This window comes from Roseobacter sp. HKCCA0882 (assembly GCF_037805225.1).
GTDB lineage: Bacteria > Pseudomonadota > Alphaproteobacteria > Rhodobacterales > Rhodobacteraceae > M30B80.
The window spans coordinates 1,355,603-1,584,274 of sequence record NZ_JBBLYI010000001.1; the positions used below are offsets into that span (position 1 = coordinate 1,355,603).

The 228,672-nt window shown below is 55.1% G+C and carries 224 protein-coding genes, 2 tRNA genes, 1 pseudogene and 1 riboswitch (1 of these 228 running past the window's edge); of the genes and pseudogenes, 91 read left to right on the plus strand and 136 right to left on the minus strand.

Annotation, left to right across the window (positions count from 1 at the left end):
- Window positions 1-534: 534 nt before the first annotated feature.
- From AAC622_RS06905 to AAC622_RS06925, 5 genes are all read left to right on the plus strand, one after another.
- A complete protein-coding gene (locus tag AAC622_RS06905) occupies window positions 535-1,032 on the plus strand; it encodes a DinB family protein (RefSeq protein WP_340261061.1) in 498 nt (165 codons plus the stop codon).
- A 111-nt stretch (window positions 1,033-1,143) separates the two neighbouring features.
- The gene (locus AAC622_RS06910) at window positions 1,144-1,545 is read left to right on the plus strand and encodes a thiol-disulfide oxidoreductase DCC family protein (RefSeq protein WP_340261062.1); all 402 of its coding nucleotides are present in this window, start codon (window positions 1,144-1,146) and stop codon (window positions 1,543-1,545) included.
- Window positions 1,542-1,922: a hypothetical protein gene (locus tag AAC622_RS06915; protein WP_340261063.1), complete on the plus strand. Its 381-nt coding sequence runs from the start codon at window positions 1,542-1,544 to the stop codon at window positions 1,920-1,922. The genes AAC622_RS06910 and AAC622_RS06915 overlap by 4 nt, the downstream gene beginning before the upstream one ends.
- 93 nt (window positions 1,923-2,015) lie before the next feature.
- Complete coding sequence (locus AAC622_RS06920; protein ID WP_340261064.1) at window positions 2,016-2,696, plus strand: phosphatidylserine decarboxylase; 681 nt, start codon at window positions 2,016-2,018, stop codon at window positions 2,694-2,696.
- An 11-nt stretch (window positions 2,697-2,707) separates the two neighbouring features.
- The gene (locus AAC622_RS06925; RefSeq protein WP_340261066.1) at window positions 2,708-3,505 is read left to right on the plus strand and encodes a CDP-alcohol phosphatidyltransferase family protein; all 798 of its coding nucleotides are present in this window, start codon (window positions 2,708-2,710) and stop codon (window positions 3,503-3,505) included.
- Here AAC622_RS06925 and AAC622_RS06930 read toward each other — a convergent pair whose 3' ends face one another.
- The 16 genes from AAC622_RS06930 to AAC622_RS07005 all read right to left on the minus strand — a co-directional run bounded on the left by AAC622_RS06930 (window position 3,506) and on the right by AAC622_RS07005 (window position 22,202).
- Window positions 3,506-3,889 carry a Na+/H+ antiporter subunit G gene (locus AAC622_RS06930; protein ID WP_445322604.1) on the minus strand — a complete coding sequence of 128 codons (384 nt, stop codon included), beginning with the start codon at window positions 3,887-3,889 and terminating at the stop codon, window positions 3,506-3,508.
- A gap of 3 nt (window positions 3,890-3,892) precedes the next feature.
- The gene (locus AAC622_RS06935) at window positions 3,893-4,162 is read right to left on the minus strand and encodes a K+/H+ antiporter subunit F (protein WP_317655903.1); all 270 of its coding nucleotides are present in this window, start codon (window positions 4,160-4,162) and stop codon (window positions 3,893-3,895) included.
- The gene (locus AAC622_RS06940; RefSeq protein WP_340261070.1) at window positions 4,159-4,650 is read right to left on the minus strand and encodes a Na+/H+ antiporter subunit E; all 492 of its coding nucleotides are present in this window, start codon (window positions 4,648-4,650) and stop codon (window positions 4,159-4,161) included. Before AAC622_RS06940 ends, AAC622_RS06935 begins: the two co-directional genes overlap by 4 nt.
- A 5-nt stretch (window positions 4,651-4,655) precedes the next feature.
- A complete protein-coding gene (locus AAC622_RS06945; RefSeq protein ID WP_340261072.1) occupies window positions 4,656-6,179 on the minus strand; it encodes a monovalent cation/H+ antiporter subunit D in 1,524 nt (507 codons plus the stop codon).
- On the minus strand, window positions 6,176-6,529 hold the full coding sequence (locus AAC622_RS06950) for a Na+/H+ antiporter subunit C (protein WP_317655906.1): 354 nt from the start codon (window positions 6,527-6,529) through the stop codon (window positions 6,176-6,178). The genes AAC622_RS06945 and AAC622_RS06950 overlap by 4 nt, the downstream gene beginning before the upstream one ends.
- Window position 6,530: 1 nt before the next feature.
- A complete protein-coding gene (locus AAC622_RS06955) occupies window positions 6,531-9,416 on the minus strand; it encodes a monovalent cation/H+ antiporter subunit A (RefSeq protein WP_340261073.1) in 2,886 nt (961 codons plus the stop codon).
- A 350-nt stretch (window positions 9,417-9,766) separates the two neighbouring features.
- Entirely contained in the window at window positions 9,767-9,994 is a 228-nt protein-coding gene (locus AAC622_RS06960; RefSeq protein ID WP_340261075.1) for a formate dehydrogenase subunit delta, read from the minus strand.
- 6 nt (window positions 9,995-10,000) lie between these two features.
- On the minus strand, window positions 10,001-10,810 hold the full coding sequence (gene fdhD, locus AAC622_RS06965; RefSeq protein ID WP_340261077.1) for a formate dehydrogenase accessory sulfurtransferase FdhD: 810 nt from the start codon (window positions 10,808-10,810) through the stop codon (window positions 10,001-10,003).
- Window positions 10,811-10,812: 2 nt separating this feature from the next.
- Window positions 10,813-13,710, minus strand: a complete 2,898-nt coding sequence (gene fdhF / locus AAC622_RS06970) for a formate dehydrogenase subunit alpha (protein WP_340261079.1) — start codon at window positions 13,708-13,710, stop codon at window positions 10,813-10,815.
- A gap of 14 nt (window positions 13,711-13,724) precedes the next feature.
- On the minus strand, window positions 13,725-15,251 hold the full coding sequence (locus AAC622_RS06975; protein WP_340261080.1) for a formate dehydrogenase beta subunit: 1,527 nt from the start codon (window positions 15,249-15,251) through the stop codon (window positions 13,725-13,727).
- Window positions 15,248-15,724, minus strand: coding sequence for a formate dehydrogenase subunit gamma (locus AAC622_RS06980; RefSeq protein ID WP_340261082.1), 477 nt, complete (start codon window positions 15,722-15,724; stop codon window positions 15,248-15,250). Before AAC622_RS06980 ends, AAC622_RS06975 begins: the two co-directional genes overlap by 4 nt.
- A 127-nt stretch (window positions 15,725-15,851) precedes the next feature.
- Window positions 15,852-16,742 (minus strand): LysR family transcriptional regulator, encoded by an 891-nt coding sequence (locus AAC622_RS06985; RefSeq protein ID WP_340261083.1) that lies wholly within the window; start codon window positions 16,740-16,742, stop codon window positions 15,852-15,854.
- A 103-nt stretch (window positions 16,743-16,845) separates the two neighbouring features.
- Window positions 16,846-18,066, minus strand: a complete 1,221-nt coding sequence (locus tag AAC622_RS06990; protein ID WP_340261084.1) for an ABC transporter permease — start codon at window positions 18,064-18,066, stop codon at window positions 16,846-16,848.
- Between the two features lie 4 nt (window positions 18,067-18,070).
- Window positions 18,071-19,738 carry an ABC transporter permease gene (locus tag AAC622_RS06995; RefSeq protein WP_340261086.1) on the minus strand — a complete coding sequence of 556 codons (1,668 nt, stop codon included), beginning with the start codon at window positions 19,736-19,738 and terminating at the stop codon, window positions 18,071-18,073.
- A 164-nt stretch (window positions 19,739-19,902) separates the two neighbouring features.
- The gene (locus AAC622_RS07000) at window positions 19,903-21,024 is read right to left on the minus strand and encodes an extracellular solute-binding protein (RefSeq protein ID WP_340261087.1); all 1,122 of its coding nucleotides are present in this window, start codon (window positions 21,022-21,024) and stop codon (window positions 19,903-19,905) included.
- A gap of 80 nt (window positions 21,025-21,104) precedes the next feature.
- Window positions 21,105-22,202: an ABC transporter ATP-binding protein gene (locus AAC622_RS07005; protein ID WP_340261088.1), complete on the minus strand. Its 1,098-nt coding sequence runs from the start codon at window positions 22,200-22,202 to the stop codon at window positions 21,105-21,107.
- 294 nt (window positions 22,203-22,496) lie between these two features.
- Here AAC622_RS07005 and AAC622_RS07010 point away from each other — a divergent pair, with 294 nt between their 5' ends.
- Entirely contained in the window at window positions 22,497-24,293 is a 1,797-nt protein-coding gene (locus AAC622_RS07010; protein ID WP_340261089.1) for an ABC transporter ATP-binding protein, read from the plus strand.
- Here AAC622_RS07010 and AAC622_RS07015 read toward each other — a convergent pair.
- Together AAC622_RS07015 and AAC622_RS07020 are read right to left on the minus strand one after the other, a co-directional pair.
- The gene (locus AAC622_RS07015) at window positions 24,290-24,604 is read right to left on the minus strand and encodes a periplasmic heavy metal sensor (protein ID WP_340261091.1); all 315 of its coding nucleotides are present in this window, start codon (window positions 24,602-24,604) and stop codon (window positions 24,290-24,292) included. The genes AAC622_RS07010 and AAC622_RS07015 overlap by 4 nt on opposite strands.
- 37 nt (window positions 24,605-24,641) lie before the next feature.
- Window positions 24,642-24,869 (minus strand): EF-hand domain-containing protein, encoded by a 228-nt coding sequence (locus AAC622_RS07020; RefSeq protein ID WP_340261092.1) that lies wholly within the window; start codon window positions 24,867-24,869, stop codon window positions 24,642-24,644.
- Window positions 24,870-25,059: 190 nt separating this feature from the next.
- Here AAC622_RS07020 and AAC622_RS07025 point away from each other — a divergent pair, with 190 nt between their 5' ends.
- The 3 genes from AAC622_RS07025 (at window position 25,060) to pepN (ending at window position 28,802) form a co-directional block, all read left to right on the plus strand.
- Window positions 25,060-25,491 carry a DUF983 domain-containing protein gene (locus tag AAC622_RS07025; protein WP_340261093.1) on the plus strand — a complete coding sequence of 144 codons (432 nt, stop codon included), beginning with the start codon at window positions 25,060-25,062 and terminating at the stop codon, window positions 25,489-25,491.
- Window positions 25,481-26,095, plus strand: a complete 615-nt coding sequence (locus tag AAC622_RS07030; protein WP_340261095.1) for an NUDIX hydrolase — start codon at window positions 25,481-25,483, stop codon at window positions 26,093-26,095. The genes AAC622_RS07025 and AAC622_RS07030 overlap by 11 nt, the downstream gene beginning before the upstream one ends.
- 79 nt (window positions 26,096-26,174) lie before the next feature.
- Window positions 26,175-28,802 (plus strand): aminopeptidase N, encoded by a 2,628-nt coding sequence (gene pepN, locus AAC622_RS07035; RefSeq protein ID WP_340261096.1) that lies wholly within the window; start codon window positions 26,175-26,177, stop codon window positions 28,800-28,802.
- Here pepN and AAC622_RS07040 read toward each other — a convergent pair.
- Window positions 28,790-29,521, minus strand: coding sequence for a heparan-alpha-glucosaminide N-acetyltransferase (locus AAC622_RS07040; RefSeq protein ID WP_340261098.1), 732 nt, complete (start codon window positions 29,519-29,521; stop codon window positions 28,790-28,792). The genes pepN and AAC622_RS07040 overlap by 13 nt on opposite strands.
- Window positions 29,518-30,135 (minus strand): transglycosylase SLT domain-containing protein, encoded by a 618-nt coding sequence (locus AAC622_RS07045; RefSeq protein ID WP_340261100.1) that lies wholly within the window; start codon window positions 30,133-30,135, stop codon window positions 29,518-29,520. The genes AAC622_RS07040 and AAC622_RS07045 overlap by 4 nt, the downstream gene beginning before the upstream one ends.
- 133 nt (window positions 30,136-30,268) lie before the next feature.
- Between AAC622_RS07045 and gatB the strand changes: the two genes are divergently transcribed.
- Complete coding sequence (gene gatB, locus AAC622_RS07050) at window positions 30,269-31,783, plus strand: Asp-tRNA(Asn)/Glu-tRNA(Gln) amidotransferase subunit GatB (protein ID WP_340261102.1); 1,515 nt, start codon at window positions 30,269-30,271, stop codon at window positions 31,781-31,783.
- A 6-nt stretch (window positions 31,784-31,789) separates the two neighbouring features.
- Here the strand turns inward: gatB and AAC622_RS07055 are convergent, their stop codons facing one another.
- Window positions 31,790-32,062 carry a BolA family protein gene (locus tag AAC622_RS07055; protein WP_340261104.1) on the minus strand — a complete coding sequence of 91 codons (273 nt, stop codon included), beginning with the start codon at window positions 32,060-32,062 and terminating at the stop codon, window positions 31,790-31,792.
- A gap of 77 nt (window positions 32,063-32,139) precedes the next feature.
- On the opposite strand from AAC622_RS07055, the gene AAC622_RS07060 reads away from it, so the two are divergent.
- Window positions 32,140-32,775 carry a DnaJ domain-containing protein gene (locus tag AAC622_RS07060; protein ID WP_340261108.1) on the plus strand — a complete coding sequence of 212 codons (636 nt, stop codon included), beginning with the start codon at window positions 32,140-32,142 and terminating at the stop codon, window positions 32,773-32,775.
- Window positions 32,776-33,990 (plus strand): BaiN/RdsA family NAD(P)/FAD-dependent oxidoreductase, encoded by a 1,215-nt coding sequence (locus AAC622_RS07065; protein ID WP_340261110.1) that lies wholly within the window; start codon window positions 32,776-32,778, stop codon window positions 33,988-33,990.
- Here the strand turns inward: AAC622_RS07065 and AAC622_RS07070 are convergent.
- The 3 genes from AAC622_RS07070 to metZ form a co-directional block, all read right to left on the minus strand.
- Window positions 33,965-35,413, minus strand: a complete 1,449-nt coding sequence (locus tag AAC622_RS07070) for a TrkH family potassium uptake protein (protein WP_340261111.1) — start codon at window positions 35,411-35,413, stop codon at window positions 33,965-33,967. The genes AAC622_RS07065 and AAC622_RS07070 overlap by 26 nt on opposite strands.
- Window positions 35,414-35,640: 227 nt before the next feature.
- Window positions 35,641-36,738 carry a GTP cyclohydrolase FolE2 gene (gene folE2 / locus AAC622_RS07075; RefSeq protein WP_340261112.1) on the minus strand — a complete coding sequence of 366 codons (1,098 nt, stop codon included), beginning with the start codon at window positions 36,736-36,738 and terminating at the stop codon, window positions 35,641-35,643.
- A gap of 168 nt (window positions 36,739-36,906) precedes the next feature.
- A complete protein-coding gene (gene metZ, locus AAC622_RS07080; protein ID WP_340261484.1) occupies window positions 36,907-38,103 on the minus strand; it encodes an O-succinylhomoserine sulfhydrylase in 1,197 nt (398 codons plus the stop codon).
- A 79-nt stretch (window positions 38,104-38,182) separates the two neighbouring features.
- A riboswitch (SAM riboswitch) is annotated at window positions 38,183-38,261 on the minus strand.
- Between the two features lie 240 nt (window positions 38,262-38,501).
- On the opposite strand from metZ, the gene AAC622_RS07085 reads away from it, so the two are divergent.
- Genes AAC622_RS07085 through AAC622_RS07095 form a run of 3 tightly spaced genes read left to right on the plus strand, consistent with a single transcriptional unit; the run spans window position 38,502 to window position 40,230 of the window.
- Window positions 38,502-38,792 (plus strand): hypothetical protein, encoded by a 291-nt coding sequence (locus AAC622_RS07085; RefSeq protein ID WP_340261113.1) that lies wholly within the window; start codon window positions 38,502-38,504, stop codon window positions 38,790-38,792.
- A 9-nt stretch (window positions 38,793-38,801) separates the two neighbouring features.
- Window positions 38,802-39,767, plus strand: a complete 966-nt coding sequence (locus tag AAC622_RS07090) for a DUF2927 domain-containing protein (protein WP_340261114.1) — start codon at window positions 38,802-38,804, stop codon at window positions 39,765-39,767.
- A gap of 52 nt (window positions 39,768-39,819) precedes the next feature.
- Window positions 39,820-40,230 (plus strand): hypothetical protein, encoded by a 411-nt coding sequence (locus tag AAC622_RS07095; RefSeq protein WP_340261115.1) that lies wholly within the window; start codon window positions 39,820-39,822, stop codon window positions 40,228-40,230.
- A 2-nt stretch (window positions 40,231-40,232) separates the two neighbouring features.
- Here AAC622_RS07095 and AAC622_RS07100 read toward each other — a convergent pair whose 3' ends face one another.
- A complete protein-coding gene (locus AAC622_RS07100; RefSeq protein WP_340261116.1) occupies window positions 40,233-41,390 on the minus strand; it encodes an FAD-dependent monooxygenase in 1,158 nt (385 codons plus the stop codon).
- Window positions 41,391-41,468: 78 nt separating this feature from the next.
- Window positions 41,469-41,891, minus strand: coding sequence for an RNA polymerase-binding protein DksA (dksA, locus tag AAC622_RS07105; RefSeq protein WP_340261486.1), 423 nt, complete (start codon window positions 41,889-41,891; stop codon window positions 41,469-41,471).
- A gap of 357 nt (window positions 41,892-42,248) precedes the next feature.
- Here dksA and AAC622_RS07110 point away from each other — a divergent pair, with 357 nt between their 5' ends.
- From AAC622_RS07110 to AAC622_RS07130, 5 genes are read left to right on the plus strand one after another with little or no spacing between them, the layout of a single operon-like run.
- Window positions 42,249-42,650, plus strand: coding sequence for a GNAT family N-acetyltransferase (locus tag AAC622_RS07110; protein WP_340261117.1), 402 nt, complete (start codon window positions 42,249-42,251; stop codon window positions 42,648-42,650).
- Window positions 42,651-42,684: 34 nt separating this feature from the next.
- On the plus strand, window positions 42,685-43,680 hold the full coding sequence (locus AAC622_RS07115; protein WP_340261489.1) for a DUF2927 domain-containing protein: 996 nt from the start codon (window positions 42,685-42,687) through the stop codon (window positions 43,678-43,680).
- Entirely contained in the window at window positions 43,662-44,105 is a 444-nt protein-coding gene (locus AAC622_RS07120) for a hypothetical protein (protein WP_340261118.1), read from the plus strand. Before AAC622_RS07115 ends, AAC622_RS07120 begins: the two co-directional genes overlap by 19 nt.
- Window positions 44,106-44,127: 22 nt before the next feature.
- Window positions 44,128-44,301, plus strand: coding sequence for a hypothetical protein (locus AAC622_RS07125; RefSeq protein WP_340261119.1), 174 nt, complete (start codon window positions 44,128-44,130; stop codon window positions 44,299-44,301).
- 57 nt (window positions 44,302-44,358) lie between these two features.
- Window positions 44,359-45,057, plus strand: coding sequence for a M48 family metallopeptidase (locus AAC622_RS07130; protein ID WP_340261491.1), 699 nt, complete (start codon window positions 44,359-44,361; stop codon window positions 45,055-45,057).
- On the opposite strand, the gene AAC622_RS07135 is transcribed toward AAC622_RS07130, so the two are convergent.
- The 12 genes from AAC622_RS07135 to AAC622_RS07190 form a co-directional block, all read right to left on the minus strand.
- Complete coding sequence (locus AAC622_RS07135) at window positions 45,054-45,599, minus strand: RSP_2648 family PIN domain-containing protein (RefSeq protein WP_340261120.1); 546 nt, start codon at window positions 45,597-45,599, stop codon at window positions 45,054-45,056. The two genes, AAC622_RS07130 and AAC622_RS07135, sit on opposite strands and share 4 nt — an antisense overlap.
- Window positions 45,596-46,804 (minus strand): RSP_2647 family RNA methyltransferase, encoded by a 1,209-nt coding sequence (locus tag AAC622_RS07140; RefSeq protein ID WP_340261122.1) that lies wholly within the window; start codon window positions 46,802-46,804, stop codon window positions 45,596-45,598. Before AAC622_RS07140 ends, AAC622_RS07135 begins: the two co-directional genes overlap by 4 nt.
- A gap of 47 nt (window positions 46,805-46,851) precedes the next feature.
- The gene (locus AAC622_RS07145) at window positions 46,852-47,346 is read right to left on the minus strand and encodes a DUF6778 family protein (protein ID WP_340261123.1); all 495 of its coding nucleotides are present in this window, start codon (window positions 47,344-47,346) and stop codon (window positions 46,852-46,854) included.
- Window positions 47,347-47,370: 24 nt separating this feature from the next.
- Window positions 47,371-47,526 carry a hypothetical protein gene (locus AAC622_RS07150; RefSeq protein ID WP_340261124.1) on the minus strand — a complete coding sequence of 52 codons (156 nt, stop codon included), beginning with the start codon at window positions 47,524-47,526 and terminating at the stop codon, window positions 47,371-47,373.
- 196 nt (window positions 47,527-47,722) lie between these two features.
- On the minus strand, window positions 47,723-47,896 hold the full coding sequence (locus AAC622_RS07155; RefSeq protein WP_317655971.1) for an RSP_7527 family protein: 174 nt from the start codon (window positions 47,894-47,896) through the stop codon (window positions 47,723-47,725).
- Window positions 47,897-48,022: 126 nt separating this feature from the next.
- Window positions 48,023-49,108 carry a FliM/FliN family flagellar motor switch protein gene (locus tag AAC622_RS07160; protein ID WP_340261125.1) on the minus strand — a complete coding sequence of 362 codons (1,086 nt, stop codon included), beginning with the start codon at window positions 49,106-49,108 and terminating at the stop codon, window positions 48,023-48,025.
- A 70-nt stretch (window positions 49,109-49,178) separates the two neighbouring features.
- Window positions 49,179-51,863, minus strand: a complete 2,685-nt coding sequence (locus tag AAC622_RS07165) for an ATP-binding protein (protein WP_340261127.1) — start codon at window positions 51,861-51,863, stop codon at window positions 49,179-49,181.
- On the minus strand, window positions 51,863-52,198 hold the full coding sequence (locus AAC622_RS07170) for a hypothetical protein (RefSeq protein WP_317655976.1): 336 nt from the start codon (window positions 52,196-52,198) through the stop codon (window positions 51,863-51,865). Before AAC622_RS07170 ends, AAC622_RS07165 begins: the two co-directional genes overlap by 1 nt.
- Window positions 52,199-52,603, minus strand: a complete 405-nt coding sequence (locus tag AAC622_RS07175) for a response regulator transcription factor (RefSeq protein WP_340261128.1) — start codon at window positions 52,601-52,603, stop codon at window positions 52,199-52,201.
- 113 nt (window positions 52,604-52,716) lie between these two features.
- Complete coding sequence (locus tag AAC622_RS07180) at window positions 52,717-54,072, minus strand: short-chain fatty acyl-CoA regulator family protein (RefSeq protein ID WP_340261129.1); 1,356 nt, start codon at window positions 54,070-54,072, stop codon at window positions 52,717-52,719.
- Between the two features lie 64 nt (window positions 54,073-54,136).
- On the minus strand, window positions 54,137-54,418 hold the full coding sequence (locus AAC622_RS07185) for a hypothetical protein (RefSeq protein WP_340261130.1): 282 nt from the start codon (window positions 54,416-54,418) through the stop codon (window positions 54,137-54,139).
- Window positions 54,419-54,495: 77 nt separating this feature from the next.
- Entirely contained in the window at window positions 54,496-55,821 is a 1,326-nt protein-coding gene (locus tag AAC622_RS07190) for an aspartate aminotransferase family protein (protein WP_340261131.1), read from the minus strand.
- A 330-nt stretch (window positions 55,822-56,151) separates the two neighbouring features.
- Here AAC622_RS07190 and accB point away from each other — a divergent pair, with 330 nt between their 5' ends.
- From accB to aat, 3 genes are all read left to right on the plus strand, one after another.
- The gene (gene accB / locus AAC622_RS07195) at window positions 56,152-56,649 is read left to right on the plus strand and encodes an acetyl-CoA carboxylase biotin carboxyl carrier protein (protein ID WP_340261132.1); all 498 of its coding nucleotides are present in this window, start codon (window positions 56,152-56,154) and stop codon (window positions 56,647-56,649) included.
- Window positions 56,650-56,662: 13 nt separating this feature from the next.
- Window positions 56,663-58,015 (plus strand): acetyl-CoA carboxylase biotin carboxylase subunit, encoded by a 1,353-nt coding sequence (gene accC, locus AAC622_RS07200; protein ID WP_340261133.1) that lies wholly within the window; start codon window positions 56,663-56,665, stop codon window positions 58,013-58,015.
- 74 nt (window positions 58,016-58,089) lie between these two features.
- The gene (aat, locus tag AAC622_RS07205) at window positions 58,090-58,746 is read left to right on the plus strand and encodes a leucyl/phenylalanyl-tRNA--protein transferase (RefSeq protein ID WP_340261134.1); all 657 of its coding nucleotides are present in this window, start codon (window positions 58,090-58,092) and stop codon (window positions 58,744-58,746) included.
- Here the strand turns inward: aat and AAC622_RS07210 are convergent.
- From AAC622_RS07210 to AAC622_RS07220, 3 genes are read right to left on the minus strand one after another with little or no spacing between them, the layout of a single operon-like run.
- Window positions 58,710-59,387 (minus strand): DUF2155 domain-containing protein, encoded by a 678-nt coding sequence (locus AAC622_RS07210; RefSeq protein WP_340261135.1) that lies wholly within the window; start codon window positions 59,385-59,387, stop codon window positions 58,710-58,712. The genes aat and AAC622_RS07210 overlap by 37 nt on opposite strands.
- A 1-nt stretch (window position 59,388) precedes the next feature.
- Window positions 59,389-59,841: an outer membrane lipid asymmetry maintenance protein MlaD gene (gene mlaD, locus AAC622_RS07215; protein WP_340261136.1), complete on the minus strand. Its 453-nt coding sequence runs from the start codon at window positions 59,839-59,841 to the stop codon at window positions 59,389-59,391.
- 39 nt (window positions 59,842-59,880) lie between these two features.
- Window positions 59,881-60,258, minus strand: coding sequence for an NADH:ubiquinone oxidoreductase subunit NDUFA12 (locus AAC622_RS07220; protein WP_445322605.1), 378 nt, complete (start codon window positions 60,256-60,258; stop codon window positions 59,881-59,883).
- A gap of 161 nt (window positions 60,259-60,419) precedes the next feature.
- Between AAC622_RS07220 and AAC622_RS07225 the strand changes: the two genes are divergently transcribed.
- From AAC622_RS07225 to AAC622_RS07240, 4 genes are all read left to right on the plus strand, one after another.
- Window positions 60,420-61,712: an O-acetylhomoserine aminocarboxypropyltransferase/cysteine synthase family protein gene (locus AAC622_RS07225; protein WP_340261137.1), complete on the plus strand. Its 1,293-nt coding sequence runs from the start codon at window positions 60,420-60,422 to the stop codon at window positions 61,710-61,712.
- Window positions 61,713-62,163: 451 nt separating this feature from the next.
- Window positions 62,164-62,487: a hypothetical protein gene (locus tag AAC622_RS07230; protein ID WP_340261138.1), complete on the plus strand. Its 324-nt coding sequence runs from the start codon at window positions 62,164-62,166 to the stop codon at window positions 62,485-62,487.
- 123 nt (window positions 62,488-62,610) lie between these two features.
- Window positions 62,611-63,204, plus strand: coding sequence for a hypothetical protein (locus tag AAC622_RS07235; RefSeq protein ID WP_340261139.1), 594 nt, complete (start codon window positions 62,611-62,613; stop codon window positions 63,202-63,204).
- Between the two features lie 132 nt (window positions 63,205-63,336).
- Window positions 63,337-65,079 carry a hypothetical protein gene (locus tag AAC622_RS07240; RefSeq protein ID WP_340261140.1) on the plus strand — a complete coding sequence of 581 codons (1,743 nt, stop codon included), beginning with the start codon at window positions 63,337-63,339 and terminating at the stop codon, window positions 65,077-65,079.
- Here the strand turns inward: AAC622_RS07240 and mgtE are convergent.
- The 10 genes from mgtE to AAC622_RS07290 all read right to left on the minus strand — a co-directional run bounded on the left by mgtE (window position 65,076) and on the right by AAC622_RS07290 (window position 77,798).
- Complete coding sequence (gene mgtE / locus AAC622_RS07245) at window positions 65,076-66,467, minus strand: magnesium transporter (protein WP_340261497.1); 1,392 nt, start codon at window positions 66,465-66,467, stop codon at window positions 65,076-65,078. The two genes, AAC622_RS07240 and mgtE, sit on opposite strands and share 4 nt — an antisense overlap.
- A 105-nt stretch (window positions 66,468-66,572) precedes the next feature.
- Window positions 66,573-67,916, minus strand: a complete 1,344-nt coding sequence (glmM, locus tag AAC622_RS07250) for a phosphoglucosamine mutase (protein ID WP_340261141.1) — start codon at window positions 67,914-67,916, stop codon at window positions 66,573-66,575.
- Window positions 67,917-67,920: 4 nt separating this feature from the next.
- The gene (folP, locus tag AAC622_RS07255) at window positions 67,921-68,940 is read right to left on the minus strand and encodes a dihydropteroate synthase (RefSeq protein ID WP_340261142.1); all 1,020 of its coding nucleotides are present in this window, start codon (window positions 68,938-68,940) and stop codon (window positions 67,921-67,923) included.
- A gap of 50 nt (window positions 68,941-68,990) precedes the next feature.
- Window positions 68,991-69,917, minus strand: a complete 927-nt coding sequence (locus AAC622_RS07260) for a dihydroneopterin aldolase (RefSeq protein ID WP_340261143.1) — start codon at window positions 69,915-69,917, stop codon at window positions 68,991-68,993.
- A gap of 115 nt (window positions 69,918-70,032) precedes the next feature.
- Window positions 70,033-70,737, minus strand: a complete 705-nt coding sequence (locus tag AAC622_RS07265) for a cell wall hydrolase (protein WP_340261144.1) — start codon at window positions 70,735-70,737, stop codon at window positions 70,033-70,035.
- A gap of 179 nt (window positions 70,738-70,916) precedes the next feature.
- Window positions 70,917-73,448 (minus strand): putative PEP-binding protein, encoded by a 2,532-nt coding sequence (locus AAC622_RS07270; RefSeq protein ID WP_340261145.1) that lies wholly within the window; start codon window positions 73,446-73,448, stop codon window positions 70,917-70,919.
- Window positions 73,449-73,531: 83 nt separating this feature from the next.
- Complete coding sequence (glyS, locus tag AAC622_RS07275; protein WP_340261146.1) at window positions 73,532-75,610, minus strand: glycine--tRNA ligase subunit beta; 2,079 nt, start codon at window positions 75,608-75,610, stop codon at window positions 73,532-73,534.
- A gap of 24 nt (window positions 75,611-75,634) precedes the next feature.
- Window positions 75,635-76,327, minus strand: a complete 693-nt coding sequence (locus tag AAC622_RS07280) for an FkbM family methyltransferase (RefSeq protein ID WP_340261147.1) — start codon at window positions 76,325-76,327, stop codon at window positions 75,635-75,637.
- Entirely contained in the window at window positions 76,324-76,863 is a 540-nt protein-coding gene (locus tag AAC622_RS07285) for a DUF6446 family protein (RefSeq protein ID WP_340261148.1), read from the minus strand. The genes AAC622_RS07280 and AAC622_RS07285 overlap by 4 nt, the downstream gene beginning before the upstream one ends.
- Window positions 76,860-77,798, minus strand: a complete 939-nt coding sequence (locus AAC622_RS07290) for a glycine--tRNA ligase subunit alpha (RefSeq protein ID WP_340261149.1) — start codon at window positions 77,796-77,798, stop codon at window positions 76,860-76,862. Before AAC622_RS07290 ends, AAC622_RS07285 begins: the two co-directional genes overlap by 4 nt.
- A 184-nt stretch (window positions 77,799-77,982) precedes the next feature.
- On the opposite strand from AAC622_RS07290, the gene AAC622_RS07295 reads away from it, so the two are divergent.
- From AAC622_RS07295 to AAC622_RS07315, 5 genes are all read left to right on the plus strand, one after another.
- Window positions 77,983-79,761 carry a peptidoglycan-binding protein gene (locus tag AAC622_RS07295; RefSeq protein ID WP_340261150.1) on the plus strand — a complete coding sequence of 593 codons (1,779 nt, stop codon included), beginning with the start codon at window positions 77,983-77,985 and terminating at the stop codon, window positions 79,759-79,761.
- A 127-nt stretch (window positions 79,762-79,888) separates the two neighbouring features.
- Window positions 79,889-80,875, plus strand: coding sequence for a cobaltochelatase subunit CobS (gene cobS, locus AAC622_RS07300; protein ID WP_340243110.1), 987 nt, complete (start codon window positions 79,889-79,891; stop codon window positions 80,873-80,875).
- Between the two features lie 17 nt (window positions 80,876-80,892).
- Window positions 80,893-82,803: a cobaltochelatase subunit CobT gene (cobT, locus tag AAC622_RS07305; RefSeq protein WP_340261151.1), complete on the plus strand. Its 1,911-nt coding sequence runs from the start codon at window positions 80,893-80,895 to the stop codon at window positions 82,801-82,803.
- On the plus strand, window positions 82,796-84,619 hold the full coding sequence (locus AAC622_RS07310; protein WP_340261152.1) for an aminopeptidase P family protein: 1,824 nt from the start codon (window positions 82,796-82,798) through the stop codon (window positions 84,617-84,619). The genes cobT and AAC622_RS07310 overlap by 8 nt, the downstream gene beginning before the upstream one ends.
- A gap of 70 nt (window positions 84,620-84,689) precedes the next feature.
- Window positions 84,690-85,034, plus strand: coding sequence for a DUF427 domain-containing protein (locus AAC622_RS07315; RefSeq protein WP_340261153.1), 345 nt, complete (start codon window positions 84,690-84,692; stop codon window positions 85,032-85,034).
- 11 nt (window positions 85,035-85,045) lie between these two features.
- Here the strand turns inward: AAC622_RS07315 and AAC622_RS07320 are convergent, their stop codons facing one another.
- The 3 genes from AAC622_RS07320 to AAC622_RS07330 form a co-directional block, all read right to left on the minus strand.
- Window positions 85,046-86,713 (minus strand): chloride channel protein, encoded by a 1,668-nt coding sequence (locus AAC622_RS07320; protein WP_340261500.1) that lies wholly within the window; start codon window positions 86,711-86,713, stop codon window positions 85,046-85,048.
- Between the two features lie 113 nt (window positions 86,714-86,826).
- The gene (gene metG, locus AAC622_RS07325) at window positions 86,827-88,539 is read right to left on the minus strand and encodes a methionine--tRNA ligase (protein ID WP_340261154.1); all 1,713 of its coding nucleotides are present in this window, start codon (window positions 88,537-88,539) and stop codon (window positions 86,827-86,829) included.
- Window positions 88,540-88,621: 82 nt separating this feature from the next.
- A complete protein-coding gene (locus AAC622_RS07330) occupies window positions 88,622-89,281 on the minus strand; it encodes an ImuA family protein (protein WP_340261155.1) in 660 nt (219 codons plus the stop codon).
- Between the two features lie 115 nt (window positions 89,282-89,396).
- Between AAC622_RS07330 and AAC622_RS07335 the strand changes: the two genes are divergently transcribed.
- Genes AAC622_RS07335 through AAC622_RS07350 form a run of 4 tightly spaced genes read left to right on the plus strand, consistent with a single transcriptional unit; the run spans window position 89,397 to window position 92,845 of the window.
- On the plus strand, window positions 89,397-90,443 hold the full coding sequence (locus AAC622_RS07335) for an aldo/keto reductase (protein WP_340261156.1): 1,047 nt from the start codon (window positions 89,397-89,399) through the stop codon (window positions 90,441-90,443).
- Complete coding sequence (locus AAC622_RS07340) at window positions 90,443-90,934, plus strand: lipocalin family protein (RefSeq protein WP_340252058.1); 492 nt, start codon at window positions 90,443-90,445, stop codon at window positions 90,932-90,934. The genes AAC622_RS07335 and AAC622_RS07340 overlap by 1 nt, the downstream gene beginning before the upstream one ends.
- 42 nt (window positions 90,935-90,976) lie before the next feature.
- Window positions 90,977-91,888: a DMT family transporter gene (locus AAC622_RS07345; RefSeq protein WP_340261157.1), complete on the plus strand. Its 912-nt coding sequence runs from the start codon at window positions 90,977-90,979 to the stop codon at window positions 91,886-91,888.
- 9 nt (window positions 91,889-91,897) lie between these two features.
- Window positions 91,898-92,845: an AEC family transporter gene (locus tag AAC622_RS07350; RefSeq protein WP_340261158.1), complete on the plus strand. Its 948-nt coding sequence runs from the start codon at window positions 91,898-91,900 to the stop codon at window positions 92,843-92,845.
- Here the strand turns inward: AAC622_RS07350 and AAC622_RS07355 are convergent, their stop codons facing one another.
- The 6 genes from AAC622_RS07355 to AAC622_RS07380 form a co-directional block, all read right to left on the minus strand.
- Entirely contained in the window at window positions 92,846-93,688 is an 843-nt protein-coding gene (locus tag AAC622_RS07355; protein WP_340261503.1) for an ATP-binding protein, read from the minus strand.
- Window positions 93,689-93,703: 15 nt separating this feature from the next.
- Window positions 93,704-94,597, minus strand: coding sequence for a twin-arginine translocase subunit TatC (tatC, locus tag AAC622_RS07360; RefSeq protein WP_340261159.1), 894 nt, complete (start codon window positions 94,595-94,597; stop codon window positions 93,704-93,706).
- The gene (tatB, locus tag AAC622_RS07365; protein WP_340261160.1) at window positions 94,594-95,199 is read right to left on the minus strand and encodes a Sec-independent protein translocase protein TatB; all 606 of its coding nucleotides are present in this window, start codon (window positions 95,197-95,199) and stop codon (window positions 94,594-94,596) included. Before tatB ends, tatC begins: the two co-directional genes overlap by 4 nt.
- Before the next feature lie 83 nt (window positions 95,200-95,282).
- Window positions 95,283-95,504 (minus strand): twin-arginine translocase TatA/TatE family subunit, encoded by a 222-nt coding sequence (locus AAC622_RS07370; RefSeq protein ID WP_317656028.1) that lies wholly within the window; start codon window positions 95,502-95,504, stop codon window positions 95,283-95,285.
- Between the two features lie 204 nt (window positions 95,505-95,708).
- Window positions 95,709-96,812, minus strand: a complete 1,104-nt coding sequence (locus AAC622_RS07375; RefSeq protein WP_340261161.1) for an ABC transporter ATP-binding protein — start codon at window positions 96,810-96,812, stop codon at window positions 95,709-95,711.
- A gap of 87 nt (window positions 96,813-96,899) precedes the next feature.
- Window positions 96,900-97,679 (minus strand): SDR family oxidoreductase, encoded by a 780-nt coding sequence (locus tag AAC622_RS07380; protein ID WP_340261162.1) that lies wholly within the window; start codon window positions 97,677-97,679, stop codon window positions 96,900-96,902.
- A 171-nt stretch (window positions 97,680-97,850) separates the two neighbouring features.
- Between AAC622_RS07380 and AAC622_RS07385 the strand changes: the two genes are divergently transcribed.
- The 4 genes from AAC622_RS07385 to AAC622_RS07400 all read left to right on the plus strand — a co-directional run bounded on the left by AAC622_RS07385 (window position 97,851) and on the right by AAC622_RS07400 (window position 102,293).
- On the plus strand, window positions 97,851-98,258 hold the full coding sequence (locus AAC622_RS07385) for a hypothetical protein (RefSeq protein WP_340261163.1): 408 nt from the start codon (window positions 97,851-97,853) through the stop codon (window positions 98,256-98,258).
- Window positions 98,259-98,270: 12 nt separating this feature from the next.
- Window positions 98,271-98,780 (plus strand): Hint domain-containing protein, encoded by a 510-nt coding sequence (locus tag AAC622_RS07390; RefSeq protein WP_340261505.1) that lies wholly within the window; start codon window positions 98,271-98,273, stop codon window positions 98,778-98,780.
- A gap of 68 nt (window positions 98,781-98,848) precedes the next feature.
- Window positions 98,849-100,468, plus strand: coding sequence for a peptide chain release factor 3 (locus AAC622_RS07395; RefSeq protein WP_340261164.1), 1,620 nt, complete (start codon window positions 98,849-98,851; stop codon window positions 100,466-100,468).
- Between the two features lie 139 nt (window positions 100,469-100,607).
- A complete protein-coding gene (locus tag AAC622_RS07400; protein ID WP_340261165.1) occupies window positions 100,608-102,293 on the plus strand; it encodes a DEAD/DEAH box helicase in 1,686 nt (561 codons plus the stop codon).
- Between the two features lie 28 nt (window positions 102,294-102,321).
- On the opposite strand, the gene AAC622_RS07405 is transcribed toward AAC622_RS07400, so the two are convergent.
- The 22 genes and pseudogenes from AAC622_RS07405 to AAC622_RS07510 form a co-directional block, all read right to left on the minus strand.
- Complete coding sequence (locus tag AAC622_RS07405) at window positions 102,322-104,001, minus strand: ribonuclease J (protein WP_340261167.1); 1,680 nt, start codon at window positions 103,999-104,001, stop codon at window positions 102,322-102,324.
- The gene (locus tag AAC622_RS07410) at window positions 104,001-104,777 is read right to left on the minus strand and encodes a type III pantothenate kinase (protein ID WP_317656040.1); all 777 of its coding nucleotides are present in this window, start codon (window positions 104,775-104,777) and stop codon (window positions 104,001-104,003) included. The genes AAC622_RS07405 and AAC622_RS07410 overlap by 1 nt, the downstream gene beginning before the upstream one ends.
- Window positions 104,778-104,789: 12 nt before the next feature.
- Complete coding sequence (locus AAC622_RS07415) at window positions 104,790-105,545, minus strand: biotin--[acetyl-CoA-carboxylase] ligase (protein WP_340261168.1); 756 nt, start codon at window positions 105,543-105,545, stop codon at window positions 104,790-104,792.
- Window positions 105,535-106,971 (minus strand): NADH-quinone oxidoreductase subunit NuoN, encoded by a 1,437-nt coding sequence (gene nuoN, locus AAC622_RS07420; protein WP_340261170.1) that lies wholly within the window; start codon window positions 106,969-106,971, stop codon window positions 105,535-105,537. Before nuoN ends, AAC622_RS07415 begins: the two co-directional genes overlap by 11 nt.
- A 10-nt stretch (window positions 106,972-106,981) precedes the next feature.
- A complete protein-coding gene (locus AAC622_RS07425) occupies window positions 106,982-108,526 on the minus strand; it encodes an NADH-quinone oxidoreductase subunit M (protein ID WP_340261172.1) in 1,545 nt (514 codons plus the stop codon).
- Between the two features lie 9 nt (window positions 108,527-108,535).
- Window positions 108,536-110,677, minus strand: a complete 2,142-nt coding sequence (gene nuoL / locus AAC622_RS07430) for an NADH-quinone oxidoreductase subunit L (RefSeq protein WP_340261173.1) — start codon at window positions 110,675-110,677, stop codon at window positions 108,536-108,538.
- A 4-nt stretch (window positions 110,678-110,681) separates the two neighbouring features.
- Window positions 110,682-110,990, minus strand: a complete 309-nt coding sequence (nuoK, locus tag AAC622_RS07435) for an NADH-quinone oxidoreductase subunit NuoK (RefSeq protein WP_317656049.1) — start codon at window positions 110,988-110,990, stop codon at window positions 110,682-110,684.
- A 68-nt stretch (window positions 110,991-111,058) separates the two neighbouring features.
- Window positions 111,059-111,673 (minus strand): NADH-quinone oxidoreductase subunit J, encoded by a 615-nt coding sequence (locus AAC622_RS07440; RefSeq protein ID WP_317656051.1) that lies wholly within the window; start codon window positions 111,671-111,673, stop codon window positions 111,059-111,061.
- A gap of 3 nt (window positions 111,674-111,676) precedes the next feature.
- Entirely contained in the window at window positions 111,677-112,093 is a 417-nt protein-coding gene (locus AAC622_RS07445; protein WP_317656053.1) for a carboxymuconolactone decarboxylase family protein, read from the minus strand.
- Window positions 112,094-112,116: 23 nt separating this feature from the next.
- The gene (nuoI, locus tag AAC622_RS07450) at window positions 112,117-112,611 is read right to left on the minus strand and encodes an NADH-quinone oxidoreductase subunit NuoI (RefSeq protein ID WP_317656054.1); all 495 of its coding nucleotides are present in this window, start codon (window positions 112,609-112,611) and stop codon (window positions 112,117-112,119) included.
- A 3-nt stretch (window positions 112,612-112,614) separates the two neighbouring features.
- The gene (gene nuoH / locus AAC622_RS07455) at window positions 112,615-113,652 is read right to left on the minus strand and encodes an NADH-quinone oxidoreductase subunit NuoH (RefSeq protein WP_317656056.1); all 1,038 of its coding nucleotides are present in this window, start codon (window positions 113,650-113,652) and stop codon (window positions 112,615-112,617) included.
- A 7-nt stretch (window positions 113,653-113,659) separates the two neighbouring features.
- Entirely contained in the window at window positions 113,660-114,046 is a 387-nt protein-coding gene (locus AAC622_RS07460) for a hypothetical protein (protein ID WP_340261507.1), read from the minus strand.
- A 49-nt stretch (window positions 114,047-114,095) separates the two neighbouring features.
- Entirely contained in the window at window positions 114,096-116,117 is a 2,022-nt protein-coding gene (gene nuoG, locus AAC622_RS07465; protein ID WP_340261174.1) for an NADH-quinone oxidoreductase subunit NuoG, read from the minus strand.
- A 70-nt stretch (window positions 116,118-116,187) separates the two neighbouring features.
- A complete protein-coding gene (locus tag AAC622_RS07470; RefSeq protein WP_340261175.1) occupies window positions 116,188-116,631 on the minus strand; it encodes a DUF5333 domain-containing protein in 444 nt (147 codons plus the stop codon).
- A gap of 117 nt (window positions 116,632-116,748) precedes the next feature.
- Window positions 116,749-118,035: an NADH-quinone oxidoreductase subunit NuoF gene (nuoF, locus tag AAC622_RS07475; RefSeq protein WP_340261176.1), complete on the minus strand. Its 1,287-nt coding sequence runs from the start codon at window positions 118,033-118,035 to the stop codon at window positions 116,749-116,751.
- Between the two features lie 3 nt (window positions 118,036-118,038).
- Window positions 118,039-118,311, minus strand: coding sequence for a DUF5337 domain-containing protein (locus AAC622_RS07480; protein WP_317656064.1), 273 nt, complete (start codon window positions 118,309-118,311; stop codon window positions 118,039-118,041).
- A 126-nt stretch (window positions 118,312-118,437) separates the two neighbouring features.
- Window positions 118,438-119,127 carry a hypothetical protein gene (locus AAC622_RS07485; protein ID WP_340261177.1) on the minus strand — a complete coding sequence of 230 codons (690 nt, stop codon included), beginning with the start codon at window positions 119,125-119,127 and terminating at the stop codon, window positions 118,438-118,440.
- A 215-nt stretch (window positions 119,128-119,342) separates the two neighbouring features.
- Window positions 119,343-120,176 (minus strand): annotated as a pseudogene (gene nuoE / locus AAC622_RS07490) (NADH-quinone oxidoreductase subunit NuoE); the annotation flags it as partial.
- A 66-nt stretch (window positions 120,177-120,242) separates the two neighbouring features.
- Window positions 120,243-121,466: an NADH-quinone oxidoreductase subunit D gene (locus tag AAC622_RS07495; protein WP_340243165.1), complete on the minus strand. Its 1,224-nt coding sequence runs from the start codon at window positions 121,464-121,466 to the stop codon at window positions 120,243-120,245.
- A complete protein-coding gene (locus AAC622_RS07500) occupies window positions 121,463-122,086 on the minus strand; it encodes an NADH-quinone oxidoreductase subunit C (RefSeq protein ID WP_340261178.1) in 624 nt (207 codons plus the stop codon). Before AAC622_RS07500 ends, AAC622_RS07495 begins: the two co-directional genes overlap by 4 nt.
- Before the next feature lie 48 nt (window positions 122,087-122,134).
- Window positions 122,135-122,668, minus strand: a complete 534-nt coding sequence (locus AAC622_RS07505; protein ID WP_317656068.1) for a NuoB/complex I 20 kDa subunit family protein — start codon at window positions 122,666-122,668, stop codon at window positions 122,135-122,137.
- Window positions 122,659-123,024, minus strand: a complete 366-nt coding sequence (locus AAC622_RS07510) for an NADH-quinone oxidoreductase subunit A (protein WP_317656069.1) — start codon at window positions 123,022-123,024, stop codon at window positions 122,659-122,661. Before AAC622_RS07510 ends, AAC622_RS07505 begins: the two co-directional genes overlap by 10 nt.
- A gap of 258 nt (window positions 123,025-123,282) precedes the next feature.
- Here AAC622_RS07510 and ptsP point away from each other — a divergent pair, with 258 nt between their 5' ends.
- The gene (ptsP, locus tag AAC622_RS07515; RefSeq protein ID WP_317656071.1) at window positions 123,283-125,532 is read left to right on the plus strand and encodes a phosphoenolpyruvate--protein phosphotransferase; all 2,250 of its coding nucleotides are present in this window, start codon (window positions 123,283-123,285) and stop codon (window positions 125,530-125,532) included.
- A 3-nt stretch (window positions 125,533-125,535) separates the two neighbouring features.
- Here the strand turns inward: ptsP and AAC622_RS07520 are convergent, their stop codons facing one another.
- Window positions 125,536-126,285 carry an SDR family NAD(P)-dependent oxidoreductase gene (locus AAC622_RS07520; protein WP_340261179.1) on the minus strand — a complete coding sequence of 250 codons (750 nt, stop codon included), beginning with the start codon at window positions 126,283-126,285 and terminating at the stop codon, window positions 125,536-125,538.
- Window positions 126,286-126,417: 132 nt separating this feature from the next.
- Here AAC622_RS07520 and acuR point away from each other — a divergent pair, with 132 nt between their 5' ends.
- The 4 genes from acuR to AAC622_RS07540 are packed head-to-tail and all read left to right on the plus strand — an operon-like array spanning window position 126,418 to window position 130,423.
- Window positions 126,418-127,095, plus strand: coding sequence for an acrylate utilization transcriptional regulator AcuR (gene acuR / locus AAC622_RS07525; protein WP_340261180.1), 678 nt, complete (start codon window positions 126,418-126,420; stop codon window positions 127,093-127,095).
- A complete protein-coding gene (acuI, locus tag AAC622_RS07530; protein ID WP_340261181.1) occupies window positions 127,077-128,069 on the plus strand; it encodes an acrylyl-CoA reductase (NADPH) in 993 nt (330 codons plus the stop codon). The genes acuR and acuI overlap by 19 nt, the downstream gene beginning before the upstream one ends.
- Before the next feature lie 24 nt (window positions 128,070-128,093).
- Window positions 128,094-128,807 (plus strand): dimethylsulfonioproprionate lyase family protein, encoded by a 714-nt coding sequence (locus AAC622_RS07535; RefSeq protein WP_445322606.1) that lies wholly within the window; start codon window positions 128,094-128,096, stop codon window positions 128,805-128,807.
- Window positions 128,808-128,827: 20 nt separating this feature from the next.
- Complete coding sequence (locus AAC622_RS07540) at window positions 128,828-130,423, plus strand: GMC family oxidoreductase (RefSeq protein ID WP_340261183.1); 1,596 nt, start codon at window positions 128,828-128,830, stop codon at window positions 130,421-130,423.
- On the opposite strand, the gene AAC622_RS07545 is transcribed toward AAC622_RS07540, so the two are convergent.
- Window positions 130,420-130,896: a GNAT family N-acetyltransferase gene (locus AAC622_RS07545; RefSeq protein WP_340261184.1), complete on the minus strand. Its 477-nt coding sequence runs from the start codon at window positions 130,894-130,896 to the stop codon at window positions 130,420-130,422. The two genes, AAC622_RS07540 and AAC622_RS07545, sit on opposite strands and share 4 nt — an antisense overlap.
- Before the next feature lie 82 nt (window positions 130,897-130,978).
- On the opposite strand from AAC622_RS07545, the gene AAC622_RS07550 reads away from it, so the two are divergent.
- The 5 genes from AAC622_RS07550 to AAC622_RS07570 all read left to right on the plus strand — a co-directional run bounded on the left by AAC622_RS07550 (window position 130,979) and on the right by AAC622_RS07570 (window position 134,561).
- Window positions 130,979-131,581, plus strand: coding sequence for a flavin reductase family protein (locus tag AAC622_RS07550; RefSeq protein WP_340261186.1), 603 nt, complete (start codon window positions 130,979-130,981; stop codon window positions 131,579-131,581).
- An 87-nt stretch (window positions 131,582-131,668) separates the two neighbouring features.
- Window positions 131,669-132,541 (plus strand): S-methyl-5'-thioadenosine phosphorylase, encoded by an 873-nt coding sequence (locus AAC622_RS07555; RefSeq protein ID WP_340261188.1) that lies wholly within the window; start codon window positions 131,669-131,671, stop codon window positions 132,539-132,541.
- Window positions 132,542-132,564: 23 nt separating this feature from the next.
- The gene (locus tag AAC622_RS07560; protein WP_340261190.1) at window positions 132,565-133,104 is read left to right on the plus strand and encodes an adenine phosphoribosyltransferase; all 540 of its coding nucleotides are present in this window, start codon (window positions 132,565-132,567) and stop codon (window positions 133,102-133,104) included.
- A 197-nt stretch (window positions 133,105-133,301) separates the two neighbouring features.
- Window positions 133,302-133,386, plus strand: a tRNA-Leu gene (locus AAC622_RS07565).
- 59 nt (window positions 133,387-133,445) lie between these two features.
- On the plus strand, window positions 133,446-134,561 hold the full coding sequence (locus tag AAC622_RS07570) for a tyrosine-type recombinase/integrase (protein ID WP_340261192.1): 1,116 nt from the start codon (window positions 133,446-133,448) through the stop codon (window positions 134,559-134,561).
- Here AAC622_RS07570 and AAC622_RS07575 read toward each other — a convergent pair.
- Both AAC622_RS07575 and AAC622_RS07580 read right to left on the minus strand, forming a co-directional pair.
- The gene (locus AAC622_RS07575) at window positions 134,535-135,665 is read right to left on the minus strand and encodes a hypothetical protein (protein ID WP_340261193.1); all 1,131 of its coding nucleotides are present in this window, start codon (window positions 135,663-135,665) and stop codon (window positions 134,535-134,537) included. The two genes, AAC622_RS07570 and AAC622_RS07575, sit on opposite strands and share 27 nt — an antisense overlap.
- Before the next feature lie 387 nt (window positions 135,666-136,052).
- Complete coding sequence (locus AAC622_RS07580) at window positions 136,053-137,579, minus strand: hypothetical protein (RefSeq protein ID WP_340261194.1); 1,527 nt, start codon at window positions 137,577-137,579, stop codon at window positions 136,053-136,055.
- A gap of 73 nt (window positions 137,580-137,652) precedes the next feature.
- Here AAC622_RS07580 and AAC622_RS07585 point away from each other — a divergent pair, with 73 nt between their 5' ends.
- Window positions 137,653-138,120 (plus strand): YccF family protein, encoded by a 468-nt coding sequence (locus AAC622_RS07585; RefSeq protein ID WP_340261195.1) that lies wholly within the window; start codon window positions 137,653-137,655, stop codon window positions 138,118-138,120.
- Between the two features lie 17 nt (window positions 138,121-138,137).
- Here the strand turns inward: AAC622_RS07585 and AAC622_RS07590 are convergent, their stop codons facing one another.
- From AAC622_RS07590 to AAC622_RS07605, 4 genes are all read right to left on the minus strand, one after another.
- Window positions 138,138-138,620 (minus strand): thermonuclease family protein, encoded by a 483-nt coding sequence (locus AAC622_RS07590; RefSeq protein WP_340261196.1) that lies wholly within the window; start codon window positions 138,618-138,620, stop codon window positions 138,138-138,140.
- Between the two features lie 322 nt (window positions 138,621-138,942).
- Window positions 138,943-139,308: a hypothetical protein gene (locus tag AAC622_RS07595; protein ID WP_340261197.1), complete on the minus strand. Its 366-nt coding sequence runs from the start codon at window positions 139,306-139,308 to the stop codon at window positions 138,943-138,945.
- A gap of 19 nt (window positions 139,309-139,327) precedes the next feature.
- Window positions 139,328-139,936 carry a hypothetical protein gene (locus AAC622_RS07600; RefSeq protein WP_340261198.1) on the minus strand — a complete coding sequence of 203 codons (609 nt, stop codon included), beginning with the start codon at window positions 139,934-139,936 and terminating at the stop codon, window positions 139,328-139,330.
- A 763-nt stretch (window positions 139,937-140,699) separates the two neighbouring features.
- Complete coding sequence (locus AAC622_RS07605) at window positions 140,700-141,011, minus strand: DUF6280 family protein (protein WP_317656084.1); 312 nt, start codon at window positions 141,009-141,011, stop codon at window positions 140,700-140,702.
- Window positions 141,012-141,229: 218 nt separating this feature from the next.
- Between AAC622_RS07605 and efp the strand changes: the two genes are divergently transcribed.
- A complete protein-coding gene (gene efp / locus AAC622_RS07610) occupies window positions 141,230-141,793 on the plus strand; it encodes an elongation factor P (protein ID WP_317656085.1) in 564 nt (187 codons plus the stop codon).
- Between the two features lie 65 nt (window positions 141,794-141,858).
- Here efp and AAC622_RS07615 read toward each other — a convergent pair whose 3' ends face one another.
- From AAC622_RS07615 to AAC622_RS07630, 4 genes are all read right to left on the minus strand, one after another.
- A complete protein-coding gene (locus AAC622_RS07615; RefSeq protein WP_340261199.1) occupies window positions 141,859-142,680 on the minus strand; it encodes a rhomboid family intramembrane serine protease in 822 nt (273 codons plus the stop codon).
- A gap of 69 nt (window positions 142,681-142,749) precedes the next feature.
- Complete coding sequence (locus AAC622_RS07620; protein WP_340261200.1) at window positions 142,750-143,628, minus strand: hypothetical protein; 879 nt, start codon at window positions 143,626-143,628, stop codon at window positions 142,750-142,752.
- Window positions 143,629-143,908: 280 nt separating this feature from the next.
- Window positions 143,909-145,297, minus strand: coding sequence for a TolC family outer membrane protein (locus tag AAC622_RS07625; protein ID WP_340261201.1), 1,389 nt, complete (start codon window positions 145,295-145,297; stop codon window positions 143,909-143,911).
- A gap of 68 nt (window positions 145,298-145,365) precedes the next feature.
- Complete coding sequence (locus tag AAC622_RS07630) at window positions 145,366-146,019, minus strand: protein-L-isoaspartate O-methyltransferase family protein (RefSeq protein ID WP_340261203.1); 654 nt, start codon at window positions 146,017-146,019, stop codon at window positions 145,366-145,368.
- Window positions 146,020-146,251: 232 nt separating this feature from the next.
- Here AAC622_RS07630 and AAC622_RS07635 point away from each other — a divergent pair, with 232 nt between their 5' ends.
- From AAC622_RS07635 to AAC622_RS07650, 4 genes are all read left to right on the plus strand, one after another.
- Window positions 146,252-147,268 (plus strand): rod shape-determining protein, encoded by a 1,017-nt coding sequence (locus AAC622_RS07635; RefSeq protein WP_340261205.1) that lies wholly within the window; start codon window positions 146,252-146,254, stop codon window positions 147,266-147,268.
- 71 nt (window positions 147,269-147,339) lie between these two features.
- Entirely contained in the window at window positions 147,340-147,732 is a 393-nt protein-coding gene (locus AAC622_RS07640) for a bactofilin family protein (protein WP_317656093.1), read from the plus strand.
- A gap of 29 nt (window positions 147,733-147,761) precedes the next feature.
- On the plus strand, window positions 147,762-148,475 hold the full coding sequence (locus AAC622_RS07645) for a leucine-rich repeat domain-containing protein (RefSeq protein WP_340261206.1): 714 nt from the start codon (window positions 147,762-147,764) through the stop codon (window positions 148,473-148,475).
- A 95-nt stretch (window positions 148,476-148,570) separates the two neighbouring features.
- Window positions 148,571-148,644 (plus strand) — tRNA-Cys (locus AAC622_RS07650).
- 166 nt (window positions 148,645-148,810) lie between these two features.
- On the opposite strand, the gene AAC622_RS07655 is transcribed toward AAC622_RS07650, so the two are convergent.
- Window positions 148,811-149,218 carry a hypothetical protein gene (locus AAC622_RS07655; protein WP_340261207.1) on the minus strand — a complete coding sequence of 136 codons (408 nt, stop codon included), beginning with the start codon at window positions 149,216-149,218 and terminating at the stop codon, window positions 148,811-148,813.
- A gap of 17 nt (window positions 149,219-149,235) precedes the next feature.
- Complete coding sequence (locus AAC622_RS07660; protein ID WP_340261208.1) at window positions 149,236-150,405, minus strand: pyridoxal phosphate-dependent aminotransferase; 1,170 nt, start codon at window positions 150,403-150,405, stop codon at window positions 149,236-149,238.
- 156 nt (window positions 150,406-150,561) lie between these two features.
- Between AAC622_RS07660 and ltnD the strand changes: the two genes are divergently transcribed.
- From ltnD to AAC622_RS07710, 10 genes are all read left to right on the plus strand, one after another.
- Window positions 150,562-151,455 carry an L-threonate dehydrogenase gene (gene ltnD / locus AAC622_RS07665; RefSeq protein WP_340261209.1) on the plus strand — a complete coding sequence of 298 codons (894 nt, stop codon included), beginning with the start codon at window positions 150,562-150,564 and terminating at the stop codon, window positions 151,453-151,455.
- 4 nt (window positions 151,456-151,459) lie between these two features.
- The gene (gene otnK, locus AAC622_RS07670) at window positions 151,460-152,731 is read left to right on the plus strand and encodes a 3-oxo-tetronate kinase (protein WP_340261210.1); all 1,272 of its coding nucleotides are present in this window, start codon (window positions 151,460-151,462) and stop codon (window positions 152,729-152,731) included.
- Window positions 152,728-153,375, plus strand: a complete 648-nt coding sequence (gene otnC / locus AAC622_RS07675) for a 3-oxo-tetronate 4-phosphate decarboxylase (protein WP_340261211.1) — start codon at window positions 152,728-152,730, stop codon at window positions 153,373-153,375. The genes otnK and otnC overlap by 4 nt, the downstream gene beginning before the upstream one ends.
- The gene (locus AAC622_RS07680; RefSeq protein ID WP_340261212.1) at window positions 153,375-154,136 is read left to right on the plus strand and encodes a hydroxypyruvate isomerase family protein; all 762 of its coding nucleotides are present in this window, start codon (window positions 153,375-153,377) and stop codon (window positions 154,134-154,136) included. The genes otnC and AAC622_RS07680 overlap by 1 nt, the downstream gene beginning before the upstream one ends.
- A gap of 51 nt (window positions 154,137-154,187) precedes the next feature.
- Complete coding sequence (gene nanR / locus AAC622_RS07685) at window positions 154,188-154,934, plus strand: transcriptional regulator NanR (RefSeq protein WP_340261213.1); 747 nt, start codon at window positions 154,188-154,190, stop codon at window positions 154,932-154,934.
- The gene (locus AAC622_RS07690; RefSeq protein WP_340261214.1) at window positions 154,931-156,178 is read left to right on the plus strand and encodes a ribulose-bisphosphate carboxylase large subunit family protein; all 1,248 of its coding nucleotides are present in this window, start codon (window positions 154,931-154,933) and stop codon (window positions 156,176-156,178) included. The genes nanR and AAC622_RS07690 overlap by 4 nt, the downstream gene beginning before the upstream one ends.
- Window positions 156,175-157,545, plus strand: a complete 1,371-nt coding sequence (locus tag AAC622_RS07695; RefSeq protein WP_340261215.1) for a four-carbon acid sugar kinase family protein — start codon at window positions 156,175-156,177, stop codon at window positions 157,543-157,545. Before AAC622_RS07690 ends, AAC622_RS07695 begins: the two co-directional genes overlap by 4 nt.
- Before the next feature lie 3 nt (window positions 157,546-157,548).
- Complete coding sequence (locus tag AAC622_RS07700) at window positions 157,549-158,388, plus strand: phosphogluconate dehydrogenase C-terminal domain-containing protein (RefSeq protein ID WP_340261216.1); 840 nt, start codon at window positions 157,549-157,551, stop codon at window positions 158,386-158,388.
- 170 nt (window positions 158,389-158,558) lie between these two features.
- On the plus strand, window positions 158,559-159,731 hold the full coding sequence (gene rhmD / locus AAC622_RS07705; protein ID WP_340261217.1) for an L-rhamnonate dehydratase: 1,173 nt from the start codon (window positions 158,559-158,561) through the stop codon (window positions 159,729-159,731).
- 29 nt (window positions 159,732-159,760) lie between these two features.
- Window positions 159,761-160,699, plus strand: coding sequence for a 2-hydroxyacid dehydrogenase (locus AAC622_RS07710; protein WP_340261218.1), 939 nt, complete (start codon window positions 159,761-159,763; stop codon window positions 160,697-160,699).
- 55 nt (window positions 160,700-160,754) lie between these two features.
- Here the strand turns inward: AAC622_RS07710 and denD are convergent, their stop codons facing one another.
- The 7 genes from denD to AAC622_RS07745 are packed head-to-tail and all read right to left on the minus strand — an operon-like array spanning window position 160,755 to window position 168,040.
- Window positions 160,755-161,720 carry a D-erythronate dehydrogenase gene (gene denD / locus AAC622_RS07715; protein WP_340252212.1) on the minus strand — a complete coding sequence of 322 codons (966 nt, stop codon included), beginning with the start codon at window positions 161,718-161,720 and terminating at the stop codon, window positions 160,755-160,757.
- Window positions 161,720-162,604, minus strand: coding sequence for a sugar kinase (locus tag AAC622_RS07720; RefSeq protein ID WP_340261220.1), 885 nt, complete (start codon window positions 162,602-162,604; stop codon window positions 161,720-161,722). The genes denD and AAC622_RS07720 overlap by 1 nt, the downstream gene beginning before the upstream one ends.
- Before the next feature lie 32 nt (window positions 162,605-162,636).
- Window positions 162,637-163,797 carry a fumarylacetoacetate hydrolase family protein gene (locus AAC622_RS07725; RefSeq protein WP_340261221.1) on the minus strand — a complete coding sequence of 387 codons (1,161 nt, stop codon included), beginning with the start codon at window positions 163,795-163,797 and terminating at the stop codon, window positions 162,637-162,639.
- A 13-nt stretch (window positions 163,798-163,810) separates the two neighbouring features.
- On the minus strand, window positions 163,811-165,187 hold the full coding sequence (locus tag AAC622_RS07730) for an FAD-binding oxidoreductase (protein WP_340261222.1): 1,377 nt from the start codon (window positions 165,185-165,187) through the stop codon (window positions 163,811-163,813).
- A gap of 8 nt (window positions 165,188-165,195) precedes the next feature.
- Entirely contained in the window at window positions 165,196-166,386 is a 1,191-nt protein-coding gene (locus tag AAC622_RS07735; RefSeq protein WP_340261224.1) for a mandelate racemase/muconate lactonizing enzyme family protein, read from the minus strand.
- Complete coding sequence (locus tag AAC622_RS07740; RefSeq protein WP_340252224.1) at window positions 166,383-166,985, minus strand: LysE family translocator; 603 nt, start codon at window positions 166,983-166,985, stop codon at window positions 166,383-166,385. Before AAC622_RS07740 ends, AAC622_RS07735 begins: the two co-directional genes overlap by 4 nt.
- Window positions 166,979-168,040 (minus strand): L-idonate 5-dehydrogenase, encoded by a 1,062-nt coding sequence (locus AAC622_RS07745; RefSeq protein ID WP_340261225.1) that lies wholly within the window; start codon window positions 168,038-168,040, stop codon window positions 166,979-166,981. The genes AAC622_RS07740 and AAC622_RS07745 overlap by 7 nt, the downstream gene beginning before the upstream one ends.
- 149 nt (window positions 168,041-168,189) lie before the next feature.
- On the opposite strand from AAC622_RS07745, the gene AAC622_RS07750 reads away from it, so the two are divergent.
- Genes AAC622_RS07750 through AAC622_RS07760 form a run of 3 tightly spaced genes read left to right on the plus strand, consistent with a single transcriptional unit; the run spans window position 168,190 to window position 170,810 of the window.
- Complete coding sequence (locus tag AAC622_RS07750; protein ID WP_340252227.1) at window positions 168,190-168,951, plus strand: SDR family oxidoreductase; 762 nt, start codon at window positions 168,190-168,192, stop codon at window positions 168,949-168,951.
- A gap of 18 nt (window positions 168,952-168,969) precedes the next feature.
- Window positions 168,970-169,893 carry an NAD(P)-dependent oxidoreductase gene (locus AAC622_RS07755; protein WP_340261227.1) on the plus strand — a complete coding sequence of 308 codons (924 nt, stop codon included), beginning with the start codon at window positions 168,970-168,972 and terminating at the stop codon, window positions 169,891-169,893.
- Window positions 169,894-169,919: 26 nt separating this feature from the next.
- Window positions 169,920-170,810 (plus strand): phytanoyl-CoA dioxygenase family protein, encoded by an 891-nt coding sequence (locus AAC622_RS07760; RefSeq protein WP_340252230.1) that lies wholly within the window; start codon window positions 169,920-169,922, stop codon window positions 170,808-170,810.
- Window positions 170,811-170,826: 16 nt separating this feature from the next.
- Here AAC622_RS07760 and AAC622_RS07765 read toward each other — a convergent pair whose 3' ends face one another.
- The 3 genes from AAC622_RS07765 to AAC622_RS07775 form a co-directional block, all read right to left on the minus strand.
- The gene (locus AAC622_RS07765) at window positions 170,827-171,591 is read right to left on the minus strand and encodes an SDR family NAD(P)-dependent oxidoreductase (protein ID WP_340261228.1); all 765 of its coding nucleotides are present in this window, start codon (window positions 171,589-171,591) and stop codon (window positions 170,827-170,829) included.
- A 14-nt stretch (window positions 171,592-171,605) separates the two neighbouring features.
- Entirely contained in the window at window positions 171,606-172,310 is a 705-nt protein-coding gene (locus AAC622_RS07770) for an RraA family protein (RefSeq protein WP_340261229.1), read from the minus strand.
- 92 nt (window positions 172,311-172,402) lie between these two features.
- Entirely contained in the window at window positions 172,403-172,885 is a 483-nt protein-coding gene (locus AAC622_RS07775) for a hypothetical protein (RefSeq protein WP_340261230.1), read from the minus strand.
- Between the two features lie 132 nt (window positions 172,886-173,017).
- Here AAC622_RS07775 and AAC622_RS07780 point away from each other — a divergent pair, with 132 nt between their 5' ends.
- Together AAC622_RS07780 and AAC622_RS07785 are read left to right on the plus strand one after the other, a co-directional pair.
- Entirely contained in the window at window positions 173,018-174,799 is a 1,782-nt protein-coding gene (locus tag AAC622_RS07780) for an IlvD/Edd family dehydratase (protein ID WP_340261231.1), read from the plus strand.
- A gap of 38 nt (window positions 174,800-174,837) precedes the next feature.
- The gene (locus AAC622_RS07785; protein ID WP_340252240.1) at window positions 174,838-175,575 is read left to right on the plus strand and encodes an SDR family oxidoreductase; all 738 of its coding nucleotides are present in this window, start codon (window positions 174,838-174,840) and stop codon (window positions 175,573-175,575) included.
- A 73-nt stretch (window positions 175,576-175,648) separates the two neighbouring features.
- On the opposite strand, the gene AAC622_RS07790 is transcribed toward AAC622_RS07785, so the two are convergent.
- The 9 genes from AAC622_RS07790 to AAC622_RS07830 all read right to left on the minus strand — a co-directional run bounded on the left by AAC622_RS07790 (window position 175,649) and on the right by AAC622_RS07830 (window position 186,132).
- The gene (locus AAC622_RS07790; protein ID WP_340261232.1) at window positions 175,649-177,361 is read right to left on the minus strand and encodes a dihydroxy-acid dehydratase; all 1,713 of its coding nucleotides are present in this window, start codon (window positions 177,359-177,361) and stop codon (window positions 175,649-175,651) included.
- Window positions 177,362-177,380: 19 nt separating this feature from the next.
- Window positions 177,381-178,283, minus strand: coding sequence for a DMT family transporter (locus tag AAC622_RS07795; RefSeq protein ID WP_340261234.1), 903 nt, complete (start codon window positions 178,281-178,283; stop codon window positions 177,381-177,383).
- Window positions 178,284-178,292: 9 nt separating this feature from the next.
- Entirely contained in the window at window positions 178,293-179,015 is a 723-nt protein-coding gene (locus tag AAC622_RS07800; protein WP_340261236.1) for an SDR family oxidoreductase, read from the minus strand.
- On the minus strand, window positions 179,012-179,902 hold the full coding sequence (locus AAC622_RS07805) for an NAD(P)-dependent oxidoreductase (RefSeq protein WP_340261237.1): 891 nt from the start codon (window positions 179,900-179,902) through the stop codon (window positions 179,012-179,014). The genes AAC622_RS07800 and AAC622_RS07805 overlap by 4 nt, the downstream gene beginning before the upstream one ends.
- Window positions 179,903-179,922: 20 nt before the next feature.
- Window positions 179,923-180,987: a Gfo/Idh/MocA family protein gene (locus tag AAC622_RS07810; protein WP_340261238.1), complete on the minus strand. Its 1,065-nt coding sequence runs from the start codon at window positions 180,985-180,987 to the stop codon at window positions 179,923-179,925.
- A 9-nt stretch (window positions 180,988-180,996) separates the two neighbouring features.
- Window positions 180,997-182,487 carry a UxaA family hydrolase gene (locus tag AAC622_RS07815; RefSeq protein ID WP_340261240.1) on the minus strand — a complete coding sequence of 497 codons (1,491 nt, stop codon included), beginning with the start codon at window positions 182,485-182,487 and terminating at the stop codon, window positions 180,997-180,999.
- 95 nt (window positions 182,488-182,582) lie between these two features.
- Window positions 182,583-184,211 (minus strand): TRAP transporter large permease, encoded by a 1,629-nt coding sequence (locus AAC622_RS07820; protein ID WP_340261242.1) that lies wholly within the window; start codon window positions 184,209-184,211, stop codon window positions 182,583-182,585.
- 2 nt (window positions 184,212-184,213) lie between these two features.
- On the minus strand, window positions 184,214-185,017 hold the full coding sequence (locus AAC622_RS07825; protein ID WP_340252258.1) for a TRAP transporter small permease subunit: 804 nt from the start codon (window positions 185,015-185,017) through the stop codon (window positions 184,214-184,216).
- A gap of 101 nt (window positions 185,018-185,118) precedes the next feature.
- Complete coding sequence (locus tag AAC622_RS07830) at window positions 185,119-186,132, minus strand: TRAP transporter substrate-binding protein (RefSeq protein ID WP_340252260.1); 1,014 nt, start codon at window positions 186,130-186,132, stop codon at window positions 185,119-185,121.
- Window positions 186,133-186,327: 195 nt separating this feature from the next.
- On the opposite strand from AAC622_RS07830, the gene AAC622_RS07835 reads away from it, so the two are divergent.
- The 3 genes from AAC622_RS07835 to AAC622_RS07845 all read left to right on the plus strand — a co-directional run bounded on the left by AAC622_RS07835 (window position 186,328) and on the right by AAC622_RS07845 (window position 188,926).
- A complete protein-coding gene (locus AAC622_RS07835) occupies window positions 186,328-186,999 on the plus strand; it encodes a GntR family transcriptional regulator (protein ID WP_340261243.1) in 672 nt (223 codons plus the stop codon).
- Between the two features lie 31 nt (window positions 187,000-187,030).
- Window positions 187,031-187,876, plus strand: a complete 846-nt coding sequence (locus AAC622_RS07840; protein WP_340261244.1) for a fumarylacetoacetate hydrolase family protein — start codon at window positions 187,031-187,033, stop codon at window positions 187,874-187,876.
- A 69-nt stretch (window positions 187,877-187,945) separates the two neighbouring features.
- A complete protein-coding gene (locus AAC622_RS07845; RefSeq protein ID WP_317656144.1) occupies window positions 187,946-188,926 on the plus strand; it encodes a LysR substrate-binding domain-containing protein in 981 nt (326 codons plus the stop codon).
- Between the two features lie 2 nt (window positions 188,927-188,928).
- On the opposite strand, the gene AAC622_RS07850 is transcribed toward AAC622_RS07845, so the two are convergent.
- Genes AAC622_RS07850 through AAC622_RS07860 form a run of 3 tightly spaced genes read right to left on the minus strand, consistent with a single transcriptional unit; the run spans window position 188,929 to window position 191,580 of the window.
- On the minus strand, window positions 188,929-189,681 hold the full coding sequence (locus AAC622_RS07850; RefSeq protein ID WP_317656145.1) for an SDR family NAD(P)-dependent oxidoreductase: 753 nt from the start codon (window positions 189,679-189,681) through the stop codon (window positions 188,929-188,931).
- 37 nt (window positions 189,682-189,718) lie between these two features.
- Window positions 189,719-190,765: a transketolase family protein gene (locus AAC622_RS07855; protein WP_340261245.1), complete on the minus strand. Its 1,047-nt coding sequence runs from the start codon at window positions 190,763-190,765 to the stop codon at window positions 189,719-189,721.
- Window positions 190,762-191,580, minus strand: coding sequence for a transketolase (locus tag AAC622_RS07860; protein WP_317656691.1), 819 nt, complete (start codon window positions 191,578-191,580; stop codon window positions 190,762-190,764). Before AAC622_RS07860 ends, AAC622_RS07855 begins: the two co-directional genes overlap by 4 nt.
- Window positions 191,581-191,806: 226 nt before the next feature.
- Here AAC622_RS07860 and AAC622_RS07865 point away from each other — a divergent pair, with 226 nt between their 5' ends.
- Both AAC622_RS07865 and AAC622_RS07870 read left to right on the plus strand, forming a co-directional pair.
- Entirely contained in the window at window positions 191,807-193,147 is a 1,341-nt protein-coding gene (locus AAC622_RS07865) for an NAD(P)H-dependent oxidoreductase (RefSeq protein ID WP_340261246.1), read from the plus strand.
- 10 nt (window positions 193,148-193,157) lie between these two features.
- Complete coding sequence (locus tag AAC622_RS07870; RefSeq protein WP_340261248.1) at window positions 193,158-195,107, plus strand: transketolase family protein; 1,950 nt, start codon at window positions 193,158-193,160, stop codon at window positions 195,105-195,107.
- Here the strand turns inward: AAC622_RS07870 and AAC622_RS07875 are convergent.
- The 4 genes from AAC622_RS07875 to uxaC are packed head-to-tail and all read right to left on the minus strand — an operon-like array spanning window position 195,104 to window position 199,505.
- The gene (locus AAC622_RS07875) at window positions 195,104-196,531 is read right to left on the minus strand and encodes a mannitol dehydrogenase family protein (protein WP_445322607.1); all 1,428 of its coding nucleotides are present in this window, start codon (window positions 196,529-196,531) and stop codon (window positions 195,104-195,106) included. The two genes, AAC622_RS07870 and AAC622_RS07875, sit on opposite strands and share 4 nt — an antisense overlap.
- Entirely contained in the window at window positions 196,521-197,267 is a 747-nt protein-coding gene (gene kduD / locus AAC622_RS07880) for a 2-dehydro-3-deoxy-D-gluconate 5-dehydrogenase KduD (protein ID WP_340261251.1), read from the minus strand. The genes AAC622_RS07875 and kduD overlap by 11 nt, the downstream gene beginning before the upstream one ends.
- Window positions 197,264-198,088 carry a 5-dehydro-4-deoxy-D-glucuronate isomerase gene (kduI, locus tag AAC622_RS07885; RefSeq protein WP_340261252.1) on the minus strand — a complete coding sequence of 275 codons (825 nt, stop codon included), beginning with the start codon at window positions 198,086-198,088 and terminating at the stop codon, window positions 197,264-197,266. Before kduI ends, kduD begins: the two co-directional genes overlap by 4 nt.
- Before the next feature lie 13 nt (window positions 198,089-198,101).
- The gene (gene uxaC / locus AAC622_RS07890; protein ID WP_340261254.1) at window positions 198,102-199,505 is read right to left on the minus strand and encodes a glucuronate isomerase; all 1,404 of its coding nucleotides are present in this window, start codon (window positions 199,503-199,505) and stop codon (window positions 198,102-198,104) included.
- A gap of 83 nt (window positions 199,506-199,588) precedes the next feature.
- Here uxaC and AAC622_RS07895 point away from each other — a divergent pair, with 83 nt between their 5' ends.
- The 3 genes from AAC622_RS07895 to AAC622_RS07905 are packed head-to-tail and all read left to right on the plus strand — an operon-like array spanning window position 199,589 to window position 202,151.
- Window positions 199,589-200,335 carry a GntR family transcriptional regulator gene (locus AAC622_RS07895; protein WP_340261256.1) on the plus strand — a complete coding sequence of 249 codons (747 nt, stop codon included), beginning with the start codon at window positions 199,589-199,591 and terminating at the stop codon, window positions 200,333-200,335.
- Window positions 200,335-201,213, plus strand: coding sequence for a phytanoyl-CoA dioxygenase family protein (locus AAC622_RS07900; RefSeq protein WP_340261257.1), 879 nt, complete (start codon window positions 200,335-200,337; stop codon window positions 201,211-201,213). The genes AAC622_RS07895 and AAC622_RS07900 overlap by 1 nt, the downstream gene beginning before the upstream one ends.
- A gap of 29 nt (window positions 201,214-201,242) precedes the next feature.
- Window positions 201,243-202,151, plus strand: coding sequence for an AEC family transporter (locus AAC622_RS07905; RefSeq protein ID WP_340261258.1), 909 nt, complete (start codon window positions 201,243-201,245; stop codon window positions 202,149-202,151).
- Here AAC622_RS07905 and AAC622_RS07910 read toward each other — a convergent pair.
- On the minus strand, window positions 202,148-203,131 hold the full coding sequence (locus AAC622_RS07910; protein WP_340261259.1) for an aldo/keto reductase: 984 nt from the start codon (window positions 203,129-203,131) through the stop codon (window positions 202,148-202,150). The two genes, AAC622_RS07905 and AAC622_RS07910, sit on opposite strands and share 4 nt — an antisense overlap.
- 148 nt (window positions 203,132-203,279) lie before the next feature.
- Here AAC622_RS07910 and AAC622_RS07915 point away from each other — a divergent pair, with 148 nt between their 5' ends.
- From AAC622_RS07915 to AAC622_RS07925, 3 genes are all read left to right on the plus strand, one after another.
- Window positions 203,280-204,059, plus strand: coding sequence for an SDR family oxidoreductase (locus AAC622_RS07915; RefSeq protein WP_340261260.1), 780 nt, complete (start codon window positions 203,280-203,282; stop codon window positions 204,057-204,059).
- Between the two features lie 78 nt (window positions 204,060-204,137).
- Window positions 204,138-205,073, plus strand: a complete 936-nt coding sequence (locus AAC622_RS07920; RefSeq protein WP_340261261.1) for a BKACE family enzyme — start codon at window positions 204,138-204,140, stop codon at window positions 205,071-205,073.
- The gene (locus AAC622_RS07925; RefSeq protein ID WP_340252297.1) at window positions 205,060-205,806 is read left to right on the plus strand and encodes an SDR family oxidoreductase; all 747 of its coding nucleotides are present in this window, start codon (window positions 205,060-205,062) and stop codon (window positions 205,804-205,806) included. Before AAC622_RS07920 ends, AAC622_RS07925 begins: the two co-directional genes overlap by 14 nt.
- Window positions 205,807-205,899: 93 nt before the next feature.
- Here the strand turns inward: AAC622_RS07925 and AAC622_RS07930 are convergent, their stop codons facing one another.
- A complete protein-coding gene (locus AAC622_RS07930; protein WP_340261262.1) occupies window positions 205,900-206,370 on the minus strand; it encodes a DUF1178 family protein in 471 nt (156 codons plus the stop codon).
- An 85-nt stretch (window positions 206,371-206,455) separates the two neighbouring features.
- Window positions 206,456-206,932, minus strand: a complete 477-nt coding sequence (locus tag AAC622_RS07935; RefSeq protein WP_340252301.1) for an NUDIX hydrolase — start codon at window positions 206,930-206,932, stop codon at window positions 206,456-206,458.
- 181 nt (window positions 206,933-207,113) lie between these two features.
- On the opposite strand from AAC622_RS07935, the gene AAC622_RS07940 reads away from it, so the two are divergent.
- Both AAC622_RS07940 and AAC622_RS07945 read left to right on the plus strand, forming a co-directional pair.
- Window positions 207,114-207,647, plus strand: a complete 534-nt coding sequence (locus tag AAC622_RS07940; protein WP_340261263.1) for a glutathione peroxidase — start codon at window positions 207,114-207,116, stop codon at window positions 207,645-207,647.
- 5 nt (window positions 207,648-207,652) lie between these two features.
- Window positions 207,653-208,786, plus strand: a complete 1,134-nt coding sequence (locus AAC622_RS07945; protein ID WP_340261264.1) for an acetoin utilization protein AcuC — start codon at window positions 207,653-207,655, stop codon at window positions 208,784-208,786.
- Between the two features lie 54 nt (window positions 208,787-208,840).
- Here AAC622_RS07945 and AAC622_RS07950 read toward each other — a convergent pair whose 3' ends face one another.
- Both AAC622_RS07950 and AAC622_RS07955 read right to left on the minus strand, forming a co-directional pair.
- Window positions 208,841-210,328 carry an NAD(P)(+) transhydrogenase (Re/Si-specific) subunit beta gene (locus AAC622_RS07950; protein ID WP_340261265.1) on the minus strand — a complete coding sequence of 496 codons (1,488 nt, stop codon included), beginning with the start codon at window positions 210,326-210,328 and terminating at the stop codon, window positions 208,841-208,843.
- 18 nt (window positions 210,329-210,346) lie between these two features.
- Entirely contained in the window at window positions 210,347-211,921 is a 1,575-nt protein-coding gene (locus AAC622_RS07955) for a Re/Si-specific NAD(P)(+) transhydrogenase subunit alpha (RefSeq protein WP_340261266.1), read from the minus strand.
- Between the two features lie 235 nt (window positions 211,922-212,156).
- On the opposite strand from AAC622_RS07955, the gene kynU reads away from it, so the two are divergent.
- From kynU to moaA, 3 genes are all read left to right on the plus strand, one after another.
- Window positions 212,157-213,347, plus strand: coding sequence for a kynureninase (kynU, locus tag AAC622_RS07960; RefSeq protein ID WP_340261267.1), 1,191 nt, complete (start codon window positions 212,157-212,159; stop codon window positions 213,345-213,347).
- 126 nt (window positions 213,348-213,473) lie between these two features.
- Entirely contained in the window at window positions 213,474-214,748 is a 1,275-nt protein-coding gene (locus AAC622_RS07965) for a DUF3422 family protein (protein ID WP_340261268.1), read from the plus strand.
- 41 nt (window positions 214,749-214,789) lie between these two features.
- Entirely contained in the window at window positions 214,790-215,800 is a 1,011-nt protein-coding gene (gene moaA / locus AAC622_RS07970; RefSeq protein ID WP_340261269.1) for a GTP 3',8-cyclase MoaA, read from the plus strand.
- Window positions 215,801-215,810: 10 nt separating this feature from the next.
- Here moaA and AAC622_RS07975 read toward each other — a convergent pair whose 3' ends face one another.
- Entirely contained in the window at window positions 215,811-216,974 is a 1,164-nt protein-coding gene (locus tag AAC622_RS07975; protein ID WP_340261270.1) for a M20 aminoacylase family protein, read from the minus strand.
- Between the two features lie 85 nt (window positions 216,975-217,059).
- The gene (xseA, locus tag AAC622_RS07980) at window positions 217,060-218,418 is read right to left on the minus strand and encodes an exodeoxyribonuclease VII large subunit (protein WP_340261272.1); all 1,359 of its coding nucleotides are present in this window, start codon (window positions 218,416-218,418) and stop codon (window positions 217,060-217,062) included.
- Window positions 218,419-218,504: 86 nt separating this feature from the next.
- Here xseA and purD point away from each other — a divergent pair, with 86 nt between their 5' ends.
- The gene (gene purD, locus AAC622_RS07985) at window positions 218,505-219,767 is read left to right on the plus strand and encodes a phosphoribosylamine--glycine ligase (RefSeq protein WP_340261273.1); all 1,263 of its coding nucleotides are present in this window, start codon (window positions 218,505-218,507) and stop codon (window positions 219,765-219,767) included.
- Between the two features lie 21 nt (window positions 219,768-219,788).
- Here purD and phaR read toward each other — a convergent pair whose 3' ends face one another.
- From phaR to phaC, 3 genes are all read right to left on the minus strand, one after another.
- Window positions 219,789-220,349, minus strand: coding sequence for a polyhydroxyalkanoate synthesis repressor PhaR (gene phaR, locus AAC622_RS07990; RefSeq protein ID WP_340261274.1), 561 nt, complete (start codon window positions 220,347-220,349; stop codon window positions 219,789-219,791).
- A 170-nt stretch (window positions 220,350-220,519) separates the two neighbouring features.
- Window positions 220,520-220,975 (minus strand): Phasin, encoded by a 456-nt coding sequence (locus AAC622_RS07995; RefSeq protein WP_340261276.1) that lies wholly within the window; start codon window positions 220,973-220,975, stop codon window positions 220,520-220,522.
- A gap of 131 nt (window positions 220,976-221,106) precedes the next feature.
- Window positions 221,107-222,879, minus strand: coding sequence for a class I poly(R)-hydroxyalkanoic acid synthase (phaC, locus tag AAC622_RS08000; RefSeq protein ID WP_340261277.1), 1,773 nt, complete (start codon window positions 222,877-222,879; stop codon window positions 221,107-221,109).
- 158 nt (window positions 222,880-223,037) lie between these two features.
- On the opposite strand from phaC, the gene phaZ reads away from it, so the two are divergent.
- Entirely contained in the window at window positions 223,038-224,294 is a 1,257-nt protein-coding gene (gene phaZ / locus AAC622_RS08005; RefSeq protein WP_340261278.1) for a polyhydroxyalkanoate depolymerase, read from the plus strand.
- On the opposite strand, the gene AAC622_RS08010 is transcribed toward phaZ, so the two are convergent.
- On the minus strand, window positions 224,291-225,061 hold the full coding sequence (locus AAC622_RS08010) for an alpha/beta hydrolase (protein WP_340261280.1): 771 nt from the start codon (window positions 225,059-225,061) through the stop codon (window positions 224,291-224,293). The two genes, phaZ and AAC622_RS08010, sit on opposite strands and share 4 nt — an antisense overlap.
- A 135-nt stretch (window positions 225,062-225,196) precedes the next feature.
- Here AAC622_RS08010 and thrS point away from each other — a divergent pair, with 135 nt between their 5' ends.
- Window positions 225,197-227,149 (plus strand): threonine--tRNA ligase, encoded by a 1,953-nt coding sequence (gene thrS, locus AAC622_RS08015; protein ID WP_340261281.1) that lies wholly within the window; start codon window positions 225,197-225,199, stop codon window positions 227,147-227,149.
- Between the two features lies 1 nt (window position 227,150).
- On the opposite strand, the gene AAC622_RS08020 is transcribed toward thrS, so the two are convergent.
- Window positions 227,151-227,480: an arsenate reductase family protein gene (locus AAC622_RS08020; RefSeq protein WP_340261283.1), complete on the minus strand. Its 330-nt coding sequence runs from the start codon at window positions 227,478-227,480 to the stop codon at window positions 227,151-227,153.
- Between the two features lie 227 nt (window positions 227,481-227,707).
- Between AAC622_RS08020 and AAC622_RS08025 the strand changes: the two genes are divergently transcribed.
- A complete protein-coding gene (locus AAC622_RS08025) occupies window positions 227,708-227,914 on the plus strand; it encodes a cold-shock protein (RefSeq protein WP_317656193.1) in 207 nt (68 codons plus the stop codon).
- A 51-nt stretch (window positions 227,915-227,965) separates the two neighbouring features.
- Here the strand turns inward: AAC622_RS08025 and AAC622_RS08030 are convergent, their stop codons facing one another.
- Complete coding sequence (locus AAC622_RS08030) at window positions 227,966-228,370, minus strand: DUF2177 family protein (protein WP_340261286.1); 405 nt, start codon at window positions 228,368-228,370, stop codon at window positions 227,966-227,968.
- A gap of 69 nt (window positions 228,371-228,439) precedes the next feature.
- A protein-coding gene (locus tag AAC622_RS08035) for a dihydrofolate reductase (protein ID WP_340261288.1) crosses the window boundary here: on the minus strand, window positions 228,440-228,672 show its final stretch. It continues 244 nt past the right edge of the window; the window shows 233 of its 477 coding nt (coding positions 245-477); its start codon lies beyond the right edge, outside the window; its stop codon occupies window positions 228,440-228,442.

The window sequence follows — 228,672 nt, forward strand, 5'->3', positions numbered from 1 at the left end:
TATAAAGTCCTCTGCAGCTCAAAAAGTGGCCCCTCACTAAAGCAGCAGCGTCAGCCCTTGAGCGGTAAAATTTTTTTTAATTTGAGGATTGATAGATGGCACAGCAAACCTGATGGGTCTTGCTTGATGAGCTCATAGGGATGGCTTGGGTTACTTCGGACTTCGTCCAAGTTCTCACTAACATATCTCATAACGCCGATTAGCCAATCATCAAAACATATGGTGGGTGATGATGCAAATAACTTGCAAGGGAACCCTCAGAAATCTGACCCAAGAAACAGCCCTTCCTCGGTTTCCACCTTAACCAAATGCGCACTTCGCTTTGAGTAGAATTGTTGGGAATATCCAAGGTCTTCTGGCAGTTCATATTGTAGAACATGGCTTTTTATTTTGGTTATTTTCATAATTGCCTTAGTCTGAAAAATAGGCCCACACTCACAACAGTAATCCAAAGCTTGGTCAAGCGAGGTCGCGGGTGCGATTAACCGATAATTGCGACTATAAAGTCAAATATAAACAAAAAGGAATTATTTGATGATTACGCCCCAATTCTGTGAACAAATGGCCCGTTACAACAGTTGGCAAAATACCAACATCCACTCAAGCCTAAGTGCCTGTTCTCATGAGGTTTTAACTGTTGATCGTGGCGCCTTCTTCGGGTCAATACTTGGCACTCTTAATCACCTTCTTTGGGGTGATCAAATTTGGATGTCGCGCTTTGACGATGGCGAAGGTTCAAAAGCGTCCGTTGATCAAAGCGCGGAACTTACAAAAACGTTTGGAGATTGGAATGAAGAGCGTAAAAAATTAGATCAGCGCATCATGAAATGGGTTTGTGATTTAACTCAGATTACCCTTGAGGAAGAACTCATCTGGTTCTCACGAGTTTATCAAAAAGAGATAAGGATAAATAAGTCTCTTGCGATTGTTCACATGTTCAATCATCAGACCCATCACAGAGGCCAAATCCACTCGATGATGACTGCCATAGGAATTGAAACGCTGCCGACAGATATAATTGCCATGCCATAATAATTCAGATTTTTTATGGTCGTTTTCGTTCTATCGATTGAGGGTGATCCTTTAGCGGCAGAATTCGTTCATAGAAGGTGACAGTGTTCAAACCTGTACTATCTATGCCCCATGACCAAGCATAGAGCCCATCTGCCCCCCGAAATCGAACTGCTTTACAATGCCAATTGTCCCATCTGCAGTTGGGAAATCAATCAGTATAAAAAACGCGCGCCTGAGCATTTCCGCTTTGTTCCCATAACGGATGACGCTGCCGCAGACTGGGGTGTCAGCACAGATGCTGCTCTGCGAGCGCTGCATTTACGCGAGACGGACAGCCCAGATGTGCATAAAACGGGGGTTGCGGCCTTTTTGGCGCTTTGGCAGGCTATGCCTCGCACAAGATGGATTGCGCGCCTGGTTGGACTATGGCCACTGCGCTTGGTTGTGGATTGGGCCTATCGCGAAGTGGCGGCACCCGCCCTTTACCATTTGCACCAACGGCGCGAGGCAAAACGGGAGGACAGATCGTGAAGCCTATCCTTACCGCATGGGCCGTCTTGGGTTTCACAGTCGCGGGGCTTGCTTTTGCGACCGCCACCCCACCCTATCAGCTTGAGCTGACCTGCCGCGCGGGGGATGTCACGGCCACAGTGCGGGTCGATCAACCTCGGCGCTATTTCGCGTCTCTGCGCGCCACGGCACTGCCACAGGCCAAGATTGCTGACGGACGCGCGCGCTTTACGGCGCAATTTGCACATCAACACTCTGATCGGGGCGAGGAAGTTACTTTTTATCTCGAGAGCGGGGCATATTTGGGCGCTTGGACGGATGCAATCAACGAATTATGGCTCTATCGCGATGCCACGGGCGCGGTTTATGACAACGCCCTTGTCCTGCCCTGCACATAGGGCCAGAATGACGGGCATCTGTTATTGCCCCTTTACGCATGGGCCTTCGCAGATTAGGCAAGCGCTAACGTAATCCTTTCAGGAATGGCCAAAATGTCGGTTTCGATGCTCTCCACCTTTGTCAAACCCATGCATCCCGAAGGGCGCAAATTCGTGGCCATTGCGGCGGCGATCACGCTTGTCCTCTTCGCGCTATGGGAACCTTTGGGGTGGATTGGCACGGGTCTGACAGTGTGGGTCTATTACTTTTTTCGCGACCCCGAGCGCGTCACCCCAGATCGCGCTGGCGTGATGGTCTCGCCCGCCGATGGTGTGGTGTCCCTGCTTGAACCTGCGACCCCACCCGCCGAACTTGGCTTGGGCGAGGCGCCGATGACGCGCATCTCGGTTTTCATGTCCGTCTTTAATTGCCATGTGAACCGTATCCCTGCGGCGGGGCGGATCACGGCCGTGGCCTATCATGAGGGCAAATTCCTCAACGCCTCGCTCGACAAAGCCTCGACCGATAATGAGCGCAACGGCATCGCCGTTGAACTGCCCGATGGCCGCAAATATGGTGTGGTGCAGATTGCAGGATTGGTTGCACGCCGCATCCTGTGTTGGAGCGTTGTGGATGAAGCGATGGAGCGCGGGCAACGCTTTGGCCTGATCCGCTTTGGCTCGCGGCTTGATATCTACCTGCCAGAGGGCGCAGAGCCTTTGGTCGAGATCGGACAAACCATGATCGCAGGCGAGACTGTGATCGCCACGCTTGACCCTGACACGCAACACTAAGGCCCGCGGCAATGAAACGTCTGTTTTCGCGCAATTCTGGAAATGAGGGGGTGCCTTTTGCCCTTCTACTGCCCAATCTTGTCACTTTGACAGGCATGTGTTTGGGCCTTACCTCGATCCGTTTTGCGATGGATGGGCGGTTCAAAACGGCGGTGGTGTTAATCCTGCTTGCGGCTGTGATGGACGGGCTAGACGGGCTAATTGCCCGCCGCCTCAACGCCACCTCTCGCCTTGGCGCAGAATTGGACAGCCTGTCAGATTTCCTTTGCTTTGGGGTCGCGCCCGCGCTGCTTGTCTATCATATGATCTTGGATGGCACTGGATCTTTAGGATGGATCGCCGTTTTGACCTTTGCAGGGGCAAGTTGCCTGCGCCTTGCGCGCTTTAACGTCATGCGGGCCGAACCTGGCAAAATCGAGGACAGCACACCTGATCTCGATGATGTCATCGAAGAGGTTGAAAACAGCAAACCCCATTTCGTAGGCGTCCCTGCCCCAGGTGGCGCAATGTTGGGGCTATTGCCGCTTTATCTCATTTTTGCAGGTTGGGATTTCCCAATCATGCACCCGTTCGCTGCCGCGCTTTGGTTGGGGATTGTGGCGATTTTGATGATCTCCACGCTAAAAACCTTTTCGCCAAAGGCGCTGAAAATCCCGCGCTGGTCAATCGCACCTTTGATGATTGTCACAGTGGTCTTTATCGGCTTGATCTTTTCGATGCCTTGGACGCTCTTCGCTGTAATCTGCGGAGGCTATGGCGCGCTGATCACGGGCAATATCATCACCGCCCGCGGCAGGCTGTTTGGCTGATTAAGCGGTCTTATCGTCCTCAGGTTGTGCGGGTGGATCGTTATAGGCGGCCCAGCCGTAATCCCCACCTGATGGCGGCAACTCCGTTTCGCGCACCCGCCGCGCCATATAGGCCTTTGCGATAAAATGACCCGAAATCGGTGCGGTGAGGAACAAGAACAAGGTGATCAGCAGCTCGTGAAAGCTCAGATGCCCTTTTATCAATAGGAAATAGAGCATCGAGGCCAGAAGCACCCCACCCACGCCCAAAGTTGCGGCCTTGGTCGGCGCGTGCAGCCTTTGCAACGTGTCTTGCAACTTGATCATCCCGAATGAACCCACGAGGCCAAAAATCCCGCCGATGACCAAGAGCGCGCTGATGATAATTTCTGCCAACATCACCATCCCCTATTCGATAATGTCGCCGCGCAACAAAAAGCGGCAATAAGCAACGGTTGACACAAACCCGACCATTGCGATCAGCATGGAGGCTTCGAAATAAACGCCCGTTCCCTGCCAAATGCCGTAAAGCACGACCAAGGCAATGACATTCAGCACCATTGTATCCAAGGCAAGGATGCGATCCGCAAGATCAGCGCCCGTGGCCAGAATATAGAGATTGGCCAAGAGGCCGATGCCAAAACAGGCCATCGCGAAAATCAACGCATAGGTGATCATTGGAAAATCTCCTTCAAACGGCGCTCATAGCGGGTTTTGATCTCATCGCGCACGGCATCGGGATCATCCGTGTCCAAAGTGTGAACCAAGATCGCCTTCCCGTCCGAGGACAGCATGGTCGACACCGTGCCGGGGGTCATCGTGATGGTTCCCGCCAAAATCGTGATCGCCTCAGCCGAGGTCAGATCATGCGGCACTACCACCCATTGCGAATGGATATTGGCATTGCGCTTGAACAAGATCACCTTCGCGACTTGAATATTCGCGACAACAATATCCCACAGCACGATCAGCATAAATTCGATCGCCTTGAACGGGTGACGTAGAATAGGCCGATGCGGCCAGTAGATCGATGTCATCAAAGGCAGAACAAGCCCAAGGAACCCGCCAAGCAAAATATTGCCAAGCGTCACCTTGTTGACGAGGCCCAACCAGACCAATGTCAGCAAAAGCGAAAGATAGGGATGTGGAAAGATGCGTCTGAGCATGGGGGTCATCCTTCGCCATGGGGTGCAAGCACCGCCTCAATATAGCCCTGCGGGAAGAACAATTGATCCGCCGCAGCCGCGCCCGCATCATAAATTGGGCCTGCGAAGAGGGTCAGCCACACTAAGAGCGCGACAAGCGCACCCATTCCCGCCCCTTGCGATAGGGTGACAGGCGGGGCGGCCTCTGCATCGGGGTCTGGTGCGACCGTAACCGATTTCCAGAACAGGATTGATCCCGCGCGCACAAAGCCCAAGATCATCACCAAAGAGCCTATCAAGATGGCCGAAAAGGCTAAAGTGATATGCGGGCCATCGGCCAAGGCCTCGAGGATCAACAACTTGCCCAAGAAGCCGCTCAATGGGGGCATACCCACCATCGCAATCCCTGCGGCAAAAAAGGCAGCCGCAAAAAGCCCGTTTTGCGCCAAAGGTGCTGCAAGGATTACCCTGCCACCTTCGCCGCGCCGCGACAGATAGAGATCTGCAAATAAGAACAGCGCCGCTGCCGCAAGAGTCGAGTTCAGCATGTAATATATCGCCGCGGAGGCCGCCGCAGGGGTCATGGCGGCAACCGCCAACATCATCGTGCCCATTGACCCGATCACAGCATAGGCGATGAGGTGCTCCAAACGTTTGGCGCCAAAGACACCAATCGCCCCAACCGCCAAAGTCAAAGCCGCCATTGGGATCAACCACGCGGTCACCATATCCCCAATCGCGCCCGCCTCAGGGCCAAAGGCGATGGTGTGAATGCGCAAGATTGCATAAGCACCAACCTTGGTCATGATGGCGAAAAGCGCAGCAACGGGGGCTGGTGCGTTGGAATAGGTTGCAGGCAACCAAAATTGCACAGGGAACAACGCGGCTTTGACCGCAAAGACAAACAGCAACAAAATCCCCGCAACCCGCACTAGGGCTGCATCCTCTACGGGCACCTGCGCAATTTTCACGGCCATATCCGCGATATTCAGCGTGCCAGTCGAGGCGTAAAGCGTGCCAAGCGCGAACAAAAAGAGGGTTGAGCCTGCAAGGTTCATCACCACATATTGCAAGCCTGCCTTCAGACGGATCTTGCCCCCTGCATGGATCATCAACCCATAAGACGCGATCAAGAGAACCTCAAAGAACACAAAGAGGTTGAACGCGTCCCCCGTCAGAAATGCCCCCACAATCCCCATAAGTTGGAATTGATAGAGCGCGTGGAAATGGCGGCCTCGCTTATCCCAATCGGTTACGACAACATGATAAAGCACTACCAAGGCCAAAATCGCCGTCAGCAAGACCATCAGCGCCGAAAGGCGATCAAGCACCAAAACAATGCCAAAAGGTGCGGGCCAATCGCCGAGGCGATAGACAAATGTCTCGCCGCCCGAAGCCATCACAAAGAGGCCAATCGCAAGACTCAATAGGCCAAGAACGCCTGCAAATGATCCAACCCGCGCAAGGGTTATGTCGTGCCGCATCACATAAGCGATGATCGGTGCAAGCATCGCAGGCAGAATAACGGGGGCAATGATCCAATGCATCATTTCGTCCCCTCTTCTGCTGCGTCTTCGGCGTCAAGATTGATCTCATCACTTTCGTTTTCGAAAAATGAGCCCAAGGAAATCATCACCAAAACCGCCGTCATCCCGAAGGAAATCACAATCGCCGTCAGAACCAAGGCCTGTGGCAACGGATCCGTGTAGGGCTGATCACCATAGGGGTTGAGGATGGGCGCTGCATTTACCACAAGGCGGCCTGTTGAGAACAAAAATAGGTTCACCGCATAGGATAAAAGGGCAAGACCAAGGATCACGGGAAAGGCCCGCAACCGCAAGATCAGGTAAACGCCCCCAGCGGTCAGAATGCCGACCGCGCTGGCTACAAGAAACTCCATCTCAAACCCCCTTCGCAGTCTGCTCTTGCGCCGTGTCATCGGCGCGCGCGGGATCAAAATCCATTGGTTCGGGATTGGCACGCTCACCGCTGGTAAAGGCAATACGAGCCAAGGAATAGAGCATCAGCATCACCGCCCCCAGCACCGTCAAGAAGACACCCAGATCAAAAAGGGCTGCTGTTGCCAATTCGAATTCCTCAATGGGCGGGAAATGGAAATACCCAAAGGCAGAGGTCAGGAACGGCGTGCCCGAAAGCCACGCGCCCATCCCCGTCATGCCTGCAATCACCACGCCCCAACCAATCAAGCTGTGATATTCGAATTTTTGCCGCTCCTGCGCCCAAGCAAAGCCTGACGCCATATATTGCGTCAAAAGCGCAATCGACACGATCAGCCCCGCAACGAATCCACCACCCGGTTGGTTATGGCCGCGCAGGAACATGTAGACCCCGACCATCAACACAATAGGCAGCATCACGCGGGTTGCGACAACCATCATCAACGGGTGACGATCACGCGACAAATCCCCACGATCAGGGTTCGCGCTGCGCCGCAACCGCCGCCCCACAGGGCCAGAGAGCAGCGCCTCCATCAGGGCATAGATCACCAGACCCGCAATACCCAGAACGATGATCTCGCCATAGGTGTCGTAGCCACGGAAATCGACCAAGATCACGTTCACAACATTGGTGCCGCCGCCGCCTGTTTTGGAATTGGCGAGGTGGTAATGCGAGATTGACGAAAAATCCCGCAAGAGGAACGCCATGGACAAGGCCGCAACCCCAACACCCGCCGCAATCGCAATCGCACCATCGCGCATGCGCAAAGCGGGGCTGCTTTCGGTAGGGGTGTATTTCGGCAAGAAATGCAGCGCAATCAACAACAGCAAGATCGTCACCGTCTCAACCGAGATTTGCGTCAGCGCCAGATCAGGCGCCGAGAGGTAGACAAAGGCACCAGAGACACCCAGGCCAATAATACTGATCAAAATCAGCGACAAGAACCGCTTGCGGTGGTTCAAGACAACAAGCGCCGTTGCGATCACCATGGCCACCCACCCCGCTGTGGCTATCGGGGTGATTGGCAAAGCCTCGCGCGTGACAGGGCCGATACCCGCGCCGCTATATGCGATGTAGCCTGCCGCCAAAATGGCAACCACGAAGATTGCCAAATAGCGACTGATCGCGCCATTGTGCAACGCCCCGTTAAGGGCCGACATGGCCCGCTGAAGCACGCCATAAAGAGCATCAAAAATCACTTTCGCCTCAGGGCGCGGCACCGCGTTCCAAAGACGCTCAAGCTTGTCATGCAGGGCGAGCAGGATCAAACCACCGACCACCGCGCCGATGGACATAAACAAGGCAGGCGTGAAGCCATGCCAAATCTTGAGGGCGTAATAAGGCAACTCCCCGCCGATGACCGCCTGCCCTGCCGTGGCCACCAAAGGCCCCGCAATCAGGGCGGGGAAGAGGCCGATCAAAACAACGAAAACGACCAAGAAGGCGGGCGCGGCCCACATCCCAAACCCCGGATCATGCGGCATATGCGGATAGTCATCCCGCTTTGGCCCAAAAAAGACATGAACGATCAAACGGAACGAATAGGCGACCGAGAATAATGCCCCCAGGGTTGCAAATACTGGCATCACCCAATGCGCCCCCACCCAAGGGGTATGCACCGCCGCCTCAAGCATCATTTCCTTGGACAAGAACCCGTTGAAAAGCGGGATACCCGCCATAGACAACGACCCAATCACCGCAATTACCGCGGTGATGGGCATCAGGTGACGCAAACCGCCAAGCCGCTTGATATCGCGGGTATGGGTTTCATGGTCAACAATTCCCACGCTCATGAACAAAGCGGCCTTAAAGGTCAGGTGGTTGAGGATATGAAACACCGCCGCGACAGCGGCAAATTTCGTGCCCATCCCCAAGAGCAAGGTCAAAAGGCCCAAATGGCTGACAGTCGAGAAGGCCAATAATGCCTTTAGGTCGTCTTTGAACAGTGCGATCTTCGCGGCCATCACCATCGTGATCAAACCTGTCGTGGCCACGATGTAGAACCACTCAGGCGTGCCTGCCAAAACGGGCCACATCCGCGCCATCAAGAAAATGCCCGCCTTCACCATGGTCGCCGAATGCAGATAGGCTGACACAGGTGTGGGCGCAGCCATCGCGTGGGGCAGCCAGAAATGGAAGGGGAACTGCGCGGATTTTGTAAAGGCGCCAAGCAGGATCAAAATCAGCGCGGGCAAATACCAGTCGGAGGCGCGGATCGCATCGCCTGCCTGCAAAATATCCGTCAGGTTATAGCTGCCTGCAAGCTGGCCCAAAATGACCAATCCCCCGATCATGGCCAAACCACCCGCACCCGTGACAGCCAAAGCCATCCGCGCGCCTTGGCGACCTTCGGGCAGGTGTTTCCAGTAGCCAATCAGCAAGAAGGAGGAGAGCGAGGTCAACTCCCAGAAAATCAGCAAAAGCAGGATATTGTCAGACAAAACGATGCCGAGCATCGCGCCTTGGAACAGCAGAAGATAGGTGTAAAATTGCCCCATCGGGTCTTTGTCCGACAGGTAGAACCGCGCATAAAGCGTGATCAACAGGCCCACGCCCAAGATCATGCCCGCAAACATTAGGCCCAAACCATCAAGGAAGAATGCCATCTCCAAACCCATGGCAGGCAGCCAAGGGACGGAATAGGTCAAAACCTCGCCACGAAATACCGCAGGGGCAAGCGTGCCCAACATAATAAGCGCCAAAGCCGTGGGGATCGCGGTAAATGTGGCGCAAGCATTGCGCCCCGCGCGGATCATCAACCCCGGCACCAAGGCGCCCAAAAACGGTAAAATGGCAATGATAGGCAATATCTGGCCTGCGCTGCTCATGTTACTTCCCTGTTCTAGGCGCATCTTGGGTGATGCGCGATTATGCTGTATCAATCTGCAAAGGCTTTGCGGGAAAGGTCAATATCTGACACCCAATTAACGGCGCATTTTCTGCGTCCGATAGAGAATGCGCGTGAAAAACGCCAAGATATCGCCCCAACCTGCGCCAACCCGCCATGAGCGCATAATGGGAAGGTCACACTGACCGCTGCCCGTTCTTTTTGCCTTCTTCGGTGGTCTCAACTTTCTGTGAGGTGATCTAAAGCCCGAGATATGGTTCTGCAAGAGGTGGGCGGCTTTTCACCCGCATCAAAACTTGATCTTACCTCTGACCTCGCAGCAGAGGATGATCAAAAGTCTTGAGGCAGACTCAACAATGCCACGGCATCGCGTGCCAGCGGATGCAATCGGCCAGCCTGTGACGAGTCGCTGACAAGGCCTACAAAATCAGCGCGCATCTCTGGCCCCCAAAAATCGTTCAGATGGGCCGCAACACGCTCGGCCAAGTCATCGCCTTTTTGGCTTTCGAAAAATGTGGCGATCTGGTTCGCCATCGTAATCAGCTTATCCGATGCCATAGTGATCTATCCTTGTTCTATCCGCTGGGGATGCGTGAAAATTTCAAATTGCCCTTTGCGCGCCAATGCCGCCACGCACAGCCCCGCCTGATCTGCAACATCCAAGGCCAACGCGGTTGGTGCGGAAACCGCGATCAGCACAGGCGCGCCTGCGATAACGGTTTTTTGCACCATCTCGACCGAGACGCGGCTAGTGATCACAATCGCGCCCGCAGTCGGATCAATATGTGCCGCCCCCATCGCGCCGATCAGCTTATCAAGCGCATTGTGCCGCCCAACATCCTCGCGCGCCAAGACAATGCCCTGTGAGGGATGAAAAAACGCCGCCGCGTGAACCGCATGGGTTTCATCGTGCAAAGGTTGGTGACCCCGCAAGGCCTCCGCCGCACCCAATAGCGGGGTGAGGGGCAAAGGGGCTATATCGTGCGGTAAGGGCGCGATATCCCGCATCGCTTGCGCAAGGCTATCAATACCACACAGCCCACATCCCACAGGGCCCATCATCGAGCGGCGCCGCGCCTGCAAGACCTTTGATTGCGCGGCATCAAGCCAAAGCCGTGCTTCAATGCCTTCACCCGCCTCGTGGCGGACAATCTCAATCTCGCGAATATCGGCATCGCTCGCGATAAAGCCTTCGGTCTTGGCAAAGCCCCGCGCGAAATCTTCGAGATCACGCGGGGTGGCCATCATGACCGCTTGCGTGCCCCCATCAAAGACCATAGCCACAGGGCATTCTTCGGCCAAGGCACGGTCTTCGGCCGTCAGGCCGTCACGGGTGGCCTTTACCACCGCGCGCGCCAAAGGGGCCGCAGCCATAGCTATTCCGCCGCTGGCAGGATACGCCGCGCCGCCTTGGCCTGCGCCTCATAGCTTTCTTGCCATTCAGTCGGGCCATTTGATTGCGACACTTGCACCGCTGTCACCTTATATTCAGGGCAATTCGTGGCCCAATCCGAGAAATCGGTGGTGATCACATTGGCCTGCGTCTGCGGGTGGTGGAAGGTTGTATAGACCACACCTGGGCTGACGCGATCAGTGATCTTGGCGCGCAGGGATGTCTCGCCTGACCGCGAGGCCAGCTTGACGTAATCGCCCTCCTTGATCCCGCGTGTTTCTGCGTCATGGGGATGGATTTCCAACACATCCTCCTCATGCCAGACGGTGTTTTCCGTGCGCCGTGTCTGCGCCCCCACATTATACTGGCTCAAGATACGCCCTGTGGTCAGCAAAAGTGGGAAGCGCGGCCCTGTGCGCTCATCGGTGGCAACATATTCAGTCAGAATAAAGCGCCCCTTGCCGCGCACAAACCCATCAACATGCATCAATGGCGTGCCCTCTGGGTTTGCGTCATTGCACGGCCATTGCACGCTGCCTTTTTCCTCAAGCACCGCGTAATCAACGCCAGCAAAGCTTGGGGTGGTGGCGGCGATTTCCTCCATGATTTGAGACGGGTGGGTATAGTTCCACCCTGCCCCCATGGCATTGGCCAAGGCTTGCGTTACTTCCCAATCAGCCATCCCTGCCTTTGGCGCCATGACTTCGCGCACGCGGTTGATGCGCCGCTCAGCATTGGTGAAGGTGCCATCTTTCTCAAGGAAGGTTGAGCCAGGCAAGAAAACGTGGGCGTAATTAGCAGTTTCATTCAAGAAAAGATCATGCACGATCACGCAGTCCATCGCGGCCAAACCTGCCGCCACATGTTTGGTATCTGGGTCAGACTGAAGGATATCTTCGCCTTGGCAGTAAAGCCCTTTAAACTTACCCGCCACTGCCGCATCCAACATATTGGGGATGCGCAGGCCTGGCTCTGGGTCAATCTCAACGCCCCAAGCTTGCTCAAAAATAGCGCGCACATCGGCGTTTTTGACATGGCGATAGCCCGGCAATTCATGCGGGAAAGACCCCATATCACACGAGCCTTGCACGTTATTTTGTCCACGCAGCGGGTTCACACCCACCCCTTCGCGGCCCACATTGCCCGTAAGCATCGCCAAATTGGCGATCCCCATCACTGTGGTCGAGCCTTGGGAATGCTCTGTCACACCCAAGCCGTAATAAATCGCCCCATTGCCGCCCGTTGCATATAGGCGCGCTGCGGCGCGCAGTTCCGCAGCAGGCACACCCGTCAAGGCCTCAACCGCCTCGGGGCTATGGCGCGGGTCAGCAATAAATTCTGCGTAATCTTCGAACTCATCCCAATCGCAGCGCTCGCGGATATAGGCCTCGTTCGCAAGACCTTCTGTGACAATCACATGGGCCATGGCCGTAACAACCGCCACATTTGTGCCAGGCTTCAGCGGCAGGTGATGCGCGGCCTTGATATGGGCGGATTTCACCAGATCAATGCGGCGTGGGTCAATCACAATCAGCTTTGCCCCTTGGCGCAGGCGCTTTTTCAGACGGCTTGCGAAAACGGGGTGGCCATCGGTTGGGTTGGCCCCAATCACGACAACCACATCCGCATGCGCGACCGAGTCAAAATCTTGCGTCCCTGCCGATGTGCCAAAGGTTTGGCCCAAGCCATAACCGGTTGGCGAATGGCAGACCCGCGCACAAGTGTCGGTATTGTTATTGCCAAACACCGCACGCGCGAGTTTTTGCACAAGGAAGGTTTCTTCGTTCGTGCAACGGCTTGAGGTGATCACGCCGATGGATTTCTGGCCATACGTCGCCTGAATGCCCCGCAGTTTTTGCGCGGCGAAGCCAAGCGCCTCCTCCCATGACACTTCGCGCCATGGCTCGGAGATGTCATCACGGATCATCGGGTTCAAAATGCGGTCTTTATGGGTGGCGTAGCCATAGGCAAAGCGCCCCTTCACGCAGGAATGCCCGCGATTGGCCTTGCCGTGTTTATAGGGCACCATCCGCACCAATTGATCGCCATTCAATTCTGCTTTGAACGAACAGCCCACACCACAATAGGCGCATGTGGTCACGACCGAGCGTTGCGGCGTGCCCAATTCGATGACAGATTTTTCCTGCAAAGTTGCAGTTGGACAGGCCTGCACGCAAGCACCGCATGACACGCAATCCGAACTGAGGAAATCATCCAACGGGCCGCCTGCTGATACGCGGCTGTCAAACCCACGCCCCTCGATGGTCAGCGCAAACGTGCCTTGCACCTCCTCGCAGGCCCGAACACAGCGGTTGCAGACGATGCATTTGAAGGGGTCATAGGTGAAATAAGGATTGCTTTCATCCTTGGGTAAATATTCGGGGTTGAGATCCCCATTGGTATCACGCGCGGTGAAATGGTTGGCGATACTCGCCCCTTCGGTCGCGCTATAGCGCACATCGCGCAATCCAACCGCGCCCGCCATGTCCTGCAATTCGCAATCGCCATTGGCGGCACATGTCAAACAATCAAGCGGGTGATCGCTGATATACAGCTCCATCACCCCGCGGCGCAGTTTGTGCAGCTTGGCGTTTTGGGTATGAACCACCATACCCTCGGCCACGGGTGTCGTGCAGGAGGCGGGCGTGCCGCGCCGCCCCTCGATTTCGACAACGCATAAACGGCAAGAGCCAAAGGCCTCAAGGCTGTCCGTCGCGCAGAGCTTGGGGATCGACAATCCCGCCTCGGCTGCGGCGCGCATAACGCTTGTGCCCTCTGGCACAGTAACCGCCACACCATCAATCGTCAGACTGACAGGCGCGCCCGTCTTAGCGGGCGTTCCCATGTCGCGGTCATCCCAAGGAATGATGAAATCTTTCATGGATCAAAACCCTCCTATTCCGCGGCCTGATTGGCGGGGGTAGCCCCAAATTCATCTGGAAAATTCTGAAGCGCCGACATGACGGGGTAAGGCGTGAACCCGCCAAGCGCGCAGAGCGAGCCGTCTTTCATCGTCTCGCACAGATCGGTCAACAAGGGGATTGCGGTCGCATCCCCGGCGGCAATGCGGTCGATGGTTTCCACCCCGCGTCTTGCCCCAATGCGGCAGGGCGTGCATTTCCCGCAAGATTCCACCGCGCAAAATTCCATCGCAAACCGCGCCATCTGAACCATGTCGGCGCTGTCGTCAAAAACGACCACGCCCGCATGCCCAATCAGCCCGCCCTGCCCATCAAATTCCTCATAGGCAAAAGGCGTGTCAAATTTGGACGGGGGCATATAGGCACCCAAGGGGCCGCCCACCTGAACCGCTTTGACGGGCCGCCCCGTAGCGGTGCCGCCCACAATCTCGTTGACCAATTCGCCCAAAGGCATCCCAAAGGCGGTTTCAAACAACCCGCCGCGCGCAACATTGCCTGCAATCTGGATTGGCATCGTCCCTTTTGACCGACCAAGGCCAAAACTGGCATAATGCGCCGCACCCTTTTCGAAAATCACAGGGATCGTTGCCAAGGACAGGACGTTATTCACAACGGTTGGCCGCCCTAGAAAACCCTCTAAGGCGGGCAGCGGCGGCTTGGCGCGCACAACACCGCGTTTGCCCTCAAGGCTGTTCAAAAGCGATGTCTCTTCGCCGCAAACATATGCCCCTGCCCCCACGCGAATCTCAAGATCAAAGGCTTTGCCTGATCCCAACACATCGTCACACAAAACGCCTTCGGAACGGGCGATGGTGACCGCCTCTTCCATCACTTCAATCGCATCGGGATATTCGGAACGGATATATACAAACCCGCGCGTGGCCCCTGTGGCCAGTCCCGCAATCGCCATGCCTTCAATCAAGCAGAAAGGATCCCCTTCCATGATCATCCGATCCGCGAAGGTTCCGCTATCCCCCTCGTCTGCGTTGCAAACGATGTATTTCTGAGGGCCTGCCGCCTCTGAGACAGTTTTCCACTTGATCCCAGTCGGGAAGCCTGCACCACCACGCCCGCGCAATCCAGAGGCGATAACCTCTGCGACAATGTCAGCGGCACTCATGGCGGCGGCACGAGACAGTCCCACAAGGCCGCCGTGAGCGCGGTAATCCGACAAGCTGAGCGGATCAATCAAACCGCAGCGCGCAAAAGTCAGGCGGTTTTGCTTGGCAAAAAACGGAATATCTTCGACAGGGCCGAGCGTCTCGATCTTGTCTGCCAGAAGATCCTCGACTTGATCCGCCGCAATCGGGCCATAAGCCAAACGGGTGCCATTTTCTTCGATCTCGACCAGAGGTTCTAGCCAGATCATCCCGCGACTTCCGTTGCGGATGATCTGCGCCTCTTCCCCACGCGCCATAAGCGCATCGGCCAAAGTGGCCGCAACCTCATCAGACCCAAGCGCCTTGGCGGCGGCATCACGGGGGATATAAATCTTTTTCATAGGCCCGCCTCCGACAAGGTTTTAATGATTTTTTCTTCGGTGGCGCGACCGATCAATTTGCCATCCAGCATAGCCGCAGGCGCACAGGCGCATAGGCCAAGACAATAAACAGGCTCAACCACCAATTTCCCATCGGCGCGCGCCTGCCCCCAATCCAGTCCAAGCATCGCGAGAATACGATCAGACAGCGCTTTGCCGCCAACAGCCTGACAGGCCTCGGCACGACAAATTTTCAAGCTGTGCCGCGCGGACGGCGCTGTACGGAAATCATGATAAAAGCTGATCACCCCGTGCAATTCCGCGCCTGTGATGCTGAGCGCATCACAAATGATCGGGCGGGCCGCTTCAGGAATATACCCAAATTCCTCTTGTAAGGCATGCAGCATGGGCAGCAGAGGCCCCTCCATCCCCATGTGGCGCATCACAATCGCCGTGATGTCTTGATCATTCGCATCAGCATGGTCGCGGGGCATGGCCGTAATCCTTTGGTCGTGAGGATCGCGCGCATCCACGCCTGAACGCGCGCGCGATGCCCGACCAATGCCCGAGGCTTAATTCCATTTCAATATCAAAATTTCGTTAAACGATAGACAAAATCTATCAATTTACCTCGCCCGCCATCTCGCGCGCAACGCGTAAAAGGCTTCGGAAAACGGGGGTATAAGGCTCTTGATGGGGGGCGATCAAACCCACCTCAGGGCGCAGCGCCCCATCTTCCAACGGGATCACCCGCAGATCATGGCCAATGGCAAGGAACTGCGCCATGGGTTCCGGCAAAACTGTCAGCGCACCTGCCTCAATCACATGGCTCACCAGAACAATGGTCGAATTGCTTTCGACAACCGATTTTGGCTCGAGACCATGCGCCGCGAAATTGCGGTTCAAGATCCGCCGATTTTGCATATCAGGGGTTAGGAGGCTCAGGCTCATCCCCTCGAGCGCGGCCCATGCCACTCGGGTCTGTGCCGCAAAAGGGTGATCTGATCGGCACAGAACCGCGTAATTTTCCCGATAGAGCCCCGTGCTAACCATGCGTCCCAAAGGCTCATTGTCCAAATAGGTCACACCCGCATCTGCATCGAGATTTTCCAACAGCTTGAGGATTTCGGCGGACGAACGGGACAGAATAGAAAAACTGACATTGGGATGCGCGCGCGAAAAGCGGCTGACCAGACGCGCGGCTTCGGTCAATGCGGTTGGGATCACCGCAAGGCGCAAATGGCCCGATAACCCCTCGCGGCTATAACGCATTTCTTCACGCAACTGGCGGCTATCGCCAACGATACGCCGCGCCCACTCCAATGCGCGTTGCCCCTCAGGAGTCAGACCGCCAAAGCGTGACCCGCGCTGCACCAGCTTCACCCCAAGCTGGTCTTCCAGTTGCTTGATCCCTGAGGACAGGCTTGGCTGAGTAACCCCCAACAATTCAGCCGCACGGCCAAAGTGCTGGGTTTTAGCCAAAGCAAGCAGCATTTCTAATTTTTGGATCATAGACACTTCCTATCAATTTCCACAAATTCTATCACAACATCAGATCAAAAAAAGGCCGCATCGGCATACCCAATGCGGCCTTAATGATGTGATCTTGCGCCAATCAGCTTGGGCTTAGGCCCCTCAGTCGCTCTGATCTGCGGCGCAGAAGTTCAACTGTGGTCAAAAGCAGGATAGAGATGGTCACAAGGATCGTGGCCGCCGCCAAAATCGTTGGCGAGATTTGTTCGCGGAGGCCCGTGAACATCTGCCAAGGCAGGGTCTGCTGCTGCGCTGAACCAACAAACAGTACCACGACAACCTCGTCAAACGAGGTGATAAAGGCGAACAGACCGCCTGAGATAACACCCGGCAAAATCAGCGGCATCTGCACACGGAAGAAGGTGGTCACAGGGTTTGCGCCCATATTCGCCGCCGCCCGCGTCAGCGACCGATCAAAGCCAACAAGCGTGGCGGTCACTGTGATGATTACAAAAGGCACGCCCAACACGGCATGCGCCAAGATCACCTTCACATAACCCACGAAGGATTTGTTCAGACCCAAGGTCAGTTCCAACCAATTACCAAGAGGGGCGTAGAAAAAGAACATCCCTGTCGCTGAGATGATCAAAGGCACGATCATGGGCGAGATCAAAACCGCCATGATGGTTTGACGTCCAGGCACATGGGATTGCGACAAACCGATGGCCGCCAATGTGCCAAGACTAACCGAGATCACAGTCGCAATCGGCGCAATGATCAGCGAGTTTTTCAGCGGCTGCATCCACTCATCCGTGGTCAAGAAATCGCGGTAATGCTTCAGCGAATACCCCTCGGGGTCAAAAGCCAGCATCTCGGGCGTGAAGGTAAAGAAATCCTGCGCGTTAAACGACAGCCACATCACGGGGAAAAGCGGGGCAATCAGAAAGAAGAAGATCAGTCCACAGATAAACAGGAAACTGTTATGCCAAAGGGTCTGCCCGCCTGTGTAATAAATCGGCACGCCTTTGCGATAATCGCCCGTGTCGATCCAGAAGACGAACCATGACAGCACCGCGCCCACAAGGCCTGCTGCGATTCCGCCGCCCAAATTGGTGGCGAAAAGACCCGCGGCAAAGAAGATCGCAATCACACCAAGGCGCGCCATCATCCGCTTTTCAGCCATGGGGTGCATCAAGGCCGCCAATATGCCCCCAATGACAGCGCCCGCAACAATCCCCGTGAGCGGATTTCCAAAGGATGTGCCTGCGATATAGCCAAAGGCCGCTGACACAGCCGCAGTCAGGGGTGCCGTGAACCCCCAAAGGGAGGGGCGCTTGAGCGTAAGTTTCAGCGATTGAGCCATAATCTCAGCCCCCCAATTTCACGTTATCAATGCCGACAATGCGGTCATAAAGCCAATACAGCGCCAAGACCAAGGCCAGAAGGATCGAGCCCAAAGCCGCCGCCAAGCCCCAGTTGAGCGAGGATGAAATATGGTAGGCAATGCGGTTCGAGATAAAGACACCATCTGTACCGCCCACGATTTCAGGCGTGATGTAATAGCCAATCGCCAAGATGAACACGAGAATCGACCCCGCCCCAATCCCTGGAACAGATTGTGGGAAATAGACCCGCCAGAACGCTGTCCAATTGGTCGCGCCAAGACTTTTGGCGGCGCGAAGGTAAGACGGCGGAATGGTTTTCATCACCGAATAAAGCGGCAAAATCATAAAGGGCAGCAAGATATGCGTCATCGCAATAATCGTGCCTGTCGAGTTATTCATCAAAATCAGGCGGTTTGCATCATCGACAAATCCAAGCCAGACAAAGATTTCATTAATCACGCCTTGCTGTTGCAGCAGCACTTTCCATGCACTGGTGCGCACCAAGAGCGATGTCCAGAACGGCAGAAGAACAAGGATCATCAAAACATTGGCGCTGCGCACAGGTAGGTTGGCCAAAAGCCACGCCACGGGATAGCCTAACAGGATACAGGAACCTGTGATGATCAAGGACATAATCATCGTGCGAATGAACAGTTTGATGTAAAGCTGCTGGCTTTCAGGGCGAGCATTCACACCCTCAAGCCCCTTTTCCATATCAATCGCGTTGAGGAAATAGCCTGTGGTGTAATCAGGGCTGTAAATCTTGATCGTTTGCCAGTTTTCCGTATCGCCCCATCCATCATTTTCTTCGATGAATGCGGCGCGGAAATCAATTTGCGGCAGGGTTGGCAGGGCTGCAATCACATTGGCCAATGGGCCCGCGCCCGCCCCTGTGTATGAGGCTAGAGCGGCCGCTGTATCAGCGCGCGCCAGATCAAGGGCCAAGGCCGCATATACGGCCTCCCATGGGTCTTCTTCGGAAACCACATCCTCATCCGCGATGGCGGTATAGATGGCCCAGTCACTATAAGCGGCGGCGGTTTGGGGCAGAAGTGCTGCGATCTCGCCCGATAGGGTAAAACCAATATCGCCTGCAAACCCCTCGCCCACCATATTCGCCCAAAGGGCGCGGCGGGCTTCGATCACATCTTCGCCGCCTGTGCCAGACAGCATCTCATACCATGTGATCCCGTCCTTGAAGGCAGGATCTGCATCTTCAAGCCAATCTTGAAACACCTCGCCAATATCATCAATGCCCCGCCCTGTGGTGCGGAACATCGAAGAAAGGCCCGTGCGTTCATAATTCAGGCGCGAGCCAAGTTTGGTATGTTCCTTGGCCTCGGCAGCGCGGAAAATGTCGAAAAATAAGGCTTGAAACACGGTCTCGTCTGGCAAGGTGCCGTCTTGGCCGTCCCAAGCGTCAAGCGCTTCAACCGTTTCGGGAAGCGTGCCAGCTACAATTTGGTTTTCCACCGATCGAAACAACATCGAGCCGATCGGGACAACAAATGTCAAAACAACAAAAGCCAAAAGGGGCGCAATCAACATCAGCGCACGCAGCTTTTGGCGTCTGAGGGCACGGGAGAGGCTCGTCTTGAGGGGGGTTCCATCCGCCGCCAGCATCGGGCCTGAATTGGTGGTGTCGCTCATCCTGTCCCCGTCAGTCGTTTCGATCTTCAATCGTCATGAATTTGGTCGGGCCGTGCCGCGTTTTCACGCGCGTTGGGTCTGCCTAGACCCCTGCCCTCATAGGGCCACCCGATGGTTGAAGGGGGCCGCGTTTGATCGCGGCCCCGCCCCAAATTCAGCTCAGATTACTGAGCCAGCCATGCTTGGAATTTCGCGTCAATATCATCGCGATAATCCGCCCAGAACTCGTAGTTATAGAGGAACGTGTTCTGTGCGTTGTTTGGATCGGTTGGCATATGTGGTGCCATTTCGATGCCAAGCTCTGCATGGTTGCCAACCAGTGGCGCAGAGGACAGACGTGCAGGGCCGTAAGAAATGTAGGCCGCCTGATCTGCCAGACGCTGGGTGTCCGTCGCAAAATTGACGAAGTCCATAACGCGGGCTAGACGATCCTCAGGCAGACCTGCTGGGATGATCCAACCATCAAGGTCGAATACCTGCGCGTCCCACATCATGCCGATTGGCTGGTTCTGCTCAACGATGGCCGAGAACAGACGACCATTATAGGTCGAACCGATAAAGATTTCGCCATCCGCCAAAAGCTGTGGCGTATCGGCGCCTGCGTTCCACCAGATCACGCTGTCGCGGATGGTGTCGAGCTTGGCCAAAGCCTGCTCTTGGCCTTCATCAGTGGCCAGCACGTCATAGACGTCTGCTTTTGCAACGCCGTCACAAAGCAAAGCCCATTCCATGTTGTTGATTGGGCGGCTCTCAAGCGAACGCATGCCAGGATATGTGTCGAGATCGAACACATCACAGATGTCATTTGGAGGCTCTACACCATCAGGCACCATGTCGGTGCGATAGCCGAAGGTGGTGGAGTAAACGATCTGTGGGATAAAGCAATCACCAACCAAGAGATCACCAAAGTCGTCGCTCGCTGATGTTCCATCAGGAGCAGGCGCTAACATCTCGTCAGCATCGATTTCCATTGCGAGGCCTTCGTCACAAAGACGCAGCGCATCAGATGCCACAACGTCAACCAAGTCCCATGTCAAGTTGCCCGCTTCGTTCATGGCACGGAGTTTTGCGACAGCTTCGGCTGAGCTTTCGTCCCAAACGAATTCAACATCTGGGTTATTGGCGGAGTAAGGATTTGTGTACGCGTTGGTTTGGCTGGCTTGATACGCCCCGCCCCAGCTAACCAAAGTGAATGAGCCAGTGGCCATGTGGCCACCCGCATAGGCCAAACCTGCTGCGGCGACGCCGATTGCAGAAGTTGCCAGAAGTGTTTTTGACAGTTTCATGTCAGTCTCCCGTGTTGTTACCTGGTATGGTCTTGTGCATAGCCACCCTCCAGGCGAAGGTGGCAGCTTAGGCCATGCGCTTAAGCATCAAGCGCGCGGCAATCGTCAGGCAACCATCCTATTTCAATCTGGGTGCCAGGTGTGAGTCGTTTTTGATCGGGGGCGTTGCGGGTCTTGATGATGAAGTCATCCGAACCTGCCACGCGCAGGCGCGTGCGGAAAATGTCGCCCATGTAAATAAATTCGAGAACCTCGCCTTTCAGCGTATGCGCGTCAGGCGAGAGACGGCGCTTGTCCATTTCCACCCGCTCGGGACGGATGGAAACAGTGGTGCGATCCCCCACGGCCGAAACGTTTACAGGACGCGCGTCAATTTCGTCACCGCTGTCCAGCTTCACAACGCAGCGATCGCCTGAGATTTTCGTCACCAAACCCGAAAGCGTGTTATTTTCGCCAATAAACTGCGCCACAAAGCTGTTTTGCGGCTGTTCATAGAGAACATCAGGCGGATCAAGCTGTTGAATACGGCCATCATCAAACACCGCGACACGATCCGACATGGTCAACGCTTCGGTTTGGTCATGGGTCACATAAACTGTAGTGATGCCCAACTGATGCGCCAGATTGGTGATTTCAAATTGCATATGTTCGCGCAATTGCTTGTCGAGCGCCCCCAAAGGTTCGTCCATCAAAACAAGCTCAGGCTCGAACACCAAGGCCCGCGCCAAGGCGATACGCTGTTGCTGCCCACCCGAAAGCTGCGCGGGACGGCGACCGCCAAAATCCCCCATCTGCACCATATCAAGCGCGCGTTTGATCTTTCCTTCGCGCTCTGATTTGCCCATGCCACGTACTTCCAACGGGAAGGCAAGGTTTTCTGCAACCGACATATGCGGGAACAAAGCGTAATTCTGGAACACCATCCCAATGCCGCGCTTATGGGGCGGAATGTTATTGATCGGACGACCCTGCAACAGAATCTCGCCATGGGTGGCTGTCTCGAAACCTGCAAGCATCATCAGGCAGGTCGTTTTGCCCGACCCCGAAGGCCCAAGCATCGTTAGAAATTCGCCCTGACCGATCTGAAGGTTAAGATCTTTTACGACCAGCGTTTCGCCATCGTAACTTTTCTGGACATGCTCAAAAGCGACAAACGCGTCTTTTGCTGTGTCGAACAAAGTGTCGAACTCCCGTTGTGGTTGCGGTGTAGCCCCGCATTCAATTGCCCTATGCTAAACAGCCTGAGCCTTTGATGACAACCAATTAACAGAAATTAGTGTAAAACCGTCCTGAAAGCGCCGCTTTGCACCTCAGAAAAGACATCGACCCGAAAACAATGGCGGATACAGGAAATATGACCCCATACATTGCGGGTGCTTGTTTGCAGGGGCGGCATAGCCTAATCAGGGCGGATGATGATTTGCTAAGCATTCTTTAGCAGAATGCATAATTTTTCGCAGATTTGGAGACGCATGTCAGACCCAAGCCCCGCATCAGATTCGCAGGCCACGGCCCCAAATGGGGTTGATCTGCGCTCGTCTCGACTTGTGATCCGCCTGTGGCGCGAGCATGTCCTCAGATATTGGCCCGCCCTGACATTCGCGCTGATCTTGATGAGCCTTGAAGGCGCCGCACTTGGTGCATTTGCATGGATGGTGCGCCCTCTCTTCGATGAACTTTTTGCCGCACAATCCTTGGATGGGCTTTGGAAAGTGGTCACGGTCATCGGATTTTTGTTCCTGTTCCGCGCCGTTGCGGGCTTTGTGCAGCGCGTCATTATGTCGGCGCTTGGCCTTAAAGTGACAACCGCATTGCAAACACGTCTGGTCGAGCATCTTTTGACGCTTGATGGTGCCGTCTTTACCCGCCACCCCCCAGGTGAATTGATCGAACGCGTGCGCGGGGACAGCCAGACGCTGCAATCTGCGGCGACAAGTGTCCTGCTCTCCTTTGGGCGTGATTTAGTTTCGCTTGTGGCTTTGTCCTTTGTAATGTTCTCAAATGATTGGCAATGGTCACTGGTGGCCTTGGTTGGGCTGCCTTTGATGATCGTGCCCATGACCCTGCTGCTCAAGCAAATCCGCCGCACCGCATTTGCCGCGCGCGAGGCTGCTGCGACCCTGACCACGCGGCTGGACGAGATGTTTCACGGCATTCAATCCATCAAGGTCAACCGCCTTGAGGCGCATGAGCGCGGGCGGTTTGAGCTCAGCGTCAAGCAATACCTCAAGCAACAGATCCGCTCGAGTGCAGGACAATCCGCGAACCCCTCGTTGATCGACCTCATGTCGGGCATTGGGTTTGTTTCGGTCACATTGTTTGGGGCCACCGCCATTGTCACAGGCGATAAATCGGTGGGGGATTTCATGTCCTTTATCACCGCGCTTTCGCTGATGTTCGACCCGCTCAAACGTCTGTCAACTATCGCAGGCAGCCTTCAGGCCGCTGCAGCCTCGCTCGAGCGGATCTATTCCATGCTTGATCTGCGCCCCACCGTTCTTAGCCCTGCCCACCCTGCCCCGCTGAGTTCTGGCGATATCTGCTTTGAGAATGTCGAATTCTCCTACGGGGACATGCCCGTTCTGCATGATCTGACCTTCGCCGCCAAAGAGGGGCAGACAACCGCGATTGTGGGGCCATCAGGCGCGGGTAAGACCACGCTGTTTGCCTTGCTGACACGCTTGATTGACCCAGTGGCAGGCAAGGTGCGCATCGGCAGTGTTGCAACAACCGAGGCTGATCTGGCCGCCTTGCGTGACATGATCGCGGTTGTGGGCCAAGACACGGCGCTGTTCGATGAAAGCATCGAAGATAATATCCGCATGGGGCGGCTTAATGCTGACAGCGCCGATGTGGCCAAAGCCGCAGAAAACGCCGCCGTGATGGAATTTGCCAAATCCCTGCCCGCAGGGTTGGAAACAGCTGTTGGCCCGCGCGGCTCGTCCCTGTCGGGCGGCCAACGTCAGCGCGTGGCCATCGCCCGCGCGATGCTGAAAGATGCACCGATTTTGTTGTTGGATGAACCCACATCGGCCCTCGACACCCAATCTGAAAAATTGGTGCAAACTGCCCTATCGCGCCTGTCGCAAGGGCGCACGACCCTTGTGATTGCGCATCGGCTGTCCACCATTCGTGATGCCGATAAGATTGTGGTCATGGATAAAGGCCATGTTGTCGAAGAAGGCACCCATGACAGCCTGATGCAAAGGGGCGGCATTTACGCGCGTCTTGTTGAATTGCAATCCGCAGGGATGAGTGCTGATCTCTAACGCCTGCGCCCTTCGGCCAATTCATCGGCCAAGGCCGCACGGCGTTCAGGCGGCATATCCGCGATCAAATCAACCAAGGCACGATGCCCGCTTTCCTGTATGGCGCCGCGATATCCGCGCTGCTCAGACAGGGCCTGCATCAACGCATCAGGCACAAAGGGGGTTGCGCGCAACGCAGCCTCAACCTGCAGATTAGCCGCCCCGATCCCACGGCGCGCGGCGCCCATCCCTTCGCGCCCGCCCATGCGCCCGATCAACATCCGCATTTCATCGCGGTTCAATTCCCCCGCCAATGGCCCCAAACTGCGCAAGGCGTTGATCCGCTCACGCGGGCCTCAAGGGAGGCACTCAATTCTTGGGCGTCCAACGTGCCATCCCCGTTGGTGTCTTGGGTCGCAAATCGCGCCTTGGCATACGCGCCAGTTCCTCAGCCGTGACCTGACCATTGCGATCCGCATCTAGGGCGGCAAATATCGCATCTGCATCGGCCTGCGCCATTGGGGCGGCGGTTACCATTTGCGCAGCAAGACCCAAAAGCAGGGCCAAGCCCAAAGTGAAAAGTTTGAATGTGCTCATCTCAATAACTCCTGATCTTGTGGCAAATGGCCCATCCATCCGCCGATCTATTCCTTTCACGCGCTCGCCCGCAGTTTCCGGCACACTTTTTTGCAGCTCTCTTTTGCCCCGCGTCAAAACGGCCCGCCCCTTTGCCAATGATTGCGCTTTGCGCTAGGGCTAAGGTCGAGATAAGAAAAGGATGCGCGCCATGGCAAACCCCAGCACCGAAGCGGCTGAAATAGATCCAATCACTGCCTGGGCGGATGGTGTTTTCGATCATGTTCCGCAGGAACGCCCAACATGGCCCGCGATTGCCAAAGCCATGCGCGGCCGCTGCCCGTGCTGTGGTGAGGGCGCACTGTTTAGCGGCTATCTGAACCTTGTAAAAGCCTGTGGCAGCTGTGGCGAGGATCTGAGCCACGCCCGCGCGGATGATGGGCCTGCCTATTTGACGATCCTCGTGACAGCGAAAATCTTGGGCAGCTTAATGCTCTGGGTTTATACGGCCTATCAACCAAGCCCATGGGTTATGGCAGGCGGGTTTTCGCTTGGGGCCTTTATGGTAGCACTGTTCCTCTTGCCCCGCTTTAAGGGGATGATTGTGGGCATCCAATGGGCCAAGCGGATGCATGGTTTCTGATCCTCCCATTCGGGATGCTGCAAGCATCATCTTATTGCGCGACAGCACAAAAGGCGCGCAGGTCTTAATGGGCCAACGCGGGGCATCTGCCGCGTTCATGCCGCGAAAATTTGTATTCCCCGGCGGGGCGGTGGATGCGGTGGATCACGACACCCCGCTTGCCCACGCAATCCCTGATGCGCTTGCAGCGCGCCTCGGCCATGACAGCGCCTGTTCACCCGAGGCCTTGATCAACGCAGCCTTTCGCGAGTTGCGCGAAGAAACAGGACTCAGCCTTGGCCCATACGATCCGCGAAGGGTTGATTTCTTTTTTCGTGCCGTCACCCCCACAGGCCGCCCACGCCGCTTTGACGCGCGTTTCTTTTTGGCGCGTGCTGACGATCTGAAGGGCGTTGCGCAGGATTTCACCAAAGGCGATGGCGAGTTGTCTCGTCTGACATGGCTTGATCTGGCAGAGGCGCAAAGCTTGGACATCCCCTTTATCACCCATGTGATCCTCGCAGAATTATCCCAAGCGGTGGCGCGGCACGGCTATGGATTTCGGCCTGAGGCGGTGGCGTTCTTTGACAATCGCACAGATATATCGCGGTTTTACTGGCTCTAACCCACCTATCTGGTTGCAGCCTGTCACCGGCGCGCATAGCCTAAGGCCAACCCTTCCCCGATATAATGAGGCCTGCCCCGTGTCCGCCCTGCCCCTTGATGCAACATCTGCCACTGCCACGCCCCGCACCATTTGGCTCAGTGACTACACCCCGCCCGAGTATTTGATTGACCATGTGCATCTTACCTTTCGCCTTGCACCAAAGGCCACGCGCGTCATTTCACGGATCACCTTTCGCCCCAACCCCGAGGCGCAAGGTTTGGGCGAAGGGGCGCTTGTGCTTGATGGCGAGGATCTGCGTCTGATCTGGGCAAAGATAGATGGAACAGCTCTAAGTGAGGCCGATTATCGCCTCAACGAAACAGCCCTGACTGTGCCTGCCGCACGCCTGCCAGAGGGCGGCTTTGTTTGGGAGGCCGAAGTCGAAATCGCACCACAGGATAACACAGCCCTTGAGGGGCTTTATATGTCCAAGGGCATGTATTGCACCCAATGCGAGGCGGAAGGGTTTCGCAAAATAACCTATTACCCCGACCGCCCCGATGTCATGGCGCCCTTTGATGTGCGCATTGAGGGGGATGCACCGATCCTACTGTCCAATGGCAATCGGGGCGAGACAGGCGCAGGCTATGCAGAATGGCATGACCCTTGGCCCAAACCTGCTTATCTCTTTGCTTTGGTGGCGGGCGATTTGCGCGCCTATAGCGATCAGTTCACCACGGCCTCGGGACGCGAGGTTGATCTCAATATCTATGTCCGCCCCGGTGATGAGGGGTATTGCGCCTATGCGATGGACGCGCTCAAGCGGTCAATGGTCTGGGATGAACAGGATTATGGCCGCGAATATGACCTTGATCTGTTTAACATCGTGGCGGTCGATGATTTCAACATGGGCGCGATGGAGAATAAGGGGCTGAATATCTTCAACTCCAAATATGTGCTGGCCAGCCCTGAAACCGCAACGGATCAAGATTATGCCTTTATAGAGCGGATCATCGCGCATGAATATTTCCACAATTGGACAGGCAATCGCATCACTTGCCGCGATTGGTTTCAACTCTGCCTCAAAGAGGGCTTAACCGTCTTTCGCGATCAACAGTTCAGCGCAGATGCCCGATCCGCGCCTGTGCAGCGAATTGGTGATGTGCTGAATCTGCGCGCGCGCCAATTCCGCGAGGATGCAGGCCCATTGGCGCATCCCGTGCGCCCTGCAAGTTTTGTCGAGATCAACAATTTCTACACGGCCACTGTTTACGAAAAAGGGGCGGAGCTGATCCGCATGCTGCGGCTTTTGGTGGGCGAAGGGGCTTATCGCGCGGCGCTTGATCTCTATTTCGACCGCCATGATGGGCAGGCCTGCACCATCGAGGATTGGTTGCAGGTGTTCGAAGACACCACTTTGCGCGATCTATCGCAATTCAAACGCTGGTATGAACAGGCAGGAACGCCGCGTTTGACGGTCACCTCCACCTATCAAGATGGGCGCATGGTGCTTAAATTGGCACAGCGCACCGAACACACCCCCAACCAACCGCTCAAAGAGCCATTGTTGTTCCCCGTGGCGCTTGGCCTATTGGGTCAGGACGGGCGCGAATTGCTGCCCACGCAAATTGTCGAAATGGCGGATCCTGAGATGGAATTGGTGTTTGACGATCTGCCTGAGGCCCCTGTCCTGTCGGTCTTGCGCGAATTCTCGGCCCCTGTGATTTTAGAAATCGAGCAAGATTTTGCCGCGCGCGCGACCCTCTTTGCCCATGACACAGACCCGTTCAGCCGATGGGAAGCGGGCCGCAGTCTGTCGCGTGAGGTTCTGTGCGCAATGATCACCGATGGGACAGCCCCAAACCCTGACTATATCGCAGCTCTCGCTGCAGTGGTGCAAGATGACACGCTCGACCCCGAGTTTCGGGCGCTATGCGCAAGCCTGCCAAGCGACGATGCGCTGGCCAATGATTTGGCCGAAGCAGGCGTGGTGCCTGATCCAAGCAGCATCCACGAGAAGCGCCGCGCTTTGGAACAGTCCATCGCAGCTGCACTTGCGCCGATTTACGCGCGGCTGTTCGAAACACTGACCGATAAAGACGGCTATAGCCCTGATGCGGCCTCTGCAGGCCGGCGCAGTTTGCGCAACGTGGCCCTGCGCGCCTTGACCCTTGTGCATGGCCCAGAGCTCGCGCAGACGCAATTCGAGACGGCCACCAATATGACCGATCAATTGGCCGCTTTCGGTGCGCTGTTGGATCACGGGGGTGGTGTTGCACAGCAGGCAAGCATCGCCTTCTACGACCAATGGCATGAAAACCGCATCGTGATGGATAAATGGTTCATGCTGCAAATCGCCCATGCCGCCCCTGATGAGGCCGCGCAAGTTGCACATCGCCTGACCGAGCACGCAGATTTTGATTGGAAAAACCCCAATCGCTTCCGCGCGGTGATTGCAGGTCTGACCTCAGCCAACCCGGCGGGCTTTCATGCGCCCTCAGGCGCGGGCTATCAGTTCCTCGCGGATTGGCTAATCCGCATGGACGGCAAAAACCCGCAAACCGCGGCACGGATGTCCACCGCCTTTGAGACATGGGCGCGCTATGATGTTGATCGTCAGGCCCTGATCCAAGAGGCGCTAAAGCGTATTTCTGACACCCCGAACCTCAGCCGCGACATGAGCGAGATGGTGGCAAGAATGCGTGCGGGTTATCAAGGCGCATAATCCAGCAGCCAAACATATCCACCGACCAATGCCAGGAGCACGGGTTGGTGGATTAGATAAAACGCAAGGGAATTGCGCCCCAAAAGGGCCAAACCCACCCCAAGCGCACCACCGCATATCTTTTGGGGCATGGTCGGCCTGCCCAGATCACGGGCAAATTGCGCCCAAGCCATGCCCAAAAGATAGGGGCCGATCCATGGCAAGATTGGCAAATAATCCACTGTCACAGGCCGCGCCGCCTGTGCGCCTGTGATCCAAAATATCGGGTGCTCAAGCGCAGGCAGGCGCAGCCAAACCCCTGCAGCAAGGGTCAAGACACCAAGCACGGCCAAGCCCCAAGCAGGCACACGCCCCAAAAGGACAATCCCCACTAGGCTTGCAGCCGCCATTATGTGCAAAATACCCCAAAAGACAAATTGCGCCCCAAAGGCAAAATAGGTCGTAACGCTGACCGCCGCCGCAGCAGCGACCAAAATTCCCCATCGCCGCCAAAAGGCGGGCCACCGCCGCCCCACCCCATGGGCCAAGACCATGCTGAGGCCCGACAGGAACAGAAAGCTGCCCGCAATCGCGATAGCATAGCCGCGCATATAGGGGGACAGGGCTGTGCCCGAAGGCACAAGCCCGAATAATTCAAGATCAAAGATGAAATGATAGCTTGCCATGGCCACAAGCGCGACACCGCGCGCCTGATCCAAACCCGACAAGCGCGCCGTCATGACTGGCAGTAATCCTGCTCCGACACCCAACCGCGAATATCATTGCGCAAGGCTTCGCGTTGCAACGGCCCCCAATCAGCCGCAACCCCGCCTTGATCTGCGGCAATGACCCCATCGCGCACGACAGTTGATGACCAAATGCGCAGAGCGCAGCGCAAATTCGCCTCGCCCTCGCGTAAAGCCTCGCTTGTGCCAGCAGCACAGCCATAGCCGCGCGCAGTTGCGGGCGAGATTTGCAAAAGACCATGCCACTTACCATTTGACGAAATCGCATCTTGGCGGAAGGTGCTTTCACGATAGGCCAAACTGGACAAAAGCCCGTTCCAGAACGCAGCACGCTGTTCTGGGTTCGCCTCATCATAGGCGGGACACCATGCCTCAATATCCGCAGGGGTTGTCTCAACCAAAACGGCCGCGTCCTCCTCCAACATCGAGAGGCTTGCCTTTGTCCAATCTTGGGCCTGTGGGGTTTCATCCCAACGTGCGGCGGGCAAATCAGCCTGCGCGCTGACACATCCCATCAAAACCGCCGCGCCCAAAAAGGTTGCAGCAAATTTGCCGAATTTATGCGCATGATGCGCCAGATCGCGTTCATTCCTTTTGAATGAAAACATGCAATTCCCTCAGGTGGCCAATAGATGCCCGCCCTTTGCCCTTATTTTGCCTCAAAATGCAAGTCCTGCCCTTGCCGCGCCCTACTCGCTGGCCTAGTAAACGGCGGGAAACCGCCTGTTGGAGAGATGCGCCATGCTTGACCTCAGCTATGAAGCCCCAAAACCCAAAGTGATCGCGGGTGCCAAATCCGATTGGGAACTTGTGATCGGTATGGAAGTGCACGCGCAGGTCGCAACCCGTGCGAAACTCTTTTCGGGGGCTTCAACGAAATTTGGGGCAGAACCCAATTCTAACGTGGCCTTTGTGGATGCTGGCATGCCAGGGATGCTGCCTGTGATCAACGAGGCCTGCGTGGCCCAAGCGGTGCGCACAGGGTTGGGTCTGAAGGCGGAAATCAATTTGTTTTCGGCCTTTGACCGCAAAAACTATTTCTACCCTGACCTTCCGCAAGGCTATCAGATCAGCCAACTGTATCATCCGATCGTGGGCGAAGGCGAGGTTTTGGTCGAGCTTGGCGATGGCACGGCACGGATTGTGCGCATTGAGCGTATCCACTTGGAGCAAGACGCAGGCAAATCCATCCATGATATGGATCCCGCCCTGTCTTTCGTGGACCTCAACCGCACGGGTGTCGCGTTGATGGAGATCGTCTCGCGCCCCGATATTCGCGGCCCAGAGGAGGCAGCGGCCTATGTCTCTAAATTGCGCCAAATCATGCTCTATCTGGGCACGTGTGACGGGAATATGCAAAACGGCAATCTGCGTGCGGATGTAAACGTGTCTGTCTGCGCACCGGGCGCCTATGAAAAATTCCGTGAAAGAGGTGATTTCAGCCATCTTGGCACGCGCTGCGAGATCAAGAACATGAATTCGCTGCGGTTCATTCAACAGGCCATCGAATATGAGGCACGCCGCCAAATCGCCATTATCGAAAATGGCGGCACTGTGGATCAGGAAACACGACTCTATGATCCTGATAAGGGCGAAACGCGTTCGATGCGGTCGAAAGAAGAGGCGCATGATTATCGCTACTTCCCAGATCCCGACCTCTTGCCGCTTGAGATTGAGCAGGCATGGGTGGACGACATTCGCGCGAACCTGCCTGAATTGCCCGATGCCAAAAAGGCGCGCTTTATCGGCGATTTTGGCCTTTCAGATTATGATGCCAGCGTTTTGACCGCGGATGTCACCGCCAGCGCGTTTTTCGAAGAGGTCGCTGCCACCGCCAAAGACGGGAAACTGGCCGCGAATTGGGTTATCAACGAACTCTTTGGCCGCCTAAAGAAAGACGAGCGCGACATCAGTGACAGCCCTGTCTCACCTGCACAGCTTGCAGGCATTATCGCGCTGATTAAGGCGGGGGATATTTCGGGCAAAATCGCAAAAGACCTGTTCGAAATCGTCTATACCGAGGGCGGCGACCCCGCGCAGATTGTCGAAGCGCGCGGCATGAAACAGGTCACGGATACAGGCGCGATTGAAGCGGCGGTAGACGAGATCATTGCCGCCAACCCCGCCCAAGTGGAAAAGGCCAAGCAGAACCCGAAACTTGCGGGGTGGTTCGTGGGTCAGGTGATGAAGGCCACAGGCGGCAAGGCAAACCCTGCCGCTGTGAACCAGTTGGTCAGCCAGAAACTAGGGCTGTAACCCTTCTCAGGCGGGCCGCTCAGGCCCGTCTGCATCAATGGCCAAAGCGTGAATTTCGCCCATCAAAGGCTTGCCGATGGCATCATGCACGGCACGATGGCGCGCAATGCGCGACAACCCCGCCAATCCATCGGCCCGGATCACCACGCGAAAATGACTTTCGCCCCCCTCTTGATAGCCGCTATGGCCACGATGGGCCTCACTTTCATCGTGAACATACAACACTTTGGGATTGAATGCTTTTTCTAATGCGTCACGAATTTTTTCGGTTCTTGTCATGAAAATCTTCACCCTAGCCCTTCACCTTCGCCACCAATAGCTTAGACTGCCCGCTCCGAGTCGAGAAGGACAGGCCCATGACCTACAAAGATCCATTTAATTTTGATCTTCGCGTTTCGACCGACAAGAAAAAACGCAAGACGGGCCGGCGTGGCATGTCTGGGGCATTTGAAACCTCTCAGCGCAAATGCGAGCATCCCGCCTGCGAAGAGGCGGGGCAGTATCGCGCGCCCAAATCCCCCGACAATCTCGAAGATTTCTTCTGGTTCTGTCGCGAACATGTGCGCGAATATAACCTCAAATGGAATTTCTTTGAGGGCACGACCGAGGCCGAGATGGAAGCGCAGCTTGACCGCGATCGCGTCTGGGACAGGCCGACCAAACCCTTCAAAAAGTCGGTTGAGGAAAAAGCATGGGCGCGGCTAGGCGTGGATGACCCGCATCAGGTTTTGGGCGGCAATGCCACCCGTAATCCAGGGCAGGCAGGTGGGGCACAATCGGGGCGCAAACTGCCGCCAACAGAACGGCGTGCGCTTGAGATTTTGGAAGCACGCGACACGATGAACAAGACCGAAATTCGCAAATGCTACAAAGCGCTGATCAAGGTTCTGCATCCCGATATGAATGGCGGTGACCGCTCGGATGAGGAACGCCTCCAAGAGGTGGTCTGGGCTTGGGATCAGATCAAGATCAGCCGTAATTTCGTGGACTAAATGGCACAGCTGCCGCAGCATCATGTCAGCACCCTAATCCTTGGCGCGGGGGCGGCGGGGATGATGGCCGCGACCCATTCAGGCGCGCGCGTTTTGGTGATAGATCACGCAAAAGCCGCGGGCGAGAAAATCCGCATCTCAGGCGGCGGGCGATGTAACTTTACCAATATTTACTGCGACCCTTCGGCGTTTTTGTCCGAAAATCCGCATTTCGCCAAATCTGCCCTGTCGCGATACGGCCCTTATGATTTTTTAGATTTGGTCAATCGCCACCGCATTTCATGGCATGAGAAAACCTTGGGGCAGCTTTTCTGCGACACATCTGCGAAAGAGATCATCGCAATGCTGCGGGCCGAGATGGCGGCGGTCGGTGCCGAACTTTGGCTAGAAACAAGCATTTCTTCAGTGCGGCAGAGCGGGGATAAATTTTGCGTATTAGTCGAAAAACAGGGCCAAGCGCGCGAGATATATGCCGATCATCTCGTCGTGGCCACGGGCGGAAAATCCATCCCCAAAATGGGCGCTACAGGCTTGGCCTATCAGATTGCAGAAACCTTCGGTCACCGCGTCACCGACACCCGCCCTGCCCTTGTGCCCTTTACGTTTGACGAGGGGCAACGCGCGCGGTTCGCGGCGCTGGCTGGGCTCTCCCTGCCTGTGCGCGCCAAAGCGGCCGATGCAGAATTTGACGAAGCCATGCTTTTCACCCATCGCGGCCTGTCTGGCCCCGCAATTTTGCAAATTTCATCCTATTGGCGCGAAGGACACGAGATCACGCTGCATATCGACCCCGAAACGGATTTTTTCGCTGTCCTGCGCGAAGCGCGGGGTCAATCAGTCAAGCGCAGCCTGCAAGGGGTGTTGTCCGATTATCTGCCCAAAGCCTTTGTTGCGGATTTTGGGCAAATCCAAAGCCTTGCCGGCAATATCGCCGATTGCAGCGATGCGCGCCTGCGCGAGATTGTCGAGGCATTGCAAGATTGGCGACTGCGGCCCACAGCCACCGAAGGGTATCGCACCGCCGAAGTGACCTTGGGCGGTGTCGCGACCGATGGCTTGAGTTCCAAAACCATGCAATCCACGCATATCTCCAACCTCTATTTCATTGGCGAAGCCGTGGATGTCACGGGTTGGTTGGGCGGATATAACTTTCAATGGGCATGGGCCTCGGCCGTTGCGGCAGGGGCGGCTATCCGCGCCAAAAGGCAGGCATGAACAGCACCAAAACCGCCAACAACTCAAGGCGGCCAAGCAACATGCCCAGCGTCAAAATCCACTTCGCCGCATCATTGAGCGGGGCAAAATTGCCAGAGGGGCCAATCACATCCCCCAATCCTGGCCCGATATTTGCCAAGGCGGTGGCAGCCCCGGACACAGAGGTGACGAAATCTAGCCCCGTCAATCCCAAAGCCACCGCGAAAATCCCCAACAACACAAAGAACAGCACAAAGAACCCCATGACGGAGGAGAGGACATCTGCCGAAACAGGCCGCCCCTCAAAGCGAGGTTCGAACACACCATGGGGGGCCGACAGGCGGCGCACTTGGGTGGAGATGGATTCGAGCAAGATCTGATAGCGGAATATTTTGATTGAACAGGAGGTCGAACCCGCACACCCCCCAATCAAGCCGACAAAGAAGAACACCACCACGGGCAAAGGCCCCCAGAGCTGGTAATCCACCGAAGAATAACCTGTGCCAGATATGATGGAGGTAATGTTGAACAGCCCTTCGCGGATCCCATGCTCGAGATGGTCGCCATTCGCGATAATCCGATACACTGTCATGATCAGCACAAGGGCCGTGATGACCCCAAGATACGCGCGCACTTGGCTGTCACGATAAAGCGGTTCTGCCGTGCCCGCCAAAAGTTGCACAAAGCGCACAAAGGGCAGGCTTGCCAAAATCATGAACACCGCCGCGACATATTCAAGCGGGCCTTGATAAACCCCAAAAGAGGCATCTGTGTTCGAAAACCCACCCGTGGACAGCGTGGTAAAGGCGTGGAAGATCGCGTTGTAAAAGGTCATGCCTAAGGCCCAATAAGCCAGAAAGCACAGGAAGGTCAGCGCCACATAGATCACCGAGATGCGCGCCGCAATTTCAGTTGCGCGGGGCAAGATTTTTCCCATTGTTTCAAATGCCTCGGAGCGGAAGATTTGCATCCCCCCCACCCGCAATTCGGGCAAAAACACCATCGCGACCACGATGATACCCACCCCGCCAAACCATTGGATCATCGCCCGCCAAAGGTTCAGCCCGTGGGGTAAATATTCCAAGCCTGTGAAAACAGTTGAGCCTGTTGTCGTCAGCCCTGACATCGCCTCAAACACTGCATCGACAATCCGCGCATCTGTTGCGCCGAACACAAAGGGAAGCGCTGCAAAGATCGGCAAAATCGCCCAAATTGCGGTTGTCAGAAGAAAGGTCTGTTGCAGGCTCAGGCCCTGCTGCACCGCATTGGCGCAGGAAAACACCAAAGCAAGGCCGATAAACACCGAGATTGCGGCAGACTCGGCAAAGACACCCCATTCGCCATTGGCAAAGGCAAGATCCACCCCCATAGGCACAAGCATCGATACCCCAAGAAAGGTAACGATCAGGCCAATGACATATCCAACGGGGCGTATATCAAACATGAGGCAGAGCGTTGGCCCCTGACTTAGGCAGTGTCAAGCATGGAAGGGCCTAAAACCCCGCCAAAGCCTTGATCTGGGGCTTCATTTCATTTGCAAACACCACGCCCGCAGTTTACTGTGATCGTTAGTATACGACCGGACTGCTTCGTCAGACCGAGCAAAGCCTCAAGACAGCGTCACATCTGTGACCCGCGTCTTGGGGCTTTTTTCGTATTGGGTCTTGGCCCTTAGCCCATATGGAACAGGCTTTGGAACAGGCGCGGGTCAAGGCTGGCCTGTTCAAACGTAGCGCCTTCGGTCAAGAGGCTGACCGCGTCATGGCTGTGCAGGCTTTCTTGGTGGCTCGCCAAAACACGGAAATCGCCCACTCGTGGATCAGCTTGCAACTCGCCCGCGAAAAGGCGGGCCGCATCTTCCACAAAGATCGGGTTTGCAGCGTTTAACTCTGCGAAGGCTTGTTCATCCTCGCGTTTCACCATGACCTGCGTTTCTGTTGGCACAGCGCGGCGCGCCATCTCAATCAGGTCTTCAAACCACAAACACCCTGCGTCAGGGGCAATCTCGACCGAAATCCGCACAACAGATCGCTGCGAATGCGGGGTGGCCAACTGCCCACGCGTGGCGCGCGCATGTTCGCTCAATTCAAGCGAGCAAGGGCAGGTCGAAGAATAAACGTAATCCAGATGCACCAATTTCTGGCGCACCCCATCGCGCTCGACCAGTTCCAGCGCAATGTCATAATATTGATAACCCGAAAGACCAGACCGCAGGCTCTGCACCTTCATTGGGAAGGAAACGCGCATTTGGATACGCGCATCAAAACTTTCGAGGTCGGATTTGTAATCATCAAGCGCAGCTTCGATCACCTCAAAGCTAAACGTCTTTTCGGCATGGGCATAGAAGCTGCGCATGATGCGGCTCATATTGATGCCCTTTTTGCCCGCCTCTAGGCTGACGGTGCCCGTCACCGAAGTTTCCAGCATCACATCGCCATTGTCGCGGGTGTGATAGCGGATAGGCAGGCGGAAATTGGAAATCCCCACATGTTGGATTTGACGCTTGGCCCCTTTAATAAGCGAGGCAGGGCCATTTTGAAGATCAGGAAGACCCGCCTTATAGGCTGCGTCCACTTTGAAATCCTGCGGATAGCTGCGCGAAAATTCGGGGTAATCTTGGGAGGGGGTCAAAAGTTTGGAGACAGCAGGATCAAGGGCGGCACGCTCCGCCATGCTTGCGCTTTCCGCCCACTGTTTCAAAAGCGCCAAGGCCGCACGGGCCTCGTCTTGGGTCGGTTCACTCGCAACTGCACCAATATGGACGTTCATCTCATCACCCCTTCGGCCACGCGACCTTACCATCATATGGGTGTTGGTGCGCGGAATCCAAACTTGTTTTGTGAATAATTTACGATTGTGAACGCCGAACGGATCAATATTGGCCCGACAAATATCGACCAATTCCTTGAGTTTCCAACAAAATCCTAAAAATAAGGGTTAATTTGCAGCACGCGCAGCACCGAGCGCGTGTTTCAAATCCCTTAACAGGTCGTTAACGTCCTCAAGCCCCACCGACAGGCGCACAAGACCAGATGTAATGCCCAGATGTTGCTTTTGATCCTCAGGCAAACGCTGGTGGGTCGTTGTGGCAGGATGGGTGATAATAGATTTTGCATCGCCCAAATTATTTGAGATTGTAATGATCTCTAACGCGTTGAGGAACCGAAACGCCGCATCGCGCCCGCCCTCCAGTTCAATCGCGATCACTGTGCCGCCTTTTTGCATTTGCGTGAGGGCAAGCATGGCTTGCGGGTGGCTGTCGAGATGCGGATAGAGCACCCGCGCCACACCCGCCTCCCCCTCTAGCCCTTGCGCAATGGCAAGAGCAGTGTCGGCTTGGGCGTTAACCCGCAGGTGGAGCGTTTCCAACCCCTTGAGCATAACCCACGCGTTAAACGGCGACATCGCCGCGCCTGTATGTTTCAGATAGGGTTCCACGGTCTTGCGAATGAACTCACGGGTGCCACAAATCACCCCGCCCAAACACCGCCCCTGCCCGTCAATATGCTTGGTCGTGGAATAGATCACGACATCAACGCCCAGTTTGCGGTTGTCTTGAAACAAGGGAGAGGCAAACACATTATCGACCACCACCAAAGCGCCTGCATCATGGGCCAGACGCGCAACGGCGGCGATATCGACAACCTGCAACGTGGGATTCGAAACACTTTCAAAGAATACAGCGCGGGTTTTGCCCTTGATGATTGCGGCCTCCCATTGGGTCAGGTCATCGCCATCCACAAACGTGACCTCAACCCCGTAACGGGTCAAAATCTCCTCAAGAATGTAGAGACAAGACCCGAACAAGGCGCGCGCAGACACCACATGATCACCCGCGCGCAACATGGACATCAGCGCGCCATTCACCGCCGCCATTCCAGAAGCGGTTGCAAAAGCATCTTCTGTGCCTTCAATCGCCGCGATCCGATCCTCGAACATTGCGACAGTCGGGTTGCCATAGCGGGCATAGATAAATTCCTCACGCCCTGCTTCGATAAAGCGGGCCTCGGCCGCCTCGGCGCTGTCATAGACAAAACCTTGGGTCATAAATATTGCCTCAGACACTTCGCCGTATTGGCTACGGCGGGTGCCTGAATGCACCGCGCGTGTCTGCGCCGAAACGGTATCGGGCAAGAATTTCAATCCTATGGATTGCTTGGCAGCTGCGTCTGACACTTTATATCCCTTCCATCTGAACGGTCGGGCATCATGCGGCAAGCAGGCCTCGACCTCTTTAGCGGCATTTTTTTTGTGGCCCGCAATCCGGTAAACAAATCGCCACGGTACAGGGCATTACGCCTTGCCATAATTAGGGTCAAGGGGCTGCAATACAATACCCGCCGCCACGCTGTGAGATTGCAACCATGACAGATACATTCCAAATCTTTAACAGCCAAACCACCGCAAAGCTGATTAAAGAAAAATATATGTATAAATTTTTAAAAATTCATTACCACATTGGGTTGCAACGGTGAAATCCAATGCAAGGGTGAAAAAATGATCGATCCTAAGTCCTCAAAATCGACCCAACCGTGGTTGATATTTGGCCACTCGGGGTTGCCGAATTGGCGCATGTCGTGATCGTCGAACAGTATTTTCCGCAAAGAAGTCGAGCGTGGCGTTATTTAATTGAGACGGTGAAACGCGCTAATAAGAAATTGGTTGCAAACATCAAAGATAATCTTGCAAGTGCAGACACAGGACGGATGCTCCGCTCTGCAACTGATGAAGACACCTTCAAGATGGACGCGAAATTGCGCAACACGTTGGCCGCTGGCAAAGACAAAATCCATATGCAACGCTTCCTAAGCGCTGATATGTAAGGCGACATTATGCATTTTATGAAAAACGCGATCTTTTCAGGGCGCAAGTTTCGGCGCGGTCTATGGATGGGAGCGGCGCTTGGCATTTTGGTGGGCTGTCAGGCCATGGGGCCAGCCGCCACGGACCAGAACGGAGTATCAAGCAGCATACCTGTAACCACCCCCTCTGCCGAAAGCGCACTTTACGCGCAATATTATGCCCAAACCGAGGCACGGCTTCTGCGTGAGGGGTTATTGCGCCAATCCACCACCCCCTCGGATGCCCCTGTCTCGCGCCGTGCTTTGGCGCGCAATTTCGAAGCCATTGCGCTATATGATGAATATGCAATGGAAAACGGTCGCTTTGTTGCCCGTCAAACCCCCTCGCGGCTGAGACGATGGATTGATCCTGTCCGTATCGAAGCACATTTTGGGCCAGCAACCGACCCGCAAAAAATGGCAAGGGATCGCCAAATTCTGACCGATTACGCCCGACAACTCAGCCGCGCCGCGGGGCATTCGATTGATTTAGTTGGGTCGGGTGGAAATTTCCATGTGCTGTTCATCAGCCGCGATGAGCAGGCAGAAATCAGCCCCTATCTGCGCAGTATCGAGCCTAGTATTGATACCTCAATCATCCGCGAAATTGAGAACCTGCCGCGCCATACGTTCTGCTCTGTCTATGCATTTGCGCGTTCAAATGCGCGGCCAGAATATCGAAGCGCTATTGCCGTAATCCGCACCGAGCATCCGGATTTGATGCGCACATCCTGCATTCATGAGGAAATCGCCCAAGGGTTGGGATTGCCCAATGACAGCCCCACGGCGCGCCCCTCGATTTTTAATGATGATGAAGAATTCGCCCTTTTGACCGCGCATGACGAATTGCTGTTGCGCATGCTGTATGATCCGCGCCTGGAGATTGGCATGACCCCCGATGAGGCACGCCCCATTGTCGATGCGATTGCTGCGGAATTAATTGACACTTCTAGCTAACGACGACTGCTCACGTTCATTTTTGATTTCATTGAATGGGTAGACTGGAACAGTGATCGTTGAGGCGACGTTTTCAGCAACCATGATATTGGGTGGCCAGATCAAAGGCACCTCCACGCGCCTGCTCCCAATTTATCGTGAGGGCAATTTCGTAGAGGCCAGCGATGACACGCCACTCTTTCAGATTGGCGCGATGCAATATGGCCGCCCCATTTTGGTGCGTGCCTTTGACCTCGAAATGAGTTTTGAGGATGCGGTCAAGCTTTTGATGGTGAGTTTTGACTCGACCATTAAGGCCAATCTTTCGGTCAACCTGCCGCTTAATCTTCATGTTTATACTGCAGACAGCTTGAAGCATGGAAAAATGACACGGATCGAAAAAAATGATCCGTATTTCAACGTAATTTCAATGGTTTGGGGGGATATGCTAAAGCGTGCGTTTAACAGCCTACCCCCCCTATAGCTTTACGACTTGGTCGGATCAAATCCGTAAATCCACTCAAAGCGTTGCGCCAGCAGATACGGCGCGTAGCGCGTTACCATGCGTAACCCTGTATGCGCGGCCACCCGAAACAGGCTTGGCCGCATATGATAATGGTCTGCATTGTCCGAGGCCGCCTGAACAATCCGTGCGGTGCGGGGGCGGCGCAGCGCCTCATATTCAGCCAAGGCCCTTGATAGATCATGCGTATCCGAAAGGCGCGCTGCCAAGATCCAAGCATCCTCCAACGCCATATTGGCCCCTTGCGCGAGGAAGGGAAGCGTTGGATGCGCTGCATCCCCCAAAAGCACCATCTGGCCATTTTGCCAGTTGCGCGCGACCGGATGGCGAAACAACCCCCATTGATAGCATTCCGTCACGCGGCCTAAATAGGCACGCGCCTCGGGGCAAAAATCACCAAATCGGCCCGTCAGCTGTGCAGGATCGCCCCGCTCCAACCACGAGTCCTTAACCCACTGGTCATGTTCCTCAACCGCCACGATATTGATCAATGTCCGGCCCCGAAGCGGATAGATCACCATATGACGGGCAGGCCCCATAAACACCTGCACATCGCGCAACGCATCGCCCTGTTGCGCCTCAATCACGGCGCGCCACGCAACTTGGCCCGTGAAAAACGGATGCCCACGCGGCTCAAGATGGGTGCGGATGCGGGAATGCAATCCGTCTGCCCCGATAATCACATCCGCACTTTCGCGCTGATTATCAGCCAAAATCACTTCACGCCCCTCGACCCCCGTCACAGCCGCGCCAAGGGTAATCTCAACCCCAAGATCACGGGCACGACTGGCCAAAATCTCGATCAAATCCGCCCGATGGACATAGTGATATGGGCGTCCGTGACGGGATAAGGGCACACGCGCCACCGCCGCCCCTTTGCGAAAATCGCGCAGATATACGGCATTGGCGCGGGGGGATATCGCGCTGATCTCTTCGGCCAACCCAAGGCCTGCTAACGTGGTCATCCCATTGGGGCTAAGTTGAAGCCCTGCCCCAAAGGCGCGGATTTCCTCGGCCTGTTCTAGCACGCGCACCGAAGCGCCCCGTTGCGCAAGGCAGCAGGCCGCAGCCAAGCCACCAATACCTGCCCCAATCACCAAAATATTGCGCCCGATAAGCATGCTCAGCCTCGCACCCGTCAAAGAAAAAAGGCATCCGAAAAGATGCCTTTTTTAATCTTATAAACTCGCTGCGCGCAATCAATCGTCCCGATGGACTTTTTCGCGGCGCTCATGACGCTCTTGTGCTTCAAGCGTCATGGTCGCAATCGGGCGCGCATCCAGACGTTTAAGGCTGATCGGGTCGCCTGTGACCTCGCAATAACCATATTCGCCCTCATCGATACGGCGCAAAGCAGCATCAATCTTGGTGATCAGCTTGCGCTGACGATCGCGGGTGCGCAATTCAAGCGCGCGGTCTGTTTCCTCACTCGCACGATCCGCAACATCAGGGATGCTGCGCGTGCCATCTTGCAGCGCGGTGACAGTTGTGCGGCTTTCATCAAGCAGATCAGCTTTCCAGTTGAGCAGTTTCCTGCGGAAATACTCTAACTGTCGCTCATTCATAAACGGCTCGTCCTCGGCGGGACGATAGTCTTCTGGAAGAAAGGTCTCAGCTTTCATCTCGTTCCCCTCAGCGGCGGCTGACCCGATTTTTGATTTTGCATCAGACGTCATTTTACCACCTCGGGCTCCGCTTACAGGATGGCGTGGGTAATGTCACCCACCTAAAGACGGTTTTTCCGCTCAAAATCACCTGAACCGATAGGCGCCCCCCCTAGGCCCCATAGAGAACTCCGTTTCTGACTGCGCCTCAAATCGCTTTGGACTGGCGAATGGCCCCAATTCGGCTTGGCCCGCGCAATTTGTCGCGGCTATAATGCCTCAGGGAGTATCACCCAGAACAACACCAGTTTTTGCCAAATTTGCGACAGAATCTGTGGATACATCCGCGACAGCAATTGGTAGTCGGAGTAACATATGCCCAGATCAATCGATATTTTGCCCTTGCGCCCAGAGGATCGGAGCGCGTGGAAGGGGCTGTGGAAGGCCTATCTCGCATTCTACGAAACCACCCTCGCCGAGGCGGTGATTGATCTCAGCTTTACCCGCTACAGCACCCCTGCGCAGAGCAATATGATGGCATGGTTGGCATGGCAGGATTGGCGCGCGATTGGTTTAGTTCATGTCATCTCTCACGCTCACGGGTGGAAGGCCGAACCCGTAACATATCTGCAAGATCTGTTTGTCGCCCCTGATGCACACGGGCAGGGTATCGGGGCCGCTTTGATTGATCATGTCTGCGCCGATGCCGCAGCGGCAGGGCGGCCTTCGGTATATTGGCTGACACAAAGCCACAATGCGACCGCGCGGCAGCTTTAGGATCGCGTGGCAACGGATATGGGCTTTGTTAAATATGCGAAATGAATTACACTGCACTTGTGGCGTTTTGGCGCTGCTCACGCTGTGCGCCTGCACGGCCGATATGTCGCGCGATGATGCGGCGGCGCGTCTTGCGCCTGCGATGGACACATCCACATCTGATCTGCCAAGTTTTGGTGCGCCAACCCCAATCCGTTTTTCGCGCAGCAACCAATCCTTAGCTGAAGATTTCATGGCCCTCAGTTTTGTTTTGGAATCGGGTCGGCAAATCCCACGGATCAGCCGTTTTGAAGGGCCGATTACGGTGGCCCTTGCCTCTTCCGCCCCACCTGCATTGGAGGGGGAGCTGTCGCGCCTGCTGACCCGTCTGCGCACCGAAGCGGGGATTGCGATCAGCGCAACCGCGTATCGGACAAACAGCCCCGCAAAAATCACAATCGAGGCCCTGCCCGCCGAACGCATTGCGGCTGCCGTGCCTCAAGCGGCCTGTTTTGTCGTGCCCAATGCCAGCACATGGCAAGAATTCATCCGACAAAGAGGGCGCGTGACCTCCGATTGGGCGAGCCTCACCACCCGAAGCCACGCGGCTATTTTCCTGCCCGCCGATGCCAGCCTGCAAGAAATGCGTGATTGCCTCCACGAAGAATTGGGGCAGGCTTTGGGGCCATTGAACGACCTATATGACCTGACCGACAGTGTCTTTAACGATGACAATTTTCATGCGGTGCTCACCACGACCGATATGATGTTTCTGCGGATCTTCAATGACCCGTCCCTGCAAAGCGGCATGGGTCAGGCCGATGTCGCCGCGCGCCTGCCCGCAATTTTGGGGCGGATCAACCCGACAGGTGGTGTTGTTTCCAGCATCAATCTGGCCAACCGTGACAATCGGGCATGGTCAAATGCCATTGGCCGCGCGCTTGGCCCGAATATGCCCGAAGGACAGCGCCTTGAACACGCGCAAGCGGCGCTCAACATTGCGCGGCGCTCAACATTGCGCAACGCTCAAACATGCGCGATGCGCGTCTAGGATTTAGCTATTATGCCTTGGGTCGGATTGCCTTGGCCCGTGACCCTGATCGTGCCGCAGCCGCCTTTGCATCGGCGCAAGATATATATCAACGCCTGCCCAATACCGATGTGCAGCGCGCCCATATCGCGATGCAAATCGGGGCCTTGGCCCTTGCGCGTGGGGATATGACCGCCGCACTTTTGCAAAGCACAACCGCCCTTCCGATTGCGCAGCGCAGTGAAAATGCCCATCTCTTGGCAAGCCTTTCAATGCTGCGCGCAACAGCACTCGAAGGATTGGGGCGAGGGTCTGAGGCACAGAGATCACGGCTTGAAGCCTACGCATGGGGCCGCTATGGGTTTGCGGATCGCAGCCTGATGCAAATTCGTTTGGGCGAAATCGCAAATTTCGCTCCAAACGCAACCCAAGCCGCGCGCAATTAAGACGAGAAAAGGACAGCTTCGCATGATCCCCTTGCCCGCACTTCTTGGCCTTTTGGGCGGCATTGCCCTCGGCCTCTTTATGGCCTTTCGCAAAAAGGGCACTAAGCTAGACCTGTTGCATTATGGCTCGGTATGCGGGCTGATCGGGTTCACTTTGGGCTATTTTGTGATGTTGGTCGTGCCTGCCCCCGTTTAGGCAACCCTTGCATAAGCACCCCTTGTCCGAGGCGCAGTGCCGCGCCATATCAGCCTTATGTTGAAGCTGACCCCGATCCTTTTGGCCATTGGCTATGCGCTACTCAGTTACCAGTTCTCAAGCTGGCGACTGAAGCGAGAGCTTGACGAACGCTCAACCCGTTTGGCCGATCCGCGACTGCGCGAAATCTCTAAGCGGATGGCCAAGGTGCTCGACCTTGAGGATATTCCCGTCCATCTCTACGAAGTCGAGGCCATCAATGGGCTTGCAGCACCAGATGGGCGCATTTTCATTACCCGTGGTTTTTATCAAAAATATCGCGCGGAGGAGGTCACCGCCGAAGAGCTGGCCTCGGTGATCGCGCATGAATTGGGCCATGTCTCACTGGGTCACACCAAGCGGCGGATGATTGATTTTTCGGGTCAAAATGCAATCCGTGTGGCCCTCAGCAGCCTTTTGGGGCGGTTGATCCCAGTTGCGGCGGTGGGGATTTGGGTGGCCAATATCCTGACCTCTCTTTTGGCCGCGCGCCTAAGCCGTGCCGATGAATACGAGGCAGATGCCTATGCCGCCTCATTATTGACGGCCAGCGGCATCGGGACAGAGCCGCAAAAATCGCTCTTTCGGAAACTCGAAGCCCTGTCTGGCGGAGGATTGCGCGGGGGGGCGGCGTGGCTGATGAGCCATCCAAGCACGGCTGATCGGATCAAAGCCATCGAAACCCTAGAAGATAAATGGCGCGGGCAAATCCGCTAATCTGCAAGGCGTTTCGCCAATTTTGGCAGGCGCGCGCGCTTTAGCATTTTGCGCAGATCAGATGGCGCATCGCGCAAATCATTCATGCGCTCCAGAACGCCTGCGCAAATTTTGGCCACCAAGTCAGGTTCCTGCGCCCAGATATCGCACAGGTAGCTGTCAGGATGGAGGGCCACGATATCATGGCCCGCCAATTCAGCCCGCGGAAAATCGCGTAGGTTGAAGGTCAAAATGGCTTCGGCCTTTCCCGTGATAGCGGTGGCCAACACATGAATATCAGCACGATCAGGCAGGTAAAGCCGCGCTTCTATCTCAGAATCCGCCTCGATGACGGCAGCGGGGAAATTGGCGCGCAGCAGCGCAATTTCCCCGCGTGCAATCATACCCCCCTCAGGCCCAAGATTACGCTCTGCGGCACGGGCCCATTCCTCGAGAATGCGATCGGACCAAAGCGGCGTCATCTGCCCTGCCTGCGCAAGCCCGATCAAACAGTCGCGCAGAACCGTGGGGTATAGCACACAGGCATCAAGACAAAGCCTCATGGCATCAGGCGGAAGGCCAAAGCCTTAAGATAGCCTGTTGCAGTCAAACTTGGATGTTGCGGATGATCAGGCCCGGCGAAGCCCGTATAGATCAATCGCGCCTCACGCCCCGCGCGCCCGATGCCGCGCAAACACGCGGCGCGGAATTTTTCAAGATCCGCCGCATGCGAACAAGAGCATAGGATGAGCACACCCCCCTCAGCCACCAAGGGGGCTGATAAACGTGCAACACGTTCATAGGCGCGCAGGCCTTTTTCCAAAGCGGGCTTGGACGGCGCAAATGCGGGTGGATCGGCCACAACAAGATCAAACTGCGCAGCCTCGCCTGCCAAGGCCTCAAGAACGTCAAAAGCATCCCCTTGGCGGGTGGAAAATCGCGCCTCGGCCCCCATGGCCTTAACCCCTTGCGTTGCCAAATCAAGCGCCACTTGCGAGGCATCAACCGACAGGGCCGAGCGCGCACCCGCAGCCAGACTTGCCAAGGCAAACCCGCCAACATGCGAGAATACATCCAAAACCCGTGCATCCTTGGCCAATTGCGCAGCAAAGGCATGGTTGGGGCGTTGGTCGTAAAAGAGACCAGTCTTTTGCCCCCCCATCACATCGGCCATATAGGTGGCCCCGTTCATGACCACGGGCAATGGCCCGGAAATCGGCGCGCCAGAAAGCTGCGCCATCTCCTCGGGGAGGTTTTCCGCGGCGCGCGCGCGGGACGTGCCGTTCTTGATCAGCGTTTCAGCGCCCGTCACATGGCGCAAAGTGGTGGCGATCTCCTCAATCCGATCTTCTAGCCAAACCGCATTGGGTTGAATCACCAAACAGTCGCCAAAGCGATCAACGATCAGACCTGGCAACCCATCCCCCTCAGCATGGATCAGGCGGTAATAGGGGGCGGGATAGATCTTGTGGCGCAGGTCATGGGCTGCTTGGATCTTTGCCTGCAGCCACGCAGAATCTATCACGACATCCACGTGGCGCTCCAAAACCCGAAAAGCAATCTTCGCCTCAGGTGTCGCGATGCCAAGGGCCAGCGGATTGCGCTCGGCATCCTCTAGAATGGCAAGACTGCCTGCCGCAATCGCGCGGCTGCGGCGATCGAGCACCAGATCATCGGCCCAAGCCCAAGGATGACCAAAGCGGATGGCACGCGCATCGGCCTTGGGACGCAGACGCAAAACGGGAAGGAGCGAAGGATTATGTGTCATGCCCCGCCTTTAGCTCAGAATACCGCGCCCTGAAAGAGGGCGCGAGATTAGAATGTGACGCCTGATGGGGCCACAGGTAGTCGGAATTCGGAAATCATCCAATCATGCATCCGCGCCTCGATGCGCGCACGCTGGGTCAGACCCATCGCTTCGGCTTCCACGGCGCGCCGTCCGCCATAAGCGGCAAAGGTCAGATCCCGTGATGCGGGGCCATAGACCAAGGCACCCGTTGTCGCGTCATAAAGCGAAAAGGTGAATTCGATCTCATGCTCATCCCCAAAGGTGCTGCGCACCAAAGCTGTCTGGGCATGAAAGAACGACACGTTGAGTTGCAAAACCACTTCACGGCTGCCCTCAAAGGCAGGCAGAAGCCTGCGCATAGGCCGCTCTAGAATGTCACGCACTTGGGCATAGCGATCCCCATAGGGCTCATCCTGCCACAAAAGTTCGACATTGGGTTTCATGGTATTTGCTTCAGAGGTGCTGAGGCTGCGCGGCACATTCACGCGCACATCTGTGATCCTCCAGCCCCGCTCACGCACCAACGCCGCAAGGGTGGGTTGGGTTTATGCCGATGGGTTTGAAACATTCCCAGCAACATCGAAAAAGGTGGATGTGTCAAATGCGTTGGTCGCTTCGCGGGTTACTGTCCCGTTCGAGACACAGGCCGAAGCCGAGAGCGCCAAGGCAACAAGGCCTAATGCGGTTTTCAATCGTGACATATCTTCCCCCATTCTGGGTTAATTCTCTATCGCAATGGCCAGGATAGGCGCAAATGCGACTCACGAATTGTGCTCGTTTCAGCACCAATGACCCATAAATGAGGCGGAAATAAGAAAGCCTCGGCACATTGCCGAGGCTATTCTTGATCTCAAACCCCTGCGCGCACATAGGCCACGCGAGGCGAGGGCCGTAGAATTAGGCCAAATGCGCTGCTTGTTTGCCACCCAATTTTGCAACAGCGCGGAAGGGGGCGCCAAGTGCGTTAAAGAGTGCGCCAAAGATTTCTTTCATCGCTTCAGCGCGCAAACGGCGGGCTTCAAGCTCTACACGGCGAACATCAGCGAAAGAATAAACAGAAGCAGTTGTCATTTCATTTCTCCTATATGGCTGTCACATCAGCCTTTCTGCTATGCAGCATATGGGACAGCATGGGTGACTTACCACTGCCGATTTGATCATCCCGACATGCGCCAGACGCATAGCTTATTCAAAAGCCTATACGCCTGGCGGCAAAGGTGCGGCTTCCATTGCAAGCGGTGTGGGCATCTCAGGCAGGTCAACCGCAGACGGTGCTGCTGCAGGCGGCGGCACAAGCCCGCCAGTCGCGCGCATCGTAATTTCTTTGCCAAGGCGCACAGCGCGCATGCCTGACTTTTGCCCCAACCGACCGCGCAACACGGCCCGCCCTGTCACATCCTCAAGCCGTATCTCGGTCAATGTTGCATCTGTAAACGGCAGCACGGTGCCGACGGACAGCCCTTCAACTTCAACAAAAGGCAGTTTGCGGCGCATCAAAATGGCCTCAAGCGAAACGCTGGCCTCGCCAATTACAGCGCCCCATGCGGCGCGCCATTTCTGCCGCTCTGCCTCGGTGAATTTGCGCAGCTTTTTAGGGGCTTGGGCCACGGCATCGGCGCGCCCAATCACAGGCAGGGTCAACGCGATCTGCCCCGATTTCACCCCGCCGCCCAACTCAAGGCTTAATTTCCACATGTGGTAATCCCGCTCCTCCAAAATCAAAGGCAAGCGATGACGTTCTTCTTCAGGTTCCCCCAAAGACAGACGCAACGGCCAATCGCGGGCTTGAAAATCGTCGAATGCCCGCGCGCAGCCTGCCAAAAGCAGGTCGATAAAATCGCGCACCAACACGATATCAACCCGCGTCACGGGGCGGGCGGGGCCTGTTTGCGCCTCAACCCGGCCCGTTGTCTGCACCTCGACCATGGCATCGACAATGCCTGAGGACAGCGCCACCGCGCCGTAAATCATAGCTTCTCCTGCACCAGTTTGATCTTGCACTTGCCTCTCGAGAAGGGCGACAAACCCGTCTATGGGCATGACCGTGCCCAGATCCCCCAGATCGCGGCCCCAATGAAAGGTCGAGTCCAACGCATTCGGGGAGAGCGTGCCGTAACTGTCACCTGCTGCAATCAAGGCCCGCTGCACCCCACGGATCACCCGCGCCTCTTGCCGCGGATCTGGCGGGGTCGTGGCACTGGCCTGCCGCGGCAGATCACGGCCCAGCATTTTGGACAGGATCCGCGTGTGATCGGATCGATTTTTTGAAATGCCTTCTGTCATCCTGCGCGCTTTCTGCCCCAAAACTCATCGGCCTTTCGGGGATCATAGCCGCGCAAAGGTTGAGCAAAGTTTAAGCCGCGCGCGCCTCCGCTTTGGGAAGGCGCACCAAAAACACGGCTCCGCCCTCTGACGGCACATAGTGCAGCCCTCCGCCAATGCGCTGCATGATCTCGCGGCTGATGGCCAGACCCAACCCCGCGCCTTGTGCGGGGCGCGTGCCATCAAGGCGCACGAATTTCTCGAAAATCAAACTTCTCTGGCGTTCAGGAATGCCTGCGCCATTATCGGCAAATTCCACCTCAAGATGTCGCGCTGTCTCGCGCAGGGTGATGGTGAGGCGCGGGGCCTCTGCCTCGCAATATTTCTGGGCGTTCGAAATCAAATTGATAAAGACCTGCGCCAAACGATCTGCGTCCGTGTTCAAACGAAAGCCCGCCTCCTCCGTCCCATTGTAAATGATCTCAAGGCGATGGCTTTCCTCAAGGGCGGCGGTCGCATTGATCGCCCGCTCTAAGACCCGCGCGAGATGCACCTCACTAGGGTTCAGAGAGACATGGCCATTCTCAAGAACGGATAAATCCAGCAAATCATCCAAAAGCCGTGTCAGACGGCGGCTTTCATCATGGATGATCTTCAAGAACCGCGCCCGCGCCGCATCATCCAAACCGTCAGATTGCATCAGGATTTCAGAAAACGCGCGAATAGAGGTCATAGGCGTGCGCAATTCATGGCTGATCTGCGATAGAAACGCATCTTTTTGCACAGAGAGTTCCGTCAGCTTTTGGTTCACCTCGCGCAAGCGCGCCGCGGTGCGGGCCAATTCCGCCGATTGCGCCTCAAGTTTCGATGAATATTCCATGATCTGCGCGGTCTCATCGGCCACAGCCAGAAGGTCTTGCACCGACACGCCTGCGCCGCCCGTAATTTGCCCGACCATCGCATGGGCTGTTGCAGCACCAACAGACCCCGCCAGTTCCCGTTCAAGGCGCTCTAGAAAATCGGGGGTTGGATCGGGCAATTCACTGTCCCGCCCCTGCGCGCGGGCCGCCTGCCCAAACAGACGCGCCGCGCGCCCCGCCCCTAAAATACGCCGCGCCATGATCAAAAGATCATCAGCCGTGCCCTGCGCCGCCTGCCACCCCGATGGGGCATGGGTGTAGTCAAACACTTTGACAAATTGCGCGCCCTGCAAGCGCTCTAGCGGGGACGGGAAGCTTGCCAAAGACACCACGATAAACACAACCGTGTTCAGCCCCAAAGACAGCACCATCGCCGTCAAGAGCGGGTCTGTTCCAGCCATGCCAAGGAAATTATTGGGGCGCAGCCATTGCACCCCCATTGGCCCCAAGGTCAGCACATCATGAAGCAATTCACCCGCAAAGGCATTTGGCAGCAACAGCAGCCACGCCCATACGGCAAAGCCTGTCAAAATGCCCGCCCCTGCCCCAAGCCGCGTGGCCCCGCGCCAGAATATGCCCCCTGCAAGCGCAGGCAAAACCTGCGCCACACCCAAAAAGGCAATCAATCCCATTGCGGCCAAAGCCTCGGTTCCGCCAGAAAGGCGGTAATAAGCAAGGCCAAGCGCCATGATCCCAAGGATCGAAAACCGCCGCGCCATCAGCGCCACGCGGCGCATATCGCCAGACATCGGATCATCGTGGCGCGTGGCGCGCAGCCAGACAGGCATGATAATATGGTTCGACAACATCGTAGCCAAGGCCAAGGCCGCCACAATGACCATTGAGGTGGCGGCAGAAAACCCGCCCAAAAACGCAAGCAGGGCTAGGAATTCGCGCCCTTGCGACAAAGGCAGGGTCAGAACGAACAAATCAGGGTTCGCGCCTTGCGGCATTTTTTGCAGGCCAGCCACGGCAATTGGCACCACGAAAATCGAAATCAGCAGCATATAAAGCGGGAAGGCCCAAGCCGCTGTTGCCAGATGCCGCTCGTCAGAGTTTTCTACGACCAAGACCTGAAACATCCGTGGCAGGCACAAGATCGCGGCCCCCGATAACAGTGTTAAACCGACCCAACGCGCGCCATTGGACGAGATCGAGGCAAGCGGGCTTGCATCTATCCGCGCCAACATATCCATCGGGCCAGAAGCCACGCCCCAGACCACGAAGACGCCCACTGCGATCAGGGCGAATAACTTGACGATGGCCTCTAAGGCAATAGCGGAAACCAGACCCGGGTGACGCTCGTTCACATCCAAAGAGCGCGTCCCAAACACGATGGTAAAGAGTGCAAGCCCCCCCGCAACCCATATGGCCATCAGGCCTGTATCCATCTCGCGCCCTGAATTTGGCGTGATAAAGGCAGAGAAAGACAGCGTCACCGATTGCATCTGCAAGGCGATATAGGGCGTGGCCCCGATCACCATGAGGATGGTCACAATCGCAGCCAATCCCCCCGATTTCCCATATCGAGATGAGATCATATCCGCGATAGATGTGATCCTTTGCGTTCGCCCAATGCGCACCAATTTTCGCAAGATCCAGAACCATCCGATGAAGACCAAGGTCGGGCCAAGATAGATCGTGATAAACTCAAGTCCTGATCGCGCGGCAGACCCGACCGCGCCGTAAAATGTCCATGCGGTGGTATAGATCGACAATGACAGCGTATAGGTCACAGGGGATTGCAGCCAACGCGCCTTGCCCTCGGCTGCGCGTTTCTCCGCCCAAAAAGCCGCGCCAAAAAGCCCCACCACATACAGAACCGCAACCGCGACCAACCCGTCAAAGGACAGCATCACCCCTCCCCCGATGCTGGATCGGCCGCAGGGTCTGGGAGGTCTGCGGAGGCATCTTCGCGCTCAATCTGGCGCAGCGCGCGCGACAGAATATAGGTGATCACAATCAAGATTGTCCAAACCGCGAAAAAATAGACAAGCCAGAATGATATCCCCCCTGCCAGTTGCTCGCGCGGGGTGAGGATGAAGGCGGGGCCAAAGAACAACAATCCCCCAAAGACAGGCATCAAGGCAGCCGCATCGCGCAGGCGATTCTTGCGATAGCTTTCCCGTTCAAGAAACAAATGCCTGCGCGCAGGTGGCGCCGCGCGGGACGTGTCGCGTGGGGGGCTCATTTAGGCCGATCCTTTTTGCACGGCTGATTTTGCCCCGCGTTCGTCCAAAATTTGGGTCAAAAGTTGCAACATTTCGGAATTGGAAAAGGGTTTGGTCAAATAGGCATCCGCCCCCAACACAAGCGCCGTCTCGCGATCCTTGGCTTGACCCTTTGCGGTCAGCATGACCACAGGCAATGCCTCCGTGCTTGGATCGGCGCGCAGGTCACGCAGAATATCCAAGCCCGATCTGCCGGGAAGCATGACATCTAATACGATCAGATCAGGGCCATAGCGTTTGACCTCCTCCACGGCGGTGGCCCCATTGCCGTGGCTGCGCACCTCCATTCCAGCACGCGAGAGGATGAACGTGATGGCCTCAAGAATATTGGCCTCATCCTCAACCAGCAAAATGCGGTTCGTCATGATGTCCCTCCCCAAAGCAGATATGGGCTTGGCGTTTGCGCCTTCTGTCCCACGCTGCTTTTCCTATGGAATCCCTGCGACACCGCTTTTGTCAATCTTTCTGCATCAAGACCCTAGGCCAGAACAGAAGGCACGCGGCGCGCGGCACAGGCGTCACGCGGGCAAACATGACAACCAGACCCGATGGGAAGCGCGGTTTGCGGCAGGGCATTCTCAGCGTTCTGCAAAGGACGTAGAAGCATCGTTGCATTCAAAATTGGTGCGGCTGCAAACCCCGCACCGCCGCGTGGTTGCGCCACCGCCCATGCATGATAGGCCAAACCATTGGGCAATTCCAAAACCCCATCCGTTGGCATCATTGGGCGCGACAGCACGGTATATAGCGGCCATAAGGGGCAGCCCGCCCCAAAGCGCGGGATCGAAAACCCCGTGATACGTTTGCGGAACATCAGCGCGCCCGAAGCATCGCAAATCGCAAGTCCGAATTCAGGCATATCAGGGTCAGGCGGCAGCGTGGCCAAACGGCGCAAGATCAAGGCCACATCCCCCTGCCCCAGATGCAGCAATTGAGACGGGTTATAGCCCACTGATTTGGCGGCAGATTGAAACTGCGCCAAGGGCAATCGCGCAGCATCTTGCGCATAGGCCTGCAACATAGCACGCGCCAAATCCCGCGCTGTGCGATCCTCCATCCCAGCGGCGCGCGCAATCACCGCGTCTATCGCGTCCACCCCATGCGTCTCAATCGCCGCAAAATGATGCCCTGCCGCGTCAAACATGGCCTCAACCGTTTCTTGCGCTGTTGAGCTTGCGCCCTCATTTGTGTCGCCTTGTTGCTCGAAATGGCTAAGCATTTGCGTGGCCCGCAACGATAGGCGTTCTGCTTCCTCGTTGAGGTTGCGATGAAAGCGGGCACGCCATTGCGTTTCGAGATCAGGCTCGCGCACCAAAATATCAGCGGTCGAACGGATTGCTGCAACGCTTGAGAGGATCTCATGCATGGCTTCAGCCAAAACAGGATCATTGGCCAAACGATCCTGCAAACTATCAATCATCGCCTCAAGCGCGGTGATCCTTTTCTGCTGCAAGGTCAAAACCCCCGACCATCCCGGAAAGCGGCCAGACAATTCATCAATGCGATCCAATTCTGGCTCAGCCAAAAGGTTCGGGCGCAAATCTGTCGCGGCCTTGTGCAGCGCGTCAAAAACCGTTGCGTCCGCGCCTGATGACAGGGCGGTCGGCTCGACCGATAGGGCACGGGCGATATCGACCAATAATTTACCGCCAATTCGGCGGCGGCCATGCTCAATCAGATTGAGATAACTGGGGGAAATCTCGACCGCTTTCGCCAAATCAGCCTGCCGCATCCCCAAAGCACTGCGGCGTTGACGGATACGACTGCCTGTCAGCGCGCTGCTTGAAGGCAGGGCGGCGGTTTTCGTTGTAAGGGGCAGGTCAGCATGGCTCATAATCCCTGCTTATCGCAAGTTGGGCGGCCTTGTAAAAGAATTTACTAACCGCCTCTTGCCTGCCCTACTGGTTGCAGATCATGCGCCCTTCTTCGGTGAGGATTGGCAGCAAAGTGGTTTCGACCACGCCATTATAGAGATACCAGTAACAGTTATCTTCCATCAGGCGCACGCGGCCAATATCTTGCCCATCCGCTGCCAACTCGACCAAAGCCTCTGGCAATTCAACCAAATAGCCCTCGTCATCCACAGGCGGGTTTGTGACGCAACCCGTTAAAAACGCGGCCATCGCCACGGCCCCTGCTGCAAATCGCAGATTTGATCCGGTGAAGTTCAGTATCATCACTACAGAGGCCCCCTATGGCGCATTTGGTTTTTATGTGGGCAAGCACACAGCCGCACCCCGCTGTTCGTCAAATCAGATCAATGCAGTTTTTTCAACACATCTGCCAATGTTCCGATCAATTGATCAATATGCGATTTCTCAATGATCAACGGGGGGGACATGGCGATAATATCGCCCGTGGTGCGGATCAAGATGCCTTTTTCATAGGCGTCAAGGAAGGCTGCAAAGGCGCGCTTGGCTGGCTCGCCTGCAATCGGCTCCAGCTCGACCGCGCCAATCAAACCCATATTGCGGATGTCTTTGACATGCGGCAGGCCCTTCAGGCTATGCAGCGCCTCTTGCCAATACGGAGCAAGTTCGGCTGCACGCTCAAAAAGGCCTTCTTCTTTGTAGGTTTCGAGCGTAGCAATCCCTGCCGCAGAGGCAATCGGGCTGCCTGAATAGGTATAACCGTGGAAGAGCTCAATCATATGTTCTGGGCCTTGCATAAAAGCATCGTGAATTTCTTTTGTAGCCAGAACCGCCCCCATGGGGATCACGCCATTGGTCAAGCCTTTGGCACAGGTGATCAGATCAGGCATGACCCCGAAATGTTCCGCAGCAAAGGACGAGCCCAGACGACCAAACCCTGTGATCACCTCGTCAAAAATCAGCAAAATGCCATGTTTCCGGGTGATCTCGCGCAGGCACTCAAGATATCCTTTGGGCGGCAGAAGCACACCCGTTGAGCCCGCCATAGGCTCGACAATCACGGCGGCAATGGTTTCAGGCCCGTGCAGCGCCACGATCCGCTCGAGATCATCGGCAAGATGCGCGCCATGCTCAGGCTGACCTTTGCTATAGGCGTTTTCAGCCAGATGCGTATGCGGCAGGTGATCAACACCTGTCAGCAAACTGCCGAAGAATTTGCGGTTATTGACGATGCCGCCCACAGAAATCCCGCCGAAATTTACACCATGATAGCCACGCTCGCGTCCAATCAAGCGGGTGCGGCTGCCTTGGCCGATGGCCCTCTGATAGGCCAGCGCAATTTTCAAAGCCGTTTCAACGGACTCAGAGCCCGAATTCGTAAAGAACACATGCTCAAAGGGCGCAGGCGCCATATCCCGCAGGCGAGAGGCCAATTCAAACGCCACAGGATGCCCCATCTGGAACGCAGGCGCATAATCCAATTCGCCTGCCTGTTTGCGGATGGCTTCGACAATTTTGGGGCGATTATGCCCTGCATTGCAGCACCACAATCCCGCCGTCCCATCCAAAACATCGCGCCCATCCGCTGTTTTGTAGAACATCCCATCGGCTGAGACGAGCATCCGAGGCGCTTTCTTGAACTGCCGATTGGCGGTAAACGGCATCCAAAATGCCGAAAGATCATTGGGTGTGTTCGACCGATCCAAAGCCATGATGCATCTCTCCCGTGGCGAAAGCGCCCTAGTTCCGTTTCCAAGAATATGAACGCCTTTATTGGCTGTGGCGCAAGAGGGAACGGGGCAAATCTATGCGCATATCCTCAATCATTGCATGCGCAATCGTTCTGGCCTATCACAGAAGATGCAAACACAGATAAGGAAAGAGATGTGCATTCGTTGCAAAAGAAGCATAATTTTTTGACCATCTGGTGCTTTCCACTCTGGCCGAGGTGGCATATAGAACTTCTGATTTTGCGGCAATTTAGGGCGCAAACATAAGCGAAGGGCTCAGCCAAAGGCGGGCGAATAATCTGCGAGGGATCCATGAGCAAGAATACGCATGACGGTGATGTTGGCTTTATCAAAGCCTTGGCTGAGTTGCTGCGCGAAAACGATCTGACCGAATTGGAAGTTATCCGCGAGTATGGCGAAGATGACAGCCTGAATGTGCGCGTGGCGCGGCAAATCCATGCGGCCCAAGTTGCGATGGCCCCTGCCCCAGTTGGAGCAGCCCCTTCTGCAGCGGCCCCCGTTGCCGCCGCCGCACCCGCAGCGGCCCCTGCCGCCGCCGAAGACCCAACCCAAAGCCCAAATGCGCTGACCTCTCCAATGGTGGGCACCGCATATCTCGCACCAGAACCTGGCGCGGCGGCATTTGTCTCGGTGGGCGATAAAGTCACCGAAGGTCAGCCTGTCTTGATCATCGAAGCAATGAAAACCATGAACCAAATCCCCAGCCCGCGCGCAGGCACGGTGAAGCGGATTTTGGTGGAAGATGGCTCACCCGTGGAATTCGGCGCGCCATTGATGATCATCGAATAAGATGGCTGCCCGCATGTTCAAAAAAATTCTCATCGCCAATCGCGGGGAAATCGCGCTGCGCGTGATCCGTGCCGCGCGCGAAATGGGTATTGAGACAGTCGCCGTGCATTCCACCGCCGATGCTGATGCGATGCATGTGCGCATGGCCGATGAAAGTGTCTGTATCGGCCCGCCCACCAGCACCAACAGCTATCTGTCGATCCCCTCTATCATCTCGGCATGCGAGATCACGGGGGCCGAAGCGATTCACCCTGGCTATGGGTTTCTCTCCGAGAACGCGAATTTCGTGCAAATCGTAGAGGATCACGGGATCAAATTCATTGGCCCCTCTGCCGAGCATATCCGCATCATGGGCGATAAAATCACCGCTAAGGAAACGGCAAAGGCGCTTGGTATTCCTTGCGTCCCCGGCTCTGAGGGGGGCGTTCCCGATCTGGACGCGGCCAAGAAAGTCGCTGCCGATATGGGCTACCCCGTCATTATCAAAGCCACTGCAGGGGGCGGCGGTCGCGGCATGAAAGTGGCGCAAAGCGCCAAGGACTTGGAAAACGCATTCCGCACGGCGCGCAGCGAGGCGAAATCTGCCTTTGGCAATGACGCGGTTTATATTGAGAAATACCTCACCACGCCGCGCCATATTGAGGTGCAGGTATTTGGCGATGGTAAGGGCAATGCAGTTCATTTGGGCGAGCGGGATTGTTCTCTGCAGCGCCGTCACCAAAAGGTCTTCGAAGAGGCCCCAGGCCCCTGCATAAGCGAAAAGGAACGCGCCGAGATCGGGGCGATCTGTGCCAATGCGATTGCCAAAATGGGATATGAGGGTGCTGGCACCATTGAATTTCTCTACGAGAAAGGCGCGTTTTATTTCATCGAAATGAACACCCGCTTGCAGGTGGAGCATCCCGTGACCGAAGGGATTTTCGGGGTGGATTTGGTGCGCGAGCAAATTCGCGTGGCAGCGGGCTTGCCGCTCAGCTTTGCGCAGGAAGATTTGCAGATCAACGGCCATGCCATTGAGGTGCGGATCAACGCGGAAAAAGTGCCACAATTCTCCCCCTGCCCCGGCAAGATCACGCAATACCACGCCCCAGGTGGTTTGGGTGTAAGGATGGATAGCGCGCTTTATGATGGCTACCGCATCCCTCCTTATTATGACAGCTTGATTGCCAAGCTGATCGTTCATGGCCGTGACCGACCCGAGGCGCTTGCCCGCCTCAAGCGCGCCTTGTCAGAATTGATCGTGGATGGTGTCGACACCACTGTGCCTTTGTTTCACGATTTGCTCGACCAAGAGGCGGTGCAAACAGGCCAATATAACATCCACTGGCTGGAACATTGGCTGGAAGAAACCTTCGGCAAGGCCTAATTCTGGCACAAAATCAAAGATCACAGGCCAAAATGCGTGCAGCATTTTGGCCTTTATCATGCTAAATTTCACTCATGCCCGACACCCAAGCCGCCCTTGAAATTACCCCGCAACTTCTGTTGCAAGCCTATGCAGCGGGCATATTTCCAATGTCCGAGGGCCGCGATGACCCAAACCTATTTTGGGTTGACCCAAAACGGCGCGGGATCATTCCGCTAGACGGCTTTCACATATCCCGCAGCCTTGCCCGCAGGATCCGCCAAAACCCATTTGAGATTAGGATCAATAGCGATTTTGCAGGTGTTGTGGCCGCCTGTGCGGATCGGGACGAAACATGGATTAATGCGGAAATAACCGCTTTATACAGCGCGCTGCATGAGAATGGATTCGCCCATTCGCTTGAGCTGTGGCAAGGGCGTGATCTGGTGGGTGGTGTCTATGGGGTGGCGCTTGGGGCTGCGTTTTTTGGGGAAAGTATGTTTTCGCGGGCGCGTGATGCCTCGAAAATTGCGCTCGCCTATTTGGTCGCGCGCCTCAATGCAGGCGGGTTCACGCTCTTTGATGTGCAATTTACCACGCCCCATTTGATCCGCTTAGGTGCTATCGAGATCTCGCGCATCGACTATCGCAAGCGGCTTGATGCGGCGCTTGAGAAACATGCAGATTTCATGGCGGGCGGGGGCCTATTCACCCCTCAGGATGTGCTACAGCGCAACACCCATACATCATAGCGCGGGTGATCAAAGGCGATCAGCGCGGGGCTGGAGGCCACCATCCATCCATCAAACAAGGCCCGCCCATCGGTGTCGGTGATGCGCATATGGGCGAAAGCATCTGAATTGGCGTCACTCTCAGGATAACGGCATTCAACCATTTCAACCGTGATACGGCCAAGCCGCGCCGCGGCCCCAGTCGCCAATTCCAAATCACGCGATTGCGCCAAGGTTTTGTCTAAGGCGCGCAACAGCGCCCCTGACCCCGTTTCTGTTGCGATTTCTGTGATGGACGTCACGCCGCCCAAATCAGGTTCAGCGGGGCTTGTTTCCAAGAGTACACCCGATTGCCCCGCATCGCCATTATCGGTCAGGGTCACATCCCCAGTTTCCGCTTGCGGCACGATCACAGGCGCCACCTCCCCCATAACGGGGGCAGGCGCGATAACTGTGCCGCTGCCAAGAGGAAGGCTGCCTTCACCAAAGGTTTGCGGGCGGCTTGTCTCTGCGCCAGTATCAAGCGGCAAAGGATCAATCGGGATCACAACAATGCCATCGGCCGACACTTGCCCATTCAAACCCAAGGTTTGATCTTGCGCGCCCACAGGGCCTACACAAAAGGCTGATATCAACGCCAATCCCGCCAGACGCGCCCGCATGTTACTGCCCAGATCCCGAGAAGGCGCGCATCAGCAAGGTCACAAGGCTGACCGAACTTTGTGTGTTTAATACCTCATCCCCAGCGGTCAAGTTAAACGGCGAACCACCTGGTTGGATGTCAACAAATGACCCACCCAAAAGCCCCTCTGATGCGATGCTTACAATGCTGTCATCAGGCAACAGAATATCGTCACGGATATTCAAGGTCGCTTCTGCGCGGAAGGTGGCAAGGTCAAGATTGAGGCTGCTGACAGTGCCGACCCGAACGCCCGCAAGGCGCACGTCTGTACCAATTCCGATCCCTTCTGCAGAGCGGAACAGCGCCGATACCTCGTAGCTTGACCCCGTGCTGCGCCCGATCCCGCCGATTTCAGCGGCATAGAGCAGAAACCCCGCAGCTACGGCCAAGACCGCACCGCCGACCAAAATTTCGCTCAATCTATTTTCGGCCATCACGGAACCCCTCTCATGCTTCCAAAAAAGCGCACAGGCTTATTCGGGGCTCCATGCCTCGTAATCCTTGCGCGCGACTGGTGCGGCCTGACGCAACGAACCCGCAGGCGCATAGGCCGCTTCTGATCCCGTCAGGTTCATTTCGTGCTCTTTTTCCCACGCCTTGCGCGCAAGCGGAGCATCGGCAGGGGATTTATCCCATGTGTGATGCAACCAGCCATGCCAATCAGGGCTGATGCGGCTGGCTTCGGCCTCGCCATTGAAAATCACCCAACGGCGTTTGCCATCGCGGGATTGGTAGAACACATTGCCCTGCGCATCCTCACCAACCTTCTGGCCCTTCCGCCAAGTGTAGATTTGCGTTCCAACCGTCTGACCATTCCACCAAGTCACAAGGCGCAGCAGGAATGAGAGCATGACAATCTCCAAACTAAATCGCGTGTCGTTTTGTCTTCTAATGCCGCAACACGCCGCTAAGGTCTAGGGGCAATGCCAATAACAACTGCGACAGATGTTGTTTTGCACACGCCAGCGCCCTAAACATAACCCTCAGGGAAACACGCGAGGAGAAAAACGCCATGTCCGACCCCAAAAGCCTAAAATTTGACACGCTGCAGATCCATGCAGGTGCGCATCCAGACCCTGCAACAGGCGCACGCCAAACGCCGATCTATCAAACCACGGCCTATGTGTTCAAAGATGCTGATCACGCGGCGCGTCTGTTTAACTTGCAAGAGGTCGGCTTTATTTACTCGCGCCTGACCAACCCCACAGTCGCTGTGCTACAAGAGCGGATCGCGACCCTAGAGGGCGGTGTTGGTGCGGTTTGTTGCTCGTCTGGTCATGCGGCGCAGATCATGGCCCTGTTTCCGCTCATGGGGCCAGGCTGCAACATCGTGGCCTCTACGCGCCTTTATGGCGGCACAGTCACCCAATTCAGCCAGACCATCAAACGCTTTGGGTGGTCTGCAAAATTTGTTGATTTCGATGATCTTGACGCGGTGAAAGCGGCGATTGACGATAACACGCGCGCCGTGTTCTGCGAGGCCATCGCAAACCCTGGTGGCTATATCACCGACCTGCGCAGTATTGCGAATATCGCCGATGGCGCAGGCATCCCCTTGATCGTGGATAACACCTCTGCAACACCTTATCTCTGTCGCCCAATTGAACATGGCGCGACATTGGTTGTGCATTCCACCACAAAATATCTCACGGGCAATGGCACTGTCACAGGCGGCTGTGTGGTTGATAGCGGCAAATTTGACTGGTCAGCCAATGATAAATTTCCTTCGCTCTCGGCACCTGAACCCGCCTATCATGGCTTAAAATTCCACGAGGCGTTGGGGCCGATGGCCTTTACCTTCCACTCAATCGCGATTGGCTTGCGCGATTTGGGGATGACCATGAACCCGCAAGCGGCGCATTATACGCTGATGGGGATTGAGACCTTGTCGCTGCGGATGCAGCGCCATGTTGAGAATGCCGCGAAAATCGCTGCATGGCTTGAAAAGGATCCCCGCGTTGATTTCGTGACCTATGCGGGTCTGCCATCCTCGCCGTATCATGGGCGGGTCAAGGATATCTGCCCCAAAGGTGCGGGCGCATTGTTCACCTTTGCTGTGAAAGGCGGATATGAGGCTTGTGTGAAACTGGTAGATAGTCTTGAGCTGTTCAGTCATGTCGCCAATTTGGGCGATACGCGTTCGCTGATCATTCATTCAGCATCAACCACCCACCGCCAGCTGACCCCAGAACAGCAACAAGCAGCGGGGGCAGCACCTAATGTGGTGCGTGTCTCCATTGGGATTGAAGATGCAGATGATCTGATTGCCGATCTTGATCAGGCCTTGGCCAAAGCAACCGCGTAAACCTTGCGCCACTGAAAAAGAAAAACCCCCGTCCAAACAGATTTAGATGGGGGTTTTTGATAGGTTCGGGCAGAGGCCAGTGTCGGCTGCTAAACTGGGGACTGGCCTCTGCCCCGGGCTACGATGGGGTTACGGAGTAGCCCGCACCCAACCTGCAAGATTGGCCAGCTGCAGGAGGGGCGTTCCAATATCTGCGGAAAAGTCCCAAATTGATTCACCCGACTAAGGCGCTTGCATCAAGAATTCAGGTCTGAGATTTCCCCGTGAATCGCATGTGACACATCGGGCGCTCGTTTTCAATCATTTTGATTATTTTTTATGAATTTCAATGCAGAGAAGGCGTTGTATTTAGGAAACATATATTAATTATAGTTACATATAGATATGAGATATGAGCGGCTTAGCAGCGAGATTGGTATAAACGCGCGGTCGGTTAGTACGGAGTTTAAGCGTGGATCAAAGCTCGCTCAATGTGTTGCCGCGCATGCGCCAGCTTTTGGCGTCGCTTGAGCGGGACTTAGGTCTTGTCTCGCTGCCCAAAGTAGAACTTGATCTTCTATACGCGATCGACCTTTTGGCTGAAAATCCAGACGAGATTTTAACATCTGCAGAAATCCACAATCATCCGTTGATGCGAGACGTCCCCACAGCCACATTCAATCGTGCACTGAAATCTCTTATGAAAAAGGGGTTTATACAGTTGAATTCTGACAGTCGCGCCAAACATTATCGCAAGACAGAGCATTGGCCCAGTCTTTTGCAGCGTGACGATTGACATCAGTCAAATTTAAGCATTTGCAATCTTTAGGCATGAGTAATAGGTCTTTATTAACAACAAGACTTTAAGATTGGTTATCGTAGTTCGGAGCGGGCTCTCAGCTCCAAAGGAGTCAACCGCGTGGTTAAATGGTTTAAATGTCTTGCGGGACCTGCGTTCCTGCGCGCTGTTTCACATCTGAAAACCGCTTTTTTCGTGTCCTCAGCCCTGTTGGGTGCCGCGTTGATCAATCATGGCTTGATGAGCCAAACCAATGCGACCCTCCATTATGCCACGGAGTCCGTTTTGATCTTCTTTGGCTTTGCAACCATCGCCAAAGTGCTGACCGCTTGGCTTTATTCACATTCTGGGCTTCTCTACGGCCTGCCAGGTATCGCGCTGACTGTATATATCTACGACACCGAAAATGATGCCCATCTCTTCTTACTGGGCATGATCGGGCTCACGGTGCCCGTTCTCGCGTTCAAACTGCTGGCCTTCTTGGAGCACTATATCACAGTGGCACAGCGCCAGTCATGGCGGGTGTTACCACCCGTTACTATCGCAAGTAGTGCAATCTTGATGATCTGTGCATGGGCGATAGCGCCCAACGCAGAATTTGGACTTTCAGCACTGTTTGAATTGGCGGCTGTCGCACTGTTTGATGCATGCCTGCTGATGAGTGTGCTGTTGATCGCCCTCGCCCTGACACGCGCCTACGAGCAACGGCGCTGATCTCGTTCAAATTTTTATAAATATAGCGCTTATCTGGTTTATGCCCCCTGCAACTATCGTATAGAGTTAGGCGCGAGGAGGGAAAAATTACCCCCCCCCTTTGGCCCACTTAACGAGAAGCGCATCGGTATTTTGAGCACGGAGTTCACGCTACACCTGTCGCCCGAGGCCATTAGCCTTGCTTCACGCCGCTCTGATGATGCGTGGGAGGTAATCGTTCGCACTGCACCAGATGCAGAGGATCTCAGCGCCGCTTTCGCGCAGATGAAATCTCTGATTGAGGCCAAAGACAACGCCCAAGTTTTGGTGATTGTCCCGCGCGAGCAAGTTCTGTTTACAAGCTGCGAAGCCCCTGATGAGGCCACCCCCGCCGCTGAGCGGCGCGCAGTCGAGGCCAAACTGGATGGCCTCACCCCCTATGAATTGTCGGAATTGCAATATGATTGGCTACGCACGGATTCCGTGATCCAAATCGCCGCCATTGCAGCGGAAACCATCCAAGCCGCGCAAGAGTTTATAAAATCCTACGGGATCACGGCTGTGGCATTGACCGTGGAAACACTGCCAGATGATTATGATGGAACGCCCATCTTTCATTTGGCAAAGCGCCCCAAACCGACACCGCATGTGCAAAACCTTGCGACCATTCCTGCCCCCAAGCGCAAAATTCGCCTAGAGGACATCGCGCTCTTCGTGCCGCGTTTTCGCAAAGGAATGGCCCTTGGTCTTGGCGGGGGGCTTGGCGTGACTGTTGCGGCATTTCTCCTGATGCCTTCTGCCCCAGAGCAGGATGTGACGCCTGAAGCCCCCGCTGTTGTCGCAGCAACGCCCCCAGTTGCCGAGCCCGCCCCAAGCGCGCCTGTGGCAAACGGCCTGCCTGCGCCCGATGTGGCACTTATGGCGACAGCGCCTACCCTTACTGCGCCAAGGCCACGGCGTGACGGCACCATCCTTGCCGCGATTGACCCGATCCTGACCCAACAAGATGCACTGGCCCTACGCCCACCCTTGGGCGGTATCGGCGATGATACCCCGCCGCCAATCCTCTCGCCGATCCCCTTTGGCGCGGGCAGCGTTTTGAACAGCGCGGGTCTTGTCGATCCAACCCCTGAGGGGGCGTTGAACCCCGATGGAGTATTGGTCTTTGATGCGGCGCCCCCCGTTGCGGCAATCCCGCGCCCCGATGCCATCCTAGAAGCGGCCCGTGCGGCACGGCTTGAGCAAATCGAAACATTGGCAGCCACGCTGCCGCGCCTCAGACCTGAGAATTTCGCAGAAATCCTTGAGCGCCAGCAATTTAACGGCTTTACGCGCAGCGAATTAAGCGGCATCACGCCGCAACTGCGCCCCGCCTCACTTCAAGAAATTGCCGAAGCGGCCCGCGCCGCCGAGGCAGTAGCCCTCGCCGTCAGTGAAGGACGCAGCGCCAATCAGGCCTTGATCAGCGATTTGGCTGTCGCGCGTTCGCTTTTGCCACAGGCCCGCCCCTCGGGCTTTGAGGCAGTGGTGGCCGCTGCAACACCTGCAAGCGCCGCTGCACCAAATGGCGTTGCTGCAGAGGCCGCGGCACAATCAGGCGCAGATGAGGAAATTGAGGCGGAAATTGCCGCCGTCAGCACCGACACCCCATCCGGCGAACGGGTGACCCGCGCCGCGACCAATCGCAATGCCATAAATTTGCGCGACACGAATTTGATTGGTGTCACTGGCCCTTCGAGCAGCCGCCGCGCCTTGGTGCGCCTGCCATCGGGTCGATTTGTTACGGTCGAAGTTGGAGATCGTCTTGACGGGGGGCGGGTCGCCGCGATTGGCGATGACAGCCTTCAATACATCAAGGACGGCGAAAATATCACGCTAGAGGTGCCAAACGGCTAAATCAGGACAAGTGCTGCGAGGCCAAGAAAGGCGAAGAAGCCCACAACATCGGTGACTGTGGTCACGAATGTGCCAGAGGCGAGCGCAGGATCCGCGCCAAAGCGTTCTAACGCAACGGGGATCAATATCCCCGCCAATCCCGCCACAACAAGATTAACCACCATTGCGCCTGCAATGACGCCGCCCAAGAGAACGGAATCGAACCAAACATAACCCACAATGCCCATCACAAGGGCAAAGGCCAAACCGTTCAAAGCCCCCACGCCCGCCTCACGCATTACAACACGCCACAGGTTGGCGGAGGTGAGGTCGCGTGTTGCAAGCCCACGCACAGCCAAGGCAAGGCTTTGCGTTCCGGCATTGCCCCCCATAGAGGCGACAATCGGCATCAACACGGCCAAGGCCACCAATTGCGCAATCACCGCTTCGAATTGTGCAATCACCACCGAGGCCAAAATCGCGGTGCCCAAATTGACGAACAACCAAGGAAAGCGTTGACGCACAGTTTCAAAGGTCGTGTCGCTAAGGCTTTCATCCACGCCCAAACCTGCAAGGCGGCGCAAATCCTCTTCATTGACCTCATCAAGAACGCTCATGGCGTCATCAATGGTGATCACGCCAACCAATCGCCCATCATCATCGACAACGGGCGCAGAGATCAGGTGATACTGGTTAAAGGCGTAGGCGACATCATCCTCATCCTGCTTGGCAGGGATGGTGCGAAAGCTGTCTTCCAGAATGTCTTTCAATGATGTTGCCCGCGCACTCGACAACAACCGCCCAAGCGAGACATAACCCACAGGTTTCATCGCAGGGGTCATGAGGATGATGTGATAGAATTGTTCGGGCAATTCCGCCTTTTCGGAACGCAGATAGTCAATCATCTGCCCGACATTCCAATGTTCGGGCGCGCGCACCACCTCGCGCTGCATAAGACGCCCAGCAGATCCTTCGGGAAAACTCAGCGCCTGTTCAACCGCGACCCGATCCGCATCGTCAAGCGCGCCAAGAATAGCCCCTTGCTGATCTTCTTCTAGGTCTTCGACCAGATCAACAACATCATCCGAGTCCAACTCGCGCACAGCATCGGCCAGAACATCGCTTGGCAAAAGCGGCAAAATGTCTTCACGGATTGACCAATCAAGTTCAGAGAGAACCTCACCATCAATCCCACGCGACCAAAGCGCCAGAAGGGCTGCGCGCTCGCCGCTGGAGATTTGTTCAAGAATATCAGCGATGTCAGCAGGGTGTAGCGGCTCTATCAACTCATCGATGGCATCTACATCCTCGGCACTAACCGCACGCCGCAATTGCGCGCGCAGACTATCGTCCAACGCATAAGCGTCACGATCATCAACTAGATGGAGGTCTTGTTCGTCCAAAATGATCCACCTCGCGCAACAAGATCAGGCGTCGCGCGGGGTATGACATTGCAAAGCCGATCTGAAAAGGTGGTTTTGCGAAAAATCCCAAAAGGGACAGTCAGCGCGGAGTTACAGCTCGGCGCGAATGGCCGCTGCAATATCCCCAACCACAGCCGCCATTAGCCCCTCATCCTCGGCTTCGGCCATAACGCGAATAAGGGGTTCTGTGCCTGATTTACGGATCAAAATACGCCCCGCCTGCCCCAATCGGGCCTCTGCTTCGGCGATGGCGGCCTTGACTGATGCTGCCTCTAACGGGGCTTTGTCAGGTGAAAAGCGCAGATTCTCTAACATCTGCGGAACGGGATCAAAGCTGCGGGCAAGCGCGCTTGCAGGCTTGTTCTGGCGCACCATTTCAGCCAAGAATTGCAAACCTGCCATCAACCCATCACCCGTGGTGGCATGGTCGCTCATGACGATATGGCCCGATTGCTCACCGCCCAGATTATAGCCACCTGTGCGCATCGCCTCGACAACATAGCGATCCCCAACGGCCGTGCGGTGTAGGCCAATCCCGCGCCCGCCCAAAAACCGTTCCAATCCCAAATTTGACATCACAGTGCTCACCAATGCACCACCTTTGAGACGGTTCTCATCCGCCCATCGCGCCGCCAACAGCGCCATGATCTGATCCCCATCCGCAACTTGGCCAGCCTCATCAATGATCACAATGCGATCAGCATCGCCATCAAGGCACAAGGCCACATCGGCCCCTGTTTCCTTGATCTTGGCAATCGCGGCTTGCGGCTTTGTTGACCCGACATTTTCGTTGATATTGAACCCATCAGGGCTAACGCCAATCGCCACGACTTCGGCGCCCAATTCCCAAAGCACTTCGGGGGCGGCGCGATATGCGGCACCATTGGCGCAGTCGATGACAACCTTCAAACCTTCAAGGCTCAGACCTTGGGGGAATGTGCCTTTGACGCGTTCGACATAGCGGAAACGACCATCATCAATGCGCCGCGCGCGCCCGATATTGCCCGCTTGTGCAGGTTGAACATCCCCAAAGACAAGGGCTTCGATCTCGGCCTCTGCCTCGTCTGACAGTTTGAATCCATCAGGGCCAAAAAACTTAATCCCATTATCTAAGGCGGGGTTGTGGCTTGCGGATATCATCACACCAACATCTGCCCGCATGGAGGGGGTCAAAAGGCCCACAGCAGGGGTTGGCACAGGCCCCAGCAACAGAACATCCATGCCCGTGGAGGTGAAGCCCGCCGTCAGCGCATTTTCCAACATATAGCCCGACAGGCGCGTGTCTTTCCCGATCACAACACGATGGCCGCGCTCCATATCACGGCGGAAATAGCGCCCTGCCGCCGCACCCAATTTCAGCGCCATATCGGCGTTCATGGGATAGCTGTTTGCCTGACCCCGCACCCCATCTGTGCCAAATAATTTTCGTGCCATTTTATTACCCCTCCCCAAGGGTCAAACCGCTTGCTGCCATATAGGCAGAAATCATCGCTTGATGCACGGCTATATCATGGACACGCAGCATCTGAACCCCCTGCGATATGGCCCATAGGCCGATTGCCGCCGATGCGGCATCACGCTGATCTGCCTCTTTGATCCCCGTCACATGGCCCACAAACCCTTTGCGCGATACGCCCAAAAGCAACCCACAGCCAAGCCCGTGGAACAGGCTGATGTCACGCAACAACGCGCGGGTTTGCGCAAAGGTCTTGCCAAAGCCCGCCCCAATATCAAGCAGGATTTGGTCATGCGTCAGCCCTACAGAAAGCGCCTGATCGCGCATCGCAGCAAGCCCATCGTAGATATCGAGAACGACATCTTGATAGGCATCGGGGGCCAAATCTTGCATGGTTTCAGGCGTGCCAAGCGAATGCATCAGGATCACGGGCGCGCGGCTCTCGCGCAGAACCTCAATCATATTTGCATCAAAGCGCAGCCCTGAAACATCGTTGATCACCTGCGCGCCCGCAGCAAGGCCCGCACGCGCCACATCGGCCTTGCGCGTGTCAAGCGAGATCACGCCAGAGCCGCGCAACGCCTCTAGCGCAGGCATCAGGCGCGCGATTTCTTGTTGCTGCGGCACTTCTTTGGCGCCTGGCCTAGTGCTTTCTGCGCCCAAATCCAAAATATCTGCGCCTTCCGCCACAAGACGATGGGCTTGCTCCAGCGCGGCTTGGATGTCCTCATGTCGCCCACCATCGGAAAAGCTGTCTGGGGTGAGGTTCAAAATCCCCATAAGGCTTGGGTGCCGCATAGGCACAGTCGCAAAATCACCACGCGCTGCCGTCAAAGGCGCGCGCCACGCCGCGGGCAAGTCTGCGGCGGGCAAAATCTCGCGCGCGCCCGTGCGGCTTAACCGCTCAACATGCGTGAAATGGCACCAGCCCCCTGCAAGGGGCACGGCCGCAGGCCCAATCGCGGGGCCCGTAACAGGTATGGGGCGATAATAATCAGACATAGGATTAGCCCTACCCTGTGGCTCAGCGTCCATCAAGTTTACTGCCCAGATTAAAGATCAGGCATCACGTCAAACGGCCATGCCTGCACAGGGATAGACGATTTCAACGGCGGGTGGCCGCCCAAATAAACAATACGCTGCGCCTCAAATTGCTCGGCCAACCACAGCGCCAATTGCTCCCCCGTCACTTTAGCCCCTTTGGGTGGTTCGGCACTGTCCAAAACCAGTTTTGAAGGGGCCCAAACCGAAATTTGCCCCTGCCGCATGGCCCAGTCCAATTCTGTGCGACTGTCCACCACCACACAGCGATCATCGCAAGAGGCCAAGACCCAAGCGTTCTTTTCCATATCCAACAGATCAATCCGCCGCTGCGGCAGGCCGTGGCGGGCTTGAGGCTGCGCCAAGCCCGTGCTGCCCACGCATAGAATGACAGGGGCACCTGCCTGCTCAAGGTGATCCAGAAGCTGCGCCAAATCAGGGCGTGCAATTGCATCATTGGCCAAATACACGATCAAAGGATGCGGGCCATCATCCGCAAGAAGACTAAGGCGCTGATTGGTCTCTGCTTCGCGCATAATCTCGACCCCCAAAACATAGGGCCCGCGGTCCAATTTCTCAATTCGCACGAAACAGCGCGCAGCCAATGGGTGGCTCAAGACCCGCTCTGCAATTCGCACCGAGAGCGTTTCCAGCAAATTGACACGGCCCTGCGCAAGTTCGGCATCAATCGCCTCGACAATGCGGTCGTAGGACAAAATGCGATCCACATCATCCTCGGCGCTTTCCGCCTGAGAGCGCACCTCTACGACCACATTAAAACGGATGCGCTGCAAAATCCCGCGCTCGGCTTGAAAGGCGCCGATTTCAACATCCCGCTCATGATTAGACATCGAAATACGATCAAGGGGGGCATCTGTGGCGGTCGCCTTGGCCCGCTCGGACGGGTGGGCAAAAGCAAGTCGAATATCATCCGTCATAGGCGTAGGCTTTCGTGATCGTCTTTTTGCAGGTTGCATAGCCCAAAACACAGCAAAAGACAGGCGTCAAAACCGCCGCAACCCGCGCTATCAGCGACCCGCTCTTGCGCTGCGCTTAATATTGCTGACGATAGAACAGATGCTGCCCAATCGTGGCAGTGCGGGGATAAACCCGTGCCCAGTCAGGATGGACATAATCCGCATGATAATGCGTAGCCCCTGAGGTGAGGGTGCGCGGCGCGCCATCCATCATCAAACGGGCGATGCGCGTCAGGCGGTCCCATGTGGCACGATCCGTCACATTTTCAGGGATGCCATCACAGGCATAGGTGAATTGGCAGGCCAAGTGCCGATGCGCGTTTTGGTAGACGACATCGCAAATGTTATCTGGATAATTGTCGTTATCCACGCGGTTCAAAATCACTTCGGCCACGGCATATTGACCGCGGATCGGTTCACCACGCGCCTCGAAATAAAGCGCCTCGGTGAGGCATCGATGCTGCGCGTTACTGCGTGGACGGGGCAACGACATCAATTGGGCTTCATTATAAATCTGACGCGGCGCCCCATTTCGACCAAAGCGGGAGCGCACAGCCGCACCCAAACGGGCAACTTGTGAGGGGCTGATGCCGCGCAACGCAGCGCGCTCATCAAACATCAAAGACGATAGGCGCAACTCCATCGAACCGGCTTGCGGCTGCGAAGATGACATAACAACGGGATAATCCCCATCATAGATTGAGGACGTTTCCGCCAAGGCGGCATGTGACATAAATAACAAGGAGGCCGCAATCGCAGCGCATGCCTGTTTGAAACCCATTACCTCTGCTCCTTGGGGTTGATCCCCAATGTCGCAATCCGTTGATCAGAATGCGACAGAGCCATTAGCACGGTTTTCTAAAACCGACAACTTGACCCACGTTTTTGCGTTTGACGCGCAGCACACCGCATCATTTAGACGTAGGCCTTGGCAAATCAGATGGCAGACTCAGCGCAATATCAACGCTTTGCGGGGAGAGTCTCATCCTCCAACACCCATTGTGCCGCCGACAGCTTGGCCAAGGGAACACGGAAAGGTGAACAAGACACATAGTCAAAACCAGCGATCCGCGAAAAGCGGATCGAATCTGGATCACCGCCATGCTCCCCACAGATGGAGAGGGTCACTTCGGGGCGGACAGCGCGCCCACGTTCTGCGCCGATGAGCAGCAATTCACCCACCCCTTCCGTGTCCAAGCGGGTAAACGGGTCTTCCACAAACACACCTTGCTGAACATAGGCCGACATAAAGCGCCCCGCATCATCGCGCGACAAACCATAGGTCATTTGGGTTAAGTCATTGGTTCCAAATGACAAAAAGGACGAAGATTCCGCGATCTCACCTGCCCGCAACGCTGCGCGCGGCGTCTCAACCATTACCCCAAGGCGATAGGTGAAACTTTTGCCGTTTTGGGCGGCAACGGCGGCGGCGACCACATCCACCCGTGATTTTACCAACTCAACCTCGCGCTTGGCCGAAACAAGCGGGATCATGATTTCGGGAACAACGGGATTTTTCCCCTCGCTTGCGGCAATGGTTGCCTCAAAAATCGCACGGGCCTGCATGTCATAAATCTCAGGCACGGTGATCCCAAGACGCACGCCGCGCATCCCCAGCATTGGGTTATATTCTTGCAACGATTCAATGCGCGCGGCCACGCGGCTTACGGGCAAATCCAACGCTTCGGCCAAGGCGCGAATGCCATCGCGATCTGAGGGCAAGAATTCGTGCAAAGGCGGGTCAAACAGTCGGATACACACGGGCTTGCCCTGCATCCGTTTAAACAGCTCGGTGAAATCCCCCCGTTGCATCGGCAATAATCGGTCCAAGGCTGCCGCCCGGTCACTTTCGGTTTCGGCAAAAATCATTTCGCGCATCAAAGTCAGGCGATTTGGATCAAAGAACATATGCTCTGTGCGGCACAATCCGATCCCGTCAACACCGAATTGCTGCGCGGTTTCCACATCCTCAACTGTGTCCGCATTGACGCGAATGCCGATGTCGCGAATTTCATCGGCCCAGTGGATCAGCGTGGCAAAGGCTCCGCCGACAGCAGGCTCGATCATCTTGGCCGCCCCCACCAAAATATCACCAGAGGAGCCATCAACAGTAATCACATCCCCCTCATGGAACACGCGCCGCCCTGCGGTGGTGAGCGTTTTCTTACGCATATCCAGTTGCAGGCTGTTTGCGCCTGTCACACAGGGCAAACCAAGCCCGCGTGCAATCACGGCGGCATGGCTGGTCATACCACCCCGCTCGGTCAAAACGGCCTGCGCGGCGTGCATCCCACGCACATCTTCAGAACTGGTTTCGCGTTTGACCAAAATTGTGGCTTCGCCTTGCGCAGCCAAGGCCTGGGCCGCGGTAGACGAAAAGACAATCTTGCCGGTCGCAGCCCCAGGTGCGGCGGCAATACCACGCCCCAAAACATCACGCGGGGCCTCGGCATCCACCTGACGGTGCAACAATTGCCCCAAGGAAAAGGGCGGTATCCGCGACAAAGCCTCGCCGCGCGAAATAACGCCATCATTGGCCAAATTGACCACCGTTGCGACTGCCGCGCGTGCAGACCGGGGCGCGCGCACCGCGTCAAGAATGTTCAGCTGACCATTCATCAAGGTGAATTCAATCTGCATTTCTTCGCGCAATTTCTCACGCATCAAAGCGCCCGCAGCGATCAAGTCATGATAGGCCTCTGGCGCCGCATCTTGAAGGGAATGGCCACGCGCATCACTGCGGATGTAGAGCGCATCATCATCACGCAATGCCACCCGGCCCTGCGCCTGCGGCACGAAACGACCGATCACATCGGCGTCTCCCGTGTCGGGGTCAATCATTTGAACGATACCAGAGCCCGAAACGCCCTCACCGACACCCAGTGCCATGCGCTGCACCACAAGACCAAGACCCGCATCAGCAGGTGCGCCTTGCGCCTGCCGCAACAGCCGCGCGGTTGTCCCCTCCCACGCCCGCGCCATAGAGCGCAGAACCTCGCGCAACTGCACGGCGGGGTCTTGGGGAAAGGCCTCCTCCGCTTCATCCTCGAAATAGTCTTTGGCAATCCGTGGGGTCAGTGGCCCCTCAAATTCATCGGCATCCAGACGCAAGACATCCACCGCATAGGCGCGGATGAAATTGACATAAAGCTGATCTGCCGCGCTGCGCCCATGAACCTTGGCCAAATGCTCAGCCAATTCGTCATTCATCCCGATATTTAGCACCGTGCCGGGCCCGCCCCAATCCGCAGCTTGGCTGCTGGAGCGCACAGAAACCAAGGCATGAGGGCCAAACTCAGCCCAAAGCGGGGCCAGATCAGGAACCACCCCTTGCGCGATTTGGCGCACAGCGTCAAAGGACAAAGCCGCTGTCAAAGGCACGGGCAAACCCAAGCGCACCAAACGCTGCAAGCATTTGGCGCGATTGCCATGAGTGGCTGTGTGCATATCCGCCGTGGCGGTGATCAGCGTATAGTCGGGGCGATTTTTCATTTGCAATTCTTACTCTTAGCCGAAACTGGCGAAGACACTAAGATATAATCATAACGCGATCTGTAAAGCGCCGCGATGCAGCATTACCCCTCTATGCGCGACAAATCGGCGACCTTGCCACAAGTTTCCACGATTTCATGCAGCAAGTTCAGACGATTGCGCCGCACTATTTCACTATCCGCATTGACCTGCACTTTTTCGAAAAAGGCATCAATCGGCCCGCGCAGCGCGGCCAAAGCGGCCATGGCGGTCGCAAAATCCTCAGACGCTAGGGCGGGGTTGGCCGCGTCCCGCGCCGCGGCAAGGGCCGCGAAAAGCGCGCGTTCTTCATCGGTTTCTGCAAATTTCATATCTGCACCAAACCGATATTCCACCCCATCCTTAGCCTCTGCTTGCGTCAGGATGTTGTTGGCACGGCGATAGCCTTGGATCAGATTTTCACCATCATCGGTCGACAGCACCGCCTGCACGGCGCGCGCCCGCGCCACGACCAAGGCCAAATCATCATTGCCCGCCATCGACAGGCAGGCATCAATCACATCATGGCGAATGCCCTCATCGCGCAAATGCACCTTGAGGCGGTCGTGGAAGAACGAAAGGAGGTCTGTGGCTCCAGCCTCAGGTGCATCAGACCCAAAACCCGCACCACGCGAAACGAAGGGGACGGATAGGTTCAAGCGCACCCCATTGTCCAAAATCAATCTGATCACCCCCAAGGCCGCACGGCGCAGCGCGTAGGGGTCTTTGCTGCCTGTTGGTTTCTCATCAATCGCCCAGAAGCCCGTCAGCGTGTCGATCTTATCGGCCAAGGCCACGGCAACGGACAAAGGCGCGTTTGGCACATCATCTGACGGGCCAAGGGGTTGGTAATGTTCCTGCGCAACCGCTGCAATTTCAGGCGCATAGCCTGCCTCAGCGGCGTAATAGCGCCCCATCAGACCTTGCAATTCAGGGAATTCATAGACCATCTCAGAGGACAAATCCGCTTTGGCGATTTTGGCCGCTTGGCGCGCCTGATCTGCGTCCGCCCCCACAATGGGGGCCAGTTCCGCCGCCAACTCCGCAATCCGTTTGATCCGCGCGGCCTGCGAGCCAAGTTTCGCCTGAAAGGTCACATTCTCAAGGCTTTGCATCCATTGGGTGATATCCGATTTGGCAACGCGCAAATCATTTTCCCAAAAGAATTTCGCATCTGACAGACGCGCAGAAAGCACCTTTTGATTGCCCGCCAAAATGGTCGCACCCTCATCTGCGGTGATGCGGTTGGCGACGGTCACAAAGCGCTCAATCCGCCCTGTCTTGGGGTTCTTCACAGAAAAGAATTTCTGATGCTCTTTCATCGAGGTCTGCAAAACCTCTGGTGGCAGGTTCAAGAAATCCGCACCAATCTCGCCCATCAAAACAACGGGCCATTCCACAAGGCCCGCCACCTCGGCCAAAAGGCCGCGATCTTCGACCAATTCCATCCCCGCGGCAAAGGCCATTTGACTGGCCTCGTGCCAAATGGCATCTGCGCGTTCATCTGCGCGCAAGATCACATGGGCACGTTTCAGCTTGGCTTCATAATCCTCAAAACTGCTGACAGCAAAGGCATCAGGAGCCATGAAGCGATGGCCGCGCGTTTTGTCACCCGCCACAATATCATCAACCTCGAAGGGCACAACGCGTGCGCCCGCCTCATCGGTCAAGAGGCATAGGATGGAATGCAAAGGCCGCACCCAACGCAAAGACCCTGCCCCCCAGCGCATGGATTTCGGCCATGGGAAATTGCGAATGACCGATGGCACCAATTCCGCAATAATATCCGCAGCATCACGCCCCTTATGGGTGATACGGGCGACATAAATCTCGCCCTTTTTATCTTCGCGTGTCTCAAGCGCATCGCGTGACACGCCTGCGCCGCGCAAGAACCCTTCGATCGCCGCCTCTGGTGCATCCACGCGCGGGCCTTTGCGTTCTTCTGTTGTAGTTGGGGAATTGGCGCTCAGCCCGTCCACCACCAAACACAGGCGGCGGGGGGTCGCAAAACTTGCCGCAGATGCATAGCTCAGCCCCGCATCAACCAGACCATTGGTGACAAGCGATTTCAAATCCTCGGCCGCTTTGGCTTGCATGCGGGCAGGGATTTCTTCGGAAAACAGTTCCAGCAGAAGATCGGGCATAGATTTCGTCCTATTGCGGTCGCGTTAGATCCAATCAAGATTGACGCGGGTGATCGGATAGGCCTCGCTCAGGCGTTCGCGCAAAGCGCGGAAACGGGGGCGGAGCTCTTTGAATTTATTTTCATGGGTTTCAGCCACAGTCAGGCGGATTTTGTCAAACAGGCCCGCCGCCTCCATCGCTTCGAGAAGGTCAAGCTCGGCGCCCTCGACATCCATTTTGACAAAGGCGATTTCGCCATGCTCTGCGATGAGATCACGCAAAAAGGCCGGGAAATCCAACAGGCGCACATCTATCGCGTGCCCCAGATCCTGATCAATCATCCGCCCGCCCTCCAAGACAGTGGATTTGACGGATGCACCTTTTGGGTTTTCGTCAAAATTGACAGCCCGCATCAATTGGATCGTGCCTTCGCGCGTGCCAAGTGCCGCTTCGTGAATGGTTACGTTTGGCGCATCGGCAAAGCGTTTCTTCAACGTATCAGTACAATAGGGATCAGGATCAAATGCGTGAACATGGGCGCCTGACGCGGCAAGCTGTGCGGTCACATCGCCAACATTCGTCCCACAATCGCAGACCACATCACGCGGGGTCAGCATCGACACAACCCCCATCAACAGCCCATCCGCCTGCGCCTTGCGCGCACTACGGCGCGCGCGGCGGCGGAACCGATCAAACTCGGCTTGCAGCTGTTCAAGTTCGGTAAGGGTTTCGGTCATTGCATACCCTCAGGGACAGGCGGGCACCCTTCTGGCACAGGATCCTCATTAAAGGCCGCTTCGCCGCACGGGTTGATCTGCCGCCAAGCATGGCCCTGCCCTACGTCATCCAAGGCAACCACGATATCGACCCCATAGACAAAATCGCGCGCACCCAAATAGGCGGTTGCGCGCCCCGCCTCTAGGGCGGCACCAATCGCCTCGGCGTCAAAACATTGGAACCAAGATGGCGCGATCAAGGGCGTTGCACCCTCATAGAGTTCTGCTGCTGAAATCAGCACCTCTTGGCCTGCCTCAAGATCAAAACAGGCGCGGAACCGAATGGGCGAGCTGTTGCTGTCAATGCCATCGAAGTTGGAAATGGCCAAAGGCATGGGCGCGCCATCAACGCTGAGCGTGATCTGCCCGCGCGGATCATCGGGCATCACAGGGGCGTAATAGGCGCGGGTCTGCGCATACCACATTCCCGCCCCTGCCGCCAAAGCCGACAGGGCAATCGCCGCCACCACAAAACGACCCAAGCGTTTACTGCTCATGCGTGCTGCCCCTCATCAAATCCGCCCGCCTCAGTTTGTACGAAAGCGTCAGCGCAAAGTTTCGCCAATGCGCGCACGCGACCAATGTAACCTTGCCGCTCCGTCACCGAAATGACCCCACGGGCATCCAACAAGTTGAACATGTGGCTTGCCTTGATGCATTGATCATAGGCGGGATGCGCCATGATGATCCGCTTGCCTGTTTTGGGATCAATATTTTCTGCGGCAAGGATGCGCTGACATTCCGCTTCGGCCTCTTCGAACTGACGCAAAAGAATATCTGTATTGGCCGTGTCAAAGTTAAAACGGGAATATTCTTCCTCGGTCTGACGGAAAACATCCCCATATTTCAACGCAATCGGTGCATCTGGATCATTAAACGGCATCTCCATCACATGATCCACGCCCAGAACATACATCGCCAGACGCTCAAGACCATAGGTCAACTCGCCCGACACAGGGTGGCAATCATGCCCGCCCACCTGTTGGAAATAGGTGAATTGGCTGACCTCCATGCCATCACACCAAACTTCCCAACCAAGGCCCCAAGCGCCCAAAGTCGGACTTTCCCAGTCGTCCTCCACAAAGCGAATGTCATGCATCGCCATATCAATCCCAATGGCCTCAAGGCTACCAAGATAGAGATCTTGCAAATTGGGCGGGCTTGGTTTCATCAGCACCTGATACTGGTAATAATGCTGCAAGCGGTTAGGGTTCTCCCCATACCGGCCATCGGTGGGGCGGCGCGAGGGCTGCACATAAGCTGCCGCCCAAGGCCGCGAGCCTAAGCTGCGCAAGGTTGTGGCAGGGTGAAAGGTTCCCGCCCCGACCTCCATGTCATAGGGCTGCATCACGGCACAGCCTTTCTGCGCCCAGTAGGTTTGAAGACGCAGGATGATCTCTTGGAAACTGCGGGGCTTTTCCATGCGCGACATTGATCGTTCCTTGGGCTTAACGAAAGTTGTCGACCACATAGGACGCAGGATGCCGAGGGTCAATCACAGCTTATGAGCTGCGCGATGGGAAATTTAGGAAATTATTGGTGAAAACGGGGTGCATCCCGTCCGTTTCGCGGATAACCTGAACAAAATCACCCTTAAGGTTACGGATTAGGGCAGTATGCAAAATCACGGGGTTCGGGCAGGTCAGACTGCGCGGTTGCGGGAGGCAATTGTGATCTCTTTGGCCGTTCTATGCGCCAGTCTGATTGGCCACGCGCCAGAGGCCCAAGCGCAGGCCCAAACAGATTTGGTTTGGGTGCAAATCGAAGCGCATCCTGATCTGGTTACAGCGCAATCGCGTCTGCGCGTCTATGAGAGTAACAGCGCCACCATGGGGTTAGCAGGGTTCATGATGCGCACGGGCCTATATGCACTGGCCCTCGGCCCCTATCCGCGCGAGGTCGCACAGGAACGCCTGCGCGATCTAAGGGCCTCGGGTCAAATCCCTAGCGACAGCTATATGCAAACGCCGCAAAATTATACGCGCCAATTCTGGCCTATTGCGGCCCAAGCGACAGCACCGCAGGTGATCGCAATTGAACCTTTGCCCGAGATCGCGCCACAAGACGCGCCTGAAAAACCATCACAAACACCCGTGGAACCAAAAGCCGCCCCCGTAACCACGCCCCAAACAGATGCGCTACCGCAACAAACCCTTGCCCTAGCGCGCGCAGGCGAAGCAGATCTTGATCCCGCCGCGCGCGATGATCTACAGCGCGGGCTGCTATGGTTCGGGCTTTATGATGGGGCGATTGATGGGGTATTTGGCGCGGGCACGCGGGCGGCCATGGCGGCATGGCAGCGCAGGAATGACTGGCCCACAACGGGGGTATTAACCGCCGCCGAACGGTCAGATTTGATCGCGCAATGGCAAGCAGATTTGGGGGAACTTGGGCTAGAGCGGATCACGGACACCCGCGCGGGCATCGCAGCACTCTTGCCCATGGGATATGTGGAATTCGCGGCCTATGCCTCCCCTTTCGCGGTCTTTGCACCGACAGATGCGCGCGGGGTCGAGGTCGTGCTGATCTCCGCCGAGGGGGATCAGGCGCGGCTGCAGTCTTTGTTCGAGATCGTAACGAATGCCGACATCATGCCCGAAGGGGGCTTGCGCGATATGCTGCGGGGCCGTTTTGATATTGCCGCCAGTGATGCGGCACGCTTTACCACTGGTTTTGCCCGCTTAGAGGGCGGCGCGATTAAGGGTCTGATCATCCGCGGCCCCGCTGCTGAATATACCCCCATCGCACGGCTGATGCCGCAGATTGAGGAAAATTTCTTGGCATTAGAAGGCGTGTTAGAGCGTGACACCGCACAAAGCGGCACATCACCCGCGCTGAATGCATCGGAAACAGAGCCAAGCCCCCTTGCGCAACGCTCAGGCGTTTTTGTGACGGACACTGGCCATGTCCTAACCGATGCAAGCCTGCCGCAAACCTGCCCTACCCTGCGCCTCAATGATGCGATTGCCGCGCGGGAGATTTACCGCGACAGCGCCCTTGGGATTGTGGTGATTGCGCCAGACACCCCGCTGACCCCACCAGATTTGGCTGAATTTACCGCAGCCTCGCGGATGGGATCGGCGCAGTATATCGCTGGATTTGCCTATGAGGGCAGGGTTTCAGCCGCAACCTTGCGACCCTTGAAGGACGCAGGCCCCGCCTATCCAACCCCCTCGCAAACCGAGTTGGGCGGGCCCGTTCTTGATGCCACAGGCGGGCTTTTGGGGCTTTATCGCGGGGGGGCTTTCACGCCTGCTGCCGATATCACCACAACGCTTGCGGCGGCAGGGCTGCCTGCCCTGCCCCGCGTGATCCGAGAGGAACCGCTGCGCGGCGAGACCTTAGCGCGGCTTGCGCAGGCGATTACGGCAAAGGTGACCTGTCTTTCGCGTTAAGCGTGTATTTTGGCAGAAATAGCCCCAAATCGGAGACAAAATTCCTACGCCCCTTCCCCTTGCGGCGCGGCGCGATATGTTGCACCACCACAGATGACGCATTTTAACTCCCCCGAGGTTTTACGATATGGCAGATGGCAGCTTGGCAATGGATGCAAAACCCACCGAAGAAATTTCGGTGCGGGATGTCTTTGGCATCGACAGTGATATGAAGGTTAAAGGCTTTGCTGACGCGACTGATCGTGTGCCTGAGATCGACTCAACCTATAAATTTGATCGCGACACCACATTAGCGATTTTGGCAGGGTTTTCTCATAATCGCCGAGTGATGATCCAAGGCTATCACGGCACAGGGAAATCGACCCATATCGAACAGGTCGCCGCCCGCCTGAACTGGCCCGCCGTGCGCGTGAACCTCGACAGCCATATCAGCCGTATTGACCTCATCGGCAAAGACGCCATCAAACTACGCGATGGTAAGCAGGTGACCGAATTCCATGAGGGTATCCTTCCTTGGGCTTTGCGCAATCCTGTCGCCATCGTGTTTGACGAATATGATGCGGGCCGCGCTGATGTGATGTTCGTGATCCAGCGCGTGCTCGAGCATGATGGAAAGCTCACCCTGCTTGATCAAAACGAGATCATTCAGCCGCATAAATATTTCCGTCTTTTCGCAACGGCAAACACTGTCGGTCTGGGCGATACCACAGGTCTTTATCACGGGACGCAGCAGATCAACCAAGCGCAGATGGACCGTTGGAGCCTCGTGGCGACCTTGAACTATCTCAGCCATGATGCCGAAGCCGCAATCGTTCTGTCAAAGGCCCCCCATTACAACACGGCAGAGGGGCGCAAAACGGTCAGCCAGATGGTCACAGTTGCAGATCTCACGCGCACGGCCTTTATGAACGGCGAATTGTCGACTGTGATGAGCCCGCGCACCGTCATCAATTGGGCGCAGAATGCCGAGATTTTCCGCGACACGGGCTATGCGTTCCGTTTGTCCTTCCTCAACAAATGTGACGAGCTCGAGCGCCAGACCGTGGCGGAGTTTTATCAGCGCTGCTTTGATGAAGAATTGCCAGAAAGTGCTGCAAGCGTCAGCCTTGGCTAAGGAAAGACCGACACCCAATGGGCAAGCCCACCGATAATCCAGCCGATCCGTTCAAAAAGGCGCTTGCCGATGCGACACGGGTTTTGGCCAATGACCCCGATCTTGGGGTCAGCTATTCGGTTGACCCACCCGGTGCAAGCAATGACACGATCCGCCTGCCGCAAATCAGCCGCCGCATGAGCCGTGATGAGGTTCTGCTTGCGCGTGGCACGGCTGATGCGTTTGCACTGCGTCATCGCTTTCACAACCCCCGCATTGCCGCGAAATACGAACCCACGGGGCCTATTGCGCGCGATTTGATGACGGCGATTGAAACCGCACGTTGCGAAGCCATTGGTGCCCGCGTCATGCCTGGCACAGCTGGGAATATTGACGCAAAAATCGGCGCAGAGGCGCGGCGCAAGGCCTATGGTGAAATCACCGAGCGCAGCGATGCGCCGCTGTCGACCGCGGCGGGATATATGCTGCGCCAGATTGCAACAGGCCGCCCGCTGCCCCCTGAGGCGCAAAATATCGTAGAGCTGTGGCGCCCCTTCATTGAAGAACGCTGCGGCGAAAGCCTAGATGCCCTCAAAGGGTCACTGGACGATCAAGCCGCCTTTTCGCGCGTTGCGCGGCAATTCATCTCTGATCTGGGATATGCTGACCAACTGGGCGATGATCCCGACCAATTGGACGACCAAGAGGACGAGGACAGCGCCGATCAAGATCAGGATCAAGAAGAAACACCAGACAGCACAGGCGATAGCGAAAGTCAGGAAGATGACAGCGCCGATGCCGACCCAGAGCGTTCGCAAGAAGAACAGCAGGACGCCTCTCAGGCACAGGTGCAAATGGATGAAAACGGCGATGCCGAGGAGGGCGAGGAACAAGAGCTGCCCGATGGGGACGCGCCCGTTGAACCGCCCCAAGCGCCCCCTCATTCGGATGCTGATCCAGATTACACCGTATTCTCAACCGCCCATGACGAGGAAATCGCCGCCGAAGATTTGGCCGAAGCGCAAGAGCTTGAACGCCTGCGCGCCTATCTTGATCAGCAGTTGGAACCTTTGAAAGGCGCGGTCAGCCGCTTGGCAAATAAACTCCAGCGCCGCCTTCAGGCACAGCAAAACCGCTCGTGGGAGTTTGACCGCGAAGAAGGAATATTGGATGCAGGCCGCCTTGCGCGGGTTGTAGCCAATCCTACAACGCCTTTGTCCTTTAAGGTGGAAAAGGATACCGAATTCCGCGACACGGTGGTGACGCTTCTTTTGGACAATTCAGGCTCGATGCGCGGGCGGCCCATTTCCATCGCGGCAATCTGCGCCGATGTTCTGGCGCGCACGCTAGAGCGCTGCGATGTAAAGGTCGAAATCTTGGGCTTTACCACGCGGGCGTGGAAAGGCGGCCGCGCGCGCGAGGAATGGCTTGCACAAGGCCGCGCGCAGCAACCCGGTCGTCTGAATGATCTGCGCCACATCATCTATAAATCAGCCGATGCCCCATGGCGGCGGGTGCGCGACAATTTGGGCCTGATGATGAAAGAAGGCCTTTTGAAAGAAAACATCGATGGCGAGGCGCTGGAATGGGCGCATAAGCGGATGTTGGCCCGCCCCGAAGCCCGCAAAATTTTGATGGTCATCTCGGATGGCGCGCCTGTCGATGACAGCACCCTATCCGTGAACCCCGCGAATTACCTCGAAAAGCACCTGCGCGATGTGATCAGCATGGTTGAACGCCGCCGTGCCGTTGAATTGCTGGCGATTGGCATTGGTCATGATGTAACCCGCTATTACGAGCGCGCCGTGACGATCACTGATGCCGAACAATTGGCAGGGGCAATCACCGAACAATTGGCGGCCCTCTTTGACAATGACCCACGGGCCCGCGCCCGCGTTATGGGACTGCGCAGCGGGGGCGCAAAATCAGGGTTATATCGGTTTGGATAAGCGGGCAGAGTTTCAAAGTTTTGATACTGCCTCCCGCCCCGACCAAGGCACCCCACGCGTGGCTGCTTTGCGTGATTGTTTCCCAAAACTTGGGGTGGATGGTGTTTTAGTGCCGCGCGCCGATGCCCATCAAGGCGAATATGTTGCGCCTTGTGATGCACGGCTTTTGTGGTTGAGCGGATTTTCAGGCTCGGCTGGGTTCTGTGCCGTTCTCAAAGATCAGGTTGGTATCTTTATTGATGGCCGTTACCGCCTGCAGGTGCGCGATGAGGTCGATTTAGACATCTTCACCCCTGTAGATTGGCCCAAAACCAAACTTGAAACATGGCTGCCCACAGCATTGCCGAAGGGCGGCGTGATCGGGTTTGATCCATGGCTGCACACAATGGCCGAGATTGATCGCTTGGCCGAGGCCGTTGCCGGCCATCAGATCACCTTGCGCCCTCTTGCTGAAAACCCAATTGACGCGCTTTGGTCTGACCGCCCGCCGCCGCATGATGGGAAGGCGAGCGCCTATCCACTGCGCTATGCGGGCAGCAGCGCCGTTGAAAAATGTAGCGAAGTTGGGCTTGACCTCGCCGCCCAAGGCGTGAGCGCCGCTGTGCTCAGCCTGCCCGACTCCATCTGTTGGCTTTTAAACATTCGCGGCGCCGACCTGCCGCATCTTCCCGTGGTTCAGGCCTTCGCCATTCTCTCAAGCACAGGCAGCATCACCGTATTTGCCGACCCTGCGAAATTCGTGGATGTTGCTCTGCCCGATCAGGTCACGCTTTACCCTCTTGACCGCTTTGAGGAGCGGTTGCGCCAAGAGGCAAACTCTGGCCCCATCCGCCTTGATCCCAAGACCGCCCCACATAAGCTGCGGATGATTTTGGCCGAGGCAGGGGCAGAAATTGACGAAGGCCCCGAGCCTTGCACCCTGCCCAAAGCGCGCAAACATCCCGCCGAGATTGACGCAACCCGTGCTGCACATCTGCGCGATGGGGCCGCCATGGTGCGGTTTTTGCATTGGTTTGATCACCGCGCCCCTCAAGGCGGGTTGACCGAAATTGAGTGCGTCTGTGCGCTTGAACGCTTTCGCCGCGAGACAGGCGCGCTGCAAGATATCAGTTTTGATACAATCGCAGGCGCAGGCGCACATGGCGCGATTGTGCATTATCGCGTGAGCGAGGCCACCAATGCGCCGCTTGCGCCAAACACGCTGTTTTTGATCGATTCAGGCGGGCAATATCTTGATGGCACCACCGACATCACCCGCACCCTGCCCGTGGGGGATGTTGGGCTTGAGGAAAAACAGGCCTTTACCCAAGTTTTGCGTGGCATGATTGCGCTGTCGCGCGCGCGCTTCCCCAAAGGATTGGCAGGGCGGGATTTGGATGCATTGGCCCGCGCCCCCCTCTGGGCCGCTGGACGCGATTATGACCACGGAACAGGTCACGGTGTCGGGGTCTATCTCAGCGTGCATGAGGCCCCGCAACGGATCAGTCGCGCCTCGGATGTGCCCCTTGAGGTTGGGATGATTTTATCAAACGAACCAGGCTTCTACAAAGAGGGGGCTTATGGGATCCGCATTGAAAACCTGATTGTCGTCCAAGAAGCCGCCCCAATTGCGGGGGGGGATGCGCGGACGATGTTGGAATTTGAAACTTTGACCCTCGCCCCCATTGATCGGCGGTTGGTGGTCAGCCATGACATGGCGGCGGCGGATATCGCATGGCTGAACGAATATCACGCCCGCGTGGCCAAAGCCCTGATGCCGCTGGTGCCGCCCGAGGCGCAGGCATGGCTGCGACAGGCCACTGCGCCCATCGCGTAGTCTTTCCGTTACCTTCCCTAGCTATTCTCAGACCAAGCCTGTATGAGAGGCCTAAGAAGGAGATCTATTCATGACCAACACAATGTCGATTCGCCCTGCATCGGGGAAATATGTTGTGCGCGCAGGCGGCGCGATCGTGGCGGAATCTGCTGCGGCATTGGAATTGAAGGAGGGCGATTTGCCCGCCGTGATCTACTTTCCGCGCGAAGATATCGCCATGGCGCTTTTGGAAAAGACCCAAAGCACCACCAAATGCCCCAAGAAGGGAATGGCCAGCTACTATGCCATATCAACGGCATCAGGGCAGATTGACGATGCGGCGTGGTCTTATGAAGACCCAAAAACGGACGAAGCCCAAGCCATTAAGGGTCATATCGCCTTCTTTACCGACCGCGTCACAGTCGAGCGTATCTAACAGCGTGTCCGTCAGCTGTGCTCTTCAGCGGCAGTGTCCGCCATGGCACGGGTATAGGCTTTGAGCGCATCAATATGGAACACCGCCCCCTCAAGGGCGGGCGGCCCATCCTGCGGATTTTCTTTGATCACGGGAATGTAATCCGCTTCGGTTTTCTCAAAAATCGGCATGATGGTTTCAAGCGTATCCTCAAGCGTCACAAACACCCCTTCCGCAACCTGCGCCAAGAGGGCATCAGCGGGCGCGGCACGCGGGTCAGTCATGGGCCGCATGATCCGCCCTGCCCCGACCATGGCCAACAAATAGGCCTGTGGCCCTGCCGCCAAATGGATGTTTCGCCGTTCAAGTTGGGTCAAAAAGAACGAGCGATCTACAAGGCGGCTGGCAAGGGCCGTGGAAAGGGACACAGAAACCATCACCGCAAGGCCCGTTTGCCAGTCGCCTGTCAGTTCAAACACAATCAACGTGGTTGAGATGGGCGCGCCTAAAACAGCGGCGGCAACCGCCCCCATCCCTGCCAAAGCGTAGAGCGTCACCGACCCTGACATCTCGGGCAGGATTGCGGTCGCGATCAAACCAAAGGCAAGGCCCGTCAGCGCGCCAATCATCAATGAGGGGGAAAACACCCCGCCCCCCATGCGCCCCGCAACCGTGATTGCCACGGCAACCGTCTTGAGAACGGCGAAGATAATCGCCTCATGCAGCACCAATTGCCCCGTGAGAGCGGCGCTCGTGGTCTCATAGCCCACGCCAATGATATGGGGGAAGAAAATCGCCAAGCCGCCCAGTAACGCCCCCGCAATCGCAGGGCGCAAGAACCGCGGCAAGCGCAGGAAATTTTGCACCCGAGTGCCTTGGTGATCGGCCCAAAAGGCCGCGCGGATAAACACCACGGCAACAAGCCCACAGATCAATCCCAACATGAGATAGGCGGGCAGTTCCGCGTAAAAGCCCAAGGCGCTTTCACGACCCAATGTGAACTCCGTCACATCGCCCAAGGTGAGGCGACTGATCACTGTGCCTGCCACACTGGCAATGACAATGGGCGCAAATGCATGCACCGCGAAATGGCGCAAGATCACCTCAAGCGCGAAAAGCGCCCCTGCAATTGGTGCATTGAACGAGGCGGAAACAGCCGCGGCCACCGCGCAGCCCAACAAATCCCGCCCCGTGATCCCATCGGCACGAATAAGCGCGGAGATTTTACTAGAGATTACGGCAGCCAAATGCACCACAGGCCCCTCTCGACCCGTAGAGCCGCCTGAGCCAAGCGTGATTAAGGACGCCGCAGCCGAGGCAACGCCCGCGCGTATCTCAACGCGACCTTCATTCAGCGCGGCCCCCTCAATCACATCCGCCACAGAGCGCACCCGCCCATCAGGCGTAAAGCGATGCAGGATCATCCCCACCAAAAGCCCCCCCAAAATGGGGATCAGCAAAATCAGATACCACGGCAAACTTTCGGCGTAGCTGTGCAAATGACGGATATCTTCGGTGCCATAAAGCGTGGCTTGCAAGCGATCTACACCAAGGCGGAACAAAACCGCCGCACTGCCTGCTGCCCCCCCAAGCACAAGCGCGATAAACCAAAACTGAATTTGGCTTGGGCCTTTGCGGCGCAGGATAAACCATGCCTCCGACAACAAGGCGCGCTGCTGGCGCCATGTTGCTGCCAACATCGCCTTAAGGGGGTGTTGCCCAGATCGGGACGGGTCTTTATCCAACTTACCAGCCTTTGCGCCGCGCCTCTATAACCACCAAAGGCCCAAAGAGGTTGAAATTCAACCCTCTATCAGCTGCGCACCCCCGCAAAGCGGGCTTGCCATTCTTCGCGCTGCTTGTCACTGATCTTTGCGAAAAGAACCTCAGGCACAGTGAAGCCCTGCCCAGCTGGCAGCCGCGAGAGGCCTTCTGCGACATCTTCGGGCCATGCGTAATCTTTGCACCCCATCGCATCCAACATTGCCTGTGCGGCATCTGGGATGAACGGCGCAGACAAGAGCGCATAAAACGGGATGAGGTTCAGAGAAAACCGCGTGATGGCCGCGGCGCGATCTGGATCTTCCTTGAACACCGTCCAAGGGGCTGCAGATTGCAAATATTCATTCCCCAAAACCCAAATTGCGCGCAATTCGGCGGCGGCTTTGCGAATTTCAATCGCCTCCATATGCGCCTGATAGGCCGCAAGGCGGGCCTGTAAATCAGCCATCACTTGGGCCTCTTGTGCGCTGTAGTCGCCCGCCTCAGGGATCACTTCACCGAATTTTGAGCGGCAGAATTTGGTGATCCGACTGACAAAATTGCCCAGAACATCGGCCAAATCCTTGTTCACGCCTGCTTGGAAATTCTCCCAAGTGAATTCGCTATCCGAGGTTTCTGGCGCATGGCTCAGCAACCACCACCGCCAATAATCCGAAGGCAGGATCGACAAAGCCTGATCCATGAACACGCCACGCCCTTGGCTGGTCGAGAATTGGCCGCCATCATAATTGAGATAGTTGAAGGATTTGATGTAATCCACCAGCTTCCATGGCTCGCCAGAGCCTAAGATCGTTGCAGGGAAGCTCAAGGTGTGGAAGGGCACGTTATCCTTGCCCATGAACTGGACGTAACGCACATCTCGCGCGCCCTTGTCTGTGCGCCACCACCGCTCCCAATCATCTCCCTTGCCTGCGTCAACCCATTCTGCGGCGCAGGCGATATATTCAATCGGCGCATCAAACCAAACATAGAAGACCTTGCCCTCCATCCCTGGCCATTCATCCTTGCCCTTTTTAACAGGGATGCCCCAATCCAAATCGCGCGTGATCCCACGATCTTGCAACCCGTCCCCGTCATTGAGCCATTTTTTGGCGATAGAGGTGGTTAGAATTGGCCAATCTGTCTTGCTGTCGATCCACGCGTTCAATTGATCCCGCATAGAGGACTGGCGCAGATACAGATGCTTGGTCTCGCGCACTTCCAAATCCGTTGAGCCAGAAATCGCACTGCACGGGTCAATCAAATCGGTCGGGTCAAGCTGCTTGGTGCAGTTCTCGCATTGATCGCCGCGGGCCTTGTCATAGCCGCAATTGGGGCATGTGCCCTCAATGTAGCGATCAGGCAAAAAGCGGCCATCGGCGTTGGAATAGACCTGCCGCTCGCTCACCTCAGAGATCAGCCCTGCCTCGGCCAAACGGCCTGCAAAATGCTGGGTCAATTCGTGGTTTTGCGGGCTAGAAGACCGGCCAAAGTGATCGAAACTCAGGCGAAAACCCTGTGCAATCTCAGCCTGAACTGCGTGCATTTTGGCGCAATATTCAGCGACATCCATGCCCGCTTTGGCGGCGGCTAATTCGGCGGGCGTGCCATGCTCATCTGTGGCACAGAGAAATAAAACCTCACGGCCCCGACCGCGGTTGTAACGGGCGAAAAGATCAGCAGGCAATTGGCTGCCTACAAGATTTCCCAAATGCTTGATCCCATTGATATATGGGATCGCCGAAGTGATCAGAACACGCTCCATCACGCCCGCCTTGTCTTAGATGATTTCCTTCGCTCTCGCGTCTAACCCAAAGCAAAGCGGATGGCTAGACGGTGCAAAGATGTCAAACAAAACTGGGCGCTATGGATTTCGCACAAAGGCCTGAGGATGCGCGCGTTACACGCCATGCGGCGGGCGGGGCAAGGCGCGCGCGCAGACGTTGCATATGCCATGCGCGCCCCTCTAGGCCTGCAGGCAGATTTCCTGCAAGCGCCCCTTGCATGGATAAGGCCCCATGATTGGCCGCTAAGGAAAAGCGCGTCTCAACCCCTGCTGCGCCCCCATGATGCGGTGTTAAAATCGCGGCGAAAGGCTGCTTTCCCGCATGTTCAGCCGCCAGATGCAAACGGCGGATCGCGGTCAGGTTGGGTGGCTCTAGCACTTCGGCAACCACAGTTTTACAGGCCACGCTGCGCAAAGCCTCCTCCATGCACCATAACAGGTCTTCGCGCCGCTCAGGCGCGACAAAGATCATGCGGGCAGGGTCAATCTCCTCCGCCACGGCCTGCATATGCAGATGATCAGGGTGCCACGCAGGGCGGATCCAAAGCACCGCCCCCTCCATCCGCGCCGCCGCCCAAAGCGCCAGACGCCGCCGTGCGGGGCCGCAAAACTCATGCACCCGCCCAAGCCGCAAATCACACCCCTCGAAAAGGCGCAAAGACGGGTTTGCCCGCGCCACAGAGGCCGTAATGTGATCAAAAGAGGCATGGGTGATTTGCATGAGGCCAGACTAAATGTTCTTCTTTTGTTCTGCAAGAAATTTTCGCACTCCCCTTGCCCTTCTTGGGCATCTCGCTACCAATAACGCGGAAGATAGCAGCGAAAGATAGGATGGGATGCGCAAAATTCAGCTTGGCACCACAGACACAATGATCACCGATTACTGCCTTGGCACGATGACATGGGGCAACCAAACCCCAGAGGCAGACGCACATCGCCAAATGGATATGGCGCTTGCGGCAGGGATCAATATTGTCGACACCGCCGAGATGTATCCCGTTAACCCTGTGCGGGCGGAAACAGTCGGCAATACCGAAACCATTCTTGGAAATTGGAACCACGCCAACCCTGCGCGGCGCGGCGATTATATCTTGGCCACCAAAATCACGGGCAAAAACGCCGCGTTTGTGCGCATGGGTGAGGATATAACAGCCGCAAGTTTTACCGCAGCACTCGATGCCTCGCTCGCACGACTGGGCACAGAGTATATCGACATTTACCAAATGCATTGGCCCAATCGCGGTTCGTATCATTTCCGCCAAAACTGGGGCTATGATCCTTCGGCACAGGTGAAATCCGTGACGCTGGCCCATATGGAAGAGATCTTGGATGCAGCAGATCGGATGATCAAAGCAGGCAAAATGCGCTATTTCGCGCTGTCCAATGATACGGTCTGGGGCGTTGCGCAATGGATGCGCCTTTCCGAAGAGCGCGGCCTGCCGCGTGTGATGTCCTTGCAAAATGAATATTCGCTCCTGTGCCGCCTCTATGACACAGATTTTGCGGAACTGGCCGTGAATGAGCAGCTGACCCTGCTGGCCTATTCGCCCCTTGCCGCGGGCCTTTTGACGGGAAAATACCAAAACGGGGCCATTCCAGAAGGCTCGCGCATGGAGGGTAACGGGGATTTGGGCGGTCGCAAAAGCCCGCGCGTCTTTGATGCGGTCGCAGCCTATCTAGACTTGGCGCAAAAGCACGGTGTTGATCCAGTTCACATGGCTTTGGCCTTTACTGTGCAGCGCCCTTTCTCCGTCTCGACCATCTTTGGCGCAACCACAAGCGCACAGCTTGCCCGCATTCTAGATGGCTTGGATGTGACCCTATCGGGCGATGTTCTGGACGAGATAGGCGCAATCCATCGCGCCCATCCGTTGCCCTATTGATGCGCCTGCGCCTCACCCAAACCGCGCTCCTATTGGCCCTGTGTTTGATCACAGCCTGTAGCCCGCCCATGATGGGGGCAAGACGGGCGGATGCACCGATTGCCTCGACCACGCGGTTTGAAGCCGCACGATTTGCGGGGCCATGGGTGATGCGCCACGCCATCGATAGAACCGCGCCGCGCAACCTCAGCTTTGAGGAAGGCAGTGGCCAAATCATAGGTTTGCGGTATGTGGATGGGTCTGGCCAAAGGATGGCGCTGACCTCGGACGGCCCGCACCCTGCCCGCTTTACAGATGCGCGCGGGCGGGCGCTTTGGGTGCTTTGGGTTGATGATGACTATCGCACCGCATTGCTAGGCGCGCCTGACGGGCGCTTGGCGTGGATCATTGACCGCAGAACAACGGGGGGCGCTGATCGCATTGACGCTGCATTGCGCCTTGCTGCGGCCAATGGCTATGATCCAAATGATTTTATCGCGCTGAACCCATGACTGCACGCTTGCCCTTTCTCAGGAAAGGCGCAATCTGATCGCATGCCAATTTGGATTGCCGCCACCATCTTTGCTGCCTTCATGCAGAACCTCAGGTTTCTGTTACAGCATCACTTGCGCAAAAGTGCGCTGTCGACCGCAGGCGCCACTTGGGCGCGGTTTCTTTACAGCGCGCCCATCGTGGCCTGTGGCGTGATCCTATATGCCCGTATACGCGGGTTTGATTTGCCACAGATCCAACCCCAGTTCTGGGCCTATATCGTTCTTGGCTCATTGGCCCAAGTTCTGGCCACAGCCTGTGTTGTGGCGCTGTTTGGGTTTCGCAACTTCGCAATTGGCGTGACCCTGAAAAAGACGGAAACCATCCTGACCGCTTGCCTCGGTTTGGTGGTTTTGGGCGAAGGCGTATCGCTGTGGGTTTTTGCCGCCATCGTGGTTGGGGTGATCGGCGTTATTTTGATCTCAGACGGGGGGCAAAAGGGCGATGGTCAAACCCTTCTCGCACGCTTTGCCACCAAGGCCGCATTTTTCGGGCTGGCCTCTGGCGGGCTTTTCGGGGTGTCTGCCGTGACCTATCGCGGCGCGATCCTAAGCCTTGAAGGGGGGGATGCGCTGCTGCGATCTGGATTTGCCCTTGCGGTGGCCTGCGCCATTCAAGCCAGCAGTTTGGGCCTTTGGATTGCTTGGCGCGAGCGCGCACAAATTGGTTCTGTGCTGCATCAATGGCGCATTGGACTTGCCACGGGGGCCACCTCACTTTTAGGTTCACTTGGATGGTTCTTGGCCTTTGGCCTGCAAAATGCGGCATTGGTCAAAGCGGTCGGGCAAGTGGAATTGGTCTTTACCTATCTCTTTTCCATCTTCTGGCTCAAAGAACGCAGCACCAAAAAAGAGGTGATGGGATTGGTTCTGATCCTCGCCGCGCTGCTCGCCATTATCCTGCAAGAGGCGTAAGAAAGCGCCATGTTCACAATACCCCTCGCCATTGCGCCGATTTTCGTTCTGATTGCCACAGGCTACGGCCTGCGCCGCGCGGGCCTGCCCTCGGCCGAGTTTTGGAACCTCAATGACCGTCTGGTCTATCTGGTTCTGATGCCTGCCATCTTCTTTGACAGCATTTCTACGGCCGATTTGGGCGCTGCTGCTTTGGGTGGCTTTTCCGCATTGCTCTATGCGGGTTTTTTCGTGGGCATCATTGCGGGGCTCATCGGGGCAGGCTTAATGCGCCACCATGGGCGCGCCGCGGGCAGTTCTTTGGTGCAAGGGGCGGGACGGTTCAACACGTTCATCGCCCTTGCTGTCGCGGGCGCCCTCTATGGGCCTGAGGGGTTGGAGCTTGCGATTTTAGGCGCGGCCATTCTGGTGCCTGTGGTCAACCTAACAGTGGTGACCACGCTTGTCCTCATGTTGCCACAAGAGCGCGGCACGGGGATTGGCGGCCAGATCACGGCCACGCTGAAAAATCTTGCGAAAAACCCTTTGATACTGTCGATTGCCGCTGCCATGGCATGGAACCTTGCAGGGTTGCCGCGGGTGCCAGTTTTTCACGACAGCCTCGAAATTCTGGGCCAAGCGGCCCTGCCCATCATGTTGCTGTGCGTTGGGGCGAACCTCAAACTGCGCGGCCTTTCGGCAGAGGCGGGGCCATTATTTCTTGCAGCCATCGCAAAGCTTGGCTTGTTTCCTGCCGCAATTATGGGGTTGGCTTTGATCCTCGATGTGCCGCCCCTACAGGCACAAATCGCGCTAACCTTTGGCGCGCTGCCAACAGGTGTGGCCGCCTATACATTGGCCCGACAAATGGGAGGGGATGCGCCGCTTATGGCCGCAATGATCACGGTGCAAACGCTGCTCTCCTTCGCAACCATGCCATTGTGGCTGAGCCTTGGGGCGCGGGTTTTCGGTCTGTAATTATTTCAGCGCAACGCCGTGTCGACCTGCCAAATCAGTGAAAAATTGCCATGCCACGCGGCCTGACCGCGCCCCGCGTGTTGCAGTCCACTCAATCGCCTCGGCACGCAACTGATCTTGGGGCACAGCCACGCCATAGGCACGGCAATAGCCGTCAATCATCTCGAAATATTCGTCCTGCGTGCAAGGATGGAACCCAAGCCACAGCCCAAACCGATCCGAGAGCGAGACCTTCTCCTCCACCGCCTCAGACGGGTTTATAGCACCGCTGCGCTCATTCTCGATCATATCCCGCGGCATCAGGTGACGGCGGTTAGACGTGGCATAGAAAATCACATTTTTAGGGCGGCCTTGCACACCACCATCCAAAACCGCCTTGAGCGATTTATAATGTTGGTCATCATGGCTGAAGGACAGATCATCACAAAACAAGATCACGCGTGCAGGGGCCGCGCGCAACAGTGTCAAAAGCCTGCCAATCGTGGGCAAATCTTCGCGCTGCATTTCCACCAATTTGAGCGGCAAACCCTCGGCCACCACGGCCCCATGTGCGGCCTTAACCAGCGAGGATTTCCCCATCCCCCGCGCGCCCCATAAGAGCGCGTTATTGGCGGCATAGCCGCGCGCGAATTGGCGCGTATTGGCCATAAGCGTGTCGCGCGCGCGATCCACGCCCACCAACATTTCAACACCCACGCGCGAAATCTGCGCGACAGGTTCCAAATGATCAGGATCTGCATGCCACACAAAGGCATCAGCTGCACCCCAATCAGGGGTTTGCGCGGCGGGCGGGGCCATCCGTTCTAACGCATCCGCAATTCGGGCAAGCTGCTTTTTCGCCATAGCCATTACTACCGTTTACTCTTTCTGCGCCGCGTCCTTTGCGGATGCTTCATCGGCCTCGTCTTCATCCCATAGGCCTTCGGCCTTGAGGCGCTCCTTACGCTTTTTCTCAACCATGGCGACCAAGAAAATGGAAATCTCGTAAAGCCCATAAACGGCGCTGAAAAGGATCAGCTGCGTGACAACATCTGGCGGGGTTACCAAAGCCGCAACGACCAAAATGCCCACAATCGCATATTTGCGCACATCGCGCAGACCTGCCGCTGAAACCAAACCCGCCTTACCCATCAAGGTCAAAAGCACGGGCAACTGAAAGCACAGCCCGAAGGCAAAGATAAACTTAAGCGCCAGATCAAGCGACTCGCGCACCGAACCGAGAAAGACCGTTTGCAGCTCTTGTGAGGGCGCGGAGGGTTGGAACTCCCCCTCCCCTGCAATCAAGTTGGCCAAGGCAGGGATCGCATCGGAAAACCCGATGAAGAAATTCATGGCCAAGGGCGTAACGATGAAATGCGCGAAGGCAGCCCCTAAGAGAAACAAAAGCGGCGAAGCAATCAAGAAGGGTAAAAAAGCATTTTTTTCAGTCTTATAGAGACCAGGTGCCACAAAGCGCCAAAGCTGATGCGCAATCACAGGGAAAGAAATCGCAAAGCCCGCGATCACCGAAATACGGATCAAGACAAAGAATTTCTCTTGCGGGGCGGTGAAGATCAAACGTGCATCTTCGCCCCGCGCGCGCAAGACATCGGCCAGAGGTTGCGAAATAAATTCAAGCAATGGTTCGGCTACAGTGAACATAATCACCATACCCGCCACAAAGGCCAAAACCGAGCGAATCAACCGCGTGCGCAATTCCGCCAAATGCTCAATCAATGGGGCGGAATGATCTTCAATCTCGTCTTCGCTCATGCCTCATCCGCCTTTTTCGCGCGGGGTTTAGGGGCCGCTTTGGGCGCAGTGGTCTTGGCCTTTGCAGGCGCAGCCTTGGCCCGTGTCGTTTTTGCGGGTTCGGCTTTTTTTGCAGGTGCCTTTTTCGGCGCAGCCTTGGGGGCCGCCTTTGCTTTGGGCGCAGCCCTTTTGGCAGGCGCGGCTTTTGCCTGCGCTGGCGCCTCGCTTGGCGCCTCTGCAGGCTCACTGCGCTTAACGGCAGGTGCGGGGGCTTGGGTCGGATTTCCTTGCGCGCCCGCAGGTTTACCCTGATTGCCCGTCTTCAGCGGCTTGTCGCTATTGAAATCTGCATCCAGATCAAGATCCGCGTTGAGAGATTGCTTGACCTTATCCAGACCATATTGACGCGGATTGGTCAGGGCTTTCATCTCGCGGTTCATTTCGCGCATGCCCGTTTGATCGGCCGCATCATTCATCGCCGAGGTAAACTCGCGCGCCATGCCCTTGATGCGCCCCACAAACAGACCCGCTTTGCGGAACATGACAGGCAAGTCTTTTGGCCCGACAACGATCAAGGCAACAATGCCGATCACCATCAATTCCATCCACCCGATATCAGGCATGGCGTCCCTCTCGTGACAAACCGCGATTAGCGCAGGGTTTCATGATCCAGCCCCGCGCCAATGCGCAAGGCCAAAGACGATCATTAGGCCTTGTCACGCTCATTTTCAGGGGTGACATCGCGCGCGCCCTCACCATCGGCAGCTTTATTTTCAAGCTCCTCGGTGCTGTCTTTGACGCCACGCTTAAAGGCGGTGATACCTTTTCCCACTTCGCCCATCAGGCCCGCGATTTTGCCGCGCCCGAATAGAACCAGCACGACCACCGCAATCAGCAAAAGCCCTGCAGGGCCAATATTGTTGAACATTTCGATCTCCCATTTCAGCGCAGGCTGATGACACAATCCGCACATCAACCGCGCCGCGTTTATATCTTGTCCTCAACGCCACAGCCCCCAAAGGCCAATGCCGCTTGCCCACCAAAGGAATGTCGCGAAATCCTGCGCCGCCTGCAAGGGGCAAAACGCCCCTGCACGCGGGAAACTGATCACGATTGTATAATGAAGGCCCGTTTAGGAAGCTTTGGCCGCAGGAAAGACAAAACATTTCTCGCGGCGCAGGCTCAACCACATCGCGGTGCCTTTCTTGGGCAAAAACACGCCCGGCACTGTGGCACGGATCACCTCGCCGTTGAAATCCATACGAAACTCAACAAGGCTTTCATGGCCCATGAAGCGCGCGCGCTCGACCATGCCGCGTGCTGGCACACCATCGCTGACAGTAGGGTTTGGGCCACGACCACCCCGATCAAAATCAATCTTCACATGTTGGGGGCGAAAGACAATCTCAACCGCCGTGCCATCGGCAAAACCCGGCGCCAAGAATTGCCCGAAGGCGGTGTCGGTCAGCGCCCCATCCACACGGCCAGAGATGACATTCACATCCGAGAAAAACGCCGCCGCCGCTTTGTCCACGGGGGCGTTGTAAATATTATAGGGCGCGCCCTGTTGCACGATATGACCGTTGCGCATCAAGGCGATTTGATCCGCCATGCGCATCGCTTCTTCGGGCTCATGGGTGACAAGAACCACCGCTGTGCCCTCTTCTTTCAGCAATTCCAATGTTTCATCGCGGATGCCATCGCGCAGTCGATTGTCCAACCCCGAAAAGGGTTCATCCATCAGCATCACTTTGGGGCGCGGCGCAAGCGCGCGGGCCAAGGCCACACGCTGCTGCTCGCCGCCCGACAGCATATGGATGCCTTTTTCCCCATAGCCTTTGAGATCGACACGGGCGAGCAATTCCTTAACCCGCGCGCCCACTTCAGGGCCGCGACCCTTTAGACCAAAGGCAATATTTTGCGCCACGTTGAGATGCGGAAAAAGCGCGAAATCTTGAAAGATCAAACCGACCGACCGCGCCTCGGGGGGCAGATGCAGCCCTGCATCGGAGACAGTGACACCATCAAGCGCAACCGTCCCACCCGTTTGACGCTCAACCCCCGCGATGACACGCAATGTGGTAGATTTTCCGCATCCCGAAGGGCCAAGCAAACACATCACCTGCCCAGCCGCCACCGACAAGGATATGCCCCGCACCACTTCCGTCCCATCAAAGACGCAAGAGAGGTTGCTTACCTCAAGCCGCGGGGAATTTTGGCGCGGGACTTGGTTCATAGGGCGATTGCATCCTGATAAAAACACTCAACTTGGTCAGCTATCAGGCACAAGCCCCCCTTTCAAGCGCCGCTTTGCTGCGGCCTCTCAAATGGTGATGGCGTTCTGGCCACCATCCAAGAGCACATTTTGCCCCACCATGAAGCCCACATGTTGAGAGCATAAAAACGCACAAGTAGCGCCAAATTCCTGCGCCGTGCCGTAGCGCCCAACGGGTAGGGTGCCAAAGCGGCGGGTGCGTGCCTCCTCAACACTAATTCCCTCGCGCTCCGCTACGCCCTTATCAAGCGCATCGGCGCGATCCGTGGCGTGGATACCGGGCAAGAGATTGTTGATGATCACCCCTTTGGCAGCAACCTGTCGGGCTGTGCCCGCAACATAGCCCGTCAAGCCTGCGCGTGCAGAATTGGACAAGCCCAATTGTGGGATCGGTGCCTTGACCGATTGCGAGGTGATATTGACCACACGACCCCATGATTTTTCCATCATTTGCGGCATGTAATGTTTCATCAGCGCAATCGGTGTCAGCATATTGGCATCCAGCGCCTTGATGAAATCATCGCGCGTCCAATCCGACCACAAACCTGGTGGGGGGCCGCCCGCATTGGTCACAAGAATATCAATTGCACACGCCCCCGCGATCACATCGGCGCGCGCCGCCTCATCGGTGATATCGGCGGTAATCGCGGTGACTGAAACGCCATAGGTGTCGCGAATATGCGCGGCAGTCGCCTCAAGCGCCTCTGCACCGCGGGCATTGAGCACCAGATCAACCCCTGCCTCAGCCAAGGCTTCGGCACAGCCGCGCCCCAAGCCTTTGGACGATGCACAAACCAATGCGCGCTTTCCCTTAATGCCCAAATCCATAATCTGCTCCCTCGCATTCTTTACCATCTTTCCTTGCGCGCAAGCGCACCTCTGGGGGCAAGTTAGGTGCCTGTTGCTGCCAAATCCAGTCTTGCGTGAGATTTACCTTTCACCAAAAGCGCCGCTTGACCGCGCCCTGCCCCGTTTCTATTGAGAAAAAAGGAGGGTGAAATGGCCAGCTTACCCGCGCAATTAAAATTCGATGTTTATCCTGCCACGCAGTTCTGCGTGGATCGCGGCGCCAATGAAGGCGATGCGCTTGGCACCTTTGACGAGGTGGAGGCAGGCGATATCTACCGCATGCGCAAAGATGCCAGCGCTCTCACCCTTGCCATGCGGGATGATGCCGATGGCAGGCAGTTGGTGGCCGAAGGCAGTCAATTGGGCCGTGCAGGCCAACCCGCCCATTACATCCTGCCGCTGTGCAATCTTGAGCCGGGTGAAGATTATGAATTGGTGGGCTCTGAGGCCGAAACAGCATCGCTGCGCTTTGCTGATATTGCCTGCCTGTCCTTTTTGGCAGGCACGCACCTTACCCTTGCCTCTGGCGCACAAATTGCCGTTGAGGCGCTGCAATAGGGCGATCTGCTGCTGACCCGCGAAAATGGGGCGCAGCCTATTCGGTGGATTGGGCGCACTGTGTTTCGCGGCACAGGCAGCACAGCGCCCGTGCTGATCCGCCAAGGCGCGTTAAACACGGCGCGAGATTTGGTTTTGATGCCGAACCATCGCCTCTTTTTATGGCAACGCCAAGATATGCTTGGCACAGGCCGCGCTGAGGTCATGGTCAAGGCCGCCCATTTGATCAATGGCAGCACCATCACACGGCTTGAGGGCGGCTTCTTTGATGGGTTCCAAATCCTGCTTTATCGTCACGAAATCCTTTATGCCGAGGGTATCGCGGTCGAAAGCCTGATGGTTACAGGACAAACCCACCCCGCCTTGCCCGAAGCGATCCTTGCAACCGCCGCGCCCGATCTGAGCCCCGAATTACGCACCGCGCTTGAGCTTGACGCGCTGGCGCTTGCCCGCGCAGGGGGTGATCCCGCCAAGGCGCTTTACGAGGCCTCACTGGGTGGCAAAAAACGCCCTAACCCATAGCATATTCTCATCACCCTGCCGCATCATCCCCCTTTCCAAAGGGCGCATCGCGCCATATACCGCGCCCCATGTCCGATATATCGCCTTCACCCCTCGCCAATCGCCCTGCCCTGCCGCCTGAAATCGGGCGCAGACGCACCTTTGCGATCATTTCCCACCCAGACGCGGGCAAGACCACGCTGACCGAGAAATTCTTGCTTTATGGCGGTGCGATTCAAATGGCGGGTCAAGTGCGCGCCAAAGGCGAAGCACGGCGCACGCGCTCGGACTTTATGAAAATGGAACAGGATCGCGGCATCTCAGTCTCGGCTTCGGCCATGTCCTTTGACTACCGCGCGTTCCGCTTTAACCTTGTCGACACCCCAGGCCACAGCGATTTCTCAGAGGATACCTACCGCACGCTTACGGCGGTGGATGCTGCCATCATGGTGATTGATGGGGCCAAGGGCGTAGAAAGCCAGACCCAAAAACTCTTTGAGGTTTGCCGCTTGCGCGATTTGCCCATCCTCACCTTCTGCAACAAGATGGATCGCGAAAGCCGCGACACATTCGAAATCATTGACGAAATCCAAGAGAACCTTGCGATTGATGTGGCCCCCGCCAGTTGGCCTATTGGGATGGGGCGCGATTTCTTGGGGTGCTACGACCTGATCCATGATCGGCTTGAATTGATGGATCGCGCAGATCGCAACCGCGTTGCCGAAACGGTCAAGATGAGTGGGCTAGACGACCCGAAACTTGCGGATCACATCCCCGAAGCACAGCTTGCCAAGCTGCGCGAGGAAATCGAGATGGCGCGCGAATTGCTGCCCGCCTTTGATCGCGCCACATTCCTTGCGGGTGCGATGACCCCGATTTGGTTCGGCTCGGCCATCAACTCCTTTGGGGTGCGGGAATTGATGGAGGGCATTGCCGAATTCGGCCCCGCGCCACAGGTGCAAACGGCCGATCCGCGCGAAATTGCGCCAGAAGAAGGCAAGGTAACGGGCTTTGTGTTCAAAGTTCAGGCCAATATGGACCCAAAACACCGCGATCGCGTGGCGTTTATTCGTTTGGCGTCAGGACATTTTGAGCGGGGCATGAAACTGCATCATGTGCGCTCTAAGAAACCGATGGCTGTATCCAACCCCGTGCTCTTCCTCGCAGCTGACCGCGAATTGGCGGAGGAGGCATGGGCAGGCGACATTATCGGCATTCCCAATCACGGGCAGTTGCGCATCGGGGATGCCCTGACCGAAGGGGAGGCGCTGCGCTTTACAGGGATACCCAGTTTCGCGCCTGAATTGTTGCAAGTGGCGCGCGCAGGCGACCCGATGAAAGCCAAACACCTTGAAAAGGCCCTGATGCAATTCGCCGAAGAAGGGGCGGCAAAAATCTTTAAGCCACAACTTGGCTCAGGTTTTATCGTGGGTGTTGTGGGCGCGCTGCAATTCGAGGTTCTCGCCAGTCGGATAGAACTGGAATACGGGCTGCCAGTGCGTTTTGAAGCCAGCCAATTCACATCGGCCCGATGGGTGCATGGCGCGCGCGATAAGGTCGATGCATTTGCGACCGCCAATAAACAACATATGGCGGTCGATAATGATGGCGACCCTGTGTATCTGACGCGCCTGCAATGGGACATTGATCGTGTCGAACGCGACTACCCCGATGTGCGGCTCTCGGCGACCAAGGAATTGATGGTTTAACACCCCGTTTGACCCTTGCCGTGGTTTCGGCTAAGTGCTTGTCCATTCTTGGCAATCTGGCCAAGGATCACGCCGCGGAGCGCGCGAGGATATGCGCTCCTTCACATATGCCAGGTGAGACTGGCCAGAACGGACGCATATGACCAAATTCACCGATCTAAACCTCAATCCGAAGGTTCTGAAAGCTATATCTGAAGCAGGGTATGAAACCCCAACCCCCATTCAGGCAGGCGCAATCCCCCCCGCATTGGAAGGGCGCGATGTTTTGGGGATTGCCCAGACGGGCACAGGCAAAACTGCCAGTTTCACATTGCCCATGATCACGCTTTTGGCACGGGGTCGGGCACGGGCGCGGATGCCACGTAGCCTCGTTCTTTGTCCCACCCGCGAATTGGCGGCACAGGTGGCCGAAAATTTCGACACCTACGCCAAGCATCTGAAACTGACCAAGGCCCTGCTGATTGGCGGGGTGTCATTCAAAGAGCAAGACCTTCTGATTGATCGGGGTGTCGATGTTCTGATCGCAACACCGGGCCGTCTCTTGGATCATTTCGAGCGCGGCAAACTGCTGTTGACGGGCGTTCAGATCATGGTGGTGGATGAGGCCGACCGCATGTTGGATATGGGCTTTATCCCCGATATTGAGCGGATTTTCTCGCTGACGCCCTTCACGCGCCAAACCTTCTTTTTCTCTGCCACGATGGCCCCAGAGATTGAGCGGATCACATCAACCTTTTTGTCTAATCCCGCGCGGATCGAAGTGGCGCGCCAATCCACGACATCCGACACCATCACGCAGGCGTTGTTTTCCTTCAAACCCACCCGCCGCGACACAAGCGCGAAAGAAAAGCGCACCATGCTGCGCGCCGCGATTGCCGCAGAGGGCGAGGGTTGCACAAATGCCATCATCTTCTGCAATCGCAAGGTGGATGTCGATATAGTCACAAAATCGTTGAAGAAACACGGGCTGGATGCCGCCCCTATTCATGGCGATTTGGATCAATCGCAACGCATGCGCACCTTGGATGGGTTCCGCGAAGGAAGCCTTCGCTTTCTTGTGGCCTCAGATGTGGCCGCGCGCGGCCTTGATGTGCCAAGCGTAAGCCACGTGTTTAATTATGACGTCCCCTCTCACGCCGAGGATTACGTCCACCGTATTGGCCGCACGGGCCGCGCAGGGCGTAAGGGCCGCGCAATCACCATCGCGGTGCCTGCAGATGAAAAATATCTCACAGCGATTGAGGCCTTGATTGGCAAGCCCATTCCGACTGATGAGCCCCTACCATGGAGCCCCACAAGCGCGCAAAAGCCTCATGAAGCGGACGCGGCGAATGATGACCGCGACAAACCCCGCCACAGCCGCGGGGGGCGTGGTCGCCGCAAGTCGCACGAGGGCGATGAAGGCAGCACAGCAAAGACTGAAACACACACCGAAGCGCCCAAAGAGGTGTCCGAAGACAACACCCCGCCCCAGCCAACGCCGAGCAGCGCGGCGCCGCGCCCCGAGCGCAGCCATGACCGCCATGAGCGCGGCGGACGCAATCGCGCCGGACAAGGTGGCGGACATCGTGTTGTTGGCATGGGTGAGCATTTGCCAAGCTTCATCGCGCTCAGCTTTGACGAACGCCGCGGGCCAAGCAGCAGCTATGTTCCTGCCGATGCAGAGGATGAGCAGAGCCAAGCTGAGGCGCAAGAGATTGAGACACCAGTGGCCGCCACTGAGGAGGCCCCAAAGCCAAAGCGCAAGCGCAGCCCGCGCAAACCTAAAGAAAAACCTGAGGCGGAAGGGCCAGAAACCCCCGCTGAACCAGTATCAGAAGAATAAAAAAAACGCCCCATCTTGGGGCGTTTTTTTATTCAGCGACAAGGCGGCTGATGATCACGCTGACCTCAGGCTTTTTGCCGATTTCGGCCTGAACAGATTGGCGGATGGCGCGGCGCACCGCCTCCTCAATCTTGTCGTCATCACGGGTGATCTTGCGATCCAGACGCGGCAGAAGATCGGCCAATTCATCCTCGAGCATCTCGGTTAAACTGCCATGGCCATTGCGCAAATGATCTGGCAGGCCACGCAGCTCGACCCACGCATCTTCAATCAAGCTGTCATCCTCATCGACAATCAGCGCCGCAATCACGAGGCCATTTAGGGCCAGTTTCATGCGATCACGGATCACCCCGTCATAGGCGCCCACCCGTGTGCTGCCATCTAGGTAATCGCGCGCGACCTCGACATATTCGACCGCAGCGGGCGCATTGCCTGACAATTCCAACATTGTGCCATTTGGCGCAACAACGCCAAGCATTCCCTTTTCCATGGCAAGCCGCGCATGTTCGCGCAAATGGCGGAATTCACCATGATTGGGCACAAGGATACGCGGACGCAAAATATCATGCATCTTTTCCAAATCGGGGCGATTGGCATGGCCCGACACATGGAAAAAGCCCGATTGTTCATCCACGATCTCTACCCCGATTTCTGCAAGCGCGTTTTGAATGCGCCCCACAGAGACCTCGTTGCCTGGAATGGTTTTGGACGAGAAGAGGAACATATCGCCCTCTTTGAGCTCCATCCCCAAATAAGAGCCGCGCGATAGGGCCGCCGAGGCTGCCCGCCGCTCCCCCTGACTGCCTGTCACAATCAGCATAAGGTTTTCGCGTGGGATATCGCGGGCCTCCTCAACTGACACGGTCGAGGGGAAATCAGTCAGCACGCCTGCCTCGACCGAGGCGCGGATCATGCGTTGCATTGCACGGCCTAGCAGACAGACGGAACGGCCATTGGCCACTGCGGCATCGGCCAAGGTTTTCACCCGCGCAACATTGGAGGCAAAGGTGGTCGCCACCATCATGCCCCGCGCGCGCCCAATCAGCGCTGTGATGGGTTCTGGCAACTGGCTTTCGCTGCGCCCTTCATGGCGCGAAAACACATTGGTGCTGTCGCAGATATAGGCCAAGACCCCCTTCCCTGCGATCTCACCCCACATGGCTTCGTCAAAAGGTTCGCCGACCATCGGGTTCGTGTCGATTTTGAAATCACCCGAATGCACCACGCGGCCATGTTCCGTGTCGATAACAAGGCCCGAGCTTTCAGGGATGGAATGCGAGACGGGGGCAAATTGCACCTTGAAAGGGCCTGCTTCCACCACTTCGGGATAGGCCCCAACGACCCGCACCTGATCAGGGTCGTGACCCGCCTCTTCCAATTTGCGGCGGGCATGGATGGCCGTGAAATTACGGGCGTAAACAGGCGCGCGCAGGCGCCCCCACAAATGGCCGAGGGCGCCAACGTGATCTTCATGGGCGTGGGTGATGAAAATCCCCTCAAGGCGATCTGCACGTTCTTCCAACCACGCGATATCAGGTAGGATCAGGTCAACGCCCGGTTGACCATCCATGTCGGGAAAGCTGACGCCGCAATCGACAAGGATTAAACGCTCCGCACCTTGTTCTCCAACACCATAGACATATGCGTTCATTCCGATCTCACCTGCCCCGCCAAGGGGAAGATAGATCAGCCTGTTTCGATCGCTCATCAGCTTGCCTGTTCCTCGTTATATTTATGGATCACGGTCAGACCATGCATGGTCAGATCATCTTCGATCCTGTCAAACAACACATCGCCCGTAGAGAAGAGCGGCGCAAGCCCCCCTGTCCCAACTATCCGCATCGGGCGGTCGCGCTCGGCGCGAATGCGGTCACAAATACCGCGCACAAGGCCCACATAGCCCCAAAACACGCCCGACTGCATGCAAGCCACCGTATTGGTGCCAATCACCGATTGCGGTTTTGTCACATCCACATGGGGCAAGGCGGCGGCTGCGTGGTGCAATGCTTCAAGGCTAAGATTGACGCCCGGCGCAATGACACCACCCACATAAGCGCCATCTTCGGCCACAACGTCAAAGGTAGTTGCTGTGCCAAAATCCACCACAATCAAATCGCCTCCATGGCGATCATAGGCGCCCGCGGTATTGACCAAGCGGTCAGGCCCCACTTGCGTGCCTGCATCCACCCGTGGCGGCACAGGCAAGAGACACTCAGATTTACCAACCACAAGCGGGCGGCAGTCGAAATAGCGATCACACAAAACGCGCAAGTTAAAGACCACGCGCGGCACAGTTGAGGAGATAATCACCGCGTCAATCTTGGGTTTTAGCCCATAATGATCCATCAAGGTTGAATACCAAACGTAATATTGATCTGCGGTGCGTTGATGCTCGGTTGCGGTGCGCAATGTGCACAGAAATTGCGCGCCATCCCAAAGGGAAAACACCGTATTCGTATTGCCGCAATCCACACAAAGAAGCATCTCGCACGCCCCCTAAAAATAAATATCCGCCGCCGCAATGGCACAAGGCCCGCTTGGCGTGGTTAATATCAGATTACCAGTTTCATCGACATCGTCAAAAACGCCACGAATGTCCCGATTGGGCAAACGCGCCAAAATGACTTGGCCGCGCTTGGCCGCGTGGGTCATCCATGCGGCGCGCACAGGGGCAAAACCCTGCTGAGAGATCTGCGCCTCCCAATGCGCCATGCGCGGGGTCAGCTGATCTAAAAAGGTTTCAGGGTCTGGGCATCGGCCTGCAACGCTGAACAGATCAATGGGCGCAAGCGCGCCCTCCTCAAGGCCCGCCACATTTGGGCTGTGTCGAAGGTTCACACCGATGCCGATCACCAAATGCCCCTGCTTGCCCGCAGCGATCCCGTGGCTTTGCAGCAGGATGCCCGCGATTTTCTGGCCCTCAAGTAGCACATCATTGGGCCATTTTAAGGTCAATGCGTCAGGCGCCACATAACTGGACAAAGCATCACGCAAGGCCAGCGCTGCGGTGAACGAACGCAAAGCTGCCTCTTGCGGGGGGCAGTTGAGTGGCAGGATAAGTGAGGCTGTGAAATTACCAAGGGGGGCGCGCCATGCCCGCCCCCGCCGACCATATCCCGCCTCTTGGGTATGGGCCAAAATCCATGTGGATCGCTCTAGCGGCGCGGCGCGCAAGCGCCGCTCCGCTTCGGCCATGGTGCTGTCGACACGGGCCAAAATGACCCGTTCAACCGCCGTGCTGTCAGCGCACAAGTGCCTGCGCCGCGTTGGCCGCCAAATGGTCAATACCGAACAGATTCACAATGCCCGCAATCATGACCACGGCGGAAATCGTCAGGCCCAAGAATTGGATGATCGACATCCGCCCATCTAGGCCTTCGCGCGGTTCGCCAAAATACATGAAATAGACGATACGCAAATAATAGTAGGCGCCGATCACAGAGGCGATGCCCCCTGCCACGGCCAACCAAACCAAGCCCGCATCAACAGCCGCTACCAAGACCGCGTATTTCGCGAAAAAGCCCAACATGGGTGGGACACCTGCGAGACTGAACATCAGCACCAAAACCGCCAAGGCCTGACCCGATTGTGCGGTAGCATAGCCGTTCAAGGCAGAGATATCGGTGACGGGGTAACCATCTTTCTCCATCGACATGATGAAGGAGAAAACACCAATGTTCATGGTCACATAAATTGCCATATAGATCAGCATCGCCTCGACACCCTGCCCCGTGCCAGAAGCCAGACCCATCAGGGCAAAGCCCATATGCCCGATGGAGGAATAAGCCATCAGGCGTTTGATATCAGTTTGGCCAATGGCTGCAATGGCCCCGACAAACATCGACAAAACCGCCAAGGCCGCAACGATCTGCTGCCAATCGGAAATGGCCATGCCAAAGGCATCGTAGACCACACGGGCAAATAGCCCCATTGCGGCCATTTTCGGCGCTGTCGCAAAAAGGGCTGTCACAGGGGTCGGTGCGCCCTCATAAACATCAGGTGTCCACATATGGAACGGGGCCGCTGATACTTTGAAGGCCAGACCTGCCGCCATAAAGACAAGGCCAAACACCATACCCAAAGACATACCGCCCATCGATGCCTCGATGATGCCCGCAAAAAGCGTGGTGCCCGCAAAGCCGTAAACGAGGGACGCGCCATAGAGCAATAGACCCGAGGAGAGAGCGCCAAGTACGAAATATTTAAGGCCCGCTTCGGTTGAGCGCACGCTGTCACGGCGCAAGGCGGCAACCACATAAAGGGCTAGGGATTGCAGCTCCAACCCCATGTAAAGCACGATCAAATCACCAGCAGACACCATGATCATCATGCCAACAACCGCCAAGGTGACAATCATCGGATATTCAAACCGACCAAGGCCCGGTTTCTGCATCACCTCTTGGCCCACGATCAAAATTGCCGCCGCGGATAAAAGGATCACAATTTTGGCAAAGCGCGCAAAATCATCAACCACGATCATGCCACCAAAGCTGCTTGCATCGCCTTGACCTGTTGCCGCGACATAGAGCGCCATAATCGCAAAGACTGCGGCGGTCGCGTAGGTCAAGGCAGGCGCCATGCCATCTTTGGTTGTGTAAACAGCCAACATCAGCCCCGCCATCGCATAGATGGACAGGACAATCTCTGGGATCAAAACTGCGAGGTCTGCGCCGATCATTAGAAATTCCTCAATGGCTGGCTGCAAGCGCAGTTGCGGGGGCAAACTCCGCAACGCTTGTGTGATAATTCGACAAAAGCGCCTCTACCGAGGGGCCAATAATATCGGTGACGAGGCTCGGATAGACACCCAATAGAATGGTCATCACCACCAATGGCGCGAAAATCGCCTTTTCGCGCGCGGTCATGTCGGTGATGGATTTCAGGCTTTCCTTGATCAGGTCACCAAACACCACGCGGCGATAGAGCCAGAGCGCATAGGCCGCCGACAAGATCACGCCTGTTGCCGCCAAAAGCCCAATCAGCGTGTTCACATGGAAAACACCCATCAAGGTCAGGAATTCGCCGACAAAGCCCGATGTGCCAGGAAGGCCCACATTGGCCATAGTGAACAGCATGAACACCGCCGCATAAGCGGGCATCCGATTTACCAGACCGCCATAGGCATCAATCTCGCGCGTATGCATGCGATCATAGATGACGCCAACACAGAGGAACAAAGCCCCCGAAACAAAGCCGTGGCTGATCATTTGGAAAATCGCGCCATCTACACCTTGTTGATTGGCGGCGAAAATCCCCATCGTCACATATCCCATATGCGCAACTGATGAGTAAGCGATCAGCTTTTTCATATCTTCTTGCACCATCGCGACCAGTGAGGTGTAGATGATCGCAATCACAGACATCCACAGCACCAATGGCGCCATGATGTCAGAGGCGACTGGGAACATTGGCAAGCTAAAGCGCAAGAAACCGTATCCGCCCATCTTCAGCAAAATTGCCGCCAGAACCACAGAGCCTGCGGTTGGCGCCTGAACGTGTGCATCGGGCAACCACGTATGGACAGGCCACATTGGCATTTTGACCGCAAAGGACGCGAAGAAAGCAAGCCAAAGCAACATCTGCATCCCACCTGCAATCTGCCATCCAAAGAGGCTGATACCTGCCGCCGAGAATTCATGTGTCAACAATGTGGGGATATCGGTGGTGCCCACATCAATATACATCGCCACCATCGCCACCAGCATCAGCACCGAACCAAGGAAGGTGTAGAGGAAGAATTTGAACGCCGCATAGATGCGGTTTTTGCCGCCCCAAATCCCAATAATTAAGAACATCGGGATCAGGCCTGCTTCGAAGAAAAGGTAGAAGAGAACCAAATCCAATGCCACAAAGACGCCGATCATCAGGCTTTCGAGAACCAAAAGCGCGATCATGTATTCTTTGACGCGATGCTCTACGCCCCAACAGGCAGCAATTGTAATCGGCATCAAGAATGTGGTCAGCAGAACGAATAGCACGCTGATCCCGTCTACACCCAATTTATAGCTGAGGCCAAAGAGCCATTCGCGTTCTTCCACCATTTGGAAGCCCGTGTCATTCGCATCGAATTGCACAAGGATCGCCAAGGAGATCAGGAAGGTTGCGGTGGTGGCTGCCAGCGCCAAACGCTTGGCTCCAAGCTGTGCCGCCTCATCCTCGCCGCGCAAAAACAGCGCAAGGATGAGGGCCGCAACCATAGGCAGGAAGGTGACGATGGAAAGTAAGTTGTCCATGGAAATCCCTTAGCCTCCGATCGAAAGGCTGATCCATGTGATCAGTGCTACCACACCGACCACCATGGCAAATGCATAATGGAAAACGTAACCCGACTGCGCACGCCCTGCGAGGCGGGTTAACAAGGGGATGATCCCAAGGGCAAGGCCGTTGATCCCCCCGTCAATGATTTTGGTATCGCCAAGCTTCCAAAAGACACGGCCAATCGTCTGAGCAGGGCGCACAAAGACCGCGTCATAAATCTCGTCAAAATACCACTTGTTCAGCAAGAACAGATAAAGCGGGCGGTTGACCGCTGCCCAACGAGCAGGAAGGCTTGGGACAGCGATGTAAAAGATATAAGCCACAAGTAGCCCGCCCAACATCGCGATAAACGGCGCAACTTTGACCCATTTGGGCACTTCATGCGCGTCTCTGAGAACGGTATTGTCAGGGGCTTGGTGAATGGCCCCTTCACCGGGTGCGCCCGTAAAGACATAGTGATGTTCAGCTTCGGCTGTGCCCTCATGCGTGGCGGCATGGGTGGCATCATGACCTTCTTCGGCCATGGCCGCATCGGTGTGACCTTCGGTGCCATGGGTTGCGTCCCCCTCACCATGGGCCATTGCCTCAGCATAGGGGACGCCAAAGAATTTACCGACCTCATCTGGATGCCCAAAGAACGGCTTCAGCCAGATCATACCTGCAAACACCGCACCAAAGGCCAGAACGCCAAGCGGGATCAACATCACCACAGGGCTTTCATGTGCGTGATCATGCGTGTGCTTGTCACCCCGCGGGGTGCCAAAGAAGGTGAGGAACATCAAACGCCATGAATAGAAGCTGGTGAATGCAGCAGCGATCACCAACATCCAGAAGGCGTAATGGCCCAATCCACCGCCAAAGGCATAGGCGCTTTCAATCACCGCGTCTTTGGACAGGAACCCTGCAAAGCCATAATAGGTCAGCGGGATACCAACGCCCGTGATGGCCAATGTGCCAATCATCATCGCCGCGAATGTATAGGGAATCTTCTTCCGCAATCCGCCGTAATTGTGCATATCCTGCTCATGATGCATCGCGTGGATGACGGAGCCTGCGCCAAGGAACAGCATGGCCTTGAAGAATGCGTGGGTAAAGAGGTGGAACATCGCCACCGAATAAACCCCAACCCCTGCCGCAACGAACATGTATCCCAATTGCGAACAGGTGGAATAGGCGATGACGCGCTTGATGTCGTTCTGCACCAATCCAACAGTGGCCGCAAAGAACGCGGTCAGCGCGCCAAGGATGATGATGAAATTTGTGGCATAGGGGGCGTATTCCATAATCGGCGACATACGGCAGACCAAGAAGACCCCCGCCGTCACCATGGTTGCAGCGTGGATCAGCGCGGATACAGGGGTCGGGCCTTCCATCGCATCAGGCAACCATGTGTGCAGCAAGAGCTGCGCCGATTTCCCCATCGCGCCGATGAACAACAGCATTGCGATTGTATTGGCGGCATTCACCTCGAAGCCAAGGAAGGCAAAGCTTTGCTCTGCCAGTTCCGCACCCATCGGCAAAATCACATCAAATTGGATCGAGTCCGCCATCCAATACAGACCGAAGATCCCCAACAAGAAGCCGAAATCGCCAACGCGGTTGACGATAAAGGCCTTCATCGCCGCCGCACCTGCGCTTGGCTTGCGGAAATAGAAGCCAATCAAAAGATAGGAGGCGACCCCTACCCCTTCCCACCCGAAGAAGAGTTGCAGCAGGTTATCCGCGGTCACCAGCATCAGCATGGCAAAGGTGAAGAACGACAGATAGGCAAAGAACCGCGGGCGATAGCTTTCGCCTTCGCGGAAATTGTCGTCATGCGCCATGTAGCCAAAGGAATACAGATGCACGAGCGCCGAGACAGAGGTGATCACAATCAACATAATCGCCGTCAAGCGATCAATGCGAATGGCCCAATCCGTGAACAGGCTGCCTGATTCCACCCAACGCAGGATTGATATGGAATAGGTTTCGCCATCAAACCCGATGAACAGGGCCCAAGACAGGATCATCGACAAGAACAAAAGCGCGGTTGCAATGATGCAGGCGAGTTGTTCACCAAACCACCGCCAGCCAAAGCCAGCCAAAAGCGCGCCGATGAGCGGTGCAAAAAGCAGGATCGTTTCCATCGGCTCAGCCCTTCATATTCGAAACATCTTCAACCGCGATGGTGCCACGGTTGCGGAAGAAACAGACAAGGATCGCAAGACCAATCGCGGCCTCTGCCGCGGCGACTGTCAGGACGAACATGGTAAAGACCTGACCTGTCAAATCCCCCAAATAGGAGGAAAACGCGACAAGGTTGATATTCACCGATAGCAAAATCAATTCGACTGACATCAGGATCACGATGACATTCTTCCGATTGAGGAAGATGCCAAAAATCCCGATCACAAAGAGCGCAGCCGCCACCGTTAGGTAGTGTTCCAGTCCGATCGTCATCTCGTCCCTCCGAGGGGGTTGCCCTCATGGTCATTCAATATTCTGCGGGGCTAAAAGCCCCGCTTATGTCACAGCCCTTGACCAGGCTTTACGTCTTTTAGTTCCATCGCTTTCGCAGGATCACGATACATCTGCGCCAAGACATTCTGGCGCTTGACGTCCACGCGGTGGCGTAGCGTCAGAACAATCGCGCCCACCATCGCAACCAACAAAACCAAACCTGCCAATTGGAACACCAACAGGTAATGATCATAAAGGATCATCCCCAAAGCTTTGGTGTTGTGCATCTGATCGATTGCGGGGGTTGGATTGCCCAAGCGGGTATCAATCCCATCTGAAAAGGCCCATGTGCCATAGGCAAGGCCCAGTTGGATCAACAAAACCACACCAATCAAAAGCGCAAGTGGCATATATTGCGCCATTCCCGCCTTAAGTTCGGCGAAATCAACATCCAACATCATCACCACAAAGAGGAACAGCACCGCCACCGCGCCCACATAGACAATGATCAACAGCATCGCGACAAATTCAGCGCCCAAAAGGACGAACAAACCCGCGGCAGACAGGAAGCTGAGGATCAGCCACAGAACCGAATGCACGGGGTTGCGGGCCAGCACCACCAAAAGTGCTGCGGCAACCAGAACGGTTGAAAACGCATAGAAGGTGATATCGGCCACGCCCATATTTTAGTCCTCGCCTTCGTCAATGGCCGCTTTGGCCAGTTCCATCGCTTTGTTCATCGCAGGCACACCGCCAAACATAGCGGCCATGCCAATGGTCTCAGCAATCTCTTGCGGGCTTGCCCCTGCCTCGACCGCGTGGCGCACCGTCATACGGATTTGCGCCTCGGCCAATGCGCCCTGAACCGTCAGACCATGCAGGGTCAAAAGCAGCCGCGTTTTCGCGTCCAAACCCCCAGGATTGAATTGCTTTCCAAAGAAAGCCTCCATCATTTCGGCGGGCATGGTGGGCCAAAGTTTATCAAGATTTGACGCAGTAATATTCGCCATGGCGGGGTTAACCGCCTTGAGGAAGTCCTGTGTCATCTCTTGCGTTTGGCGCATCAATGCCTCGAAAGGATTCTGGGGGGACTCGTTACTCATTTTACACACTCACAGGTTCGGACTTACCGATACGGCGCGTCCAACTCTAGGTTGCGGGCAATTTCCGCTTCCCATCTCTCACCATTGGCCAGAAGTTTGGCCTTGTCGTAATACAGTTCTTCACGGGTTTCAGTGGCGAATTCGAAATTCGGCCCTTCAACAATCGCATCCACAGGGCAAGCCTCTTGGCAGAAACCGCAATAGATGCATTTGGTCATATCGATATCGTAGCGCGTGGTGCGGCGGCTGCCGTCCTCGCGGGGTTCAGCGTCAATCGTGATCGCCTGTGCGGGGCAAATCGCCTCGCATAATTTACACGCGATGCAGCGTTCTTCGCCATTAGGATAGCGGCGCAGCGCATGTTCGCCGCGAAAACGCGGCGACAGAGGCCCCTTTTCATGCGGGTAATTGACGGTCGCTTTGGGGGCAAAGAAATACTTAAAGCCCAGCTTGAAGCCTTTAAAAAAGTCGACCAGCAAGAAATATTTTGCAGCGCGGGTATAATCGATCTGTGTCATCGTTCAGCCCCCAATTGCCCAACGGGCATATGCCCCACCAAAGAGTTCAAACTTTGCGAGGAAAGCGACCAAGACGACCCAAGCCAAAGACATAGGCAGGAACACTTTCCAACCGATGCGCATCAATTGGTCATAGCGGTAGCGCGGCACAACCGCCTTTACCATCGCGAAGAAGAAGAAGAATACGGCCATCTTAGCGACCATCCACAGCGCGCCATCTGCGACCCCTGGAATGGGCGATAGCCAACCGCCGAAGAACAACAGCGTCATCAGCGCGCACATCAAGAAGATCGCGATATATTCGCCGGCCATGAACAGCAAGAAAGGTGTCGAAGAATATTCAACCTGATAGCCCGCGACCAATTCCGATTCCGCTTCGGGCAGATCGAAGGGTGGGCGGTTGGTTTCAGCAAGCGCCGAGATGAAGAACAAAAACACCATCGGCAAATGCGGCAACCAATACCACGAGAACAGGCCGAAATCCCCGTCCTGCGCGCGCACGATATCGCCAAAGTTCAGCGAGCCAGTCGAAATGATTACCCCAACGATGATCAGACCAATGGACACCTCATAAGAGATCATTTGCGCTGCCGAGCGCAAAGAGCCAAGGAACGGGTATTTCGAGTTGGACGCCCATCCCCCCATGATCACGCCATAAACCTCAAGCGAGGAAATCGCGAAAACATACAGGATTGCCACGTTCAAATCGGCCAAAACCCATGTATCGTTGAACGGGATCACCGCCCAAGCAATCATGGCCAAGACAAAACTGGTCATTGGCGCCAAAAGGAATACGGGGCGATCCGCACCTGCGGGGATCACGACCTCCTTCACGACATATTTCAGCGCATCGGCCACGGTCTGCAACAGGCCAAACACACCCACCACATTGGGGCCGCGGCGCATCTGAACAGCCGCCCAAATTTTGCGGTCGCCATAAACAAGAAAAAGTAGCGAAACCATCACAAAGCCGATCACAAGCAAACATTGTGCTGCGATGATCAGCATCATTCCGGGCGTGGTTGATAAGAAACCGTCCATGTCGTCCTCAAACCGTCGGTATGCCGTTATCCTGACAGGCCGCAACGATGACTTCTGCATCTATCGTTTGCGACCCGAGCGGGAGCGATGGCGAGATGGTGTAAACCGCATCTCCGCGCCAAATGCCACCCTCTTCGTATACATTTGTGCGCACATGTCGCGCAAAACCATATCCGCGGATCAGCGCATATTGCGCTGCCGCACATTTGGCATAGTCCTCGACATTACTTGTCGTGGCCGCGCCTGACATTTGCACGATGAAATTCACCAAGTCGTCGTCCAGTAGTCTTGTCTCTACACCGTAATAAAAAGCGGGTGGCCCTTGATCGTAACGCGGAATGGTCTGGCATCCCGCAAGGCCTAAGCCCGCCCATATCAGCCCCGCGACCATCATAGAACCCCGTTTCGAGATAATATGATGTAAATCGCGGAACATCATTTCTTCATTCGGCCGCCAATGCGGCCGCATTACGCGCCTTTGCATTCGCCGATAGTTCGGCCATCAATTGGCTGGCGCGGGCAATCGGGTTGGTTAGGTAATGATCTGCAATGGCCGATTTGAAATCTGCCTTACCCAAGGCCTTTTGCGTCAGAGCCGCGCCTGAATTCGCGGGCAACTCGTCCACCATAGCCAAATGCGGCACGGCTTTCACTAAGGCCTGACGCAATTGGGTTTGGGTGTCGTAAGGCAATGTCGCACCCAATTCAACGGAAAGCGCGCGCAAAATCGCCCAATTTTCCTTGGCTTCATTGGGGGGGAAATTCGCGCGCAGCGCCAATTGCGGACGCCCTTCGGTGTTTACGAAGAGGCCATTTTCTTCGGTATAAGCTGCAGCAGGCAGAATGACATCCGCACGATGCGCGCCACGATCCCCGTGGCTGCCTTGATAGATAACAAAGGCACCATCGGCGATCTCAACCTCATCTGCGCCGAGGTTATAGATGACATCCGCATCTTTTACAGCGGCGGGCAGCCCCCCCTTGGTAACAGCGCCCACATCCATCGCGCCCACGCGGGCCGCGGCCGTGTGCAAGACCAAGAGGCCCGATTTGATTTTCTCAGCCAAGGCTTGCGCTGCGGCCAAAACCGCCTCGCCATCGGCCTCACGCAGGGCCCCTTGGCCGATGATGACCAGTGATCCCTGTTTTGCGACCTCCCCTGCCGCACGGGACACGGTTTTCTCCAAGGCCGCACGATCTGTGCCCAGATGTGCATAGTCATAGGTCAGATCAGCCGCTTCGCCGATCACCTCGACATTTGCGCCGCGCGCCCATGCTTTGCGAATCCGCGCATTGAGCACGGGGGCCTCAAGGCGGGGGTTGGTGCCGATTAGAATGATATGATCTGCGTGATCAATATCTTCAATCGCCGCTGTGCCCACATAGGCCGCGCGATTGGCTTCGGGCAATTTCGCGCCATCGGTGCGGCATTCTACAACGCCACCTTGACCCTCGATCATCTGTTTCATTGCAAAAATCGCCTCAACGGGGGCCAAATCACCCACGAGACCAGCAATTTTCTTAGCGCCTTTCAGCGCCTCCGCGGCTTTGGCCAAAGCCTCGCCCCACGTTGCTTTGCGCAATTTACCTTTTTCGCGGATATAGGGCACATCAAGCCGCTGGCGGCGCAGGCCATCCCACACAAAGCGGGTTTTATCCGAAATCCATTCCTCGTTCACGCCATCATGGTTGCGCGGCAGGATACGCATCACTTCGCGCCCTTTTGTATCCACGCGAATATTGCTGCCAAGCGCGTCCATCACATCGATAGTCTCGGTCTTGCTCAACTCCCAAGGCCGCGCGGTAAAGGCATAAGGCTTGGAGGTCAGCGCGCCCACGGGGCACAGGTCGATGATGTTGCCCTGCAAGTTCGAATTCAGGGTTTCCCCAAGATAAGAGGTGATCTCTGCATCCTCGCCACGGCCTGTCTGGCCCATTTGGGTGATCCCTGCCACCTCGGTGGTGAAGCGCACGCAGCGCGTGCAGGAAATGCAGCGCGTCATGTGGGTTTCGACCAAGGGGCCCAAGTCCAAATCTTCTGAGGCACGTTTGGGTTCGCGATACCGGCTAAAATCCACGCCGTAAGCCATGGCCTGATCTTGCAGATCACATTCACCGCCTTGGTCACAGATTGGACAATCAAGCGGGTGGTTGATCAGAAGAAACTCCATCACCCCTTCGCGGGCTTTCTTCACCATAGGCGAATTGGTTTTCACCACAGGCGGCTGACCTTCTGGGCCAGGGCGCAAATCGCGCACCTGCATCGCGCAAGAGGCCGCAGGTTTGGGGGGGCCACCCACAACCTCAACCAAACACATCCGGCAGTTGCCCGCGATGGAGAGGCGCTCGTGATAGCAGAAGCGCGGAATTTCGATTCCTGCCACTTCACAAGCTTGGATCAGGGTCATCGCCCCTTCCACCTCGATCTCATTCCCATCAATTACGATTTTTCTCAGGTCGCTCATGCGCGCGGTCCTTCGTTGGCCTCAGGGCGGGTCTGGAATTTATGCCCTGCAAATTCGCTTTTGGTGCCTTCTAACCCTCAATAAGCAATCTGCCAACGGCTGACTGCGAAGAAATTTCGTCGCGGCCCAATCTGCACATAGATTGGGCATCTTCGACACTTGCTTCGCGCTCTGCCAGATAGGCCACTGCTAGGGCACGGTATCGTGCTTTGTCAGCATCGCTATCGAGATAGTCTTCTAGCTCAGCACGCGAATAGCCCAAGGATATGCCGCGATCAACCAAGCTTTGTGCAAAAGCCCAAGCGCGCAGAATCCGTGCATTGATACTGTCACAATGATTGCGCACCAATCGCCCGATTGAGATGACCAAAAGACCCTCATGAATTTGGGGATCGTTGCGCAAGGCATCAAAGCGATCCTCAGCCCTTGCAGGCATCGCCGCTGCCGCCAAAAGCAGCGTAAGGACCAAGGCGCGCACCATCGCGCGCGGGCCATTTCGAGGGGATTTGTGCATCTGCGTTACCATATTCAAATCAGGCCACATCGGATGTCAGAGCGCAATTCACAAGCCCGTGCAGAGCTTAGACCAACGATAGATACAAAAACGGGGCCGCAAGGGCCCCGTTCTCTATCATTCTGCTGCAATCGCGGCACCGCGTTTTGATTTGATGCGATCTTCAATTTCATCACGGAAATTGCGGATCAAACCTTGGATCGGCCATGCAGCCGCATCACCAAGCGCGCAAATTGTATGACCCTCAACCTGCTTGGTCACATCAAGCAGCATATCGATTTCTTCAACCGATGCCTCGCCTTTGACCAAACGATCCATCACGCGCATCATCCAGCCCGTGCCTTCGCGGCAAGGCGTGCATTGGCCACAAGATTCGTGCTTGTAGAATTTCGACAAGCGCCAAATCGCTTTGATGATGTCTGTGGATTTATCCATCACGATCACCGCAGCTGTGCCAAGGCCAGAGCGCTGTTCGCGCAGATAATCAAAATCCATGATGGCCTCGCGCATATCCTCACCACGGATACAGGGCACAGATGATCCACCGGGAATGACCGCCTTAAGGTTATCCCAGCCACCGCGAATGCCGCCGCAATGACGCTCGATCAATTCCTCAAAGGTGATCGACATCGCCTCTTCCACCACGCATGGGGTGTTCACATGGCCAGAAATCGCAAAAAGTTTTGTCCCTGCATTATTGGGGCGCCCAAAGCCCACAAACCATTCAGCCCCACGGCGCAAAATGGTCGGCACAACTGCGATTGATTCGACATTGTTCACCGTGGTCGGGCATCCATAAAGACCCGCCCCCGCAGGGAAGGGTGGCTTCATGCGTGGCATGCCTTTTTTGCCCTCAAGGCTTTCAAGAAGCGCGGTTTCCTCGCCGCAAATATAGGCCCCTGCCCCGTGATGCAGGTATAGATCAAAATCCCAACCCGATTTCGCGGCATTTTTGCCCAGAAGGCCCGCATCATAACATTCGTCAATCGCGGCCTGCAGGGCCTCGCGTTCGCGGATATATTCACCGCGGATATAGATGTAGCAGGCATGGGCCCCCATCGCGAAAGAGGCGATCAAACATCCCTCAATCAGCGTATGAGGGTCATGGCGCATGATCTCGCGGTCTTTACAGGTGCCAGGCTCAGATTCGTCCGCATTCACCACCAAGTATGACGGGCGACCATCGCTTTCCTTCGGCATGAAGGACCATTTCAGACCTGTGGGGAACCCTGCCCCGCCACGGCCCCGCAATCCCGATGCTTTCATGATCTCAATGATTTTGTCACGGCCCAGCGCAATCAGGTCTTTGGTGCCATCCCAATGGCCCCGCGCCTTTGCGCCTTTCAGGCTGCGCTCATGCATCCCATAGATGTTGGTAAAGATGCGGTCTTTATCCTGAAGCATGTCCTAGTCCTTGTCGTTCTGGCGCTGCCCGTGCCCCGCTCGGAGTTTTTTACGGCCTTGCCATACCTGATACGTTACCACAAGCGCCCAGAAAAGGGCCGCAATTGCCGCAAGGTCAAACAAAAAAGCCAGTCTTGCAGGCCACCCAAGATGGGCACCGATGGCCTGCATCAACATCCACAACAGCATTGCCCCCGCAATAACCAAGGCAGCCACCCGCCCCTTGCGGTCGAGCGCGGCATCTTCAGCGTTTTGCATGGGCAGTTTGCGGGTCATTCATTTGGTCTGCAACATGGCATGTCATTTGCTCGGGGTTTTAACGGGGGTGGCTGCAAGCTGCAAGAAAAAGCGGCCCCGCATCTGGGATGCAGGGCCGCCTTTTGAAGGAATTCGCATTAGGATTTAGTAGACATCCCCATCGCCAACGCGTTTTGAGAATTCCGTTTGCCCACCTGAGGCCAAGGTTTTGGCTTGCGCAACCCAATTATCGCGGCTGACTCGGCCCTTAAACCCTTCGAGGTTCTGATCAACCCATGCAACCTCATCCGCCGTCCAAGAGGCAACTTGGTCAAAATGGTAAAACCCTAAACGATTGAGCAACGCCTCCAGTTTCGGGCCAACGCCTTTGATCATTTTCAAATCATCCGCCCCTGAGGCGCGCGCGGCGCTCAAGGCGGCAGGGCGCGTGCCCGCGCCTGTGGTGGCCGCGGGTGCGGCGGCTTTGGCAGCCGCTTTGGGTTTTGCTGTGGCTTTGGGTTTCGCCGCTGCCTTTGGCTTGGGAGCGGCTTTTGGTTTTGCAGCAGGTTTTGCAGTTGCGGATGCTGCAGGTGCTGCCGCTTTCGGGGCTGCGGGTTTTGGCGCTAAGGGCTGTGGCGCAGAAACACTCTTATCGGCGGGCTCAGGCAAGCTGCGACACAGCGTGAGCATCAAAAACAACCCCACACCGACTGCCACGATCACGGCCGCAAACACCGCTTGCATAAAGCTCCAATCGCCAAGGACTGCCACAAGCACCCCTGCAAATGCCCCGACCAATGCCGCCAAGCCCCATGACACAGCTGCACAGGTCAAACCCCCTGAATTCTCGCTCATTTATTTTCCCCCGTCTGATCGTAGATTTTTGATCACTGATTTCGACATGCGCCTGTCGCGCCTTAATGCCCCGCAACTTACCCTATCTTTTCACATATAAAAAACATCTTTTCATGGGGTGACATGTAAAAAACCCGCCATAAAGGCGGGTTTTTTGTGGAATTGATCCGAATTTTGAGTGGTAAAGCCGCTTATTCGCTCGACTTTGGCTTGCGCGATGCGGGCTTTGCTGCCGCCTTTTTGGCGACTGGTTTCTTCGCAGCAGGCTTTTTCGCAGGCGCTTTCTTCGCCGCATTTGCGGGTTTGGGCCGCGCGGCCTCATTGGGAATACCGGCCGATGACTGCTTACCCCAAGGGGCCAGCAATGGCACCTCGGTGCCATCAATCCGCTTGACCGTATCACCGATATCTGCCGCCAATCGCGCAGTGGCATTCAGCGGATCGCGGCCCTTTTCATGCGCGGCCAAACTGGTCAGACCCGATGCAGGCTCAGATGTGTAGCGGCCATTTTGTGGCCCAGGTGTCGGCACCTTGCCCGCCGACAATTCATCAATAATCTCAGACAGGCGCGCCGCCGTCAGGTCTTCGTAATAGTCCTTGCCGATCTGCGCCATTGGCGCGTTGGAACAGGCGCCCAAACATTCGACCTCTTCCCACGATAACATGCCATCTTTCGACAGCTCATGCGGGTTGGGGGCAATTTTCTCGCGGCAAATGCCAATCAAATCTTCCGCGCCACAGATCATGCAGGAGGTGGTGCCGCAAACCTGAATATGCGCCACGCTGCCCACGGGCTGCAATTGGAACATGAAATAGAAGGTCGCGACTTCCAAGGCGCGGATATAGGCCATGCCGAGCATATCAGCGACATATTCAATCGCAGGCTTGCTGAGCCACCCTTCCTGTTCTTGTGCGCGCCACAACAGGGGAATAATCGCCGAAGCCTGACGTCCTTCGGGGTATTTGGTGATCTGCGCCTCAGCCCATGCCTGATTTTCAGGGGTAAAGGCAAAGCTATCTGGCTGTTCCGAATGAAGGCGTCTGAGCATCGTAAAGTTTTCCGTCAACAGGTTGAACGCGGCGGTGATCCCCCCGCTGCAAAGGCCGATCCGAGATCAGCGGTCAATCTCACCAAACACAACATCAAGCGACCCAAGAACAGCAGACACATCCGCCAATTGGTGGCCGCGGCATAGGTGATCCATCGCCTGAAGATGCGCAAATCCTGGGGCGCGGATCTTAGAGCGGTAAGGTTTGTTGCTGCCATCAGAAACCAGATAGACACCAAACTCACCTTTCGGGGCCTCGACCGCGGCATAAATTTCGCCCTCAGGGACGTGGAAGCCCTCGGTATAAAGTTTGAAGTGATGGATCAGCGCCTCCATCGAGGTTTTCATCTCACCGCGTGAAGGCGGGGTGATCTTGCCGCGTGCCAGAACATCGCCCTGATTTTCGGGCAGTTGCAACTTGGCACAGGCTTGACGGATGATCGAAATGGATTGGCGCATTTCCTCCATGCGGCACAGGTAGCGATCATAGCAATCGCCATTCTTGCCCACAGGGATTTGGAATTCGAACTCGTCATAGCATTCATAGGGCTGTGCGCGGCGCAAATCCCATGCCAAACCAGACCCACGGGCCATAACCCCCGAGAATGCCCAGTTTTGAATATCTTCTTCAGTGACAATGCCAATATCGACATTGCGCTGTTTGAAGATGCGGTTTTCGGTCAAAAGCCCGTCAATATCTGACAACACGCGCGGGAAGTCCTGCGCCCATGTATCGATATCCGCAATCAATTCAGGGGGCAGATCTTGGTGCACGCCACCGGGGCGGAAATAGGCCGCGTGCAAACGCGCACCACAGGCGCGCTCGTAGAACACCATCAGCTTTTCGCGCTCCTCAAAGCCCCAAAGGGGCGGCGTGAGCGCGCCCACATCCATCGCCTGCGTGGTCACGTTCAGCAAATGGTTCAAGATACGCCCGATCTCGCAATAGAGAACACGGATCAACTGGGCGCGGCGCGGCACCTCGACACCTGTCATACGTTCGATCGCCAAGCACCATGCGTGCTCTTGGTTCATCGTGCCAACGTAATCCAAACGGTCGAAATAGGGCAGGTTTTGCAGATAGGTGCGGCTTTCCATCAGCTTTTCTGTGCCGCGATGCAAAAGGCCGATATGCGGATCACAGCGCTCGCAAATCTCGCCGTCCAATTCTAGCACCAAACGCAACACGCCATGCGCGGCGGGGTGTTGGGGCCCGAAATTGATATTGAAATTGCGAATTTTCTGCTCGCCTGTCAGCGCGTCTTCAAATCCTTTGGAGCCGTCCATCATTTCTGCGCCTCCTTGGCTTGGTCTGCCTTCTCATCCCCGGGCAGCACATATTGCGCGCCTTCCCATGGGCTCATGAAATCAAATTGGCGGTATTCCTGAACCAGTTTTACAGGCTCGTAGACCACGCGCTTGAGCGCCTCGTCATAGCGCAGCTCAACATAGCCAGTGGTCGGGAAATCCTTGCGCAACGGATGACCGCGAAAGCCGTAATCGGTCAAAATGCGGCGCAGATCGGGGTGGCCCGTGAAAAGGATACCGAACATATCGAACACTTCGCGCTCAAACCAATTCGCCGATGGATGAAGCGACGCGATAGAGGGGGCCATCTCATCCTCGCGCAGCGCTGCTTTAAGGCGGATGCGTTGATTTTGATACATAGACAAGAAATGCCAGACCAAATCAAAGCGCCGCTCTCGACCGGGGTAATCCACTGCGGTCACATCGACCAAGGTCGAGAAGGCGCAATTGCGGTCGAGTTTCAAGAATTCCACGAAATCCAACAGATGGGCCAAGGAGACCTCGACCGTCAATTCGCCGCGTGTGATGGTGCTGCCCATCACGGCTTCGGGCTGCTTTTCGGCCAGATAATTCGCCAATTCTTGCAAGGCCTGGTCGCTCATTGCGTAACTCTCTTTTTGGTTCGGGCGCCTTGCGCCCAAAGATGCGCCTTAGCGCGTAATCGTTCCCGTGCGGCGGATTTTGCGCTGCAACTGAAGGATACCATAAAGCAGCGCTTCAGCGGTCGGAGGGCAGCCAGGAACATAAATATCCACTGGCACAATCCGATCACAGCCGCGCACAACGGAATAGCTGTAATGGTAGTAACCGCCGCCATTCGCACAAGATCCCATCGAGATCACATAGCGCGGTTCAGGCATCTGGTCGTAAACCTTGCGCAACGCAGGGGCCATTTTGTTGGTCAAAGTGCCCGCCACGATCATAACATCCGACTGGCGTGGCGAGGCGCGTGGGGCGATCCCGAACCGCTCCGCATCATAGCGCGGCATTGAGGTGTGCATCATCTCAACCGCGCAGCACGCCAGACCAAATGTCATCCAATGCAAGCTGCCCGTGCGCGCCCAGTTGATGATGTCCTCTGTCGAGGTCAACAAAAACCCTTTATCCTGAAGCTCGCGATTAAGCGCTTGGGTGGCGACCTCCTTGTCCACACCTGCGGTGTTTTGACCTGTCATCACTCCCATTCCAGCGCTCCTTTCTTCCATTCATAGGCAAAGCCAATGGTCAGCACGCCTAAGAACACCATCATCGACCAGAACGCCGTCATCGACATATCTGGGAAGGCAACCGCCCATGGGAACAGGAACGCGATTTCCAAATCAAAGATGATGAACAGGATCGACACCAAATAGAAACGCACATCAAATTTCATGCGCGCATCATCAAAGGCGTTGAACCCACATTCATAGGCGGAAACTTTTTCAGGATCAGGATTGCGCACAGCGACAATCACAGCAGCCAAAATCAGGATCAGGCCAAGGCCGATGGCCATGGCAAGAAAGATCAAAATTGGCGCGTATTCAGAAAGAAGGTCTTGCAAGATGCTCTCCCTCGGTTGTCAGGAACCGTGGCAAAGGGTGTCCGGTCAGCGCAGGGTCTAGCGCCAAGCCTTGAAGTGGTCAACCGATGCGCGCGCATTGCGCACGTTTTGTCGCTGCTTTTTTCAACCAAAGGCCCGAGTTTCGTGCAAATTTATGCCGCAAGGCGCAGATTGCGCTATCCCTATGTTGCGCGACACCTGCATAGGGCGGTATGTCTAGGCCGAACGACAAGCCCCCATGGGGCTAAATGAGGGACTATGCCAGAGCGCACGGAAACCGAGAGCCGCAAATTGCTGCGCCGCTTGCAAGCCAGTTTGGCCGAAGCAGGCGCAGGACAGGAGCGACTTGACCGTATCACCCATCTGATCGCCGATTCGATGGGCACGGAGGTATGCTCGATTTACCTGCTGCGCGATTCCGACACCCTCGAGCTTTGCGCGACTGAGGGCTTGGCCCCCGAGGCCGTTCACGTCACCCGAATGCGCCTCGGCGAGGGTCTGGTGGGGCGCGTTGCCCGCGATGCCCGCCCCATTAACACCCCCAACGCCCCCGCCGCGCGTGGATTTCGTTATATGCCCGAGACGGGCGAAGAGCGGTATTCCAGTTTCTTAGGCGTGCCAATCCAGCGCTTAGGGGAACGGCTTGGCGTTCTGGTTGTGCAATCGAAAGAGGCGCGCAGCTATTCGGAAGATGAACTCTATGCCCTAGAGGTTGTCGCGATGGTTCTGGCTGAAATGACAGAACTTGGCGCCTTTGTCGGTGAGGGCGAGGCTTTATCGGCTCGTCACCAATCGCAGGTGATGATCCGTGGCGGTGTCGCGCAAGAGGGCGTGACCGAAGGCGCGGTTTACCTACACGAACCACGCGTGGTCGTCACCCGCCCCGTGGCCGATGATCCAGAGGCCGAACAAGCCCGCCTATCAGATGCAATCGCCACGCTGCGCCAATCGGTTGATCAGCTTTTGACCCGTATGGACAACGATGACAGCGAGGAACGCCAAGTTCTCGAAGCCTATCGCATGTTCGCCAATTCGCGCAGTTGGATCAAACGGATGCAAGAGGACATTGCGCGCGGCCTATCGGCCGAAGCAGCCGTTGAAAAAGAACAATCGGCCGCCCGCGCGCGGCTAGAAACTGTGCCTGACGCCTATTTGCGCGAACGTTTGCAGGATTTAGACGACCTTTCAAACCGCCTTTTGCGGATTTTGACAGGTCAAGGCGGCGACACGGGCGCGGAAATGCCCGAACACCCGATTCTCGTGGCACGCAACATTGGGCCAGGGGAATTGTTGGATTATGGCCGCCGCCTCAAAGGGGTGGTGCTTGAGGAGGGATCGGTTGGAAGTCACGCGGCGATTGTGGCCCGCGCCCTTGCCATTCCGCTAATCATCAATGCCAAACGTATCACAACCGAGGCGCTGAACGGTGACCCGATTTTGGTCGATGGCGAGCAGGGTATCGTGCATTTGCGGCCCGAAGAGAATGTGGCCAAGGCGTTTCGCGATAAAATCGCCATGCAGGCCGCGGCGCAAGAACGCTATGCATCGATCCGTGACAAACCCGCCGAGACGCTTTGCGGCACGCGTATCACGCTTGAGATGAATGCGGGCCTTATGGCGGATCTTCCCTCCCTGCCCTCGTCTGGTGCGGAGGGCGTTGGGTTGTTTCGCACGGAATTGCAATTTCTCACGCGCAACCAAGTGCCACGACGCGGGGAATTGGCCGCGCTCTATTCTCGGGTCATGGATGCAGCAGGCGGCAAGCGCGTGGTGTTTCGCACGCTTGATATAGGCTCGGATAAGGTGCTGCCCTATATGAAGCGGCCAGAGGAACCAAACCCCGCCTTGGGGTGGCGCGCGATCCGCGTGGGTCTTGATAAACCGGGCGTTATGCGAATGCAGTTGCAGGCCCTAATCCGCGCGGCACAAGGCCGCCCGCTTTCGGTCATGTTCCCCTTTGTGGCCCAGCTTGAAGAATTCACCGAGGCCCGTGATCATCTTTTGCGCGAAATGGATCGCGAAGCGGCCTTGGGACATATCTTGCCCGAAACCCTTAAAATCGGGGCCATGCTGGAAACCCCAAGCCTTGCTTTCGCACCGCGCCAATTTTTTGAAATGGCTGATTTTGTCTCAATCGGCGGCAACGACCTTAAGCAGTTCTTCTTCGCCGCTGACCGCGAGAACGAACAGGTGCGCCGCCGCTATGACACGCTCAATGTCAGTTTCTTGAATTTCCTAGAAATGATCGTCACGCGGTGCGCGGAAACTGAAACCGATTTGTCATTTTGTGGCGAGGATGCAGGCCGCCCCCTTGAGGCGTTGTGCTTTGCCGCGATGGGTTTGCGCAAATTGTCGATGCGCCCTGCCTCCATCGGCCCCGTCAAAAGCCTCTTGCGGCGGGTTGATTTGCGCGAACTGCGCGCCGTGATCCGCGAAGCGCAGGCAACAGGGGCGATGAGCGTGCGCAGCGCGGTTGCAAACTGGCTCGCTCATCAAAACGGCCATTAGGCCCTAGCTGCGCAGCGCAGGCAGCCCAACGCCTGTCGACTCGAACCCCCCATCTGCAGCCAGTATTTGACCAGAGATGTAGCTCGCTTTTTCACTGCATAGGAAGCAGATCGCTTCGGCAATCTCACGCTCGGACCCATAACGATTGAGCGGGATTGCATCATGATAGGCGGCGATGATGGCGGGCGAATGCACCGCAATCGACAATTTCGTGCGCACAGGGCCAGGGCAGACGCAATTCGAACGAATGCCGTATTCGCCCAATTCTGCCGCCTGCTGTTTGGTCAAATGAGTAACAGCCGCCTTGGTCGTGCCATAGGCCACCCGCAAGGTTGACGCCCGCAGACCCGAAATTGACCCAATATTGACAATCGCGCCATAGGTTTCCTTTAGCGCAGGCGTCATCGCCTGTGACATCAGAAAAACGCCATCTAAATTGGTCGCCATGACACGGCGCCATGTTGTGAAATCGCATTCTTCAATCGGCCCAAATTCCGCGACACCTGCATTATTCACCAAAGCATCCACGCGCCCCATTTTGGCGCTGATCTGGGTCGCCAGTTCTGCCACAGCCTCAGGGTCTGAGACATCGCAAACAAACCCTAGGGCCCCATCACGCGGGTTGGATGTCGCGCCAAGTTCGGCCGCATCGCGATCCACCATCGCAACCCGCCAGCCCATCTCAAGGAAAAGATCAGTGGTGGCCAATCCGATACCGCGCGCGGCCCCCGTTACAATCGCTACTTTGCTCACCCGTTTGTCCCTCCCTTTATGTTGGCTTTGCCGTGGCATCCTGACGGGTTCCGCGCTCGTGGCAAGCGGAATTTATGCCGCCCGAAAAATGAGGGCTTTTATTATTAGACCGAGCCGTCTAAGAAATGTCGCATGAGCTTAGCCGATGTGACATATGACGCCCCCAAACGCCGTGGCCGCCCCGCCACTGCGCCCCAAGACGCGGCCACCTATCAGCGATTGATCCGCGCAGGGTTGGTGCATCTCACAGAGCGGGGTTATTCTGCGGTCGGGCTTGATATGATCCTGACGCATGCCCGTGTGCCAAAGGGCAGTTTCTATCATTATTTTCCCAACAAGGCCGCCTTCGGTCGCGCCGCCATCGCGGCCTATCGCGCCTATTTCGTGGCAAAGATGGAACGCCACTTGAGCGATGACAGTCTTGCCCCGCTTGCCCGTGTCGCGGCCTTTGCTGCGGCGGTCGAGGCGGGCATGGCCCGTCACGGCTTTCGGCGCGGATGTTTGATTGGCAATCTGGGCCAAGAAATGGGCGCATTGCCCGAAGAATTCCGCGCCGATCTCATTGCGACCTTGGAAGATTGGCAAGCCCGCTTGGCGCGGGTTCTACAGCTTGCCCAAAATCAGGGCGAGATATCCCCCCATCACAACCCCGCCGATCTGGCGCAAATGTTCTGGATCGGATGGGAGGGCGCCGTTTTGCGGGCCAAATTGGAACGCGGGCCTGCGCCCTTGCGCCTGTTTGCAGCGCAATTTCTTGCACAGCTTAACACCACCCCAAAAGGAGATGCCCCATGTTCGATGCCATCGTAATCAGCAAAGAGGATGATCAGCAAAGCGTGGCCTTGCGCCAAATCGCCAAGGAAGACTTGCCCGAGGGGGATGTTTTGGTCGAAGTGGCTTGGTCAACCTTGAATTACAAGGACGCGCTCGCCATCACAGGGGCCGCGCCAGTAGTGCGCAGTTTTCCGATGGTTCCCGGCATTGACCTATCGGGCATCGTCCGTGAAAGCGCAGATCCACGCTATAATCCCGGCGATCGGGTGGTCTTGAACGGATGGGGTGTTGGTGAAAAACATTGGGGCGGTTTGGCGCGTTTCGCGCGCCTCAAGGGCGATTGGTTGGTTCCACTTCCCGATGGTGTCAGCCTGCGCCAAGCGATGGAGATCGGCACGGCAGGATATACCGCGCAGCTCTGCGCCAGCGCCTTGTTGAAGGCCGGTCTCACGCCAGAGGCGGGCGAGGTCGTGGTCACGGGGGCCGCGGGCGGTGTTGGCAGTGTTGCCGTGGCCCTTTTGGCGGCGAAAGGATTTACTGTCTGTGCGGTCACGGGCCGCGCCGAGGAAGAAGCCTATCTTAAATCCTTGGGCGCAAGCGAAATCCTGCCGCGAGAGGAATTCGCAGGCAAACCCCGTCCCCTCGACAAGGAGCGTTTCGCAGGTGCGGTCGATGTTGCGGGCAGCACCGTCTTGGCTACTGTTATCTCAAAAATGAAATATCGTGGGCTTGTCGCCGCCTGTGGCCTTGCCGCAGGCATGGATTTGCCAAGCTCGGTCGCGCCCTTCATTTTGCGCGGGGTCAGCCTATTGGGGGTCGACAGTGTCATGGTGCCGCGCGATGAGCGGATTGATGCATGGGCGGCCTTGGCCAAAGATTTGGATATGAGCAAATTGGCGGCAATCGCCCATGAAATGGCCCTTCAAGATGTCATCGCCGAGGCGCCAAAATTTCTTGAAGGTAAAATCCGCGGCCGCGTGGTTGTGCCTTTGAATGCGGCACTGGCCTAATAGGGCCCCAAAAGGATAGCAGCTATGACAGACCCCCTTGCCCCATTGGCGCTTGAGGTTGAGGCCCCAAAGCGGCTTATGGCCTTTCCAAATTGGGTCTATCTCTTGCGCGAGTTTGAGGCGCTTTACAGGCGCGGCTCGGCGGGGGGATCAAAACCAATCCGCAGCCACCGCAAACGGGTGCGTGAAGGCATCTCGCAGGTATTTGACACAAATCCCGTGGTGATGCCGCGCGGGCCATTGCTTAAACCCGTCACCGACCATTTGCCCCGCGCCCTTGATCTGGGCGAGCGGGGTTTGGTCGCGGGATTGTCGCGCGCGCTGTCGCGGGTCGCAAACGAACTGACATGGGAATACGGCTATGAGAAAGTGCCAAAGGCCTTGGCGCAGAAATATGCCTATTGCGAGATATTGGGGCCGCGCGGGCCGATCTATTCTGAAAAGATGATCTTGGGCTTTGTTCTCTTTGCCCCCCGCACCACTTACCCGCAACACAGCCATGCGGAAATTGAAGAAAGCTATATCTCGGTCGCGGGCGATTGGTCTAAAAACGAGGTCGCAGTTCATGCGCCAGGTTCGTTAATCCTAAACCGCCCCGGTGACGAACATCGGATCACAACGGCGGATCTTGATCCCTGCCTCTTGGCACATGCATCGGTAGGGCCTGAGAGCAAACTTTCAAGCCCAGGGATGAAGCTTTCTGCAACAAGAAAAGCCCGTATTGAAGCGGGCATATAAAAAGCAATCGAGGTCAAATCATGCAGGCAGCGGATATTGTGATTGTCGGCGCAGGGTCAGCGGGATGTGTGTTAGCCAATCGCCTGTCTGAAAATGGCAAGCACAAGGTCGTGTTGTTGGAGGCGGGTGGGCATGACCGCCACCCTTGGGTGCATATCCCCGTGGGATATCTCTATGCGATGGGAAATCCGCGCCTTGATTGGTGCTATAAAACCGCGCCTGTGGCGGGGTTAAATGGGCGCGCGCTCAACTATCCGCGTGGGCGGGTTTTAGGGGGCTGCTCCTCAATCAATGGAATGATCTATATGCGCGGCCAAGCGCGCGACTATGATCTTTGGCGCCAGATGGGCAATACGGGCTGGGGATGGGAGGATGTCCTGCCCTATTTCAAACGCTCGGAAGATTATCATCGCGGCGCGGACGCCCTGCATGGCGCAGGCGGCGAAATGCGCGTGGAAAATCAGCGCCTATCATGGGAAATTTTAGATGCGGTGCGGGAAGCCGCCACTGAAATGGGCATCCCGCCCTCAGATGATTTCAACACAGGCGACAATGAGGGAGCGGGATATTTCGAAGTGACCCAAAAAGGCGGTTTGCGGTGGAACGCGCGCCGCGCCTTCCTTGATCCTGCCAAAACCCGTAAGAACCTGAGCATCGTAACGAATGCCGAGGCCGAGAAAATCGTCATCATCGAGGGGCGCGTTCGCGCCTTGCGCTATCGTCAAAACGGGATCGTCAAAGACATCCAAATCCGTGGTGAGTTGGTCTTAGCCGCAGGGGCAATTGGCACACCGAAACTTTTGGAGTTGTCAGGGATCGGCCAAGCGGAACGCCTGCAGGGTTTGGGCATACCCGTGATCCAAGACAGCCCCAAGATTGGCGAAAACCTCGCCGATCACCTTCAGATCCGCACGATTTTCCGCATTTCAGGCGCAAAAACACTCAACACCCTTTACGCCTCGCTTTGGGGGCGGGCCAAAATTGCGCTTGAATATGCGCTCAAGCGATCTGGCCCGATGGCCATGGCCCCCTCACAACTGGGTATTTTCACGAAATCAAGTTCCGATTACGAAACCGCCAATATCGAATATCATGTGCAGCCCCTATCGCTTGAAGCTTTTGGTCAGCCTTTGCATGACTTCCCCGCCCTCACCATCTCGGTCTGCAACCTGCGCCCAGAAAGCCGCGGTTCGGTGCATATCACCTCGCCCGATGCAAAGGCCGCCCCTGTGATTGACCCAAATTACCTATCGGCTGAAGCTGATCAGCGCGTGGCGGTCGATAGCATCAAACATGCCCGCCGCCTGATGCAAACCGAACGCTTGCGCGCCTTTGCGCCGCAAGAAATCAAACCCGGCCCCCATATCAATAGCGAAGGTGATCTGGTGCGCGCCGCAGGCGATATCGCAACCACGATTTTTCACCCTGTCTCAACCGTTCGAATGGGAGCGGATCAAAACGCGCCGCTTGACCCAGAGTTGCGCTTGCGCGGGATTTCGGGCCTGTCTGTGGCGGATGCCAGCGTGATGCCATCCATCCCCTCGGGCAATACCCATGCGCCCGTGACCATGATTGCCGAAAAAGCCTCAGATTTGATCTTGGCGCGCCTCGCTTAGGCGCCCCAACGCGTCACTTTCCCCGTGACCCCTGACCAATCCCCAACGCCCAAAATGCGGGCGGGGTTGGTGGGTGGTGGCATCTCCACCCCTTCAAGGCGGTGAAACCCGAAGCGGCTATAATACGGGGCATCCCCCACCAACATGGTGCGCGGCCAGTGCAAGGCGTCAGCCCGCCGCAGACCTTCGCGGATCAGCAGCCCGCCCAAACCTTCCCCCTGACGGGTGGGATGCACGGCAATCGGGCCAAGCAACAACGCCTCTTTGGGCCCGACACGCACCGGCCAAAAGCGGATCGCCCCACCAATCGCACCATAGTCATCGCGGGCTATGAGACAGAGCCCCTCGACAGGCGGCACCCCATCACGCAAGCGATAGGAACTCAGGGCCGTGCGCCCGGGCGCAAAGCACAGATCGAAAAGGGCTTCGACCTCCCACCAGTCATTTGGCTGCTCTTTGGCTATATCGACCATTGGCTGCTCATGTAATGCCTCTGGTCAAACTGGTAGCACGGCGCTAGCTCAATGCCAAACCGAAGAAGCAAAAGGCGCGGCGATGTTCTATAAACCTGATGACGGCCACCCCCTGCCCCACAACCCATTCAATGCCATAGTCGCACCGCGCCCGATTGGGTGGATTTCGACACGGGGGAGCGATGGTCAGGACAATCTTGCGCCTTATTCCTTTTTCAACGCAGTCGCCTATGTGCCGCCACAGGTGATGTTCGCCTCGACCTCGGCCAAAGCGGATCGCGGCGACACCAAGGATAGCGTGGCCAATATTCGCGAGACGGGGGTGTTTTGTGTTAATCTCGTGGGCTACGAGATGCGCGATATGATGAACCAAAGCTCTGGCCCGTGGCCAAGGGGCGTGGATGAATTCACCCATGCACAGATCGCCCGTGCCCCCTGTGAAACCATTGCGGCGGCGCGGGTGGCCAACGCCCCCGCAAGCATTGAATGCAAACTGACCCAAATCGTTGCCTTGGACGGGGCACATAATTTTGCGGTCTTTGGCGAAGTGACGGGGGTTCATATCCGCCCCGATTGCCTGAATGATGGCCGCTTTGACATCACCCGCGCGGGCGTGATTTCACGGCTTGGCTATCAGGATTACGCGCAAATCGGTGAAATTTTCACCATGACGCGGCCTGAATAGGCCAAAATACCAATTCGCGGGTTCCCTTCCCCCCGCCGCTTGCGATACTGAGCGCTTGGATTTGGAACCAACCCATTGAGGGGCAGGATGACAGAGCGCGTGATTGGCGTGATCGGCGGCTCGGGCGTCTATGAGATAGACGGGCTTGAGGGCGCGAAATGGGCTGAGGTGAACAGCCCCTTTGGCACACCCTCTGACGCCATCCTGACGGGCCGCCTGAGCGGGGTCAGCATGGCCTTTTTGCCCCGCCACGGGCGCGGCCATGTCCACAGCCCCACCACGGTGCCCTATCGCGCCAATATTGACGCGCTAAAACGCCTTGGGGTGACCGATTTGATCTCTGTCTCCGCCTGCGGATCATTCCGCGAAGACTTGGCGCCTGGTGATTTCGTCTTGGTTGATCAATTCATCGACCGCACCTTCGCGCGCGATAAATCTTTTTTCGGCACAGGCCTGGTGGCCCATGTCAGCGTGGCGCATCCAACCTGCGCGGATCTCAGCGCAAAATTGGCCAAGGCCGCAAGCGCAAGCAGCGCAAAATTGCATCAAGGCGGCACGTATCTGGCGATGGAAGGCCCGCAATTCTCGACCCTCGCGGAATCACTGATGTATCGCAATGAATGGAAGGCCGATGTGATCGGAATGACCAATATGCCAGAGGCAAAATTGGCCCGCGAAGCGGAGATGTGCTACGCCCCGATTGCGATGATTACGGATTATGACAGTTGGCATGCAGATCACGGCGCAGTGGATATCACCGAGATCATCAAAACCCTCACAGGAAATGCAGAGAATGCGCGCAAAACCATAGCCGCCTTGCCTGCGCTTTTGGGGCCTGAGCGCGCGCCTTGTCGGTGCGGCTGTGATCGCGCATTGGATCACGCCATCATGACGGCCCCCGATAAGCGCGACCCTGATATGGTCACCAAGCTAGATGCGATTGCAGGCCGCGTGCTGTAAGGCCCGCCGAACGGAGAGACGCTATGACGCCCCAAAAAACGGTTCAGGATTATATCCGCACCATTCCCGATTTCCCGCATGAGGGGATTTTATTTCGTGACGTGACCACGCTTTTTGCAGACCCGCGCGGGTTTCGATTGGCTGTGGATCAATTGCTTGCCCCTTATGTTGGGCAAAAGATTGATAAGGTCGCGGGGCTTGAGGCGCGGGGGTTCATCCTTGGCGGCGCGGTCGCGCATCAACTGGGCAAAGGTTTTGTTCCTATTCGCAAGAAAGGCAAATTGCCCGCGGCCACAATCAGCGAAGATTACGCATTGGAATATGGCACCGCCACTGTCGAGATCCATGATGATGCTTTCGAGGCGGGTGAACGTGTCCTGCTCGTGGATGATCTGTTGGCCACTGGCGGCACGGCGCAAGCGGGCATTCACCTGATTGAGCGCCTCGGCGCGCAGGTGACGGGCTGCGCCTTTGTGGTTGATCTGCCCGAATTGGGGGGGCGCGCCAAGCTTGAGGAGATGGGCCAAAGCGTTCACGCGCTCTGCCAATTCGATGGGCTATAAAATTTTTCGCAATTTCACCAAAATTTAACGCCCTGCCCTGTATCGAAGGGGCGTTCGCCAGCACGTGCGAACATGTTGCTTGCTAACCCAAACCCTCGCCTCGCTCATATTATGGGCGGGGCGAATTTTGGATGTAGGGGATGGAAAGTGCCTTGGCCGCTTGCGGGGCGGGAAACTTTCCTCTAGTCAAACCCTGTGGCCGCTTGCTGGAACTGGTAGACAGACCGGACTTAAAATCCGAGGCTTTCGGGCGTGTGGGTTCGAGTCCCACAGCGGCCACCACCTTCCCCAAAAAAAATCACTTTTTTTCTTCGCTAAATTAATTACTGGCGAGGTAAAAAATGCACACAATACCGCACACATTAATTCGTGACGGGAAATACCTCTACAATCGTAGAGTTCCGGTAAAAGCGCAGAATCGTTACGGTAGACTAATTCGTTTCCGTATTGGCAGTGATCCGCAGGTCGTTGAACTTGTAGCAGTTAGGATCACTGATTTACTATCGCGAAGCTTCAATGACGGAACGGTCTTAGACTACAAAGCAATTGCTGAAAGCTTACGGCCAAAAGAGGAAAAGTACTCCTACTGGCTCGAGGAGTATTTGGAACTTCGTAGGATCGCTCCGAAGCATCCACACCTCGCAGCCAGAACTTTGTTTGCCGTTTGTGGTGATAGGGACGTAGCCGATTACTGTAGAGACGATGCTCGCGCTGTAGTCTCTTATCTAAGCAAGTCCGGCGTATCGACATCTACGGTACGCAAGCGCATCAATTCGATCAGTGCAGTCATGAACTACGCCTACGCTGAACTGGATATTGAGAAACGGAACCCTTTTAGCCGTGTATACATCAAGGGCGAAGGTCTTGATGTAAAGAAGCGCGGTACTTTCACCCATGAACAGTTAATCGCAGGCTATAAAGAAGCATTGAGTAGCGGCAGTACCGTGAAGCTATTGATGCCTCTGCTTGGCGAAACAGGGTGTCGCATCTCTGAAATTGTTGGGTTGAGAGTTGAAGACATCGACTTGGGAAGTGCTGTCATACACATATGCCCACACGCCCACAGAGGCCTCAAGACGGCTTCTAGTGAGAGAACCCTGCCGCTTGTAGGTGCAGCGCTAGAGGCCCTCTGCATAGCTCTGAAGCAGTCTGACGGAGTATGGCTGTTTCCCCGTTATTATGATGCTTCGGGCTTCAAAGGTACACATGCCTCCAACGCTATCAATAAATGGCTCAAGCAGAGATTTGATGGGCTTACTGCCCATAGCCTACGTCATACCATGCGAGATAGGCTGAGAGAGGTGGAAGCGCCATTGGAACTGATTGATCAGATAGGTGGCTGGTCTTCAGTAAGCAATGTGGGTTCACGGTACGGGTCAGGCTACAAAGTTGAACAACTGCAGATATGGCTAGACCGTGCATCAATTCCTTTATCCGCTTGCAGACTTAATCCGTAGCTTTGGGACTACACCAGTTGCTAGTTCAAAGGATTTGGACAGGAAGTCTTCTGCCACTTCTACATGACGCAGTGGCACAACTATTGCGTCATGCCCAGGCAGACATGGCACGTTCTTGAACTTGTATAAGCGGTACATAGTCAGAAAGATAATCTGAGCTTCAGTGTGTTGCAGTGTGAAGGAGTCTTCTTTCACCGGTTCCAACAAATCTAGGAATGGCATAGCCTTGAGAAACTCATTTGCTACATCTTTCCACTTATGGCCTTTAACCTTCATGCCGTAAGGCCACCGCTCTCGTGGGAAGCTAGCGTTCCCCAATGCTTTGGTGATTACTGTCTTTACCTGCTCACGATCTAGAAGTTGGGCCGTGTTTTCGACCACATCAGCATAGAAGTCTCTGGCCTGAGGCACTGGCTCATGAGGCTTTCTTTGGCCCCTTATGAAACGGCTCCAGAGGATTGTTGGCTGACATGCTGCAATATCAATCTCAATAACAGGCTCACCATCAATCAAAATGTTCAGCCGGTCTTTCTCCTTCATCTGCTCACAGCCACCATAGGGGCGGCCTGACCCGTTCAAGTTATGGATGAAAGTGCGGTTGAAACCTCTGAATGTCTTTGGCTCACCCTTGATTGTCAGAAGTCCAGTGAAGGTATGTTCAAATGCTAACTGATTGACCAAATGAACTTCATTACGGAGATCATCTGGTTGCTGTCTGTCTATCTGCCGTTCAGGCAAACGGTATCCATTTATGCGAAGATACTTACTAAGCGTCCTCTGCTTAATCTTAACAGTCTGAGCTTTGGTGAGCTTTGGTCTGTCAGGAAGTACATCTTCCCACTCCAGAGCTTTGGGTAGCCTTGAGATTAACTTACTGGAGACCTGCCATCGCTTAGCATAACCATCTTTAGAGATTTGATTGGGAACTACAGTTAGCCATCCCTTTTTGATCATCGCTTTTTGAACTGTGTGAACAACATTAAGGGTTACAGGATAACCTTCCTGCTCATGTTTATCTCTGTTTGTGAGCCAATAAACTTGGTGATCTGGATCATCTAACGCAGCCTTGCAAATAGAGCAGAAGACAAAAGACCTCTTCTCCATGTGTTTGCTACCCCGTGAGGTGAAGTTTAACTCAAAGAGCAGAGGCATGAGGTTACCACTAACCTCCTTAAAAACATGCCTGACAAAAGTACCTTTAGTTAGATCATCTACTACTGTTACTATGTAGTTCTATGTCTCCCTTACAGGGTATTCGTTAAAGGTTTACTGGGACGTTTTTTTATCTATATCCCTACTGCACTAACCTATCATTATTTGTGGTGTAGTGAGCCTTTTTACAGAGAGCATCCTTGCAGCCGTCCCGAAACCCAATGCCCTCTACGCCACGCTTATAATGGCGCTATAGGCGTCACATGACCCACTGTTATCAATTAGATAACGACCCTTAATCGGTGAAGCTTTTGTTTCAGGAAAACTAAAACAACTACCTCAATTACACTCAATTACATTCTTAGTAATTGGGTCTGGCAGCAGTCGATATAGTGATGGACAAATAGATTCTGGATACGTGGCGATGTGCTGGCCACCTCCATTATCCAATCGGAATTCATCTATGGAAATGCAATCTCCCGACACTGATCTAGACTGTAAAGTCAGTGGGTCGTTTTGAATAACGGTAATTGTTTCTTCGCTTTCACCGCTGGCACACAAATTAGGGTTATCACTTTGCCTACAAGCATCCGTTCCGTATATCGTTTCGCTCCACTGGCCGTAGCGGCTAGTGAAAACTTGTAATACTAGATTATCGCTGGTGTTAACTGCCTGAGACAGTGCAACAGCACAGGACTGAGTGGCTTGTGACAACATGTCAGCAGGCACGCCTGAGATCAGCACACGATCATAGTTCCCGTCATTAATGGCACTTTCTACGAGAGCGTCATTGGCTTGTTCAACGGCATCACAACTCCAATAGGTACCTCCCTCTTGGGTGGTTGTGTACACTGGTCTTGCTGAATTAATCGTATCAAAGTCGATTATTTGGATGTTTGAGGTGAGGCTAAGCGAACCATCAGAATTTACAGTTCCGTTATATGTTGTAACAGCAGTGGCGTGTACTGTAAGGCTCGGATTGTAGTACACGTACTCTGCTTGAAATGTACGAAGCTGCTCATCTACGTTGAAGTAGTTTACCCTTAAATCGTTGGAACTGGTGTCGTCACCATTGATCATTTGCAAGTAGCCTTGAGGTGTAAATCTCTGAAATGACCGAGCCTGACCAGTACCACATGACAGGTTATCGTCAAAAAGTGTCCATTCCGTTTGGACAAAATCCGATGCAAAATTGCTGCCGCTAGCTGGACTACTTGATGAGGTTGCAGGCTCACTTGGACCTGCAGGATTTTTGTCCCCTGTCGGCGAAACGGGAGTTTGCTGTGGGTTTGACAGGTTGTTTTCCATGTCGGACAACCGGCGTTCCCAATCGCCCAGTTGACGCTCCCACTGGTTTAAGTCTGCTTCACGTTGATTGAGGCGCTGTTCCCAGTCAGCTAATTCTGCCTCACGATACTCTAGCTCAAGCTCCCAGCTATCATCTTCGGTATCGCCGCCCATGCGCATCGAAAGAACTCGAATAGAGGGATTGTCTTGCGAGCCGCAAGCCTCAATTTCAACCGTATACTGACTGCCAACAAGAACCTGAGCAGGCATGTCGCCCATTCCATTAGCGTTCATATAGGCTCTTATAGCCTGACCGTAGTTAGCTCTGGCCTCACGGTTCACCATGATCGGATCGGGCTTATCATTCGGGTCAAGCCGCCCTTGTTGGTTCACATAGAAGCGATCTTGCTGAAACACAGCATACGCATCACCGAGTGCAGAACCCGACGAATTGAACGTATCTTCGTATGAAAATTCTTGGGAAACCTGCGCGACTGTACATGACTGAGAGAAGGCTACGGCAGGCGCTAAACTAGTAATTAAGGACAAGATTGCCAATGTTTTCATACGCAGCGCCATTGTAGTCTCCATCAATTTCTATCTAAGTTGTAGCTGGAGAGAAGTTCACTTCAAGATATTGGGGAAATAATCCATGCGTACTGCAGGCAACGTATTATGGTTTGTGCTGTTTGGTTGGCACATAGCTCTCACGTGGCTCGTTGCAGGATTGATTTTCGCCATAACGATTATTGGCCTACCACTCACACGTTCAGCGCTTGAGATGGCGAAAATGAGTGCGTTCCCTTTCGGGAAAGAAATCGTTCACATCAGAGACATTGACCAGAAAGAACTCTCTCCAAAGACTATGATGACCGGCACTGTTGGCTTCATATTCAACCTACTATGGGCAGTAACATTCGGCATTCTTCTGTTCTTTTACTACATCCTTGCGGGTGTTCTGGCCTGTTTGACGATCTTACTTATTCCCTTCGGACTACAATGCTTCAAACTGGCGGCTATCTCCATTTGGCCTGTTGGTCGTAGGGTGGTTAGCAACGAAGTTGCTGGGATTGTAAGACATGACAAGGCTGCCGGTTACATAGCGAAGCATCGTAGCTAGTATTCAAGAGTAGTAACTCAGCAGTAGCCGGCCCTTTGGATGGCTGATCGTCCAGCATCGGTTTCAAACGCTGCGTACCTGCCTCCGGAGTAACGTCTGCAGTCCAATGCGTAGCCGTTACTTACAGCAATAGCTCCAATATCGTCGCCATTGAAAAAGCACACCCCAATCTGCCGATCATAACTACGCTCACCAGTAAGCTCACAGGTGACTTGTTGGTTCAAAACCAACTCCGTCATGAACCGTTTTGCTTGTTGTCCGATGTTGGTGGATAGCTCAGGCCCGTCTAGTCCGTTCAACCTGACAGCTACGTCTCCGACCTCAATTGTGTCTACATCCCTAACGTGCGTGACATAACCGATAACCTGTGACCCGTTTGGTGTTGCGGTTGTCGGCAACAGCGAAAACATCAAGATGCCAAAAGTCATGAATGATATGCGGGCCACAGAAATCAGCCTCCAGCGCTTGTGTAATCCACCGTAGCGCTTCAGTTGCACCACCTGAAGCTCACTTAGCAATTTCCAGCGTTGATGAACCTAAATTTACATGGTCTCAAAAAGTACCAGAAAATTTCAGATGCCAAAGTACTGATTTAGAGAAGGGGGTAGTCCCCCACCTCCGCCCTCCTGCTGAGAGCTTATCAGAAAGCCCCACCCCCACCTTTTGGGCCAGATAGTTAATTTAAGACTGAATTATGAGTCCCGAATTAGGACACATACTTTTCCACATGAGGCTCAGTAAATATTGGTTATAGCCTCACGTTATTTTTCATGCCTTCATGAGTGTGAGTACACGTGTATTCATACACAGGCTAACCACAAATCAATTTCCCACACTAATGGATTGGTAGTACGACTTTTCTGTTTGATATACGACTTGCCCGTAGCTACTGCCTTCACGAATTTCGATACCTAAAATAGCGTCTCTTGAGATATTCCTAGCGTAAATCCCAAACGACCTTGGCACTGAAAATTCGTTATAACGACGTGTCCCAATGTCATAATCCTGATAAATGCGGGTTCTTCCATCTGTGGTAACTTCTAACTCACTCAAGCATTCTACCAGAGGCACGTCCATCCCATAAATCCGACAGTATAACTGTACAAAAAAGACATCTTGCGCGTAGGCCTGTGCGTTAAAAAACAGCGTAAAGGCTAATGAAGCAAAACCAATTTTTGCGATCTTCATGAGTTACCTCCAGAAATAATTAGTAAAATCGCTGAGTGCTTGTGCAGACAATAAAATTCTCGTCCCAGTACTCGTCCCAACCGAAGTCTTGTCTTTGCTGCCTAGTTGGATAGGTGCGTCCAGACACAAGCCCACTCTCTAGGTCACCATAATCAAGCGATAATTCAGTACCGGTGGGATAGCGCAACCGCAACGCCAAGCCTTCTTCGTCACGATCAAGGATCCTAAACTCAGTGGACTTTTCCCAACCTTGGCAGATTTCGCCTGACCGCGTTTCATTAGTTCCTACTCCCCAAACTTCCATGTGTTTTTGTGTGCAATCATCTCTTACTAATGTATCTGCTCTTGCTTCTGTAAGCGTTGTACCTGAGCCTGAGTGAAAACTAAGGAAGGAGAAAACACTTAAGTTTGCTGATGGAGATGCCCTCAACTCAGCGATAATTTCAGGGCATTCCGCTCCAAGAAAATCGGAAAAACCAATATCAGTTCCCGTAAACACACCTTCATCTATGTCTACATACGCCAATCCATAAGATGCACTTTCTAATAGTCTTTCCCCAGACAAATTATCGTCTTTGCACGCTGCTAGTGCTAAAAACGAGAATAAGACCAGATTTCTTTTAGCCATCGCACACCCACTTATTTTAATCCCATGATGATTATCTAAAGAATTCAGAATATTGCAAATCGTTTCTCCAAAAAGCTCCAGTGCTTTGAAGCATACCCCACCGCTTTTAAATCAGACGAACAGATTAAGATCGAAGTTCGATTTCCAAACTAGCACCCATGCTTTGGAAACAGAAAGCCAACAAAATTAACTTCCAATGCCTAGTAATTTGATCTGCCACTATGCCTGTCAGCACACATTCTTTCACACACAAACTTAAATTATGCCTGCTGCGGCGAGTGCAGCGGAGCGTGCAAGAGTGCTGCACACACTGACCCCCAAGATAGAGTGGAACGGCAATATTCAATTGCAGGACGGTAAACTTATAAGTCGTTGACAAATATAGATTTATTTACACCTAAGGCGATTAGCGCCAGCAATCAAATACACTACATTTAGTATTTTATTTCAAGTAATGTTCTATATGTAGCCTATACACATCATGCAGCCTTTACTTGCAGTGCATCAGCGATTGAGGCACGATGTTAACCACACGAAGAAAACTAGTGACGTTTTTGAGAAAAGTTAACGTGGCAAGGCCTTTGGGAACGTGTCAACCAGACCAGTAGGCTTTCGGGCGTGTGGATTGTATGCAGCGCATTGGGCAAATACTGAGTTGGTTTTGATGCGATCAAAGCCAACCACAGCCACAGCGGCCACCACCTTCCCCAAAAAAAACGCGCCCCAATGGGACGCGTTTTGAAAGATCAGGCGTGACGTTTGATCAGGCAGCTTCGGCCTGATTGCGGCGTTCGCTTTCCTCACGGCTCAGCGCAACAGAGGTGCGCACGCCAGAGGCCACAAATTTCATCAAGCCTTGAACAACGCGCTCATTGGGGTCGATCCCTGCACAGCTGAGCACTTCGCGCCCATCACGGGAGCGCGCCCAGCGTGCGATTTGCTCTGGACCGTTGCCGAATTTCTTGTCATCGGCGATTGCATCATCAAGCGCGGCCAAAACAACGGCAGCAAATAACTTGCGTGCGCGTTGACCTTGCTCGTAATTGAAGGCGGTGCCATCAACGAAATCTCGCATTTCGTCGTCCTTTTTATTTTTTGCTCTTGCGTTTTGCGGCGTGGGGCTCCTTATGCACATGTTCTAAGCGATTCTGGTATGCGAATATTGCATACCTCGTATGCGTTTTCTGCATGGGATCGCATTTAATGCTGCACGGCGCTTGTGTATTGCCACCCTGATATCGCCTAGATATAGGGAGCATTAATCAATCATCAAGGTTTGCTAGGGTTTATAATATGCCTAAAATCAACGGCAATGAAATTCGTCCCGGAAATGTTTTGGAACATAATGGTGGCCTCTGGGCCGCTGTAAAAGTGGATCACGTGAAGCCTGGTAAGGGCGGTGCTTTTGCTCAGGTCGAGATGCGCAATTTGCGCAATGGCAGCAAATTGAACGAGCGTTTCCGCTCTGCGGACAAGGTAGAACGCGTGCGTCTTGAACAAAAAGACCAGCAATTTCTCTATGAGCAAGATGGAATGTTGGTGTTCATGGACGCCGAAACCTATGAGCAGATCGAATTGCCTGCGGAATTGTTGGGCGACCGCCGCCCCTTCTTGCAAGATGGGATGACCATCGTGGTGGAATTCCATGAAAGCGAGGCGCTCAACGCAACCTTGCCTCAGAAAGTCACCTGCAAAGTTGTGGAAACAGAACCCGTGGTAAAGGGCCAAACAGCCGCGAATAGCTTTAAGCCCGCAATCCTCGACAACGGCGTAAAGGTTATGGTTCCGCCCTTTGTCGGCCAAGAGGAAATGATCATCGTGAACACCGAAACGATGGAATATTCCGAGCGCGCCTAAACACGCACGCGGTCGGTCAGATCAAATGCCCTGCGCGATGCGTGGGGCATTTTTCGTTTGGCAGATCACTTTGACCAAGGATTGTCGCCGCGCGTCTTGCGGGTCACCCGCGGCACACGGGTGACTGCGGGTGGCGCATTTTTGGGCCGGCCCACAGCAGGAATTCGGCTTTGGCCGAAGCGATATTGCGCCTCTTCATGGGGGGGAACCCCCGCGGTGCGCGCCCAAAAAGCCTGAGCGCCACGTTTGATCCAAAACGGCAGCATCAATGCGAAGCCCACGATAAACCCGCCCGCATGGGCCCAATAGGCCACACCGCCACCTGTGGCATCCATCGACAGACCATTAAACAGCTGCAGCCCAAACCATAGCCCCAACATGGCCCATGCGGGCACAGTGAAGACTTTGAAGAAAATGATGAAGATACAAAGGATGTCGATCTTCGCGCGCGGGAATAACAGCAAATATCCCCCCATCACCCCAGCGATGGCCCCAGAGGCACCCACCATCGGCACTTGCGAAGCGGGGTTTGACAAAATTTGTCCAAACCCCGCTGCGAGCCCTGCGACAAGGTAAAAGGCCAAAAACCCAACATGCCCGAGCTGATCCTCTAGGTTATCGCCAAAAATCCATAAGAACAGCATATTGCCGATCAGGTGCATCCAGCCGCCATGCAGAAACATGGACGTAATCAAACTATGGGGATCTCCGCCCTTCAGCACTTCGGCGGGGACAAGCGCCCAACTGTCAAAAAACCGCGCAAGACCTGTAGGGGTCGATGAAAGTTCGGGGTAATAGCCCAGAAACACAACAACATTCACCAAGATCAGACCGATCGTGATCACGGGCTTGCGGTTGGATGGGTTATGGTCGCGTATCGGAAACATGACACTGCCATCTTCGCGGGACCGCGCCTGTCGTCAAGGCTTATCCATCCAGTTTCTCAGCCGCGAGGATCATACGAATTTCGCGGCGCACAAATTTGCGCAGATTGCTGGTAATCCGTTGCCCCAAATCACCCTGCAATTCCTCGCGGACAACACGCGCAACAAGGGCGCGTAACGCAACTTCGTCTTGCTCGGCCAAGATGAGATCGGCCTCTTTTGCAGCGAACCGCATATGCGGGGCATGGCCCAAGTCATCAACAGGATCCTCCGTTGCAAGATCATCTTCTTGCCCCTCTGGCTCGGGCTCAATCGTGTAGACAGGGGGGCCTCCGCTTTGGGCTTGGCCCTCAATGGCGGCGGCGGCGCGGCGAAGAGGGTCAGGGTTTCCACCTCCTCGTCATAGCCATCTTCATCGGCTATCTCGGTTGATATAAAATTATGATGCCTTTCAGGCGCGTCGTGTTGCGCTGCATCTGCCTGATCAGGCAGGGGATCTGCAGCGGGAGGTATGGCCGCTTGAGGCGAAGCGTCTTGCTGCACTGCCCCCGCAGGTGATGCGGCGGGGCCGCGCAACCCTTCTGCAGCGGCAGCCAAGGCAGCACCAAGCGCATCTTGCGGTGCGGCTGATGGCAAAGCGCCGCCATCTGCATAATCCGCCAAGCGATCCTCACGCGCCCAAGCCCGTTCATCGCCAGACGCGTGATCTGCAGGATCAAGGGGAATGACTGCCCAAGGGTTTTCAGGCTCACTCACCCGTTGGCTTGGGGACAGCACCAATTTTTGCTCAACAGCGTCACCCACTGGGCGCGTTGGTCGCAAGCGTGGTTCTGCGCGCAGCGCGCGGCGCTCGGCCGATGACACCGTTTGCGCGGGCGCTGTCTTAGCCACCAAACGGCGGATGGAAGAGAGCACATCCTCTATATCAGCGCCGTCTTTATCTTCGCTCATCCCGTCACCCCAAATGCCATCCGCTTTGCGGTCTTGTTGCCGATCTCACCTGCATCGCAGGGCAGAACATTTTGATCACAGCAAAATAGTAAATTATTTATGTATTTATTTAATTATATACTCTGCAAGAAAGTCAAACAGCAACGTAAAGAATTCTGCCGATGCGGCAGCTGCGACACGTGACACGGCAGGGCGGATGCAAGACCAGTGGCCTAGATATGAAAAACCCGCCCCATGGGGCGGGTTTCATCGGGCCTGGTCGCGACTTGGCCGTTTGGGCTTACTCACGCCCTAAGCGTTCCAGAACACCGTCAAGGCGGCTGCCTTGCACCGATGGGCGGCCAAGTGGTGCGCCTGAGAAGCGCGCGCCATAGGCGTCAGCATCGTATAGCTCTACATCCAGCCCCATCGCCTCTGCGGTCAGCCCGCCCATCGCATTTAAAACGCTGTAGCTTGCCGTATAGAGATCCGTCTGCGCCTGAATGCGGGCTATGCGCGCATCAAGCAGATCTTGTTCCGCATTCAGCACATCAAGCGTGGTGCGCGCACCCAAAGACGCCTCTTCACGGACGCCTTCAAATGCCAGCTGCGCCGCGTTAATCTGCTGCTCGGTGGCCGCAATTTGCGCGGATGCGATAGAAAGGCGTGCATAAGCATTGCCCAAGTTTTGGATGACAGTTGCGGTCTGGCGGCTCAAATTGGATTGAGAGGCTGCAAGATTGGCCAGCGCAGTCCGCTCAAGAGAGGCCAGCCGCCCACCTTGGTAAATGGGTTGCGTGATGGTCAGCGACAGACGCTCGCTGTTTCCGATGGTATTGGGGGCCCCTTCCCGCGTGTCTGTCGAGGTCGCGCTCATGCTGACAGTTGGGCCATAAGCGGCACGGGCCGCGGTCAAATTATATTGATTGGCCGTCACCTCATGCTGTGCTGCGAGGATCAAGGGGGCTGAGCTGCGCGCAATCATTTTCGCTGCCTCAGCAGATGAAGGTAATTCGGGCCGCGCACCTGGTGCGCCAAGTGCTTCTGGTGCTACGCCCACGGCCAATTGATAAAGTTCGCGACTGATGCTGAGCGTCCCTTGCGCCGCTGCCAAAGCGGATCGTGCCGCAGCCATCTGCGCCTCGGCCTGCGCAACATCGGTTCGGGTGGCCTCGCCTAAATCAAAGCGATCTCTTGCGGCGCGTAGTTGTTCCTCAACCACCCGCAAATTGGATTGACGCACATTCACCACCTGAACATCGCGCCAGACATTCATATAGGCCGTGACAGCATCAAGCAGCACCTGCCCCTCAAGCCCCAAAAGCTGCGCTTGGGTGGCCTCGGCGGAGGCCCGCGCCGCCGCAATCTGAGCGCTGCGACTGCCACTTGCAAACAGCACCAAATCTGCGGTGAGGGCAATGGTTTCGGTCAAGCTGCCTGCCGCGTCCGTGCGCGCCCGCTGTGCAACCATATTGAGGGTGGGTCGCAACGCGGCAACGCGCTGCGCAATGCCTTCATCAGCAACTCGCGCAAGATAGCGGTTTTGCTCGAGCAGATCGGAATTTTCATAGGCCGCTTCCATCGTGGCCTGCAACCCTTGTGCGCTCACCTGCCCTGCCCCGAGAACGGACAGGGACATGGCCAAAGAGGCGCCAAACATCTGAAAGGATTTCTTGATCCGAACACTCACAAGCAACACTCCCTCACGGGGCCCATAGGCGCCCCAAATTCACTTCGTGCCGCCGCTGATGCGCGTGCTTAGAGCTGAAACGCCGCTTCGCGCTTGAACCCGTCTAAAACAGGCGCATTGGCATGGCACAACAGCCGCCAATTCATTTGGCCGTCAATTTTGCGCCCAATCCGCAATTCGCAGAGTTGACCAACCGCGAAGATCGCGCCCATGCGGCCACCTTCCTTCAATTGATCCGTCAGGCTTGTGGGCATGGTTTCAACAGCCCCGTTCACAACTATGACGTCATAGGGGCCATATTTGGTCGCGCCTTCAACATGGCTTGCGCAAATCATTGCGGCATTATCAACAGATTGTGCTGCGAAATTTGCTTCTGCCTCTTGGGCAAAGTCGGCATTTTCTTCGACCGCGACCACAGCCTCGGCCATATGGGCCAACACCGCACTGGAATAACCAAGGCCTGCGGCGACATCGAGAACCAGATCACTCGGGCCAATGTCGAGCGCGTCCAACATTTTCGCAAAACTGCGGGCTTCAAGGATCACGCGACCCGCCCCAAGGATCAGGTTTTCACCAATATAGGCCACATCCTGCATATCGGCGGGCACATAGGCCTCGCGCGGGACGGCAAGCATAGCATCAATCACCTGGAATTTCGTGACATCTGAGGGGCGCACTTGGGTGTCTACCATCGTGACGCGGCGAGATTTAAAGTCGGCCATTCAACTGAACCAATGAGTCTAGTTTACGTTGTTCTTGCTATGGCACATGGCGGGCCCTCGTGCAACGCCTGCTGGGCGCTTTGGTGCAAGTTAGGTCTGCTTTGCCGCATCCTTGCCCAAAATTCCCCCGCAATGGGGCGATAGACGCGCGCATCACAATAGATTAACACTTGCGCAAGGGCGGCCTGATTGATGCCCATCTGTCAGTTTATTTGTATTTCGGTTAACCAATATGACGTCAAAAATCAGCATTGATCTTGGCACGGCCAACACCGTTTTCGTGGATAGCGAGTCGGGCGTGATCTTGGATGAGCCATCTGTCGTGGCGTTTCACATCAAAGACGGGCGCAAAAAGCTGTTCGCGGTGGGTGAAGATGCCAAATTAATGCTCGGCAAGACGCCGGAATCGATCCAAGCCTGCCGCCCCCTGTCCGATGGGGTCATCGCCGATTTTGATGCAGCTCAAGAAATGATTGGCGCGTTTTTCCGCAAGGCCTTGAGCCGTTTCATGCTGCGAAAGCCGATTGTCTATGTCTGCGTGCCATATGGCGCCACCCCCGTTGAAAAGCGTGCGATCAAGCACTCGGTCGAAGCAGCAGGGGCGCGCAAAGTTGGGCTAGTCGAAGAACCGATGGCCGCCGCACTTGGTGCGGGCCTGCCTGTTCTTGACCCACGCGGCGCGATGATTGTCGATATTGGCGGCGGCACAACCGAAGTTGCCGTTCTCTCCTTGGGCGGCATCGTCACAGCACGCTCAGTGCGCATCGGGGGCGACCATTTTGATGAGGCTATCTCAAACTTCATCAAGAAAAACTACAATTTGAACGTGGGCATCTCATCCTGTGAAAAGCTCAAACATGAGATCGGCACCGCCATCTTCCCCGCAGATGGTAAAGGACGGAGCGCCACAGTGCGGGGGCGCGATGCCTTAAATGGCCTGCCCAAAGAGCAAGTTGTGACCGAACAGGATGTGGCCGAGGCACTGCACCCGCTTATCGAACAGATTTGGACGGCGGTGATGTCACTGCTCGATCAAACACCGCCCGATCTGGCATCGGACATCCATGAATATGGGTTGATGCTTACAGGCGGTGGCGCGGGCCTCAGGGGCATTGACAAAGCCTTGTCTGACCTCACGGGCGTTCCTGCAACCGTGGCCGAAAATCCCAAATATTGCGTAGCCTTTGGCACCCAAATTGCGATGAATTTGGGCAAGCGTATGGAGCACGCCATACAGCGCGATCCATAGGGTCGCAGCGGATTGACCCTTGGCCCTGCAAGGGCATATTATATCATATTGATAATTTTTCTGGATGAATGATGACGCCGTTCTCTCCCACAAGCCCGAATGAACCCAACTTTGACGGCCCGCGCGGCACAGCGTCTGCAACAGTCATCCATGCTGGTATGACGATTGAGGGGAAGTTGCGCAGCAACGGCGATGTCGTCATCGAAGGCAGCGTGACGGGCGACATCACGGGTCATAACGTAACCATTGCCCACGGGGCCAAAGTGCGCGGCACAATCACCGCTGACATGGTTAAAATCGATAGCCAGTTCGAGGGAACGATCACCTGCAGAAAGTTGCAAATCGACAGCAACGCACAAGCGCGCGGTGAGTTCAACCAAAACATCCTCGCCGTGGCCTTTGGTGCGCGCTTTGAAGGCAATGTCACCGTGAAGCAGCAATCTAGCATGGCGATGAACGATTGAACCGCGCAGCAATCAATAGGCACAGCACCATGAGCGCAGAGTATGAAAACGCCAATGAACTGGTCTTTGTCTCCAATGCCTCGCAGATGAAACTTGCGCGCAGCATGGATGTTGAGGCGCCATCGACCGAATATTTGCGCAACCTGCCCGAATGCGCCGCTGATTACTCAATTTGCCAAGGCATGATCGCAGATTGTTTGATGAGTGACTGTCAATCGCTTGATCTTTCAGGGCTTAACAATTTGGTGGAATTGCCCTCAAGCATCGCCAAATGCAGCAATTTACGCAGCCTGAACATTTCAAACACGCACGTCACCAGCCTACAGCCTTTGCGCGGCCTGTCTCATCTTGAGCGCGTCTCAGCTTGGGCCACGCCAATCAGTGATCTCAGCCCCTTGGCGGGTATGCGCAGCCTGACCCATCTGCAGCTTGGTGGAACATTTATATCGGACATCACAGCTTTGCGCGAATTGACGGGGCTGCGCTATCTCGATGTATCTCATAGCCGCGTTGCGGATATCAGCCCGTTGAGCCTGTGCAAAGATCTGCGGGAATTGATTCTGCGTGACACCGAAGTTTATGACATCACGCCGATTGCGCGGCTGCCACGGCTTGAGATCCTTGACCTCAGCCTTTGCCCCGTGGATCCATCCATGATCCAAACGGGGCCCCGCATCAAAATCGTGATCCGTGAGGCCGCCGCCGTAGAAAAGCCAAAGCGCAAAGGACTGTTTTCAAGCTAGCCCAGCCTTTCTTGCGCTCGTTTCGCCCTCTTACCACTTGCGCAGGCGCAAACCTTGCAGTAGCACCGCCCCATAGACACCACAAATACCCTGAAGGCGAGTTGGCGGAGTGGTGACGCAGCGGATTGCAAATCCGTGTACACCGGTTCGATTCCGGTACTCGCCTCCACAGCCTACTGTAAAAATAATTTAAAATTGACGCATTCGTACAGAATGTAGTCAAAATTTCTTTGTACACAATTTGTACACAAAACGCTCTGCACAAAAGCTTGAGAATATGCTACACTCAACAATAATTGAGTGTGGAGAAGAAAGCGGTGAGCTACGGCGTAGAATCAATCCGAATACACAAAAAACTTCGCCTTGATAAACGAGCAGGTTCGGACAACTCGAGCGTTGACACCTTTGTCCGCTAACTTAGTCAAAAACTGCCGACGGCCACTGTGACTGCTTGCACCATCAATGGCGGCTAGACGGTACAGTTTTTGAAACAGGTTCACCATTGTCTGCGCAGTAAATCCCCCACCCTTGCCGCTGTAGATTAAAGGTTGGTCAATTACGGATGTATGTTTCGGATAAGCCTTTGCGTATCGGCACTCTTTTGGCCTTTGATCTTGGTCACAGCGCGCCGCTTGATCCATTCCGCGCCCCTGCCATTCTGGCACTGGGTTCAGGTCAAGCAGCCAGCGGCGCGCATTGCGCCGCAGCGCCCGGGTCTTAAAAAATGACGCGCGAAGGGTCATCTTCGCGCGTCATTGCATCACAACACCTTCGCAATACGATCAAGCGCAGCGAGGATATTCTCGGTGGAATTGGCGTATGAAAAGCGCACATAGCCCTCGCCCATCGCGCCAAAACTCGTGCCCGCCACTGTGGCCACGCCCGCCTCGTTCAGGAACAGGTTCTGTGCCTCCACGGCAGTCATGCCTGTGCCCGAGATATTCGGGAATGCATAAAACGCACCCGCCGCATCGGTGCAGGTCACGCCTTTGAGGGTGTTCAACCCCTCAACAATCACTTGTCTGCGCGCATCGAATTGGGCGACCATCTCGCGCACGGCATCTTGAGGGCCATTGAGCGCCGCAATCCCTGCAAATTGCGTAGCGGCATTCACACAGGAATGGTCATTGATGCACAGGCGGTTCACATGCGGCACGCAAGCCTCAGGCCAAACGGCATAACCCAAACGCCACCCTGTCATCGCATAGGTCTTTGACCACCCATCTAGCATGATCAATCGATCCCGAATTTCGGGATATTGCAGAAGCGAAACATGCTCGCGCCCGCCATAAAGCATGTTGGAATAGATCTCATCCGACATCAGTGCCACATGGGGATGATCCAAAAGACCCGCGACTAACTTGTCGATCTCTTCCTTCGGGGTCACACCGCCCGTTGGGTTTGCGGGCGAGTTGATGATGATCAACCGCGTCTTGGGCGTGATCTGTGCCAAGACCTCCTCTGCCGAAAAGGAAAACCCGTTTTCCTCGCGAAGCGCAATCGGCACAGGGGTTGCCCCTGAATAGCGGATGACAGATTCGTAAATCGGGAACCCAGGGTTGGGATACATGATCTCGGCGCCAGGCTCGCCGAACATCATCACCGCAAAGAACATCGTGGGTTTACCCCCAGGAACGGCGACCACACAATCAGGGTTCACCTCTACCCCGTGGCGGCGATGCAAATCGGCGGCCACCGCCTCCCGCAGTGCGGGCAGGCCATTGGCGGGCGTATAGCCATGATGACCATCCCGCAGCGCCTTGATGCCTGCCTCAACGATATGCTCAGGCGTCCGAAAATCAGGCTGACCGATGCCCAGATTGATGATGTCGCGACCCTCGGCGGCCAAGGCTTGCGCGCGGGCCAAAACGACAAAGGCAGATTCTGTGCCCAAGCGAGACAGGCTTTGGGCGAATTTCAAGTCAGACATGCGCGCTCCCTCTATGATGCGCGGCCAAAATGGCCACTCTTTTTTGGTATACCAAACTTGTGATACCCAAGGCATAGAGCTATGTGAAGAGGGCAGCAACCTCAAGCATGACGCGCGGAGGATTGCATCTCACAACTTAGGCAAAGGGGCCGAGATATGCACAAGATCGGGATTATCGGATTGGGGTCTATGGGCTATGGCATGGCGCGCAATCTGATCAAGGCGGGTCATCAGGTTTGGGGCCATGATATCAACCCCGATGCGGTCGCGCGACTTGTTGCAGATGGTGCACAAGCAGGTGCGCTCTTAGATCATGCAGAGGCTTTGGACGCGTTGGTGGTGGTCGTGCTCAACGCGGCGCAAACCGAAGCCGTCCTTTTCGGCCCTGAGGGCGTGGCAGCAGCGCTTCAACATAACACGGTGATCCTTTCTTGCGCCACGATCCCCCCTGCTTTCGCTGCCGAAATGGAAACGCGCGCAGAAAGCGCAGGCCTGCTTTATCTGGACGCGCCAATTTCTGGCGGGGCGATTAAGGCTGCCTCGGGTGAGTTGACGATCATGGCATCGGGGCGCAAAACGGCCTTTGAGGCTGCAAAGCCCGCACTCGATGCCATCTCTGCAAAAGTCTTTGAAATGGGCGACCGCGCGGGGGCAGGCTCCGCGATGAAGGCCACAAACCAAATGTTGGCAGGTATTCACATCGCCTCAATGGCCGAGGCGATCACCTTTGCGCTGGCGCAGGGCATCTCTCCTGAGCGGTTTTTAGAGGTGGTGTCCCAAAGCGCGGGAACCAGTTGGATGTTAGAAAACCGCGCGCCCCACATCATCGAAGGTGATTACACCCCACGCAGCACGATCAATATCTGGCCCAAGGATTTGGGGATTGTGATGGATATTGCGCAAAACTCAGGCTTTTCTGCCCCGATCACTGAGGCCGCGCTTGCGTTATTCAAGGAGGCCGCAGCGCAGGGTCTTGGGGCAGAGGATGATGCAGCCCTTGCCAAACTCTATGCCAAGGCCGCAGGTCTGACCTTACCCAACGGACAATAACACAATGACCACGCTTTTTGGTGCAATTGCCGATGATTTCACTGGCGCCACAGATCTTGCAGGGCTTTTGGCGCGCAGCGGATACCCTGTTTCCTTGCGGATTGGCGTTCCTGCTGAACCGCCACAGGACACAAGCCCCTTCGAGGTCATCGCCCTTAAAATCCGCACTGAGCCCGTGACAGATGCGGTTGCAGAGGCGCGCGCGGCCCTCGCATGGCTCAAGCGCGCGGGGGCACAGCAATATTTTTGGAAATACTGCTCAACCTTCGACTCGACCCCAGAGGGCAATATCGGGCCAGTGGCCGAGGCGATTATGGCCGATCTGGATGTCGCGCAGACGATCTATTGCCCCGCCTTTCCCGAAAATGGCCGTGCCATTTTCATGGGCAATTTGTTTGTGGGCCAATTGCCCTTGTCAGAAAGCCCGATGAAAGATCACCCCCTAACGCCCATGCGCGACAGCAATCTGATGCGGCTTTTGCAGCCGCAGGTCCGTGGAACAATTGGGCTGATTGATCGCCTGACTGTTGCCGCAGGGGCCGCGGCCATTAAAAAAGCTTGTGGAGACTTGGCCGAGAAAAACGTGGCGCATATCGTGGTTGATGCGGTGGAAAACGCCGATCTTGCGCGGATCACCGAGGCCTGCGCCGATATGCGGTTTCTGACGGGCGGCTCTGCGATTGCGATGCCGATCCCCCAGATTTATGCCAAGCGCGGCCTACTGGCTGCACATGAGAAAGAAACCACACCCCGCGACATAGCGCCCGAAGGGGTCGTTTTATCTGGCAGTTGCTCTGCCATGACCAATGCACAAGTTGCGCGGTATCAATCCCAAGGAAGGCCCAGTTTCCAGCTTGACCCCCTAAGTCTGAAGGCACGCGGCCTGCAACCCGCCATGGATTGGCTTGCAGCCCAAGATCTCGCAGCGCAGCCCCTAATCTATGCGACCGCAACACCCGATGCGGTGCGCGCCGCACAAGACCAATTGGGCAAGGCCGAGGCGGGCGCAATCGTTGAGGCGGCACTTGCAGATTTGGCGGTTGCCGCACGCGATCAGGGCGCACGGCGGATTGTGGTCGCGGGCGGGGAAACCTCAGGCGCGGTCACAAAGGCCCTGCGGATCTACAGGTTAGATATCGGGCCTGAAATTGCCGCAGGCGTGCCATGGTGTTTTTGCATATCAGAGGGGCAGGATATCGCCCTCACCCTCAAATCTGGCAATTTTGGCGCAGAAAGCTTTTTCAACGATGCTTTCGCAAAATTGGAGGACGCATGAGTTCTGAATCCAAACTGCGCGAGCAGATTTGCCTCTTGGCGAAATCGATGTTCGATCGTGGCCTGACGGGGGGATCAACAGGCAATATCTCCGCCCGCACCGAAGATGGGGGGCTTTTGGTTTCGCCTACGGGCAGTTCCTTTGGGCGGCTTGATCCTGCAGAGTTGTCCCGCTTCGATGCAGCGGGCCGACATATCGCGGGCCTGAAACCAACCAAAGAAATGCCGCTTCACAGTGCCTTTTACGAGACACGAAAATCAGCAGGCGCGGTGGTTCATTTACACTCTTGCCATTCTGTGGCGTGGTCAATGATGCCTGAGATTGACCCCAACAATGTGCTGCCGCCGCTGACCCCTTACGCAATCATGAAACTGGGCAAGGTGCAGCTTTTGCCGTTCTTAATGCCAGGCGATGCCGCAATGGGCGAAGCCCTGCGCAGTCTAGGGGGCAAGCGCAGCGCCGTCTTGCTTGCCAATCACGGCCCAGTGGTTGCAGGCAAAGATGTCGAGGCCGCCTGCAACGCAATTGAAGAGCTGGAGGAAACAGCCAAGCTTGCGATCATGATGCGTGGCTTTGATGCCCGCGCCTTGACGCCTGCACAGGTGCGCGATGTCGTGCGTAAATTCGAGGTGGAGTGGGATTGATGCGTTTTTCTGCAAATCTAGGGTTTCTATGGGCTGACCGCCCCCTGCCTGATGCCATCCGCGCAGCAAAAGCGGCAGGGTTTGATGCGGTCGAATGTCATTGGCCCTATGCTCATGACCCACATGATGTGAAGGCCGCCTTAGATGAAACGGGTCTTGAGATGCTTGGGCTCAACACAAGCCGAGGCGATGTTGCGGCTGGCGAAAACGGATTGGCCGCTTTGCCCAACCGTGAGGCAGAGGCGCGCGCCGCGATTGATCAAGCCCTCGACTACGCCCAGATCATCGGCGCAGGCGCTGTACATGTGATGGCAGGGTTCGCTAGTGGCGAAAGCGCCCATAAGACCTTTCTAGTCAATCTGCGCTACGCGGCCACACAGGCCGCCGAAAAGGGCATCACAATATTGATTGAGCCCCTCAATCATTATGATGCAAAGGGCTATTTCCTTTCGACAACCGCACAAGCGGTCGCCATCATAGAAGAGGTCAAAGCCCCAAATTTGCGGCTGATGTTTGATTGCTATCATGTTCAGTTGATGGAGGGGGATTTGACCAACCGCCTCAGCCGCCTGTTGCCTGTGATCGGGCATATTCAATTTGCCTCTGTGCCTGATCGTGGCACCCCTAATCATGGTGAGGTGAATTACGACCATATCTTCTCTCATATCGACAGCCTTGGTTGGGCCCGCCCGATAGGTGCAGAATATAAGCCGAAAATCGAGACAGACCTGACCTTAGACTGGATGGCACAGTTTCGCTGATCCCCGCGCGTGTTTGGGATTGCGGAGGGCCTTTTTCTACGCCAAACTGGTATGACCAGTATACCAGAATCATGGCAGCCCATGTCCGACCGCGACCAGATCATACGGCCCAAAAAACTGTCAGACGAAGTCGAAGATCGCCTGTTGGCCTTGATCCGCGCGGATGACCTCAAACCAGGTGATGCTTTGCCAAGCGAGCGCGCCTTGATGGCGCGCTATGGCATTGGCCGCCCTGCCATTCGCGAAGCCATGCAAAGCCTTCAGCATAAAGGCGTGATTGATATCCGCCACGGCGGCAAGCCGCGCGTGGCAACCCCATCCTTGGATGGGGTTATTGATCAATTGGGCATTTCCATGCGCCATATTCTGACGCATTCGCACTCCTCTCTCGAACATCTCAAGGAGGCGCGCGTGGCCCTTGAGGTGGAAATGGTGCGCATTGCCGCAGAACGCCGCAGCGCAGGTGACTTAAACGATTTAGAACAGCTTTTGCGCGCCCAAGCCGCAGCCAAGCGCGATGTGCCGCTTTTTACCCAGATAGACGGGCAGTTTCACCGCCGCATCTCTGCCATCTCGGGCAATCCGATCTTTGAAACCCTGACCCATGGCGTTTTCTCTTGGATGAGCGCCTTTCATAAAGAACAGGTTCACAAATTGGGCCTAGAGCCACTGACATTGACCGAGCATCGCGCCATTTTGGATGGAATTGCCCGCAAAGATACCAATGCCGCCGCCCGTGCCATGCGCGAGCATTTGGAGCGCGCCAACGCCCTATATCATCAGGATCACGCGCAATGAGCGACAGAATTGAAGCAGATTACCTGATCGAAACCCCGATTGACCCCGCCCGCGCCGCCGCCGTGATGGCGGGCGAGCAAAGCGCGGGCACCTTTGTAAAAGTGCCGGGCGAAACGCCAGGACTACAGGCCCGCGCGGGGGCCCAAGTGGTTGCCCTAACTCCGCTTGATGCTACCGACAGCCCAAGCTTGAAAGGCGGGCAGCAGGGCACGCGCTATCAGCGCGCCAAGGTCACACTCAGTTGGCCCTTGGATAATATCGGCCCTGATTTGCCGAACCTCATGGCTACGGTCGCGGGCAATCTTTTCGAATTGGCGCAATTCTCAGGGCTACGTTTGCTGGATATCCGCCTGCCGCGCGCATTTGCGGATGCCTATTCTGGCCCAAAATTTGGGATCAGCGGCACCCGTAAATTGGCAGGGGTTGCGGTTGGCCCTCTGATTGGCACGATTATTAAACCCTCTGTCGGGCTTGACCCGCAGGAGACTGCCAAATTGGTCGGCACACTTGCCGAAGCGGGCATTGATTTCATCAAGGATGATGAATTGCAGGCCAATGGCCCTGCCTGCCCCTTCGAGGAGAGGGTGAGCGCGGTAATGGATGTCATCAACGCCCATGCCGACCGCACTGGTAAAAAGGTCATGTATGCCTTCAACCTAACAGGCGAAGTCGATGAGATGCGTGCCCGACATGATTTTGCCCTCTCAAAAGGTGCAACTTGCGTGATGGTCAGCCTCAATTCGGTCGGCGTGGCGGGCTTCTTGGGCCTATCACGGCATAGCGCGCTGCCTCTCCATGCTCATCGCAACGGATGGGGATATCTCAGCCGCGCCGAATTGTTAGGATGGGACTATGCAGCATGGTCGAAAATCTGGCGCTTGGCGGGGGCAGATCATATGCACGTCAACGGCCTCCAAAACAAATTCAGCGAAAGTGACGCAAGCGTCATCGCCTCGGCCAAATCTTTGCTCACCCCACTCTTTGGTGATGCACCCTGCATCCCGATGCCCGTCTTTTCATCGGGCCAATCCGCGCTGCAACCCCCTGAAACCTATCGCCACCTCGGCCATGCAGATTGCATTTATGCAGCAGGAGGTGGGATTATGGCCCACCCTGACGGGCCGCGTGCAGGTGTCGCGGCATTGCGGCAATCGTGGCAAGCGGCGATGGCGGGCATCCCCGCCGCTGATTATGCCAAATCCAATCCCGAGCTTTCCCGCGCGCTAAAGGCCTATGCGAAATGACACTCCCTGATGGGCCATTAATTGCCTTTTTGGGCGATGATTTCACAGGCTCCGCCGCCACGATGGAGGTGTTGAGTTTTGCAGGCCTGCCAACGGTGCTGTTCCTTGCGCCCCCGACAAAGGCGCAAGCGGCGCGATTTGGCGCGATGCGGGGCATCGGCATTGCCACCACCGCGCGCAGCCAATCACCCGATTGGATGGCCAGACATCTGCCACCGCTTTTTGCACATTTGGCCGCTACGGACGCGCCCCTGTTGCATTACAAAACCTGCTCCACCTTGGACAGCGCGCCGCATACAGGCTCGATTGGCAAGGCAGTTGAATTAGCCCTTGCGGTGCGCGGTAGCGATTGGGTTTCTTGCTTGATCGCCGCACCACCGTTACGGCGCTACCAAGCCTTTGGTCAGCTATTTGCCGCCGCAGGGGACGCGGTCTATCGGCTTGATCGCCACCCTGTGATGGCATCCCACCCCGTAACCCCGATGCAAGAGGCCGATGTGGCCATGCATCTGCGGAAGCAAACCGACCTGCCGCTTGCGACACTGACGCTTGAGCATCTCAACCCCACAGGCCTTGCATCCTTGCGCGCCAACGCGCCCGCGAAAATCATAACGCTTGATTGCATCGACATGGATCACGCGGCGCAACTGGGCGCGTTGATCTGGGATGCCGCAGGGGCGGATGGACATCTGGCAATAGGCTCGCAGGGGGTGGAATATGCACTGGTGGCCCATTGGCAAAAATCGGGCCTTATACCCCCGCCCGAACCCGCCCCAAGTTTTGGCAAAGTGGATCAGGTGATTGCGATTTCGGGCTCTGTCTCACCCACCACTGCGGCACAAATTGCCCGCGCTGAAGAAGATGGGTTTGTCGTCATCCCACTGGACGCTGCCGCACTGATCAAGGGCGGCGTTAGCGCCAAGCGGGCTATGACCAACAGCTATGAAGCCGCACGCGCCGCGCTCTCCCAAGGGCGCGATCCGCTGATTTGCAGCGCGCGCGGGCCAGATGACCCGGCCGTTGCGGCCATGCGCGCGGCGCTGTCAGCATCTCAGCATACACCGCATGAGGCCAATGCGCTCATCGGCACAAGCCTCGGCGCGCTTTTGCGAGATCTTTTGCGCGGTACGGGCGTTGCGCGCGCGATCATCGCAGGCGGCGACACATCAGGCTTTGCCGCTCAAGCGCTCGGGTTGTTTGCCCTCACCGCGATTGGCGCAACCACGGCAGGCGCGGCCCTTTTGAAAGGGCATAGCGACAACCTCGAATTTGATGGTTTGGAATTGGCCCTAAAGGGCGGTCAAATGGGCAGCCCTGATTATTTCTCTTGGATCAAAAACGGCGCGCGTGCCGAAGCGAAAGGATAGATCATGACAAAAATTGCACTTCTTGGTGCGGGCGGCAAAATGGGTGTGCGGATTGCGCGCAACCTGATGCAAAGCAGCTATCATCTTGCCCCTGTCGAAGTGACCGAGGCAGGCCAAGCACGCCTTAAGTCGGAAACGGGGCTTGACTGTGTGGCCGCTGAAACCGCCCTTGGCGATGCCGATGTTGTTGTCATGGCCGTGCCAGATCGCCTGATCGGCAAAATCGCGCATGGATTTGTGGATCAATTGAAATCTGGCGCGGCCGTGATCGTGTTGGATGCTGCCGCACCCTATGCAGGTCAGATGCCCGTGCGCGAAGATGTCACTTATTTCTGCACGCATCCCTGCCACCCCCATATCCTAGAGGCACATGACAGCATTGCCGCGCAGGAGGATTATTTTGGTGGGATCGCCGCGCCGCAGGGCATTGTTTGCGCGCTGATCCAAGGGCCAGAGCCGCATTATGCGCTATGTGAAGATATCGCTAAAGTGATCTATGCCCCCGTTGCGCGCTCGCATCGGTGCAGCCTTGAAAATATTGCTGTTTTGGAACCCGCCCTTTCTGAGACGGTCGGGGCAACCATCGCCTTGGCGCTGCGCGAGGCAACAGATCGCGCCGTATCCATGGGCATCTCTGAGGCGGCCGCACATGATTTCATCTTGGGCCACCTCAAAATTGAATTGGCCATCGCCTTTGGTATTTTCCCAGAGGGCAAATTTTCAGACGGGGCCTTGATGGCGATTGATAAGGCGCGCTCTGTGATCTTCCAACCCGATTGGTTAGATCGCGTCTTTGATCTGGGCGCCGTTAAGAAGTCAGTCACTGAAATCTGCGAAGATTAACGGCGCGGCCGCGCCATAATAGCGTTACTATTGCCGTTAAAGTGCCAATATGCCCTGCATCATCAGATTAATAGGGTTGCACGAGCCAACCTATTACTAAAAGATTTTCGTGAAGATCAACGAGTTAGCGATACTCCGAAACCCGTTGCTACAAATCGAGGACTGATGGCATGGATTTTACTATTAAACGAGTCACCGTTAGCCGTGTTGAAGGAAGTGGAAGCGGTGGGGACTATTTCCAGCAAAGCAAAGAACATTGGCTCATAGGCTCCTTGATCGCCAATCCGATGTCAGGGCACGATAACTATAAAAAAGTGAGAACAAGCTGGGGAATAGACGTTCTAGGATCGATAGTTGTCGAGATCGAAACTTCTAATGGGACAATCGGAGTTGCAACAGGATTCGGTGGTGTGCCTGCAGCTTGGATAATTAATCATCATTTCAACCGTTTTTTAGTGGGCCAAGACGCACGAAATATTAATCTTATTTGGGATCAAATGTATCGCGCCAGTTTGCCGTACGGGCAAGCTGGTTTGCCAATAGCGGCCATCTCTGCTGTTGATTTGGCCTTGTGGGATTTACTGGGAAAACTACGCGACGAGCCTGTCTATAATTTAATTGGCGGGTGTAGCCGTCCAGAAATATCGTTTTATTGTACAGGCCCTAATGCCAAAGCCATAAAGGACATGGGCTTTTGGGGGGCGAAAGTACCGCTTCCTCATGGCCACTATGATGGAATTGATGGAGTAAAACAGAATTATCAATTTCTGAAAAAGCAGCGAGCCGAAATTGGAAGTGATTTTCCTTTGATGGTGGACTGCTACATGTCCTTAACTCCAAGCTATGCTATCGAACTTGCAAAAGCTTGCTCTGATCTGAACATTTATTGGTGGGAAGAAGTACTGCAGCCGACAGATATTGAAGGCTATCGCATAATAAGAAATGCTCATCCCACACTAAAATGGACGACAGGTGAACATAACTACACTAGGCATGGATTTAGAAAGTTAATTGAAGAACGAACCATCGACATTCTTCAACCTGATGTCATGTGGGTGGGCGGCTTAACTGAACTTCTACGCATTTCGGCACATGCATCAGCTTATGATATTCCCATTATTCCTCATGGCTCCGGTCCTTATAGTTACCACTTTATAATGAGCCAAAACGAACAACCGAGATGCGAATATGTTACATCAGCACCTGATGGAACCTATATACGACCGGTTTTTGGTGAATTGTTTAGCGACGAACCCGTACCAAAAAATGGAAAACTCAAATTAGAGTCGAAACCGGGTTTTGGGATGACGCTCAATCCTGATTGTAAACTTGCACAATTCTGAACTTTAAATAGATATAAGTGGAGCTCCTAATGACTGACGTACTTGCAATTGGGCCATACAGCGAACGTGATATTTCAGGTCTAAAATCTGCTTTTGATCCTATTTTTTTGGACACTCCTTCTCAAATGCATGAACTCGATGCAAGCGCGCGATCAAAAATAAAAGCACTTGCGTTCAAGGGGCACACCTCGTTTGGCGCTAATGAAATCGCAATGCTTCCAAACCTAAATCTCATAGCAAATTTTGGGGTTGGGTATGATGCTATTGATATTTCGGCTGCAAATGAACGAAACATCAAAGTTACCAACACTCCAAATGTTCTTAATGATGACGTGGCGGATCTAGCCGTTGCAATGTTGTTGATGCAAGTCCGAGAAATGGCCCAAGCTTCCGAATGGGCACATTCAGGAAACTGGAAAACTGCAGGCGAATACCGCCTAAATCGAAAGTTCTCCGGTGGGCGCGCGGGAATCGTTGGCCTTGGTCGTATCGGACGAGAAATTGCTAACCGTTTAGCGGCCTTTAAAATGGACATCCACTATTACGCTAGAACAGAAAAAGAAACCCCAGGTTGGACCTATCATTCAGACGTCACGAGCCTGGCCGCAGCGGTGGATTATTTGATTGTCGCTGTAGTAGGCGGTCCAAACACTATAAATTTTGTATCGCGCGAAGTCATTGCAGCATTGGGCCCCCGCTCGATAATTGTGAACATCTCACGCGGAAGCACAATAGACGAAGAAGCTATGCTCGAAGCGCTGGAGACTGGTAAAATTGGCGGCGCTGCATTGGACGTGTTTCTCAACGAACCCAACATTAATCCGAGATTTTATAGTTTGCCAAATGTAGTGGTTCAGCCGCATCAAGGCTCTGGAACAGTCGAAACCCGTGACGCTATGGCGGCTCTTCAACGAGACAACATTCACGCGTTCATTCAAGGATCCAATTTGATCACACCCGTCAATTAACCCAAAATAAAAACCCCCGAAAAACGGGGGTTTTTTTGATGATATACGACCTAAGTCAGGCTGCAGGTTTATCGTCTTCCAAATAATATCGGATGTTATCCTCAAAACTTTCATCTGCACTTAAGCCAAGTTTAAGAGCTTTTTCAGGGCGCAAATCAAAACGCCATCCTTTGCAGATTTCTTCAATCATTGGTTGCGCTTCAAATTTAATTAGCTTGGCTGGCTCCGGTCCAGCGACCACTGTCAAGGCTTCAATCATCTGACGAATTGTCCAAGTTCTACCGGGCATCATCATGCATCGGTTTTGGCCAAGATCTTCCTCGTTAACCTCTGCTCCGCGAATAAGGTTTTCGACACATTTGCGCGGCGACAGATAGAAATGCGGAAAATCATCACTAACAGGGCAAATTGCCTCTTGCCCATTGAGCGGCTCGCGCAAAATCGATGACATAAAGCTCGAAGCAGCGCGATTTGGTTTGCCTGGGCGCACTGAGATGGTAGGCAAGCGGAAGCCGCGACCGTCGATATAACCTTTGCGGCTAAAATCATTCACCAACAATTCGCCCATCGCCTTTTGCGCACCATATGAAGTTTGTGGATTTAGAAAAGTGTGATCCACAATCGGGTCCGGCACTTCACCCCCATAAACAGCAATTGAAGAGGTAAAGACCACTACCGGCTTAGTCTGCAACTCGCGCGCCCGCTGCAATACGTGGAGCGTCCCCATTAAATTAATCGACAACCCAGCATCAAAATCCTCTTCTGCATGGGCAGAGACAATGGCAGCGAGTAGATAGATCACATCCACATCTGCTCCGAGCGTGGCAGCCACTGAAGCGGGATTACTGATATCACAGGAAACGCAATCGACGTCGAACGGGGCCTCTACCATTGCGGGGTCAACAATATCAGCCAAAGTGATTTTACGGATTTCTTTTCCACGCAACTGCCCGCGTGCTGCCAATGATCGCGCCAGTTTTTGTCCCACGACGCCACCGCCGCCAATAATCAGAATATGCATTACTTTTCTCCCTTAAAAATCTGTGGCACCAAAGCTCCGCGATATTGGATAACCTGACCTGCAAGCTGCATCGCGGCTAATGCGGCCTCTTCCAAAGAGCAACCCTGCGCTACGTTTGCTACAAAAGCTGCGCCAAAACTGTCCCCCGCAGCGGTACTATCGACCACATGGTCGACGGGCCGACACGGTAAGACACGCACCCCGCCTGCTTCATCCCACAATTGCACATCGCCCGCGCCATCTTTAAGCGCGATGATATGTGCCCCTGCTGCGCGGTAGCGGGCAATCGTGTCTGACGCTGTCGCTCCCTCAAACAAGATTTGTTCTTCATCAAAAGACGGCAAAATAATATCAGCCACTGCTGCACCAGCCATTATTCCTGTCTGCATAGTCGCATGATCTTCCCACAAACGGGGGCGAAGGTTTGTATCAAAGGCGATCATGGTCCCTTGTCTACGCGCCTCCGCCAATGCGGCGCAAAGGGCCGCGCGCCCCTCAGGCGAAAGGATTGCTAGGGTGATGCCAGAAAAATAGATTACATCGCAGCTGGCAAGAGTGGCCTGAAGCCATGCGGGATCATCAGCGAGGCAACGCGCAGCAGATTGGCTGCGCCAATAGGAAAAGCTGCGCTCGCCCTGATCCAGGCTGATCATGTAAAGCCCAACGGTTTGATCCGGGATCACGCGCAATGCCTTAGTATCGATTCCACCTGCCTCCATAAAGGCGCGCATCTCGCCTGAGGCTGCATCCGCACCAATGCAACTGCCATAGGACACTGACCATGTCTTTGGCAAAATGCGGCGGGCGTACCATGCGGTGTTAAACGTATCCCCCGCAAAGCCGCGCCGATAGAGGCCACCGCCCTGATCGGACAGCTCAACCATACACTCACCCAAAGAGATGAAGGACGACCCCATTAAATCAATCTACGCTCTGCCAAATTGCGCATCAAAGCCGCCATACCAAAGCGCCATTCGGGGCATTCGGTCGACAGTCGCACAGTGTTTTGCAACGATCCAAGCCGCGCTTCAGTAATGGTAACCACATCGCCACCATGATGGGTAAAGCCCTGACCTACTGCGTCGCGATCTTTGACGGGGGCAAACATTGTTCCCAAGAACAAGAAAAACCCATCAGGATATTGGTGATGTCGCCCGATGGTCTGCGCCACAATATCGGCAGGGTCACGACTGATCTTGGTCATCGATGAATGCCCTTCAAGAACGAATTCATCTTCGCCCACAACCCGCATGGAAAGCTCCGCCGCTCGAATATCATCAAGGCTGAAGCTGTCATCAAACAGGCGCAGGAATGGGCCAATTGAACAAGACGCATTATTGTCTTTAGCTTTACCCAAAAGAAGCGCAGAGCGCCCCTCTACATCCCTAAGATTAACATCATTACCAAGCGTAGCGCCTACAATCACGCCTTTAGAATTGATTGCCAAAACAATTTCTGGCTCTGGGTTATTCCAACTGGACATCGGATGCAGCCCAACTAAAGCGCCGTAGCCCACCGATCCCATTGGTTGCGATTTGGTGAAGACTTCCGCGTCAGGGCCAATGCCCACCTCAAGATATTGCGACCAGAGCCCCTCTTCTTGGAGAACCGATTTCACCTTCATCGCCGCCTCTGATCCGGGCTCAATGCCGGACAAGCTGTCGCCAATCACCGCTTTCACGCGCGCGCGGATCCCGTCAGCCAAATCGGCATTGCCTGCCGCCTGCTCCTCAATAACACGCTCGACCATGCTTTCTGCGAAGGTCACGCCAGACGCTTTAATCGCTTGCAAATCGGGTGGGGCCAAAAAACGCAAAGCATTGGCATCGCCTGTTTGCGCAGCGGAAAGGCTGCTTTCAACCAGATCATCAAGACCACATATCACATCGCCCTTAGCAGCGCGGGCGGTCGCCGCAGGGTGCTCACCTTCCAAAAGGTCATGCATGGTGGGACAAGCGCGGCTCGTGATATCAAGCACATCCCCTCCCTCAAGCCTAACAAGCGCAGGCCCCACATCAGGTCGCCAGACGCGGCCTACATAAGTTCCTTTTGGATCAAAATCTTTTGTTGAAATCATGCCTTGCCCTTTCCTAATGCGCTGGAAACATCTTGTTCGGATTGAGAATATTTTTCGGATCAAAAGCCGTTTTTATTGCCCGCATGTAAGCCACTGCCGCGCCATGTTCAGCATTCATGAATTTGACTTTGCCAAGGCCAATCCCATGCTCGCCCGAGACAGTGCCCCCCAAGCGTAGCGCGGTTTCAGCTAAGGCCGTGGTGAATTTTTCGGCCCGCTCCATTTCATCTGAGTCATTCGGATCAACACTGAGGCCTGCGTGGAAATTTCCATCGCCAACATGGCCAACAATCGTTGCGGTGAGCCCCATTGCCTTTGCATCGCGTTGCGCCTGCAACACGGCCTCGGCCAATTTTGAGATCGGGACGCACACATCTGTGGGCCAAATATGGCCGCCCTGCCCTAAGGCCGCACTGGCGTAATGGGAATTGTGGCGGATCGCCCAAAGGGCGTTGCGCGCTTCAGTGGTAGTGGCTGTCTCAAACCCATCTGAGCCAAACTCGCTTGCGATATCCGCAAAAGAGCTCATCTGCTCTTTGACACCCGCCTCTGTGCCGTGAAATTCTAAAAATAAATGCGGTATTTCGGGGAAATCTGATTTTGCATATGCGTTAAAGCCACGCACCATCATCTCATCTACCAATTCGATGCGCGCCATCGGAATACCCGACTGGATCGTTAAAATGACACAATTGACCGCATCCTCGACGCTCGGAAAACGGCAAGTGGCAGCCGCAATTGTTTCAGGCACACCGTGCAATTTCAGGGTCAACTCAGTGATGATCCCAAGCGTTCCCTCCGAACCGATCAAAAGATGGGCCAAGTCATAGCCAGTCGAGGATTTGCGCGCGTCTGAACCTGCGCGGATAATCGTGCCGTCTGCCATCACCGCCTCAAGGGCAAGGACATTCTCACGCATCGTGCCGTATCGCACTGCAGTTGTGCCAGAGGCGCGGGTGGCGGCCATACCCCCGACTGACGCATCTGCGCCAGGATCTACCGAGAAAAATAAACCCGTTGCGCGCAATTCCTCGTTGAGGGATTTGCGCGTGATGCCGGGCTGCACAGTCACCTTCAAGTCTTCAGCATCCAAGGACAGCACGCGCGCCATGCGCGACATATCCAAGCTGATCCCCCCTGCAACGGCGAGATGCTGCCCCTCCAAGGACGATGCAGCGCCATAAGCTACCACGGGACATTCTTGCGCGTGGCAGATTTTGAGAATTTGAGACACTTCCTCGGTCGTCTCAGGATAGGCAACGGCATCGGGTGGTGTGTTGGGATAATAGGTCTCATTTTGACCATGCAGGTTCAAATCAGCTGCACTAGTAACTAAGCGTTCTCCCAACAGTGCGCTGAGCTCAGTAATGGCCTGTGAATGATCACGCATGTCATCCCTCATTGCGATACACGGCGCGCAGTTGTGAAAGCGCGATCAAGATCAGGTATCAATTCCATGCCCAAACCTGGAGAACGGCTAACAGAAATTTGGCCGTTTTTGACTTCGGGTAAACATGTCACAATTTCTGCATACCACCCCTTATAAAAAGCGCGTACGCTTTCTTGGATCAGGGCATTGGGTGCAGAGAGCGACAAATGCGTGGAAGCCGCTAAAACTACCGGACCTGTGCAATCATGCGGTGCCACTGGAAGTTTCTCTGCCTCGGCCATCGCAGCGATTTTCCGAGCAGCAGTCAAGCCGCCACACCATGATAAATCCAACATAACGACGCCTGCTGCCTGCGAGGCCAAAAGATCACGAAATGCACCGATTCCATGAAGCGTTTCAGAGGCACAAACAGGTGCGGGGCTTTCTTGAGCATAACGTGAAAGGGCTGCAAAATTATCCATTCGGATCGGGTCTTCATGCCAATAGGTCTGATAGGGTTGAAGCGCCCGCGCAATGCGAATTGCAGGGGTCAATTGCCACATCGAATGGAATTCGACCATAATATCCATTTGATCACCAACGGCGCGGCGAATTTTCTCAAACGGCGAGAGCGCCAATTTCAATTCCTTAGCCGAGATATGCGATCCCTCATTAGCCTCTGCCGCCGCATCAAATGGCCAAATTTTCATTGCGGTAATCCCTTCTTCCAGAAGAGACTGAGCCAAATCGTCCGCTCGATTCAAAAATCCATTTAGGTCATCATATCGATCATCCGCACCGAGTCCGTAATTCTTGGTAGTCTGGCCTTCATTTTTTTTGATGTAATCATTGCCTGCACAAGTGTTGTAGGTACGAATGCTATCACGAGTGAAACCGCCTAGTAGCTGCGCCACTGGCTGGCCTGTGGACTTGCCCCAAAGATCCCAAAGCGCAATATCAAATGCAGAATTTCCCCGCGCCTCAGCGCCTGTTGAGCGCCACCCGAGATAGCCCTCCACTTTGCGGGCCAGATACTCAATACGCAATGGATCCTCACCAATTACCAATGGTGCAAGGGTCTCATGAATATACGCTTCTACTGCGCCTGAGCCAAAAAATGTTTCGCCAAGGCCCATCACACCGTCATCTGTATGCACATGCAGCCATACCAAGTTGGGCCGTTCCTTAACCCGGATGGTTTCCAATTTGGTAATTTTCATCCCTGACCTCCGAAACTTGACCATAGGGCCAAACCAACAACGCTGAGCATGGCCAATGCCATGAAAATATTAATGATCCGCTGCGTTCGAGACGGCAGATCAAGGCGATGCAGCGTCACCCCCGCCCAAAGCCACGCCAAATGGATAGGAATCCAAATCGCATTGGCAATCAGGATTTTCATGGCAATCTCAAAGACCAAGTTATCGGGCGCAAATCCAAAACCAGTCATCAGCGATGTATTGACGGCATAGGCCTTGGGGTTAATCGCTTGTAGCAAGATACCCCCCAAGATGCCTGGCGGAGTGGCAGCCTCGATAAAAGCGATTTTTGCGCCTGCAAAACCAATCTTCGTCGCGAGATAGAGCAGATAGGCCACCGAGGCCCCCATTAGCACCACGCGCAACCATGGCACAGACAAGACCACCGCCGCTAATCCAGACACGACTGCCAGCATCACCAAATTTGTGCCAATAAACAAACCTAGAACATAGCGCAAAGAGGGCTTGAACCCATAAGCCGCGCCAAAGCCCGCGGTGCTAAGAACACCCGGCCCAGGAGTGATGATAAGCAAAATGACAGCAAGCGCAAAAGTCAGCACGGGCCAAACTCCAATTGCACTTTCATGGCCTGAGTGCGGTCATTGGCCATCGCAAAAGCCGCCGAAAATTCCGCCCAAGCAAAACTATGCGTAATCAGGGGCCGCGTGTCGATCAGCCCATTTTGCATCATCCGCACAGCCATTGCGAATTCCTCATGGAAGCGGAAAGAGCCCATCAGTTGTAATTCGCGCGCGGTGATCTGCATCATGGGAAGCTGCATATCCCCAGACATCCCCAATTGCACAAGACGACCTTGGGGGCGGATCGCGAGCAGTGCAGAAACAAGGGCCACTTGCGCGCCTGAACATTCAAACAACGCATCAACTGTGCCTTTGCCTTCTTCATACGGGCTTAGCGCCTCTGGGTTGCGCGCGGTGTTCAGACAGACATCTGCACCCGCTTTGCGCGCATAGCTTAACATCGTGTCGCTGATATCTGTGGCGATGATTTCGCCTGCGCCCGCACGGCGCGCAGCCATAATGGCCAAAACGCCAATCGGGCCGCATCCCGTCACTAAAACGCTCTGGCCTACCAGGTTCCCTGCGCGGCGGACTGCGTGCAGCGCCACAGCCAAGGGTTCGGCCATCGCAGCCTCAGCAGCACTCAAACCATCGGCTTTAACACAGTTTTCTGCGCGCACTGTAATTACTTCTCGAAATGCGCCTTGGATATGGGGAAAAGGCATAGCCGATCCGTAAAACCGCATGTTAAGGCATTGATTGGGCAATCCGCGCCTACACTCGACACAAGTGAAACAGGGACGCGAGGGTGAAATGGCAACCAGATCCCCAACCGCCAAGCCCGTTACCTCTGGCCCAATTTCAGTGATCTCGCCCGCCACCTCATGACCCAAGATCATCGGCTCACGCAGACGCACGGTGCCAAAGCCGCCATGGTTGAAATAATGCAAATCTGACCCGCAAATCCCCCCTCGGCGCAGGGCAACCTGCACTTCACCTTCCGATGGACAGGCCGTCTTACAGGTCCCAACGCGGAGGTCTCCAGAGCCATGTACGAATAGCGCTTGTGCCACAACAATATCCTCGTTTTTCAAACGTCAGGCTTTCTCTTGCGCCAACCTAAAAATGGTATACCATTTGAGCATAGAGCGCGGGATTTACAAGAAATGTCAAGGGCGCGAGTGGCGCTTGGTTCGGCTAAGCCAATCAAAAATCAGGGTGCGAAAAACCCAGAGGAGAAACAATGAAACTGTTTAGTCTAAGCGGGCGACGTGCTTTGATTACAGGCTCTTCAATGGGTATTGGATACGCTTTGGCTAAAGGTCTGAGTGACGCAGGCGCTCAAGTTGTGCTGAATGCCCGCAATGCAGACCGCCTTCATGCGGCTACCGAAGACCTACGCGCAAAAGGGGCAAATGTTTTGGCATTAGCCTTTGATGTAACCGACCCAGTCGCAGCGCGCGAAGCGATTGATGCCTTCGAGGCAAAAGAGGGTGCAATTGATATTTTGGTGAATAATGCAGGTATGCAACATCGTGCGCCATTAGAGGACTTTCCAGCCGATGCTTTTGATCGGTTGATGCGGACAAATGTGAATTCGGTTTTTTATGTTGCCCAAGCAGTGGCACGCCACATGATCGCACGAGGCAAAGGCCGCATTATCAATATTGCAAGCGTACAAACCGCCCTCGCCCGCCCCTCTATCGCACCTTACACGGCGTCTAAGGGCGCGGTTGCGAACCTCACCAAAGGGATGGCGACCGATTGGGCGAAATACGGGCTCAACTGCAATGCCATTGCGCCTGGCTATTTCAACACACCGCTCAACGCGGCCCTTGTTGCTGACCCCGAATTTTCCGCGTGGCTTGAAAAGCGCACCCCTGCAGGCCGCTGGGGGGAGGTGGATGAATTGGTGGGCGCGTGCGTGTTTTTATCTGCGGAAGCATCCAGTTTCGTGAACGGCCACACGCTGTTTGTCGATGGCGGCATCACCGCAAGTCTATAGGAAAGGGAGATCCATATCATGACAAAAAAACCCGTTATCGGTTTTATCGGCGTAGGTTTCATGGGCCATGGGATGGCGAAAAACATCCTAAAGGGCGGGTATGAACTTTGGATCTTGGGCAACCGCAACCGCGCGCCTGTCGAAAGCTTGCTCAGCATGGGTGCAAAAGAGGCCGCATCGCCACAAGACATGGCCTCAAAATGCGACATCATCCATCTGTGTCTGTCCAACTCGCCCCAGGTCGAAGCGGTGATCACGGGCGAAAGTGGCATCATCGCAGGTGCGCGCAAAGGTATGATTGTGATCGACACGACCACCGCTGATCCAACATCAACGCTGGCTATGGCAGAAAAGCTTTCAGTGGTTGGCGCGCATATGGTGGATGCCCCCTTGGGCCGCACGCCCAAAGAGGCCGAGGAAGGGATGCTTGACGCGATGTTGGGCTGCGATGCTGCACTGTTTGATCAGGTGCATCCGGTCATTGATTGCTGGGCTGGCACCATCACGCGCATTGGCGAGGTGGGCACAGGCCACAAGATGAAGCTCTTGATGAATTTCTTAGGAGCCGCTTATGCTGCTCTTTATTCCGAGGCTACTGTTCTAGGCGCAGCAGTTGGGATCTCACCCCACGCGTTTCGCGAAGTGATTGCACCCAGCCGTCTTGGCTCAGGCTTCTTTGGTACATTCATGCAATATGTCTGCGATAGGGATGAGAATGCGCATAAATTCTCGATTGAGAATCTGTCAAAGGACATCCGCTATGTGAATGCGATGGCAACAGATGCGGGCGTGATGAATGTCATGGCATCCGCTGCGCGGCATTATTTCACCCATGCCGAAGCCATCGGAAAAGGCGGAGATTTTGTTCCAATGCTGTCGGATCACATTGGCAACTTAAACGGAATGGATTTAGCCGCCGAAGTAGCCAAAGGTAAAAAGTAGCACCTGCATCAAAAAGGAGGCTAACCATGCTATCCAAAGACGAGATCGCATCCTACCAAAAGAATGGCTATCTGATGGTGGAGGATGCAGTCAGCCCCTCCCAATTAAACGAATTGCGCCGCTTGACCGCGCAGTTCATTGAGGCTTCCCGCGATGTACGCGAAAGCAACGCGGTTTATGATCTCGACAAGGGCCACGGGCCAGACACCCCGCGCCTAACCCGGATCAAAATCCCGCATAAGCAGCATCCCTATTTCTGGGAGGTGCTGCGCAATTCACGCATGACCGAGGTGTTGGCAAGCCTGCTTGGCCCCGATACAGCCATTATCACTTCTAAGCTCAACACCAAGGCACCAGGCGGTGGGGCAGCGGTGGAATGGCACCAAGATTGGGCATTTTATCCACATACTAACGATGACCTTCTGGCCTTTGGCCTGATGCTTGAGGACGTGGATGCGGCCAATGGCCCATTGATGGTGATCCCTGAAACCCATCGCGGGCCAATTTTGGATCACGGCATAAACGGGGTTTTCGCGGGCGCGATCAATCCCGATGACCCACTCTTTGAGCGCGACAAGATTGTAACTTTGACAGGGAAAGCAGGATCAATGACGGTGCATCACGCCCGCATTCTGCACGGCTCAGCCCCGAATGTCAGCGATAGACCGCGCTATATTCTGTTCTATGAAATCGCCAAGGCAGACGCATGGCCGATCCTTGGTGCCGCTTCGTATATCCACGAATTGGGTCAGCGGCGGTTTTGGGAAGATTTACAGGAACGCATCATCACAGGCAAAGCCTGCCTAGTGCCCCGTCTTGAAACAGTGCCTGTGCGTATGCCCCTGCCACCTGCGCCAGACAACAGTTCAATTTTCAAAACTCAACAAAGCGCAGGCGCGAAAAGTGCGTTTCAGTGACAACGAGCGCGGACCTTCAATAAGTCGCGCGCCCACCTGACAGGTCAAAAACTGATGCAGTGGTAAAGGAATTCTCGCGGCTCACAAGCCAAGCGATCATTGCCGCTGCCTCATCAACTTCTAGAAAACGATTACGTGGGATCTTTGAAAGCATATAATCTATGTGCTGCTGCGTAATCTGATCGAAAATCGCTGTGCGTGCTGCGGCAGGTGTTACACAATTAACTGCAATGTCGTGGTTCGCGCATTCCTTTCCTAGTGACTTAGTAAAGCCAATGACACCAGCCTTCGAAGCGCTATAAGCGCTTGCATTGGGGTTGCCTTCTTTACCAGCGATAGACGCAATGTTTACGATCCGACCAAAATTGCGTTCCATCATTCCAGAAATCACAGCTTTGTTCGTGTAATACGTGCCCATCAAATTGATGTCTATAACCCGCCGAAATTCGTCATTGGAATACTCCGCCACCGTCGCGTTATCGCCTGCAACACCCGCACTATTCACAAGGATATCGATGCGTCCAAACGCGGTCTCAGTTGCATTAACCGCTGCCTCAACAGAACTGTAATCGCTTACATTACAATCAAGAGCCTGAACCCGCCCAATCGCAGACAAGCTTTTGACCGCTTTATCATTTAGTGCCGAATTCATATCCCAAAGCATAACACTAGCCCCGGATCGCAATATTCGTGATGCTACAGCATAACCTATGCCTTGCGCGCCACCCGTCACCACCGCACAAAGGCCCTCTAAGTTAATCCTGCTTTCAGTGTCTGACATAACTTACTCCCTAATTAATCGACTATTACTGCACGCCCATCATTAATCATCTCGGAGATAATGGGCATTTCGCAAAATCCACTGCGGACTTTTTCATCCAATGCATCTTCAGCTGCGCTGATTTCATTTATTGTAGCAATAACTTCATCAATTCGAGCAAAAGGTACTACTACCACGCCGTTTATGTCAGCCACGATAATATCACCACTTTGCACATTTCGTCCGCCAACTATGGCGCCGAAACCAACACGAGCAGGCCCATTGGAATAGGGCGAATTAGGGCTAAGACCCGTACAAAAAACTGGCAAACGGGTTTCCAAAATCCCCTCATAATCACGCATTTCGCCATCTGTAACGAACCCCGCCGCACCCTTGTTCTTTAGCATGCCACAGAAGCGATCCCCGGAAGCCGAGCAGTTTTTACCGCCTTGCATTGCAGCAATGACTATATCTCCCTTTTGCAAAACATGCAGCGCACCCATTGTAGCAAGAATTTCTGCTGGGCCATTTTCAGCGACAAGTGCCACCCCCACGGTGGTGTAAAGATCTTTATCTCGAGTAGCTGCAAAAAGGGGCTTAATACTACTGTCCATCGCACCCTGCCCCTCCATGGCGTCACAGACATAGCCGGTAGGTATATTCTTAAAAGCAGCAATTTGTGCTGAGGATGGGCGCTTGAAGTTCTCACAAATAGTCAAAATTGGTGGTTCAAAAATCACGTTATTTTCTCCTGTTATAAAACAGCCAATCAAACTTTTTTCATTCTAACTAATCAATATCCAGGCAAGCGAATTGAGTGGCTTTTACACCATCAATCAAGGCCTGCTGCGCGTGATGTGACCCTGGCCAATGCAAGACCAGAGGTCGTTGCGAGGCACTGTGCTTTTTGCCTTTGAATTATTTCTCCTGATAGTTCGGATAAAGCGAGCGCTAGCTCTTCCAAACGATCGCACTGCAACAAACCGCTGAGCATATCGTATTTAAGCCCAATCGTCATAAGAGCAATTAACTGCTCGTCAACTCTGCCGCGGATATTTGACATCGCAGAACTGATGCCCTCATCAAACTGACCACGGGCTTCGATAAAACATAAGGTCGCGACCGAACTCATATCTTCAGACTGAGTGAGACACGGATATAGCGCTTCATTGATGCACGACAGTACTCCCTCTTCGTCCTGAGTACCATCAGACAAGCACGTGTTGAGTGTTAGTCGTGCATCTTGCGCTAATGCAGGGCCCGAAAAAACTAGCATGCAGGCCACTGTGAGGAATGACCAAAATTTCGTTTTCATAATGTTTCTCAGTTCAAACGCTTTACTCTTGCATTTGGTATACCATTTGCATTTTGTATAACAAGAACACTTTGACGTTTGACTTTATTAGAGCTGCTAACCCCAGCGAAGCCGCTCGATCAGGAGATTACAATGTCTGACACTCGCGCCAACAAACGTTTCCGCTCACAAGAGTGGTTTGATAACCCCAACAACCCGGGGATGACTGCTCTCTATGTTGAGCGTTATCAGAACTCGACGTTTTCACGCGAAGAATTACAAAGTGAGCGTCCAATCATTGGCATCGCTCAAACGGGATCTGATCTGGCACCATGTAATAAGATACATGTTTTCCTGATGGAACGGATCAAACAAGGCATTCGTGAGGCAGGCGGGGTTCCAATGGAATTTCCCGTCCATCCAATTCAGGAAACAGGCAAGAGGCCAACTGCAGCGCTTGATCGCAACCTGCAATATCTTTCGTTGGTAGAGGTTTTGCATGGTTATCCTATCGACGGAGTGGTGTTAACCACAGGATGTGACAAAACAACCCCAGCAATGTTGATGGGAGCAGCCACTGTCGATTTGCCAGCAATCGCGCTTAATGGCGGACCAATGCTTGACGGTTGGTGGAATGGAAAGCGAGCGGGTTCCGGCATGATCGTATGGGAAAGCCGTCGCCTGCTTGCTGCTGGTGAGATAGACTACGAAGAGTTCATGTCGCGGGTATGCTCGTCAGCGCCTTCACTCGGGCATTGCAATACCATGGGGACAGCTTCGACTATGAACGCCATGGCTGAAGCCTTGGGAATGTCTCTGACTGGAAACTCGGCTATTCCTGCACCATTTCGTGAGCGGATGACAATGGCTTACGAAACAGGCAAGCGAATTGTACAAATGGTTCATGAGGATCTAAAACCTTCCGACATCATGACGCGCAAAGCTTTTGAAAATGCTATCGTCGTTAATGCGGCGATTGGTGGTTCGACAAATGCTCCACCTCATTTGCAGGCGGTTGCCCGTCACATAGGTGTAGAACTTAACGTACGGGACTGGGAAAAGATCGGCTATGACGTACCACTAATGCTTAATATGCAGCCAGCAGGCGAGTATTTGGGGGAAAGCTTTTTCAGAGCCGGCGGTGTTCCTGCTGTTATGGGAGAACTACAAAAGGCAGGCCGCATACATGAAGATGTAATTACTGCGACAGGTAAAAGTATGGGCCAAAACCTGGAAGGTCAGGTCTCTCGTGACCACAGCGTAATTACGACTTATGAAAAACCGCTGCGTAAAAATGCAGGCTTTAAGGTGCTCTCAGGTAACCTGTTTGACTCAGCTTTAATGAAAACCTCTGTGATTTCGGAAGACTTTCGCAAGCGCTTCCTCTCAGAACCCGGGAGTGAGGGCGTATTTGAGGCTAAGGCAGTGGTTTTTGAGGGCCCTGAAGATTATCACGAACGAGTTAATGAAGCCTCTTTGGGCATCGATGAGCACACCATCATGTTTATACGTGGCGTTGGCGCCGTTGGCTATCCTGGCTCAGCGGAAGTTGTGAACATGCAGCCACCTGATCACATCATTCGTCAAGGTATCAGCCACTTGCCGACCGTGGGAGATGGGCGTCAATCAGGTACATCTGAGAGCCCATCAATCCTGAACGCTTCGCCAGAAAGCGTAGTTGGAGGTGGCCTTGCCTATCTAAAGACAGGCGACCGGGTAAGATTGGATTTCAACAGTTCAACATTGCACGCATTAGTTGATGATGCCGAGTGGCAAGCCAGAATTGATGCTTGGATCCCTCCTGAATTACATCATCAAACCCCATGGCAGGAAATTTATCGTACTCATGTGGGCCAGCTAGCCGATGGAGGTTGCTTAGAATTAGCGACTGCGTATCAGAAGATTGGGCGTGATCTACCCAGGGACAATCACTGAAGCCACCGCATAAGATCAATCGAACAAGGAGGCCTAATATGTCCAAAACTATTATCATTACAGGCGGCGGCGGCGGTGTCGGACGCGCCACAGCGCAACATTTCCTCGCCAATGGATGGCAAGTCGGCTTAATCGGCCGCAGATCCGCCGCTTTGGAAGAAACCGCGGCAAAAAATAAAAATACACTTATTTTACCATGTGATGTCACTGACGAAACCCAAGTGGAAAGTGCGTTTAACACTGCCTACGAGGCATGGGGGCGATTGGACGCCGTATTCAACAATGCCGGCGTGAGCCTCGGAGGCGCGCCAATCGACGAACTTTCAGTGGACGACTGGCGTAATCTTATTGATATCAACGTTACAGGCAGCTTCATTGTGGCCCGCGCCGCTTTTAGGATCATGCGACATCAATCGCCACAAGGCGGCCGCATTATCAACAATGGATCTGTCTCTGCCTATGTACCACGTTGGGGCTCTGCGCCGTATACAGCTTCAAAACACGCGATTACCGGTCTTACTCGCTCAATCAGCCTTGACGGACGTCCATTTAACATTGCTTGCGGGCAAGTTGACATCGGCAACGCACTTACCGACATGGCCAGAAAAATGACAAAAGGTGTACCGCAAGCTGATGGAAGTATCGAAGTAGAGCCGGTCATGGATGTGTCTAATGTCGCAACATCCGTGCTTCATATGGCAAATCTTCCTTTGGAGGCCAATGTCCAGTTTATGACAGTCATGGCTACGAATATGCCATATATTGGACGTGGCTAAATTATTAGTGGAAGGGAGAACCGCCCTTCCACTCGCCACCTAACGCTGTAAGCGCGAAGTCACTCTTTTTCCGCTATCGTTTTACCGGCTTAAGAAATTGGAAATCACAACCCTGTTCTGCCTGTGTGACTTCGGTAGCATAGAGCTTATTATATCCACGCAAATTCTCAGGCTCTTCGAGATCAGATACCCATTCTGACCGACGCTTATCTAATTCCTTTTCATCGACCAACAAATCAATACGCTTGTTAGAAACAGAAATGCGAATGCGATCTCCATTTCGCACGAGTGATAGCGGACCTCCTATGGCTGCTTCAGGAGACACATGAAGCACAATAGTACCGAAAGCAGTTCCAGACATTCGGGCATCAGATATCCGCACCATATCTTTCACACCCAATTTGCTGAGCTTTTTAGGAATAGGTAAATACCCCGCTTCAGGCATCCCAGAGTCACTTTTTGGCCCTGCATTTTGTAGAACCATAAAGTCATCGCTAGAAATATCTAAATCTGGATCATCAACTCTTGCAGCTAAATCTTCGAGAGAGGAAAAAACAACGGCACGGCCCTCTGCTTCAAAGAGATTTTTGTCGGCCGCAGCCCGCTTAAATATTGCACCATTTGGAGCCAAATTTCCAAAAAGAGCAATCAACCCTCCTTCTGGCTCTAACGGCTCCTGTGCACGTGCTATAACCCTCGTATCTATGTAGCCGTCATCTGTCTCCAATCGATCGCCAAGCGTTTCACCGGTCACACTAATTGTATCCAAGTGTAGCAGGGGACGTAATTCGCGAAGTACAGCTCCCATCCCACCCGCGAAGAAAAAATCTTCCATGTAATGTGAGCCCATAGGCTTTAGATTAACGAGGACTGGTGTCGTATCCGATAGCTCGTTCAATCGCTCTAAAGAAACGTTTATCCCTAGCCGACCAGCAACGGCAGTTAGGTGCACTATGGCATTAGTTGAGCCGCTTAGCGCGAGCAAAACCCTGATTGCGTTTTCAACGGATTTTTCAGTTATGATTTCACTAGGAAGTATGGGTTTTTCAACCATCCGCGCCGCGGCCAAACCAGACGCTTCAGCCGCTCTAAGGCGATCCGCATGCACCGCGGGTATAGCGGCCGTACCAGGAATGGTCATTCCTAGAGTTTCAGCAACACAAGCCATTGTTGAGGCAGTGCCCATAACTGCACAACTGCCTGCAGTAGTGGCTAGCCGACCTTCAATATCATCGATTTGGTCTTTTGAGACATCACCAGACCTGAACTTAGCCCAAAACCTGCGACAATCGGTGCAAGCTCCTAGCCTTTCTTCACCATAGCGGGAAGTCATCATTGGACCACCAACCAGCTGAACTGCCGGTAAATTTGCTGAAGCCGCACCCATTAATTGAGCCGGCACAGTTTTGTCGCAGCCCCCCATCAACACAACGGCATCCATTGGCTGAGCTCTTATCATTTCCTCGACGTCCATCGACATCAAATTTCTAAATTTGAGACTAGTTGGATTAAGAAAAACCTCGCCAAGCGATATGGTCGGAAACTCAATGGGCAGTCCCCCTCCTAGAAGAACGCCCCGCTTAACCGCCTCAAGCAATTCAGGGAAATGCCGATGGCAATTGTTAAATCCAGAATAACTATTGGCTATTCCAACAATAGGCTTTTTCAAAACCTCTTTTGAGTATCCCATTGAAGCCGCAAATGAGTTCCTCAAATACAATGAGAAATCTTGGTCACCGTAATTGGTAAGTCCCTTACTGAAGCCGACTTTTTTCTCTTTTGACATAATCACCCCAAAAGAAGACTTATCCAACGCGATTGGCCTGCACTTTTTTGTCACGTTCTCTTCGCCAAATATAGAGACCAGAAGCGATGATAACTGCAGCCCCGGCTAAAGTCCAAACCGTTGGATATGTGTTGAAAATTACCACACCTACCAACGCAGCCCAAAAAACCTGTGTGTAGATAAGCGGAGCTAGAATTGATGCGTCAGCCCAACGATGGGCAGTGGTAACCGCAATATGGCCCATAGCACCGCAGAAACCAATTATGCCTAGGACGGCCCAGTCAACGCCGTTATTTGGCCATACCCAAACATTTAAAGCAAATGGCGCTAGCACTATTGTAGCAATTCCGCTGGACCATACCTGTTGTGTTGCATTGGTCTCTACACCGGCTAACAGCCGGGTCATGATGAAATATGTCGAAGCCATCAATAACGTGCATAAGCTTAGAAGCATTGCTGGATGAAACGATTGCCCCCAAGGCTGAATCACCAGAAGAACCCCGAGAAAACCAACGCACACTGCAATAATACGACGCAAACCCACTTTTTCACCAAGAATTGGGATAGCCATTAAGGTTATTACAATGGGTCCAGCAAAAGAAATCGTAGTAGTCACGGTAATGGGAAGAAATTTTAGAGCTTGAAAGTTCAAAACAGTACCCATGAAAAGAGCACAAGAGCGCAATATTTGACGCTTTGGCGCGTTGGAATGAAACACCTCAAATCCTTCACGCGGCACATAAATTACTAGTGAAATCAGAAAGTGTCCTGCGTACCGAATAAAGACAATCTGCAAAATAGGAATGCCAACTATACTCAACCATTTTGCAGACGTATCAATGCCAGTGAAAAATATCACCGCTAGGGTCATGGCAAGCACGCCAGCCAAAACTCGATGCTCTCTGGGCTCCGGGACGTTCATGTTTATGAATTACATCGTCATGCCACCGTCAATGGCAACACATTGACCGGTCATGTACTTCGTTTCGTCGGAGGAAAGATACACCACAAGCTCTGCGATTTCATCCGCGGTACCAAGTCTTCCCATTGGCTGTCGCGCAACAAAATCTTTCATCGCCTGATCGTAATCACCTGTTGCATGCAAACGGCCCTGTAAACTTGGTGTATCTACGGTGCCAGGTGCAATACAATTCGCGCGAATACCGCGCGTAATATAATCGGCGGCAACCTGTTTGGTTAGGGCAATAGTTGCGCCTTTAGATGTCCCATAAATAAAGCGGTTGGGAAGACCGCGGAGAGATGAACATACTGATGCAATGTTCACAATGGCTCCCTGACCACGCTCCAACATCCCAGGAACAGCGGCTTGGATTGCGTGAAAATGGGCCCGCACGTTCAGGTTCATCGCCAAGTCAAAATCTTCATCGGTTGCTTGCTCAATCGTACCAGAATGCACAATCCCAGAGCAATTCACCAAAACGTCTGGCTGTGCTTTAGTCACTGCAGCAACCAGAGCAGCCTTATCAAGAACATCAAGGGCAAAGGCTTCCGCGACATTCAAGTCAGACAGAAATTTATCATGTAAATCCGTGGCAATAACGTGTGCGCCTTCACGCGAAAGCGCAATAGCACTGGCCCGCCCAATCCCCTGCCCAGCAGCAGTTACAAATACGCGCTTACCTTGTAATCTCATGATGATTTCCTTCCCAAATTTTCAACCATCCAGTCCACAATCTGTGGGACCATTAAACCCCCTGCGCCACTTTCAACAATTTCGGCAAGCGTGGCGTTAGCTGCGCCTGACATACGGCTATTAAGGCCCAAATCTTGGGCCATTTGTCGATAATAGCCGACATCTTTAGCCGCATTTTGTGCTGAGAACGCCAGATCGATCTGCCCTTCGGTGGCGTAATTTCGAACAAATTGCATCATACCTGAATGGTTTGGTCCTGCCGCCATCACCTCATAAAGAGATTGACGCGCGATTTTCGCCTCATCGGCGAGAGCAAAAGCCTCTGCCATAGAAATCGCCGTAGTCATGGCAAAGTAATTGTTGATCAACTTAATTGTGTGACCATTCCCAAGCTTGCCTAAATGGAAAACATTTTCACCCAAGACGTCCAGAACCGGCTTCACGCGTGTGTAAGCATCTTCATCGCCGGCACACATAATATTTAATTTGCCATCATAGGCGTGGGCAGGGGTGCGCCCTAAAGGTGCATCAAGATAAATCGCGCCTTTCTCAGCCAACGCCACTCCGATCTTTAGCGTGGACGCCGGCAGCGAGGTGCCAAAATCAATCACAATTTGATTTGGCTTTGCGCCCGCAAGCACACCGGCCTCGCCAAAAATTCGCGCTTCCACCTGTGCCGATGTACCCATGCAAAGCATCACAATATCGACCGACGCTGTTAGACTTGCAGCGTCTAGCGCTTCAACCGCGCCTTTTGCAGCGACTTCCTCGATCCCACTACGATCTTTGTGCCCCAAAACCGTTACAGGATGACCCGCTGCCAAGAGGCGGGAAGCCATCGCTCGCCCCATAAGACCCAGTCCAATAAATCCAATGTGTTCAGCCATATGCTCTACCTTTTATCTTTTCAAATACCACGGAAATCTTGGGGAACCTCGCCACGAGATACAGGCTTTCCGAGCTTTGCCGACAAGGCAGCAGCAAGCGTCATTTCCATCGCCAGAATACCTTGGGATCCAGTGCACAGGACATCATCATGTGCACCATCTATAACCGCAGCGAACCGCTCCATCTGAGCAAGGATCGGATCAATAGAATTATAAGCAGGCGCTTCAAATTGAGACAGACCCCGTCCCCATTCAACTTCACCGGAGTAATTGGCCCTCCAAATCTTTCGTGACGGAAACTCCATCGAAGCTCTTGTACCAGAGATCTTAATATAGTCCTGACCTGTCCCTGCAATATTTGGATTTTCGAACGTTCCCGCCTCAAAACTCCAAGGCGAAGCCCCAGCATCAGAGATTAAAAAAGATCCTAAAGCTCCATTTTCAAATCTCAACGCCAATGAAGCGGTGTCTTCGATTTCTAACTTGCGGCGAGCAGATGAAGTCAGTGCTGTTACCTCACTGATTTCACCAATTAAAAAGTTTAGTAAATCGATTTCGTGGATCAAATTTATCATAAGAGGACCCGCACCTGGCTTACGGCGCCAAAGTGGGTCGAAATAGCTGTCATTTTTGCGTAGCGACCAAAAACCTTGAACACCAACCAAATCACCGAGACTTGAAAGCTCTTCACGCGCCGAAACCGTGAAAGGATGGCAGCGCCGATGATGCCCAACAACCAGCGGGATGCCAGCTTTTTCGAAAGCATCAACAACTGCAAGAGCCTCACCGAGTGTTGCCGCCACGGGCTTTTCAAGAAGCACTCCGAGCCCTTTATCCAAAGCCGACATAGAGTTCTCGTAGTGAGCTGGAGTCGGTGTCGCAATGACAGCAGCCCTAACATTTTTGGGCAAGTCATCCAAGGTAGCCACAGCAGACAGGCCGCTTTCTGTAAGTTTAATCCGCCGGGCTTCATCCGCCTCTACAACAGCAACAAGATCAACAAAATCAGACTTTTGCGCCACTTCTACATGGCGCGCTCCAATTAATCCTGCTCCGATAACACAAATTGGGAGAGGTTTTTTCATAATCCTACCTTACATCACCGCGCCAACTTGCCATGGTACAAATTCAAAATCACCCAACCCCTGCGTCTCAGATTTTGATTTCTCACCAGACGCCATACGTAACCAAGCATCATAGATTTCACGTCCTACTTGCTCGACAGATGCGCCATCGGTGAGAATACGACCGGCATTCACATCCATGTCTTCAATAAGTCGGTTATACATCTCAGTGTTTGTTGCTACCTTTAAAGTCGGTGAAGGCTTAGAGCCAAAAGCCGAACCGCGCCCTGTCGTGAAGACAACTAGGTTACAACCACTTGCAATTTGTCCCGTAACACTTGCCGGGTCATATCCGGGGCTATCCATGAAAGTGAACCCCTTGGCTGTGACCGGCTCAGCGTATTTATAAACACCGGTAAGCGGAGTGGTCCCGCCCTTGGCCGCTGCGCCCAAGGATTTTTCCAAAATTGTGGTCAAACCGCCCTTCTTATTTCCGGGAGAAGGATTGTTATCCATCGACCCCCCATTGCGCGATGTATAAGTTTCCCACCATTTAATTAATTCAATCAGCTTATCGCCAACTTTGCGATCTACCGCACGGGCCGTCAAAAGGTGTTCGGCCCCATAAATTTCAGGAGTTTCGGCCAAAACTCCCGTGCCTCCCTGCGCAACTAATAGATCACATGCATATCCAACTGCTGGGTTAGCGGTAATTCCAGACCATGCATCTGATCCGCCGCATTGAAGGGCAACCATTAACTCAGATGCGGGACATTTCTCACGCTGGGCTTCATTTACCAAAGGCAGCATGGCGTTAATTTTTTCGATACCCCATTCGACTGTCCGGCGAAGTCCACCGATATCTTGAATATTCATTGTCTGAAACAATGGGCCAGGCTTCAAACCATAGGCTTCGATCAGCCAATCAATTTGCATCATCTCACAGCCTAAACCGGCCATAAGAACTCCACCAACATTTGGGTTTCGTGCATATCCCCAAAGAGTTCGCTGCAGCAGCTCAAAGCCAGTGCCGTCTCCACCCATTGCACAGCCAGTTCCATGGACGAATGCAACCACCCCGTCTACATTCGGATACGCTGCGAGACGTTCAGAGGTAAAATGTTCGGCGATTAAGCGAGCCGCAGTTGCAGAGCAGTTAACGCTGGTTAAGACTGCAATATAATTACGGGTACCAACGCGACCCGTGGCACGTCGATACCCCATAAAATAATCTGTCTGATCTGCAGCAAGGACAGGACGCAGATTAGTCGAATATTCATACTCGGTATCTACGTTACGGAATTCCAAGTTGTGCGTGTGGACATGCGAACCCTTCGGTATGTTGCAACCAGCGTAACCAATGGTTTGCGAATATTTGATAATTGCTGAACCCGCCGGAATATCCTCTGAAGCAACTTTGTGACCTCGAGGAATTTCCTGCACCGCACCTTCATCGCCAATTTTAAGAGTTTCTAGGGCAGTAACAACATTATCAGATTGGGAAAGTCTTACTGTCTTCATATGCACACACCACTAAACTTAACGTCCATAAAAGAACGCGCGCAATTTATTTCACAATTACGCGCGCTCCAATTTTGATCAGTTATTGACCTATCCTAAAGGAATAACGTCACCATGTTAGGCCAAATAAGCAATACACCCAAAGCGCAAAGCTGCAGAAGAATAAAGGGCAGGAAACCTCTAAAAATGGCCGTCAATGTGATATGCGGCGGCGCAACCGATTTTAGGTAAAACGCCGCTGGTCCGAATGGTGGCGACAGGAAGCTTACCTGCATGTTCATACAGAACACCACACCAAACCAAATTGCGACATAGCGAGGCTCGAGCTGGCCTATTAGTCCTATCTCCTCAATCGGAAGCCTTGTCACAATGGGCAAAAACACTGGCATGACCAAAAGCACAATGCCAATCCAGTCCATAAACATGCCCATGATGAGGAAGATGAGCATCATCATCAAGATAACGCCCATTGTCGGCAACTCCGAGGCAACGATCAAGTTAGCCACGTAAGTTGGTCCCCCAGCTAGCGTGTATGATGCTGCCAAAGCTGCGGCACCGATAGTGACCCAAATAATTGTACCGGTAGACTTCAAAGTCCTCATAAGGCTGTCCCAGACAATCTCGAAGGTCATTTCGCGACGGACTAACCCAAGCACAAACACTGCTATCACGCCCATCCCAGCAGCCTCTGTGATCCCAGTAATACCCATATAGATGGAACCCAGAACAACACCAATCACGATCGTAGGGGCAATCAAGCCTTTGCCCATCTCCCAACCACGTTCGGTGCGTTCTTTTCCAACCAACAAAAAGACGGTCGCTGTAGCCAGAGCAAAGGCTCCAACAATGTAGGGAATATCAGCAACCATCCCCAACGGAATTGGATCAATACCTTCTACGATTTTATTATCACCAGTGAGCGTGAAAAACACCGCTCGGATGAACAGGACACCCGTCACCCACATGGCGAACTTAGCGATAAAGCCAAGGAACAACATACCCTTTTCGGACCCACTAGGCATCGAAGGATCAGGCTCCGGTAGAGGAGCAAGTGACGGGTTTAGGTTGGTGCGGATCAAGATATAAAGAATGAAAAACGTCGCCAACATGAAGCCAGGTAGGAAGGATGCTGTGAACAAAGCCTTGATCGAAGTTTCAGTCACCAAGCCATAGAAGATCAAAACGATAGATGGCGGGATCATTGTACCCAACGAGCCAGACGCACAGATGGTTCCGATTGCCAGATTTTGATTATATCCAAGACGCAGCATTTGAGGCAAAGCGATGAGGCCCAGAAGTACAACCTCACCACCAATAATGCCGGACATGGCAGCCATAATGACCGCCATAATCGCGGTAACTACTGCAATACCACCCCGAGTTCGGCTCAACCAAACGTTCAGAGAACTGTACATGTCTCGGGCGATACCACAGCGCTCTAGTAGTGCCGCCATGAAGATAAAGAGAGGAACCGAAATCAGAACGTAGTTTGTCATCTGGCGATAAATTGCCTGACTGAGAACGGCCAATGGGCCAGAGCCAAAATCTCTGAAGATGAATTCCGGACCAAACTTCATACCCAGAACAAGAACTGCCAACGCAGCCGATGCAAACCCAAGCGGCATACCAATCGCCAACAAAGCAAACATTGAAAGGAGCAGAACAAGACTAATTGTGCCGATGTCATTAGTCTTGATCCACGAAAATAATTCCAAAAATTCCATGTTTACTGCTCCAAAGTCTTACGAATATTTTCGATTTCCGTTTCATCAATGTCATCGTGGGCAAGGTGCTCAGGAGCCTTGTTCCAATCTGAGAAGAGGTTGGACACAGCTTGGACAGCGACCAAGCTGATGATGGCCAGAAGTGAAGCCTTCAATGTGCCTGGGATGGGTGGATCCCAAAACGTTCCGAAAACCTCCATACGGGCCCAACGTGCTGCCGCATCGTTGTAGCCCCCCCAGACAAGCGCAAAGGCAAAGAAAACGATTAAAACAACAGAAATAACGTCAGCAGTTTTTTGCGCCCAGCGTGGCATCATATCGTAGATAACGTAGATCCGAATATGGCTTCGCTGCTGCATGGCGTACTGACCAGCGAACAAGAACACGAAAGCAGCAATCCAAAGCGACATCTCGTTGGCCCACAAAGTTGGCGCTGAAAATACATACCGCGCAACCACCTCGTAGAACATTACCATCACAATTACAGCAATCGCGATCATGGTAAGCCTGGACGTCACCAAAGTTAGTTTGTCAAAAAAGCCGTCGGGCACGGGCTCAATCGCACCTTTGGTGTCAGAAAAATAAAGCGAGGTCATGATTAAAGTAAAGGCAACTGATACCCAAGTAACCGGTACAATTGGCCGCCCTTCAGGCCGGATCATCTCATACAGGCCCATACCTTCCTCTGCCCACAAATGGGTGGACAAGAGATACAAGTAGATGACGCCCGTAATACAGCCAGATGCAATCGCTAGCATTTTTACTGGTTGGCGCATCTTCCCCAACCAAAGACTATTAGTCTGCATAATTTGCCCCAATCACGTGTTGGTTTAACCCTGCTGGAAGGGGCTGGCGAACCTGGTAGTTCGCCAGCCCCGAGCTAACCGCTAATTGCGGCCATTGAGCATTAGTTGATCAGGCCCAGAACGGTCATGTACTCAACATGGCTGTCTACCAGCGCAGCTGCCTCAGGCGAACGTGTTGCCCAGTCAGCCCAAGCTTCTTGAGCCATCGAGCGGAACATCGCACGATCTTCTGCCGACCAGTCGTGAAGCACGATACCATCTGCTGTCAACTGAGCCGCCGCTTCGGCGTTTGCAACGTCCATGTAAAGGGTCAGCTGCAGAGAAAGCTTCTGCCATGCAACTTCCATGATGCGCTGCTGCTGCTCAGTCAAACCATCCCAAACGTCCTTGTTACAGGCTAGGTGGTCAGATGGCATTGAGTGGAAGCCAGGGAATGACGCATGCCCTACGATGTCGTAAAGACCCATTGCTACGTTGTTAGCAAGCGCAGAAGCGTCGGCGCCGTCGATCACACCCGTCTCAAGAGCGGTAAAGATGTCGGTAAAGTCCATCACGATAGGCGATGCGCCGAGCTTCTCAAAAATCTCGGTCTCCATTCCAGGAGGCGAGCGGAACTTCCAACCTACAAGATCTGCTGGTCCAGCGATTGGACGGGAAGAAGACATCGACTCTTGGCCAAACAGCGACCAGCCGATGAGCTGCATGTTGTATGCATTGTACAGCTCCTGGGCATCGTCGTATCCACCGCCTTGGTAAAGCCACGAATACTGCTGCCATGGAGTGTCATAACCACCCATGATATCGCCCAAGAATTGGAAGGCAGGGTTTTTACCAGTTTGGTAAGCGGCGCCGGTTGCGTCGCAATCCAGAATGCCGTTAACCGCAGCGTCCCAAGTTTCAACAGAACCCACAACAGATGAAGAGAAGAACATCTCTACAGTAATGTCTCCGCCAGACATCACATTTACGTCGTCAGCCCACTGTGTAATATGACGACCAAGCGGCGTCTCTGCTGCGTGGTGAGTTTGGATCCGGAGATTAACCGGGTCCGCTGCCGCTGCGCCAGCGACCATAGCGCCCGCTGCAGCTGTTACTAAAAGCGATTTAATTTTCATCGTTCCTCCCTTTGCGGCTTTAGCCGCTGAGTATTTTGCTGCTGTACTGCAGCTTTTAAAATTCGATGGCGCACCATCTAGAATCGACGGTAGCCAAAGCGCTATCGACAATCAACCACTTTTGGTATACCAAAATTTTTCATCTCAATTATTTCAAACGTTGATTATTGGTTTGTTGTCGATTGTGAAATTTCTATGTCAGAGTTTTCATCGCAAAATTTGGCCGACCAAACGGCTCTAAAGCTCAGAAGATGCATCCTTAGAGGTGACATCAAACCTGGCGATCCAATCAAAGAACGAGACACCGCCATCGTGATGGGTGTGAGTCGTACGCCGATGCGCGAGGCGATCCGTATGCTGTCCAAGGAAGGGCTCATTGAGCTTCGGCCAAGCAGGAGTCCAGTAGTTGCAGAGCTGAATATAACATCCGCAACAGAGCAGGCTGCAGTCCTTATTGCTTTGGAAAATCTTTCCGTTGAACTAGCGTGCGAAAACGCGACCGAGAAAGATCTCGAGGACATGCAGCAAATTGTTGAAAATATGGATGCGAATTTCTACCAGTTCGACCCCCTCGACATGTTTGAGATTGACATGTCGTTTCATACAGCTATCGCCAAAGCGTCGCACAACTCGGCACTAGCAAAGACACATCAAGCCTTTCAGCAACGGCTATGGCACGCACGCTATTTAGCCGCGCGGGAACGTCGCAACCGAGATCGTGTCGTCAGTCAACATAACTCTATCCTAGAAGGGTTAAAAATGAGAGACAAACGGGCCGCTTGCAGCGCAGTGGGAGCGCATCTGTCGCAATTAGCCGAAGATATTCGTCAACAGATTACAAACCAAAATGCCCGGAAGGGTACATAGCAAGATCAAATCAAGAGTAGGAGAATAATAGATGAAATTACTGCGCTACGGCCCCCAGGGTCAGGAAAAGCCAGCTATTCTAGATGCAGAAGGCCAAGTGCGCGACCTGTCAAGCCATGTCGCCGATTTCGCAGGCGCAGCCGTGTCACTTGAGGCTTTGGACGCAATCCGCAAAATCGACATCTCAACTCTACCCGTTGTTGCCAATCCTGGTCGGATTGGGGCCTGCCTTGCCTCTGTGCCTAATTTCTATTGCATTGGCTTAAACTACGCCAAACACGCCGCCGAGACAGGCGCAGAGCCCCCAAAGGAGCCCATCATTTTCTCCAAAGCGACCTCATCCTTGTCTGGCCCGTTTGACCCCGTGGTCATTCCGCGCAATTCGGTCAAAGCCGATTGGGAGGTCGAGCTTGGAGTGGTGATCGGCCGCGAGGCGCTTTATGTCAGCGAGGCAGATGCGCTCTCTTACGTGGCGGGCTATTGCACCATTAACGATGTCTCAGAGCGCGAGTTCCAAATCGAAAAAGGTGGTCAGTGGATCAAAGGCAAATCTGCTCCAACCTTTGGCCCTACAGGCCCCTATCTGGTCACCGCAGATGAGGTTGGCGATCCGCAAAAACTGGGGCTAACCTTGTCGCTGAATGGCGAAGTTGTGCAGGATTCGAACACCGATGATATGATTTTTGGTGTCGCGAAAATCATCTCTTACATGAGCCAATTCATGAAACTGGTTCCGGGCGATATCATCGCGACAGGCACACCTTCGGGCGTAGGTATGGGGATGAAACCGCAACGGTTCCTCAAGCCAGGTGATATGATGGAGATCGAAGTGAAGGGTCTCGGCGCACAAAAACAAACAGCCGAAGCTGCAAGCTAAGGCCATCTAAGTTTCCCAAGGCGGGGTTCGCCCGCCTTGGTTTTTTATGTTCAGCCAGAGTTTGTCCCCATGTCGCGCACGCCCAACCTTAACGGCTTTCTGTATTTCGAAACCGTGGCACGGCGGGGCACGATCAGCCGCGCCGCCGAAGAGATGTCAGTATCGCCCTCAGCGGTCAGCCAACAAATCAAACTTCTTGAACAAAATCTGGGCGTAAAGCTGTTCCGTCGTCAGGGGCGTATGTTGAGCCTGACGCTGGAAGGCGAGCAACTGTTTCAATCGGCCTCCGTGGCGCTTCGCATGCTGCGCGACACAAGCCGTCATTTCAAACGCGGGCGCGAAACTTATCAGCTGAATATGCGCGTAACCCCCAGTTTTGGGGTGCGGTGGTTGGGGCCCCGCCTGTCTGATTTCATCGCGCGCCATCCTGATTGGGATCTTCACATTGATGCGGCCCCCGACCCCACCGATTTTGACCGCGAGATGATGGAACTGGATCTACGCTATGGCACGGGGAATTGGCCGGGCTATCACAGCGAAGCGGTGTTTGACGATTGCGTGGTTCCCCTGTGCAGCCCCGACTACCTAAAAGAGCTCCCACAAAGCGGCGATGCCGCCGCCACCCTTGCCGCGGCACGTCTCATTGGCACGCCACGGGCCTTGTGCCAGTGGGACTATTGGCTGAACCACAATGCCATCACCCTGCCCGAACGGCATATGCCGATTTTGATGGATCGCTCCTCTATGGCGCTGCAACTGGCCGTTGATGGGGTGGGGGTGGTGCTCGACAGCATGTCCTTAGCTATGCCTGAAATCGCCGAGGGGCGACTTGTGCCAGTTCTGCCGCAAATTCCCGTTTTGCGCTTTACATCCTATTGGGCGATCTGCCCGAGCCGCTATATCAAGCGGCGCGCTGTGCAAGAATTTCTTGCGTGGTTAAAATCGCAGACCAAGGATTTCGAAACTGAAATCACCGCTGCCTGCGCCCGCCACGGATTGCGTCAAACCCGTATAGAATTCGACCTCGAGCGGGCGGCAGAGCAGCATTAGGTTTAGTGGATCAACGATCCGCCATTCACATCGACCTCAGAACCCGTGACATAGGCCGAAAGATCAGATGCCAAGAACAACGCGCAACCTGCCACGTCCGAGGCTTCGCCCGCGCGCCCCATCGGGATACCCGCAAGGATCTGCACCTTCATCTCAGGGGTCAGCTTGCCCGCCGTAATGTCGGTGGCGATAAATCCTGGGCAAATCGCATTGGCACGGATGCCATCAGGCGCCAATTCCCGTGCCATTGCCTTGGTCAGGCCCAAAACACCCGCCTTGGCCGCCGAATAATGCGGCCCGCCAAAAATACCGCCGCCCCGCTGCGCCGATACCGATGACATATTCACAAGCTTGCCACTTTGCCGCTCACGCATATGCGGGATTACAGCCTGACTCATATTCAGCGTGCCAAGCAGGTTCACATCCAACACGGCATCATAGTTTTCATGGCGAATTTCCATGATCTTCAATGGCTGTGTAATGCCCGCATTATTGACCAAAATATCAATCTGGCCATAGGCCTCGAGGATCACAGCGACCGCACGGTCGCAATCCTCTTTGCGCGTCACATCGCAGGCAAGCCCGATATGGCCTGCGCCCAAATCAGCGGCGGCTTCTTCGGCTTGGCCCTCGTCCAAATCCAAGATTGCCACTTTTGCGCCATGCTCCACGAAAAGCTTTGCCGTGGCCTTGCCCAATCCGCGCGGGCTTGCAGCCCCTGTGATGATGGCAATCTGTCCGTCCAGTAAACCCATTCTCGCTTCTCCTTTGACCGCGCCGCGCGGCGCGTGGTTATTGGTCGACCCAACGGCGCAGTTGCTCTGCAATCCGTTCAACTGTGATCCCGTATTGGTCATGCAGGCTTGGCAATGCGCCTGCGTCCAAAAATTCATCTGGCAAGCCAATTTGGCGCAATGGCACGAAGACATCATGCGTCATCAGCGTCTTGGCGACCGCATCACCAAGCCCGCCTGTGATGGAATGATTTTCTGCAACCACCACAAGGCGCCCGTTTTTTTGTGCCTCGGCAAGAATTGTGTCTTGATCCAAGGGTTTGATGGTTGGGCTGTGCAACACCGCAACGCCAATGCCATCTTGCGCCAGAACCTGCGCCGCATCCAAAGCGCGCATGGTCATGATCCCTGAAGAAATGATCAAAACATCCGCACCCTCGCGCAGCAACTTCGCGCGACCAAGCTCAAAACTATAATCATACGCGCCCAACACATTGGCCACTTGTCCGCGCAAAAGCCGCATATATGCAGGGCCGTTATAGTCTGTGATGGCGCGCGTGGCCTGTGCCACATCCACCGCATCGCAAGGGTCAATCACCACCATATTGGGCATCGCCCGCATGATCGCCATGTCTTCGGTCGCTTGATGGCTTGGGCCATAGCCTGTGGTCAAACCCGGCAGCGCGCAGACGATTTTGACGGGCAGGTTTTCCTCTGCAATCGCCATAGCGATAAAGTCATAGGCGCGCCGCGCGGCAAAAACCGCGTAGGTGGTTGCAAAGGGCGTAAACCCTTCGCGGGCAAGCCCTGCTGCGGCCGACATCAAAAGCCCTTCGGCCATACCCATCTGATAAAACCGCTCAGGATAGGCCTGCGCAAAAATATGCAGATCGGTGTATTTCGACAAATCGGCAGACAACCCCACGATATCCACACGGGTCTTGGCCAAGTCCACCAATGCATGACCAAATGGCGCCGCAATCGTCTCGCGGCCTTCGGCATCGAGAGAGGCGATCATAGCGGATGTGCGCACTGCATCTGCGCCACTTGCGCGGCTGCGGGGGGTATATTTCGACTTTCTGCGGGAATGGGGAGGGATGCTCATAGCGGCTTTTTCTCCTCATGCTCAGCCAAGGCCTTGGCCCATTCATCGGCTTCGACACGGATAAAATGCGTTTTCTCACGGGTCTCAAGAAAGCTGATCCCATGACACATTTTGGTATTGCAAATAATAACACGAGGGCATGGATTGGGATGCGTTTTGGCCGCATCAAAGGCCGCAACCACCGCTGCTAAATCATTGCCATCCACCTCTTGTGCGAACCAGCCAAAGGCCTCCCATTTCGGCGCTTCGGCCCCTTGGGCCAAGGCCGCACGACTTGGCCCATCGGCCTGTTGATTGTTGAAATCAACGATCGCAATCAGGTTGTCCAATTTCCATTGGGTGGCAGACATCACGGCCTCCCAAGTCGAGCCTTCGCCAAGTTCGCCATCTGACAACAGATTATAGACAAAGGCAGGGTTGTTCTTGCGTTTCAGACCCAAGGCTGCGCCCACCGCAATGCCCAACCCATGACCAAGCGATCCGCCTGTGATCTCCATCCCAGGCGTATAGGCGGCCATGCCCGACATCGGCAGGCGGCTATCATCCATGCCATAGGTGGCGATTTCATCCTCGGGCAAAATCCCCGCTTCAATCAGTGCTGCATAGAGTGCGATCGCATAGTGACCTATGGAGAGATAAAACCTATCGCGCCCTTCCCATTCTGGATCATCGGCGCGCAAGCGCATCGCATGAAAATAGGACACGGCCAAAACATCAGCGACACCAAGCGCCTGACCAATATAGCCTTGCCCCTGCACCTCGCCCATCAATAGCGCGTTGCGCCGAATTGCCCAAGCCCGTTGTGCCAGCGACATATTTACTCCGCTCTGGCTCACAACACCCCTCCCTGCATGCTCTGCGGTTTCCCCATGATATCCGCGCCGAAGATGCGGCAGCGACAGGACGAAAAACAAGACCAGATAAATGAATTATCTTTAAGCCCTGCTTTAAGATAATGCTCAAAAAAAATGATGGTTATTGTCGCAGCCGTCCCGTTATCAAAGATAGGGCTTGTGCCGCAACCAATAGGGAAAAAACATCATGAACCTGTCACGACTGCTTGCCGAATATAACGCCGCCAAGGGGCCTGTGCGTGTTGGTTTGATTGGGGCGGGAAAATTTGGCTCAATGATCCTCGCGCAGGCAAAGCACATCAAGGGCTATCACATTGTGGGTGTTGCGGATCTTGATATCAGCAAGGCCAAATCCTCCTTCGCGCGCGTTAATTGGGCTGCCGAGGCCTATGACGCCCCGACCCTCTCTGACGCGTATAAGACGGGCAAAACCTGCATTACCGATGACGCGGAGGCGTTGATGGAATTTGATGGCATCGACTGCGTGATTGAGGCCACAGGGCATCCGATTGCAGGCATCCGCCATGCGCTTGCCGCCATTGAGGCGGGCAAACATGTGATCATGGTTAATGTTGAGGCCGATGTTCTATGCGGGGCCTATCTGGCCGCGCGCGCCCGTGAAAAAGGTGTGGTCTATTCCATGGCCTATGGCGATCAGCCTGCCGCCATTTGCGAACTTGTCGATTGGGTGCAGGCGAGCGGCTTTGAATTGGTCGCCGCAGGAAAGGGCATGAATTTCTGCCCGCATTACCGCTATTCGACCCCCGACACGGTCTGGGGCTTTTTCGGGTGGAGCGATGAAGAAGTCGCTGCAGGTGATTTCAATCCAAAAATGTATAACAGTTTCACCGATGGCACGAAGGCCGCGATTGAAATGGCCGCGGTCGCCAATGCCACAGGGCTTGACTGTCCAGAGGATGGCTTGGCCTTCCACCCTGCGGGCCTGCATGATCTGGCACGCGTATTCAAACCCCAATCCGAAGGCGGGCAATTGGCCCGCGCAGGTTTGGTCGATATCGCAGCAAGTCGCGAGCCCGATGGGCGGGTGGTAATGAACAATATCCAATACGGAATGTTCGTCACCTTTCGGGCGCCCGATGAATATACGCGCGCTTGCTTCCAGCAATATGGACTCTTGACCGATGACAGCGGGTGGTATGGGTCAATGTGGCGGCCGTTCCATTTGATCGGCCTTGAAACATCGGTTTCCGTGTTGAACGCTGTTTTGCGGGGCGAGGCCACAGGCAGTTCAACGCTTTATCGCGCCGATGCAGTCGCAACCGCCAAAGGGGATTTCAAAGCAGGCGACTATTTGGACGGCGAAGGCGGGTTCAAAGTGTGGGCCAAGGCAATCCCCGCAACGCGCGCGGCCAAGGTCAATGCCTTGCCAATCGGGCTTGCACATCACATCAAACTCAAGCGCGACATCGCCCGCGACCAGATCGTGACCCTAGACGATGTCGAAATCAAAGACGATCTCGATATATTTGAGATGCGCCTTGCCTTGCGCGAAATGGCCAATGGCTAGGGAGGGCAGCATGAACATCCAACCCATGGCGGATTCAATCCGCTTTTTGGCACTTGATACGATTGTGGCAGCGGGTGAGGGTCATCAAGGCGTCCCGCTTGGTATGGCCGAGATTGCCGCAACGCTTTACGCCAATCACCTCAAGGTTGACCCCAAAAACCCGCTCTGGCCCGACCGCGATCGCGTGGTTCTCTCCAATGGTCATGGATCTATGTTGCTTTATGCGCTGTTGCACCTCTCAGGCTATGAGAAGGTTGATCTTGCGGCGGTGAAATCTTTTCGAAAATTGCACTCGGTCTGCGCAGGCCATCCCGAGATTGAGCAAGATGCAGGGATTGAGGTCACCACGGGGCTGCTTGGCCAGGGCATCGCCTGTGCGGTTGGCATGGCCGTGGCCGAAGAACGGATGCGCGCAGAATTTGGCGCTGATCTCTGCGATCATCGCACATGGGCCTTTGTGGGTGATGGCTGCTTGCAGGAGGGCATTGGCCAAGAGGCGATTTCACTGGCGGGTCACTTGCGCTTGGGGCGCCTGACATTTCTCTGGGATGACAACCATATCACCGATGACGGCGACACTGCTTTGTCGATCAGCGAGGACATTCCCGCCCGTTTCACCGCGGCGGGGTGGCATGTGGTCGAGGTGGATGGCCATGATATCGCCGCGATTGATGCCGCCATTCTATCTGCAAAGTCTGACCCCCGCCCGTCTTTGATTGCCTGCCGCACCACAATCGCGCGCGGCATCCCCCGCCTTCAGGGGCAACGCGGCGGACATAGCGCGCCACTCTCTCCAAAAGACGCGGCTGAGGCGCGCGCTGCGCGCAACTGGACGCACGAGGCCTTTGTGATCCCGCAAGACATTTATGCCGATTGGACAGCCGCAATGTCGCGCGGAAGAGATGCTGCGCGGGATTGGGCCGCGCGTCTAGAGTTCGATCCAAAGACCGCAGAATTCACCCGCCGAATGGAGGGCATATTGCCCCAAAACTGGCCGCAAATTATGGCCGATATTGAGGCGCGTTTAACAGCAACGGACGCAGCCCGCGCGACAATCGCCTCATCGGGTGATGTTTGCGAAAGATTAGAGGCCGCTTTGCCCGAGCTGTGCATTCTCTGCGCAGATTTGGAGGCCCCCACCAATCACAAGCGCGGTCGCACGGCATTCGGCCCTGAGAACCGCCAAGGCAGCTATGTGCATTGCGGGGTGCGCGAGCATTTAATGGGGGCAATGGCCTGTGGGATCGCCGCCCATGGCGGGCTGATTGCGGTCAATGTGACCTATCTGGCCTTCGCAGATTACGAGCGCCCTGCGATGCGGATGGCCGCCTTGATGGGGCTGCCCGTGCTTTTTGTCTTTAGCCATGACTCCATCGGGGTCGGGTCGAATGGGCCAACCCATCAGCCCGTTGAAATCCTCGCCAGTTTTCGCGCTATGCCGAATTTCTGGGTGATGCGCCCCGCCGATGCGCGCGAAACAGTCATGGGGTGGGATCAAGCCCTGCGCCGAAAATCAGGCCCCACCCTTTTGGCGCTCAGCCGTCAGGACTTGGTGCAGCTGCCCCAAATATCGAGTTGTGCCAATGGGGGCTATATCCTGGCAGGCGAAGACCCTCGCGATATCACGCTGATTGCAACAGGCAGTGAAGTTGCACTTGCGCTTGACGCAGCCGCGCAGTTGCAACGGGCAGACATCCGCGCCTCGGTTGTCTCGTTGCCCTGTTGGGAAATTTTCGAAACCCAAAGCCCCACGCAGCGCGCCGCAATCTTGGGCACGGGGCCCAAAATCGGTATTGAGGCCGCTGTGCGGTTTGGCTGGGATCAAATCCTTGCCCCAGAAGATCCGTTTATCGGCATGACGGGCTTTGGCGCCTCTGCAAAAGCGCCCGAACTCTTTGCCCATTTCGGCATCACAACCGAGGCTATTGTTGCCGCCGCCAAAGCACGGCTTGCGCGTTAAGTCGTAAGATAAGTCTCTAGCGTTTTGCGCACCCCCTCACGGGACAGGGCTAGATAGGCATCCGTCACGGGCACATGAATATCAGCGGCAAGGCTTGGGTCGAAGATCGCCTCAAGGCCCAAAATTCGTGTAACCGCCTCGGCCTCATCCACGCCTGAATGAGCGGCGCGCAGGACATCGGCCATAGGATCACGCAACTCAATCGCCTCCCCCGCCTCGTCAAAGCCAGCGGTGTAGCGCATCCACCCTGCAACAGCGAGGATCAGACCCCGATCCTCAGCCCCCTTTTTGCGCGCCGCGCGTAATGTCCCAAGCAGGCGTTGCGGTAATTTCTGGCTGCCATCCATCGCGATCTGCCATGTGCGGTGCTGGATCGCAGGGTTGTTGAACCGCGCACGCAAGGCTGCGGCATAATTTTCGAGCGATACACCCTCAGGCGGGGTCAAATGCGGAATGACCTCGCGCGCCCAAAGACGTTGCGCATAAGCGTCAAACACGCGATCCGCCATAACATCCGTGATCGTATGATGCCCCGCCACATAACCCAAATAGGACAAGGCCGAATGGGAGGCGTTGAGCATCCGAAGCTTCATATCCTCATAGGGGGCGACATCTTGCACCAACTCTGCCCCGACCTGATCCCATGCAGGGCGCACACCGCCGACAAAATCATCCTCCATCACCCATTGGCGATAAGGTTCATGCACCACGGGTGCGGCATCGGCAAAGCCCGTCAGGCGCGCCACTTCTGCCCGTGTCTCATCGGTCGTAGCGGGCACGATCCGATCGACCATGGTTGAAGGAAAGGCCCCATGATCCGCGATCCATTGCGCAAGATCTGGGTCAAGGATTTGTGCAAATTCCAAAACCAGCCCGCGCAAGAGTTTCCCGTTATGAGGTAGGTTATCACAGCACAAAATGGTAAAGGGCGGGATGCCCGCCGCCTTGCGCAAGGCAAGCGCGCGAGTGAGATAGCCAATGCTGCTTTGCGGGCTGTCATGGGTCAAATCATGGATGATATCAGGGTGATCACGATCCAACGCGCCGCTTGCGGGATGGTGGCAATAGCCTTTCTCCGTGACGGTCAGCGAAACAATTTTGACCGAAGGGTCTGCCATTGCGGCCAAAACCGCAGAAGGGTCTTCTGGGGCAACCAAAACCGTGCTTAGGCTTGTAACAAGGAGAAGCTCCGCACCATCTGGGGCAAGTTCCAAAGCGTGATAAACAGCGCCTTGCGGTTGCAGCGCATCACGGGTTGTGGGCGATTTGAGAGAAACCCCGATGATCCCCCAATCCCCGCCTGCCTTTGCCATGGCCTGTTGCGTGTAAATTGCCCCATGCGCGCGAAAAAACGCGCCAAGGCCCAAGTGAACAATGCCCGGGCTTGGGGCAGGTGCCGTGCGGGTCAAAGGGTTATCGGGCAAGCCATCCTCCATCTACATTGATCACCGCACCATGAATATAAGCCGCCGCAGGCGAGGCGAGAAAGGCCGCCGTATGACCAATATCTGACGGCTCGCCCCATCGACCTGCGGGAATGCGCGCCAGAATTGCCGCATTGCGATCGGCATCTTTGCGCAGGTTTTCCGTGTTGTTGGACACAACATAACCCGGCGCAATCGCGTTAACGTTGATGCCGTCTGCCGCCCATTCATTGGCCAAAATTTTGGTTAAACCCGCAACCCCATGCTTTGAGGCGGTATAAGCAGGTACGCGAATGCCACCCTGAAACGCCAACAATGAGGCAATATTCACCACCGCTGCGGGGCCGCGCGGCGCGCGGTCAAGATGCGCCTTGGCGAAGGCCTGCGTGGTAAAAAACAACGCCTTGAGATTTACATCCATCACCGCGTCCCAATCCGCCGCCGTATAATCGAGACTGTCCTCGCGTCGGATGATGCCCGCGTTATTGACCAAGATGGAATAGCCCGCGCCCGCAAAAATTTCGCGCGCGGCCATGGGATCCGCAAAATCAAGGATCATCTCATCGGCAATACCGCCCTTCGCCGCAATCGCCGCGCAAGTTTCAGCGCAGTCGCGCCGCCCCGCACAAGTGACAGATGCCCCTTGATCGGCCAAGGCAAGGGCAATGGCCTGACCAATGCCCGTATTCGCCCCCGTCACCAAGGCCCGTCTGTCGGCGAGGGAAAACGCGCTCATCGCAGATCCTCCAGATCAACAAAATCCATATCCGTGAAATCGACATTATCGCCCGCCATGGCCCAGATGAATCTGTAATGCCCATGCCCCGCGCCCGCATGAATTGACCACGGCGGCGACAGCACAGCCGCCTCATTTCCCACAACCAAATGGCGGGTCTCGTGCGGTTCCCCCATCAGATGCAGCACCCGCGCCTCTGGTGCCATATCCCAATAAAGATAGGCTTCCATGCGCCGATCATGCGTGTGTGGCGGCATCGTGTTCCAGACCGATCCTTGACCCAAAGTGGTGTAGCCCATGACCAATTGGCAGCTCTCCATCACTAAAGGATGGATGAATTGGTTAATCACGCGCTCATTGGCCGTCTCAGCCGCACCCAAGGCCAAGCGGTTGCTGTCTTTCGGTGTGAGATGACGATGTGGATAGCGGTGATGCGCGGGGGCGGAGGTAATGTAAAACCGCCCCGCCCCTGAGAAGGTCACATCACCCGCCGCCATCCCCAGATAAAGCACATCGCCCTGCGCCATCTCCCACAACTGACCATCCGCGCTGACTTGGCCTGTGTCCCCAATATTGACGATGCCCATTTCACGGCGCTCCATGAAACTGGCCGTGCGCGTCTGTCCAATTTTATCAAGGCGCAGACTGCCGCCATTTGGCACGGCGCCGCCAAGGGTGAAGCGGTCATAATGCGAATAACACAGCTTGATCTTGCCGCTCTCAAACAGACCTTCGACCAAAAAGGACGCGCGCAACATTGCCGTATCCATACCCTTTGCGTGGTCAGGGTGAATGGCATGGCGGGTTTCAACCTCGATCATCGGGGCAGTCCTTTCAAAGTTTATAGGCACGGCGCGCAAGCCCCGTGGTTAAGTCCTGCATCAGATCACCCGCTTCGCTTTCGTCCAAGCGGCCTGTGACAATCAATTCCGCCAAATAGGCTGCATCGACCCGCCGGGCGACATCGTGGCGCGCGGGGATCGAGCAAAAGGCACGGGTGTCATCATTGAACCCTGCAAGGTTATAGAACCCTGCGGTTTCCGTAACCGAACGGCGAAAGCGCATCATCCCTTCATAGCTGTCATGGAACCACCAAGGCGGGCCCAGAAAGAGACAAGGATATACCCCCGCTAAAGGTGCCAGTTCGCGGGCGTAGCTGCTTTCATCCAAGGTGAATAGGATCAGATGGAACCCGTCCGCGCGGCCAAATTCCTGCAACAAAGGGCGCAGCGCGGTGACGTAATCGGTGCGTTGCGGGATGTCGTAACCCTTATCCCGACCAAAGCGCGCCAAGACCCAATCGGAATGATTGCGCTGTGATCCTGCGTGTATTTGCATCACCAAACCATCTGCAACCGACATGCGCGCCATCTCGGTCAGCATTTGCGCGCGAAACAACTCGCGCGTGGCGAGGTCAGCTTTGCCTGTCATGACATCGTCAAACAGGGCCGCGGCCTCGGCCCGCGAGAGATTGGCGGTATTGGCCGTTGGGTGGCCATGGTCAGTCGCGGTTGCACCCAAAGATGCAAAATACGCACGGCGCGCATGATGGGCGGCAAGGTAGCTCTCCCATGTTACAGCACCGCCACCATGCGCACAGAAGGCTTCGACATTGCCTATGAACCCATCAAAATCGGGATCAATAACCGCGTCAGGCCGATAGGTGGTGATAACGCGACCCTGCCATCCGCTGTCGCGGATCATGCGGTGATGGGCCAAATCGTCAAGCGCGCTTTCCGTGGTCGCGAGAACATCTAAGTTGAACCGCTCAAATAGGGCGCGGGGCCGAAAGGCGGGGCTTGCTAATTTCTCGTTGATTGCATCAAAAGCCGCGTCTGCCGTCTCTGGCGATAGTCTTTGATCTAGGCCACACAAATCTTGCAGCGCGTGGTCAATCCACATCCGCGAAGGGGTCGCTGCAAAAAGGCGATAGTGCCGCGCAAACAGCCGCCAGATTTTGCGCGGATCCGTTTCCACCGCACCACCATCGGCACGCGGCACGCCTAAATCCTCTAGCGCGACACCTTGGGAATGAAGCATCCGAAACACATAGTGATCGGGCGTGATGAACAGTTTGGCGACGTCTTCAAAGGGTTCATTCTTCGCGAACCACTGGGGGTCGGTATGACCATGGGGTGAGATGATCGGCGCATCTTTGACCTGCGCATAAAGCGCACGGGCCAGCGACCGCGCTGTGGGCTCTGTAGGAAACAGGCGGTCTTCACTTAAAAAGCCCATAGGCGGCCCCTTTTGGTTAATCTTCTTGCAAACTGATATGCTAGTATATAACCTAGGTCAATCAGACAGGGATTGATCCTGAAATGACCCAAGACATGCCACTCATATCGCTTGACCGAACCGCCCGCCCTGCGATCGCGGATTTGGTCTATGGGGAATTGCACAAACAGGTGCTCAACCTTGACCTGAAACCCGGTGAGAAGCTGTCAGAAGCTGAGATCGCAAAACGGTTTGAAGTCTCCCGTCAACCAGTGCGCGATGCATTCTACAGGCTTTCGAAAATGGGCTTCCTGCTGATCCGCCCGCAACGCGCCACATTGGTGTCGTTGATCTCCACCCGGGCGGTGATGCAGGCCCAGTTCATTCGCATCGCGCTTGAGGCTGAGGCCGTGCGCCATGCGGCCACACGGCTTGCCCCCGCAGATATTCAAGCATTGGAGGGGCTGATCGCAGAACAGGCCGCCGCCAAAGACGCTGGCGACAAGCTGCGGTTTCATGCCGCCGATGACGCCTTCCACCGCGAAATCTGTTTGCGGGCGGGGCTAGAATTTACATGGGACCTGATTGCCGAAAACAAAGGCCATATGGATCGGGTCAGAATGCTGTCCTTGGCGTTTTCATCGCAAACGGCATGGGATGATCATATAGCGCTGACCCGCGCCTTAGCTGATCGTGATCCTGATGGCGCGGCAGAGATCATGCGCGCTCATCTCTCACGCATTCATGAACAACTGATCCGTATTCGGGCCGAGCATGAAGCCTATTTCGAAGATGACGACCCAAGCGAGGCAACTCTGCCCCTTGGATTGCGAGAAAAGAGGATGACCTGATGCAAGAACCTGTCGCACGCAACGGAACCCATCTCGCCCCTGATATGATCGCGCGCTACTGGGAGGATGGGTTTCTCTTTCCAATAGATGTTCTGTCACGCGATGAGGCGCAAGCCTACCGCACTCAACTGGAATTGGTCGAGCGTGATTGGCTAGACGGTGATTTGCCCCTGCCCCTCAACACCTACAAACGCGTCAACGCGCAGCTGGTAATGCCCTTTGTCCATGAGATAGCGACTAAGCCACAGGTCTTAGACGTGATCGAAGGCATTCTTGGACCTGATATTTTGATCTATAGTGCCGAGTTTTTCATTAAAAACGCACAAAGCGATCAGTATGTCTCGATGCATCAAGACTTGACCTATTGGGGAATGGGCACCACCTCTGAGATGGTCACCGCTTGGATCGCCCTTTCTCCAGCAACGCGGGCAAGTGGCTGTATGGATTTCGTCAAAGGCAGTCATAAATCGGAAATTCTACCTCATACCGATACGTTCAGTGAAAAGAACCTGCTGTCGCGTGGCCAAGAGATTGCGGTCGATGTGGCCGAGACAGACAAAACCGCCATTGAGCTGATGCCGGGGCAAATGTCGTTACATCACGGGCTGACCATTCATGGCTCTGGTCCAAATGTCTCGGATGATCGGCGCATCGCGGTTGTAGTACGCTATCTCACGCCTAAAGTAGCGCAAAACATGGCCGATCAGGATTTTGCTATGCTTGCGCGTGGCATCGACCGGGTGGGCAAGTTTATCCATTACACCGCGCCGCAAACTCTGTTTGAGTCTCGCGCAATTGATCTTTATGACGAAATAAGGCAGTCGCGCGCCAAAGCGATGATGGCAGGCGCAAAAGCACAAAAAGGCATCTACGCCTAAGACCCCATAGTTTAGAAAGAGCCCTCCCCATGCTCGCGATGCTGCATGTTCTGACACATGACATCCTGCCAGTCTTTGCCATGATGGCACTGGGTTTCATACTCGGTAGGGGTAACTTAGTCAGTGTTCCAGATGCGAAAACGCTTAACCGTGTAGCATTTCTACTACAGCCTGCACTTCTGTTTCCCCTGACGAATTTGCTCGATTGGCATGACTTTCAATTCGACGCAATCGGTCTTTATGCAATTTGCCAAATAATAATATTTAGCATTACTTTTTTCATCTGCCGGATCGTTTTAGGTCGCGAAAAGCTTGAGGCCTGGCTGCTCTCAATGGCCATGATTTTCGTAAACACTTTGCTATACATGTGGCCGATTTCATATCTAATTTATGGCGAAGCCGCAGCCCTTCCGATCACTGCAATTGTGGCATGGGATGCCACTATTACATTTGCTTTCTTCATAATAACAACGGATTTGATGGCCAACTCAAAAGCAAATGTTTACCAATCTATGCGCCGCATAGCACTCAACCCTGTGTTGATTTCAATTTTTTTGGGGATCGTCACCAACTTGATGGGCGTAATAGCGCTGGAACCAATACTCACAGGTCTCGACTTTGCTGGGGCAGCTGCTGCGCCGCTGACGTTATTCGCACTTGGCGTGATCCTATCAAGCCATCCACTTACACCCAACGCCAGTGTCATCATGCTTACAGGGATAAAACTTCTAGCGTTCCCAGCCTTGGTATTTGCAGCTTTGAGCCTTGGAGAACGTCCAGCCCAATGGAATACGCTTGTGGTCCTTTGCGCAGCGGGTCCGTCCGGGGCAATGGCATTTACACTCGCAATGCTACACGGAGTACGCACAGATACTATCGCCCCAGTCATTATCTGGACATCAACCCTCTCGCTGATCTCACTTGCCTGGTTGGCTTAGCAATACCGCTCGATCGTACGCATGTGAGTGTAAGAATAGCGATCCCCGCGGGCAAATCCCACAGGTAACACTGCTTCGATCCGCGCCATATCAGCATCGGAAAGGGCAACCTCATCAGCGCGAACCCATTCCATTAGATGCGCCGCAGTCCGTGTTCCAGGTATGGGAACAAACCCAGCGCCACGCTGCAGCACCCACGCCATTGCCATGGCGGATACAGGTACAGATTTGGCCCTTGCTAATTCTTTGAAGCGGTCGATCAGAGCCTTGTTTTTTGGATAATTCTCGGTTGAAAAACGTGGAATATCACGGCGCAAATCACCCTCGGCCATCAGCGTCGGATCGGGATAATTTTCGCCAAAGACGCCGCGCGCCAGAGGCGAAAACGGCACAAAGGTAATATCCAATTCTTCACAACTTTGGATTACTCCCAATTCCGGCAATCGAGACCAGAGTGAATACTCACTTTGGACTGCAAGCGGGGGTAAAATTGCATGAGCTTCCCTAACTGTCGAAGGCGCTACCTCAGATAGACCGTAACCGCCGATCTTTCCCTCTCGGATCAAATCTTGCATTACCCCGACAGCCTCCGATAAGGGCACTGCGGGATCGCGACGATGCAGATAATATAGTGCGACATGATCTACACCGAGGCGCTTCAGCGATCCTTCTATTTCAGCTCGAATATGGTCGGGGCGGTTGTTAACCGGCTCTTTGGCATCACGTTGGATCCCAACTTTTGTAGCAAGCACAACATCACGACGGGCTTTTTTTAGCCAAGAGCCAAGAACAGTTTCCGATCTCCCCATTCCGTAGACATTAGCCGTGTCCAAAAATGTGATGCCCATCTCATAAGCGCAATCAAGGCACGCGTGGCTTGTTGCCTCATCCGTTTCGCCAAATACACCCGCAAAACTCATACATCCCAAACCAATTGCCCCAACCATGGGCCCATTTGCACCAAGTCTGCGCTGTTTCATAAAGTCCCCTGCATCATTTATAAAAGGTCAGGGACATAGGGGACAGATGAAACCGAACTGTCAAGGTTATGAAAAAAATGACTCTTTTCAAAAACTCAGAAATTGCCCACAGTCGGATCTTAACAAGATCTGAAAGAGGTAGCTGCTAATGTCGATACTCGCGTCTTTGACTCCACGAAAGGGCTTACGCGTTTTGATAACTGCTGGAGCCAGCGGCATAGGCAAACACATCACGGATGGGTTCATAGAAGCCGGCGCTCGTGTCCATATCTCTGACATCAACTCAGATGCCCTCAATGATGCAATAGGCGGCCCAATCACGGGAACCCTAGCAAACTCAGCTAGTCCCGAAGATACCAAGCAGCTGTTTACACAAGCGATGCTAAACCTGGGGGGGCTTGATGTAGTAATTGCAAATTCGGGGATAGCAGGGCCCACAGCAACTATTGATGATGTCTCACCAGAAGATTGGGATGAAACACTCGAAGTTAACCTGAAAGGAGCCTATCTAGCAGCTCACCACTCAAGCAATGAACTAATTAAATCAAAAGGCTTATTTATCGCAATGTCGTCAGCCGCTGGTCGACTTCCCTATGCTTTTAGGACACCTTATTCAGCCTCCAAATGGGGCGTAGTAGGATTGGCTAAATCCCTCGCTGCAGAGCTTGGTCCAAAAGGGGTGCGCGCCAATGCTATTTTACCGGGAATAGTTCAAGGACCCCGCATGGATGGCGTGATATCGGCCCGAGCCGAACAAACAGGCGTAAGCTTTGAAGAAATGCGGAATACATATCTTGCCAAAGTATCGTTGCGTCGAATGGTAAGCCCGCAGGACATTGCATCAATGTGTCTATTTTTGTCATCTCCCGGGGGCTCCAACATTTCAGGTCAAGCTCTAAGCGTCTGTGGTGGTGTTGAAACACTTTAATCCTGCTTGGATCATGTTCATTACACTAAAATACTCAGGTAAGCCTGCTAACAGCTTTTAGAATAAGGAGCCGCCAGAATGCCGAAATCTTCACGTAAGGTGATCATCACATGCGCGGTTACAGGCGCAATCCACACGCCATCTATGTCACCCTTCCTTCCTGTCACCCCACAAGAGATCATTGATGACGGGATCAAGGCCTTTGAGGCAGGCGCATCTATTTTGCACCTGCACGCGCGCGATTCTGAAAATGGACGGCCTACACAGGACCCTGAGATGTTCCGCAAATTCCTGCCACAACTCAAACAGGCAACCTCAGCGGTGTTGAACCTAACCACAGGCGGTTCGCCCCATATGACCGTGGCGGAGCGAATGCGCCCTGCCGCAGAGCTCAAGCCCGAGGTTGCCTCCCTCAATATGGGAAGCATGAATTTCGGACTGTATCCCATGCTTAACCGTTTCAAAGAGTTCAAACATGACTGGGAGCGCGAGCATCTCGAAAACAGCCGCGACCTTGTCTTTAAAAACACATTTGCCGATATCGAACACATCCTGCGCACGGGCAATGCCAATGGCACGCGGTTTGAGTTTGAATGTTATGACACAAGCCATCTCTACAATTTGGCGCATTTTGTGGATCGTGGCTTAGTCAGGTCCCCTTTCTTGGTTCAAACCGTCTTTGGCCTCTTAGGAGGAATTGGCGCGCACCCCGAAGATGTCGCACATATGAAGCGCACTGCAGATCGCTTGTTCGGGGATACTTATGTGTGGTCTGTTTTGGGTGCAGGGCGCAATCAATTCCCCGTGGCGGCCCAAGCCGCTGCGCAAGGGGGGAATATCCGTGTCGGGCTTGAGGACAGCCTTTGGTCGGCGCCGGGTCAATTAGCACAAAGCAATGCCGACCAAGTTAGAAAAGCTCGTGCCTTGCTTGAAGGACTGAGCCTCGAAGTGGCAACGCCTGACGAAGCGCGCGAGATGCTAGATTTGAAGGGGGCGGGTGATGTCGCATTCTGATCCAAAAGGCGCGGTCATTGTCACGGGCGGCTCACGCGGGATCGGGGCCGCAACGGTGCGCCGCTTGGCCCTTGCAGGCTATCCTGTGCTCTTCACCTATCACAGCAACGCCGCCGCTGCTGATACGCTCTGTGCAGACCTTCATGCACAGGACGCGCAAGTGGTGGCACTGCAATCTGATGCGGCTGACCCCGCCGCGGCGGAGGCCGTGGTGACCGAATGCATAAGGCGCTTTGGGGCCCCAATCGCGCTATTTGCAAATGCTGGCATCACGGGACCTGCCCTACCATTGCGTGATCTGGACATGGCTGATCTGCGGCGTGTTATTGATACCAACCTTCTGGGTGTTTTTGCGATCGCCAAGGCCGCCACTGCCGCGATGCCCCAAGGTGGGTCTGTCGTTTTGATGTCCAGCCGTGCGGCAAAACTGGGTGGCGCGGGCGAATGGGTGCATTACGCAGCCTCAAAAGGAGCGATTGACACTATGACCGTCGGCCTTGCCCGCGAACTGGGGCCAGCTGGCATCAGAGTGAATGCGGTGGCCCCTGGCTTGATCGATACGGAGATTCATGCAGCCGCAGGGGTGGGAGACCGGCTAGTCACAATGAAAAAAAATGTACCGATGCAGCGTATCGGACGGGCTGATGAGGTAGCCGAGGTCGTCAGTTGGTTGCTCTCAGACGACGCAAGCTATGTGACTGGAACAATTGTGGAAGTCTCAGGGGGGCGCTAGGCGTTTATAACCCCGCCTAGTATAACCCTAAATCTTCTAATCCACACCATCATTGCCCCTATTGGCCTTGCGTATTAAGGCCAAACAGCAGGGTCAATTTGCCTTCGACTTCGGTAAAAACGGCAAGGGCGCGATTTGCACGCCCTCCTCAATCAATGCTTTGGCTTCACCGGGGGCGGCTTCGCCGTGGATCATGCGCTCAGGCGCGGTGCCATCATGGATTGCGCGCGCTTCTTTGACAAAATTCTTACCAACATAGGTCGAATTTTCTTCGACATGTTTGCGCATCGCTTGGATCATTTCCTGAAGTCTACCATCGGGGGCGCTTAGCGCCCCTGTGGGCAGGGTGCTTGGCACAGGCAGGTTATGTGCAATTTGAGGGCTATCGCCATCGCCATCGCTTGGGGCGACACGAGGAGCCATGATCGCCTTTGTGACATCAGAAGATCCGCAAACACCACAAGACAGCAATTCCCGCTCCGCCAGATCGTCAAAGGCGGCAGCCGATTGGAACCAACTGTCAAACCCGTGCCCTTCAGCACATTTCAACGCATATCGGATCATAGAGTTCCTAACTGTGGCGAAAACGTCAGATTGCAAGTGGCGCTAAGTGTTACATCCTGCGCATTGCCCCCTGCAAGGGTCAAAATCACGTGGCAGGTGGCGGTGGCAGAAACCCTTTCAGGATCGCCTTAAGGTCCGGCTCCCGCACCTTTGACGCGGCCTTTTTCGCAGAAAACCATTTGCGCCGCCGCTCCCCCGCTTCGGGATATTTATCGGCCAAAGATTTCACCTCGACAGGAAAGACGGACACGATACAGGGCACTGGATCGGTGCCATCAATCTCTTTGGAATAGGAATAAAGCCCGACACAAAGGTCTAGGGTCGTGCCGCGCACACCTGCCTCTTCCCATGCCTCTATCCCTGCGGCTTCGGCGGGGGTTTTGCCATCCATGGGCCATCCTTTGGGGATGATCCACCGCTCACTGTCACGCGAGGAGATCAACAAAATCTCGACGCCTTTCTTCTTGCGGCGAAAACACAGCGCTGCAAATTGCGAGCGCGGATCCCGTTTGGATGCCCCCTCAACCCGTAATGGCCCTTGCACTGTGCGAAGATTGCTCATCGCGTTTTATCACCGCTCTTTGTTATATTCGTTATGTCCCAGTTTGCCGAACTTTCCCAAGAAAAGCAAAATAAACCATAAATTTTTCAAGCGGGGGTTGGCGCATGTAGCACCCGCGCCCTTGATCACATTGGCATTTCAACTAACTTTTGCACAAATGCCAATCGAAGGAGCAGCATTGATGACAGTCTCAGGGATTTTGGCCAAATCCGCTTTGGTTTGGGCTGTGGCCACATCAATGGCCGTGGCTGTAGAGGATTTCACATTTCCTTCGATTGACGGCGGTGAATATCAGTTTTCAGACTGGCGCGGGCAGCCAATTTTGGTGGTAAATACGGCATCGCAATGCGGCTTCACACCACAATATGAGGGATTGCAGGCCTTGCATGATCGTTATGCCGATCAGGGATTGATTGTATTGGCCGTGCCTTCCGATGATTTTGGGCAGGAACTGGCCAGCGAGGCCGAAGTGGCCGAGTTTTGTGAATTGAATTACAATTTGACCCTTCCCATGACCGAGATCACGCGGATTAAAGCCCCCGATGCACATCCATTTTTCGAATGGCTCGCACGCGAACATAATGCGCGGCCGTCATGGAATTTTTCAAAGTTCCTCATTGATGGAAATGGTGAATTTGTCGAGGATTGGTCAAGCCTGACAAGCCCGACAAGTGGCGCGATCATTCGGGCGGTTGAGCGCGAATTGGCGCGCTAGTCCTTGTGACCACGCCCGTTTTTCTTGGCTCCGAGATATATCGCGGATCAACCTATGGTTCGTGGCACCCCTTGCGCATTCCGCGTGTCTCAACTGTGATGGATTTATGCCGCGCCATGGGGTGGCTGAGCGCAGCGCAATATCGTCAAAGCCCGCGCGCCAAGCCAAAAGCCTTAACTGCATGGCATGACCCCCTCTATATCGAGGCGCTCATGCGCGCCGAAGAAACCCAAGATGTGGATGACGCAACCCGCGCGCGCCATGGCCTTGGGACTGTGGCAAACCCCGTCTTTCCCGAAATGTATCGCCGCCCCGCCACGGGTGCAGGTGGCGCACTTTTGGCGGTTGAATTGCTGCGCGCGGGCGGTGTTGTTTTTCATCCGGGCGGTGGCACGCATCACGGTCTGCCTGACCGCGCGAACGGGTTTTGCTATCTCAATGACCCTGCGCTTGCGATCACGGCGTTGCGACAGCAGGGGCTGACGCGCATCGCCTATGTCGATATTGACGCCCACCATCCAGACGGGGTGGAGCATGGGTTCAAGGGCGCGCCCGATGTCTTGATGATCTCTGTGCATGAAGAGCGGCGTTGGCCATTTACAGGGGCGCTGGACGATGATGGCGGGGGAAATTGTCTAAACCTGCCCGTCCCGCGCGGGTTTCATGATGCGGAAATGGCACTCATTCGCGATATGCTGATCTTACCCGCCCTAGCGGCGTTTTCCCCTGAGGCGATCGTGTTTCAATGCGGTGCAGATGCGGTGACCGATGATCCGCTCTCAAGGCTCTGTCTCTCTGCGCAAAGCTATTGGGACATGGTCGCTGCCGTTCAATCTTTGCGCTGTCCCCGCCTATTGGTGACAGGGGGTGGGGGCTATAACCCATGGACAGTCGCCCGCGTATGGAGCGGGATTTGGGCCACACTCAGCGGGCAAGATATTCCTGACCGCCTGACGCAAGAAGGCGAAGCGGTCTTGCGGGGCCTATCTTGGGGGGGGCATTCGAAAGGGAAATCACCACCTGCGACATGGTTCACGCAGTTGCATGACCGACAAGACGAGACACCAATTCGCGACACAATCCGAGATCGCATTGCCCTGCTCTCTGCGCGCCCTGCGGCGCAGGGCGTTTTGCCGTAAAAAAGGCGGCCCCGAATAGGGGCCGCCTGATTGTCATTCTCGCACCACAAGGGCTTAGGCGATTTTCGGCAACAAGCTGTCGATTGAAGCCTTCGCATCGCCATAGAACATCCGCGTGTTCTCTTTGTAGAAAAGCGGGTTCTCAATGCCCGAATAGCCCGTACCCTGCCCCCGTTTGGAGACGAAAACCTGCTTGGCTTTCCAGCATTCCAACACAGGCATCCCTGCGATTGGCGAGTTGGGGTCTTCTTGCGCGGCTGGGTTCACAATGTCGTTTGAACCGATCACAATGGCCACATCGGTGGATGGGAAATCCTCGTTGATCTCATCCATTTCCAGAACGATGTCATAGGGCACTTTGGCCTCTGCAAGCAGAACGTTCATGTGACCGGGCAAGCGGCCTGCAACGGGGTGAATGGCGAAACGCACAGTTTTGCCCGCCGCGCGCAGTTTGCGTGTAAGCTCTGCCACACCTTGCTGTGCCTGTGCCACCGCCATGCCATAGCCTGGGATGATGATGATGCTGTCAGCCTCGTTCAGCGCATTGGCCACACCATCGCTGTCGATTGCGATTTGCTCGCCCTCAATGGCCTGCTGCTCGCCTTTGGCACCGCCAAAGCCACCCAAAATCACGCTGATGAAACTGCGGTTCATGGCTTTACACATGATGTAGCTGAGGATGGCGCCCGAAGAGCCCACCAAAGCCCCCACAACAATCAACAGATCATTGCCAAGGCTAAAGCCAATCGCGGCGGCCGCCCAGCCTGAATAGCTGTTCAGCATGGACACAACCACGGGCATATCCGCGCCGCCGATCCCCATGATCAGGTGATAGCCGATAAAGAGCGCCAGAACTGTCAAGGCAATCAATGTCCAGCCGCCTGCGCCGCTCAAATACATCGCGGCCAACGCCAAGGATGCGGCAGCGGCGACAGCGTTCAAGATATGCCCACCAGGCAATTGCTTCGCCGCACTGTTCACGCGCCCTGCAAGTTTGCCATAGGCGATGACGGAACCCGTAAATGTCACAGCACCGATCCAAATCCCCAACACCAACTCAACGCGCAAAATGCCAACTTCAACGGCGGTTTTCTTGCCCAACAGCGCCGCGAAATTGGACAGGGTGCCAAGCATTTCATAAACTGGCGCTGCAATCGGGCCTTTGGGTTGCGGGAAGGCCATACCTGCCTCGCGCAGAACCTCGCCCACGCTGACCAATTCAAGATGCGCGTTAAAGCCAACGAAAACGGCAGCAAGACCCACCAAGGAGTGCATGATTGCCACAAGTTCAGGCATTTGCGTCATTTGCACCTTGGTGGCGAGTTGATACCCAACCCCTGCGCCTGCCACGATCAAGACCAATGACATCAGCCACAGCCCCGAACCTGGGCCGATTAAGGTTGCCGAGATCGCAATGGCCATGCCTGCGATCCCATACCAAACCGCACGCTTGGCACTTTCTTGTCCCGACAAACCGCCCAGCGAGAGGATGAAGAGGACGCCCGCGACTACATAAGCCGCAATGGTGAAACCGAAATCCATATCTGATACCCCTGCTGCTTACGATTTTTGGAACATGGCGAGCATCCGCCGTGTCACGAGGAATCCGCCGAAAATATTAACTGCAGCCATAAAGATACCAAGGGCCGCCAAGATCGTGATCAGCGCAGAGCTAGAGCCGATTTGCATCAGCGCGCCCAAGATCACAATCGAGGAAATCGCATTGGTCACCGCCATCAAAGGCGTGTGGAGGCTGTGCGCCACGTTCCAAATAACTTGGAACCCGATGAACACTGACAGCACAAAGACGATGAAGTGCTGCATGAAGCTTGCAGGCGCAATCAAGCCCACGCCCAAGACCAACGCGGCACCAATCGCCAGAAGGGTAACTTGGTTCTTCGTCTGCGCCTTGAAGGCGGCGATCTCTTGCTCCCGCTTTTCTTCGGGCGTCAGTTCTTTGGGCTTTTCACGCTTCTGCGCGGCAATAGCCGCCACTTTGGGTGGGGGCGGTGGGTAAGTGACCTCACCGCCAAACACCGCAGTTGCCCCGCGGATCACGTCATCCTCCATGTTGTGCACGACCTGACCATCCTTTGCTGGGGTAAGATCGGCCAACATATGGCGGATATTCGTGGCATAGAGGGTTGAGGATTGCGCCGCCATACGGCTAGGGAAATCGGTGTAGCCGATAATCAACACGCCATTGTCGCTGACAATCCGCTCATCTGCCTTGGTCAATTCACAATTGCCGCCCCTTTCTGCCGCCAGATCGATGATCACCGAGCCAGGCTTCATGCTTTCGACCATGTCTTTGGTCCACAGCAATGGCGCAGGGCGGCCTGGGATCAAGGCCGTGGTGATCACGATATCCATATCTGGCGCGATCTCGCGGAATTTGGCCAATTGCTTGGCTTGGAACTCAGGACTTTGGGGAGGGGCATACCCACCAGTCGCTGCCCCATCGGGCAATTCGTCATCTGAGAATTCAAGGAACACGAATTCTGCGCCCATGGATTCAATCTGTTCTGCAACTTCGGGACGCACGTCAAACGCATAGGTGATTGCGCCCAAAGATGTGGCCGTGCCGATGGCAGCTAGTCCCGCAACGCCTGCACCAACCACCAAAACCTTTGCAGGGGGAACCTTGCCTGCGGCAGTCACCTGACCTGTGAAGAAGCGGCCAAAGTTATTGCCCGCCTCAATCACCGCGCGATAGCCTGCGATATTAGCCATTGAGGAGAGCGCATCCATTTTCTGCGCACGGCTGATGCGGGGCACCATATCCATTGCGATCACATTGGCACCTTTGCTGCGGGCCAATTCCATCAACGCCTCATTCTGGCCGGGCCAGAAAAATGAAATCAGGGTATGCCCTTCGCGCAAGCGCTTGACCTCAGCCTCTTGGGGCGGGCGCACTTTGATCACAACATCCGAGGCTTTGCACAAGGCCGCCGCTGTTTTCACAACGCTGACGCCTACCGCTTTGTAGACTGCGTCTGAAAAGCCAGCTGCTGCACCCGCACCTGTTTCGATCACGCATTCATGGCCAAGCTTCTGCAATTGCGCCGCGCTGTCGGGTGTCATCGCAACCCGCGCTTCGCCCTGTTCGATTTCTTTTAAAGCGCCAATTTTCACGCTACATTCCCTCCAGTTTTTGGTGGCTCCCGCCCCCATAACAACTGCCGCAGATGGATACAACGGCCCATTCCGCGACATAATATTTCGTATACAACCGCATACCGCGCAATATCTATTCAAAACAAGGATTGGCTCAAGTTGCGGCAATGTCCAGAGGCAGAACGCAGCCGCGCCAGATCAATTGACCTCAACGGGCAGATGCGGCAGCAATTCGAAAAGAGGAGTGGCCAAGATGACAGATTTCACCAAAACCCGTGCGGCGTTCCATATTCCCGATGGGGTGATCTATCTTGATGGCAATTCCCTCGGACCCCTTCCCTTGGCGGCACAAGCAGCAGCCAGCCAGACCTTGACCGACCAATGGGGTGAGATGTTGATCACCGCATGGAACCGCGCAGGCTGGATTGATCTGCCGCGCAAATTGGGGGATCGCATCGCTCCGCTGATTGGGGCTGAGCCTGAAACAGTTCAATTGGGCGATACATTATCCTTGAAACTTTATCAGGCGCTTGGGGCCGCTTTGGCGATGACCGATCGCAAGGTGATCCTCAGCGATCAGGGCAATTTTCCGTCCGATCTCTATATGGCCGAAGGGTTGATCCAAACCATGGGCCAAGGTGACGAACTGCGCTTGGTTGCACCCGAAGCCGTGGAGGAAGCACTCAGTGACGAGATCGCCGTGCTGATGCTGACCCAAGTTGATTATCGCACAGGCCGCAGGCATGACATGGCGCGCCTGACGGCTCGGGCGCATGAATTAGGGATTATCACAATCTGGGACTTGGCCCATTCGGCGGGGGCGTTCCCCGTGCATCTGGCGCAAACAGGCGCGGATTTTGCGGTCGGATGCAGCTATAAATACCTTAATGGCGGGCCAGGGGCGCCCGCCTTTATCTATATCGCCCCGCAATATCGTGACCAAGCGCATACCGTTCTCAACGGGTGGCTTGGGCACGCGACACCCTTTGCGTTTCCCCTAGACTATACGCCCGCTACAGGGGTGGATCGGATGCGGATTGGCACCCCTGCGGTGGTGCAGATGCAAATCCTAGATGCCGCCCTTGATGTGTGGCAGGGGGTTGATCTGAATGATCTACGTGCGGCCTCGGTCGCGCTGTCCGAGCGTTTGATTGCAGGCATTGAGGCCAATTGCCCCAATCTGCGCCTTGCAAGCCCCCGCGACCCCGAGCAACGCGGCAGTCAGGTATCATTTCATTTCGAACAGGCTTATGCCCTATGCCAAGCCCTGATCGCGCGCGGCATCATCGGAGACTTCCGCGCCCCCGACATTCTGAGATTTGGGATTGCGCCGCTTTACATCGGCACGGCTGAAATTGACGCAGCCATTGGCGCAATTTCGGAAATCATCAAAGGCCAGCTTTGGGATCGCCCCGAATGGAAGACACGCAACGCAGTGACCTAAGGCCACCTGATTGCATACCGCTGAGTGCAGATAAACCTTTAAAATACAAATAAATTTTTGGTTTACATATCCAAAAATTTTCGTCAGTTTGAAGCATCTTTCCCCGCCTGAAAGGCGTGACGGCATATGCTACAAGATCATCCGCTGCGCTATGCGCTTGCCAATGAGTTGCACGCGCGGCCCTTTCCTTCGCTGAACGCGCCTTCGCAGGCTTTGTTCCTCGCGATCAAACAGCCGCAAAATGCTGCCAAGCGCGACCGCGCTCTTGATCGCGCGCATCTTATCGCGCTGCTTGATCGGTTCGGCGCCGCGCATCCGCAGCCTGATGCCACCCATTATTTCGGTGATATGGGCAAGTTCCGTATCAAATGGGAAATGCACACGGAATTTGTAACCTATACCGTCTTTGTGGACGGGCCAGAAACACGCGCCTTTGATCCTGAGTTGTGGCAGGTCTTTCCCGAGGAATGGCTAAAATCCGCACCCGGTGCGCGGATCACATCCCTGCATATTCGCGTGGCCAATGCCCCAAGCGATGCCCAGATCGCACAAGAGATTGACGAGTGGTTCGTTCCAGAAAGCCTTGCCGTCAGTTCGGTTCTCGATGGAAGTGCTGTGATTGCAGGCGATTTTCGCATTGATAGCGGCGGGCATATGCGCTTTGCCGTTTTTGTGGATAGCGAGACAGGCCAACGGCGTATCGGCCGCGTGGTGCAGCGTATTTGCGAAATCGAAACCTATAAAACCATGTCCATGCTCGGCCTTCCCCGCGCGCGCGATATTGGCGCAAGGATGGGCGAGTTGGACGAAACCCTGTCGCAACTTGTCGCTGATATGAATGGTGACTTGGCACAGCCCGAAGACACGCTTGATCAACTTCTCTCCATCGCCGCGGAATTGGAGAAATTGCAATCTGAAAGCGCGTTTCGCTTTGGGGCCACGACCGCCTATAATGCGCTCGTCAATCAACGCATAAACGTGCTGCGCGAAGAGCGGTTCGCGGGGCGGCAAACCTTTGCGGAATTTATGATGCGCCGCTTTGACCCCGCCATGCGAACCGTCAAGGCGAATGAAAACCGCCTGCAACAGATCACAGATCGCGCCATTCGCGCGGGCGATTTGTTGCGCACACGGGTCGATGTGGGGCGGTCTGCGCAGAACCAATTGCTGCTGGAAAGCATGAACAAACGCGCGGATCTGCAGTTGCGGCTGCAAAAAACGGTTGAGGGTCTTTCGGTCGTGGCCATCAGCTATTACGCCATCAATCTGGTGGCCTATCTTTTGGCCCCTTTGTCCGAACCTTTGGGAATTTCCAAAACCACACTCACAGCCGCTGCGGTGATCCCTTTGATCGGGCTTGTCTGGTTTGTGATCAACCGCCTGCGCCGCCATATCGAATGAGGGCTTGCGCAGGGTTTATGCGCTGATTTAGGCTTGTGCGCATGAACACCACCACGCCTTTAATCGACCCATTTGCCCGCGCGATTTCCTATCTGCGCGTCTCCGTCACGGATCGCTGCGATTTTCGCTGCGTCTACTGTATGGCGGAGAATATGACATTCCTGCCCAAGGCCGAATTGTTGAGCTTGGAAGAGCTGGATCGGCTTTGTTCCAGTTTCGTCAATCTTGGGATCAAGAAACTGCGGATCACAGGCGGGGAACCCTTGGTGCGCCGTGGCATCATGACCTTTTTCGAGGCGATGGGACGGCATCTGGAAACAGGCGCGCTCGAGGAATTGACCCTCACCACCAATGGCAGCCAACTTAGCCGCTTTGCGCAGCCGCTTTATGATTTGGGGATGCGGCGGATCAATGTCTCGCTTGATACGCTGAAGGATGACAAATTCGCCGCCATCACCCGATGGGGCCGCCTGCCCCAAGTCCTCGCGGGAATCGAGGCCGCGCGCGCCGCGGGTCTGCGCGTCAAAATCAATGTGGTGGCCCTTAAAGGGTTCAATGAGGATGAACTGTTCGACATCCAATCCTGGTGCGCGCAGCACGATATGGATCTGACCTTTATCGAGGTGATGCCAATGGGCGATCTGGGCAATGAAGACCGCCTAGACCAATATTGGCCCCTGTCGGATTTGCGCGGGCGTCTGGCCACGCGCTTTACTCTGACCGATCTGGCCGAACGCACAGGCGGCCCTGCCCGCTATGTCCGCCTTGAGGAGACAGGGCAGAAAATTGGGTTCATCACGCCGCTCACACATAATTTCTGCGAAAGCTGCAATCGCGTGCGCCTGACCTGCACGGGGCAGCTTTATATGTGCTTGGGGCAAGAGGACATGGCCGACCTACGCGCCCCCTTGCGCACCAGTGATGATAACGCCACCCTAGAGGCCGCCATCCGCACAGCCATCGCCCGCAAACCCAAAGGCCATGATTTCGACTATTCCCGCCAAAAAGTGGCGGGTCAGATGTCACGGCATATGAGCCATACGGGGGGGTAGGTTTACCCCTTCAGCCCGCCGCCATCCGCCGCTCTACGATCTCGGCCCACCAGCTGCAGCCTGCGGGGATGGCTTCATCGTTGAAATTGTATTTTGGGTGATGCACGCCTGCGCTGTCACCATTGCCGACCAGAATATAGGCCCCAGGGCGGGAATTGAGCATGAAGGCGAAATCTTCGCCGCCCATGATCAGGGGCGCTTCGACACAATCGCCTGAAACGGCGCGGGCGACTTCGGCGGCGAATTCGGTTTGCGCCTCCGAATTGATCATCACAGGATAGCCATGGTGATACTGCACCTCGGCCTGCCCGCCAAAACCCTCGGCGGTGGCTTTGGCAATCGCGGTAATCCGCGCTTCGGCCAATTCTCGCAGATCAGGGTCAAGCGTGCGCACAGTGCCGCGCAGATGGATTTTCTCCGGGATCACGTTATAGGCCTCGCCCGCGCTGTGCATCGCCGTCACCGAAACCACCACCTGTTTCACAGGGTCGGCATTGCGGCTGGCGATGGTTTGCAGGGCAAGCACCAGATGGCTGCCCATCACCACAGGGTCAATCGTGTCTTGCGGTTTGGCGGCATGGCCCCCTTTGCCCGTCAGGTAAATATCGAATTGATCGGTCGCGGCGAAAAATGGACCAGGTCGGATCGCGAATGCGCCCGTGGGCATCCCCGGCCAATTATGCATCCCGTAGACCTCTTGGATGCCGAAACGCTCCATCATCCCGTCATCAACCATTTCGCGGCCGCCGCCGCCGCCCTCTTCGGCGGGTTGGAAGATGATGGCAACCGTGCCATCAAAATTGCGCGTCTCGGCCAGATATTTCGCGGCACCGAGCAACATGGCCGTATGCCCATCATGGCCGCAGGCATGCATTGCACCGGGTGTTTTCGAGGCATAATCAAGCCCCGTTTCTTCATGGATCGGCAGAGCATCCATATCTGCGCGCAACCCGATGCAGCGACCCGATGCAGTGGATTTGCCTTTGATGATGCCCACAACCCCTGTGCGCCCTAAGCCCGTAACCACCTCGTCACAGCCAAATTCGCGCAACCGCTCGGCCACCACAGCCGAGGTGCGATGGGTTTCAAACAGGATTTCGGGGTTCTCGTGCAGATCGCGCCGCCACGCGGTGACTTCGGGCAGCAATTCGGCAAAACGGTTTTTGATCGGCATAAGAGGCCCCTTTCTTGTGCATAGGCTGTCTCACGAAAACTATAGCCCGCCTAGATAAGGCAGCAAGCGGATTCCCGCCACACCTTTACGGGAGCGGCTTAATCTGCGCCTTACCATCAGCCAGTTCAACCTCAACCTCGGACGCCGTGCGCAGAGCTGCAGTTGTGGTGATCAACCCCGTCTCATTGCGCAACACCGCATAGCCGCGCTTGAGCGTTGCCGTGTAGCCGAGGCTCTGCCGCATCCGTTCAAGGGCATTCAGTTTTTGCTGTGCATCTGCAATCGCGCGGCTCAGAACCGAGGGGCGCAAATTGGCGCAAGCGCGCTCATAAGGCAGGCGTTTTTGCGCCAAAGCACGATCCAAGGCAGGCACCAGTCGCGCGCCCACAGTTTGCACATGATGGCTGCGGGTTTGCACGGATTGCACCAATGCAGGCTCAAGCCTGTCTGCCACGCGATCAAGGCGCTGCTGCGCAGTCTCAAGCAGCGAGGCAGGGCGCGGCAAGGCGCGCGAGAGATCCGCCAGCCGCACACGCCGCTGCGTGACAACTGCCTGTGCCCCCCGCGAGAGGCGCGCGCCGCAATCTTGAACCCAAGTGAGGATATCCATCCGCACAGGCACCGCACGCTCGGCCGCAGCGGTCGGCGTGGGCGCGCGATAATCAGCCGCAAAATCAATCAAGGTGGTATCGGTTTCATGCCCCACAGCGGAGATCAGGGGGATCCTGCTTTCGGCGGCGGCGCGCACCACGATTTCCTCGTTGAAACCCCACAGGTCTTCAAGGCTGCCTCCGCCCCGCGCCACGATGATCAAATCAGGGCGGGGGATGTGCCCCCCTGCGGTAAGGGCGTTAAACCCGCGAATGCCTGCCGTCACTTCTTGCGCGCATTTCTCTCCTTGAACCGCGACAGGCCAGATCAAGACCTGCCGTGGGAAACGATCCCGCAGGCGGTGCAAAATATCGCGGATCACCGCCCCAGAGGGCGAGGTAACCACACCGATCACCTCAGGCAAAAAGGGCAGCTCCTGCTTGCGCGCAGCATCAAATAAACCCTCAGCAGCCAATTTGATACGGCGCTGTTCCAACATCGCCATCAAGGCACCCGCCCCCGCAGGGCGCATATCCTCGATCACCAATTGATATTTCGATTGGCCTGCAAAGGTCGTCATGCGCCCCGAAGCGACAACCTCCATCCCCTCTTCGGGTCTGTGGGATAGGCGCGCGGCTGTGCCCTTCCAGATCACGGCATCCAAATTTGAGCGATCATCTTTCAAGGTCAAATAGATATGACCAGAAGCAGGGCGCGAAATACGGCCCAATTCGCCGCGCACGCGGATATGCGAGAACTCCCCCTCAATCATTCGCTTCACCGCACCAGAAAGCTCGGTGACAGAGAACTCTGGTGCGTTTCCGCCCTCGGCTTCTTCGATCAAATCCGACATCTGCCCTTCATCCCTTGGGTTGGCTTGCGTTGATTTCCCTCGCAGCTTAGAACGCGGCAACGAAAAGGCCAAGTGGAGCGGATGCGATGAATATCTTGATTTTGGGCAGTGGTGGCCGTGAACACGCTTTGGCTTGGGCGGTTTTGCAAAGCCCCAAATGTGATACGTTGATCGTTGCCCCCGGCAATGCGGGGATCGCCCAAATCGCCGCTTGTGCCGATATCGATATTCTTAACCCGCAGGCGGTTGTGGATTTTGCTGCCGAAAACGCAATTGATTTTGTGATTGTTGGGCCCGAAGCCCCCTTGGCCGAGGGCGTGGTCGATGCCCTGTCACAATCGGGCATCTTGGCTTTTGGCCCAAGCCGAGAGGCGGCGCGGCTTGAGGCCTCTAAGGCCTTTACCAAGGAAATCTGTGACGCGGCCAAGGCACCGACTGCCGCCTACGCGCGGTTCACCGATGCAGCATCCGCGCGGGACTACGTCACAGCACAAGGCGCGCCCATTGTGGTCAAGGCCGATGGTTTGGCGGCGGGAAAAGGTGTGATCGTGGCGATGGCCCTGACCGAGGCGTTGGACGCGATTGACGATATGTTCGGCGGCGAGTTCGGCGATGCAGGTGCCGAGGTGGTAATCGAAGAGTTCATGGAGGGTGAAGAAGCCAGTTTCTTCATTCTCTCTGATGGCGCATCCATCCTGCCTATTGGCACAGCCCAAGATCATAAACGCGCCTTTGACAATGATGCGGGGCCGAATACGGGTGGCATGGGTGCCTATAGCCCTGCCCCCGTCCTAAGCGATGAGATCGCCGCGCGCGCCTTGCGCGAGATTGTGCAGCCCACGATTGACGAAATGGCCAAGCGCAGCACGCCCTATCGCGGCGTACTTTATGCAGGGTTGATGATCAAAGACGGCCAAGCACGCTTGGTCGAATATAACGTGCGCTTTGGCGATCCTGAATGTCAGGTGTTGATGATGCGCCTCGGCGCGCAGGCCTTAGATCTGATGGTGGCTTGCGCGGAACAGAGGCTTGACCAAATGTCGGTCAACTGGGCCGAGGATCACGCGCTCAGCGTTGTGATGGCGGCAAATGGCTATCCCGGATCATATGAAAAAGGCAGCGTGATCAACGGGCTTGAGGCGTTGGCGCAAGACAGCAACCACATGGTATTTCACGCAGGCACCAAGGAAGTGAATGGCGCAATCACAGCCGCAGGAGGGCGCGTTTTAAACGTCACCGCCCGAGGTGAAACCTTGGCCGAGGCCCGCCACCGCGCCTATGACATGGTCAATAAAATTGATTGGCCTGACGGGTTTTGCCGCTCAGACATCGGATGGAGGGCGCTGTAGCACAGCGCGCCTCCGATGCCATCACAGCTTGGAGAGCTTGTTTTGCAGTTCCGCAAGCTGGCGTTTGATCTGGCTCAGTTCGTCCTCTTCGCTCGCAGGGGTGGGCGCGTCTTCCTCCTCTGCGCTCGGGCCTGACCACCCTTTGCCCAAACCACCAGTCATCGCCTTCATCAAGGCTTCTTGCTGGGCGCGCATGGCCTCAAACCCGGGCATGGAGGCCATCGGGTTAATCGCGCTCATGTTTTCCATCATCGCGGATTGGCCCTGTTTGAGCATATCAAAGGACATCGCAAGAAAATCGGGAACCACGCTTTGTGCTTGGCTTGTGTAACTGCGCACCAGATCATTCAGCACGGCGATTGGCAAAACACTTTCGCCGCGTGATTCATGTTCTGCGATAATCTGCAACAGAAATTGGCGGGTCAGATCATCCCCTGATTTCAGGTCAACAATCTTCACCTCGCGCCCCGCGCGGATGAACCCCGCAATATCATCAAGCGTCACATAATCGGAGGTCTCAGTATTATAGAGCCTGCGGCTGGCATAGCGTTTGATCAATAAAGGCTCTTGTGCCTGTGCCATTTCATCCTCCCTGACTTACTGTCACGCGTTCACCCTAGGGATCAGCCTAAGCAGTCGCAGAAAAAAAACAATAATTGTTTTGCAGATGCAAAAAGGGCAGGCGGTGAGGCCTGCCCTTCTTGGGAGCGCGTTGGAAGGGAGGATACCAACGCGGCACAGAAATCTGTAGCTTATGCAGCTGCAGTTGCTGCTTTCTTGGCTGCTGCAGTGACTTCAGCAGTTGCTTTTTTAACAGCTGCAGAAGCTTCTTCAGTTGCAGATTTGCCTGCAGCCATCATCAACTCAACAGTGTCCATCTGAACTTTTTTCGCGACTTCAGCGAAAGCAGCCATGTTTTCAGCTGCGATTTCTGCTTGTGCAGAAGCGAAATCGGTCAGGGCTTTGCTGTAATCAGCAGGCTCTTCTTTAACTTTTGCAAAATCGCCGAGTTTCGCGATGGTTTCTTTTGTCCAACCTGCTTGGATTTCAGAGGATTTCTCAGCGGCTTCAAGAGCAACTTTCGAGAACTTCTCGCCCATCGCGGCAGAGTTTTTGAACGCGTCGGTCATTGCCGACATGTCCATTGGGTAAGCCTTCATCATGTCCTGAAGAACTTTTGTGAATTCGTTTGCGGCTGTTTTTGCCATGGTCTCTACTCCAAAAAATATCGCGTGTTTCGCGGACTGCGTTTGCTGCATGTGCAGTATATGCCATGCTGCATCGCAGCAAGTCAAGCACTTTTCTGCACCGCAGCAAAAGCCAAAAATTTTATGGATTATCAGAGTTCTGGCGTTTCCTTGACATAGGTTCCGGGGGCTTGCGCCAATATTTTATAGCCCGACTCACCCAAGCTGCGCGCGGCAACGCGCTTTCCCGAATGGGTGCGCAACCATGCTTCCCACCGAGGCCACCATGACCCTTCGTGGAATTCAGCCTGCTCGCGCCAGTCTTTCACGGAAAGGCTAAGGTCATCTTGTGTATAGTGACCGTATTTCTTTTTGTTGGGCGGATTGATGATCCCCGCGATATGGCCCGATTGGGATAGAATAAAGGTTTTATCTTGTGACCCCATTTTTTGCACACCGCGATAACTGTCCTTCCACGCCGCAATGTGATCCGCCTCGCAGGCAATGGCGCAAAGCGGCAGGTCGACATCACTGACCTTGAGCTTCTTTCCCATCAATTCAAACGTGCGCTCAGCAAAATCATTGCTTTGGCAAAGACCTCGCAAATATTGCACGGTCATCTTGCCAGGCAAATGCGTCCCGTCACCATTCCAGTAAAGCAGGTCAAAGGCAGGCGGCGCCTCCCCCATCATATAGCTGCGCACCGCAGGGCCGTAGATCAAATCCTTGGCGCGCAAAAAGCTAAAGGTCTTGGCCATATATTTGTTATCAAGCACACCATCTTCGGCAACCTGCCGTTCGATGGCATCGACAAAGTCATCTTGCAGAAAGACCGTAAATTCACCCTGATCGGAAAAATCCGTCATCGTGGTGAAGAAGGTGGCCGATGAAATCGGCTTTTGGCGCCGTTTTTTCAGCAGCGAGAGCGTGAGGCTAAGGGTGGTGCCTGCAATGCAATAGCCCACCGTATTGACCGCCTTACTGCCCGTGATCTCTTTGGCGACGTCAATAGCCTTGAGATAGCCTTTCTCGATGTAATCTTCGAGGCCCTTATCTGAATAGGACTTATCAGGGTTCTTCCAAGACACTACGAATAAGGTATAGCCTTGATCCACAATCCATCGGATCAAACTATTTTCGGGGCGCAAATCCATTACGTAATATTTGTTGATCCACGGCGGGAAGATGATCACAGGTTTTTTATAGACCTTCTCTGTGGTCGGCGCGAATTGCAGCAACTCCATCATTTCGTTGCGATAGATGACGGCGCCTTTTGCGGTTGCGATATTCGTGCCCAATTCAAAGGCCGAACCATCGGCCAAAGTTGGCAAGATCTCACCCTTATGGGCCTCAATATCGCGCACAAGGTTCTCTAAGCCCTTCACAAGGCTTTCGCCCTCGGTTTCGACCGCACGCTCCAACGCATCTGGGTTTGTGGCCAGAAAATTTGTTGGTGCAAAAAGATCAACCATCTGTTTTGCAAAGAATTCGATTCTCTGCCGATCTTTATGCTCTAGCCCCTCAAGATCCTTCAACGAGACCTCTATGGCATTGGCCGAGATCATATATTGCTGTTTGACGTAGTTAAAATAGGGGTGCGTTTTCCACAGCGGATTGGAAAAACGGCGATCATCTGGGGTGTTATCCTCGGGCGGCTCTAGCTTGCCTTGCGTAAGATTCTGTTGAGCTTCCGCGTAATGGGTGACGGAATCAGCCCAAAATTTGACCTGCCGCTCCATTAATTTTGCGGGGTTATTCACCAATTCCGACCAGTATGCCATGCTGGCTTTCATATAGAGATCGGGGCCTGGCCCATTCAGGCCAGGGTCGTTTTGGTCTTTATTTGCGAGGGCTTCGACCAAACGTCGGCTTAACTCTTCCACGCGTTTGAGATTGGTGTTTAACTTTTCTAAATGGTCACCCATGACTCTTGCCTCCTCGCGCGCGGATCGTCACTTTGCTTGATTTTATCCGATAAATGCTGCATTTGCATAGAGAGGCTTTACCAAGGTGAGGGGGTAGGGTTGATTTACCGCAGGGTGCATTGACGGCGCCCAAGCTCAATTTTGGAGATATGCATCCGATGCGACAGCTTCTCACCTATGATTTCATGGAAACCATGCGCGTGACCAACCAATGGCTTGGATCAACCGCGCGGGCGATGTGCTCCTATCCGCAATTCGGGCTTGTGGCCAATCCCGCCATCCAAATGACCGCCGCTTGGGGTGAGGTGATGGAGCGCAGTTTTGCGCGCATGGCGGTAAAACCTGATTGGGGCATTCGCTCCATCACACTCAGCGATGGCCGTGACCACGCGGTCAGTCCGAATGTTGTTCTTCCAAAACCTTTTGGCGATTTGGTGCATTTCGCTGTTGCAGAGCGCGCGGCTATGACCCGCAAGGTGTTGTTGGTTGCCCCAATGTCGGGCCATTACGCCACGCTTCTGCGCTCGACCGTCATCAGTCTGCTGCCCGATTGTGATGTCTATGTCACCGATTGGCACAATGCCCGCGACATCCCTGTCAGCGCAGGCAAGTTCGATGTCGAGGATTACACCCTCTATCTGGTGGAGTTCATGCGCCACATGGGGCCAGACACCCATGTCATCGCGGTCTGCCAACCCGCCCCTCTGACCTTAGCAGCGACCGCCTATCTGGCCGAGGAAGACCCCAAGGCACAGCCCCGCTCATTGACCCTGATCGGGGGCCCAATTGACCCAGAAGCCGCGCCAACGGATGTGACCGATTTTGGCAATCGCGTCACCATGGGCCAGTTGGAACAGTCCATGTTGCAGCGGGTGGGGTTCAAATATGCAGGCGCCGGCCGCATGGTCTATCCAGGATTGCAGCAGCTTAGCTCGTTTATGGCGATGAATGCCGAAAAACACAGCCGCGCCTTCACCGAGCAGATTCTTCGTGTGGCCAAGGGCGAGGCATCTGACAACGACAAGCATAACCGCTTTTACGATGAATATCTTGCGGTCATGGATATGCCTGCGGAATTCTACCTCTCAACCGTGGATCGTATCTTCAAGAAGCGCGAGATTGCGAAAAACACCTTCACCGTTTCGGGTAAGCCTGTTGATATCGGTCAAATCACATCGGTTGCAGTGAAAACTGTTGAGGGCGGCAAAGATGACATTTCCGCCCCGGGCCAATGTGTTGCAGCCCTAGATCTATGCACCGGCCTGCCAGACAGCAAAAAGGCGAGCCACCTCGAGCCTGATGCAGGCCATTACGGGATTTTTGCAGGCAAAAGCTGGCGCAACAATATCCGCCCGCTTGTTCTGGATTTCATTGACGCCAACAATAAGTCCGCGAAGATCAAAGCCGTCAGTTAAACCGCGCTTTCCAGCATTTCATCCAGCCTGCGCGCCAAAAGATCAAGGCAATGCGGGCTGGAAAAGCGGTGATCCTCGCCTTTGACCAATTCCAAATGCAAATCATCGCACTGCAAATGCGCAAGAAGGCGCAAAGCCACCGTTTGATCCACCGCCTCATCCTCGGTGCCTTGTAAAAGGCGCACAGGGGCGTCAATCGCCAGAGCGCTGCGCAGAACCAAATTCTTGCGTCCATCCTCAATCATGCGCTTGGTGACGATCATCGGCTCCCCGTATTCTGAGGGCAGCGCGGTTTGCCCCTGCCCCATGACTTCAGCGCGTTGATCGTCGGTGAAACTGGCCCAAAACCCATCTTCAGTAAAATCAGGGGCAGCCGCGATGCCAATCAGCCCCGCAATCCGTTCGGGGTTTCGGCGCGCTATCAACAGTGAAATCCATCCCCCCATGGACGACCCCACCAAAACCACCCGCTTCGGGGCAAGGCGATCTAAAACCTCGGCGGCGTCTTCGGCCCAATCGCCAATACAGCCCTCGGTGAACGCGCCGCTGCTTTCGCCATGGCCAGAATAATCAAACCGCAGGAAAGCCCGCCCACGGGATTTAGCGTATTCCTCAAGGAATACAGCCTTGGTTCCCGCCATGTCTGAGCGCAAGCCGCCCAAAAACACCACCATCGGATGGGTGCCTTCCGTCAGATGATAGGCAATGCTGCGAGATTTCTCGGTGATCAGATGGTCGGGCATGGTTTCGCTTTCATGTGCGGGCATATGTCCCCTCCATGCCAAAAACCTGTCCCCCCGCGCAAGAGTTGACACCACATCAAAGGCGCGCCAAAAGACCAAGCAACACTTAACCCGCAACCGGGCGTTTCGTAGGCGCCAAACTGACGAGGAGCAATGGCGATGCCACAGATTTCCCTAACATTTCCCGATGGCAATTCCCGCAGCTACGAGGCTGGCGTGACAGCCGCCGAGGTGGCCGAAAGCATCGCAAGCTCGCTTGCCAAAAAGGCGATCAGCGCCACAGTGAACGGCGCGCATTACGACTTGGCTTGGCCAATTGATGCCGATGCCACCATCGCGATCAACACCATGAAGGATAATGACGCCGAAGCCTTAGAGCTGATCCGTCACGACTTTGCCCATGTGATGGCGCGCGCCGTTCAAGAAATCTGGCCAGATGTAAAAGTGACAATCGGCCCCGTCATCGAAAATGGCTGGTATTACGATTTTGACCGCAAAGAGCCCTTCACCCCAGATGATCTGGGTCGGATTGAGGCGAAGATGAAAGAGATCATCAACGCCCGCGATGCCGTGCGCACAGAAATCTGGGATCGCGCACGCGCAATCGCGCATTACGAAGCAGCAGGCGAACCATATAAGGTAGAACTGGTTGGGATGATCCCCGAAGATCAACCCGTGCGGATGTATTGGCACGGGGATTGGCAAGACCTCTGCCGTGGCCCGCATTTGCAGCACACAGGGCAATTGCCCGCTGATGCGTTTAAATTGATGAAACTCGCAGGCGCATATTGGCGCGGCGACAGCAACCGCCCGATGTTGCAGCGCATCTATGGGGTCGCGTTCAAAAACCGCGATGACCTCAAGGCGCATCTGACTTTCTTGGAAGAAGCCGAAAAGCGCGACCACCGCCGCTTGGGCCGAGAGATGAACCTGTTCCATATGCAGGAAGAGGCCCCAGGTCAGGTGTTTTGGCACCCCAATGGGTGGCGCATATACACGGCGCTGCAAGATTACATGCGCCGCCGTCAGCAAGATGGCGGCTATGTAGAAGTTAACACCCCGCAAGTAGTTGACCGCCGTCTTTGGGAGGCCTCGGGCCATTGGGAAAAATACCAAGAGAATATGTTCATCGTGGAAGTGGACGAAGACCATGCCCGCGAAAAGGCCATCAACGCCCTGAAGCCGATGAACTGCCCCTGCCATGTGCAGATTTTCAATCAGGGCATGAAATCCTATCGCGACCTGCCCTTGCGGATGGCGGAATTTGGATCATGTAACCGATACGAACCATCGGGCGCATTGCATGGGATCATGCGGGTGCGCGGCTTTACCCAAGATGACGCGCATATCTTCTGCCGCGAAACGCAGATTGAAGATGAAACAAAGCAATTCATCGAGTTGCTTTCGGCGGTTTACAAGGATCTTGGGTTTGAGAAATTCCGCGTGAAATTCTCTGACCGCCCCGACACCCGCGCGGGCAGCGATGAGGTTTGGGACAAGGCCGAAGCGGCACTTAAATCCGCCACCGAAGCGGCGGGATATGCCTATGAACTGAATCCCGGCGAAGGGGCTTTTTACGGCCCGAAACTGGAATTCGTGCTGACCGATGCCATTGGGCGAGATTGGCAATGCGGCACGTTGCAGGTGGATTTCGTTCTGCCCGAACGTCTGGACGCCACCTATATCGGCGAGGATGGCGCGAAACACCGTCCCGTCATGCTGCACCGCGCAATTTTGGGCAGCTTTGAGCGTTTCATCGGCATCTTGATCGAGAACTTCGCAGGCCGCCTGCCCTTCTGGTTGGCCCCGCGTCAAGTTGTGGTTGCTTCTATCGTCTCCGAAGCGGATGGTTTTGTGGATGAGATTGTCGCGTTGCTCAAAAAACGGGGCGTGCGCGCCGAGGCTGATAAGCGCAACGAAAAGATCAATTATAAAATCCGCGAGCATTCCACAGGAAAGGTGCCTGTGATTTTGGCTGTTGGACGCAAAGAGATGGAAGATCGAAGCGTGACCTTGCGCCGTTTGGGTGAAAGTCAAACTTCCGTTCAGCCCTTAGATGCCTTGATCGATGCCTTAGTGGCAGAGGCGATTGCGCCTGATCTGCGCAGCTAATTTATAAAAGCGCGGCTTTTACATCCGCGCCCCATCCCAGATATAGCGCCCCGTGATCCGCAAGGATGACGGGGCGTTTCATCAGGGCGGCATGGGTCGCCAACAGCGCCTTTGGATCAGTGGCGCGCGTGGCATCATCCAAACCACGCCATGTGGTGGATTTGCGATTGATGAGGGCATCCGCCCCAAATTCTGCCAAAAACTGCGAAATCTCAGCATCGTTCAACGGGGTTTCGCGCAGATCACGCAACGCGGCGCTATGACCTGCAGCGGTCAATTCCTTCACCGCCTTGCGGCATGTGTCACAATTTTTCAGCCCAATAATCTGCATCTGTGCCTCTTTTTTATTCCACAAACCACAGCATAGGGCCGCAGGCGCTCGGTTCCAGAGAGTTTTTCTTGATTTTTAGTAAAACCAAGGCACTCTCTTGGCGTGCCTCTAGGTCACCAGTTGAACTGCTTTTGAGACGGCAGCAAAAGCATGGTCATCGGCCCTGGCTGCACCCCACGCGCAGACACGCTTGTGGGATTGAGACTTGAGACAGGAAAGATACGAAAATGCCCACTGGCACTGTGAAATGGTTCAACACCACCAAAGGTTACGGGTTTATCGCGCCTGATGGCGGCGGCAAAGATGTGTTCGTGCATATCTCTGCAGTTGAACAAGCGGGGATGAAAGAATTAGCCGATAACACGAAAATCAGCTTTGAGCTTCGTGAAGGCCGCGATGGTCGCGCCTCTGCGGTCGATCTGAAAATTCTCTGACGTCAAAACCCCGCGCGCAAGGCAACCACACCGCTTTGCGCGCATGGCCTCCTAGGCCGTGATGGCGCGCGCGATCATGACCCCACCCCATGCGGCAACCCCTGTCAGCGTGGCGCCCCAAATCACATCCATTAGCACCATTTGCGGATGCCAATCACGCATCACCGCCCAAGAGGTGAATTCATAGGTGCCATAGGCCACAAAGCCCAAAATTGCACCATTGATCAGGGCAAGGCTTGGCGTATCTGCGCGCATCGCGGGGGTGGAGGCAAAGTAAAGAATGCCCCCCATATAGGTCAGATAAAACAAGATTGCAGGCAACAGGCGAAACCCACCTTCATAGAGCAAGTCGCCAATATGCCGCGCAAAGACAGGCTGTAACACTGTGTTCAACATCACCGCATCAGCAATGAGGAAGATCAAAGATGTCGCCACGAAGAGCATTAAGAGGGTCATCAGCTGCCGCCTTTTCGCGCTACGTCCCGCATGCCATAAGTTAGCGGTGCTTTTGAATAAGGCAAAACTTTAGGCCCGCACCAATTCCCGCACCACGCACGCGGGGCCTTCCTCGCGCAAGGGATGCCGCCACGCCTCGCGCCAATCACTTTCGGTGATCTCAGGGAAGTAGGCATCTGCCGCCTCAATCACCAAATCAACCTCGGTGACCAAAAGCCTGTCTGCCATCGGCAGCATTTGCGCATAAATCTGTGCACCGCCAATCCCGTAAATCCGCGGATATCCTGCGCTTCGGGCCAACT

What these genes read in the sequence shown, in the direction of transcription:
- AAC622_RS06905 (WP_340261061.1), top strand. Translation starts at nt 535, where the DNA reads ATGATTACGCCCCAATTCTGTGAACAAATGGCCCGTTACAACAGTTGG.
- AAC622_RS06910 (WP_340261062.1), top strand. Translation starts at nt 1,144, where the DNA reads ATGACCAAGCATAGAGCCCATCTGCCCCCCGAAATCGAACTGCTTTAC.
- AAC622_RS06920 (WP_340261064.1), top strand. Translation starts at nt 2,016, where the DNA reads ATGTCGGTTTCGATGCTCTCCACCTTTGTCAAACCCATGCATCCCGAA.
- AAC622_RS06925 (WP_340261066.1), top strand. Translation starts at nt 2,708, where the DNA reads ATGAAACGTCTGTTTTCGCGCAATTCTGGAAATGAGGGGGTGCCTTTT.
- AAC622_RS06930 (WP_445322604.1), bottom strand. Translation starts at nt 3,889, where the DNA reads ATGGTGATGTTGGCAGAAATTATCATCAGCGCGCTCTTGGTCATCGGC.
- AAC622_RS06935 (WP_317655903.1), bottom strand. Translation starts at nt 4,162, where the DNA reads ATGATCACCTATGCGTTGATTTTCGCGATGGCCTGTTTTGGCATCGGC.
- AAC622_RS06940 (WP_340261070.1), bottom strand. Translation starts at nt 4,650, where the DNA reads ATGCTCAGACGCATCTTTCCACATCCCTATCTTTCGCTTTTGCTGACA.
- AAC622_RS06945 (WP_340261072.1), bottom strand. Translation starts at nt 6,179, where the DNA reads ATGATGCATTGGATCATTGCCCCCGTTATTCTGCCTGCGATGCTTGCA.
- AAC622_RS06950 (WP_317655906.1), bottom strand. Translation starts at nt 6,529, where the DNA reads ATGGAGTTTCTTGTAGCCAGCGCGGTCGGCATTCTGACCGCTGGGGGC.
- AAC622_RS06955 (WP_340261073.1), bottom strand. Translation starts at nt 9,416, where the DNA reads ATGAGCAGCGCAGGCCAGATATTGCCTATCATTGCCATTTTACCGTTT.
- AAC622_RS06960 (WP_340261075.1), bottom strand. Translation starts at nt 9,994, where the DNA reads ATGGCATCGGATAAGCTGATTACGATGGCGAACCAGATCGCCACATTT.
- fdhD (WP_340261077.1), bottom strand. Translation starts at nt 10,810, where the DNA reads ATGGCTGCGGCCCCTTTGGCGCGCGCGGTGGTAAAGGCCACCCGTGAC.
- fdhF (WP_340261079.1), bottom strand. Translation starts at nt 13,710, where the DNA reads ATGAAAGATTTCATCATTCCTTGGGATGACCGCGACATGGGAACGCCC.
- AAC622_RS06975 (WP_340261080.1), bottom strand. Translation starts at nt 15,251, where the DNA reads ATGAAAAAGATTTATATCCCCCGTGATGCCGCCGCCAAGGCGCTTGGG.
- AAC622_RS06980 (WP_340261082.1), bottom strand. Translation starts at nt 15,724, where the DNA reads ATGCCCCGCGACCATGCTGATGCGAATGATCAAGACATCACGGCGATT.
- AAC622_RS06985 (WP_340261083.1), bottom strand. Translation starts at nt 16,742, where the DNA reads ATGATCCAAAAATTAGAAATGCTGCTTGCTTTGGCTAAAACCCAGCAC.
- AAC622_RS06990 (WP_340261084.1), bottom strand. Translation starts at nt 18,066, where the DNA reads ATGGCTCAATCGCTGAAACTTACGCTCAAGCGCCCCTCCCTTTGGGGG.
- AAC622_RS06995 (WP_340261086.1), bottom strand. Translation starts at nt 19,738, where the DNA reads ATGAGCGACACCACCAATTCAGGCCCGATGCTGGCGGCGGATGGAACC.
- AAC622_RS07000 (WP_340261087.1), bottom strand. Translation starts at nt 21,024, where the DNA reads ATGAAACTGTCAAAAACACTTCTGGCAACTTCTGCAATCGGCGTCGCC.
- AAC622_RS07010 (WP_340261089.1), top strand. Translation starts at nt 22,497, where the DNA reads ATGTCAGACCCAAGCCCCGCATCAGATTCGCAGGCCACGGCCCCAAAT.
- AAC622_RS07020 (WP_340261092.1), bottom strand. Translation starts at nt 24,869, where the DNA reads ATGAGCACATTCAAACTTTTCACTTTGGGCTTGGCCCTGCTTTTGGGT.
- AAC622_RS07025 (WP_340261093.1), top strand. Translation starts at nt 25,060, where the DNA reads ATGGCAAACCCCAGCACCGAAGCGGCTGAAATAGATCCAATCACTGCC.
- AAC622_RS07030 (WP_340261095.1), top strand. Translation starts at nt 25,481, where the DNA reads ATGGTTTCTGATCCTCCCATTCGGGATGCTGCAAGCATCATCTTATTG.
- AAC622_RS07040 (WP_340261098.1), bottom strand. Translation starts at nt 29,521, where the DNA reads ATGACGGCGCGCTTGTCGGGTTTGGATCAGGCGCGCGGTGTCGCGCTT.
- AAC622_RS07045 (WP_340261100.1), bottom strand. Translation starts at nt 30,135, where the DNA reads ATGTTTTCATTCAAAAGGAATGAACGCGATCTGGCGCATCATGCGCAT.
- gatB (WP_340261102.1), top strand. Translation starts at nt 30,269, where the DNA reads ATGCTTGACCTCAGCTATGAAGCCCCAAAACCCAAAGTGATCGCGGGT.
- AAC622_RS07055 (WP_340261104.1), bottom strand. Translation starts at nt 32,062, where the DNA reads ATGACAAGAACCGAAAAAATTCGTGACGCATTAGAAAAAGCATTCAAT.
- AAC622_RS07060 (WP_340261108.1), top strand. Translation starts at nt 32,140, where the DNA reads ATGACCTACAAAGATCCATTTAATTTTGATCTTCGCGTTTCGACCGAC.
- AAC622_RS07065 (WP_340261110.1), top strand. Translation starts at nt 32,776, where the DNA reads ATGGCACAGCTGCCGCAGCATCATGTCAGCACCCTAATCCTTGGCGCG.
- AAC622_RS07070 (WP_340261111.1), bottom strand. Translation starts at nt 35,413, where the DNA reads ATGTTTGATATACGCCCCGTTGGATATGTCATTGGCCTGATCGTTACC.
- folE2 (WP_340261112.1), bottom strand. Translation starts at nt 36,738, where the DNA reads ATGAACGTCCATATTGGTGCAGTTGCGAGTGAACCGACCCAAGACGAG.
- AAC622_RS07090 (WP_340261114.1), top strand. Translation starts at nt 38,802, where the DNA reads ATGCATTTTATGAAAAACGCGATCTTTTCAGGGCGCAAGTTTCGGCGC.
- AAC622_RS07100 (WP_340261116.1), bottom strand. Translation starts at nt 41,390, where the DNA reads ATGCTTATCGGGCGCAATATTTTGGTGATTGGGGCAGGTATTGGTGGC.
- dksA (WP_340261486.1), bottom strand. Translation starts at nt 41,891, where the DNA reads ATGAAAGCTGAGACCTTTCTTCCAGAAGACTATCGTCCCGCCGAGGAC.
- AAC622_RS07110 (WP_340261117.1), top strand. Translation starts at nt 42,249, where the DNA reads ATGCCCAGATCAATCGATATTTTGCCCTTGCGCCCAGAGGATCGGAGC.
- AAC622_RS07115 (WP_340261489.1), top strand. Translation starts at nt 42,685, where the DNA reads ATGCGAAATGAATTACACTGCACTTGTGGCGTTTTGGCGCTGCTCACG.
- AAC622_RS07120 (WP_340261118.1), top strand. Translation starts at nt 43,662, where the DNA reads ATGCGCGATGCGCGTCTAGGATTTAGCTATTATGCCTTGGGTCGGATT.
- AAC622_RS07125 (WP_340261119.1), top strand. Translation starts at nt 44,128, where the DNA reads ATGATCCCCTTGCCCGCACTTCTTGGCCTTTTGGGCGGCATTGCCCTC.
- AAC622_RS07130 (WP_340261491.1), top strand. Translation starts at nt 44,359, where the DNA reads ATGTTGAAGCTGACCCCGATCCTTTTGGCCATTGGCTATGCGCTACTC.
- AAC622_RS07135 (WP_340261120.1), bottom strand. Translation starts at nt 45,599, where the DNA reads ATGAGGCTTTGTCTTGATGCCTGTGTGCTATACCCCACGGTTCTGCGC.
- AAC622_RS07140 (WP_340261122.1), bottom strand. Translation starts at nt 46,804, where the DNA reads ATGACACATAATCCTTCGCTCCTTCCCGTTTTGCGTCTGCGTCCCAAG.
- AAC622_RS07150 (WP_340261124.1), bottom strand. Translation starts at nt 47,526, where the DNA reads ATGTCACGATTGAAAACCGCATTAGGCCTTGTTGCCTTGGCGCTCTCG.
- AAC622_RS07155 (WP_317655971.1), bottom strand. Translation starts at nt 47,896, where the DNA reads ATGACAACTGCTTCTGTTTATTCTTTCGCTGATGTTCGCCGTGTAGAG.
- AAC622_RS07160 (WP_340261125.1), bottom strand. Translation starts at nt 49,108, where the DNA reads ATGACAGAAGGCATTTCAAAAAATCGATCCGATCACACGCGGATCCTG.
- AAC622_RS07165 (WP_340261127.1), bottom strand. Translation starts at nt 51,863, where the DNA reads ATGCTGTCCTTTGACGGGTTGGTCGCGGTTGCGGTTCTGTATGTGGTG.
- AAC622_RS07170 (WP_317655976.1), bottom strand. Translation starts at nt 52,198, where the DNA reads ATGAGCCCCCCACGCGACACGTCCCGCGCGGCGCCACCTGCGCGCAGG.
- AAC622_RS07175 (WP_340261128.1), bottom strand. Translation starts at nt 52,603, where the DNA reads ATGACGAACCGCATTTTGCTGGTTGAGGATGAGGCCAATATTCTTGAG.
- AAC622_RS07180 (WP_340261129.1), bottom strand. Translation starts at nt 54,072, where the DNA reads ATGAGCCATGCTGACCTGCCCCTTACAACGAAAACCGCCGCCCTGCCT.
- AAC622_RS07190 (WP_340261131.1), bottom strand. Translation starts at nt 55,821, where the DNA reads ATGGCTTTGGATCGGTCGAACACACCCAATGATCTTTCGGCATTTTGG.
- accB (WP_340261132.1), top strand. Translation starts at nt 56,152, where the DNA reads ATGAGCAAGAATACGCATGACGGTGATGTTGGCTTTATCAAAGCCTTG.
- accC (WP_340261133.1), top strand. Translation starts at nt 56,663, where the DNA reads ATGTTCAAAAAAATTCTCATCGCCAATCGCGGGGAAATCGCGCTGCGC.
- aat (WP_340261134.1), top strand. Translation starts at nt 58,090, where the DNA reads ATGCCCGACACCCAAGCCGCCCTTGAAATTACCCCGCAACTTCTGTTG.
- AAC622_RS07210 (WP_340261135.1), bottom strand. Translation starts at nt 59,387, where the DNA reads ATGCGGGCGCGTCTGGCGGGATTGGCGTTGATATCAGCCTTTTGTGTA.
- mlaD (WP_340261136.1), bottom strand. Translation starts at nt 59,841, where the DNA reads ATGGCCGAAAATAGATTGAGCGAAATTTTGGTCGGCGGTGCGGTCTTG.
- AAC622_RS07220 (WP_445322605.1), bottom strand. Translation starts at nt 60,258, where the DNA reads ATGCTCTCATTCCTGCTGCGCCTTGTGACTTGGTGGAATGGTCAGACG.
- AAC622_RS07225 (WP_340261137.1), top strand. Translation starts at nt 60,420, where the DNA reads ATGTCCGACCCCAAAAGCCTAAAATTTGACACGCTGCAGATCCATGCA.
- glmM (WP_340261141.1), bottom strand. Translation starts at nt 67,916, where the DNA reads ATGGCACGAAAATTATTTGGCACAGATGGGGTGCGGGGTCAGGCAAAC.
- folP (WP_340261142.1), bottom strand. Translation starts at nt 68,940, where the DNA reads ATGTCTGATTATTATCGCCCCATACCTGTTACGGGCCCCGCGATTGGG.
- AAC622_RS07260 (WP_340261143.1), bottom strand. Translation starts at nt 69,917, where the DNA reads ATGACGGATGATATTCGACTTGCTTTTGCCCACCCGTCCGAGCGGGCC.
- AAC622_RS07265 (WP_340261144.1), bottom strand. Translation starts at nt 70,737, where the DNA reads ATGGGTTTCAAACAGGCATGCGCTGCGATTGCGGCCTCCTTGTTATTT.
- AAC622_RS07270 (WP_340261145.1), bottom strand. Translation starts at nt 73,448, where the DNA reads ATGAAAAATCGCCCCGACTATACGCTGATCACCGCCACGGCGGATATG.
- glyS (WP_340261146.1), bottom strand. Translation starts at nt 75,610, where the DNA reads ATGCCCGATCTTCTGCTGGAACTGTTTTCCGAAGAAATCCCTGCCCGC.
- AAC622_RS07280 (WP_340261147.1), bottom strand. Translation starts at nt 76,327, where the DNA reads ATGACCGAAACCCTTACCGAACTTGAACAGCTGCAAGCCGAGTTTGAT.
- AAC622_RS07285 (WP_340261148.1), bottom strand. Translation starts at nt 76,863, where the DNA reads ATGAGCAGTAAACGCTTGGGTCGTTTTGTGGTGGCGGCGATTGCCCTG.
- AAC622_RS07290 (WP_340261149.1), bottom strand. Translation starts at nt 77,798, where the DNA reads ATGTCGCGCATGGAAAAGCCCCGCAGTTTCCAAGAGATCATCCTGCGT.
- AAC622_RS07295 (WP_340261150.1), top strand. Translation starts at nt 77,983, where the DNA reads ATGCAAAATCACGGGGTTCGGGCAGGTCAGACTGCGCGGTTGCGGGAG.
- cobS (WP_340243110.1), top strand. Translation starts at nt 79,889, where the DNA reads ATGGCAGATGGCAGCTTGGCAATGGATGCAAAACCCACCGAAGAAATT.
- cobT (WP_340261151.1), top strand. Translation starts at nt 80,893, where the DNA reads ATGGGCAAGCCCACCGATAATCCAGCCGATCCGTTCAAAAAGGCGCTT.
- AAC622_RS07315 (WP_340261153.1), top strand. Translation starts at nt 84,690, where the DNA reads ATGACCAACACAATGTCGATTCGCCCTGCATCGGGGAAATATGTTGTG.
- AAC622_RS07320 (WP_340261500.1), bottom strand. Translation starts at nt 86,713, where the DNA reads ATGTTGGCAGCAACATGGCGCCAGCAGCGCGCCTTGTTGTCGGAGGCA.
- metG (WP_340261154.1), bottom strand. Translation starts at nt 88,539, where the DNA reads ATGGAGCGTGTTCTGATCACTTCGGCGATCCCATATATCAATGGGATC.
- AAC622_RS07330 (WP_340261155.1), bottom strand. Translation starts at nt 89,281, where the DNA reads ATGCAAATCACCCATGCCTCTTTTGATCACATTACGGCCTCTGTGGCG.
- AAC622_RS07335 (WP_340261156.1), top strand. Translation starts at nt 89,397, where the DNA reads ATGCGCAAAATTCAGCTTGGCACCACAGACACAATGATCACCGATTAC.
- AAC622_RS07340 (WP_340252058.1), top strand. Translation starts at nt 90,443, where the DNA reads ATGCGCCTGCGCCTCACCCAAACCGCGCTCCTATTGGCCCTGTGTTTG.
- AAC622_RS07345 (WP_340261157.1), top strand. Translation starts at nt 90,977, where the DNA reads ATGCCAATTTGGATTGCCGCCACCATCTTTGCTGCCTTCATGCAGAAC.
- AAC622_RS07350 (WP_340261158.1), top strand. Translation starts at nt 91,898, where the DNA reads ATGTTCACAATACCCCTCGCCATTGCGCCGATTTTCGTTCTGATTGCC.
- AAC622_RS07355 (WP_340261503.1), bottom strand. Translation starts at nt 93,688, where the DNA reads ATGGCGAAAAAGCAGCTTGCCCGAATTGCGGATGCGTTAGAACGGATG.
- tatC (WP_340261159.1), bottom strand. Translation starts at nt 94,597, where the DNA reads ATGAGCGAAGACGAGATTGAAGATCATTCCGCCCCATTGATTGAGCAT.
- tatB (WP_340261160.1), bottom strand. Translation starts at nt 95,199, where the DNA reads ATGCCTGATATCGGGTGGATGGAATTGATGGTGATCGGCATTGTTGCC.
- AAC622_RS07370 (WP_317656028.1), bottom strand. Translation starts at nt 95,504, where the DNA reads ATGTTCAACAATATTGGCCCTGCAGGGCTTTTGCTGATTGCGGTGGTC.
- AAC622_RS07375 (WP_340261161.1), bottom strand. Translation starts at nt 96,812, where the DNA reads ATGAACCAAGTCCCGCGCCAAAATTCCCCGCGGCTTGAGGTAAGCAAC.
- AAC622_RS07380 (WP_340261162.1), bottom strand. Translation starts at nt 97,679, where the DNA reads ATGGATTTGGGCATTAAGGGAAAGCGCGCATTGGTTTGTGCATCGTCC.
- AAC622_RS07385 (WP_340261163.1), top strand. Translation starts at nt 97,851, where the DNA reads ATGGCCAGCTTACCCGCGCAATTAAAATTCGATGTTTATCCTGCCACG.
- AAC622_RS07395 (WP_340261164.1), top strand. Translation starts at nt 98,849, where the DNA reads ATGTCCGATATATCGCCTTCACCCCTCGCCAATCGCCCTGCCCTGCCG.
- AAC622_RS07400 (WP_340261165.1), top strand. Translation starts at nt 100,608, where the DNA reads ATGACCAAATTCACCGATCTAAACCTCAATCCGAAGGTTCTGAAAGCT.
- AAC622_RS07405 (WP_340261167.1), bottom strand. Translation starts at nt 104,001, where the DNA reads ATGAGCGATCGAAACAGGCTGATCTATCTTCCCCTTGGCGGGGCAGGT.
- AAC622_RS07410 (WP_317656040.1), bottom strand. Translation starts at nt 104,777, where the DNA reads ATGCTTCTTTGTGTGGATTGCGGCAATACGAATACGGTGTTTTCCCTT.
- nuoN (WP_340261170.1), bottom strand. Translation starts at nt 106,971, where the DNA reads ATGATCGGCGCAGACCTCGCAGTTTTGATCCCAGAGATTGTCCTGTCC.
- AAC622_RS07425 (WP_340261172.1), bottom strand. Translation starts at nt 108,526, where the DNA reads ATGGACAACTTACTTTCCATCGTCACCTTCCTGCCTATGGTTGCGGCC.
- nuoL (WP_340261173.1), bottom strand. Translation starts at nt 110,677, where the DNA reads ATGGAAACGATCCTGCTTTTTGCACCGCTCATCGGCGCGCTTTTGGCT.
- nuoK (WP_317656049.1), bottom strand. Translation starts at nt 110,990, where the DNA reads ATGACGATCGGACTGGAACACTACCTAACGGTGGCGGCTGCGCTCTTT.
- AAC622_RS07440 (WP_317656051.1), bottom strand. Translation starts at nt 111,673, where the DNA reads ATGGGCGTGGCCGATATCACCTTCTATGCGTTTTCAACCGTTCTGGTT.
- AAC622_RS07445 (WP_317656053.1), bottom strand. Translation starts at nt 112,093, where the DNA reads ATGAGTAACGAGTCCCCCCAGAATCCTTTCGAGGCATTGATGCGCCAA.
- nuoI (WP_317656054.1), bottom strand. Translation starts at nt 112,611, where the DNA reads ATGACACAGATCGATTATACCCGCGCTGCAAAATATTTCTTGCTGGTC.
- nuoH (WP_317656056.1), bottom strand. Translation starts at nt 113,652, where the DNA reads ATGGACGGTTTCTTATCAACCACGCCCGGAATGATGCTGATCATCGCA.
- AAC622_RS07460 (WP_340261507.1), bottom strand. Translation starts at nt 114,046, where the DNA reads ATGATGGTCGCGGGGCTGATATGGGCGGGCTTAGGCCTTGCGGGATGC.
- nuoG (WP_340261174.1), bottom strand. Translation starts at nt 116,117, where the DNA reads ATGAGCGACCTGAGAAAAATCGTAATTGATGGGAATGAGATCGAGGTG.
- AAC622_RS07470 (WP_340261175.1), bottom strand. Translation starts at nt 116,631, where the DNA reads ATGCACAAATCCCCTCGAAATGGCCCGCGCGCGATGGTGCGCGCCTTG.
- nuoF (WP_340261176.1), bottom strand. Translation starts at nt 118,035, where the DNA reads ATGCTTCAGGATAAAGACCGCATCTTTACCAACATCTATGGGATGCAT.
- AAC622_RS07480 (WP_317656064.1), bottom strand. Translation starts at nt 118,311, where the DNA reads ATGACCCGCAAACTGCCCATGCAAAACGCTGAAGATGCCGCGCTCGAC.
- AAC622_RS07485 (WP_340261177.1), bottom strand. Translation starts at nt 119,127, where the DNA reads ATGAGCGAGAATTCAGGGGGTTTGACCTGTGCAGCTGTGTCATGGGGC.
- AAC622_RS07495 (WP_340243165.1), bottom strand. Translation starts at nt 121,466, where the DNA reads ATGATGGACGGCTCCAAAGGATTTGAAGACGCGCTGACAGGCGAGCAG.
- AAC622_RS07500 (WP_340261178.1), bottom strand. Translation starts at nt 122,086, where the DNA reads ATGAGCGACCAGGCCTTGCAAGAATTGGCGAATTATCTGGCCGAAAAG.
- AAC622_RS07505 (WP_317656068.1), bottom strand. Translation starts at nt 122,668, where the DNA reads ATGGGAGTGATGACAGGTCAAAACACCGCAGGTGTGGACAAGGAGGTC.
- ptsP (WP_317656071.1), top strand. Translation starts at nt 123,283, where the DNA reads ATGCCAGAGCGCACGGAAACCGAGAGCCGCAAATTGCTGCGCCGCTTG.
- acuR (WP_340261180.1), top strand. Translation starts at nt 126,418, where the DNA reads ATGAGCTTAGCCGATGTGACATATGACGCCCCCAAACGCCGTGGCCGC.
- acuI (WP_340261181.1), top strand. Translation starts at nt 127,077, where the DNA reads ATGTTCGATGCCATCGTAATCAGCAAAGAGGATGATCAGCAAAGCGTG.
- AAC622_RS07535 (WP_445322606.1), top strand. Translation starts at nt 128,094, where the DNA reads ATGACAGACCCCCTTGCCCCATTGGCGCTTGAGGTTGAGGCCCCAAAG.
- AAC622_RS07540 (WP_340261183.1), top strand. Translation starts at nt 128,828, where the DNA reads ATGCAGGCAGCGGATATTGTGATTGTCGGCGCAGGGTCAGCGGGATGT.
- AAC622_RS07545 (WP_340261184.1), bottom strand. Translation starts at nt 130,896, where the DNA reads ATGGTCGATATAGCCAAAGAGCAGCCAAATGACTGGTGGGAGGTCGAA.
- AAC622_RS07550 (WP_340261186.1), top strand. Translation starts at nt 130,979, where the DNA reads ATGTTCTATAAACCTGATGACGGCCACCCCCTGCCCCACAACCCATTC.
- AAC622_RS07555 (WP_340261188.1), top strand. Translation starts at nt 131,669, where the DNA reads ATGACAGAGCGCGTGATTGGCGTGATCGGCGGCTCGGGCGTCTATGAG.
- AAC622_RS07560 (WP_340261190.1), top strand. Translation starts at nt 132,565, where the DNA reads ATGACGCCCCAAAAAACGGTTCAGGATTATATCCGCACCATTCCCGAT.
- AAC622_RS07570 (WP_340261192.1), top strand. Translation starts at nt 133,446, where the DNA reads ATGCACACAATACCGCACACATTAATTCGTGACGGGAAATACCTCTAC.
- AAC622_RS07575 (WP_340261193.1), bottom strand. Translation starts at nt 135,665, where the DNA reads ATGGAGAAGAGGTCTTTTGTCTTCTGCTCTATTTGCAAGGCTGCGTTA.
- AAC622_RS07580 (WP_340261194.1), bottom strand. Translation starts at nt 137,579, where the DNA reads ATGGCGCTGCGTATGAAAACATTGGCAATCTTGTCCTTAATTACTAGT.
- AAC622_RS07585 (WP_340261195.1), top strand. Translation starts at nt 137,653, where the DNA reads ATGCGTACTGCAGGCAACGTATTATGGTTTGTGCTGTTTGGTTGGCAC.
- AAC622_RS07595 (WP_340261197.1), bottom strand. Translation starts at nt 139,308, where the DNA reads ATGAAGATCGCAAAAATTGGTTTTGCTTCATTAGCCTTTACGCTGTTT.
- AAC622_RS07600 (WP_340261198.1), bottom strand. Translation starts at nt 139,936, where the DNA reads ATGGCTAAAAGAAATCTGGTCTTATTCTCGTTTTTAGCACTAGCAGCG.
- AAC622_RS07605 (WP_317656084.1), bottom strand. Translation starts at nt 141,011, where the DNA reads ATGCGAGATTTCGTTGATGGCACCGCCTTCAATTACGAGCAAGGTCAA.
- efp (WP_317656085.1), top strand. Translation starts at nt 141,230, where the DNA reads ATGCCTAAAATCAACGGCAATGAAATTCGTCCCGGAAATGTTTTGGAA.
- AAC622_RS07615 (WP_340261199.1), bottom strand. Translation starts at nt 142,680, where the DNA reads ATGTTTCCGATACGCGACCATAACCCATCCAACCGCAAGCCCGTGATC.
- AAC622_RS07620 (WP_340261200.1), bottom strand. Translation starts at nt 143,628, where the DNA reads ATGAGCGAAGATAAAGACGGCGCTGATATAGAGGATGTGCTCTCTTCC.
- AAC622_RS07630 (WP_340261203.1), bottom strand. Translation starts at nt 146,019, where the DNA reads ATGGCCGACTTTAAATCTCGCCGCGTCACGATGGTAGACACCCAAGTG.
- AAC622_RS07635 (WP_340261205.1), top strand. Translation starts at nt 146,252, where the DNA reads ATGACGTCAAAAATCAGCATTGATCTTGGCACGGCCAACACCGTTTTC.
- AAC622_RS07640 (WP_317656093.1), top strand. Translation starts at nt 147,340, where the DNA reads ATGACGCCGTTCTCTCCCACAAGCCCGAATGAACCCAACTTTGACGGC.
- AAC622_RS07645 (WP_340261206.1), top strand. Translation starts at nt 147,762, where the DNA reads ATGAGCGCAGAGTATGAAAACGCCAATGAACTGGTCTTTGTCTCCAAT.
- AAC622_RS07655 (WP_340261207.1), bottom strand. Translation starts at nt 149,218, where the DNA reads ATGACCCTTCGCGCGTCATTTTTTAAGACCCGGGCGCTGCGGCGCAAT.
- AAC622_RS07660 (WP_340261208.1), bottom strand. Translation starts at nt 150,405, where the DNA reads ATGTCTGACTTGAAATTCGCCCAAAGCCTGTCTCGCTTGGGCACAGAA.
- ltnD (WP_340261209.1), top strand. Translation starts at nt 150,562, where the DNA reads ATGCACAAGATCGGGATTATCGGATTGGGGTCTATGGGCTATGGCATG.
- otnK (WP_340261210.1), top strand. Translation starts at nt 151,460, where the DNA reads ATGACCACGCTTTTTGGTGCAATTGCCGATGATTTCACTGGCGCCACA.
- otnC (WP_340261211.1), top strand. Translation starts at nt 152,728, where the DNA reads ATGAGTTCTGAATCCAAACTGCGCGAGCAGATTTGCCTCTTGGCGAAA.
- AAC622_RS07680 (WP_340261212.1), top strand. Translation starts at nt 153,375, where the DNA reads ATGCGTTTTTCTGCAAATCTAGGGTTTCTATGGGCTGACCGCCCCCTG.
- nanR (WP_340261213.1), top strand. Translation starts at nt 154,188, where the DNA reads ATGACCAGTATACCAGAATCATGGCAGCCCATGTCCGACCGCGACCAG.
- AAC622_RS07690 (WP_340261214.1), top strand. Translation starts at nt 154,931, where the DNA reads ATGAGCGACAGAATTGAAGCAGATTACCTGATCGAAACCCCGATTGAC.
- AAC622_RS07695 (WP_340261215.1), top strand. Translation starts at nt 156,175, where the DNA reads ATGACACTCCCTGATGGGCCATTAATTGCCTTTTTGGGCGATGATTTC.
- AAC622_RS07700 (WP_340261216.1), top strand. Translation starts at nt 157,549, where the DNA reads ATGACAAAAATTGCACTTCTTGGTGCGGGCGGCAAAATGGGTGTGCGG.
- rhmD (WP_340261217.1), top strand. Translation starts at nt 158,559, where the DNA reads ATGGATTTTACTATTAAACGAGTCACCGTTAGCCGTGTTGAAGGAAGT.
- AAC622_RS07710 (WP_340261218.1), top strand. Translation starts at nt 159,761, where the DNA reads ATGACTGACGTACTTGCAATTGGGCCATACAGCGAACGTGATATTTCA.
- denD (WP_340252212.1), bottom strand. Translation starts at nt 161,720, where the DNA reads ATGCATATTCTGATTATTGGCGGCGGTGGCGTCGTGGGACAAAAACTG.
- AAC622_RS07720 (WP_340261220.1), bottom strand. Translation starts at nt 162,604, where the DNA reads ATGGTTGAGCTGTCCGATCAGGGCGGTGGCCTCTATCGGCGCGGCTTT.
- AAC622_RS07725 (WP_340261221.1), bottom strand. Translation starts at nt 163,797, where the DNA reads ATGATTTCAACAAAAGATTTTGATCCAAAAGGAACTTATGTAGGCCGC.
- AAC622_RS07730 (WP_340261222.1), bottom strand. Translation starts at nt 165,187, where the DNA reads ATGCGTGATCATTCACAGGCCATTACTGAGCTCAGCGCACTGTTGGGA.
- AAC622_RS07735 (WP_340261224.1), bottom strand. Translation starts at nt 166,386, where the DNA reads ATGAAAATTACCAAATTGGAAACCATCCGGGTTAAGGAACGGCCCAAC.
- AAC622_RS07750 (WP_340252227.1), top strand. Translation starts at nt 168,190, where the DNA reads ATGAAACTGTTTAGTCTAAGCGGGCGACGTGCTTTGATTACAGGCTCT.
- AAC622_RS07755 (WP_340261227.1), top strand. Translation starts at nt 168,970, where the DNA reads ATGACAAAAAAACCCGTTATCGGTTTTATCGGCGTAGGTTTCATGGGC.
- AAC622_RS07760 (WP_340252230.1), top strand. Translation starts at nt 169,920, where the DNA reads ATGCTATCCAAAGACGAGATCGCATCCTACCAAAAGAATGGCTATCTG.
- AAC622_RS07765 (WP_340261228.1), bottom strand. Translation starts at nt 171,591, where the DNA reads ATGTCAGACACTGAAAGCAGGATTAACTTAGAGGGCCTTTGTGCGGTG.
- AAC622_RS07775 (WP_340261230.1), bottom strand. Translation starts at nt 172,885, where the DNA reads ATGAAAACGAAATTTTGGTCATTCCTCACAGTGGCCTGCATGCTAGTT.
- AAC622_RS07780 (WP_340261231.1), top strand. Translation starts at nt 173,018, where the DNA reads ATGTCTGACACTCGCGCCAACAAACGTTTCCGCTCACAAGAGTGGTTT.
- AAC622_RS07785 (WP_340252240.1), top strand. Translation starts at nt 174,838, where the DNA reads ATGTCCAAAACTATTATCATTACAGGCGGCGGCGGCGGTGTCGGACGC.
- AAC622_RS07790 (WP_340261232.1), bottom strand. Translation starts at nt 177,361, where the DNA reads ATGTCAAAAGAGAAAAAAGTCGGCTTCAGTAAGGGACTTACCAATTAC.
- AAC622_RS07795 (WP_340261234.1), bottom strand. Translation starts at nt 178,283, where the DNA reads ATGAACGTCCCGGAGCCCAGAGAGCATCGAGTTTTGGCTGGCGTGCTT.
- AAC622_RS07800 (WP_340261236.1), bottom strand. Translation starts at nt 179,015, where the DNA reads ATGAGATTACAAGGTAAGCGCGTATTTGTAACTGCTGCTGGGCAGGGG.
- AAC622_RS07805 (WP_340261237.1), bottom strand. Translation starts at nt 179,902, where the DNA reads ATGGCTGAACACATTGGATTTATTGGACTGGGTCTTATGGGGCGAGCG.
- AAC622_RS07810 (WP_340261238.1), bottom strand. Translation starts at nt 180,987, where the DNA reads ATGAAAAAACCTCTCCCAATTTGTGTTATCGGAGCAGGATTAATTGGA.
- AAC622_RS07815 (WP_340261240.1), bottom strand. Translation starts at nt 182,487, where the DNA reads ATGAAGACAGTAAGACTTTCCCAATCTGATAATGTTGTTACTGCCCTA.
- AAC622_RS07820 (WP_340261242.1), bottom strand. Translation starts at nt 184,211, where the DNA reads ATGGAATTTTTGGAATTATTTTCGTGGATCAAGACTAATGACATCGGC.
- AAC622_RS07825 (WP_340252258.1), bottom strand. Translation starts at nt 185,017, where the DNA reads ATGCAGACTAATAGTCTTTGGTTGGGGAAGATGCGCCAACCAGTAAAA.
- AAC622_RS07830 (WP_340252260.1), bottom strand. Translation starts at nt 186,132, where the DNA reads ATGAAAATTAAATCGCTTTTAGTAACAGCTGCAGCGGGCGCTATGGTC.
- AAC622_RS07835 (WP_340261243.1), top strand. Translation starts at nt 186,328, where the DNA reads ATGTCAGAGTTTTCATCGCAAAATTTGGCCGACCAAACGGCTCTAAAG.
- AAC622_RS07840 (WP_340261244.1), top strand. Translation starts at nt 187,031, where the DNA reads ATGAAATTACTGCGCTACGGCCCCCAGGGTCAGGAAAAGCCAGCTATT.
- AAC622_RS07845 (WP_317656144.1), top strand. Translation starts at nt 187,946, where the DNA reads ATGTCGCGCACGCCCAACCTTAACGGCTTTCTGTATTTCGAAACCGTG.
- AAC622_RS07850 (WP_317656145.1), bottom strand. Translation starts at nt 189,681, where the DNA reads ATGGGTTTACTGGACGGACAGATTGCCATCATCACAGGGGCTGCAAGC.
- AAC622_RS07855 (WP_340261245.1), bottom strand. Translation starts at nt 190,765, where the DNA reads ATGAGCATCCCTCCCCATTCCCGCAGAAAGTCGAAATATACCCCCCGC.
- AAC622_RS07860 (WP_317656691.1), bottom strand. Translation starts at nt 191,580, where the DNA reads ATGTCGCTGGCACAACGGGCTTGGGCAATTCGGCGCAACGCGCTATTG.
- AAC622_RS07865 (WP_340261246.1), top strand. Translation starts at nt 191,807, where the DNA reads ATGAACCTGTCACGACTGCTTGCCGAATATAACGCCGCCAAGGGGCCT.
- AAC622_RS07870 (WP_340261248.1), top strand. Translation starts at nt 193,158, where the DNA reads ATGAACATCCAACCCATGGCGGATTCAATCCGCTTTTTGGCACTTGAT.
- kduD (WP_340261251.1), bottom strand. Translation starts at nt 197,267, where the DNA reads ATGAGCGCGTTTTCCCTCGCCGACAGACGGGCCTTGGTGACGGGGGCG.
- kduI (WP_340261252.1), bottom strand. Translation starts at nt 198,088, where the DNA reads ATGATCGAGGTTGAAACCCGCCATGCCATTCACCCTGACCACGCAAAG.
- uxaC (WP_340261254.1), bottom strand. Translation starts at nt 199,505, where the DNA reads ATGGGCTTTTTAAGTGAAGACCGCCTGTTTCCTACAGAGCCCACAGCG.
- AAC622_RS07895 (WP_340261256.1), top strand. Translation starts at nt 199,589, where the DNA reads ATGACCCAAGACATGCCACTCATATCGCTTGACCGAACCGCCCGCCCT.
- AAC622_RS07900 (WP_340261257.1), top strand. Translation starts at nt 200,335, where the DNA reads ATGCAAGAACCTGTCGCACGCAACGGAACCCATCTCGCCCCTGATATG.
- AAC622_RS07905 (WP_340261258.1), top strand. Translation starts at nt 201,243, where the DNA reads ATGCTCGCGATGCTGCATGTTCTGACACATGACATCCTGCCAGTCTTT.
- AAC622_RS07910 (WP_340261259.1), bottom strand. Translation starts at nt 203,131, where the DNA reads ATGAAACAGCGCAGACTTGGTGCAAATGGGCCCATGGTTGGGGCAATT.
- AAC622_RS07915 (WP_340261260.1), top strand. Translation starts at nt 203,280, where the DNA reads ATGTCGATACTCGCGTCTTTGACTCCACGAAAGGGCTTACGCGTTTTG.
- AAC622_RS07920 (WP_340261261.1), top strand. Translation starts at nt 204,138, where the DNA reads ATGCCGAAATCTTCACGTAAGGTGATCATCACATGCGCGGTTACAGGC.
- AAC622_RS07925 (WP_340252297.1), top strand. Translation starts at nt 205,060, where the DNA reads ATGTCGCATTCTGATCCAAAAGGCGCGGTCATTGTCACGGGCGGCTCA.
- AAC622_RS07930 (WP_340261262.1), bottom strand. Translation starts at nt 206,370, where the DNA reads ATGATCCGATATGCGTTGAAATGTGCTGAAGGGCACGGGTTTGACAGT.
- AAC622_RS07935 (WP_340252301.1), bottom strand. Translation starts at nt 206,932, where the DNA reads ATGAGCAATCTTCGCACAGTGCAAGGGCCATTACGGGTTGAGGGGGCA.
- AAC622_RS07940 (WP_340261263.1), top strand. Translation starts at nt 207,114, where the DNA reads ATGACAGTCTCAGGGATTTTGGCCAAATCCGCTTTGGTTTGGGCTGTG.
- AAC622_RS07950 (WP_340261265.1), bottom strand. Translation starts at nt 210,328, where the DNA reads ATGGATTTCGGTTTCACCATTGCGGCTTATGTAGTCGCGGGCGTCCTC.
- kynU (WP_340261267.1), top strand. Translation starts at nt 212,157, where the DNA reads ATGACAGATTTCACCAAAACCCGTGCGGCGTTCCATATTCCCGATGGG.
- AAC622_RS07965 (WP_340261268.1), top strand. Translation starts at nt 213,474, where the DNA reads ATGCTACAAGATCATCCGCTGCGCTATGCGCTTGCCAATGAGTTGCAC.
- moaA (WP_340261269.1), top strand. Translation starts at nt 214,790, where the DNA reads ATGAACACCACCACGCCTTTAATCGACCCATTTGCCCGCGCGATTTCC.
- AAC622_RS07975 (WP_340261270.1), bottom strand. Translation starts at nt 216,974, where the DNA reads ATGCCGATCAAAAACCGTTTTGCCGAATTGCTGCCCGAAGTCACCGCG.
- xseA (WP_340261272.1), bottom strand. Translation starts at nt 218,418, where the DNA reads ATGTCGGATTTGATCGAAGAAGCCGAGGGCGGAAACGCACCAGAGTTC.
- purD (WP_340261273.1), top strand. Translation starts at nt 218,505, where the DNA reads ATGAATATCTTGATTTTGGGCAGTGGTGGCCGTGAACACGCTTTGGCT.
- phaR (WP_340261274.1), bottom strand. Translation starts at nt 220,349, where the DNA reads ATGGCACAGGCACAAGAGCCTTTATTGATCAAACGCTATGCCAGCCGC.
- AAC622_RS07995 (WP_340261276.1), bottom strand. Translation starts at nt 220,975, where the DNA reads ATGGCAAAAACAGCCGCAAACGAATTCACAAAAGTTCTTCAGGACATG.
- phaC (WP_340261277.1), bottom strand. Translation starts at nt 222,879, where the DNA reads ATGGGTGACCATTTAGAAAAGTTAAACACCAATCTCAAACGCGTGGAA.
- phaZ (WP_340261278.1), top strand. Translation starts at nt 223,038, where the DNA reads ATGCGACAGCTTCTCACCTATGATTTCATGGAAACCATGCGCGTGACC.
- AAC622_RS08010 (WP_340261280.1), bottom strand. Translation starts at nt 225,061, where the DNA reads ATGCCCGCACATGAAAGCGAAACCATGCCCGACCATCTGATCACCGAG.
- thrS (WP_340261281.1), top strand. Translation starts at nt 225,197, where the DNA reads ATGCCACAGATTTCCCTAACATTTCCCGATGGCAATTCCCGCAGCTAC.
- AAC622_RS08020 (WP_340261283.1), bottom strand. Translation starts at nt 227,480, where the DNA reads ATGCAGATTATTGGGCTGAAAAATTGTGACACATGCCGCAAGGCGGTG.
- AAC622_RS08025 (WP_317656193.1), top strand. Translation starts at nt 227,708, where the DNA reads ATGCCCACTGGCACTGTGAAATGGTTCAACACCACCAAAGGTTACGGG.
- AAC622_RS08030 (WP_340261286.1), bottom strand. Translation starts at nt 228,370, where the DNA reads ATGACCCTCTTAATGCTCTTCGTGGCGACATCTTTGATCTTCCTCATT.